General features: G+C 68.0%; 177 protein-coding genes and 2 pseudogenes (1 of these 179 cut by a window edge). 87 read left to right on the top strand and 92 right to left on the bottom strand.

Annotated features, from left to right (window positions below; translation table 11 throughout):
- The 3 genes from GobsT_RS30785 to GobsT_RS30775 all read right to left on the bottom strand — a co-directional run.
- Positions 1 to 1,300: the 5' portion of a protein-disulfide reductase DsbD family protein gene (locus GobsT_RS30785; protein WP_010044471.1), read on the bottom strand. Its footprint begins 845 nt before the window's first position; 1,300 of the gene's 2,145 nt are visible here — the first part of the coding sequence; it begins with the start codon at positions 1,298 to 1,300; its stop codon lies beyond the left edge, outside the window.
- Between the two features lie 170 nt (positions 1,301 to 1,470).
- Positions 1,471 to 2,055 carry a hypothetical protein gene (locus tag GobsT_RS30780; protein WP_010044472.1) on the bottom strand — a complete coding sequence of 195 codons (585 nt, stop codon included), beginning with the start codon at positions 2,053 to 2,055 and terminating at the stop codon, positions 1,471 to 1,473.
- Positions 2,056 to 2,125: 70 nt separating this feature from the next.
- The gene (locus tag GobsT_RS30775; RefSeq protein WP_010044477.1) at positions 2,126 to 3,925 is read right to left on the bottom strand and encodes a TlpA-like protein; all 1,800 of its coding nucleotides are present in this window, start codon (positions 3,923 to 3,925) and stop codon (positions 2,126 to 2,128) included.
- A gap of 359 nt (positions 3,926 to 4,284) precedes the next feature.
- On the opposite strand from GobsT_RS30775, the gene GobsT_RS30770 reads away from it, so the two are divergent.
- The 4 genes and pseudogenes from GobsT_RS30770 to GobsT_RS30750 form a co-directional block, all read left to right on the top strand.
- The gene (locus GobsT_RS30770) at positions 4,285 to 5,607 is read left to right on the top strand and encodes a hypothetical protein (protein WP_010044482.1); all 1,323 of its coding nucleotides are present in this window, start codon (positions 4,285 to 4,287) and stop codon (positions 5,605 to 5,607) included.
- A 199-nt stretch (positions 5,608 to 5,806) separates the two neighbouring features.
- Entirely contained in the window at positions 5,807 to 6,418 is a 612-nt protein-coding gene (locus tag GobsT_RS30765) for a metallophosphoesterase family protein (RefSeq protein ID WP_010044484.1), read from the top strand.
- A gap of 1,639 nt (positions 6,419 to 8,057) precedes the next feature.
- On the top strand, positions 8,058 to 8,429 hold the full coding sequence (locus GobsT_RS30755; protein WP_010044488.1) for an STAS domain-containing protein: 372 nt from the start codon (positions 8,058 to 8,060) through the stop codon (positions 8,427 to 8,429).
- 237 nt (positions 8,430 to 8,666) lie between these two features.
- Positions 8,667 to 8,990, top strand: a pseudogene (locus tag GobsT_RS30750) (aldo/keto reductase); the annotation flags it as partial.
- Positions 8,991 to 8,997: 7 nt separating this feature from the next.
- On the opposite strand, the gene GobsT_RS30745 reads toward GobsT_RS30750, so the two are convergent.
- The gene (locus tag GobsT_RS30745) at positions 8,998 to 10,158 is read right to left on the bottom strand and encodes a hypothetical protein (RefSeq protein WP_010044491.1); all 1,161 of its coding nucleotides are present in this window, start codon (positions 10,156 to 10,158) and stop codon (positions 8,998 to 9,000) included.
- Between the two features lie 88 nt (positions 10,159 to 10,246).
- Complete coding sequence (locus GobsT_RS30740) at positions 10,247 to 10,627, bottom strand: hypothetical protein (protein WP_010035721.1); 381 nt, start codon at positions 10,625 to 10,627, stop codon at positions 10,247 to 10,249.
- Between the two features lie 90 nt (positions 10,628 to 10,717).
- Here GobsT_RS30740 and GobsT_RS30735 point away from each other — a divergent pair.
- Together GobsT_RS30735 and GobsT_RS30730 are read left to right on the top strand one after the other, a co-directional pair.
- Positions 10,718 to 11,401 (top strand): annotated as a pseudogene (locus GobsT_RS30735) (aldo/keto reductase); the annotation flags it as partial.
- A 143-nt stretch (positions 11,402 to 11,544) separates the two neighbouring features.
- Positions 11,545 to 11,862 carry a hypothetical protein gene (locus GobsT_RS30730; protein ID WP_148087932.1) on the top strand — a complete coding sequence of 106 codons (318 nt, stop codon included), beginning with the start codon at positions 11,545 to 11,547 and terminating at the stop codon, positions 11,860 to 11,862.
- Positions 11,863 to 11,955: 93 nt separating this feature from the next.
- Here the strand turns inward: GobsT_RS30730 and GobsT_RS30725 are convergent, their stop codons facing one another.
- Positions 11,956 to 12,993, bottom strand: coding sequence for a DUF3500 domain-containing protein (locus GobsT_RS30725; protein WP_109570757.1), 1,038 nt, complete (start codon positions 12,991 to 12,993; stop codon positions 11,956 to 11,958).
- Positions 12,994 to 13,234: 241 nt separating this feature from the next.
- Here GobsT_RS30725 and GobsT_RS30720 point away from each other — a divergent pair, with 241 nt between their 5' ends.
- The gene (locus tag GobsT_RS30720; RefSeq protein WP_010050709.1) at positions 13,235 to 14,632 is read left to right on the top strand and encodes a sigma-54-dependent transcriptional regulator; all 1,398 of its coding nucleotides are present in this window, start codon (positions 13,235 to 13,237) and stop codon (positions 14,630 to 14,632) included.
- A 48-nt stretch (positions 14,633 to 14,680) separates the two neighbouring features.
- Positions 14,681 to 16,237, top strand: coding sequence for a tetratricopeptide repeat protein (locus tag GobsT_RS30715; protein ID WP_010050711.1), 1,557 nt, complete (start codon positions 14,681 to 14,683; stop codon positions 16,235 to 16,237).
- 37 nt (positions 16,238 to 16,274) lie between these two features.
- On the opposite strand, the gene GobsT_RS30710 is transcribed toward GobsT_RS30715, so the two are convergent.
- The 9 genes from GobsT_RS30710 to GobsT_RS30670 all read right to left on the bottom strand — a co-directional run bounded on the left by GobsT_RS30710 (position 16,275) and on the right by GobsT_RS30670 (position 24,296).
- Positions 16,275 to 16,796, bottom strand: a complete 522-nt coding sequence (locus GobsT_RS30710; RefSeq protein WP_010050713.1) for an NYN domain-containing protein — start codon at positions 16,794 to 16,796, stop codon at positions 16,275 to 16,277.
- Positions 16,797 to 17,196: 400 nt separating this feature from the next.
- On the bottom strand, positions 17,197 to 17,385 hold the full coding sequence (locus GobsT_RS30705) for a DNA gyrase inhibitor YacG (protein ID WP_033200259.1): 189 nt from the start codon (positions 17,383 to 17,385) through the stop codon (positions 17,197 to 17,199).
- A gap of 61 nt (positions 17,386 to 17,446) precedes the next feature.
- Positions 17,447 to 17,779: an FmdB family zinc ribbon protein gene (locus GobsT_RS30700; RefSeq protein ID WP_010052533.1), complete on the bottom strand. Its 333-nt coding sequence runs from the start codon at positions 17,777 to 17,779 to the stop codon at positions 17,447 to 17,449.
- A 94-nt stretch (positions 17,780 to 17,873) separates the two neighbouring features.
- Positions 17,874 to 18,392: a nucleotide exchange factor GrpE gene (locus GobsT_RS30695; protein ID WP_010052531.1), complete on the bottom strand. Its 519-nt coding sequence runs from the start codon at positions 18,390 to 18,392 to the stop codon at positions 17,874 to 17,876.
- 117 nt (positions 18,393 to 18,509) lie between these two features.
- A complete protein-coding gene (gene dnaJ, locus GobsT_RS30690; protein WP_010052529.1) occupies positions 18,510 to 19,667 on the bottom strand; it encodes a molecular chaperone DnaJ in 1,158 nt (385 codons plus the stop codon).
- Positions 19,668 to 19,806: 139 nt separating this feature from the next.
- Positions 19,807 to 21,492, bottom strand: coding sequence for a chaperonin GroEL (gene groL, locus GobsT_RS30685; RefSeq protein ID WP_010048351.1), 1,686 nt, complete (start codon positions 21,490 to 21,492; stop codon positions 19,807 to 19,809).
- Between the two features lie 123 nt (positions 21,493 to 21,615).
- The gene (gene groES, locus GobsT_RS30680; RefSeq protein ID WP_010048354.1) at positions 21,616 to 21,924 is read right to left on the bottom strand and encodes a co-chaperone GroES; all 309 of its coding nucleotides are present in this window, start codon (positions 21,922 to 21,924) and stop codon (positions 21,616 to 21,618) included.
- Positions 21,925 to 22,040: 116 nt separating this feature from the next.
- On the bottom strand, positions 22,041 to 23,777 hold the full coding sequence (gene groL, locus GobsT_RS30675) for a chaperonin GroEL (RefSeq protein ID WP_010048355.1): 1,737 nt from the start codon (positions 23,775 to 23,777) through the stop codon (positions 22,041 to 22,043).
- A 246-nt stretch (positions 23,778 to 24,023) separates the two neighbouring features.
- The gene (locus tag GobsT_RS30670) at positions 24,024 to 24,296 is read right to left on the bottom strand and encodes a hypothetical protein (protein WP_010048357.1); all 273 of its coding nucleotides are present in this window, start codon (positions 24,294 to 24,296) and stop codon (positions 24,024 to 24,026) included.
- A 243-nt stretch (positions 24,297 to 24,539) separates the two neighbouring features.
- On the opposite strand from GobsT_RS30670, the gene GobsT_RS30665 reads away from it, so the two are divergent.
- Positions 24,540 to 24,911, top strand: coding sequence for a TIGR03066 family protein (locus GobsT_RS30665; protein WP_010048359.1), 372 nt, complete (start codon positions 24,540 to 24,542; stop codon positions 24,909 to 24,911).
- A gap of 70 nt (positions 24,912 to 24,981) precedes the next feature.
- Here the strand turns inward: GobsT_RS30665 and GobsT_RS38315 are convergent, their stop codons facing one another.
- The 3 genes from GobsT_RS38315 to GobsT_RS30655 all read right to left on the bottom strand — a co-directional run bounded on the left by GobsT_RS38315 (position 24,982) and on the right by GobsT_RS30655 (position 27,448).
- Complete coding sequence (locus GobsT_RS38315) at positions 24,982 to 25,143, bottom strand: hypothetical protein (protein WP_010048361.1); 162 nt, start codon at positions 25,141 to 25,143, stop codon at positions 24,982 to 24,984.
- A gap of 72 nt (positions 25,144 to 25,215) precedes the next feature.
- Positions 25,216 to 25,674 (bottom strand): TIGR02996 domain-containing protein, encoded by a 459-nt coding sequence (locus tag GobsT_RS30660; protein WP_010048364.1) that lies wholly within the window; start codon positions 25,672 to 25,674, stop codon positions 25,216 to 25,218.
- A gap of 109 nt (positions 25,675 to 25,783) precedes the next feature.
- Positions 25,784 to 27,448 (bottom strand): glycine--tRNA ligase, encoded by a 1,665-nt coding sequence (locus GobsT_RS30655; protein WP_010048366.1) that lies wholly within the window; start codon positions 27,446 to 27,448, stop codon positions 25,784 to 25,786.
- A gap of 243 nt (positions 27,449 to 27,691) precedes the next feature.
- On the opposite strand from GobsT_RS30655, the gene GobsT_RS30650 reads away from it, so the two are divergent.
- The 6 genes from GobsT_RS30650 (at position 27,692) to GobsT_RS30625 (ending at position 36,870) form a co-directional block, all read left to right on the top strand.
- The gene (locus GobsT_RS30650; protein ID WP_010048368.1) at positions 27,692 to 28,867 is read left to right on the top strand and encodes a CotH kinase family protein; all 1,176 of its coding nucleotides are present in this window, start codon (positions 27,692 to 27,694) and stop codon (positions 28,865 to 28,867) included.
- 315 nt (positions 28,868 to 29,182) lie between these two features.
- Entirely contained in the window at positions 29,183 to 32,158 is a 2,976-nt protein-coding gene (locus GobsT_RS30645; RefSeq protein ID WP_010048334.1) for a DUF1553 domain-containing protein, read from the top strand.
- A 52-nt stretch (positions 32,159 to 32,210) separates the two neighbouring features.
- On the top strand, positions 32,211 to 32,864 hold the full coding sequence (locus tag GobsT_RS30640; protein ID WP_029601233.1) for an REP-associated tyrosine transposase: 654 nt from the start codon (positions 32,211 to 32,213) through the stop codon (positions 32,862 to 32,864).
- A complete protein-coding gene (locus GobsT_RS30635; protein WP_010048336.1) occupies positions 32,861 to 34,297 on the top strand; it encodes a DUF1501 domain-containing protein in 1,437 nt (478 codons plus the stop codon). Before GobsT_RS30640 ends, GobsT_RS30635 begins: the two co-directional genes overlap by 4 nt.
- 134 nt (positions 34,298 to 34,431) lie before the next feature.
- A complete protein-coding gene (locus GobsT_RS30630; RefSeq protein WP_010048338.1) occupies positions 34,432 to 35,475 on the top strand; it encodes a hypothetical protein in 1,044 nt (347 codons plus the stop codon).
- 291 nt (positions 35,476 to 35,766) lie between these two features.
- A complete protein-coding gene (locus GobsT_RS30625; protein WP_010048340.1) occupies positions 35,767 to 36,870 on the top strand; it encodes a cis-3-hydroxy-L-proline dehydratase in 1,104 nt (367 codons plus the stop codon).
- A gap of 377 nt (positions 36,871 to 37,247) precedes the next feature.
- Here GobsT_RS30625 and GobsT_RS30620 read toward each other — a convergent pair whose 3' ends face one another.
- Entirely contained in the window at positions 37,248 to 38,384 is a 1,137-nt protein-coding gene (locus GobsT_RS30620) for an ABC transporter permease (RefSeq protein WP_029601234.1), read from the bottom strand.
- Positions 38,385 to 38,532: 148 nt separating this feature from the next.
- Entirely contained in the window at positions 38,533 to 39,387 is an 855-nt protein-coding gene (locus GobsT_RS30615) for an MBL fold metallo-hydrolase (protein ID WP_010042919.1), read from the bottom strand.
- A 312-nt stretch (positions 39,388 to 39,699) separates the two neighbouring features.
- Here GobsT_RS30615 and GobsT_RS30610 point away from each other — a divergent pair, with 312 nt between their 5' ends.
- The 3 genes from GobsT_RS30610 to GobsT_RS30600 all read left to right on the top strand — a co-directional run bounded on the left by GobsT_RS30610 (position 39,700) and on the right by GobsT_RS30600 (position 42,759).
- A complete protein-coding gene (locus tag GobsT_RS30610) occupies positions 39,700 to 40,332 on the top strand; it encodes a glycine zipper domain-containing protein (RefSeq protein ID WP_010042921.1) in 633 nt (210 codons plus the stop codon).
- Between the two features lie 231 nt (positions 40,333 to 40,563).
- Positions 40,564 to 41,895 (top strand): outer membrane protein assembly factor BamB family protein, encoded by a 1,332-nt coding sequence (locus GobsT_RS30605; protein ID WP_109570758.1) that lies wholly within the window; start codon positions 40,564 to 40,566, stop codon positions 41,893 to 41,895.
- A 399-nt stretch (positions 41,896 to 42,294) separates the two neighbouring features.
- Positions 42,295 to 42,759, top strand: coding sequence for a DUF1003 domain-containing protein (locus tag GobsT_RS30600; RefSeq protein ID WP_010042926.1), 465 nt, complete (start codon positions 42,295 to 42,297; stop codon positions 42,757 to 42,759).
- Between the two features lie 420 nt (positions 42,760 to 43,179).
- On the opposite strand, the gene GobsT_RS30595 is transcribed toward GobsT_RS30600, so the two are convergent.
- The 3 genes from GobsT_RS30595 to GobsT_RS30585 form a co-directional block, all read right to left on the bottom strand.
- Positions 43,180 to 44,013, bottom strand: coding sequence for a phytanoyl-CoA dioxygenase family protein (locus tag GobsT_RS30595; protein WP_010042928.1), 834 nt, complete (start codon positions 44,011 to 44,013; stop codon positions 43,180 to 43,182).
- Between the two features lie 186 nt (positions 44,014 to 44,199).
- Positions 44,200 to 45,342, bottom strand: a complete 1,143-nt coding sequence (locus GobsT_RS30590) for an ISAs1 family transposase (RefSeq protein ID WP_010037677.1) — start codon at positions 45,340 to 45,342, stop codon at positions 44,200 to 44,202.
- Positions 45,343 to 45,469: 127 nt separating this feature from the next.
- The gene (locus GobsT_RS30585; protein WP_010042930.1) at positions 45,470 to 46,699 is read right to left on the bottom strand and encodes a hypothetical protein; all 1,230 of its coding nucleotides are present in this window, start codon (positions 46,697 to 46,699) and stop codon (positions 45,470 to 45,472) included.
- A 463-nt stretch (positions 46,700 to 47,162) separates the two neighbouring features.
- Here GobsT_RS30585 and GobsT_RS30580 point away from each other — a divergent pair, with 463 nt between their 5' ends.
- Both GobsT_RS30580 and GobsT_RS30575 read left to right on the top strand, forming a co-directional pair.
- Positions 47,163 to 48,116, top strand: coding sequence for a dihydrodipicolinate synthase family protein (locus GobsT_RS30580; RefSeq protein ID WP_010042933.1), 954 nt, complete (start codon positions 47,163 to 47,165; stop codon positions 48,114 to 48,116).
- A gap of 64 nt (positions 48,117 to 48,180) precedes the next feature.
- Positions 48,181 to 48,588: a response regulator gene (locus GobsT_RS30575; protein WP_010042934.1), complete on the top strand. Its 408-nt coding sequence runs from the start codon at positions 48,181 to 48,183 to the stop codon at positions 48,586 to 48,588.
- Positions 48,589 to 48,705: 117 nt separating this feature from the next.
- Here the strand turns inward: GobsT_RS30575 and GobsT_RS30570 are convergent, their stop codons facing one another.
- The 4 genes from GobsT_RS30570 to pilM form a co-directional block, all read right to left on the bottom strand.
- Complete coding sequence (locus GobsT_RS30570; RefSeq protein ID WP_010042936.1) at positions 48,706 to 49,998, bottom strand: hypothetical protein; 1,293 nt, start codon at positions 49,996 to 49,998, stop codon at positions 48,706 to 48,708.
- A gap of 261 nt (positions 49,999 to 50,259) precedes the next feature.
- Positions 50,260 to 52,791: a hypothetical protein gene (locus GobsT_RS39080; protein ID WP_210418836.1), complete on the bottom strand. Its 2,532-nt coding sequence runs from the start codon at positions 52,789 to 52,791 to the stop codon at positions 50,260 to 50,262.
- A gap of 135 nt (positions 52,792 to 52,926) precedes the next feature.
- Positions 52,927 to 55,080 carry a hypothetical protein gene (locus GobsT_RS39075; protein ID WP_010042942.1) on the bottom strand — a complete coding sequence of 718 codons (2,154 nt, stop codon included), beginning with the start codon at positions 55,078 to 55,080 and terminating at the stop codon, positions 52,927 to 52,929.
- Between the two features lie 222 nt (positions 55,081 to 55,302).
- Positions 55,303 to 57,774, bottom strand: coding sequence for a type IV pilus assembly protein PilM (pilM, locus tag GobsT_RS30550; protein ID WP_010042944.1), 2,472 nt, complete (start codon positions 57,772 to 57,774; stop codon positions 55,303 to 55,305).
- A 324-nt stretch (positions 57,775 to 58,098) separates the two neighbouring features.
- Between pilM and GobsT_RS30545 the strand changes: the two genes are divergently transcribed.
- The 3 genes from GobsT_RS30545 (at position 58,099) to GobsT_RS30535 (ending at position 62,420) form a co-directional block, all read left to right on the top strand.
- Positions 58,099 to 60,000, top strand: a complete 1,902-nt coding sequence (locus GobsT_RS30545) for a LamG-like jellyroll fold domain-containing protein (RefSeq protein ID WP_109570759.1) — start codon at positions 58,099 to 58,101, stop codon at positions 59,998 to 60,000.
- Between the two features lie 136 nt (positions 60,001 to 60,136).
- Entirely contained in the window at positions 60,137 to 61,291 is a 1,155-nt protein-coding gene (locus GobsT_RS30540) for a LacI family DNA-binding transcriptional regulator (RefSeq protein WP_010052392.1), read from the top strand.
- A complete protein-coding gene (locus GobsT_RS30535) occupies positions 61,281 to 62,420 on the top strand; it encodes a TIGR03364 family FAD-dependent oxidoreductase (protein WP_010052393.1) in 1,140 nt (379 codons plus the stop codon). Before GobsT_RS30540 ends, GobsT_RS30535 begins: the two co-directional genes overlap by 11 nt.
- Before the next feature lie 163 nt (positions 62,421 to 62,583).
- Here the strand turns inward: GobsT_RS30535 and GobsT_RS30530 are convergent, their stop codons facing one another.
- The 6 genes from GobsT_RS30530 to GobsT_RS30505 all read right to left on the bottom strand — a co-directional run bounded on the left by GobsT_RS30530 (position 62,584) and on the right by GobsT_RS30505 (position 71,240).
- A complete protein-coding gene (locus tag GobsT_RS30530) occupies positions 62,584 to 62,892 on the bottom strand; it encodes a hypothetical protein (RefSeq protein ID WP_010054605.1) in 309 nt (102 codons plus the stop codon).
- Between the two features lie 451 nt (positions 62,893 to 63,343).
- Positions 63,344 to 64,882, bottom strand: a complete 1,539-nt coding sequence (proS, locus tag GobsT_RS30525; protein WP_010050191.1) for a proline--tRNA ligase — start codon at positions 64,880 to 64,882, stop codon at positions 63,344 to 63,346.
- A 290-nt stretch (positions 64,883 to 65,172) separates the two neighbouring features.
- Positions 65,173 to 65,478: a hypothetical protein gene (locus GobsT_RS30520; RefSeq protein WP_010050192.1), complete on the bottom strand. Its 306-nt coding sequence runs from the start codon at positions 65,476 to 65,478 to the stop codon at positions 65,173 to 65,175.
- Positions 65,479 to 65,493: 15 nt separating this feature from the next.
- Complete coding sequence (locus GobsT_RS30515) at positions 65,494 to 67,536, bottom strand: serine/threonine-protein kinase (RefSeq protein ID WP_148087930.1); 2,043 nt, start codon at positions 67,534 to 67,536, stop codon at positions 65,494 to 65,496.
- A 168-nt stretch (positions 67,537 to 67,704) separates the two neighbouring features.
- Complete coding sequence (locus GobsT_RS30510) at positions 67,705 to 69,189, bottom strand: aldehyde dehydrogenase family protein (RefSeq protein WP_109570760.1); 1,485 nt, start codon at positions 69,187 to 69,189, stop codon at positions 67,705 to 67,707.
- A gap of 149 nt (positions 69,190 to 69,338) precedes the next feature.
- Positions 69,339 to 71,240, bottom strand: coding sequence for a redoxin domain-containing protein (locus GobsT_RS30505; RefSeq protein WP_010051125.1), 1,902 nt, complete (start codon positions 71,238 to 71,240; stop codon positions 69,339 to 69,341).
- A gap of 326 nt (positions 71,241 to 71,566) precedes the next feature.
- On the opposite strand from GobsT_RS30505, the gene htpG reads away from it, so the two are divergent.
- From htpG to GobsT_RS30485, 4 genes are all read left to right on the top strand, one after another.
- Entirely contained in the window at positions 71,567 to 73,459 is a 1,893-nt protein-coding gene (gene htpG, locus GobsT_RS30500) for a molecular chaperone HtpG (protein ID WP_010051128.1), read from the top strand.
- Between the two features lie 530 nt (positions 73,460 to 73,989).
- Complete coding sequence (locus tag GobsT_RS30495) at positions 73,990 to 74,301, top strand: thioredoxin family protein (protein WP_010046113.1); 312 nt, start codon at positions 73,990 to 73,992, stop codon at positions 74,299 to 74,301.
- 122 nt (positions 74,302 to 74,423) lie between these two features.
- Entirely contained in the window at positions 74,424 to 76,775 is a 2,352-nt protein-coding gene (locus tag GobsT_RS30490; RefSeq protein WP_010046116.1) for a PSD1 and planctomycete cytochrome C domain-containing protein, read from the top strand.
- Positions 76,776 to 77,039: 264 nt separating this feature from the next.
- Complete coding sequence (locus GobsT_RS30485) at positions 77,040 to 78,413, top strand: DUF1501 domain-containing protein (protein WP_010046117.1); 1,374 nt, start codon at positions 77,040 to 77,042, stop codon at positions 78,411 to 78,413.
- A gap of 18 nt (positions 78,414 to 78,431) precedes the next feature.
- Here the strand turns inward: GobsT_RS30485 and GobsT_RS30480 are convergent, their stop codons facing one another.
- On the bottom strand, positions 78,432 to 79,184 hold the full coding sequence (locus GobsT_RS30480) for an SDR family NAD(P)-dependent oxidoreductase (protein ID WP_010046119.1): 753 nt from the start codon (positions 79,182 to 79,184) through the stop codon (positions 78,432 to 78,434).
- Between the two features lie 1,081 nt (positions 79,185 to 80,265).
- Here GobsT_RS30480 and GobsT_RS30475 point away from each other — a divergent pair.
- Complete coding sequence (locus tag GobsT_RS30475; protein WP_010046120.1) at positions 80,266 to 85,539, top strand: beta strand repeat-containing protein; 5,274 nt, start codon at positions 80,266 to 80,268, stop codon at positions 85,537 to 85,539.
- On the opposite strand, the gene GobsT_RS30470 is transcribed toward GobsT_RS30475, so the two are convergent.
- From GobsT_RS30470 to GobsT_RS30455, 3 genes are all read right to left on the bottom strand, one after another.
- Entirely contained in the window at positions 85,514 to 86,065 is a 552-nt protein-coding gene (locus GobsT_RS30470; RefSeq protein ID WP_010046121.1) for a hypothetical protein, read from the bottom strand. The two genes, GobsT_RS30475 and GobsT_RS30470, sit on opposite strands and share 26 nt — an antisense overlap.
- Before the next feature lie 2,830 nt (positions 86,066 to 88,895).
- Positions 88,896 to 92,351, bottom strand: a complete 3,456-nt coding sequence (locus GobsT_RS30460) for a protein kinase domain-containing protein (protein ID WP_109570761.1) — start codon at positions 92,349 to 92,351, stop codon at positions 88,896 to 88,898.
- Positions 92,352 to 92,381: 30 nt separating this feature from the next.
- Positions 92,382 to 93,014, bottom strand: a complete 633-nt coding sequence (locus GobsT_RS30455; protein ID WP_010052598.1) for an RNA polymerase sigma factor — start codon at positions 93,012 to 93,014, stop codon at positions 92,382 to 92,384.
- Between the two features lie 280 nt (positions 93,015 to 93,294).
- Between GobsT_RS30455 and ahr the strand changes: the two genes are divergently transcribed.
- Together ahr and GobsT_RS30445 are read left to right on the top strand one after the other, a co-directional pair.
- The gene (ahr, locus tag GobsT_RS30450) at positions 93,295 to 94,305 is read left to right on the top strand and encodes an NADPH-dependent aldehyde reductase Ahr (protein ID WP_109570762.1); all 1,011 of its coding nucleotides are present in this window, start codon (positions 93,295 to 93,297) and stop codon (positions 94,303 to 94,305) included.
- 304 nt (positions 94,306 to 94,609) lie between these two features.
- On the top strand, positions 94,610 to 96,037 hold the full coding sequence (locus GobsT_RS30445; RefSeq protein ID WP_010053189.1) for a dihydrolipoyl dehydrogenase family protein: 1,428 nt from the start codon (positions 94,610 to 94,612) through the stop codon (positions 96,035 to 96,037).
- 445 nt (positions 96,038 to 96,482) lie between these two features.
- Here the strand turns inward: GobsT_RS30445 and GobsT_RS30440 are convergent, their stop codons facing one another.
- Positions 96,483 to 97,910, bottom strand: a complete 1,428-nt coding sequence (locus tag GobsT_RS30440; RefSeq protein ID WP_010041221.1) for a sigma-54-dependent transcriptional regulator — start codon at positions 97,908 to 97,910, stop codon at positions 96,483 to 96,485.
- Between the two features lie 1,053 nt (positions 97,911 to 98,963).
- Between GobsT_RS30440 and msrA the strand changes: the two genes are divergently transcribed.
- Positions 98,964 to 99,656, top strand: a complete 693-nt coding sequence (gene msrA, locus GobsT_RS30435; RefSeq protein ID WP_010041223.1) for a peptide-methionine (S)-S-oxide reductase MsrA — start codon at positions 98,964 to 98,966, stop codon at positions 99,654 to 99,656.
- 32 nt (positions 99,657 to 99,688) lie between these two features.
- Here msrA and GobsT_RS30430 read toward each other — a convergent pair whose 3' ends face one another.
- The 4 genes from GobsT_RS30430 to GobsT_RS30415 form a co-directional block, all read right to left on the bottom strand.
- The gene (locus tag GobsT_RS30430; RefSeq protein ID WP_162097370.1) at positions 99,689 to 101,395 is read right to left on the bottom strand and encodes an ATP-binding response regulator; all 1,707 of its coding nucleotides are present in this window, start codon (positions 101,393 to 101,395) and stop codon (positions 99,689 to 99,691) included.
- Positions 101,396 to 101,658: 263 nt separating this feature from the next.
- Positions 101,659 to 103,236, bottom strand: a complete 1,578-nt coding sequence (locus tag GobsT_RS30425; RefSeq protein WP_010041226.1) for a matrixin family metalloprotease — start codon at positions 103,234 to 103,236, stop codon at positions 101,659 to 101,661.
- 25 nt (positions 103,237 to 103,261) lie between these two features.
- Positions 103,262 to 105,922, bottom strand: a complete 2,661-nt coding sequence (locus tag GobsT_RS30420) for a protein kinase domain-containing protein (protein WP_010041228.1) — start codon at positions 105,920 to 105,922, stop codon at positions 103,262 to 103,264.
- Positions 105,923 to 106,299: 377 nt separating this feature from the next.
- Entirely contained in the window at positions 106,300 to 107,826 is a 1,527-nt protein-coding gene (locus GobsT_RS30415) for a hypothetical protein (RefSeq protein WP_010041230.1), read from the bottom strand.
- A 764-nt stretch (positions 107,827 to 108,590) separates the two neighbouring features.
- Here GobsT_RS30415 and GobsT_RS30410 point away from each other — a divergent pair.
- The 3 genes from GobsT_RS30410 to GobsT_RS30400 all read left to right on the top strand — a co-directional run bounded on the left by GobsT_RS30410 (position 108,591) and on the right by GobsT_RS30400 (position 112,522).
- A complete protein-coding gene (locus tag GobsT_RS30410) occupies positions 108,591 to 110,699 on the top strand; it encodes a leucine-rich repeat domain-containing protein (RefSeq protein WP_010041235.1) in 2,109 nt (702 codons plus the stop codon).
- Positions 110,700 to 110,701: 2 nt separating this feature from the next.
- The gene (locus tag GobsT_RS30405; protein WP_033198465.1) at positions 110,702 to 111,949 is read left to right on the top strand and encodes a leucine-rich repeat domain-containing protein; all 1,248 of its coding nucleotides are present in this window, start codon (positions 110,702 to 110,704) and stop codon (positions 111,947 to 111,949) included.
- Between the two features lie 135 nt (positions 111,950 to 112,084).
- Positions 112,085 to 112,522 (top strand): hypothetical protein, encoded by a 438-nt coding sequence (locus GobsT_RS30400; protein ID WP_010041239.1) that lies wholly within the window; start codon positions 112,085 to 112,087, stop codon positions 112,520 to 112,522.
- 33 nt (positions 112,523 to 112,555) lie between these two features.
- Here the strand turns inward: GobsT_RS30400 and GobsT_RS30395 are convergent, their stop codons facing one another.
- Complete coding sequence (locus GobsT_RS30395) at positions 112,556 to 114,505, bottom strand: FG-GAP repeat domain-containing protein (RefSeq protein WP_010041244.1); 1,950 nt, start codon at positions 114,503 to 114,505, stop codon at positions 112,556 to 112,558.
- Between the two features lie 27 nt (positions 114,506 to 114,532).
- On the bottom strand, positions 114,533 to 115,003 hold the full coding sequence (locus GobsT_RS30390) for a DinB family protein (RefSeq protein ID WP_010041245.1): 471 nt from the start codon (positions 115,001 to 115,003) through the stop codon (positions 114,533 to 114,535).
- A gap of 333 nt (positions 115,004 to 115,336) precedes the next feature.
- Between GobsT_RS30390 and GobsT_RS30385 the strand changes: the two genes are divergently transcribed.
- Together GobsT_RS30385 and GobsT_RS30380 are read left to right on the top strand one after the other, a co-directional pair.
- Entirely contained in the window at positions 115,337 to 115,627 is a 291-nt protein-coding gene (locus GobsT_RS30385; RefSeq protein WP_010041254.1) for a hypothetical protein, read from the top strand.
- On the top strand, positions 115,627 to 116,046 hold the full coding sequence (locus GobsT_RS30380) for a type II toxin-antitoxin system VapC family toxin (protein ID WP_010041257.1): 420 nt from the start codon (positions 115,627 to 115,629) through the stop codon (positions 116,044 to 116,046). Before GobsT_RS30385 ends, GobsT_RS30380 begins: the two co-directional genes overlap by 1 nt.
- 4 nt (positions 116,047 to 116,050) lie before the next feature.
- Here the strand turns inward: GobsT_RS30380 and GobsT_RS40075 are convergent, their stop codons facing one another.
- The 19 genes from GobsT_RS40075 to GobsT_RS30285 form a co-directional block, all read right to left on the bottom strand.
- Positions 116,051 to 116,773, bottom strand: coding sequence for a hypothetical protein (locus GobsT_RS40075; RefSeq protein WP_010041259.1), 723 nt, complete (start codon positions 116,771 to 116,773; stop codon positions 116,051 to 116,053).
- A gap of 3 nt (positions 116,774 to 116,776) precedes the next feature.
- Positions 116,777 to 118,180: a protoporphyrinogen oxidase gene (hemG, locus tag GobsT_RS30370; protein ID WP_010041261.1), complete on the bottom strand. Its 1,404-nt coding sequence runs from the start codon at positions 118,178 to 118,180 to the stop codon at positions 116,777 to 116,779.
- 299 nt (positions 118,181 to 118,479) lie between these two features.
- Entirely contained in the window at positions 118,480 to 118,761 is a 282-nt protein-coding gene (locus tag GobsT_RS30365) for a hypothetical protein (RefSeq protein WP_148087929.1), read from the bottom strand.
- Positions 118,701 to 119,177 carry a hypothetical protein gene (locus GobsT_RS30360; RefSeq protein ID WP_148087928.1) on the bottom strand — a complete coding sequence of 159 codons (477 nt, stop codon included), beginning with the start codon at positions 119,175 to 119,177 and terminating at the stop codon, positions 118,701 to 118,703. Before GobsT_RS30360 ends, GobsT_RS30365 begins: the two co-directional genes overlap by 61 nt.
- A gap of 55 nt (positions 119,178 to 119,232) precedes the next feature.
- Entirely contained in the window at positions 119,233 to 119,646 is a 414-nt protein-coding gene (locus GobsT_RS30355; RefSeq protein ID WP_010041267.1) for a hypothetical protein, read from the bottom strand.
- 144 nt (positions 119,647 to 119,790) lie between these two features.
- On the bottom strand, positions 119,791 to 120,324 hold the full coding sequence (locus GobsT_RS30350) for a hypothetical protein (RefSeq protein WP_010041269.1): 534 nt from the start codon (positions 120,322 to 120,324) through the stop codon (positions 119,791 to 119,793).
- 125 nt (positions 120,325 to 120,449) lie between these two features.
- Positions 120,450 to 120,725, bottom strand: a complete 276-nt coding sequence (locus tag GobsT_RS30345) for a hypothetical protein (RefSeq protein WP_148087927.1) — start codon at positions 120,723 to 120,725, stop codon at positions 120,450 to 120,452.
- A gap of 244 nt (positions 120,726 to 120,969) precedes the next feature.
- Entirely contained in the window at positions 120,970 to 121,461 is a 492-nt protein-coding gene (locus GobsT_RS30340; protein ID WP_010041273.1) for a DUF4288 domain-containing protein, read from the bottom strand.
- A 121-nt stretch (positions 121,462 to 121,582) separates the two neighbouring features.
- Positions 121,583 to 122,062 (bottom strand): hypothetical protein, encoded by a 480-nt coding sequence (locus GobsT_RS30335; RefSeq protein WP_010041275.1) that lies wholly within the window; start codon positions 122,060 to 122,062, stop codon positions 121,583 to 121,585.
- Positions 122,063 to 122,134: 72 nt separating this feature from the next.
- Complete coding sequence (locus tag GobsT_RS30330) at positions 122,135 to 122,686, bottom strand: hypothetical protein (protein ID WP_148087926.1); 552 nt, start codon at positions 122,684 to 122,686, stop codon at positions 122,135 to 122,137.
- Between the two features lie 308 nt (positions 122,687 to 122,994).
- Complete coding sequence (locus tag GobsT_RS41280; protein ID WP_109570766.1) at positions 122,995 to 123,261, bottom strand: CPCC family cysteine-rich protein; 267 nt, start codon at positions 123,259 to 123,261, stop codon at positions 122,995 to 122,997.
- Between the two features lie 113 nt (positions 123,262 to 123,374).
- On the bottom strand, positions 123,375 to 124,313 hold the full coding sequence (locus tag GobsT_RS30320) for a hypothetical protein (RefSeq protein WP_010042571.1): 939 nt from the start codon (positions 124,311 to 124,313) through the stop codon (positions 123,375 to 123,377).
- Between the two features lie 67 nt (positions 124,314 to 124,380).
- The gene (locus GobsT_RS30315) at positions 124,381 to 124,674 is read right to left on the bottom strand and encodes a hypothetical protein (RefSeq protein ID WP_010042572.1); all 294 of its coding nucleotides are present in this window, start codon (positions 124,672 to 124,674) and stop codon (positions 124,381 to 124,383) included.
- Between the two features lie 112 nt (positions 124,675 to 124,786).
- Positions 124,787 to 125,290, bottom strand: coding sequence for an HD domain-containing protein (locus tag GobsT_RS30310; RefSeq protein ID WP_010042573.1), 504 nt, complete (start codon positions 125,288 to 125,290; stop codon positions 124,787 to 124,789).
- A gap of 87 nt (positions 125,291 to 125,377) precedes the next feature.
- Positions 125,378 to 125,698, bottom strand: a complete 321-nt coding sequence (locus GobsT_RS38310; RefSeq protein WP_010042575.1) for a hypothetical protein — start codon at positions 125,696 to 125,698, stop codon at positions 125,378 to 125,380.
- A gap of 116 nt (positions 125,699 to 125,814) precedes the next feature.
- Positions 125,815 to 126,084, bottom strand: a complete 270-nt coding sequence (locus tag GobsT_RS30300) for a hypothetical protein (RefSeq protein ID WP_029601006.1) — start codon at positions 126,082 to 126,084, stop codon at positions 125,815 to 125,817.
- A 650-nt stretch (positions 126,085 to 126,734) separates the two neighbouring features.
- On the bottom strand, positions 126,735 to 127,292 hold the full coding sequence (locus GobsT_RS30295; RefSeq protein WP_010042586.1) for a hypothetical protein: 558 nt from the start codon (positions 127,290 to 127,292) through the stop codon (positions 126,735 to 126,737).
- A gap of 114 nt (positions 127,293 to 127,406) precedes the next feature.
- Positions 127,407 to 127,970, bottom strand: a complete 564-nt coding sequence (locus GobsT_RS39070) for a hypothetical protein (RefSeq protein ID WP_148087925.1) — start codon at positions 127,968 to 127,970, stop codon at positions 127,407 to 127,409.
- A 115-nt stretch (positions 127,971 to 128,085) separates the two neighbouring features.
- Positions 128,086 to 128,697 (bottom strand): hypothetical protein, encoded by a 612-nt coding sequence (locus GobsT_RS30285; RefSeq protein ID WP_010042588.1) that lies wholly within the window; start codon positions 128,695 to 128,697, stop codon positions 128,086 to 128,088.
- A gap of 194 nt (positions 128,698 to 128,891) precedes the next feature.
- Here GobsT_RS30285 and GobsT_RS30280 point away from each other — a divergent pair, with 194 nt between their 5' ends.
- Entirely contained in the window at positions 128,892 to 129,170 is a 279-nt protein-coding gene (locus tag GobsT_RS30280; RefSeq protein WP_010042589.1) for a hypothetical protein, read from the top strand.
- Positions 129,171 to 129,280: 110 nt separating this feature from the next.
- Here GobsT_RS30280 and GobsT_RS30275 read toward each other — a convergent pair whose 3' ends face one another.
- Together GobsT_RS30275 and GobsT_RS38305 are read right to left on the bottom strand one after the other, a co-directional pair.
- Positions 129,281 to 129,673 (bottom strand): hypothetical protein, encoded by a 393-nt coding sequence (locus tag GobsT_RS30275; RefSeq protein WP_148087924.1) that lies wholly within the window; start codon positions 129,671 to 129,673, stop codon positions 129,281 to 129,283.
- Positions 129,674 to 130,334: 661 nt separating this feature from the next.
- Positions 130,335 to 130,496, bottom strand: coding sequence for a hypothetical protein (locus tag GobsT_RS38305; protein WP_010042593.1), 162 nt, complete (start codon positions 130,494 to 130,496; stop codon positions 130,335 to 130,337).
- A gap of 168 nt (positions 130,497 to 130,664) precedes the next feature.
- Between GobsT_RS38305 and GobsT_RS30270 the strand changes: the two genes are divergently transcribed.
- Positions 130,665 to 130,991, top strand: a complete 327-nt coding sequence (locus GobsT_RS30270) for a hypothetical protein (protein ID WP_010042595.1) — start codon at positions 130,665 to 130,667, stop codon at positions 130,989 to 130,991.
- An 828-nt stretch (positions 130,992 to 131,819) separates the two neighbouring features.
- Positions 131,820 to 132,008, top strand: a complete 189-nt coding sequence (locus GobsT_RS30265) for a hypothetical protein (RefSeq protein ID WP_010042597.1) — start codon at positions 131,820 to 131,822, stop codon at positions 132,006 to 132,008.
- Positions 132,009 to 132,105: 97 nt separating this feature from the next.
- Here the strand turns inward: GobsT_RS30265 and GobsT_RS30260 are convergent, their stop codons facing one another.
- Complete coding sequence (locus tag GobsT_RS30260; protein WP_148087923.1) at positions 132,106 to 132,474, bottom strand: hypothetical protein; 369 nt, start codon at positions 132,472 to 132,474, stop codon at positions 132,106 to 132,108.
- Positions 132,475 to 133,032: 558 nt separating this feature from the next.
- On the opposite strand from GobsT_RS30260, the gene GobsT_RS30255 reads away from it, so the two are divergent.
- Positions 133,033 to 134,115, top strand: coding sequence for a hypothetical protein (locus GobsT_RS30255; RefSeq protein WP_010042605.1), 1,083 nt, complete (start codon positions 133,033 to 133,035; stop codon positions 134,113 to 134,115).
- A 384-nt stretch (positions 134,116 to 134,499) separates the two neighbouring features.
- On the top strand, positions 134,500 to 136,122 hold the full coding sequence (locus GobsT_RS30250) for an amidophosphoribosyltransferase (protein ID WP_010042607.1): 1,623 nt from the start codon (positions 134,500 to 134,502) through the stop codon (positions 136,120 to 136,122).
- Between the two features lie 52 nt (positions 136,123 to 136,174).
- Here GobsT_RS30250 and GobsT_RS30245 read toward each other — a convergent pair whose 3' ends face one another.
- The 4 genes from GobsT_RS30245 to GobsT_RS30230 are packed head-to-tail and all read right to left on the bottom strand — an operon-like array spanning position 136,175 to position 140,277.
- Positions 136,175 to 137,380, bottom strand: coding sequence for a glycosyltransferase family 4 protein (locus tag GobsT_RS30245; protein WP_010042610.1), 1,206 nt, complete (start codon positions 137,378 to 137,380; stop codon positions 136,175 to 136,177).
- On the bottom strand, positions 137,377 to 138,462 hold the full coding sequence (locus tag GobsT_RS30240; protein WP_010042614.1) for a glycosyltransferase family 4 protein: 1,086 nt from the start codon (positions 138,460 to 138,462) through the stop codon (positions 137,377 to 137,379). Before GobsT_RS30240 ends, GobsT_RS30245 begins: the two co-directional genes overlap by 4 nt.
- Positions 138,441 to 138,941: a hypothetical protein gene (locus tag GobsT_RS30235; RefSeq protein ID WP_148087922.1), complete on the bottom strand. Its 501-nt coding sequence runs from the start codon at positions 138,939 to 138,941 to the stop codon at positions 138,441 to 138,443. The genes GobsT_RS30240 and GobsT_RS30235 overlap by 22 nt, the downstream gene beginning before the upstream one ends.
- A 34-nt stretch (positions 138,942 to 138,975) precedes the next feature.
- Positions 138,976 to 140,277 carry a glycosyltransferase family 4 protein gene (locus GobsT_RS30230; RefSeq protein ID WP_010042619.1) on the bottom strand — a complete coding sequence of 434 codons (1,302 nt, stop codon included), beginning with the start codon at positions 140,275 to 140,277 and terminating at the stop codon, positions 138,976 to 138,978.
- 53 nt (positions 140,278 to 140,330) lie between these two features.
- On the opposite strand from GobsT_RS30230, the gene GobsT_RS30225 reads away from it, so the two are divergent.
- The 4 genes from GobsT_RS30225 to GobsT_RS30210 all read left to right on the top strand — a co-directional run bounded on the left by GobsT_RS30225 (position 140,331) and on the right by GobsT_RS30210 (position 144,753).
- Positions 140,331 to 141,098, top strand: a complete 768-nt coding sequence (locus GobsT_RS30225; RefSeq protein WP_010042621.1) for a DUF6065 family protein — start codon at positions 140,331 to 140,333, stop codon at positions 141,096 to 141,098.
- Positions 141,099 to 141,396: 298 nt separating this feature from the next.
- A complete protein-coding gene (locus tag GobsT_RS30220) occupies positions 141,397 to 142,974 on the top strand; it encodes an ATP-binding protein (RefSeq protein WP_081471728.1) in 1,578 nt (525 codons plus the stop codon).
- Between the two features lie 36 nt (positions 142,975 to 143,010).
- Complete coding sequence (locus GobsT_RS30215) at positions 143,011 to 144,270, top strand: DNA methyltransferase (protein WP_148087921.1); 1,260 nt, start codon at positions 143,011 to 143,013, stop codon at positions 144,268 to 144,270.
- Positions 144,271 to 144,342: 72 nt separating this feature from the next.
- Positions 144,343 to 144,753 (top strand): DUF1851 domain-containing protein, encoded by a 411-nt coding sequence (locus GobsT_RS30210; protein WP_148087920.1) that lies wholly within the window; start codon positions 144,343 to 144,345, stop codon positions 144,751 to 144,753.
- Positions 144,754 to 144,789: 36 nt separating this feature from the next.
- On the opposite strand, the gene GobsT_RS30205 is transcribed toward GobsT_RS30210, so the two are convergent.
- Positions 144,790 to 145,581 carry an MBL fold metallo-hydrolase gene (locus GobsT_RS30205; protein WP_109570769.1) on the bottom strand — a complete coding sequence of 264 codons (792 nt, stop codon included), beginning with the start codon at positions 145,579 to 145,581 and terminating at the stop codon, positions 144,790 to 144,792.
- Between the two features lie 284 nt (positions 145,582 to 145,865).
- Between GobsT_RS30205 and GobsT_RS30200 the strand changes: the two genes are divergently transcribed.
- Together GobsT_RS30200 and GobsT_RS30195 are read left to right on the top strand one after the other, a co-directional pair.
- Entirely contained in the window at positions 145,866 to 146,867 is a 1,002-nt protein-coding gene (locus GobsT_RS30200; protein WP_010049516.1) for a DUF1559 domain-containing protein, read from the top strand.
- Between the two features lie 329 nt (positions 146,868 to 147,196).
- Positions 147,197 to 147,907: a response regulator gene (locus GobsT_RS30195; RefSeq protein ID WP_010049517.1), complete on the top strand. Its 711-nt coding sequence runs from the start codon at positions 147,197 to 147,199 to the stop codon at positions 147,905 to 147,907.
- A 93-nt stretch (positions 147,908 to 148,000) separates the two neighbouring features.
- Here the strand turns inward: GobsT_RS30195 and GobsT_RS30190 are convergent, their stop codons facing one another.
- The 3 genes from GobsT_RS30190 to GobsT_RS30180 form a co-directional block, all read right to left on the bottom strand.
- A complete protein-coding gene (locus GobsT_RS30190) occupies positions 148,001 to 151,093 on the bottom strand; it encodes a zinc ribbon domain-containing protein (protein WP_010049518.1) in 3,093 nt (1,030 codons plus the stop codon).
- Positions 151,094 to 151,344: 251 nt separating this feature from the next.
- Positions 151,345 to 152,124, bottom strand: a complete 780-nt coding sequence (locus GobsT_RS30185) for a YdjY domain-containing protein (protein ID WP_010049520.1) — start codon at positions 152,122 to 152,124, stop codon at positions 151,345 to 151,347.
- A 173-nt stretch (positions 152,125 to 152,297) separates the two neighbouring features.
- Complete coding sequence (locus GobsT_RS30180; RefSeq protein ID WP_010046737.1) at positions 152,298 to 154,139, bottom strand: hypothetical protein; 1,842 nt, start codon at positions 154,137 to 154,139, stop codon at positions 152,298 to 152,300.
- A 975-nt stretch (positions 154,140 to 155,114) separates the two neighbouring features.
- Between GobsT_RS30180 and GobsT_RS30175 the strand changes: the two genes are divergently transcribed.
- The 4 genes from GobsT_RS30175 (at position 155,115) to GobsT_RS30160 (ending at position 158,437) form a co-directional block, all read left to right on the top strand.
- Positions 155,115 to 155,423, top strand: a complete 309-nt coding sequence (locus GobsT_RS30175; RefSeq protein ID WP_010046740.1) for a hypothetical protein — start codon at positions 155,115 to 155,117, stop codon at positions 155,421 to 155,423.
- A gap of 162 nt (positions 155,424 to 155,585) precedes the next feature.
- Positions 155,586 to 157,028, top strand: coding sequence for a glucose-6-phosphate dehydrogenase (gene zwf / locus GobsT_RS30170; protein ID WP_010046742.1), 1,443 nt, complete (start codon positions 155,586 to 155,588; stop codon positions 157,026 to 157,028).
- A gap of 133 nt (positions 157,029 to 157,161) precedes the next feature.
- Positions 157,162 to 157,896 carry a nucleotidyltransferase family protein gene (locus tag GobsT_RS30165; RefSeq protein ID WP_010046744.1) on the top strand — a complete coding sequence of 245 codons (735 nt, stop codon included), beginning with the start codon at positions 157,162 to 157,164 and terminating at the stop codon, positions 157,894 to 157,896.
- A complete protein-coding gene (locus GobsT_RS30160) occupies positions 157,886 to 158,437 on the top strand; it encodes a D-glycero-alpha-D-manno-heptose-1,7-bisphosphate 7-phosphatase (RefSeq protein ID WP_010046745.1) in 552 nt (183 codons plus the stop codon). Before GobsT_RS30165 ends, GobsT_RS30160 begins: the two co-directional genes overlap by 11 nt.
- Before the next feature lie 325 nt (positions 158,438 to 158,762).
- On the opposite strand, the gene GobsT_RS30155 is transcribed toward GobsT_RS30160, so the two are convergent.
- Together GobsT_RS30155 and GobsT_RS30150 are read right to left on the bottom strand one after the other, a co-directional pair.
- Positions 158,763 to 162,170 carry a serine/threonine-protein kinase gene (locus GobsT_RS30155; RefSeq protein WP_010046747.1) on the bottom strand — a complete coding sequence of 1,136 codons (3,408 nt, stop codon included), beginning with the start codon at positions 162,168 to 162,170 and terminating at the stop codon, positions 158,763 to 158,765.
- 59 nt (positions 162,171 to 162,229) lie between these two features.
- The gene (locus tag GobsT_RS30150; RefSeq protein WP_010046751.1) at positions 162,230 to 162,844 is read right to left on the bottom strand and encodes a sigma-70 family RNA polymerase sigma factor; all 615 of its coding nucleotides are present in this window, start codon (positions 162,842 to 162,844) and stop codon (positions 162,230 to 162,232) included.
- A gap of 1,431 nt (positions 162,845 to 164,275) precedes the next feature.
- Between GobsT_RS30150 and GobsT_RS30140 the strand changes: the two genes are divergently transcribed.
- Complete coding sequence (locus GobsT_RS30140; protein ID WP_010046758.1) at positions 164,276 to 165,793, top strand: HEAT repeat domain-containing protein; 1,518 nt, start codon at positions 164,276 to 164,278, stop codon at positions 165,791 to 165,793.
- 256 nt (positions 165,794 to 166,049) lie between these two features.
- Here the strand turns inward: GobsT_RS30140 and GobsT_RS30135 are convergent, their stop codons facing one another.
- From GobsT_RS30135 to GobsT_RS39060, 8 genes are all read right to left on the bottom strand, one after another.
- On the bottom strand, positions 166,050 to 166,781 hold the full coding sequence (locus GobsT_RS30135; RefSeq protein ID WP_010050546.1) for an alpha/beta hydrolase-fold protein: 732 nt from the start codon (positions 166,779 to 166,781) through the stop codon (positions 166,050 to 166,052).
- A 146-nt stretch (positions 166,782 to 166,927) separates the two neighbouring features.
- Positions 166,928 to 167,209, bottom strand: a complete 282-nt coding sequence (locus tag GobsT_RS30130; RefSeq protein WP_148087919.1) for a hypothetical protein — start codon at positions 167,207 to 167,209, stop codon at positions 166,928 to 166,930.
- A gap of 24 nt (positions 167,210 to 167,233) precedes the next feature.
- A complete protein-coding gene (locus GobsT_RS30125) occupies positions 167,234 to 168,499 on the bottom strand; it encodes a tetratricopeptide repeat protein (protein ID WP_148087918.1) in 1,266 nt (421 codons plus the stop codon).
- 86 nt (positions 168,500 to 168,585) lie between these two features.
- Positions 168,586 to 169,338 (bottom strand): hypothetical protein, encoded by a 753-nt coding sequence (locus GobsT_RS39065; RefSeq protein WP_010050555.1) that lies wholly within the window; start codon positions 169,336 to 169,338, stop codon positions 168,586 to 168,588.
- A gap of 6 nt (positions 169,339 to 169,344) precedes the next feature.
- Positions 169,345 to 170,043: a hypothetical protein gene (locus tag GobsT_RS40070; RefSeq protein ID WP_010050557.1), complete on the bottom strand. Its 699-nt coding sequence runs from the start codon at positions 170,041 to 170,043 to the stop codon at positions 169,345 to 169,347.
- Between the two features lie 9 nt (positions 170,044 to 170,052).
- A complete protein-coding gene (locus GobsT_RS30110) occupies positions 170,053 to 171,081 on the bottom strand; it encodes an LLM class flavin-dependent oxidoreductase (RefSeq protein ID WP_010050559.1) in 1,029 nt (342 codons plus the stop codon).
- A 233-nt stretch (positions 171,082 to 171,314) separates the two neighbouring features.
- Positions 171,315 to 172,265: an ATP-grasp domain-containing protein gene (locus GobsT_RS30105; RefSeq protein WP_010044858.1), complete on the bottom strand. Its 951-nt coding sequence runs from the start codon at positions 172,263 to 172,265 to the stop codon at positions 171,315 to 171,317.
- 265 nt (positions 172,266 to 172,530) lie between these two features.
- Positions 172,531 to 177,228, bottom strand: a complete 4,698-nt coding sequence (locus tag GobsT_RS39060; RefSeq protein ID WP_162097384.1) for a PAS domain S-box protein — start codon at positions 177,226 to 177,228, stop codon at positions 172,531 to 172,533.
- A 662-nt stretch (positions 177,229 to 177,890) separates the two neighbouring features.
- Between GobsT_RS39060 and GobsT_RS30095 the strand changes: the two genes are divergently transcribed.
- Both GobsT_RS30095 and GobsT_RS30090 read left to right on the top strand, forming a co-directional pair.
- Positions 177,891 to 178,133: a hypothetical protein gene (locus tag GobsT_RS30095; RefSeq protein WP_010044863.1), complete on the top strand. Its 243-nt coding sequence runs from the start codon at positions 177,891 to 177,893 to the stop codon at positions 178,131 to 178,133.
- A gap of 731 nt (positions 178,134 to 178,864) precedes the next feature.
- Positions 178,865 to 179,071: a hypothetical protein gene (locus GobsT_RS30090; RefSeq protein ID WP_148087917.1), complete on the top strand. Its 207-nt coding sequence runs from the start codon at positions 178,865 to 178,867 to the stop codon at positions 179,069 to 179,071.
- A gap of 208 nt (positions 179,072 to 179,279) precedes the next feature.
- Here the strand turns inward: GobsT_RS30090 and GobsT_RS30085 are convergent, their stop codons facing one another.
- On the bottom strand, positions 179,280 to 179,756 hold the full coding sequence (locus tag GobsT_RS30085) for a sulfatase-like hydrolase/transferase (RefSeq protein ID WP_010044866.1): 477 nt from the start codon (positions 179,754 to 179,756) through the stop codon (positions 179,280 to 179,282).
- Between the two features lie 748 nt (positions 179,757 to 180,504).
- On the opposite strand from GobsT_RS30085, the gene GobsT_RS30080 reads away from it, so the two are divergent.
- Both GobsT_RS30080 and GobsT_RS30075 read left to right on the top strand, forming a co-directional pair.
- On the top strand, positions 180,505 to 181,362 hold the full coding sequence (locus tag GobsT_RS30080) for a TatD family hydrolase (RefSeq protein WP_010044870.1): 858 nt from the start codon (positions 180,505 to 180,507) through the stop codon (positions 181,360 to 181,362).
- Between the two features lie 239 nt (positions 181,363 to 181,601).
- Positions 181,602 to 182,867, top strand: coding sequence for a hypothetical protein (locus GobsT_RS30075; protein WP_010044873.1), 1,266 nt, complete (start codon positions 181,602 to 181,604; stop codon positions 182,865 to 182,867).
- A gap of 215 nt (positions 182,868 to 183,082) precedes the next feature.
- Here GobsT_RS30075 and GobsT_RS30070 read toward each other — a convergent pair whose 3' ends face one another.
- Entirely contained in the window at positions 183,083 to 184,846 is a 1,764-nt protein-coding gene (locus GobsT_RS30070; protein WP_010044875.1) for a methyl-accepting chemotaxis protein, read from the bottom strand.
- A gap of 605 nt (positions 184,847 to 185,451) precedes the next feature.
- On the opposite strand from GobsT_RS30070, the gene GobsT_RS30065 reads away from it, so the two are divergent.
- The 3 genes from GobsT_RS30065 (at position 185,452) to tsaD (ending at position 188,976) form a co-directional block, all read left to right on the top strand.
- Positions 185,452 to 185,997, top strand: coding sequence for a DUF4240 domain-containing protein (locus tag GobsT_RS30065; RefSeq protein WP_010044877.1), 546 nt, complete (start codon positions 185,452 to 185,454; stop codon positions 185,995 to 185,997).
- A gap of 148 nt (positions 185,998 to 186,145) precedes the next feature.
- A complete protein-coding gene (locus GobsT_RS30060) occupies positions 186,146 to 187,888 on the top strand; it encodes a serine/threonine-protein kinase (protein ID WP_010044879.1) in 1,743 nt (580 codons plus the stop codon).
- A 74-nt stretch (positions 187,889 to 187,962) separates the two neighbouring features.
- On the top strand, positions 187,963 to 188,976 hold the full coding sequence (gene tsaD / locus GobsT_RS30055; RefSeq protein ID WP_010044881.1) for a tRNA (adenosine(37)-N6)-threonylcarbamoyltransferase complex transferase subunit TsaD: 1,014 nt from the start codon (positions 187,963 to 187,965) through the stop codon (positions 188,974 to 188,976).
- Between the two features lie 193 nt (positions 188,977 to 189,169).
- Here tsaD and GobsT_RS39055 read toward each other — a convergent pair whose 3' ends face one another.
- Positions 189,170 to 189,427, bottom strand: coding sequence for a hypothetical protein (locus GobsT_RS39055; protein ID WP_010049143.1), 258 nt, complete (start codon positions 189,425 to 189,427; stop codon positions 189,170 to 189,172).
- Positions 189,428 to 189,516: 89 nt separating this feature from the next.
- Here GobsT_RS39055 and GobsT_RS30045 point away from each other — a divergent pair, with 89 nt between their 5' ends.
- The 3 genes from GobsT_RS30045 (at position 189,517) to GobsT_RS30035 (ending at position 193,366) form a co-directional block, all read left to right on the top strand.
- A complete protein-coding gene (locus GobsT_RS30045) occupies positions 189,517 to 190,692 on the top strand; it encodes a class I SAM-dependent methyltransferase (protein WP_010049140.1) in 1,176 nt (391 codons plus the stop codon).
- Between the two features lie 88 nt (positions 190,693 to 190,780).
- On the top strand, positions 190,781 to 191,245 hold the full coding sequence (locus tag GobsT_RS30040; RefSeq protein WP_010049137.1) for a TIGR03067 domain-containing protein: 465 nt from the start codon (positions 190,781 to 190,783) through the stop codon (positions 191,243 to 191,245).
- Between the two features lie 180 nt (positions 191,246 to 191,425).
- Entirely contained in the window at positions 191,426 to 193,366 is a 1,941-nt protein-coding gene (locus GobsT_RS30035) for an endonuclease MutS2 (RefSeq protein WP_010049134.1), read from the top strand.
- A gap of 46 nt (positions 193,367 to 193,412) precedes the next feature.
- Here the strand turns inward: GobsT_RS30035 and GobsT_RS30030 are convergent, their stop codons facing one another.
- From GobsT_RS30030 to GobsT_RS30020, 3 genes are all read right to left on the bottom strand, one after another.
- Positions 193,413 to 194,084, bottom strand: coding sequence for a CbiM family transporter (locus GobsT_RS30030; RefSeq protein ID WP_010049132.1), 672 nt, complete (start codon positions 194,082 to 194,084; stop codon positions 193,413 to 193,415).
- 119 nt (positions 194,085 to 194,203) lie between these two features.
- Positions 194,204 to 197,704 (bottom strand): PVC-type heme-binding CxxCH protein, encoded by a 3,501-nt coding sequence (locus tag GobsT_RS30025; RefSeq protein WP_109570771.1) that lies wholly within the window; start codon positions 197,702 to 197,704, stop codon positions 194,204 to 194,206.
- Between the two features lie 74 nt (positions 197,705 to 197,778).
- Entirely contained in the window at positions 197,779 to 198,738 is a 960-nt protein-coding gene (locus tag GobsT_RS30020) for an SGNH/GDSL hydrolase family protein (protein WP_010050378.1), read from the bottom strand.
- Positions 198,739 to 198,852: 114 nt separating this feature from the next.
- Between GobsT_RS30020 and GobsT_RS30015 the strand changes: the two genes are divergently transcribed.
- The 6 genes from GobsT_RS30015 (at position 198,853) to ung (ending at position 205,298) form a co-directional block, all read left to right on the top strand.
- Positions 198,853 to 199,521: a fused DSP-PTPase phosphatase/NAD kinase-like protein gene (locus GobsT_RS30015; protein WP_010050375.1), complete on the top strand. Its 669-nt coding sequence runs from the start codon at positions 198,853 to 198,855 to the stop codon at positions 199,519 to 199,521.
- Entirely contained in the window at positions 199,521 to 200,621 is a 1,101-nt protein-coding gene (locus tag GobsT_RS30010; RefSeq protein WP_010050369.1) for an LptF/LptG family permease, read from the top strand. The genes GobsT_RS30015 and GobsT_RS30010 overlap by 1 nt, the downstream gene beginning before the upstream one ends.
- Positions 200,622 to 201,035: 414 nt before the next feature.
- Positions 201,036 to 202,253: an SdrD B-like domain-containing protein gene (locus tag GobsT_RS30005; protein WP_029601300.1), complete on the top strand. Its 1,218-nt coding sequence runs from the start codon at positions 201,036 to 201,038 to the stop codon at positions 202,251 to 202,253.
- A 1,127-nt stretch (positions 202,254 to 203,380) separates the two neighbouring features.
- Positions 203,381 to 203,869 (top strand): NUDIX domain-containing protein, encoded by a 489-nt coding sequence (locus GobsT_RS30000; RefSeq protein WP_033200293.1) that lies wholly within the window; start codon positions 203,381 to 203,383, stop codon positions 203,867 to 203,869.
- 62 nt (positions 203,870 to 203,931) lie between these two features.
- Complete coding sequence (locus GobsT_RS39050) at positions 203,932 to 204,402, top strand: hypothetical protein (protein WP_010052898.1); 471 nt, start codon at positions 203,932 to 203,934, stop codon at positions 204,400 to 204,402.
- A gap of 80 nt (positions 204,403 to 204,482) precedes the next feature.
- Positions 204,483 to 205,298, top strand: a complete 816-nt coding sequence (gene ung, locus GobsT_RS29990; RefSeq protein ID WP_109570772.1) for a uracil-DNA glycosylase — start codon at positions 204,483 to 204,485, stop codon at positions 205,296 to 205,298.
- A 262-nt stretch (positions 205,299 to 205,560) separates the two neighbouring features.
- Here the strand turns inward: ung and GobsT_RS29985 are convergent, their stop codons facing one another.
- Both GobsT_RS29985 and GobsT_RS29980 read right to left on the bottom strand, forming a co-directional pair.
- Positions 205,561 to 207,279: a sensor histidine kinase gene (locus tag GobsT_RS29985; RefSeq protein WP_010041477.1), complete on the bottom strand. Its 1,719-nt coding sequence runs from the start codon at positions 207,277 to 207,279 to the stop codon at positions 205,561 to 205,563.
- Positions 207,276 to 208,895: a hypothetical protein gene (locus tag GobsT_RS29980; RefSeq protein ID WP_109570773.1), complete on the bottom strand. Its 1,620-nt coding sequence runs from the start codon at positions 208,893 to 208,895 to the stop codon at positions 207,276 to 207,278. The genes GobsT_RS29985 and GobsT_RS29980 overlap by 4 nt, the downstream gene beginning before the upstream one ends.
- Positions 208,896 to 209,550: 655 nt before the next feature.
- On the opposite strand from GobsT_RS29980, the gene GobsT_RS29975 reads away from it, so the two are divergent.
- The 19 genes from GobsT_RS29975 (at position 209,551) to GobsT_RS29885 (ending at position 230,601) form a co-directional block, all read left to right on the top strand.
- Positions 209,551 to 209,853: a hypothetical protein gene (locus tag GobsT_RS29975; protein WP_148087916.1), complete on the top strand. Its 303-nt coding sequence runs from the start codon at positions 209,551 to 209,553 to the stop codon at positions 209,851 to 209,853.
- A gap of 334 nt (positions 209,854 to 210,187) precedes the next feature.
- Positions 210,188 to 210,520, top strand: a complete 333-nt coding sequence (locus GobsT_RS29970) for a hypothetical protein (protein ID WP_010041484.1) — start codon at positions 210,188 to 210,190, stop codon at positions 210,518 to 210,520.
- A gap of 74 nt (positions 210,521 to 210,594) precedes the next feature.
- Complete coding sequence (locus GobsT_RS29965; protein ID WP_010041485.1) at positions 210,595 to 211,332, top strand: cytochrome c3 family protein; 738 nt, start codon at positions 210,595 to 210,597, stop codon at positions 211,330 to 211,332.
- A 129-nt stretch (positions 211,333 to 211,461) separates the two neighbouring features.
- On the top strand, positions 211,462 to 214,878 hold the full coding sequence (locus GobsT_RS29960) for a TAT-variant-translocated molybdopterin oxidoreductase (RefSeq protein WP_010041487.1): 3,417 nt from the start codon (positions 211,462 to 211,464) through the stop codon (positions 214,876 to 214,878).
- 1 nt (position 214,879) lies between these two features.
- Positions 214,880 to 216,319: an NrfD/PsrC family molybdoenzyme membrane anchor subunit gene (gene nrfD / locus GobsT_RS29955; RefSeq protein WP_232068430.1), complete on the top strand. Its 1,440-nt coding sequence runs from the start codon at positions 214,880 to 214,882 to the stop codon at positions 216,317 to 216,319.
- Positions 216,316 to 216,915 carry a DUF3341 domain-containing protein gene (locus tag GobsT_RS29950; protein WP_010041491.1) on the top strand — a complete coding sequence of 200 codons (600 nt, stop codon included), beginning with the start codon at positions 216,316 to 216,318 and terminating at the stop codon, positions 216,913 to 216,915. Before nrfD ends, GobsT_RS29950 begins: the two co-directional genes overlap by 4 nt.
- Before the next feature lie 128 nt (positions 216,916 to 217,043).
- Positions 217,044 to 217,772, top strand: a complete 729-nt coding sequence (locus tag GobsT_RS29945) for a c-type cytochrome (protein WP_029600958.1) — start codon at positions 217,044 to 217,046, stop codon at positions 217,770 to 217,772.
- Positions 217,769 to 219,229, top strand: a complete 1,461-nt coding sequence (locus GobsT_RS29940; protein ID WP_010041496.1) for a hypothetical protein — start codon at positions 217,769 to 217,771, stop codon at positions 219,227 to 219,229. The genes GobsT_RS29945 and GobsT_RS29940 overlap by 4 nt, the downstream gene beginning before the upstream one ends.
- The gene (locus GobsT_RS29935) at positions 219,219 to 219,974 is read left to right on the top strand and encodes a hypothetical protein (RefSeq protein ID WP_010041498.1); all 756 of its coding nucleotides are present in this window, start codon (positions 219,219 to 219,221) and stop codon (positions 219,972 to 219,974) included. Before GobsT_RS29940 ends, GobsT_RS29935 begins: the two co-directional genes overlap by 11 nt.
- On the top strand, positions 219,971 to 221,119 hold the full coding sequence (locus GobsT_RS29930; protein ID WP_010041500.1) for an SCO family protein: 1,149 nt from the start codon (positions 219,971 to 219,973) through the stop codon (positions 221,117 to 221,119). Before GobsT_RS29935 ends, GobsT_RS29930 begins: the two co-directional genes overlap by 4 nt.
- A complete protein-coding gene (coxB, locus tag GobsT_RS29925) occupies positions 221,116 to 222,210 on the top strand; it encodes a cytochrome c oxidase subunit II (protein ID WP_010041506.1) in 1,095 nt (364 codons plus the stop codon). The genes GobsT_RS29930 and coxB overlap by 4 nt, the downstream gene beginning before the upstream one ends.
- A complete protein-coding gene (locus tag GobsT_RS29920; RefSeq protein ID WP_010041509.1) occupies positions 222,211 to 223,971 on the top strand; it encodes a cytochrome c oxidase subunit I in 1,761 nt (586 codons plus the stop codon).
- The gene (locus tag GobsT_RS38275) at positions 223,961 to 224,767 is read left to right on the top strand and encodes a cytochrome c oxidase subunit 3 (protein ID WP_162542122.1); all 807 of its coding nucleotides are present in this window, start codon (positions 223,961 to 223,963) and stop codon (positions 224,765 to 224,767) included. The genes GobsT_RS29920 and GobsT_RS38275 overlap by 11 nt, the downstream gene beginning before the upstream one ends.
- 127 nt (positions 224,768 to 224,894) lie before the next feature.
- Positions 224,895 to 225,236, top strand: coding sequence for a cytochrome C oxidase subunit IV family protein (locus GobsT_RS29910; protein WP_010041513.1), 342 nt, complete (start codon positions 224,895 to 224,897; stop codon positions 225,234 to 225,236).
- 21 nt (positions 225,237 to 225,257) lie between these two features.
- The gene (locus GobsT_RS29905) at positions 225,258 to 226,433 is read left to right on the top strand and encodes a c-type cytochrome (RefSeq protein WP_010041514.1); all 1,176 of its coding nucleotides are present in this window, start codon (positions 225,258 to 225,260) and stop codon (positions 226,431 to 226,433) included.
- A 63-nt stretch (positions 226,434 to 226,496) separates the two neighbouring features.
- Positions 226,497 to 227,624, top strand: coding sequence for a COX15/CtaA family protein (locus GobsT_RS29900; protein WP_010041515.1), 1,128 nt, complete (start codon positions 226,497 to 226,499; stop codon positions 227,622 to 227,624).
- An 83-nt stretch (positions 227,625 to 227,707) separates the two neighbouring features.
- On the top strand, positions 227,708 to 228,676 hold the full coding sequence (gene cyoE / locus GobsT_RS29895; RefSeq protein ID WP_010041518.1) for a heme o synthase: 969 nt from the start codon (positions 227,708 to 227,710) through the stop codon (positions 228,674 to 228,676).
- A 2-nt stretch (positions 228,677 to 228,678) separates the two neighbouring features.
- Positions 228,679 to 229,314 (top strand): SCO family protein, encoded by a 636-nt coding sequence (locus GobsT_RS29890; protein ID WP_010041522.1) that lies wholly within the window; start codon positions 228,679 to 228,681, stop codon positions 229,312 to 229,314.
- A gap of 93 nt (positions 229,315 to 229,407) precedes the next feature.
- On the top strand, positions 229,408 to 230,601 hold the full coding sequence (locus GobsT_RS29885) for an NPCBM/NEW2 domain-containing protein (protein WP_010041523.1): 1,194 nt from the start codon (positions 229,408 to 229,410) through the stop codon (positions 230,599 to 230,601).
- Positions 230,602 to 230,686 lie beyond the last annotated feature (85 nt).

Genomic DNA, 230,686 nt, shown 5'->3' with positions numbered 1-230,686 from the left:
GCGCCAGCACGAAGAACGGCGCGGCGAACGCGGTCGCGAACGCCAGCCCGCCCGCGATCTCCTTGACGGTGAAGCTGCTGTCGGACCCCGCGATCCCCGCGAACCCGCCCAGGAACGGGGCCACGCAGGTAAAACTGATGACGGTGAACGCGAGCGCCCCGAAAATGGTACCGATTACGCCGCCCTTCGACTGTTTGGCCTGGAGCCGTTTCTGGAGCGCGTTCGGGAGGCCGATGTCGTACATCCCGAACAGGCTCAGCGCCAGCACGAAGAACAGCGCACCGAGGAGGACGTTCGTGACCGGGTGGGTGCTCAGCCACGCCATGAACTTGAGCAGCGTGAACGCCGACAGTCCGAGGACCGTGATGATGGTGAGGCAGTACACCGACGCCAGCTTGAGCCGCTCGCCCAGCGACCCGTGCGCCTGCTTCAGGAAGATGCTCACCGTGATGGGGATCATCGGGAACACGCACGGGGTGACCAGCGAGATCAGCCCCCACAGCGCGGCCGTCGCGACGAACGCCCACAGCGTGGGCGGCGGCGGCGGCTCGGCGCCGACCACCGTGGTCTCGAACGCCTTCATCTCCGCGGCGTAGGCGTCGGTCGGCTTGGCGTTCTTGCGTACCGCAACCTTGTCGTGCGCAGCGGTGGTGGTCGGCTTCGTCCCGTCCGCGCCGGACGGGGGTGGCTTCGGCGCCGGAAGGGGGGCCTTTGTCGCCTCGGCGTAGTCCGCGGCGTTGATGGTGGTGGATTCGCCCTCTTCAACCGTGAACTCGGCGGGCGGCAGTTTCCGACCGTCGGTCGGGATGCACTTTCGTGCGTCGCACACCTGGAGCCGGATGCCCTCAAGCAGAACCGCCTTCGGCCCGACCGCCGCTTTCGGCGAGACGACCGCTTTCAGCTCCCACGTGACCGGCGACTCGGTGTACTGGTCCAGTCCCACGCCCGTGTCGCGCGGCTTCTCCTTCCAGGCCACCGCCGGGTCGGCGAGCTTGCCGATGAAGATGAGGTCGCCGGGCGGGGGGAACGCGAGCGTGTTGCGCGACAACTGCTCCTCCCCGTCCTTCGGGAAGGCGGGGTACGTCCACGCATGCGCCTCCGGCCGGGGGGCGACCGTCAGCTTGACCAGCACCGTTTCACCCCGCTTGGCCTTCGCGGGTACGACCTCGACGCTCACACTCGCGCGGGCGGCGAACTCCTTCGGCAAATTCCCCTTGGCACCGATGTCGGGTTGTGCGCCGGCCGGTGCGGAAAGGACGAACAGCACGAAGGCGGCGAGAGGGAGGGCGGAGCGCACCATAACGAAGCACCGCAGAGGGGAACCAAGAACAAAGCCCACGGTCGACCGTGGGCTTTTCTATCGATCAGGGGGCGACATGTCGGTCTGCCCCGTTGAGGGGGCATACACGCCGCCCGCGAACATTCTTACAGACGCGGCCCGGGGCGCCGCTATTCAGAGCCGCCCGCGGGTCACTTGCCCTCGAGCGCCTTGGCCACCTCCGCGGCGTAGGTCTGCTCCACGGCGACGGCCGGGCCGTCGAGCACCTTGAAGGTCGCTTCCACCGGCACCTTCTTCGGCGGGAAGCAGTTGTTGCTGTCGCACACGCTCAGGCTGAACGTGTCCAGTTTCACCGCGACCGCCCCCGGCGTGGCCTTCGGCGAAACGACCACCTTCCGGGTGTAGGTCACGGTGCCGGGGCAGTAGAGCAGTTCCTTGATGCCCAGGTCGGGCTCTTCCTTCGAGAGGGAGCCCTTCGGGTCCTCGGTTTTGCCGACGAACACGAGTTTGTCGGCTTTGGGGAATTTGAGGACGTTTACCATCCCGTCGGCCTTCGGGTCGGGCTGGGTGAGCGGGTACGTGTGGTAGCCGTCGTTGAGTTCGACGGTGAGCGTGAACGTGACCGTCTGCCCCGGCTTGGCCTCGGCCGGCGTGAACTTCCCTTCCACCTTTTTCACGGCCTTCTCGTACCACTTCTGGGCGCTCGCGGTGCCCGGGGCGGCCCCGAGCAGGGCCACGGCCGCGAGTGCGAACGGAACCGCGCAAGTGCGAATCATCAGAGGTCCTCAACGTTCAGAGTGCGGTTCGTGTGTTCCGTGGGCGCGCCAGCCGGTCCCATCGGCCGGTTTACTTCTTCGGTGCGGCGGGCGGTTCGACGCCCTTCAGGTGCAGCGTGGTGACCGTCTTGGTCGCGACGTCCACGACGCGGATGCGGTGGGCGTTCGTGTCGGCGACGTAGAGCTTGCCGCCGGCGTAGCTGATGCCCGCGGGTTCGTTGAACAGGTCCGGGCCGAACCACCCGAGCGGCCGCCCGCCCAGGAACGTCTTCACCTCGCCCGACTTCAGGTCGTAGGTCTTGATCTTGCTGTTGTACGTGTCGGCGATGAACAGCTTGCCGTCGGCGTGAGCCACCCCGAGGGCGTGCTGCAACCGGGCCTCCGTTTTGGCTGCGAGGGGGCCGTCGGCGGCCTGCCCCGCGCCGTCCACGTCGCCGAACACGAACAGCCCGCGGCCGACGAGCGTTTCCACTTTACCTTCGGGGTCCAGCGGCACCTTGCGGATCGCGCTGATCTCACTGTCCGCGACGTACAGGAACTTCCCGTCGCTGGTCAGCCCGCTGGGCTGCGCGAACATCGCCCGCCGCAGGGGGCCGTCGCCGATCGTTTCGCGGCCGTTCCCGGCGTACGGGATCAGGTTCTTCTCCTTCAGGTCGAGCGCCCAGATCTGGTGGTGCCCGGCCATCGCGATGTACAGCTTGTCGCCGCCCAGCCACAGGTCCCACGGGCTGTTCAGCCCGATCTCCTTCGCGGGGACGGGCTGCGTCAGCCGCCGGCTCTCGGCCTCGTGGTCCTGGGTGCCGTTTCCGGCGATCGTCGCAACGGTCTTCGCCTTCAGATCGATCTCGCGGACGAGGTGGTTCTTGCGGTCGGCCACGAACAGCGTGTCGCCGCGCACCGCCATCCCCTGCGGGTCGTCGAACTGCGCCTTATCGAACGGGCCGTCGGTTTTGCCCGGCGCCCCGGTGCCGATGACGTGCAGCTTGTTCCCCGCGAGGTCGGTGACCACGACCCGGTGGTGGGTGCTGTCCGCGATGAACAGCCGCCGGCCCGGTTCGTCCGCGACGACCTTGCCCGGGAAGAACAGCGGCGTGTCCCCGGTCTCGCGAAACTTGGCCAGATCGAAGCGGATCGGCTTCTCGTCGAGCGTCTTCTTTTTCTTGTGTTCGTCAACGAGTTTCCCGACGACCACGTCGAGCAACTCGTAGTTCCCCTCGCCCGAGGTGTACCCGACCAGATTGCCCTCGGGGTCGATCACCACGAACGTGGGCCACGCGTCCACCTGGAACTTGTTCCAGAGCTTGTGGTCGGCGTCGTTCACCACCGGGTGCTCGATCTGGTAGCGGAGGATCGCCTTGCGGATGCTGGCGGTGTCCTTCTCGTTCTCGAACTTCGGCGAGTGAACGCCGATCACGACGAGTTCGTTGGGGTACTTCTTTTCGAGCTTCGCCAGGTCCGGCATGATGTGGATGCAGTTGATGCAGCACAGCGTCCAGAAGTCGAGGATGACGATCTTGCCCTTGAGGTCTTTTTTGAGCGTGAGCGGGCCGGCGCTGTTGAGCCAGGCCACCCCGCCGTCCAGCTCCGGTGCGGGTTCCTTTTTCTCGTCCTTCTTCGCACCTTTCCCGTCCTGCCGGACGCTCGCGAGCGCGCCGAGGTTCGGCAGATCGTGTTGGCCCTTACCGGCCGGTGCGTTCTGCCCACCTAGGCTCGCGTGCCCGGTGGCCGCGTCCGCTGCGAGGTCGCTGGTCCCGCACCCGAGGGCGGCTGGGAGGGAGAAGGCGACGGCACACAGCCACGGTAAGCGGCTCCAACGTCGAGACGGAGCGGACGGCATGGCAGGGCCGGCCGCGGGCGCGGTGTCGCTCATCGTTCTCGCTCCTGGGTCGCGGATCGTGGAACCTATCGTACCCTGCCCCGTTTGGGCCGCCAAGTGCGAAGCCCCGCGGCGCGTTGCGCCAGGGCCGTTCCGCGTTTGGGTCTGGGTTGTCGGAGCAAGGCCCCTCCCCAACCCCTCCCCCAAGGGGAGAGGGGCTCAAAGCACCAGTGTTTTAAGCCCCTCTCCCCTTGGGGGAGGGGTCTTCGTAGCCCGCCCAGTTACACACACGGAACGGCCCTTGGCCGTTGCGGGCGGCGGGCGGCGCAGGGCTTCCACTTGACCCCCCGCGCGCCCCGCGGGTATGGCGCCAGGCTAGATGTCCACTCTCAAGTCTCACAGGAGCACCGAAAATGAGGCGCGCCGCAACCGCAATCGCGATCCTGGTCTCCGCGGGCCTGTGCCCGTCGCTCGCTCGGGCGCAAGTGGCGCTCGGCGAAGCCCCTGCGGCGGGCGAGTGCTTCCGGTACAGCGTGGAGTTCGACCTCGCGGGAAAGCTGATCGTCACACAGGAGGGTGCGAAGGAGGAGGTGCGGCTGGCGGCCAAGGCCCGGCACACGTTCGCCGAGCGCACGCTGAGCGCCGCGGACGGGCTCCCCGTGCGGTCCGTGCGCTACTACGAAGGGGCGGGGGCGTCGGCGGTGGTCGCGTCCGAGCGGTCCGACCGGGCGCTGCCGGCCGACCGGCGGCTCATTATCGCGGCGCGCGGCTCGGACGGGACCTTCTGCTTCAGCCCCGCCGGGCCGCTCACCCGCGACGAACTCGACCTCGTGACCGAGCACTTTAACCCGCAGTGTCTTGCGGGGTTGCTGCCGAACAAGGCCGTGAACGTGGGCGACACCTGGGCCGTCGCCCCGGCCGCGGCGCAGACCGCCTGCCAGTTCGACGGGCTGCTGAAGAACGCCCTGGTGGGCAAACTGACCGCCGCCGCCAACGGCGCCGCGACGTTCACCATTGAAGGGACGGCGGAAGGCATCGAGAACGGCGCGAAGGTGACGTTGACGGTCAGCGCCGCCGGCACCTTCGACACGACCGCGAAGCGTGTCACCGGTTTGACCTGGAAGCAGAAGGACGACCGCGACCAGGGGCCGGTGGCGCCGGCGTCGCAGGTGGACGTCACGGTGGTGCTGAAGCGCGAGGCGCTGGCGGCGCCGCCGAAGGAACTGGGCGATGTCGCGCTGGCGGCCGTTCCGAAGACGGACGTGCCCCCGGCACTGGCACTGCTCCGCCACACCGATCCAAAAAACCGCTACGAGTTGCTCTACCATCGCGACTGGCACGTGACCGGCCAGACCGACCAGCACCTGGTTCTGCGCCTGCTCGACAAGGGCGAGTTCGTCGCCCAGGCGACGCTGGTCGCGTGGAAGAAGGAGGCCGCGGGCAAGCACACCCCCGCGGAGGAGTTCAAGAAGGCCGCGAACGCCTCACCGGGCTGGACCCCGACGCGCCTGCTGGAAGACACCGAGACCTCCGCGCCGGACGGCCGCTGGCTGTACCGGATCGTCACGGAGGGTAAGATGGAGGACCTGCCGGTGGTACAGAGCTTCAACCTGCTCGCCGGCCCCCAGGGCGACCAGGTCGCGGTGACGTTCGCGATGAAGCCCGACAAGGTGAAGGCCGTCGGTAACCGGGACCGCGAACTCCTCAACGCGATCGCGTTCCCCACGAAGAAGTGATTCTCCGACATACCCGGCCGGTGCGCGTCCGAAAGGCCGCGGACCGGGCGTTACGCTGGAACCGAAAATGCGGCGAGTTATTATCGGCGCGTCGTGTTTTCCTGTCCACTGCCCACTGCCCACTGCCCACGACCTGCACAGTTTGTTAAGGTAGACAAAGAGTGCGCAAGCGTTGAACCGGGGGCGTAACGGGGGAACCATGCGGATCGGGGTTGTCAGCGACACCCACGACCGCCAGGAGGCGGTCGCGGAAGCCGTTCGCCTCCTGATGGAGCAGGAGGTTGAGCTCATTTTGCATTGCGGCGACATCGAGTCGCCCGATACGGTTCGCGTGTTCCGACCGGTCCCCACGCACTTCGTGTTCGGCAACTGGGACAAAGACAAAAATCGGCTCGCGACCGCCATCAAGGACGTGGGCGGTACGCACTACGACTCGTTCGGCGCGCTGACCCTCGGGGACAAGCGCATCGCGTGGGTCCACAGCCACGAGCGGCACCAGTTGCGCCAGTTGGAGAACGCGGACTTCTTCGATTACGTGTTCTACGGCCACACTCACGTCCGCGAGCAGCACCGCACCGGCCGCACGCTCGTCGCGAACCCCGGCGCGCTGTTCCGCGCCAACCCGAAAACGTGCATCGTGCTGGACGTGGCGACCGGTGAGATCAAGCCGATCATTGTACTCGGTAAGACGGCGGGGAGCGTCGCCAGCGCGCCCGCCGTGCCCGCCCCGGGCGAAGAAAGTGCCGGGTCGATCGTGGTGCCGCCGAGCCCCGTGCCGGACGCCCCTCTTCCGCCGCCCACTCCTGGCTAGTGCGTGTGGACAGCTACCGTAGTAATATCACGATGGGCACGATGTGAGCGCGTGCTAGGAAGTTGCGCGGGGTTTCGTCACATCGTGTCGCAACTCGTCGGTGTTGCGGAACCTTGGCTCCGAACCGCTCGGCCTGGTCCTTGTACCGGCCGGTATCGATGTCCCGTCGCGTGGTCCGGTTCTTGCCGCTCGGGATCACCACCGCGGCGCTGCGGGTCGCGATGCCATCCACGAAGTCCGGCGTCTGCAGCCTCGTCGGCGATGAAAGCGGCCGCCGCCGGCCACCCGGCACCAGTGCCTCGGCATGCGTGAGTGATGTCGGCGTCCGGACCTGGGCTCCGCAGTGCCCGGGCGGGCAACCCGAGCCCGTTCGCCCGGACGTGGATCTTGGTTCCGAACCCGCCACGACTGCCCCCCAACGCCTGTTCCTCTTGTCCCCCCAATCCCGTCGGACTTTTTGTGCCCCAGCCGCGCACGGGTGCGCCCGGATCGCCATGGGATCGAGGAGCCGCTACCGCAGATCCGGATCCGGGAGCGGTTCGACCGCTCGTGCCCGGCACGAGACCAGCGGTCCATCCCGGTCAAAGGACGCAGGTCAGGAAGGCGCCGGAACTGAAAACGGTCCCGTGAGTCGAGTTGGCCCATGTGGGCCAACTCGTTGTGTACCTCATCCTATGCAGGAAAAACTTACGCGTGTCAAACTGGCAAAAACTTGCGCTCTGTCAACGATAGTTATTGACCCGCGCGGGTCGGCGGCGCGGCTTCTTCAGGGCGCACCGCAGCACCCGCCCGCCTTACCCGTGGTCGGATGCCCGGGTGCGGAGGGGCGCATCCATTCTCCCGGCCCTCAAGGCAACGCCATGAACTGGTTCCGCAACCTGAAGGTGTCGTCCAGGACCGGACTCAGTTCCGGGGCATATCGCGCTGATTGCGGTCGCCGGATCGGGGAGGATTACGCAGCCAAATGTAAGTGACCGCCCGCACGGCACTCATCGTCCGACACGCGGGCGGGGCGAAATACCCGCAACAAGCCGGCGGTGAGTGACGCTGCATCGCACGCGCAACGCGATCCTGGGCGCGGAGCCCGCACGGCGGACCAGGGCCACAACTCTCCCGGACCTCGCAACAAGGTCCATATCGCCAAGGAAATCAAGGAGCTGATCCCAGGTCGGTGAATAAAGGTGGAAGTGGGCACCGAATTGGTCCGCCGCCGTTGATCAGGTCAACGAGGTCGTTTCCCGTGTAAGCTGTGCCACCCGGCGGAAGGCGGATCGGATCGGGGAGGCGGTCGCCGCCGCTCACGCGCTGATAGACCCGGCGGCCCCGTTCCGCAACCGTGTCGGTCGGTTGAAACTCGCACGTGGACCCGGTACGGGCAGGGAAGAATATGGCTTGCAGCAAATCCCGTGCGGCGGTCACGAAGGTGCTCGACACGCGTTGCGGTTGGGGCGATCGAACGTCGAACTGCCACAACCACAACCTCGATTCGCTAGGCGGCAACGGATTCGCAGAATTCTAGTTCCAGTCCGGGCTCGGCCCCGCGGCACGCACGCCCGTGAGCGCACGGGTTCCGCGGGGCAACGCTCTGATCACGTGTGGGCGCGATTCGGCCATTGATCGGTCACGAGAACCAGTTGATATGCCCGAACCACCGTCCAACGTGTTCGTACTTCGCGGCCGGGTGGGCGTGCCCGAATTGCTCCACGCCACGCGTGAAGCGCTGCTCGCCCTCCAAACCGATCCCCGGTGCCAACCCGCACTGGACTGCTCGGGGGTCACGTCGTTCACCGGCGAAGCGCTGCTGCTGCTCACCTGGGTGTGCCAACAACTTCGGGAGGCCGGGGCCACCTTGCGACTGCTCGACATGCCCCAGGTGGTGCTCGAAACCATTGCGGACCGACTGATCGAGGCGACCGTCCCGCCCGAACTGCAGCACCACGTCAAGACGGCAATGAGTGGCAAAACGGAGGAGCATCGCTGGCGCTGGAGAGACGACTTCTCGAACAACTGAGCGGGCCACTCCGATCGAATGGGACACCAACCCGAAGGGCCGTCCGGCACCGTCGCGGGGCCGGCTCGATTTACATGTTGCTAACTTGATGCCAGCGCTTTGTCAGAGGTCGTCAATATGGTCTGGCGAGTGGGTCTGAATTAGCGTGTGCGGCGCACCGGGGCACATTGGCTGTAAGGCTCCCGCTCCGCAGCAATACTGTCCGATGTCGCCCGGCCGAACCGACAGGACGCGCACATGGACAAGGTGAAGCTCGGGTCACAAGGCGCGGTCGTTTCCCGAATGGGGCTCGGCTGCATGGGGATGAGCGAATTCTACGGAGCACGGGACGACGCCGAATCCGCCGCCACACTGCTCCGCGCGCTGGACCTCGGGGTCACGTTCCTCGACACCGCCGACATGTACGGGATCGGTGACAACGAGGAACTCGTCGGCCGGACGATCAAGCCGCGCCGGGACGAGGTGTTCCTGGCCACCAAGTTCGGCAACGTGCGCAAGAAGGACGACCCGGCGTACTGGGCCATCAGCGGCCGGCCCGAGTACGTAAGGCAGGCGTGCGACGACGAGGTCACGCCACGGTTTGTGCTGTGGCACCCTCTGATTTGTGGCAGAGTGTATCTCGTTTGCGGAACGAGGAGCCCGGCCGTTCGGCGAAGAACCGTGGGAGCCGGTCGTCTTGGCTCAGCACGGCGGCCCGCAGTTGCAGGATCGATTCGGCACCGTCGGGCCGGGTCCAATGCTTCTGTGTGCTCTTCACCCGGGCGTTGATCTCGCCCACCAGTGACTCGACCAAGCTACTCGTCGTCGGTAGCCCGTTGCGCCGGTATCGCGGGTACGCCACGCGATCCCGATTGTTCCCCAAGTAGGTCCGCGCGTGCGCCACCACCCGGCGCGGGTCCCGGCGCTCCTCGGCCGTCGCCGCCTCACCCGGTGGGGGCTCACCCAGCCGCGCCTGCCACTGATCCAGTTCGGTGAGCACTTCTCCAACGCGACCCTGCCAGCACGCGCGCATCCAGGCCACGTATTGGGACCAACCCGACGCCTCATCGGGGCTCACGGCCGCGGCCGACGAGAACACGTAACACACCGCGTGCAGGAAATCCACGATCGGCTCGAACGCACCAAAGTACCCGCGCCAGATGGTCCAGTTGTACGCCTGACCGTCGGCTACGAACGCCCGACGCGGGGCCTCATAGAAGCGCCGCTCCTGGGCCTCGGCGGCCATCATCGGGCCGAACGCGGTACTCCCCTCCAGGCTCGCCACGCACGTCCGCACCAACCGCGTCGGGGACCACCGCTCGGCCCCTTCGGGTTCCCCGGCCGGCACCGGGGGCGTCGATTCGTCCACGGTTTCCGGGGGCGCGACCTCGCCCGCCGGGCCCTTCATCTGCTGCACCAGGCGCCGCACCCGGCGCGGGCAGCGGAACGACTCGGGCGGCTCGGGGCACGGGTCCGTGGCGAACGTGGGGCCACTCAGGGTGGCCAGGCACGCCACCTTGTCCTCCTTGTTCTGGGCCTCGTGAACACCCGGGCCGGCGCCCGCGGCGCGGGTGCGGATGCGCCCCCCATCGACCTCGACCACCACGGCCACGGGCACCACCGCGGTCCGCGGCTCTAACTGGCGGCGCCGGTGCTCGACCGCCTTCCGATCGCGCCGCGCGATCAACTCGTGCCCGACCTCGTGAGCCAGTCGGCGCACCTGGTTGTCGCTGATCGTGACCCCGGTCATCCGCACCGCCTCGGCGGCATCCCGGAACGAGGAGAACCGGGCGGCGGCCGTGACGATGCGTTGAACGACCGAGGAACTGTACCCGTGCTCATCCAGCCCGAGGGCCAGCCGCAGGGGGGAAAAAGTCCCGCCGGCAGGCGGGACAATGGGCGATCCGTTCGGCCTGTTGAACCGTGGCCCCTTGGGCCGCCAGGGTGCGGGTGTGTGGTCGGGTCGGGCACGGCTCGCCACACACCGGACACGGAACCTGTTCGGGCACCTTCCGGGCCTGCTGGTGGAGCATCTGCTGGAGGGCACCTTCGGTGAGCCCTTGTGCCGCCGCGGTGGCGATCTGCTCCATCGTCCGGAAGTCCACGTCCAATCCCGGCCCGTCGTCCCCGAACGCCCGCTTGGAAACGATTTTGCCCCACTCCGCCGCCAGTGCTCGAAGGCGGTCGAGTTCCTCGGCCGTGAAACGCGGTGTGCTCATGACTCGCCCCGCACGAGAGTTGCGGCGAAATCGCCCCGCGCTTTTCCTATCCCGTGCCCCGAGGACCGCAAGGCCTACTGCAAACCGTGGCGTGACCTCTGCGACGACTCGCTCCATCGACTCGGGTTGGATCACATCGACCTGTACTATCAGCACCGCGTGGACCCGAACACCCCGATCGAGGACACCGTCGGCGCGATGGCCGAGCTGGTGAAGGCCGGGAAGGTCCGCTACCTGGGGCTGTCGGAAGCGTCCGCGGCCACGATCCGCCGGGCACACCGGGTCCACCCGATCACCGCGCTTCAGAGCGAATACTCGCTGTGGTCGCGGGACGTGGAACACGACATCCTGCCGACGCTTCGCGAGTTGGGCATCGCGTTCGTGGCGTACAGCCCGCTGGGCCGCGGGTTCCTGACCGGCGCCATCACTAAACCGACGGACCTCGACAGCGGGGACGCCCGGTCCCAGCGGTTCCCGCGGTTCGCGGGCGCCGCGTTCGACCAAAACCTCGCGCTGGTGGAGCGGGTGAAAGCGATCGCGGCACGAAAGGGCGTCACGGCGGGTCAGCTCGCGCTGGCGTGGGTGCTCGCCCAGGGCGACGATGTCGTTCCCATTCCCGGGACAAAGCGGCGCAAGTACCTGGAGGAGAACGCCGCGGCTGCGGCGGTGCGGTTGCAGCCAGCGGAAGTAGCGGAGTTGAGTGCGGCGGTCCCAACGGATGCGGTTGCGGGCGAACGGTACTCGGAGGCGAGCATGAAAACCATCGACCGCTGATCGGCCGGATTGCTCCGGTTGTTTCGATTGCGCCGGGCGCCAGCGCGCCGGGCTGCGGTACTCGGAAAACGGGTCGCCGGTGAGCGGAACAAGAGATGCTTCACATCCTTATGCCCAATTATCGCCCAAGGAAGTGAGCACCCATGACTCGCATTCTCCTAACTTTCACGGCCGCCCTTGCGCTTGCAACGGCCAGCGCCCGGTCCGCTTCAGCTCAGATCGTCGTTTACAACGGAAACATACCCTCTCCTCCGGGATTCTACGTCGCCGACACCCCGCCGTTCTACAACGGATTGCTGTTCAGCAACGGTGTCATCACGGCGTTCCCGGCACCTCCGCCCGCTTACTACTCGCCGTTCGGTTATGCTGCGCCGTATTCGTACCGCTCGGCGTACCCGGGGCGGTACTACTACTCGTCCCCGGCACCGAGCACGTGGCGCCCGCGAGTCACGGGTCCGTGACGCGACGCCATTGCGTGTTCGTGTCCGCGCACCGGGCCGCCGCGGGCGTTCCACTTGGAGGAACGCCCGCGGCGGCCCGGTGCGCGGAATGCGTTATTCCGTCAGCCCGAAGTCGATCGGGAGCCGGCGCCAGGCGCTGTGGATGTGGTTCGCCGGGGTCTTCGCGCTGTCGGCTTGCACGTTCAGGAACTCTACCACGAACTCCGGACCCTGTACGCGGTAGGTGTACGGCTCGCCCGGCTTCGGGCCGCCGCTGTACGCGAAGTACAGCTTCTCGTCGGGCGTGCCGGTCACCTTCTTGATCTCGGCCGCCGCGAACTCCTCCGGCATCCGGTCCGCGTACGCCGTCACGAGTTTCAGCAGTGTCGCCTTCTGTTCGGCGGCGAGTTTGTCGGCGGTGATCCCCACCGGCGCGCCCACGTTCGCCTTCGGCTGCCCCTCGTTAATTTCCGGGAACGCTTTCGGCTGCTTCGCGAGCTTGTTCTGGTCGTCCTTCAGCGAGCTGATGAGCGCGCGGGCGTGGTCCTCGATTTCGGGCAGCGGGCGCAGGCCCTTCTTCGGGCCGGCTTTCACCTCCGCGGGGTTGCTCGCGAACAGGATCGGGGCGCCGGCCACCACCTCCCCCTTGTCGATCGTGTAGTTCACCGACAGGTGGTGCCCCTCGAACCGCCACCCCCACTTCCCGGTACTCGACGGCTCGCCGAAGATGCTTACGAAGTACCAGTTGCTGTTGCGGGTCATCGCGCCCTTCGGCCCCTCGAGTTCGAGCAGCAGGTTCTCGAGGTCGATGATCGTGGTGGCCTGCTCGTACCCCTTCGCCGAGAGGCCGGACCGCAGCAGCGCCAGGGCGGCCTTCTTCTGGTCCGCGGTCATCTCTTCGAGCCGCGCGCCCTTGCGGGTGAACTTCTTCTCCTTGTCCTGTTGCGGGGTGAAGAACCACGCCGTGCGGTGCTTGTCGTTGAAGTCGAAGCGGGCCTTGGTTTTGAGTTCGGGGGTGAGCGACGCCAGAAACGCGTTGGCGGACGCGGTCATCTTCCCGCCGGTCGCCTCCGGGGCGGAGGTGCCGACGAGTGCCACGCCGGCCACCGCGGCCAGTGTGAGGATCAGAACGGGAATGCGGACGCGGGTCATGGGTGAGAGGCTCCTGACTGAGGTAGGCCCTCGACATGTTAAGCGGTGCGGGGACCGGAAGCACTGCTAAACTGATCTCAGTAGTTCCAGGTTCCAAGTTCCAGTTTCCAGGTTGAGAACCCGTTCGGCGCAAGCTCCGGGCCATTCGCGTGGCGTTGGGCTTTGCGTGGAATTTGGAACCTGGAACCTGAAACTGCTGGATTCCGATAGCTCCGAACCACCCCAGCCGGGAACCGACGCGATGTCCGCGCCTGCCGAACCGCTCCAGGTTCTTGTGATCGACGACGACAAGACACTCGCGGAGACGATCTCCGAGAGCCTGGACCGGCGCGGCCACTCGTGTACCGTGGCCACCGGCGGAAAGGCCGGGGTCGCGAAGCTCGAGCAGGAAGCGTTCGACGTGGTGCTCACCGACCTCAAAATGGCCGACCTGCACGGGCTGGAGGTGGTCGAGCGGTGCAAGCAGTTGCGGCCCGAGGCCGAGGTGTACGTCATCACCGGGTTCGCGGACGTGAAGACCGCCGTCGAGGCCATGAAGCGCGGGGCCGCCCACTACCTTCAAAAGCCCCTCGACCTCGCCGAGCTGCGGGCGGTGATCGAGAACTCGGCCAAGCGGGTCGGCACGCTGCGGGAGCTGCGCCGCCAGCTCGACGAGAAGTTCGGGTTCGAGGGCGTCGTCGGCAACAGCCCGAAGATGCAGCGGGTGCTCCAGCTCTTGAAGGCGTATGCCCCGTCGAGTGCGTCGGTGCTGATCCTGGGCGAGAACGGGACCGGGAAGGACCTGGCGGCCCGCGCGCTGCACACCAACGGCCCACGCCGCACGAAGCCGTTCACCGCGATGAACTGCGCCGGGCTGACCGAGAGCCTGCTCGACAGCGAGATGTTCGGGCACGAGAAGGGGGCGTTCACCGGGGCGGACCGGCAGCGGGTGGGCCGGTTCGAGCACGCCCACGGCGGCACCCTGTTCCTCGACGAGATCGGCGACATGCCGCTGTCGCTCCAGGCCAAGCTGCTCCGGGCGCTGGAGAACGGCGAGGTGGTCCGCGTCGGGACCAACGAGCCGCTCAAGGTGGACGTGCGCATCATCGCCGCGACCAACAAGGACCTTCAGAAGGAGGTGGAGGCCGGGCGGTTCCGGCAGGACCTGTACTTCCGGCTCAAGGTCGGGACGGTGAAGCTGCCCCCCCTACGCGAGCACCGCGAGGACATTCCGCAACTGGTGTCGCACTTCCTGAAGGAGTTCGCGCGGCGCGACAACAAGCCCGTCCCGAAGGTGGCGCCGGCGGTGTGGAAATCGTTCGAGGGATACGACTGGCCCGGGAACGTGCGCGAGCTGCGCAACCTGCTCGCGAGCATGATGGTGCTGGACCTGGACGGCGAGCTGACGCCCGACGACTTCCCCGAAGACCCCGGGGTGAAGCCCGCCGGGACCGCCGAGCGGCCGCACGGTCCGGACCAGTTGGTCGGCCGGCCGCTGGACGAGGTGGAGCGGTACTACATCGAAAAGGCACTGGACCTCACCGGCGGGAACCGCGAGGAGGCCGCCCGCTTGCTCAACATCAGCGAGCGGACCCTGTACCGCAAAATCCAGGAGTGGAAGAAGGGGGGCGAGAAGCCGCCCGAGAAGCCCGCCGAATGAACCGCTACCGGCGTCCCCCCGCCCGGCCCGTACCGGTATAATGGCCGCATGGGAACCGATCAGCCGTCGGAATTGTCGAACCTCGTCCGCCGCGCCCACGCCTACACGCGCCGCGCCGAGTACCCCAAGGCGCTGGAGGCGTTCTCCGCCGCCATCGACCTTGAGCCGGCCGACGCCGAGCTGTACTTCCACCGCGGCAACGCCTACGCCGCCGCCGGGCGGCACGCCGAGGCGGTCGCGGACTTCACCCAGGCCGTCGAGCTGCGCCCGGACTACGCGGAGGCGTACCACAACCGCGCCACCGCGCACGTGGACGCCGGCGACCTGGACGCGGCCCTGGCCGACTACACCCGGGCCGTCGAACTCGACCCCGAGGACCCCGACGCGATCAACGGCCGCGCGGCGGTGTACAGCCGCCAGAAGAACTTCGACGCGGCGTTCGCCGACTACGAGACCGCCGCGAAGCTGGCCCCCGACACGTTCCGCGTGTTCTTCAACCGCGCCAACGCGCACTCGTCGCTCAACAAGCACGAGGACGCCGTCACCGATTACACCGCCGCGCTCCGCATCAGCCCGCGGAGCGCCCGCGCGTACCTGTACCGTGCGATGTCGCTCGAGGCCCTCGACCGCACCGCCGAGGCGCTGACCGACCTGAGCACCGCGCTGCGGCTCCAGCCGACCAGCGCGGAGGCGTTCTGGCAGCGGGCGCGGGTGTACGCGGCGTGCGACGAGCACGAAAAGGCCGTCGCCGACTTCACCTGGCTCCTGAAACTGGACCCGAAGCACGCCGACGCGCTCAACCTGCGGGGCGTGTCGCACGCGGAACTCGGCGAGCACGCGAAGGCCGTTGCCGACTTCACGCGGGCCATCGCGATCGATCCGAACGACGTGGCCCCGTGGTTCAACCGCGGGCTGTCGCACACCCGCACGCGCGACACGCAAGCGGCGATCGACGACTTCACGAAGTCGATCGAGCTGGCGCCGGACGACCCCGCGGCCTACGTCCAGCGCGGGTACGCGTTCCACGAGCTGCGCGAGGCGGACCGGGCGGTCGCGGACTTCACCCGGGCCATCGACCTGCGGCCGGACAGCGGGCGGCCGTACTTCGGCCGGGCGCTCGCCAACCGCCGCAAAGGTGACCTCCACGCGGCCGTGGCGGACGCGTCCGCGGTGATCGAGCGCAACCCGCAATCGGACTCGGCGTACAACCTGCGTGCCTCGCTGCGGCACCAGATCGGCGACCTCGTCGGAGCGCTGGAGGACCACCAGAAAGCGTTCGAGATCGACCCCGACGACGCGGCCACGCTGAACCACCTCGCCTGGATCCGCGCGACGTGTTCGCAGGACGACCTGCGCGACGGCGCGGCCGCGCTGCGTGACGCCCTTCGCGCGTGCGAGCTGACGAACCACGAGGCGCCGGGGTACGTGGACACGCTCGCGGCGGCCTACGCGGAGCTGGGCCGGTTCGAGGAGGCCGCGACGTGGCAGGAAAAGGCAGTCGAACTCGCGCCGGAGGCGAGCAAAGCCGATTACGAATCGCGGCTCACGCTTTACCGCGAGGGCAAGCCGTTTCGCGACCCGCCTCCCGCAGAACCTCAAGTCTGAAGAGTGTGATTCGGCCTTTCGGTCCGCAGGGCGGTGCTCACGGTTTGTGACCCGCGGGCTTGTGGCTCGCCGGGGTCGTGAACACGCGGAGCAGTTCGTCCGTGTCTTCTTCGGCCGGTTCGGGTTTATCGGGCTCCGGTGCGGTTCCCTTCTTCGCGCCGTACTCCTTCGCTTCGCTGATGAGCCAGTCGGTGAACTCCTGGCACGACGCGACGCCGCACCCGGCCCGGCGCGCGGCGTCGGCGATGCGGGCGTCGTTCGAAACGACCGTCACGGTCCGGGGCTTCGGCTCCACCTCGACCAGCTCTTCAATCACGTCGTCCGCGGTGCGCTGGTAGGCGAACCGGACCCGCACCCCGCGGTGAACCATTTCGAGCGACGGGGCGGGGGCCTGCTGCGCGTCGAACACGACGCGGGCGCTCGCAATGCGGCCCTTCAATCTGCTCGCCAGCCAGTCGAGGAACTTGGTGCGGGCGCGTTCGAACTGCGGCGCCGGCGTCTTGCGGCCCACGAGCCCGAGGGCGAACATCAGGTTGTAACCGTCGATGAGGAACGTCACGGCACACCTGCCCAAGTAATGAACGTGATGTGATTATATCATGAACCGGCCTTCCCTGCGGAGCGCGACCGCTCCCGAGGCGTTCTCCGCGGTCCGTTCTTCTCTTACACGAACCCACCCGCGGTGTCGCTTTCTTGACGAGCCGCGACCGCCAGGGAGCGGTGCCACGTATCCCGCTCCCTGGCGGTCGCGGCTCGTCAAGAAAGCGACAATATTACCGGGTACGTGTATCTGTGGAACGCGACCGGCTCGGCCGCGTTCGCAGCGGAGTGCCGCCTTACTGGTGTGGTCGCATGATTGTGAAGCGAAAAGCGCCGAAGGCCGGGCGTCGCGACGCCCGGCCTTCGGTGTTATCTATCGAAAATCGGCCGGAGGATCGGCCGTCAGAGCAGCCAGCGGGTCAGTCGGCGTCATCTTGCGACGATACCGGGGCGTCGGCCGAAGTCGGATCGGGCACGCGGTACTTGCCGTCGAGCCACCGCCCCAGATCGATCTTGCGACACCGGGCCGTGCAGAACGGGTAGTCGGGATACTCCTGCCAGTTCCCCGGCATTGCCGCGTCACAGATCGGACATTGCACCTTATTCATCGGCTCCGCCCTGTCGCGACTTCGGAAATTATCCCAACAACCCGGACGACCGGAGCCCCGCTCACTTATCCTTCTTCTTCGCGCCGCCGGTGCCCTTGCTTTCGCTCTTCGTTTCGGTCTTCGGCGTGCTGTCGGCCGCCGGGGTTTCGCTCTTGGTTTCCTTCGCCGCCTCACCCCCGCCGGATTCGCCGCTCTCGGACTTTTGACCCGCCCGGCGGTAGTCCGTCTCGTAGAACCCGCCGCCCTTGAAGATGATTGCGCCGCCCCCGCCGAACAGCCGCTCGAGCTTGTTCTTCTTGCACGCGGGGCACTTGGTCAGCGGCGGGTCGGAGAACTTTTGGAGTTCGTCGAACGTGTGCCCGCACGCGTTACAGCGGTAGTCGTAGGTAGGCATCGCGGTTCCGAGGTCCGGGTTCCGATCCCCAAGTTGAGAACAACAGTGCCGGACGGGTTCCAACAACTTGGGGCTTGGAACCCGGAGCGGCGAACTACTCCGACGCCACCATCACGGTGGTCGGCCGCAGGACGCGCTCGTGGAGCGTGAACCCGTGCTGGAGCACCTGCACGACGCTGTCGGGCGGGAATTCGGTGCCCGGCTGCTTCATCACCGCTTCGTGCTTGTTCGGGTCGAACGGGCTCCCCGGCTCGCACACGATGCGCAGCACCCCGTGCCGCTTCAGCGCGTCGAGGAACTGGGTGTAGGTGGCGGCCACGCCGACCGCCAGGGGGCCGGTGTCGCCGGCCCGCTTCGCCGCCTCCACCGCGCGGTCGAGGTTGTCGAGCGCGGGCAGCAGGTCGCGCATCACGCCCTCGGCGGCGTACTTCCGGTCCGTTTCGGCGTCGCGGAGCAGGCGCTTGCGGGTGTTTTCGAAGTCCGCGAGCTTGAGCTTGTAGTTGCTCAGTTCGGCCTCGCTGGCCTCAAGTCTGGCCCGCACCGCAACGAGTTCCGCGGCATCGGCGGCCGGGGTCGGTTCGGTGGTCGCGTCGGCAGGTGTTTCGTCGGCCATCGTGAGATCCCGAGACAGCAAAGGTCAGAGGTCAAAGGACGGAAACCAAAAATCCGGCAGAAGACAAAGGTCAAGAGGCGAGCGTTTCAGCGAACAAACGGCTCGTGACCTCTGACCTCACTTCTTCTCATCTTTTGGAGGGACGTCACCGCTCACAAGATCCTTCAATTTGCCGAAGATCCCCTTGCGCGGGCCTGGGACGGTCGCCCCTTCCAGTTCCGCGAGCTTGCGGAACAGTTCTTCTTGCTCCGCGGTCAACTTCGTGGGGGTTTCGACCACCAGTTGCACGAGCAGGTCGCCCTTGCGGCGCGGGTCGTCGAGCCACGGCATCCCGTGGCTCGGCACGCGCACGACCGTGGAGTGCGTCTGGCTGCCCTTCGGCACCTCGATCGTCACCTTCTGGTTCGTCAGCGTGGTGATCTCGAGCGAGCCGCCGAGGGCGGCCCGGCTGAACCCGATCGGGCACTGGCAGATCAGGTTGTGCCCGTCGCGCTCGAACACCTTGTGGTCCGCCACCCGGATCACGAGTTCGAGGTCCCCCCGCGGCGCCCCGGGCTCGCCGGCGTGGCCGCCGTTCGGGTACGTGAACCGGACCCCGGTGTCCACCCCCGCGGGGATGTTGACCGTGACCGGCTCGCGCGCCTCCACGCGGCCCACCCCGCGGCACCCCGGGCACGGGTCGGTGATAACCACCCCGCGACCGTTGCACCCGCGGCACCGGGTCCGCGTGGCGATCCCGAACCCGGTGTTGACGACCTCGAAGCCCTGCCCGCGGCACCGGCGGCACTGCGCCGGCTGGGTGCCGGTCTTCGCGCCGGAGCCGCCGCACTCGCGGCAGTTCTGCTCCGACGGCACCGTGAATGTCTTGCTCACCCCGGTCGCGGCCTCGAGCAGGTCGAGGTCGAGCACCGCGGTGATGTTTTCGCCGCGGCGCGGGCCGCGGGACCGGCGCCCGCCCCCCCCGCCGCCGCCGAAGAACCCGCCCAGGAAGTCCCCGAGCAGGTCGCCGAGGTCCATCCCGCCCGCGTCGGCGCCGGCCGCCCCGCCCTGGACGCCGGCGTGCCCGTGACGGTCGTACCGGGCGCGCCGGTTCGGGTCGTTGAGCACCGTGTACGCCTCGTCCACCTCGGCGTACCGCACCTTCGCCTCGTCGTCCCCGACGTTGCGGTCCGGGTGGTACTGTTTCGCGAGCTGCCGGTACGCCTTGGTGATCTCCACCTCGGTGGCCGTGCGGGTGACGCCCAGAACCTCGTAGAAGCAGCGCTTTTCAGCCATAGCAAAGAGTGGGCCGTGAGCAGGGGGCGGCGGGCAGAAAAGAAGGACACACTCCCATAATAGCGTGCGGGCAGCGGGCGGTGAACGCGGGGGGCCGCTCTTCACCGCTCGCTGCCCACCGCCGGCCGCCCGCGCCGCGTCACGCGATCGCGCCGGTCACCTTCGACTTCTTGTCGTCCTCGTCGATCCGGGTGATCATCACCTCGGTGGTGAGCATCAGGCTGGCGATGCTGGCCGCGTTGGTCAGCGCGCTGCGGGTCACGCGGAGCGGGTCGAGGACGCCGGCCTTGAACATGTCCTCGTACTTGCCGCTGTTGGCGTTGTACCCGATGTTCGGGTCCTTCTCGCCGCGGGTGGTCACCTCGTCGGCGATCACGGCCCCGTCCACGCCGCCGTTCTCGGCGATGGTGCGGATCGGCTTCAGCAGCGCCCGGGCCACGATCTCGGCCCCGATGCGCTCGTCGCCCTTCAGCTTCTCGCTGAGCGCCTCGACCACCGGGACGCACCGCAGCAGGGCCACCCCGCCGCCGGGGACGATGCCCTCGGACACCGCGGCGCGGGTGGCGTGCAGCGCGTCCTCCACGCGGCCCTTGGTCTGCTTCATCTCGGCCTCGGTGGAGGCCCCGACCTTGATGATCGCGACCCCGCCCAGGAGCTTCGCGAGCCGCTCGGAGAACTTCTCCTTGTCGTACTCGCTCTCGGTCTGGTCCATCTGGGTGCGGATGGTCTGCGCCCGTGCCTTGATGGCCGCCTCGCGGTCGTCGTCCGGGTCCACGATGATGGTGCAGTTCTCCTTGTCCACCGACACCTGGTCGGCGTGGCCGAGGAGGGCGAACACCTTCGGCGTGGGGCGGGCGCCGCGCTGCTGCTCCGCCGCGCTCGGCTCCTCGACGCTGTCGAGCTTCACGCCCAGGTCTTCGCTCACGAACGTGCCGCCGGTGAGGACCGCGATGTCCTCCATCATGGCCTTGCGGCGGTCGCCGAAGCCCGGGGCCTTCACCGCGCACACCTCGAGCAGCCCGCGCAGCCGGTTCACCACCAGCACCGCGAGGGCCTCACTCTCCACGTCCTCGGCGACGATCAGCAGCGGCTTGCGGGTCTGCGCGACGGCGTCGAGCAGCGGCAGCATCTCGCGCACGTTCGAGAGCTTCTTCTCGAACAGCAGGATCGAGACGTCCTTCTGCTCCCACTTCAGGTCGGGGGTGTTGACCACGAAGTACGGGGACAGGTACCCCTTGTCGAACTGCATCCCCTCGACGAACTCGTGGACCGTCTCGGCGGTCTTGCCCTCCTCGACGGTGATGACTCCGTCGCGGCCGACCTTCTCGAACGCCTCGGCCATCAGCTCGCCGATCTTCGGGTCGTTGTTGGCCGAGATCGCGGCGACCTGCTTCAGCTCTTCCTTCTTCGACACCTTGCGGGTGAGCTGCGTCTCGAGGTGCTCGACGGCGGCCTTCACGGCCTTATCGATGCCCCGCTTGACAGCCATCGGGTTGGCGCCGGCGGTGATGTTCCGCAGCCCTTCCTGGTAGACGGCCAGCGCGAGCACGGTGGCGGTGGTGGTGCCGTCCCCGGCGGTGTCGCTGGTCTTCTGGGCGACCGCGTTCACCAGCTTGGCGCCCATGTTCTCGAACGGGTCGGCGAGGTCGACCTCCTTCGAGACGGTCACGCCGTCCTTGGTGACGGTCGGCCCGCCGAACGACTTGTCGATGATGACGTTGCGGCCGGTCGGCCCGAGGGTGGAGCCGACCGCCTTGGCCAGCTTCTCGGCCCCGGCCAGGAGCTTCTTCCGCGCGTCGTCGGTGTAGAGCAGTTGCTTCGCCATGATGTCTCCAGATGGTGATTCACCGCGGAGGGCGCAGAGTGCACAGAGAGAAAGCAAGAGCAGGGCTCGTGTTCTCAATCTCTGCGTTCTCTGCGTCCTCTGCGGTGAAATGGGTTTAAATCACTAGTTCAGCTTGCCGAGGATCTCGGACTCGCGGACGATCTTGTACTCTTTGCCGTTCACTTCGACGTCCGAGCCGCTGTACTTGCCGAACAGCACCGTGTCGCCGACCTTCACGGCCAGTACGGTGCGGGTGCCCTTGTCGGTGAGCTTGCCCGGGCCGACCGCGATCACCTTGCCCTGCTGGGGCTTCTGCTTCGCGGTGTCCGGCAGCAGGATGCCGCCGGCGGTCTTCTCTTCGGCCTCGGTGGGCTCCAGCACCACGCGGTCGTCGAGCGGCTTGAGGACCAGTTGCTTGTCGCCTTTTGCCATGATTCGCTCCGATCCTATCGTGTTTGGTTTTTCGTGTCTGGTGTTTCACGTTCGGCGCTCGGGGGCCGGCGCTCGTGTTTCGCTCGAGCGCTCCGCCCCCCGGCACTCGCGAGGCGTTACATCATCCCGCCCATGCCACCCATGCCGCCCATCCCGCCCATGCCGCCCATGCCACCCATGCCTCCGCCGTGATCGTGGTCGTGGTGGTCGCCGCCGGCCTTCTTCGGCTCGGGGATGTCGGCGATCATGCACTCGGTGGTGAGGAGCAGGCACGCGACGCTGGCGCCGTGCTGGAGGGCGCTGCGGGTCACCTTCACCGGGTCGATGACGCCCGACGCGCGGAGGTCTTCGTATTTGTCGGTGTCGGCGTTGTAGCCGTAGTTCTTGTCCTTGCCCTTGAGGACGTGGGACACGACCACGGTGCCGTCCTTGCCGGCGTTCTCCGCGATCATCTGGCACGGCATCGCGAGGGCGCGGTACAGCACGCCCATGCCGGCGGCCTCGTCGCCCTCGGCCTTCATCGCCTTCTCGAGAACCTTGCGGGCGTTCAGCAGGGCCACGCCGCCGCCCGGGACGATCCCCTCGGCCAGGGCCGCGCGGGTCGCGTGCAGGCTGTCCTCGTACAGCGCCTTCCGCTCCTTCATCGCGGTCTCGGTGGCGCCGCCGACCTTCACCTGGGCCACGCCGCCGGCGAGCTTGGCGAGCCGCTCTTGCAGCTTCTCGCGGTCGTACTCGCTCTCGGTCTTCTCGATCTCCTTGCGGATCGACTCGGCCCGGCCGGTGATGTCCGGCTTCTTGCCCGCACCTTCGGTGACGGTGGTGTTCTCGGAGTCGATCTTCACCTTCTTGGCGCGGCCGAGCATCTTCTCGGCCACGACGGTCGGGATCGCGCCCTTCGGACCCGGGGTGGTGGCGTCGATCTGGACCGCGAGGTCCTTGAAGATCGCCTTACCGCCGGTGAGGATGGCGATGTCTTCGAGCATGGCCTTGCGGCGGTCGCCGTAACCCGGGGCCTTCACGGCGCACACCTGCACCACGCCCTTGAGCTTGTTGAGGACGAGGGCCGCGAGCGCCTCGCCTTCGATGTCCTCGGCGATGATGAGGAGTTGGACCTTCTCCTTCGCGGCCCACTCGAGCAGCGGGATGATGGTCTTCAGCGAGCTGATCTTCTCTTCGTAGATCAGGATGTACGGGTTCTCGAACTCGCAGGTCACCGTCTCGGGGTTGGTGACGAAGTGCGGGGACAGGTACCCGCGGTCGAACTGCATCCCCTGGACGACCTTGATCTCGGTGTCGGCGCTCTTGCCCTCTTCGATGGTGATGACGCCGTTGGTGGCGCCGACCAGCTTCATCGCCTCGGCGAGCTTCTTGCCGATCTCCTTGTCGTTGTTGGCCGCGATGCTGGCGACCTCAGTGATGGACTTGTTGTCCTTCGGGTCGATCTCTTCGGCGATCTTGTGGAGCTCTTCCACGACCTTCTCGACGCCCTTCTGGACGCCGCGCACGACGGCCATCGGGTCGTGCCCGCCGGCGACGCTCTTGAGCCCCTCGCGGAAGATGAACTCCGCGAGCACGGTGGCGGTGGTGGTGCCGTCGCCCGCCACGTCGCTGGTCTTCGAGGACGCCTCCTTGACGAGCTGCGCGCCCATGTTCTCGAACGGGTCCTGGAGCTCGATCTCCTCGGCGACGGTGACGCCGTCCTTGGTGACGTTCGGCGCGCCCCAGCCCTTATCGAGCACCGCGTTGCGGCCGCGCGGCCCGAGGGTGGAGCGGACGGCCCGGGCCAGCTTGCTGGCGCCCGCGAGGAGCTTCTGCCGTGCGTCATCCGCGTACGAAAGTTGCTTCGATGCCATCGGTTCTACCGCTCTTCTGGGGTAACGGATTTAGCTATTGGCCGCTCGCATGCAACAGGCGTGCCGTCAAAAGCTATCGTTGCAACCCATTACCCAACAATGCTTTGCTGGCACCGACTCGGGAGAAGCGGCCGACCGCGGTGTCAGAGTGGCAGGAACCGAGAACCGGACCAAACGCGAAATGTCAGGTACGAGTATTGAGCCTGCCCCCACTACCCCGCCGAAGCCGTGAGACCGCGGGCGGGATCAACCGCCCATGAAGATGCGCCAGATGTCGCGCATGAAGCCCTTCGTGCTGGTGTCGCGGGGCGGGTTGGCTGGGTCCACCGACCCGGCTCCCGAGCAGGTGAAACAGCGCTCGGTCTTGCCTTCAACGGTTGCTTCGCGTCGCCCTTCACAGGTCGGGCACATGAACGGCATCCACCCGAGCGGCCCGGGTTCGTACTCGTACACGCCGCTGCCGGCGCACAGCTTACAGTCGGGGTTCCGCCGACACGCACAACGAATTCGCTTCGGCATCGCAGTGATCTCTAAAGGAGAGAGTTCTATCGACATTTTACAGCGCAGAACCGGGTCCGCGGGTTGACGCCCCTGTTCGGGCCGGCTCGAACAGGGGTCGAACCGGCCCGTTTCCGATCTTCCGCTTCGTCCGGTTCCTGCCGGATGTCCTGGCACGCGGTTCGCAAATGACACAGCAGGCGGTTCACGGGCGCCACGAACCGAGTGGTTCAGCGGGTGCCGAACTCTCGAAAGGTTAATGCCATGCGCGCAATACTCACGACCGCGACCCTGTTCGTACTGGCGGGAAGTCTGTCGGCGGGGGACAACGAACCGGTGCTCGACCCGGCCAAACTCGTCGGGAAGTGGGAAGCCAAGGGCGACCCGGAGAAGCGACTGGTTGTGTTTGAGTTCGAGGAACAGGGCGGGCTCGTCGTGCGGATCACCCGCAAGGGCGAGGAGAGTAAGGCCGCGGGCAAATATCAAATCGAAGGGCGTACCCTCACGCTCACGCTGAAAATCGCGGGCGTGGAAGACTCGCGCTCGGTCACCGTCGCCAAGCTGACCGACGGTCAACTGTTCGGAACCGGTGAGAAGGGGCGTCCGCTGCTCCTCGTGCGCATGCGGGACAAGTGAATGCGAGCGAACGGCGCACACTTGAGCCAACGAACGCGCGGCCGACGGCACCCGCCGGCCGCGCACCATTTCACCCCTCCATGTGTGCCTTAGCAACAGTCACTTCGACGTCACCGCTGGTGTCCGCGGGGTCGTAACGCAGAGTCACGGGCCGCGCCGCGGCGACGACCGGGTGCAACTCCACAACGACAACTTCAATGTCGCTCCAGGACGTGTCGCCGTTGTACAGCACGTCGGTCGCGCCGCAGCGCCGGGCGGTGGTGCTTGACGTTAAGAAATCAGGTGCGCCTGGAGGACAGCCGGCTCATCCCTCGGCGTGGTCGGCGTTCGGCTCGGTAATGATAACGTTGGCGCCGCGGGACGAGAGGGTACCGTTCGCGACCGACACCGGAAGAGCGGCCGTGAACACAACCCGGACCTCGTGCAGAACGACCTCAATGTCGTTCCAGGGCGTGCCGCCGTAGCTCTTGCCGTCTTTCAGGTTAAGCATGTGGGCGCGCACGTCGTTCATCCGGCGCCACGTCTTGCCCTTCGCGCTCCACCGGACGCGGCTCTGGCTGGGCGAGCGTCCTTCGGAGAACAGCCCGTCGGACTTGCGCCGGATCTTGAAGTACACCTCCGACAGCCCGGCGCGGCCGCGCTCGATCGCGGCTTCGTAGCGGCGCCCCTGTTCGTCCAGCCAGTCCGCGTACGCGGCGCGGGCCGTGTGGTCGTTCGGGTTCGTGTCCAGCGTGGCGAGGAACCCGCGCTCGTCAGCGGTCATGCGCTCGTGCCCTCCGACGGGATGCGGAAATAAGGAAACCACGAAACCGCCCGGAACGGAATGACCGTTCCGGGCGGTTTCGTGGTTTTTTACCCGCGCGAACTCCGTCTCACGTCCCCGCGCGAAGGGCCGCTTCGATCCGCGCCCGCACCTCGCCCTTCGGGATGCGCTCCTGCTTGAGCGTGTCGCGGTCGCGGAGGGTGACGGTGCCGTCCTTCATGGTGTCGCCGTCCACCGTGATGCAGAACGGGGTGCCGGCCTCGTCCTGCCGCCGGTAGCGCCGCCCGATGGCGCCGCTCTGGTCGTACACGACGTTGAAGTACGGCTTCAGCTCGCGGTACAACTCCTTCGCGGCCTCGTCCATCCCGTCCTTGTTGACGAGCGGGAAGATCGCGGCCTTGATCGGCGCGAGCCGCGGGTGGAACCGCATCACGATCCGCGTCTCGGTGCCGCCCTTCGCGTCCGGCACGCTGTCCTCGCTGTACGCCTCGCACAGCACCGCGAGCGTGAACCGGTCGGCCCCGGCCGACGGCTCGATCACGTGCGGCACGAACTGGAACCGCGCCTTCTCCTCCTTTTCGAGCTTCTTCTTCTCTTCCTCGCGCTTGGCCTTGTCGTCCTTGAACGGCTCCAGGCGCGTTTGCAGCAGCGCGTTCCAGCCCTCCTCGTCGAAGTAGCCGAGGTCTTTGCCGCTGTGCTTCGCGTGGGCCGAGAGGTCGAAGTTGCCGCGGTGCGCGACCCCTTCGAGTTCCTGCGGCTCGTCCGAGAACGGGAACAGGTACTCGATGTCGGTGGTGCCGATCGAGTAGTGCGCCAGCTCCTCCTTGCCCTGCTCACGCGGGACGAGGTTGCCGCTCTGGATGCCGAGCGTGCTGTACCACTTCTTGCGCAGGTCGCGCCAGTACTGGTACCACTTCATCGATTCGTCCGGGTGGCAGAAGAACTCGATCTCCATCTGCTCGAACTCGCGCGACCGGAAGGTGAAGTTCCGCGGGTTGATCTCGTTGCGGAACGCCTTACCGACCTGCGCGATCCCGAACGGCAGCTTCAGCCGCGACGAGTCGAGTACGTTCTTGTAGTTGGCGAAGATCCCCTGCGCGGTCTCGGGCCGGAGGTACACCTTGTTCTCGTCCGACGCGATCGGCCCGGCGTGCGACTCGAACATCAGGTTGAACGCCCGCGGCTCGGTCAGCGTGCCTGGGACATCCACATCAGGTCCGATCACGTGCGCAAGAATGACTTCCGGAGAACCAAGTGACAGCAGCGGCTTAAAGACTTTATTTGCCTCGATTTTGTGCTTTTTAATATAGCTTTCGAGCTTCTTGACTGCGGCTTTCATTGCCGGCTCATCTCCGTTCGGAAATGCCCAAGCAATATCACTAGGCTCTCCGGCGCGGGGAATCGGGAATTCCGCTGTTGATGCGTGGACAACCATGAGCTGATCTGCCCGATATCGTTTCTTGCTCTCCTTACAGTCCATCATCGGATCCGAGAACCCGCCGACGTGACCGCTGGCGACCCACACCTTCGGGTTCATGATGATCGCGCAGTCCAGCCCGACCATCCGGATCTCTTGGCCGTCCGGCCCCGGGGGCGGGTTGCGGACCATGTCCTGCCACCACGCCTCCTTGATGTTCCGCTTCAGCTCGACGCCGAGCGGGCCGTAGTCCCAGAACCCGTTGATCCCGCCGTAGATTTCCGAGGACTGGAAGATGAACCCCATGTCCTTGCAGAACTTGGCGAACTTCGCCATGTCCTCGATCTTCTTCGCCATCGCGCGTACCTCTTTCTCTCGACCGGGCCTGTCAGCGGAGCTTCCCGCGGCCCGGTCATGTGCGAAGCCCTTGGCCTGGACCCCGCTAAGTGGTGGAGAGCCGCCGCGGGTGTCGGGTTCGGGCGAACCTTGCCGCGCGGCGTGGACATGATACGGACTGGCCCGCCCTCGCGCTTGTGGCCCGCACCGGTCCGGGGCTACAATCGGGGCACGCTGCACCGCCACGCACACCCGGAGCCTGTTGTGAAGCGAATCATTTCGGCCGTCGTGCTCGGCGCCTGCGCGCTGGCGGTGGCGCACGCCCCGGCCGCAGAAGTGCCGCCGGCCCCGCGGGTCATCACCGACCGTGACGCGCTGTTCCGCAAGCCGCAGGTGCTCGACCTCGTCATCACCCTCGACAAGAAGGAGACCGAGGCGCTCCAGCGCGACCCGCGGAAGTACGTCAAGTGCTTGCTCAAGGACGGAAAGGACGAGTACGTCGATGTGGGCATCCACTTGAAGGGCGCCGCGGGCAGCTACCGCGACTTCAACGACAAGCCGGGCCTCACGCTGAACGTGGATAAGTTCACCGACGCGCAGCGGTACCGCGGGATGGAGAAGCTCCACCTCGCGAACTCGGCGCAGGACCCGAGCTTCCTGTCGGAGCTGATCTGCGGCGAGATGTTCCGCGCCGCGGGCGTGCCGGCCTCCCGGATCAGCTTCGCGAAGCTCACGCTCAACGGCCGCAGCCGCGGGCTCTACTACATCAAAGAGGGGTACGACAAGACGTTCCTCAAAGAGAACTTCGGGAGCAGCAACGGCAACTTCTACGACGGCGGGTTCCTGCGCGAGATCGACCAGCCGCTGGAGGTGAACCCCGGCAAGGGCGACGTGAAGGACCACGCCGACCTGAAGGCGCTGTGGGCGGCGGTGCGCGAGCCGAACGAGCGGAAGCGGTTCGAGAAGCTGGAAAAGCTCCTCGACCTTGACCGGTTCATCAGCTACATGGTGATCGAGATGATCACCTCGGACTGGGACGGGTACCCGTCGAAGTGCAACAACTACCGCATTTACCACGACCCGAAGACGAACAAGATCACCTTCATCCCGTCCGGGATGGACCAGATGTTCCACGACATCAACTGGCCGATCATGCCGGACTGGGGCGGCGGCGTGGCCCGCGAGCTGATGAACACGAAGGAGGGCAAGAAGCGCTACCTCGCCCGGCTCCGCGAGATCATGGACAAGAAGATCTACAACCCGGTGGCCCTCATCCGCCGGCTCGACGAACTGGAAGCCGTCGTGCAGCCGGCGCTGGCCACGGTCGATCGCGGCGCGGCCCGCGACTACAAGAACCAGGTGAACCGGCTGCGGTTCGCGATCAAGGAGCGGGAGAAGATCGTCAACGACCAGATCAAGCGCCTGCCGCCGGAAAAGTGACTCCAGTAGTTCAAGTTCGCGCGGCCTTGGCGACCGGGCGTGAGACCCGAGTACGCGGAGGCTACACCCGCCTGCTGACGCAGGCGGTTCGACCGGGGTCTGTCGAACCGCCTGCGTCAGCAGGCGGGTGGCGCATACTTGTGATCAACTGGAAACGACTGGAGCCCGAGTTACGCGCGACGACGCGCTCCCGCCCCTCGTTCTTTTTGACTTCCGACGTGTGCCCGAACCGGGGCGGCAACGCTGGCGTTGCCGCCTCGGTTCGGGTACGCTCAGCGAATCCCGCCTGTGTCCGGCCGTCCGGAGTCCCGCCTCATGCCGATGCACCTCTCCCTCCCGTTCGCGCTCGGGATCGTACTGCTCGCGGTACGAACCGGCGCCCCCGCAGCCCCGCCGGAACCGGTCGTTTTTGAGCGGGATGTCAAACCGATCTTTGCCAAACACTGCGCGTCGTGCCACGGGGCCGAAAAGCAAAAAGGCGGGTTCCGGCTGGACCGCAAGGCCGACGCCCTCGCCGGCGGCGATTCCGGCAAGGCTATCCAACCCGGCAAATCCGCCGACAGTCACATCCTCAAACTCGTCACGAGCACCGACGCCGACACCCGGATGCCCCCGAAGGGAGCGGGGTTGAGTGCGGCCGAAGTCGCCGTGCTGAAGCGGTGGATCGACGACGGCGCGAAGTGGCCCGACGACGGCTCGGCCGCCGCGAACCCGCTCGACTGGTGGAGCCTTCGGCCGCTCAAGCGGCCCGCCGTTCCCGGCGCTGAGAAGGAGCATCCCGTTGATGCGTTCGTCCGCGCGAAGCTCCGGGAGAAGGGGCTCGCGCCCTCACCCGAGGCCGACCGGCGCACGCTGATCCGGCGGCTGTACTTCGACCTCATCGGCCTGCCGCCGGCGCCGGAGGAGGTGGACGCGTTCGTCGCGAGCACGGCCCCGGACGTTTACGAGCGGCTCGTGGACAAACTGCTCGCGTCACCGCAGTACGGCGAGCGCTGGGCGCGACACTGGCTCGACGTGGTCCACTTTGGTGAGACGCACGGGTACGACAAGGACAAGCCGCGCCCGAACGCCTGGCCGTACCGCGACTACGTCATCCGCGCGCTCAACACCGACAAGCCCTACGGCCGGTTCGTGACGGAACAGGTCGCCGGCGACGTGCTGTACCCCGGCACCGTTGACGGGATCGAGGCGCTGGGGTTCCTGGCGGCCGGGCCGTGGGACCTCATCGGCCACGCCGAGGTGCCTGAGTCGAAGGTCGATGGCAAGATCGCACGCCACCTCGACCGGGACGACATGGTCGCGAACACGGTCGGCACGTTCATGGGGCTGACGGTCCACTGCGCCCAGTGCCACAACCACAAGTTCGACCCGATCACGCAGGAGGATTACTACAAGCTGCAAGCGGTGTTCGCGGCCCTCGACCGCACCGACCGCGCTTACGATGCGGACCCGAAGGTTGCCACCCGGCGCGCGGAGCTGGAGGGGCGCAAGAAGGCCGCGACGGCCACACGGGCCGCACTCGAAACTGCGGCCCGGAACAAGGCCGGGGCCGACCTCGCCGCGATCGAGAAGCAGATCGCCGACGCGGCCCGCCCGGCCCCCGCATCCAAGCCGCCGGAGTTCGGCTACCATTCGGCGATCGCGACCAAGCAGGACGCGGTAAAGTGGGTTCAGGTCGATCTCGGCGCGAGTCAGAAACTGGACCGTGTTGTGCTGAGGCCGTGTCACGACGACTTCAACGGCATCGGCGCCGGGTTCGGGTTCCCGGTCCGGTTCCGGATCGAACTGAGCGACGATCCGGCGTTCAACACGAGCACAGTTTTAGCCGACGAAACCGGGAAGGATTTCCCGCCCCCCGGTATGGCGCCGTACCGCGCGACGGCCGGTGCCCGAACGGGCCGATACGTCCGCGTGACGGCGACCAAGCTCGCGCCGCGACAGAACGACTACGTCCTCGCACTGGCCGAACTTGAAGCCTTCGACGCCGCGGGCAAGAACCTCGCCCGCGGTCGCCCGGTGACCGCGCTCGACAGCACCGAGGCGCCGGTGCGGTGGCGGAAGTCGAACCTGACCGACGGGCTGGCCGCTCCGGGGCCGGCGTTCAACGCCGGGGAGCGCGCCCGGCTCGCCGAGCGGCGCGACACGCTGCTGCGCGCCGCGCTCGGGGAGAAGGAAGCCGCCCGGCTCGGCGAGCTGGGGGCCGACATCGCCGCGATCGACGCCGAACTCGGCGCGCTCCGGGCCGCCCGCCGGGTGGCATACGTCGGCGCGGTCCACACCGGCAGCGGCACGTTCGTGGGCACCGGGGCGAGTGGCGGCAAGCCGCGGCCGATTCACGTGCTCGCTCGCGGCGACGTGACCAAGCCTGGAAAAGAAGTGGCGCCCGGGGCGATCGGAGCCGTTCCCGGTGCGAACGCGCACTTCGCCTTGCCTACCGGTCACGGCGAGGGCGAACGGCGGGCGGCGCTGGCGCGGTGGCTGACGGACGCGAACAACCCGCTCACCTGGCGGGTGATGGCGAACCGCGTGTGGCAGTACCACTTCGGCCGCGGGATCGTGGACACGCCGAACGACTTCGGCAAAATGGGGCAACTCCCCACGCATTCCGAACTGCTCGATTACCTCGCCAGCGAGCTGCGCGAGCACCAGTCGCTGAAAAAGCTCCACAAGTTGATCGTCACGAGCCAAACCTACAAGCAGGTTTCTGGTTCGAATGAGGCGAACACGAAGGCCGACGCCGACAACCGCTACCTCTGGCGCCAGAACCGGCGGAAGCTCGAAGCGGAGGCCGTTCGCGACTCGATCCTTGCAGCCGCCGGAAAGCTCGACCTCACCGCCGGCGGGCCGAGCTTCCAGGACTTCGTGATCGAGAAGCCGGAGCACTCGCCGCACTACCAGTACCACCTCCACGACCCCGAGGACACGAAGACGCACCGGCGTGCGGTGTACCGGTTCGTGGTGCGGTCGAAACAGCAGCCCTTCATGGCCGCGCTCGACTGCGCGGACCCGTCGCTGGCGGTGGAGAAGCGGAACGAAACGCTGACGCCCCAGCAGGCTCTGGCGCTCCTGAACAACCGGCTCTCGGTGGCGATGGCGAAGCACTTCGCGGCCCGGGTCGAGAAGTTGGGCGCCACCGACGCGGAGCGAATGACCGCCGCGTTTCGGCTCGCGCTCGGGCGCGCGCCCACGGCGGCGGAGCGGGACGCGCTCGCGGGCTACGCGAAGGAGCACGGTCTGGCGAACGCGTGCCGCGTGGTGCTGAACCTGAACGAGTTCGTGTTCGTGGATTGACCCCTGGGACCGCGGCCGTCCCGGCCGCTGCGATACGCTCGGACGCCGTTAAATGGGCCGTACTTCCAACCAAAACGCAGAGGCTCACCCTCGCGGCTGGCACAGCCGCGGATACCTCCCGCATTTTGACGGCGGCGCAGCATTACCTCAGACGGTCACGTTCCGCCTTGCCGATTCCGTGCCCGCGAGTGTCGTCACCGGGTGGCGGGATGAGCTCACTGAGCATCCCGAACCGGAGCATGAACGGGAGCTTCGAAAGCGGTTAGATAAGTACCTCGACACCGGGTACGGCGCGCGCCACTTACTCGACACGCGCATCGCGCGCCTTGTGGAAGGGGCGCTGTGGTACTTCGACGGCGTGCGATATCTGCTCCACGCCTGGGTCGTCATGCCGAACCATGTCCACGCGCTGTTCACCCCGCTGGACGGCTGGAGCCTTTCGCGCGTCGTAGCGTCGTGGAAGTCGTTCACGGCAAAGGAAGCCAATAAGGTTCTCGGACGAACCGGCCGGTTTTGGCACAAAGACTATTTCGACCGGTACGTGCGTAACGCAGAGCATTTTGCGCTGGCCGCGGATTACATCGAATGCAACCCGGTTAAGGCCGGGTTGTGCCGCGCCCCGGGTGACTGGCCGTTCGGGAGCGCGCGGTTCCATTCCATCGCTGGTGCGGCCGGGACGGCCGCGGTCCCAGGGAGAAACCCATGAACCGGCGTGACTTCCTCTTCCACTCGGGCGGCGGGCTGGGCGGCGTCGCGCTCGCGGCGCTGCTCGGCGCGGACCGCGCCCGCGCCGACGGCGGCTTGCACCACAAGCCCAAAGCCAAACGCGTGGTGCAACTGTTCATGGCCGGCGGCGCCAGCCACATCGACCTGTTCGACTTCAAACCCGAACTCGTGAAGCGCCACGGGCAGGAGGCGAACTTCGGCGAACAGGTCGAGGCGTTCCAGAACGGCCTGGGGCCGTGGCTCAAACCCGTGTGGGACTTCAAACCTTACGGGAAATGCGGGAAGCGACTCGGCGAGGTCGTCGCGCCGCTCGGCGGCGTGATCGACGAGCTGGCGTTCGTTCACAACATGGTCGGCAAGACCGGCGTCCACAGCCAGGGCACGCTGCTCCAGGCCACCGGGTTCAACCGCCCGGGGTTCCCGGGAATGGGGTGCTGGGTCAGCTACGGGCTCGGCACCCTGAACGCGAACCTGCCCACGTTCGTCGTGCTCCCGGACCACCGCGGGCTGGCCTCCAACGGCACCAAGAACTGGGACAGCGCGTTCCTGCCCGCCCAGCACCAGGGCACCGCGATCTACCCGGGCACCAAAACGCCTATTGAGGACCTCTTCCCGGACGAGCGGGCCACGTTCGTCACGCCCGAAAGCGATCAGGCCGGCGGCGCGCTGCTGGCGCGGCTCAACCGCGCGCACCTTGCGACCCGAGTGGGCGACGAGCGACTGGAGGCGCGCATCAAGAGCTACGAGCTCGCCGCGAAAATGCAGCTCGCCGCGCCCGACGCGCTCGACCTCTCAAAAGAGACGAAAGAAACCCTCAAGCTGTACGGGCTCGATCACGGGAAAGGGACGTTCGACAAGGACATTAACCCGGTCGAAGAGACCGACTACTTCGGCCGCAAGTGCCTCGTCGCACGCCGGCTGTTGGAGCGCGGCGTGCGGTTCGTGCAGATTTGGAGCGGGAACGATAACGGGTTCCCGCGGCGCAACTGGGACTCGCACGAGGACGTGAAACGCGACCACGGCCCGCTCGCGTACGGGATGGCCCGCGGCGCCGCCGCCCTCATCGCCGATCTGAAGCGGACCGGGCTGCTCGACGACACCATCGTCCTCTGGACGACCGAGTTCGGGCGGATGCCGTCGTCGCAGGGCGGCAAGGGCCGCGACCACAACCCGTACTGCTTCACCAACTGGCTCTGCGGCGGCGGGATCAAGGGCGGTACCACGCACGGCCCGAGCGACGACTTCGGGTACAAGCCCGCAGACCGCAAGAGCCCGACCGAGGTGTACGACATCCACGCCACGGTCCTGCACCTGCTCGGCATCGATCACACCAAACTGACCGTGCGGCACAACGGCATCGACCGCCGGCTCACCGACGTTCACGGCCACGTGATTAACGAGCTGATCGCGTAAAAGAGTGAGGTGCCTTTCGGCCGCCGCGCTCGATCGTCGAACCATGAGGGCGAATCCGGGCGTCCCGATCCTGAGCGTGTCCTACATTTGACCGGCCGCGCGGATTGGGTCACGCGGCTCAGAGGATTACGGCCGTGACAGATCACCTCGGCTCCGTCCCGCCCGGCACGCGGCACGGTTTTTGGGATCAGTTCCGGCGCACGTTCGGGCCGGCGCTGGTCGGCCTCCTCGCCGCCCCCGCAACGGCGGCCGTCGCGTGCACCTCGTTCGCGGTGCTGCTGGTTAACGTGTCGAACACGTACACCCAGTTTCCGGGGCTCGAAGCGCCCGCGCTCGCTGTTCCCGTCGCACCGCCCACCGCGGTGCTCTGGGCGCTCGCGGCGCTCGGGGCGGTGGCACTCGTCGGTATCGGCCTGATTGTGGCCCGGGTCGCGCGCCCGGCGAACCACTGGGAAGGCGTGTCGGCCGGGTTGAGTGCCGCACTGACCGCCACCCTGGCGGCTTACGCGGCCGGAATCGGCTGGACGGCAACGCTGGCGATGGTCGTCGTACCGGCGATCGCGGACCTGACCGCGATCGGCAACGCGACCCGAACGCCGGCGGACGGGCGCGGGGTTCCGTCGGACGCTCTGGTCGAGCGGTATGAGGATCTGCGGACCGTGCCCGCCGATACGCGCGGCGGCGTGTTCTTCGCAAAAGTCGTTGCGGATCAGGTACTCGGCAGCGCGTCAGCCCCGGCCCTCGGCCTTGGGATTTCCCTGGCGACGGCGGGAGTCACGGTGTTCTGCGGCACCGTGGCGGGCGGGTGGATGCTGAGACGCGGCGAGTCGTTCCGGGCAACCGCGATACCGTACATCGAGTTAACCGGCGCGCCCGCACTTGCCCTCGGGCGGTTGGTTTCCGGCGTCGTCGGGTTGGGGCCGCCGCCGACACTGATCGGGGCGGTGTGCCTGGTGATCGCGACCGGTTTTGTGGTGCGCGGGGCGATCGCGCGGTGGGAATGGCCGTTTCGGGTTTCCGCTGCCGCCGTTTGGGTTCTCGTGCTGTGTGGCGTGGGACTCGATCACGGACCGGCTCATGCGTTCGATGCGATAATGTGCTTGGTATACACGGGCGCCGGAACCGTCCTGACCCGGCGCTGGCGCGCGACCGCTCTCCTTGGCGCCGCTCAAGCTTGATGCCCCTTCCCACCTGAACGCACCTCGCGTCGGGCCGTGTTTCGCGGGCTCAACGCGCGGTGCTTCACTTCTCGCGAGCGGGAGCAACCGCCGCCGCATCAATCACCTTGAGGCGTTGCACGGCTCAAGGCACGGCCTCACTGACGCGCCGTCGGTGCGCACTCCAACGGCAGTAGCCCCTCCCACCATTGCACGCGCCTCACTTTCGGAAGATTCACAGGGCAAAGCCGGTGGTCCGTTTCGTAGGTCTGATCCTGTGAACCCGTCGAAGCCCTTTGTTCAGGAGCGGTTATGCGCATCACCCGAATCGCGGCGTGGCAGGTCGATCTGCCGTTGCACGAGGGCAGCTACAAATGGTCCGGCGGTAAGTCGGTCACCGTGTTCGACAGCACCGTCGTCGCGGTGGAGACCGACACCGGCGTGGTGGGTTACGGCGAAGTGTGCCCGCTCGGCCCGGCGTACCTGCCAGCCTACGCCAACGGCGTGCGCGCCGGGCTGAAAGAGATCGCCCCCGCGCTCATCGGCCAGGACCCGACCCAGCTCGGGAAGCTCAACCGCCTCATGGACGCGGCCCTCAAGGGGCACCCGTATGTGAAATCGGCCGTCGATGTCGCGTGCTGGGACGTGCTCGGTAAAGTGAGCGGCCTGCCGGTGTGCACGCTGCTCGGCGGGCGGTACGGCGAGGACTTTCACCTCTACCGCGCGATCTCGCAAGAGGCGCCCGACGCGATGGCCGCCAACGTCGCGGGCTACCGCGCCGAAGGATACCGCCGGTTCCAACTGAAGGTCGGCGGCGACCCGGACACCGACATCGAGCGCATTAAGGCCGTGGCGGCGGTGCTGAAACCGGGCGACCGGCTGGTCGCGGACGCCAACACCGGCTGGATCCAGCACGAAGCGATTCGCATCTCAAAAGCGGTGCGCGACCTCGACGTGTACATCGAGCAGCCGTGCCTCACCTACGACGAGTGCCGGGCCGTGCGGCGGCAGATCACGCAGCCGTTCGTGCTGGACGAGAACATCGACGGCATCGACGTGCTGATGCGGGCGCACGCGGACGGCGCGATGGACGTCGTGAACCTGAAAATCAGCAAACTCGGCGGGCTAACGAAGACCAAACAACTCCGCGACCTGTGCGTCTCGCTCGGCATCGGGATGACGCTCGAAGACAGTTGGGGCGGGGACATCGTTACGGCCGCGATCTCGCACCTGGCGCACAGCACGCCGACCGAGTTCCTGTTCAGCTCGACGGACTTCAACAGCTACGTCACGCGGTCGATCGCCGACGGCGCCCCGCAGCGCGTCAACGGCCGGCTCGCGGCCTCGACCGAACCGGGGTTGGGCGTCCGGCCCAAGCTGCGTGAGTTCGGCGCGCCGGCGGTGGACGTGAGCTGACATCGGACCGCGCCAATTGGTATGACGGGCAGTGAAAACGGCCGGGCGCAGAACCGCCCGGCCTAAATACCGGCCCAATATCCAACGACCAGCACGGCTCCCCCTCCGAGCACACTCCCGAGTATGGACCCGGTAAGCAAGGCGCCACACCCGGCCGAGAACTCCTCTTCGGGCACGATCACGGCACCTTCGCACTCGCGCTGGCGAACGGTACGGAGGTAGAGAAACCACGCGCCCCCCGTACCCAGCGCTCCTCCAACGGTGGCCCCCAACATAACGAGGAAGAGCACCATGAAAGCGATCCCGACGATCGGCATGAATACACCTCGTCGATGATTGTGATAATTAATGTTCTCGCATTTCCGTTCGGCCAACAGCTACCGAATGTTGTGCGCCGGGTCCACGCCCTGGAAGGACCGCAGCGCCGCCATCCCGGACCCGAGCGCCATCAGCATGGTGACCGCCGCGGAGCCGAGCAGGATGTAGGGGTGCAGCCGCACCGCCGTTCCCAGCGCGTTCGCCCCTTCGGCCAGCGCGAGGGTGATCGGGGCGGCGAGCGCCAGCCCGAACAGCCCGACCCAGAACGATTGCACCAGCACCGAGAACTTCAGCCGCCACTTCGGGATGCCCATCGCGCGCAGCGTCGCGAACTCGCGCTGGCTGGCGGCGGTCGCGGCGAACAGCGTCTGGCTCGTCACGACGGCGCCCACCAGCAGCCCGAGCAGCGCGGTGAACCCGATCGCCACCCCGGCCTTCGTGGTCGTGAGCCAGTGCAGCCGGGACCGGGCAGAGAACTCGTCGGACGTGAACGCGCTCAGTTGCGGGTAGCCGTTCATGCGCCGCGCCGCCGCCCCGGCGTCGCCCGGGTTCTTGCACCGCGCGACGAGGTACGTCACCTGATCCGGCTGGTAGCCCAGCAGCACCCGGGCGGTTTCGAGCGAGCAAAACAGGTACGGCCCGCCGAGGCTCCGGCACCCGGAGACGAGCCCCGCTACCCGCACCCGCCGGCCGACGACCTCCGCGGTGTCCCCGACCCCACGGACCCCGAGCCGGTCGAGTTCGGACTCGTCCACCGCCACCGCCATCGGCTCGGCCAGGGCGGCGAGCAGTTCGGGGCTGTTGCGCACCACGTCCGGCGCGGCGAGCGACTGCGGGTCCAGCCGCGCGCCGACGACGTTGCACACTTGCGTTGTGGTCTGGGCCGGGTTCGCGCCTTGTCGGGTCCACGGCGCGAACCCGATGACCGCGCCTTCCGCCCGGTCCACTTCGGGCTGGGCCGCCAGCCGGGACACCCACCGCTCCGGGATGGGCCGCCCGAAATCGACGCTCCGGACGGACGGGAAGGCGACCCACACGTCGGCCGGCGCGCGGTCCACCGGCATCGACAGCACCGACAGCAGCCCGAGCACCAGCCCCGACTGCACCGCGACCAGCACCGCGCTGAACGCCACGGCGAGGATCGCGGGCAGGAACCGCTGCCGCTCGTACCAGATGGTAGAAAGTGCGTAGCCCAAAACGCGCGCCTCACACCGGATACGGTCGAAGGGTAACCGCATTCTGTAGCCGGCCTCTGTGAGGCCGGTGCGATACCACCTGTGTCGCACCGGCCTCACAGAGGCCGGCTACAGAATACGGCGTGAATACTCTTCAACCGCATCGGCCTCACACCCAGAACCGCATCCGCGCCTTCAGGTCGGCGGGGAGCTTGTTGTCGAGCAGCTTCCGCACCTCGTTCGGGTGGTAGCGGGTGCTGAAGTGCCCCGCGATGATCAGCTCGTTCTTGAACCGCTGGGCGCGCTCCACGAAGTCGTCCAGGTGCATGTGCCCGAACTTGTGGATCTTGTCACGCCGGTGGGCCGCCCGTACGAAGCTCATCTCGGTGATCAGGATCTTCGCGTCGAAGCACGCCGGGCACGCGTCCAGGCCCGCCGGGGCGGTGTCGCCGGTGTAGGCCACGATCGGGATGCGCACCTCGCGCGTGATCGCCGTCCCCGCGAGCTTCAGCTCCTTGATCTTGTCGCCGGGCAGCCCGATGTACTCGTCCTTGAGCTTGTTGCGGCGCTCCCACACCACGAACCCGCGGCTCGGGATCGTGTGGACCGTGTTGAACACCGTCACCACGTGCTCGCGCGTCAGCTCGATCTCGTCGCCGGCGGTCAGCCCCTTCAGGTGCGCCAACTGGCGCCCGCGGTCCAGGCGGTGCATGACAGCCATCAGCTTCTTGACGTCTTCGAGCCCCTCGGCCGGCACGTACACCGTCGGCGGGTCCATTTTCATCATGCGGCGCCGCGCGACGTACACCGGCAGCGCCGCGACGTGGTCCAGGTGGGTGTGCGACACGAACCAGTTCGGCGTGCCCATGAAGTCCCACGGCTGCGCGCCCAGGTCGAACCCGATCTTCAGTTCGGGGATGCGCCAGTAGCTCTGCACCGCCGCGCGCGACCACCCCTCGATCGTGAGCCCCGCGTGGGTGATCGTGTGGTACGGGGCGTTGTCTACCGGCCGATCGGGCAGCATGTCTGGTCCTTTAGCGAATCTGGCGGAATCGACGCTTCCCATCTTACTACCGACATCATGAGTGCGGGCGCGGTTCGTGGAGAGCCGATAACGGTGGGGCCATGTCGTCAACGGCGGGGGTGGGCGGATCGGGGCCGCTTGTGCGGGCTGGGCGGGCCGTGCCGCACGGTATACGGGCGTTGCCACTTGTGCGGCGCCGGGCGGTGCAAGTTCGTGCCGCCGGGCCGTTAAACTGGTGGAGCGGAACCGCGGTTGACCAGTCCGCCCGAATTCGCCATAAGCCCTGCCGGGTTGGAATACGCAGAGGGTCAGATGGTTCACACGAACTTTCGACGGCTGCTCGCGCTCGGGGCGCTCGCGTTCGCGGCGGGCGGGTCCGGGTGCTCGACCATGAACAACACGGAGCGGGGCGCCGCGATCGGCGGCACCGGCGGCGCGGCAGTCGGAGCCGGGATCGGCGCGCTGACCGGGCGACCGGTGGCCGGCGCGCTGATCGGCGGCGGGCTCGGGGCCGCGGGCGGCGCGCTCGTGGGTAACGATGTTGACAAGCGCGAGCAGCGGGACCGCGAGGTGGCCCAGGCCGCGGCGCTCGCGGACGCCCGGGCCGCCGGCCAGCGGGTCGGGGTGTTCGACGTGATCCGCATGGCCCAGGAGGGCCAGGACGATCAGGTCATCATCAACCAGATCCGCTCCACGGGCAGCACCTTCTTGCTCGAACCGTCGGACCTGAGCGAGCTGAAACGGAACGGGGTGTCGGCGCGGGTGATCACGGAAATGCAGGCGACCCGTCCGGCGGCCCGACCAACGCGGGTGGTGGTCCGCGAGCCCGGCCCGGTGATCTACGAATCGCCCCCGCCGGTGGTGGTGGTACGCCCCAGGCCGGTGTACGTCGGTCCGCCGCCGCCCTACCGTTACGGATACGGATACGGATACCGGCACTGGTGATCCGTTCGGGTTGCTTGCGGTAATGCAGCCGTCCCGGCCGCCGCTCTGCCGGTGAAGTCGCGTCGCGCGTTTTGCGCGGCGGCGCTCACCCACAGGGCGGCGGCCGGGACGGCCGCGTTACCGGCGAACACTTCTCCCGCGCTCTCCCACCGCAGTCCGCGCACTAAAACTGGTGTACCTCCCCAACCGCCCGCACCGCCCCTCGGAGTTGCTGCCACAATGACGCTACGCATGCGATTACTGGTTTGCGCGTTCCTGATCGGCGCGACCGCAACGGGTTCCGTTTCCGCCGACTGGCCGGGGTTCCGCGGCCCGAACCGGGACGGCGTGTCGCCCGAAACCGGTCTCCTCAAGACGTGGCCCGAAGGCGGGCCGAAGGTGCTCTGGACCGCGAAGAACCTCGGCCTCGGCTGGGGCACCCCGTCGGTCGCCGACGGCGTCATTTACGGGGTCGGCACCCGCGACGACAAGGACGGCGTTTGGGCCGTCAAGGAGTCCGACGGCTCGGAGCTGTGGTTCTCCCCGTTCGCCGCGCCTGCTGAGGATCTGCTGACCCAAACCAACGGCCCGGCCAGCACACCCACCGTTCATAAGGGTAAGGTGTACACCGTCAGCGCGAACGGCACCGTGTCGTGCCTGAACGCGAAGGACGGTAAGTCGGTGTGGACGAAGAACTACCAGAAGGACTTCGGCGGCGCCCCGGGCGGGAAGGCCGGTGTGGCGTGGGGGTACAGCGACTCGGTGCTGGCCGACGGCGACAAGATCATCTGCATCCCGGGCGCCAAGGGCGCCGCGGTCGCCGCCCTCAACGCCGACACCGGCGCCACCATCTGGAAGACCGACGCGGGCGAGATCGGGAACCCGAAGGTCAAAGGGTTCCCGGGTCAAGGCTATTCGTCGCCGGTTAAGGCGACCATCGGTGGGGTGCCGCAGTACATCGCCCTCCTGGGAAGTGGGTCCGGTGTCGTCGGTGTTAGCCCGGATAGCGGCAAGGTGCTGTGGCAGTACAAGGGCGTCGGCGCGACCGGCGGCGTGGCCCAGATCCCGATCCCGGTCGTGAGGGGCGACCTCGTGTGGGTGTCGTGCAGCTACGGTGAAACGACCTGCGGCGCGGCGCTGCTCCAGATCGTGCCGAAGGGCGGCGGGTTCGAGGTGAAGCCGTTGAAGGTACACAACAAGAAACAGCTGAACAACCACCACGGCGGGATGGTGCTGGCCGGCGATTACATCTACTTCGGGCACGACCAGAACGGCGGCTACCCGGTGTGCGTCGAGTTCAAGACGGGCGAGATCAAGTGGGGGCCGGAAAAGCCCCCGGCCGGCGGGCAACGGTCGGCCGCGGTCCTCTACGCCGACGGCCGCCTGTACTTCCGGTACGAGAACGGCGTGCTGGTACTCATCGAGCCGTCGCCGGATGAACTGAAGGTGGTGTCAGCATTCAAGCTGCCGACGGCCGACCAAAAGTCGTACCCGCAGAGCTGGCCGCACCCGGTCATCGTGAACGGAAAGCTGCTGATCCGCGACCAGACGGTGATGTACTGCTACGACGTGAAGGCGAAGTGACTGCACCTGAGAACGTTTCATACCAAATCCGGTTGAAGAGTAATCGCTCGGCAGAGTGTAGGTTGCACCCGCCTGCTGACGCAGGCGGTTCGACCGCAGTTTGTCGAACCGCCTGCGTCAGCAGGCGGGTGGCGCTCTCAACCACCGTTACTCTTCAACCGGATTTGGTTTCACTGGGACCGCGGCCGGAACGGTCGCGGTCGCTTCGTGGGCGGTAGGCCGCCTGCGTCGCACGGCCGGAGGTGTCACCCACTCGGCCAACGACGACGCGCGGTTGGCGAGTTCGGGGGCGGTCGCCGTGTTTCGTGCCCGCAGGCGGCCGGCCCGGTGGTACTTCCCGCGGGCGCTGGGGGCGGTAGAGTAACACCGGTTTAGGCCCACGCTCCCGGCACGACGCACATGCAGCCGCACTTTCCCGCACCATACGAACACGACCACCCGCCCGTTCGGAACACGAACGAGGTCGCCACTTCGAGCCTGACCTTCGGCGCGTGGGCCGCCGACCGCGTCGCGGCGCTCGTCGGGTCGTGGTGGTTCATCGGGGTCCAGTCGCTTGTTTTGGCGGTGTGGGCGGGCCTGAACGTGGCGGCCTGGGTGGAGCACTGGGACCCGTACCCGTTCATCCTGATGAACCTGTTCCTCTCGATGCAGGCCGCGTACACCGCGCCGATGATCATGATGAGCCAGAACCGGGTCGCGGTGCTCGACCGCATCCGCGCCCAGAACGATTACGAGATCAACCTGAAGGCCGAGGAAGAGATCCGCGTGGTGCTGGAGCACCTCGAAGCACAGAACACCGTACTGCGACAGCTCCAGCAAGAGTTGCGCGAGTTGAAGGCGCAACTTGGAAAGCCGCCCGGCTGAGCGGGCGCTCAGCCCCGGCTTCACGGACCAAATCAAACCGTTCGTTGTATCGCTAGGGCGGATGTTTTGTGATAGATTGGGATGGAATATATATATATATTGTAATGGAGTTATATTGGGTGTTTTATCGTAAATGAGGCGAACCTGCACGTCGCCTCGTGATCCGTCGAAGTTGGTCACGGTCTCGGCAAATGCCTCATTCACGATCCGGCTGGAGGTATCTGTTTCTTGTGACACAGACATTCATGTTTGTGTTGCTTCTGGGGCTTGCATAGACAGGAATGTCTGTGCCACAACGGCATCAGCCCAAAACGGACACCAGTAACCGGGTCGTGAATTAGACCATTCGTGCGCCTTGCGCTTCACCTGGAACCTGAAACGACTGGGCTCGCTGTCCCCGGCAGAGGTGACCGCGCCGCGTCACTCCTCCGTCGGCCGCGGGCGGTTGCCCCAGTTCGCCGGCGGCGGCCCGCTCACGACCACCCCCTTCTCGTGCCAGCCCATGTGCGCCTGCACGTCGCCGGTCGTGTAGCGGAGCGTCAGCCCGCAGCGGCGGCGGTCGCTCGTGTTCACCTCGGACCCGTGTAGCAGCAGGTCGGAGTGCAGCGACGCTTGGCCCGCCTTGAGTTCGACGTACACCGGGGCGCCGTACCGTTCCACCTCGGGCACGGTCTGGTTCAGGATGTTGCTCTCGTCGGTCTCGCTGAGCTTGTACGTCAGGTGCCCCAGCACTTGCGTGCCCGGGATGTACTTCATGCTGGCGTTGCCGCGGTCGGCGTCGTCGATCGCGAGCCACACCGTGACCGCCTTGCTGGGTGTGAGCGGCCAGTAGCTGGCGTCCTGGTGCCAGCTCACCGTTTTCCCGTCCTTCGGCATCTTGCAGAAGAAGTGCGAGCCCCACGCGACCACACTCGGACCGAGCAGGTCGGACACGACCGCGACGATCTTCGGGTTCGTGAGCACGTCCCACACCCGCCCGTGACGCAGGTGCGCGGAACTGATGGAGTAGCTGTCTTTCCCTTCCGCCACGTACTTTTGCAGCAGGTCATCGAAGTAGCGGCGCAGCCCGTCCGCTTCAGAGGCGGTGAAGATGTCGAGCGGTTTGATGTAGCCGTGCTGGTTGTAGTGCTCGACTTGTGCGCGGGTCAGTACCTTCGGGTCGGTGGTGCCACTCGGGTGGAACGAGAGGTCGCGCGGGATCTGCTGGAGGTCGTCCTGTCCCGGGATCGTTTGGAACGTGTTCGGGGCGTTCATGGCGGGGCTCTGTGGGGAGGGAAGGGCATTTTACACGCCCGCAGCCGCACCGTCACATACGGCTTGCTGAGGTGAGCCGGTACGCACCAAATCCGTCGCTGTAAGTTCGCATGGTGCTGAGGGAATTGGTTGCGGGATCAGGACACCGCAATGGACCACCCGCCGGTTCACACGGGCGGGTAGGGCTTACGCACTATGCGTGGAGAGTCCTTGGAGCACTTGAGCCATGTACTGGTCGTCCCATCCGGCCCGGAGCCGTCGGGTGTGGATACTCCCCTTCTTCCCGGCGCGCTTGAGCAGGGACACGGCCACCCGCCGGATCATCCCCAGGTTGGCACCCGCGTGCCCGACTCGCGTCCGGCTCTCGTCCTCCCGGAACGCCACGTCCAGAACCCAGTGCATCGACTCGATGTGCCAGTGCCCGCGGATGTACCCGGCCAGCTCGGCCGCGCCGACCCGCAGGCTGCTCAGGTAGTAGTGGGCGGTGCTCTCGTTCGCCTTCCCCTTCACCTGCCGGTCCCGGCACACCAACGCGACCGAGCCGACACCCGCCCAACCGGCCGGCAGCCCGTCTGGGTCGTGCACCACCGTCACATTCCGCTCCTCGTGCCGGCCGTGCGCGTCGGTCACCGACGTGTGCCCGTCGCACCCGGCGAATTCTGCTTCGCCGGCCCGGTCGAACACCCCGGCGATGGCGTCCCGCAGGGTCGGTTGGTTCCCCTTCACGCACACCACGTACTCCCCGCCCCGCGCCCGGATCACCTCCAGCGTCTCGGTCTGGCACCCGGCGGCGTCCAGCGTCACCACCGCCCCCGTCAGGTCCAGGGTGGCGAGCACGTCCCGGAACGTGGTGATCTCGTGCCCGCCCTCGGGCACCGACCGCTGGCCGAGGATCAGGTTGCTCCCGATGTCCCACACCTCGACCAGGTGCAGGCACCCGGAGAACGTCGGCTTGGCGGACCGGCGGGCGCTCTTCCCGTCCACCGCGACGTGGGTCGGACCGTCGATGTCGGGTCGGGTCAGCCCGGTCGCCTCGCACACCTCGGCCGTCCATCGGGCGAACCGGTCGGCGAAGGCGTCGGGGTCGAGCTTGGTGAACACCCGGTAGAAGGTGTCGTGGCTCGGGACGCCGTTCTTGAGCTCGAGGAACCGGCGGAAGAAGGCTTCCTTAGAACGGCCGTACTCGGCGATGTCCTCCCATCCCTCGGCCCCGGCGATCACCGCACAGGTGGCGATGGTCAGGATGTCCGTCAGCGTGTGGATCTTGTTCGCCGTCTCGGTTCGCGGGTCCGGCAGGTCCGCAAAGACGCTGGTCAGGGGCAAAGCCATCGGTGTCCTCCTGACCCCGCGATACGCACAAACCCTTACACGGCCACCACTTCATAGTGCGTGAGCCCTACACGGGCGGGTGGCACGCACAGTCAACAGACTTGAAGCGACGGGGCACGCGAGGGCATCACTTCCGCAACATCTTCGCGCACGCGTCCTTGGCGGCCGCGCTCACTTGCTGGTCCGGGTCGCCGCACGCCGTTTGGATGTGGCCCAGGAACTGCTGGTCGAAGTACCCGAGTTTGCACAGGTGGGCGATGCACGCCGCCCGCACCTCGCCGCACGGGTCCGCCTGGGCGGCCTTGAACAGTACCGCCTTCACCCCGTCCGTCGAGCCGTGCCTGCCCTCGGCCAAACCCTTCGCGGCCGTCAGCCGCGCCGACGGGGCCGCCATCGATTGAAGGGCGATCACGAACGGCTCCACGTCGCGGTCGAACGCCACTTGTGCCGGGACGTACCCCGCCGGCACCACGACCTGGAGCGGCTTCGTTGACGACGTCCCGCCGGGCGGAATCGGGATCGGCGGCAGCCCGCTCCCGCCGGCCGGAGGGGCCGGCAGCGGCAGTGGGATCGACGGCGGCGCGGTCGTTGCCGGCGCCGCCGGGAGCGGGGCGGGGATCGACGGTGTTGACACCGCCGGTGCGGGTGCCGGGATGCTCGGTGCCGTCGTCGCCGGTGGTGGCGTTACAGGCCTCGTCGGCATCACGCGCGGCGGCTCGGCCGTGGTGCTCCCGCCGGTCAGTCCTCCCGCGGGGGTTGGGATCACGGCCGGCGGTGTTGCGCTCGTCGGCTTGGCGCCTGCCGGCGCCGTCATGGCGGGCGCGTTTGCCCCCGGCGCCTTCTTCGGACCGAAGACGCGGGTGAACAGCCCGGGCTTCTTCGCCGGTTCGTTCGGTTCCGGGGACTTGTCCCGGTCGCCGAACACGCGACCCAGAATCGGTCGCTTGTCTTTCTCTTTTTCCTTGTCCTTCTCTTTGTCTTTCGCGGCATCGGGCATCGCTGCCGCGAGCGGCGGGGTCAGCGGGTCATTGGTCCGCGGCTTCGCCTTCGGCGGCTCGACGGGCTTGGCCGGCTCCGGCGCACCGGTTCCCTTCGCGGGGGCCGCGTCCGGTTGGTCCACGAGCGTGATCGTCTCCCCGGACTTGGTGTCCTTGAGTTCGGAGTGGTAGGAGCCGTCCGCCTGCTTCTCGCACTTGACCACCTTAAACTGGCGCTCGCCCTTGCCGTCGATGTCGAGCGAGATAGTCGCGCCGACCTTCTGGGGCGGCGCGTCCGCACCGACCGCCGCGAGCGACACGGTCATGGTGGCGCCGACCGCCGCGGCCCACGCCCACCGCTTGCTGAACCAACGGGTCATGTCATTGCCTCCTTGCAGCGTGCCCGTGTCGCCGTCCGTGGCGCTGCGGGCGTCCGTGCGTAGCGAATGAATCGTCCGGCCCGGATGCGCCGGTTGACCCCGGGTCGCGGAAGATAGGGGAATTGCGGCGGAATGTGGGCAAGATGTACGCGACGTGCGGGCCGGACGGGTGCCGCGATTCGGCGTGCGTTCGCGTGCGGGGGCCGACGTGTCGGTTCAATTGTTGTGTGGAGGAAGATCCGGGGCCGCAACCCGGCGGCCGCTCTTCTTATGAGAAAGAAATGCGAATGCTTCGTCCGGGCACGCGCGAGCTGTGGCGAACAATATAAAAAGGACCACTCGCGATCGCAAACGCTCACGCGGTTCGCACGCCCGCGGTGCAGGAACCCGCGGGATCTTCGTTCCAGGCGCGGACCAGGGGCGGTACGATGAGCCCGCTGAACACGCTCCCGGTGAGATGCCGATGACCAACGTTCCGCCGGTCGACCCACTCGCGCTGCTCCGCCCGAAGCGGAAGATCACCGGCATTTCGGCGATCCTGCTCCCGTTCACGAGTTCCGGTGACATCGACTGGCCGGCGTTCGCGGCGCACTGCGTGCGCACCGCCGAGGCCGGGCTGACGCCGGCCGTGAACATGGACACCGGGTTCGTCAACCTGCTAACGCCCGACCAGAAAATTGCGGTGCTGGACGCCACTCGTTCCGCTCTCGGCGGAAAAAACTTTGTGGCGGGCACATTTATTTCTGACGCACCGGGGGATGCGTTCGATTTATCTGGGTATCAGCGCGCGGCCGCAGAGGTTGTGGCGCGCGGCGGCACGCCGGTCATCTTCCAGAGCCACGGGCTCACCGCGCTGCCCGGGCCGGAACTGGTCGCGGCGTACGAGGCGCTGGGTGCGGGGTGCGACTCGTTCATCGCGTTCGAATTGGGCACGATGTTCGCGCCGTTCGGGCGGATATACGACCTTGATGTGTATCGGGGACTCATGGGCGTGCGCCGCTGCGTCGGGGCGAAACACTCGTCCCTGAACCGCGAGGCGGAATGGCAGCGGCTCGTGTTGCGCGACGCGGTGCGGCCGGGGTTCAAAGTGTTCACCGGCAACGACCTGGCCGTCGACATGGTCGCGTACGGCAGCGACTACCTGCTCGGGCTCAGCACCTTCGCCCCCGACCTGTTCGCGCTCCGGGACTCGTACTGGCTTACCGGGGACATCCGGTTCTACGAGCTGAACGACGTGCTCCAGTACCTCGGGTTTCTCGCCTTCCGCGGCCCGGTCCCGGCGTACAAGCACTCGGCCGCCATGTTTCTGAAGTTGCGCGGGTGGATCGGGTGCGACGCGACCCACCCGCGCAGCCCGACCCGACCGGATTCGGACCGTGAGCTGCTCCGCGGGATCGCGGGGCAGCTCGGACTTTGATCGGCCCGGCCGCTGCTCCCCGGCCGCGCGGTCGTAATTGGCCCACAAGAGGAGGACGCCCGAGATGGCCCTCAACGATTGCACCCCGCTCCCGACGACCCTGCTCCCACGCCCGCGCGTTCTGGTTGTGGACGACGAGCCCAGCATCCGGATGATCGCGCGGGTGATGCTGGAGCGCGCCGGCTTCCTGGTTGATGCGGTCGGGGACGCGGCCGACGCGGTCCGGCGGGTGGGCCTCGCGGACCGCCCTTTCTCTGTGGCGCTGCTGGACGTCTCGCTCCCGGACCGCAGCGGGGTCGAGCTGATGTCCGAGTTGCGCGCCCTGGCGCCGCACGTCAAGTTCGTGCTGATGAGCGGCCGGCCGGAAGAGGACTTACCGCGCCACGGGGCCGACGGGTATCTGGCCAAGCCGTTCCTGCGCGACCAGTTGGTCGCGGCGGTCCGTGCGGCGATGGTGTACGCCCCGCGGTGAGCCGCATTGAGCACGTCCAAGTTGGGACACTCGCCGCACGGCCGTTCGGACTTTTGCTGCGCCGGGCTCCCGACCCCGCGTTTGGAGCTTGAGACGCCTGGAACGTCGTCGCTCACGTCAGGCGTGCCGGAGTGAGTGCCAGGTGCGCACGGCCCAGTCGCGGTCGGCCTCGCTCTCGACGTACACGTTGCACACCGCCAGTTCGCCGGACGCACCGGTCACGCCGCTCAGCCGCCACAGCCGTCGGCCGTCCTCCTCCACCACCCCGAACACCGCCTCGCCGCGCAGCCCGTCGCGGTCGAGCGGGGCGAGCGCCTCCCCTTCGGGTAAACTCTTGCGGCCCACCTCGGCGGTTTCGGCCGCGGTCGGCTGGGCGCCGTCCTTCTTGGTGAACCGGAGCGCCTGGAACCACACCGTCCGTGTGCCGTCCCATGCGGTCCAGGTGCGGTCGTCGTTCCGCTCGCGGAGCAACTCGCCGGGCACCTCCACCGACCACCCGCCGTCGAGCTGCACGCGGACCGGGTAGCGCCGGTACCCGATCCGCTCTTTCGCGGGCGCCGGGAGCGGGCCGAGGTGCTTCCACAGTTCGATGCTCAGCCCGGCGTCGTCGGGCGTGACGCAGTACCCGTCCTCGTCGCCGCGGATCGCGGTAAGCAGTTCGAGCCACTCCGCCCAGGGCAGCTCCGCCCCGGGATCGAGTTTGAACGCGCTGGCGAGGTCGTTGGCGATCTGGTCCGCCAGTTCGCCCTCTTCTTCCGACAGCGGCGGACGCCACGGGAAGTCGCACCAGAGGCGCACCAGCGCGCGGTCCCGGTAGAACGCCGGGTCGAGGTCCGGCGCCCACCACGGGAAGAACTCGCGCCCGCGCGCCGGGTCGGCGGCGACCTGGTCGCGCCACGCCCGCGACCGCGGCCCCAGCGGCGTGAGCACCTCGCCCGGGTGACTGTACCCGTGGTTCGGGGGCAGCCCGGGGCTCGTGGCGCCGGCGGCGCACGCGTCGGCGAGCCAGCGGAGGAACGCCTGCTCGCACCGCCCGCGGTCGCGGGACTGGAAGTAGTTTGTGGGGTCGGTGCAGTCGTCGAGGGGCAGCGCGAAGCGGAACTCGGTCGCCAGCCGGCGCAGCAGCCCGCACAGGTGGATGTGATACCCCGGCCCGGCGGGCGTCGTGATCGCGGTCACGCGGACCTTCCCGCTGGCCCCGAGCCGGATCTCGGCCGCGGGCGCCGCCGGGTGCAGGAGCACCAGCAGAACCGGCCGGTCTTCGCCGTCGCGGACCACGCGGGCGTCGAGCACCACGTCCCCGACCCCCTCGAACCAGACCGCGGCGCGGCTGAGCCAGTCCCGGACCGCGTCGCGCGCGAGCCGCTCGGGCGGGTTCAGGTGGCCGGTGAGGGACAGAACGATCGGCATGCGGGGCGGCCCGCTCCATCGTGAGGGCGAGTGGATTCCTTCGTGCTGCCAGTGTACGACCATGAGCGGCAAGGAGAAGGGACGGTGTGCCGTGTGATCGATCGAACGGCCCGGCATTTGCGCCCGTCGGTGCGCGGTGCCGTCCGCGGCGTGCCGGCACCGCGCCGCTCGCCACGGACGGCAACCGGGCCGGGCGGCCAAGTGAATAAAAAACGCCGCCGGAACTTCCGGCGGCGCTCGCTGGCGGTCAAGACCGCAAGGTTATGGCTGCTTTTTCGGCCCGAACGGGTTGTTCTCGTCGCCCATCCCGCCACCACCGATCCTCCGGGACTCGACCATCTTCAGCCAGTCGGTCCATTTCGAGGCAATGTCGGTGCGGTTCTCGTCGTTCTCGTCCGCCCGGCTGCTGCGCACCAGCAGTTCGCCATTCGGGCGCACAATCAACATCTCCGTAGACGCGTCCTCGTCGACCGCCCGGGTCCTGTTCATCAGGTTGCCCTTGTCGTCGAACCCGATGGTGAACCGGCTCTTCACCCGGCCGCCTTCGAAGTCCACCAGGATCGACTTGGTAGAGAAGTCCACCAGCCAGCCCTTCGGCTGCGGCGCCTCCTTGCCCTTCGCCGGAATGATCTTCTCGGGCACCTCGCGGAGCACGTACTGGGGCGGTTGCGATTCGGACGACCACAGCGGCAGCTTCACGAACTGCTTGCGGCCGATGTACTCGCACCGGCCCACCGGCATTTCGGCCATCACCCACGCGCCCACCGGCTCGCGTTTGCCGCCGGACTCGGTGCGCACCTGTTCCATCCAGGAGGCCATTTGCACGACCGCTTGGTGGTCCTGCAACTGGAGCCGCTTCAGCAGCTCTTTCTGGCCGGCGTACTCGGTTTCGGTGTTCTCGCGGTACGCCTTCGTGTCGTACGCGTACAGGAACGATTCGGGCGGCACCGTGATCGGCCGGTCGAGCTGCTTCCATTTGCTGTACAGCACCTGCACCTTGGCGGACGCCGGGTCGGCGACCAGCTTGTCCTGCTGGTAGTTCGGGTTCTGCATCTTGAGCCGGACGCGGTACTGGTAGGTGCGCCCGGGTTGCACGTCACAGTCCACGAACCGGAGCAGGAAGTTCTCGACCTCGACCGGCGGGGGGCCGCCGGCGCCGAAGCCGAACCCGCCGGGGCCGCCGGGCCCGCCCGGGCCGCTGGAACCGCCCGGCAGCGGCGGCGCTCCCGGCGAACCGCCCGGACCCGGACGAATGCCCATCGGCCCGCCCGGCATCGCCCCCGGGGAGCCGCCCGGCATGCTCACCCCGCCGAACGAGTCGCCGCCGTTGCCGAACAGGCCGGCAGTGTTCGTCGACCCGCCGTAGAGGCCGATCCTCGAGGTCTGGCCTTGCAACTGCTTCGCCAGCTCTGACGCCGTCACCTTGGGCTTGGCGGCGTCCTCCAGCTTCTTGATGTTGTCGGTGATCGACTTGAGCCGGATCTCGGGGTACTTCACTTTCAGGTCCGGGGCCAGGAGCGGCATCGGCATCGACAGCATCATCTCGGGCTTCAGGAAATACGGGAGGAAGCCCTCGTCGTAGTGGTGCCCGACGGCCCGGGTGTGGATCTTCTCGATGTACTTCTCTTCGAACTTGTAGTTGAAGTCGGACCGGTTGTCCTTGGGCACCACCTCGCCCCACTCCTGAATGACTCGCACCTGCCCGTCGCTCATGACCTGCGTTTCGCGGCGCTGGATGTCGAACCCGTCGTACCACACAAAGCGCCGGGCCTCGGCTTCGGCGGCGTCGAGTTCGGCCTGGTTCCGGAACCCGCCCTTGCCGTCCGGGATCGGCACCGGGGACGACAGGCGCAACGCCCGCCGCGCCTCCTCCAGTTGCTGCTTGTAGGGCACCGCCGCGTGGATGGTGACCAGCCGCACCGGGATCACGGTCAGCGCCGGGTTCCGGCCGGCCGCGAGTTCCTTGTCGATGTCCGCCAGCGGCACGTAGGTGAGCACCCGACCTTCATCGTTGCGTCGGCCGTTGTTGTCGAACATGCCGCCGGGCATGCCGAACGGCGACCCGGGCATCGGGCCTTCACCGCCCGCCCCCGGCGGTCCGCCGCGCCCCGGACCACCCAGCCCGGGCGATCCGCCGGGGCCGACCTGTCCGGGAAACCCGCCCGGTCCGCCGGGGCCGAACTGCCCGGGCGAACCGCCGGGGCCGAACTGCCCCCCCGGCTGCGGTTGCTGCGGCTGCTTGGTCACCTTCTTGCCTTGTATTCCCTTGTTTTTGAGAACGTCCCCCACCTGCTTGATTTTGGCCGCGTCCAGCGGGTTCTTGACCTTGGTGGCGAGCACCGCGATCAGCGGCTCGTTGTCGTTGTTGTAGATGATGTCGTACCCGGGCATCGCGGACCGGGTAAGGTCCACCTGGTACTCCCCCACGGTGAGCACGAACGGGTTTTCCCGCTTCGTGTTCGGCTGCGCCGTCGGGTCGAACAGCGGCACCTGGATCGGGAAGTCGCTGATCTTCGCCGGCTTGTTGATCGGCGGCTTGACGATGAACGGGAGCGGCTGGATCTCTTCCAGGTCCTTGGGCGAAGCCGAATCGTTCTGGATCTTCTGCGTGAGGTTGTTGGCACTTTGGGCGAGCTTACTGGCGATCTCGGTGGGGTCCTTGGCGCTGCTCCACTTGGTCACACCCCAGATGAGCAGCACGACCAGGCAAAAGCCGGCCACTCCCATCACCAGGTACTCGCCCTTTTTGAGCAAGAAGTCCTTCGGGTCGAATTTGATCTTCGCTTTCGCCACGGTTGGTCCCTCGTGTGGGCCGGTGTTCGCGCCCGGGTCGCCGGTTGATTAACGGGGGGCGCCCGGGGAATGTTGGAGCCGGTTGGGGTCGATTGTGATTCGCGGGCTCCCGCGCCGGGCGCGGGAGGCGTGGCGTCACCGACGGACGCGGCGGCGCATCTTGGGGGCGTTGGGCGCCGGCGTATTCGGCGCGGGGGTGTTTGGCGCGGGCGTGTTCGGCACCGGCGGCATCGGCGCGGGTGTGTTCGGTGCCGACGTATTCGGCGCGGCGGTCGCGTCCGGCGCGGGGGCCTTGGGAGCTTCGTACAGTGAGACGACCCCGTACACGCTCAACTCGACGAGCCCCGAGGTGATCTGCGATTCGCTCATCACCGAAGAACCGCCCCCACCGGGGTAGCCTGACGAGCCACCCGGGGGGCCACCGAAAGGCCCTCCGGGCATGCTACCCGGACCTCCTGGCAGGCTACCCGGCCCCGGAAAGCCGCCGGGACCCATCGGGCTGGGCAACCCGGTTCCACCGGCCCCGAGCGGACGCCCCGGCCCCGGGCCGATGCCCCCGCCCCCCCGCCCGAACTCCTCGCCGAACGACGCCGGACCGCCGCTCCCGTAGTCAATGTTGCCGCCCCCGCCGGAACCCGGGGTGATCCCCAGCCCTTCCAGGCTGCCGCGGAACCGCGTCCAGTTCACCTGGGTGATCTGGAACCGCAGCGGGGAGTTCGACAAGGCCAAGAGTACGTCCTGGATGTACGCCTGGTCGATCACCACCACCACCGCGACCGGCATCCGGCGCACCTGCTGGGTCACGGCCAGATACCGCTTCTTGTTCCCGTCGGCGATCGCGGCCAGCGGCCCGCCACCGATCGCCCGGGCGGCACCGGCGGCCCCACCGGCTCCACCCGGGCCGCTCATCCCTCCGTCGATCGCGCCCGGCATGCCGCGCCCCGGCCCGCCCGGCATCGCGGGGCCGCCCGGCATCGCGGGGCCGCCCGGCATCGCGGCCCCGCCAGGACCCATCGACCCGGAACCGCCCGGAGCGTTCGGGTCGACCGCGTTCGGGTCCTTGGTGAACGCCTCGGAGAACAGGCCGCCGTTGGCGGTGGAGAGCGGCATCAGCAGTCCGGTGGTGGCGATCGGTTCGACGTTGCGAGCGTCGACCGCGGCCTGGTTGCCGATCACCAGCCAGTCGATCCGCTTGAGGGGCACGGTGCGCACGTCATAGATCTGTTCGACGCGCACGATTTCGGCCCGATCGAGAGTGATCTCGGGGGGCAGGATGTTAAGGTCCTTGTCTTGCCCCGTCCCGACAACCTTCACGTTGGCCGGCACCGTCTGCGCCCCCCCGTCTTTGGGGACGGTTTTCACGGCCCCCCGCCCGGGCAGGAAGTCGCCGCCGATCTTGAACACCACCGGCTGGGCGCTGGGGTTGCTGGACAGCCACACGTTCAGGGCCATGCCGTTGCCGCCGTCCGGTGACTTGCCGAACAACTGGAGCCGTTCCGATATGTTGGTGAGGCTGCCGACGAGGCGCAACTGCCCGTTGGTGTCCCCGGGCACGATGTCCAGTTCCACCTCCCAGATGCGGTTGCGGAACTTCCGGGCCTTGGTCTGGTTCGCCGCGCCTTTGCCCCCGTCGTTGGTTTTTACCGGCTCGAACTTCCCCATCTCGGTGTTCACGGAGCGTAGCCCGGCCAGGAGGGACCGCTGCACCCACATGTCTTCAAGGATCAGCCACGCCTGGTCCTTCGTGATGAACACCTGGCCGAAGTCGTTGACGTGCCGCAGCACGCTCTGCCAGCCGCCGTTGAACTGGGTCGGGGCCATCAGGTCGGCCATCCCGGTGCCCGGCGAGACCGTGCCGTCGGGCCGGACGCTCGCCGACGAGTACTCGTGCAGGTAGGTCTCGGCCTTCTGGAACTCGCCGTGGAGCGCGGTCAGGTCCGGGAGGTTGCTGCCGAACGGGAGCTGGCGGTCTTCCAACTGCTTGAACCGTTCGGAGCGGCCGGGCCAACTGAACAGGGCCTTCTGCTGCTCCCAGTTCTCTTTGTGCAGGTCGCCCTGCTTCCGCTCCACCAGTGCGGAGATCTTGTCGAGCTCGCTGATGAGCTTGACCGGCTTGACGTTCTGTTTCTTGCCGATGTCGCTCTCGGCGTCGGTGATGTCCTTCTGGCGGGCATCGATCCGGCTGCCCACCTTGGCGTCCACCACGAGCACACCGATGAGCGTGACGAGCGGGACCACGCCGCAGAGGATCCAGAAGTGGTGCTTCTTGACCGGACTTTCGCTTTTCATGCCTGCGAACCTCACTAGGCGGTGTTCGGCAACGGGCGGCCGCAGAGCGGCGGGTGTTTTGTGGCTCGATAATGGGCGCGGGCGCCGTAACGAATTCGAAGCGGAGCCGCGCCGCACTCGGAGCGGGGCGGCTCCGGGGGCTGTCTGCCCGCCGGCTCCTGCCGCCGCCCGGGCCGTCGCCGGCTCGGGATCAATTCCGGTTCGTTTCCCCGTTTTCTGGCGTCACGGCGTTGTCGCCGCCGCCGCAGCAGCCGGGGTGGACGGGGTCGGCTCGCGCCAGAGCATCATCACGACGAACTCGAACCGGGTCTTGACCTCGCCGGGCGGCCGCTTGGCGACGCCCGCCGGCGCCCCGGCGGCCCCGCCGCTCCGGCCCAACCCGCTCCACGCGGGGGCGAGGGCCACGGGCGCGGCCGTCGCGCCGTCTGCGCCCGATCCCGAGCCCATGCCGCCGGGCATCGCGCCGGGACCCATGCTGCTGGGCGGGGGCGGGCCGAGCGACCCCCGCCCCGTTTCACCGTCCCCGCCGCCGGGGCTGCCGAAGCCGCCGGGGCCTCCGAAGCCACCCGGGCCGCCCGCCCCGGCCCCGCCCACCAACCCGTCCAGGTACGAGCCGCGCCCGATGTTGACGAACTGGCCGGGCTGCGGGTTGTAGACGGGCCACACCCCGTACACGAACGCGTGGCTCGTTTTCCCCTTCACCGGGTCGGGCACCCCCACGATGAACTCGCCCACCTTTTCTCGGCCCAGCTTATCTTTCTTGGCGAACTCGTCGAGCCGCTGCAGGTTGCGGAGCAGCGACTGCTCGATGAACCGCCGGCCGCCGGTGTGGTCCGTGTACCCGCGTACCTCGATCACCCACGCCCCGCCCTCGGCCGCCTTCGGCTTCCACCGCCCCTTCTCGGCGTCCTTCTCCCGCTCGTCGTTCTTCATCCAGTCCGCGATCGGGTTGCCGAACCGCAACTGCACTTGGTCGTCGGCGGCGGCGAGGAACGCGGACGCGTTGGTCACCCAGCGGGTGTGGACGGTTTCGATGTTCAGGAACGCGAGCGCCTCGGGGTACTTCGAGTTGGAGTCCTCAATGGCCCGCTCGATGGGCACCCCCTCGCTCATCCGCTGCACGAACCAGTCGTACGCCTTCTGGCCCGTCGCCCCGTTCCACAGCCTCGTCTGGTCGATGGGCGGGAGGTCCGGGCTGTCGTTGACGGTGCCGCCCACCTCGGTGAGGTTGCCGCCGTCCTTCTCGAGCCCGGGGCGCGGCAGGCTGGCGGTGAGCACCTCCGTGAACCGCGGCCAGTTGAGCCGCTCCTCCTGCCCGGCGATGATGAGCTTGGTCTCGTCCTGCTTCTTGTTCTTCTCGGCCAGCTTGGTGCTGAACGAGCTCTCCTGGGCCGAGTACTTGCTCCCGGCGTCCTTGGTCATCTGGATGCCCTTGTCGACGTTCTTGTCGGTCAGGGCCGCGTGCGGGCTGGAGAAGCCGGCCGCCATGCCGCCCAGCCCCAGCAGCAGGGTCGCCGCCGCCGCCGCCGCGTACGGCTTCTTCGAGCGGATCACGCGGTCCATCCGGATGCTCTGGGGCAGCAGGTTGGTGGTGAGCCGCGCCTGCCCGAGGCCCTGCAGGGCCAGCCCGTAGGCGATCGGGAACGTGAGCAGGTTCTCCTGGAACAGCGGGTCGCTGAGCACCGCGTCGCCGGTCAGCTTCTCGAACCGGGCCGGCTTCTTCACCTCCAGCGACAGCTTGTCCGCCAGGTACTTCTGGAGGCCCGGGAGCTTGAACGCGCTGCCCAGCCCCACCATGTGCGCGACGTGCGCGTTGCGGTGCGTGTTGGTGAAGTACCCCAGCGACCGCTGCACCTCGCCGACGAAGTCGGTGAGCACCGGCTTGATCGCCTTGAGGATGCTCGCCATGTCCGGGCTCTTGGCGGCGTTCCGCTTGAGGTGCTCGGCCTTGGCGAACGTGAGCTTCAGCTCCTTCGTCAGCGCGCGGGTGAAGTTGTTGCCGCCCAGCGGGATCGGCCGCTGCCAGATGATCTTCGCGCCGTCGGTGATGATCAGGTTCGACGCGTCCGTGCCCACGTCCATCACCACGGTGCAGCGGCTCTTGCCCCGCGGGGTGTCGTCCTCCTCGGCGGCGGCCGGGTCGCCCTTCGGCTTGATCAGCTCGTAGGTGGCGAAGTTGACCAGCGCCAGCGGCGACATCTGGATCAGGTGGACCTCGATCTTGCTGCCGGCGAAGTACCCCATGTACCGCGAGATCACGTCCCGCTTCATCGCGAACAGGCCGATCTCGGTCTCCAGCGCGAACCCGTCCACCGCCTCGCCGCCGCCGATCTTCTGGAAGTCCCACTCCACCTCATCAAGCGGGAATGGGATCTGCTGCTTGGCCTCGAACTTGACGATCTCCGCGATCTTCTTTTCTTCGACCGGCGGCAGCTTCACGAACCGGGCCAGGCCCGACTGCCCGGCGATCCCGATCGCCACCTCATCGGTCTTGACGCTGTTGCGCGACAGGAACTTGTCGAGCGCCTCGCGGATCAGCAGGTCCACGTCGGCGTCCGGCTGGGACAGGATCTTCGAGTGCTCGACGTAGTCGAACGCGGTCGCGGTGGGCTTCCCGTCGATCAGCTCCAGCCGAAGGGCTTTGAGGGCGCACTGCCCGATGTCGATACCCCAGTACCCTTTCGCGACGGCCATATTGCGGTTCTCCGGGTGCGGGCGGAACCGCCCGCGGACTCCAGGTTTCGGCGGTCCGGGGCGCGGGTGGCGCCGGCGGTGAGCGGGGGACGTAAGCGTTCGGGCCGCGAGGTGCCCGTTGGGTTCACGGTATCACTCTCGCACTGCCACTGTCAACGAACTCAACGGACGCACGGGCAAATTGTTGGCGCAAGTCGCGGGGTTAGACGCGTTCGTTAATTTCACCCGTTTTACACACACGTCTGAACCGGCGGTTATTAGACTTCTGTGTAGCCCCTGCCTTGACGTTGTGTAGTACAGTATACGCTGACCCCCGGGTGACACGTGACCAAAACGTGGGCGAAAGTGTGCGCGGCCGGTGCGTGTGTTCTCGCTGTTTTGGTGGTCGCGCTGGTTCGCAACGAGGCGCTGACCGCCGCGCCCAAGCCGGACCTGAAGGCTTCGGCGCACTGGGTGTTCGATGTTGACCAACTTGCGGCCAAAACGGTCGCCGACCGGGCCGGTAAGCTGCCCGCCACCCTCACCGGTGGCGCAAAGGTCGTCACGAGCGAGGGCGGAAATGTCTCGTTTCTGCATCTTACGGGGCCGGACGACGGCGCGATGATTAAGGAGCGTGCGACCGCGGGCGCCCCGTTCCTGCCGACAGAGGCTCTCTCGGTTGTGGCGTGGGTCCGGGTCGACGAGCCGACCGAGTGGGCCGGCATCCTCGGCTGCTTCCAGGACAACGGCCCCGCGGAGGCCGGCTTCGTTGTGGGCTCGAATCTCAAGCGTTTCTTCTTCGGCCTCTCGACGAAGGGGGCCGACGACGGCGACGGCAAGATGACCTACCTGGAGTCGAAGACCGAGTACCAGCGGGGCAAGTGGTACCACGTCGCGGCGGTGTACGACGGCAAACAAATGCGGCTGTTCGTGAACGGACAGTTGGACGCCACGAGCGACTCGCAGTCCGGGCCCGTGCTGCACGCGAAGGAGGCGCCGCTCGTGATCGGGCGCTACAAGGACCGGGACGAGGACTTCCCGCTGTTCGGCGCGATCAAAGAAGTGGCCCTGTGCCCGCACGCCGTGGACGCGGCGCAGGTGTCGGCGCACTTCGCGGCCGACCGCGCGCTCGCGGAGGCGCCGTCGGCGGTGCCGGAGGGGCCGCGGTTCGTGATCGCGCCGTACCTCCAGTCCGTGACCCGCACGGGCGTCACGGTCATGTGGGAGACCGACGAGCCGTGCGCCGCGGTGGTGGAGTACGGCCCCACGTTCCCGCCGAAGCTGCAAGCGAAGGTGGAGGGGCCGAACGTGATGGGCGAGGTGCCGCTCGCGGGTTTGGAGCCGAACACGACGTACTTCTACCGCGTCGTCTGCACCGACGCGCAGGGCCGCAAACTGGAGGGCAAGCCCTCGACCTTCATGACCGCGCCCGGCCCGAACGACGCGTACAGCTTCACGGTGATCGGCGACACGCAGCGCAACCCGGTGGTGACGGGGAAGGTCGCAAAGCTGATGTGGGAGCGGCGGCCGAACTTCGTGATCCACTGCGGCGACGTGGTCGACGACGGGGCCTCGAAGCAGCAGTGGACCGGCGACCTGTTCAAGCCGTGCGCCGAACTGTTCAGCCGGGTGGCGGTGTTCCCGACCATCGGCAACCACGAGAAGGATCACCCGCAATACTACAAATACTTCTCCCTGCCGAAGCCCGAGTACTACTACTCGTTCGCCTACGGCAACGCCGAGTTCTTCGTGCTCGACACCAACTCGCGCCGCAACCTGAAGGCGGACGGCGAGCAGTACAAGTGGCTGGACAAGGCGCTGGCCGCGTCCACCGCGAAGTGGAAGGTGTGCTACCACCACCACCCGGCGTACTGCTCGGACGACGACGACTACGGCAACACCTGGAAGGGCAGCAGCACCTACGGCGACGTGCGGGTGCGCAGCTTCGTGACCCTGTACGAGAAGTACAACGTGGACGTGGTGTTCAACGGCCACGTTCACGTGTACGAGCGGTCGTGGCCGATCCGCGCCGGCAAGGTGGACCAGAAGAACGGCATCATGTACGTGACCAGCGGCGGCGGCGGCGGCGGACTGGAGAACTTCGCACCGACCCCGCCGTTCTTCAAGGACCAGTTCCGGTCGGACCACCACTTCTGCTACGTCACGGTCCACCAGGGGACATTCAAGTTGCACGCGTTCGACCAGGAGGGGCGGCTGTTCGACCAGTTCACGATCAAGAAGGACTGACGCGTGTGCGCGGCGGCCCGGTCCGAAAGTCGCGCCGCCGCGCACACGCGTACATAGGAATGTTCCGGACCGGGCCGCCGCGCGCCACGACCGGCGCTGCGAACCCGGGCACCACCAGCCGTCCAACGGAACGCTCATGAGCGAGTCGAACGGGGCACCGAAGTACGTGGAAGTGGCCGCCGCGCTGGAGGTCCAGATCGGCACCGGCAAGTGGGACGGCGGCCGGATGCCGAGCGTGCGCGGGATCGCCACGCAGCACGGGGTGAGCGTCGTGACCGCGTCGCGGGCGCTCCAGATCCTGCGCGACAAGGGGCTGATCCACACGGTCGAGCGGTCCGGCAGCGTCCGGGTGCCGCCGCCGACCGCAGACCGGTGGGCGCTGGTGCTGCGGCTCACCCCGGGGCCGTGGCAGAAGGCCACCATCAGCCTGAGCCGGGTCGGGTTCGAGGCGCTCGCCCGGCGCGAGCCGATGCACCTCGAATCGGACGCGTTCCCGCTGGCCCAGAACCTGACCGAGACGCAGCTCCGCATCACGGTGCGGCGGGCCCGGGACGCCGGCGTCGGCGGGGCGTTCTTGCTCCCGTCCCGTCACAGCGACCCGGAGACGCGGCTGGACGAGCGGTTCCTCGACGCGTGCCGGGCGGAGGGGCTGCCGGTGGTGCTGCTCGAGCGGAACCTGCGCGGGAACAACCGCGAGCTGAGCCACGACCTGGTGGCGGCCGACGACCTGGACGGGGCCGCCCGCTGCACCCGGCACCTGCTGGACCTCGGGCGCCGGCGCGTCGGGATCGTGGTCGCCTCGCCGACCAGCAGCCACAACGACAAGGTGTCCGGGTACCTGTTCGCGCTGCACGCGGCGAACCAGACGCGCACCGGCCCGAAGCTCGAGCCGGTGGTGCTGTACCAGAACTCCGACCAGTCCAACCGCGAGGCGTACTCGGTCCTGGCGGACCAGATCCGGCAGCACGGGCTGGACGGCGTGCTCTGCTACCAGGACTACACCGCGATGGGGCTCATCTTCGAGCTGCTCAACCGCGGGCTGAAGGTGCCCGACGACGTGGCCGTGGTCGGCGCCGACGACCTGCCCATCGGGGAGCAGTTCGCCATCGGCATCACGACGTACGCGTACCCGTCGGAGGGTATGGCGGAGCAGGCGGTGCGGCTCATGCGGGAGCGGCGCCAGAACCCGGGGCGGCGGCCCCTGAAGGTGGTCGTGCCCGGGCACCTGATCGTCCGCGAGAGTTCCATCGGGGTCCAGCGCACGGCGGACGGAGGGTACAGTGTCCAGTGACAAGCGGGCGGACGTGGCGGTGGTGGGCGCGGGCATCGTCGGCCTGGCGTTCGCGTGGGAGGCGGCGCGGCGGGGGCACTCGGTCGTGCTGTTCGACCGCACCCCGGGGCCACAAGGCGCGTCGGTGCGGAACTTCGGGATGGTGTGGCCGATCGGCCAACTGCCGGGGCCGGCCTACGACCGGGCGCTCCGGAGCCGGGCGCGGTGGCTGGAACTGAAGGAGCGGGCCGGGCTGTGGGTGTCCGAGTGCGGGTCGCTGCACGTCGCCCACGACGACGACGAGGACGCGCTGCTCCGGGAGTTCGCGGAGCTGGCGCGCCCCGGCGGGATCCGGTGCGAGTACCTGCCGCGCGCCGACGCGCTGGGCCGGTTCCCGGCGATCAACCCGGCTGGGTTCCGCGGCGCCCTCCACAGCCCCACCGAACTGGCGGTGAACCCGCCGGACACGCTCGCCCGGCTGCCGCGGTTCCTGGCGGAGGCCCACGGCGTGCAGTTGCGGCTCGGCGAGGCGGTGACGAGCGTGGACGCGCCGCAGGTCCGCACCGCCGCCGGCGACGTGTGGCGGGCGGACCGCGTCTTCGTGTGCTCCGGGGCCGACTTCGAGACGCTGTTCCCGGAGACGTTCGCGGCCAGCGGCATCCGCCGGTGCAAGCTCCAGATGATGAAGACGCGACCGCAGCCCAACGGTTGGCGCGCCGGCACCCACATCGCCGGCGGCCTCACGCTGTGCCACTACAAGGCGTTCGAGCTGTGCTCCACCCTGCCGGCGCTCAAGGCCCGGATCGCGGCCACCATGCCCGAGTACGTGAAATACGGCATCCACGTGATGGCGGCGCAGAACGACCGGGGCGAGGTGGTGATCGGCGACTCGCACGAGTACGACGCCGACATCAGCGTGTTCGACAAGACCGAGATCGATGAACTGATTCTGAAAGAAATCCGGACGATGATCGACGTGCCGGACTGGACGATCGGCGCGCGGTGGCACGGGATCTACGCGAAGCACCCGGAGAAGCACTTCGTGACGCACGAGCCGCACCCCGGGTGTGTGATCGCGGTGGCCCCCGGCGGCCTTGGGATGACCATGTCGTTCGCGCTGGCCGAAGACTGGTGGAACGCGAACACTTAAGAGGAGTCGCAAGTCCCAAGTCCGCAGGTCGCAAGCCACAAGTCCGGGAGTCGCAAGTCCGGGAGTGGCAAGTCCGCAAGTCGTAAGGCCGAAGACCTCCGGTGTGAGGGGCTTCGGCCTTACGACTTGCGGACTTGGGACTTGTGGACTTGCGACTTTTGACCTACCGCCACCGCACGGTGAAGCAGGAGTTGCCCAGGACCATCAGTTCGCGCTCGGCGTAACCCTGACACTCGAGCACGTCGAGGAGTTCCTCGGCGTCGCTCAGGGCGGTCACGGTCGCGAGGTTCCATTCGCTCAGAGTAACGGCCTGAAAGTGACAGCCGGTGGCGAGCGTGTCCGCGGCCGGATCGGACAGGCCGACGACCGTGTTGTCGCTCGCGAGCACCACTTCTTTGGCTTTCGCGGTAACCATGTAAGCCGCCGCAAGGCTGAGGGCAACGCCGCCGACCGTTAGAAGGGTGAGCATCATGATCAAGCCCTCAAGGTGCCAAACTCCAGATGTAGCGGAACCGTAGAACAGGAAGCCAACGCGTCTGAGAAATTCGTCCGAAAAACCGGAATATTCGGAACCTTCCGCGCCGGGCGGAAGAGATCACGTCAGGCGCGAAGCAAGTGACGTGCAATTACGTTTAGGCGAATGCTTACCCAGACTAGCTAAGTTAACAAAAGCAATTGTGGCCGACCTGCCGGTAGTCATTATACCCGCCCCAAATCGGTGCAGGTGGCGACTAGAACGACTGGGAAGATAGCGAAAGCGGTGCCGATTTTTGTGGGAAGTGGTGTGCGGTTAAGGTCTTCGGGTCACAAGTCGTCAGGCCGGTAAGTCATAACGTTACAAATACAGCGGCGGCAATGGCTTGCGACGTTATGAATTGCTGACCTGACGACTTGTGACCCGAAGACCTTAACGGGATGGTGAATTAGTAAGCGCGGGCGAACACGACCTTTCGTGCGCTGGGCTTGCCTGTGAAGATGCAGGTCCCGGACTCCTGCGGCCCGTCGAACGGTAGGCACCGGATGGTGGCCTTGTACTCGGCCTGCACGCGGTCCTCGGTCTCGCGGGTGCCGTCCCAGTGCGCCAGCACGAACTTCAGCCCGCCCGTCGTGCCGCCCTCGTCCTTCTCGACCGGGAAGAGCGCCTTGAATTCGTCGAGTGTGTTCGCGGTGACGAGGTTCGCGTCGCGGTAGGTCTTGGCCCGGGCGAACAGGCTCGCCTGGATGTCCCGGAGCAACTTGCTGATGTGCTCCGCGGCCCCGGGCAGCGGGATACCGAACTGCTTGCCCTCCTTACCGGGTACGTCCCGTCGGGCGACCGCGCAAGCACCCTTCTCAATGTCCTTCGGCCCGATCTCGACCCGCACCGGCACCCCGCGCACCTCGTGCTCCGCGTACCGGAACCCGGGCTGCTTGTCGAACATCGTGTCGATCTTCACGCTGATCGGCTCGTACCCGAAGAAGTCGTCACGGGGCAGCGCGCGGAGTTCGGCGGCCAACTTCTCGGCCGCCGCGATCGAGGGGCCGCGCTCGGCGTCGTTCTTCCCGAGGGGCACGATCACGACGTGCGTCGGCGCGAGCCGGGGCGGGACCACCAGCCCGTTGTCGTCGGAGTGCGTCATGATGAGCCCGCCGATGAGGCGCGTGCTCACGCCCCAACTCGTGGCCCACGCGTACTCTTCCTTGTTGCTCTGGTCCTTGAACTTCACGTCGAACGCCTTCGCGAAGTTCTGTCCGAGGAAGTGCGACGTGCCGGCCTGGAGCGCCTTGCCGTCCTGCATCATCGCCTCGATGCAGAGCGTGTACACGGCCCCGGGGAACTTCTGGCCGTCGGTCTTGGGACCGACCAGCACGGGCATCGCCATCCACTCTTCCGCGAACTTCTGGTACACGCGGACCATCTGGAGGGTCTCCTCCTCGGCCTCCTTCGCGGTGGCGTGCGCGGTGTGGCCCTCTTGCCAGAGGAACTCGGCGGTGCGCAGGAACAGCCGGGTGCGCATCTCCCAGCGCACCACGTTCGCCCACTGGTTGATGAGGAGCGGCAGGTCGCGGTAGCTCTGGACCCACTTCTTGTAGGTGTTCCAGATGATCGTTTCGGACGTGGGGCGGACGATCAGCGGCTCCTCGAGTTCCGCGGCGGGGTCGACGTGCAGGGGCTTCCCGGGCTCGGCCTTGAGCCGGTAGTGGGTGACCACCGCGCACTCCTTGGCGAACCCCTCCGCCATCTGCTCCTCCTTCGCGAGGAAGCTCATGGGGATGAACAGCGGGAAGTACGCGTTGACGTGGCCGGTGCTCTTGAACAGGCCGTCGAGGGCCTTCTGCATCTTCTCCCACAGCGCGAACCCGGTGGGCTTGATGACCATGCACCCGCGGACGTCGGAGTTGTCGGCCAGCCCGGCCTCTTTGACGATGTCCAGGTACCACTGGGCGTAGTTCGTCGCGCGTTGTGTGATGGCGTCGGCCATGAGCTAGGCGTTCCTTCTTAAAGCGTGAGCCGCGGGCACAAACCGACCCCGATCCGCGCCCGGGTGCGTTGCTGTTATAGATAGAGATGCCGCCCGGAACCGGAGGCGACCGCGGCCGGCGGCCGTCAAAAGGTTGCCGGCCGGGCCGAAGACGAGTTCACTCCGGTCCGCCGCTCAAGTTGACGTGTTTGAGCACCGCTCCCCGAACCCAACCCGCAGAAACTGGCGCAGCGCGCGTTTGCGAACCCCGGGTGCGAAATCACGTAAGCGCAACGAACCGACTCGTGCCATCAAGGGGGGCTGTCGGTTTCGAAGCTGAGTCCGGTGCGGGTGTCCACGTAGACTCGATTACTGGGATTAGCTTTGACACGCAGAACGGCTCGGACCGTCTCACCAATGGTGTTGCTGAGATAGTTCAGGGAGAATGAGAGCGACCCGGACGTGTGGGAGGCGTCCTGCGCCGCCACGGAAATGCCGTTGTACTCGATGACCACTTCCAACCCACTTTCGTCTGCGCTGTACGTCACCGCGAGGTTGTAAGGGACCAATTTGGAATCGTTGTTGCCCAGGTTGGAGATCGAAACTTGTGACGCCATGGAAACCTCTCCCCGCTATTTGGGCAGCGGCTCGATACTGAAGCTGAGTACAGTCGCCCACGACTCCTGGACCCAAATGCCGACCGGGCGCCGAGAGGACCACTCACCAAGATGGACCTGTCCCCCGAGCTGCGGGTTCGCGTTCAGCGCCTGTTCGATGCAAACCCAGTGCTCCTGGAGTTGGGCCGACTGGATCAGCTCCTGGCCCCCGTGGCGGAAAACGAGCTTCTGCGGAGTCACGTCAACTTCCAGTACGCGGGCCGACGGCGCCTTTTCGTTCGCGGTGAGCGGGCAGCGTCCCTTGGGGTGAATAGCCGAAGAAGACGGTTGCAGCGGGTATTCGATCACACCGTGATCCGTCAATGCGGCCTCGCCGGCCTCTTGCCCATTCTGTCCCGATTCACAAATCGTTGCGGTCACAAACGCATTAACGATGCGGTCCTTCGCCTTGATGCGACGGTACCCGAGGACGATCCCGACGCGAGGCACCTGGGGCATTCTGCTGCCGACCGGCCCGACCGGTGGGGTCCGGAGGTCCTGGCGAAGTTCGGCGCGGATCCGATAGCTGTCGATGCCCGGGTCGGCAAGAAGTTGGAGGGCGCAACCCTCCCGGCCTTTGAGCACGAGGCCGTTGCCGCCTTCTTCCGGCAGTGTGACCGGACAGGGGTTCAGGCCCCACCCGATCGGGGTCCGCGGTCCGGTCCGGCCGAGTAACTCGACGCGCTGCCCGTTGCGGAGGGCGCGGGTCACCTCTTCATCAGTCAGTTCGGGGCAGAAATTAACGGCGGATGGCGTGGCCGGCAGATCGGCCACTTTCGGCACCGGCACCAAGGGCGGTCTGATAACACCGGCGTCCGCCGATCCCAATCCGACCCCCCGCATCGCCCCGACCGACCCAATCGAGGTGAGGAACATCAGCGCCGCCGCGGCGGCGAGAGCGTGCCGGCGATCGTTCGCCCAGCACCGCGCCCGCCGCCGTCGGGTCATCAAGGGCGCCTTGGGACGCAACCCGGCCTCATACCGGTCCAGGTCCGCCAGGAAGCTCGTAACCGACTCGTACCGGTCCGCCGGGTCCTTCGCGAGGCACTTCAGGACGATCGCTTCCAGGCGCAGCGGCACCTCGGGGCGGCGCTTGCGGACCCGCTCGGGCGGGTCCGCGAGCACCTGCTCTATGACGGACGCCTGGGTCGGGCCGGTGAACGGGGCGCGACCGGTCAGCAGGTGGTACAGGGTCGCCCCGAGCCCGTACACGTCGGCCCGGAAATCGATGTCGCCGTTCGCCCGCGACACCTGCTCCGGCGGTGCGTACCCCGGGGTGCCGATCGTGTCGGTCGTTACCGTAAGGTTCTCGTCGTCTTCGGCGTTGAGCCGCCGCGCTAGCCCGAAGTCCGCCACCTTCAGCTTGTCCCAGGCACGAGGACCACCGAACAGCAGCACGTTGCTCGGTTTCAGGTCGCGGTGGATGATGCCCTTTGCGTGCGCCGCCGCGACCGCACCGGCGACGACCCGGATGATGCCGACCGCGTCCTTCGGCGCCAGCGGATTCGGCCCCCCTTCGTCCGACTCGAGCGCATCGGACAGCGACCCGCCGGTGGCGTGCTCCATGGTGAAGAACGGGGTGGACCGCATGAAGTCCGACGCGTGTACCCGAACGACGTTCGGGTGTTCCAGTTCGACCAGGGCGCGCAGCTCGGCCACGAAACGCTGGTGTGCGACGTAATGTTCGGGGTGCTTCAAGAACTTCAGCGCGACCTCGCGGCCGGACGGGCACTCCCGCGCCAGGTACACGTCACCCATGCCGCCCTCGCCGAGCCGGCGGAGCAGTTCGAATCCGGGCGGCGGGGCGGGCAGCGGGCGGACGGCGGGGGCCGATTGCGCGGCGAAAAAGAACGCGTGGGCGGGCGTCGTCGGCCCTTCGGGCGAAAAGCCGCCGCTCGCGAATAGCACGTTCGGTGAGGTGCGCGCGCTGGCGTCGGGGGCCAGGCACGCCGAGCACACACCGCTCGGCAGAAGGGCCTGAGACTTCTGGCACCGCTGGCAAGATAAGGGCGAGAGCACGGCGCGCCTCGGGGTTTTGGTTCCACCCAGCGGAGCGCATCATACCGGGGTGATGGAACTGTGGCAAGAACTTGCCGGCCGGCTAAGGCCAATCATTAATTGATTCTCAATCAATCCGCCCGCGCATCCGTCGCGAAGGCCGCGTCCGCGGTGCCCGGAGTTGGGCCGTTACTTCTTCTTGCGCCGGACGCCCCGCACCATCTGCCACAGCCCGCCGAGCTTGTGCCGGAGCCCCCGCCCGTGCGAGAACCGGATCAGCCCGCGCAGGATCTCGCCCGTGGCGGGGTCCGGGTTGGCGGCGTCGTCCAGGTGCGGCCGCAGCGTGCCGTTGTGAACGGTCACCACCTGTGGGGTTGTCATCGCGAGCAACCCTTCCCGGCCCTGGGTCTCCCCCCAACCGCTGGCCCCGCGCCCGCCGAACGGGGTCGCGGGGTGGGCGGTCGGCGCGAGCACATCGTTGATGACGACGCTCCCCGACGGCACCCGCGCCGCGAACGCGCGCCCCGCCTCAACGTCCGCCGAGAAGACCGACGCGGACAGCCCGAACGGCGAGAGCTTCGCCAGCGCCAGCGCCTCGTCGGGGGTGTCGAACGGGATGACGGCCGTGACCGGCGCGAAGCACGCCTCGCGGCAGAACGCCGCGTCCGCCGGGACGTTAATCAGAACCGTCGGGCGCAGGGAGGCGGAAGCCGCCCCCCCGCCGACGGGGCCGTCGTTGCCCTCTCCGTTCGGAGCCGGCACCGCCGTCGCCCCGCGTTTGACGGCGTCTCGAATGAGCCGCTCGGCCTGGGTGAGTTGCCCCGGGGTGACGAGCCCCATCGGGCCGGCCCGCTCGATCAGCGGCTTCAGCAGCGCCACGAACGCCTCGCACCACTGCCGCTGCACGAAGACGCGCCGCACCGCGATGCAGGTCTGGCCGCGGTTGATCGACAGCCCGAACCACGCGGCCTTCGCGGCCATCGCGAGGTCGGCGTCGGCGAACACGAACATCGCGTCGCACCCGGAAAGCTCCAGGGTGGACGGGACGAGCCGCTCTCCCAGCCGGGCCGCGAGCTTCCGGCCGACCACGTCGGACCCGGTGAACACGACGTGGTCCACGTCCGCCTCGGCCAGTTGCGGCCCGGCCTCGCGGGTCGCCGGCAGCACCTGAAGCAGGGCAGGGGGCAAGCCCGCGTCGCGGAAGAGTTGGGCGGTCGCGACCGACGTCTGGGGCACGTTCTCGCTCGGCTTCCACAGCACCGCGTTGCCCGCGACGAGCGCCTGCGCGATCTGCCCGACGTTCAGGAACACCGGGTAGTTCCACGTCCCGATGATCCCGACCACGCCCCAGGGGCGGTGGTGAACGACATCCCGGTTGCCCATGAGCCAGGTGGGCTGGTCCCACCACGACACGGCCCGCGGGGCGAGGGCGCGGGCGGCGCGCTTTTCGAGGAACTTGAGCGCCGCAGCGGTGGGGAGGATTTCGCTCCCCGCGATCTCGAGCGCTGGGCGGCCGATGTCCGCCGCGATGGCCTCGCCGACGGCGTCCATCCGCTCGACCAGCAGTGCCCGCAGCTTGCGAACGCACCGGAGCCGCTCGCGAACGGGAAGCCGCCCCCACGACTCCTGGGCGGTGCGGGCGGCGGCGACTTCGGCGGCGAAGGGAGTGCTCATGGGGCCACAGTACCAAAGGCGAGCGGGGGGCGTAAGTCCCCACCGCAAACGAACGCCGAACACCCACAATAACAAAAGCGGGGGGCACAAGCCCCCCGCGTGCGAACGCCCTAATCGAACCCCGGGACCCGTGTCCCGCTTGCCGGCGGTTACTTGTCGCTGAACAGCTTCTTGAGGTCGTCCTCAAGGGTCTGAACCTGGGCCTTGCGGTTCACGATCTTGCCGTCCTTGCCGATGACGAACGCGTGCGGCGGTGCCAGGATGCCGTAGGCGGCGGCCAGCGCGCTGCCGTCCAGCCCGCCTTCTGCGAACAGGTGGGTGCCGGGCAGCCCGACCTTCTTCGCGGCCTCGGCCGCCACCTTCGGGTCGTGGTCCACGCTCACCGTCACCACCGCCAGCCCCTTCCCTTCGTAGTCCTTCAGCAGGGACTGAAGCTTCTTGGCGTCATCCGGAAGCGATTGGCTCCAGCTCGCCCAGTAGTACAGCACCACCACCTTGCCCGGCTGAGCGGCGTTGAACTGTTGCGTGGTGCCCAGCACCGTGCCCACCAGCTCCAGCGGCTTGCCCTCGGCGTCGTACCGCTTCAGCGCGCCCGCGGCCTTCAGCCCCTGCGCGGTGTTGGCGTGGCCCTTCACCAGCGCCTCGAACGCGACCCGCGCCTTCGCCTCGCCGTCCTTCGCGCCGGAGTGCTCGTGCGCCATTGCCAGCCGCCACAGCGCTTCGGGCGCGTCGGCGCTCTGCGGGTACGTCTTCACGAACTCTTCCAGCGACTCGCGCCACTTGTCCTGGATCGGACCGAGTTGCCCGTTCGGCGGCAGGTTCGCCATCGCGACCGCGTTCTCGGCGTAGATCAGCCGGAACGCCGCGTAGGAGGCGATGGCCGCGTTCGCCCCTGGCGCCGAGTACGCTTTCTTGAACTGATCGATCCGCACCAGGTGTTTGTTGCCGGCCTTATCGCCCTCGGCCGCTGCCGCGTGGCTGTCCAGCAGCATCTTGATCCAGGTCTCTTTCTTGCTCTCGTCCTTGAGCGCCTGGTTGATTAGCTCAAGGATGTCTGCCCGGTCGGCATTGAACTTGGCGATCTCCTGCGGCGACTTTAACCCTGCGCCTCCCTCGTCGTGCTTGTTGAGCCGTTCGACCAGGGGGCGGATCTCGTCCGACACCGGGGCCGCTTCGGCCCCGCTGGCGTTCACCTGTTGCACCGCGGCGCCGGGCGCCGGGCCGTCCACGAGCTTCCACGCGCGGCCGATCTGCACCAGCTCACCCATTTGGAAGGGAACGCCCTTCCCGCCGTCCTCCACGAACACCGTGCCGTTCTTGTACGCGGTGTAGTCCTCGCGCCCGTTGAACGCGTCCGCAGGGCGCACGCTCGGGATGCCATACTCGACGTGCAGCCACCGCGCCTTGTCGCTTAGTTTGAGCGCGGCGGCGGTGTCCGCCAGCTTCTTCGCCACCCCGCTTGCGCGGGCGACCGCCTGGTTGACGTCGGCGGCCGGGAGCCCGAGGCCGGCGAGGTTCTCGCGGGTCACCACCAGCGCCGCGAGCCGCTTCGGGTCGTTCGCGGCCAGCGCCGCGGCCACCTCCTGGCTCACCTCTTCGGGGGAGATCACCGCCCACTCGTCGATGACCCCGTCGCGGTTGCGGTCCAGCCCCCACTTGGTGCCGTTCGGGCCGACCCAGCGGAACTGGAACGGCTCCTTCGGGTCCGGCATGTACACCTCGCGGTACGCCTCGACCCCGTCGAGGTAGTACACGATGATGTTGAAGCTCTTGTCGTCGTAGCTCACGAACTGGCGCACCGGCTTGTCGTCTGGGCCTTTGAGGAGCGAGCCCATCGACTTGCCGCCCGCTTTCGGGTCCGGGTTCAGAACGGGCGTGATCCGGCACCCCGTTGCCGGCGGGGTCGAAACGTTCACCCCGGGCTGCTTAGGGTTCTGCTTGAGCGCCCACTCGACCGTCACCGGGGCCGGCTGGGCACGCGCGGCAGCGGCGAACCCGACCACCAGCGTCAGCGCAGCGAGCGTCCTGACCGTCACCTGCGAAGTCGTCATCCCTGACTCCTGTGAAGTGCGCGCCGGGCTGGGCCATCCGGCGCATCCGTCACGACCTGTTTCGGCAGATTGGGCCGTCCGGGTTGACACTTGAGCCGAAAGACCGCATCCGGCGTCGCCGTTCTCCCCAATCACGAAATGGCACGCAGATCGCATTAGTGTGGGACATCCCAATAATATACTGACATTTTGTCACCCTGCTGTCCGCCCCTTTCGCCGTAAGTTACGGCATATCGGGCGGTTGCTTCGGCAGGTCCGGCTCTGACGTTCCGTGTGCCCGCTGCCGTGACGGTGGCAGCGGCTTCCGATTTTCTGGGGTTCAAACGATGGCCGCCGAAACGCTCGAGTTCAAAGCCGAACTGAAGCAGCTCCTGCACCTCATCACGCACTCGCTCTACTCGGACCGCGAGATCTTCCTCCGCGAGCTGATCTCCAACGCCTCGGACGCCATCAACAAGGTGCGGTTCGACGCGCTGGCCAACGCCGACAAGCTCGAAGGCAACACCGACTGGAAGATCAAACTCACCCCCAACGCCGAAGCGAAAACGCTGACCATCTCCGACAACGGGATCGGGATGACGCGCGAGGAGGTGATCGCCAACCTCGGCACGGTCGCCCAGTCGGGCACGAAGGCGTTCCTGGAGGCCGCGAAGCAGGCCGGCAAGTCCGGCGAAGCGCCGGGGCTGATCGGGCAGTTCGGCGTCGGCTTCTACTCCGCGTTCATGGTCGCCGACAAGGTGACGGTGGTCACCCGCGGCCCGGGCTCACCGGCTGATGGCACCCGGTGGGAGTCCGACGGGCAGGGCGCGTACACGCTTGAGGCGGCCGAGAAGCCGGCCCGCGGGACGGACGTGATCCTGCACCTCAAGGACGACGCGAAGGACTTCCTCGATCAGTGGCGGCTCCGCTCGCTGGTGCGGAAGTTCTCGGACTTCCTCGAGCACCCCGTCACGATGGACGTCGAGAAGGAGGTGGGCGAGGGCGAGGAGAAGAAGAAAGAGGTCACCGAGGAGACGCTCAACTCGCGCAAGGCGATCTGGCTCCGCTCCAAGAGCGAGGTGAAGCCGGAGGAGTACGACGAGTTCTACAAGTCGCTCACGCACGACAGCGACGGCCCCGCGGACATCATCCACTACGCCGCCGAGGGCAAGACCGAGTTCAAGGTGCTGTGCTTCGTCCCGGCCCGCAAGCCGTGGGGGTTCGATTACGAGGAGCCGGTCGCCGGGCTGAAGCTGTACGTGCAGCGCGTGCTCATCATGGACCGGTGCGAGCAACTGCTCCCCACCTACCTGCGGTTCGTGAAGGGCGTGGTGGACTCGGCCGACCTGCCGCTGAACGTGTCGCGCGAGCTGCTGCAGCAGAACCCGCTGCTCGACGTGATCCAGAAGAGCGTGGTCAAGAACGTGCTGGAATCGCTCGGCGGGATGAAGAACATCGAGTTCGACAAGTACCTGGGCTTCTACAAGGCGTTCGGCACAGTCCTGAAGGAGGGGCTGACCCGCGACTGGAGCAACCGCGAGAAGATCGCCGACCTGCTGCTGTTCGAGAGCGCGAACACCGAGGCGGGCAAGTTCACGACGCTGGCCGAATATGTCGGGAAGATGCCCGAGGGCCAGAAGGACATCGCGTACCTGATCGGCGAATCGGCGGAACAGCTCCGGCACTCGCCGTACCTGGAAGCGTTCCGGGCCAAGGGCCAGGACGTGCTGCTGCTCACCGACCCGATCGACGAGTTCGCCATCCCGCAGCTCGGCGAGTACAAGGGCAAGAAACTGGTGGCGGCGGACCGCGGCGAGGCGGCCGGGGGCGGCGACGTGCCGGACGGCGACAAGGAGCGGTTCAAGGCGCTGCTCGGCGCGCTGAAGGAGAAGCTGCCGGACGTGGCGGACGTGCGGCTCACGAACCGGCTCACCGAGAGCGCCGCGTGCCTCGTGGCCGACGCCAACGGGGTGTCGGCGCACATGGAGCGTCTCATGGAGCGGATGGGCCGCGACTCCGGCACCGCGAAGCGCGTCCTGGAACTGAACCCCAACCACGCGACCGTCGAAGCGGTCCGCACGCTGCACGAAAAGGACGCCGCCGACGTGCGGCTCGACCTGTACGCGCGCCTGCTGTACGAGCAGGCGGTGGTGGCGGAAGGGTCGAAGGTGTCGGACCCGGTGGCGTTCGCGAAGCGGGTCAACGACCTGATCGCCCGCGACGCCAAGGCGGGAGCTTAAGGACGCTTGGTTCGGCCCTCCGCGTAGCGCGGGCATCTTGCCCGCTTTCGGTCGGCCGAAGGGCGTTCAACGTGCACTCGTGCGGTGCCGCGCTCGGGATGAGTCCGAGCGCGGCACCCGCACGACTTCGGTTGCCCCGCCTGACAGAACTCCATCCCCGTCGAATTCGAGTCCTTGCACACGTAAGCGCGGGCCGAGACGTGCGGCTCGGAGGCGGGTGCGGATTGTCACCGTATTCAAGACCTTTTCGCGCACGCCGCGTGAATAAGAAGGCGTGCGATCGGGCCTGTGTGGTGTGCCCGTCTGAACCGACCAGGGCCTACTGTTCCGCGGCTCTGTTCGCGCCTCCTCGTGCCGTCGGACGCATTCGGAAAACGATTTTCACCTTGCCCATGCGCGTCCTGGAGGTGCCGGTCAGCATCGGACCTTATTACCGGGCGAGAGTCCGGCTGAGATCTCCGCCCGGCGCGCCGGCTGCATAGTTTGGTCTCGCATCACTCGTGCCGTCGCCCTGAGCTTTTGGAGGGAAGATGTCCGAACCGACGCGCGAAGAAGTGGACCGGCTGTCCGGCCCGGTGGTACTGGAGTTCGGGGCCGACTGGTGCCCGCACTGTCAGGGGATTCAGCCGGCGATGGCCGATCTGCGGGCGCAGCACCCGCAGGTGCGGCACATCGGGATCGAGGACGGGAAGGGCAAGCCGCTCGGCCGCTCGTTCCGCGTGAAGTTGTGGCCGACGCTGGTGTTCATGCGCGACGGCCGGGTGGTTAGCCAGGTGTCGCGCCCCTCGCGCGAAGAGATCGTGAACGGGTTCGCCGAACTTGCCGCGCAGCCAACGGGGTGAGGTGCGGGATTCTGCCGGCGCCCTGTTTTGGTCTCGACTCACGGCGCGGGTGGGGTACGATGATCATTCCACGCCTCTCTCCGCTTGTCGTTCCCACCCCCGCACTCAAGCTCCAATAGCGTATGCGCGCCGAAACGAAGCTGATTGTGCGAGCGGCGGCGCTCGCGCTCGTCGCGCTGGCTCCGGCGGTCGGGCGCGCCGACGAGGGCACCGACTTCTTCGAGAAGAAGGTGCGCCCGGTGCTCGCGGAGCACTGCTACTCGTGCCACTCGCTCGGTGCGAAGAAGGACAAGGGCGGGCTCCGGCTCGACACCCCGGACGCCATCCGCAAGGGCGGCGATTCCGGCCCGGCCGTCAAGCCGAAGGACGAAGACAGCCTCCTTCTGAAATCGATCGACCACGCCCCCGACGCGCCAGCGATGCCCCCGAAGGGGAAGTTGCCGGCAGCCGCAATCCGCGATCTGCACGCGTGGGTTAAGATGGGCGCCCCGCTCCCGGCCGCGACCAAGCCGGCCGCGATCGGTGAAGACCCCCGGAAGTTCTGGTCGTTTGTACCGGTCGCCGAACGCGCCGCGCCGGCGGTGAACGATCCGAAGTGGCCGACGCGAAAGTCTGACTTTTTTGTCCTTCAGAAACTCGACGAGAAGCGTCTCAAGCCGGCCCCGCTCGCGGACCGCCGGACCCTGATCCGCCGCGCGTACCTCGACCTGATCGGGCTCCCGCCGACCTTCGAGCAGGTGGAAGCGTTCGCCGCGGACGACCGGCCCGACGCCTACGAAAAGTTGGTGGACGAACTGCTCGCGTCCCCCCGGTTCGGTGAGAAGTGGGCGCGCCACTGGTTCGACGTGGCCCGGTACGCCGAGGACAACCCTACCGGCGAGTCGACGTGCCGCCCGCCGCGGTTCCCGCACCGGTACCGCGACTGGGTGATCGCGGCGTTCAACACCGACGTTCCGTTCGACCGGTTCGTCCGGCTCCAACTGGCGGCCGACCGGCTCGCCGACACGACGCCCGAAGATTTCGCGGCGCTCGGCTACCTCGGGCTGTCGCCGGTGTATCACAAGGAGCCGAAGCTCTCGAAGGCGGTGATCTCCGAGATCGTGGCCGACGAGTGGGACGAGCGGGTGGACGCGATCACCCGCGGGCTCCTGGGGCTCACCGTGGCGTGTGCGCGGTGCCACGACCACAAGTTCGACCCGGTCAGCACGAAGGACTATTACGCCTTGGCCGGGGTGCTGGCGAACACGCAACTGGCGGAGCGGCCGCTGAAGCCCGACGCGGGCGCGGCCCAGGAGGCGCTCACCACCGTCCGGCTTGCCCGGCTCGATGTCGATATGCGGCTCGGGTACGCGCGCGAGTTGCGCGGCACCGCCGTGAAGGAAAAGAGGGACACCGCCCCGTTCGACAAGCAGATCAAGGAATTGCAACCGCGGCTGGCCGAACTCCAGAAGCGCGAGAAGGCGCTGGAGGGGGGAGCGATCGCGAACGTGGTGCGGGACGCCGGGACGTGGGTCAACGGCGACGACCCCGACTGGACGGTGATCGACTACCGCACGAGCCAGTTCCGCGACCTGCCGGTGTTCGTCCGCGGCAACCCGGCGCGGCCGGGAGACATCGTTCCCCGGCGGTTCCTGGAAGTGCTGTCCGCGGGCGCGCCGAAGCCGTTCAAGGACGGCAGCGGCCGGCGCGAGCTGGCCGACGCGATTGTGACGGACGCCGCCGGGCTGTCGGCCCGGGTGTACGTGAACCGCGTGTGGGGCTGGGTGTTCGGCCGCCCGCTGGTCGCCACCCCGAGCAACTTCGGCGCGCTCGGCGAGCGCCCGACGCACCCGGAGCTCCTCGACGACCTGGCCGCCCGGTTCCTCGCGAACAAGGGGTCGGTGAAGTGGCTCGTGCGCGAGCTGGTGACATCCGCCGCGTACTGCCAGGCGAGTCGGCACGACGAGCGTGCCGCGGCGGTTGATCCCGATGACCGGTGGCTGTGGCGCGCCCCGCGCAAGCGGCTCGAACTCGAAGCGTGGCGCGACTCCATCCTCCAGGTCAGCGGGCAGCTTTCGCTCGCCGGCGGCGGCCCGTCGGACAACCTCGACGACCTCCGGAGCGTGCGGCGCACCGTGTTCGGTCGGGTGAGTCGCGAGCGCCCGAGTGACGTTCACCGTCTATTCGACCTGCCGGACCCGAAGACGCACGGCGAGAAGCGCGAGGCCACGACCACGCCGGTCCAGCAGCTCTACTTCCTGAACAGCCCGTTCGTGCGCCAGGCCGCGAAGCAGTTGGCGAAAGCGGCGGACGGGAAGCCGGCCGACGAGGGCGTGCGGGCGCTGTTCCGGAAGGTGCTCTTGCGCGACCCGAACCCCGACGAATTGGGCACCGCGCGCGGGCTGATCCGCCCGGCTCGCGAGGGCGACGCCCCCGCGTGGGCGTTGCTCGCGCAGGCCCTCCTGGCGAGCAACGAGTTCCTGTATTTGAACTGAGCGCGGGCCGCGGCTGCCAACGGTAAAGGTGGTTCACGAGGCATAAGGGCGGAAGAGTTTTTGACAGGATCAACAGGATAGACAGGATTTTAAAGATATCAGGCGAATTTATTAACATTTGTATGTTCAATAATGTTTCATTCTGTTGATCTTGTCAGAAAATGCTTCGCGTAACAGCCCGCCCCGCCTGCGAAATCTGTTGCCCCCGGGAACTGACACACCGCGATACGCGACCGGTGCGGATCGAGAAGCGCGAGGCGAATCATGACCTTCCCCGACCCCGCCGACACGTTCGCCCCGACCCGGCGCCGGTTCCTCCGCGAACTCGGCGGCAGCGTCGGGCTGCTCGGGCTGTCGAGCTACCTCCGGGCCGACGGGCTCGCGGGGCCCACGCTGGGCAAGACACATCACGCGCCGAAGGCGAAGCGGGTCATCTTCCTGTTCATGGCCGGGGGGCCGAGCCACCTCGACATGTTCGACCCGAAGCCGGTGCTGGACACGTTCGCCGGGAAGCGCCCGCCCGCGGCCGACCTCCGGACCGAGCGCGTCACCGGCGGGCTGATGCCGTCGCCGTTCAAGTTCCGGCCCGGCGGGCGGTCCGGGCTGCCGGTCAGCGACCTGCTGCCGAACGTCCGCGCGTGCGCCGACGAGCTGTGCGTGCTGCGCGCGGTCCACGGCACCAACCCGAACCACTCCCCGGCCGCGAACTTCCTCGCCACCGGCCGGATCGACGCGGTTCACCCCGGCGTCGGGGCCTGGGTTTCGTACGGCCTGGGCTCCGAGAACGCGGACCTGCCCGGGTTCGTGTCGCTCGGCTCCGGGTTCGGCCAGACCGGGTTCGAGCGCAGCGGGTACCTCCCGGGGCAGTTCCAAGCGACCCGCGTGTCCGCCGCCGAGAACGACCCCGAGAAGATGATCCGGCACCTGCGCAACCCGGCCGTCGGGCTCGAGGACCAGAAGCGGCAACTGGACGCGCTCCAGGCGCTCAACCGCGGGCACGCGGAGGCGAACGGCCACGACCCGCAACTGGAGGCCCGGGTGCGGGCGCTGGAGACGGCGTTTCGGATGCAGTCCGCCGCGGGCGAGGCGTTCGACGTGCGCCGCGAGTCCGCCCGGGTGCGCGAGTCCTACGGCACCGGCGAGTTCGCCCGCGGGTGTCTCCTGGCTCGGCGGCTGGTGGAGCGCGGCGTTCGGTTCGTTCAACTGTCCCTCGGCGGCTGGGACCATCACGGCAACATTAACGCCGAACTGAAGAAGAAGTGCGCGGAGATCGATCGGCCGATCGCCGCGCTGCTCAAGGACCTGCGGCAGCGCGGGCTGCTCGACGACACGCTGGTGATCTGGGGCGGCGAGTTCGGCCGCACCCCGGTGTCCGAGAACGGCGACGGCCGCGACCACAATCACTACGGGTTCACCGTGTGGATGGCGGGCGGCGGGGTGAAGAGCGGGTTCGCCTACGGCTCGACCGACGAGTTCGGGTTCAAGGCCGCGGACGGCCGCGTCTCGGTTCACGACCTGCACGCCACCGTCCTGCACCTGCTCGGGTTGGACCACGAGAAGCTCACGTACCGGTACAGCGGGCGGGACTTCCGCCTTACCGACGTTCACGGCCGCGTCGTGAACGAAATCCTGGCGTGACCCGCCGCCCGCGGGCGGTCACTCCGGGGCGTAGACCGTGCGCCCGCCGTCCACCGGCAGGCTCACGCCAGTCACAAAGTCGTTATCGACGAACGAGAGCACCGCCTGTGCGACGTTTTCGGGTTTGCCCTCGCGCTTCACGAGTGTCGCGTTGATCGCCTGTCGTTTCTCCTCTTCCGGCAGGTCCGGCGGTAGCATCACCGGACCCGGGAGAACCGCGTTCACCCGCACGTTCGGGTTGCGGAGTGCGAGTTCGACCGCCAGGCACCGGGTGGTCGCGGTCACCGCCCCCTTGCTCGGGAAGTACGCCGCGTAGCCCGGGTACGGGCGCACCTCGGCCCAGTCCCCCACGTTGACGATCAACCCGCCCTCGGGCTGCTTCACCATCGCCAGCCCCACCCGCTGGCACATGAGGAACGTGCCCAGCGCGTTCGCGTCGAAGTGGAACCGCACGTCCGCGGCGGTGACCTCCTCCAGCGGCTTCGGCTCCCACACCGCGGCGCAGTTGACCAGCACGTCGATCCGCCCGAACCGGGCGAGCACCGCGCCGACCAGCGCGCGAACGGCCGTCTCGTCGGTCAGGTCGGCCGGGAACGTGTCCGCCTCGACGCCGTGGGCGCGGAGTCGCGCCGCGGTGCTCGCGGCTTCGGACGCTGAACTACGGTAGTGAACCGCGATCGCGTACCCGCGGCGGGCGAGCGCTTCGGCGACGGCCGCCCCCACCCGCTTCGCCCCACTGCCGGTAACGAGTGCGACCCGATCGGTTGCCATGTGTCGGTTTCCTTCTCTAGTGCCAGTGCGGGCGCCGAGCCAGAGGCGCGGACACACGTCCGTGAACTGAACGGGACACAACCCGCGAGGACCGCACGTATCGCCGAAACGGACCGGGTGTTCGGACCCCGGACCGTTGCACACATCACGCGCGACGTTCTCGGATTCTACCGCCGCTGCACACTGACTTCAGCGACTGCATGTATGCACGGCTCGGGCCGTACCACGACTACTGTTGTGCTCAGCCCCCGAGTGAACTGGAAAGGGGAGTTAAGAAGTCACTGTACCGCTGCTCGCAGTCGGCGCCTTCGCCTGACAAGGGCGGATGCCGGAATGGGTAAACGTGGCCGAAGGGCGCGACCGTCACCTCGCGCCGACCGAACGGCGGTGCTCGTAGCCGCGGTGGCGGCCGAGTTACCTTCGGGTTTGTAGTGGGGCAAATGGAACTAGCGCCGGACGTGGAGTGTCGTCGGACCCGGGTGGCAGGTTGCGGTTAGTCACCCGACTGGGCGGGGCGGCTGACGGCGTGCCCAGTCGGAGTCGTGCTGCTGGTGCCTGAAACTTGTGCCGCTTGCGTAAGTGGCTGGGCAATATCACCGACCTAATTACACAAACTATTTGTATGATAATAATTTTGTTTTTTCTTGCGCCGTTGATTTCGCTGTCGACAATAATATCAGGCGGTATCTGATCTCGTCACGTGGTTGTGACTGCTTCCATGCGGTTCCATAGTTCTTTTCTGCCGAAATAGCCTATCTTGCTTGCCCGCTCTAGTTTTTCAGTCTAGATGGTAATTCATCCGGAACCACAATCGTCTGCGTGGATCGTCGGCCACAAATCGTGTGATGTCGCTGGCTCACTGCGCATGCGCAGAGACGGGCACGACATTTGACTCGCCGCAACGTGACCAGCGTGTGTCACGGAAAATCGAACGTGTCGTTGCGGATCGCAGCGTAGTGGGTTCCGGAACTCGGGCCGCGTTGCGCCCCTTCAGTCGCTGACCGTGCGCTCCGTCTTTCCCTTTGCGTTCCGGCGGCGATGAGCCGGTGCGAACGTTTCCATTCGAGTTGCGAGGTCTCACGTGACGCTGCTGCCCGCTCTCCTCCGCCGCTTCCAGAAACTCCCCGCCCCGGCTGCTGCCGCCCGTGCACAACTGCACCTGGCGCGTCTGGAGGACCGCACGGTCCCCACCACGCTCACCTGGCTCGGTGTGGTGGACGCCAACTGGAACACGCACGGCAACTGGGCCGACGGGTCGGGCAACACGGAAGTGCCGGACTCGGCCGACGACATCCTGGTGTTCACGACCGGCGCCGCCAACCTGAGTAACACCAACGACATTGCCGGGCTGATTATCAACCAGGTCACCTTCACCGGCCAGGGCTACACGATTTCCGGTAACGCGCTCGGCCTGACCTCCGGGCTGATCGACACGACCGCCTCGGGCACGAACACCATCGCACTGTCCCTCACGGGAACCGGGGCGACGCTGACGAAATCCGGCGCGGGGACGTTGATCCTCTCCGGGACGAACGCGTTTACCGGCGCTACCACCGTGTCCTCCGGCACGCTGCAACTCGCCGGCGGCGCGGCCCTGGCGGACACGAGCGCCGTGACCGTCGGTGCCGGCGCGACCCTGGCGCTGAGCGCGAGCGAGACCATCGGCTCCCTGGCCGGGGCCGGGAACGTAACGTTGAGCACGTTCACTCTGACCGCCGGGAGCAACAACACCAGTACCACGTTCAGCGGGGCCGTCAGCGACACGGGCGGGCTGGTCAAAACCGGCACCGGCACCCTGACCCTGTCGGGCACTAACACTTACAGCGGTACCACCACCGTTTCCGGCGGCAAACTCGCCGTGAACGCGCTCGGCGCCACCTCGCTGCTCACACTCGACGGCGGGACGCTCTCGGCAGTCGCCACGGCCCTGAGCACCTCCGTCGCGGTGTCGGTCGGCAGCGGCGGCGCCACCGTCGACCTGTCGAACGGGTCTATTACCCTCAACGGCACCCTGACGGGGTCCGCCGGGCTGACCGTGAACAGCACCATTTCCGGCAACGTGCTCTCGATCCCCGTGGCCAACGGCGGCACCTACAGCGGCACCGTGACGCTGAACAACGGCATCTTGCAGTTCGGGGACGACGCGGCATTCGGTTCGGGCACACTGGCGATCAACGGCGGGAAGGTTCGGGCCGCGGGCGGGACCGCGCGGACGATTGCGAACGCACTCTCGCTCGGCGGCATGTTTACGATGTCGGGGGCGGCCGCTCTGACGTTCACCGGTGCGGTGGACCTCACGGGCGGCACCCGCACCGTCAACGACAGCATCACTGCGGACCTCACGTTTTCGGGTCCGGTGAGCAACGGCAACCTGACGGTCTCGAACCAGGGCACCGGAGCGGTCGTGCTGGGCGGCACGAACACCTACGGCACCACCACCGTGTCGGCCGGGACGCTGAGCGTGGCCGACGACACCAACCTCGGCACCGGCGCGGTCACCCTGGCTGCCGGCACCACGTTGGCGGTCACTGGCGCCACCACGCTCGACAACGACATCGCCCTGACCGGCGCCGCCACCGTCAGCAACACAACTGCCGTCACCCTGTCCGGCGTGATCTCCGGCACGGGCAACTTGGCCAAGACCGGGACCGGCACGCTCACCCTGTCGGGCGCCAACACCTACACCGGCACCTCGTCTTTCGCGGGTGGCACGGTCAACATCAGTGCCGACAGCAACCTGGGCAGCGGGGATGTTATACTAGGTACTAATGGATTTCTGAGCATTAACCAGACGGCAATCGTCGACAACAACATCATCCTCAACGCCGCGCCGGCAGTCATCAATGTGGCCAGCGGGGTCACCGCGACCTTGACCGGGGTGATCAGCGAGACCGGCGGCAGCCGTGGGCTAAACAAGTCGGGCTCGGGCACGCTGGTGGTCGGCAGCAACGCCACCTACACCGGGGCCACCACGCTGAACGGCGGCACGTTCGAACTGGCGGCCACCACTACCCTGGCCACCTCGGGCGTCACCCTGAACAACAGCTCGCCCACCCTGAGGCTCACCGGCGCCGGCACCTTCGCAACGGCCGTTGTCGTGCGCGGCACGGGCACCAACAGCATTAGTGTGGCCGATGTCGTTACCCTGTCGGGCCTGGTGTCGCTGGACAGTAGCGTCGCCGCTAACCGCACGGTCGTTAAGGCCGGCATCGGCACGCTGACGCTCTCGAACAGCGGCAACGCCGCGGCGGGTGTGGTCGTTTCGGGACCCAACACCTACACGCTCGGCCTGACGATTTCCGGGGGGACGGTGTCAGTCGCCGACGATGCCAATCTGGTCGCCGGTACGCTGACCCTTAACGGCGGCGGCCTCTCCGTCACCGGCGCCACCACGATCGACAACGACATCGCGCTGAGCGTCCCCGCGACCGTCGACAACGCGCTGGCGGTGACCGCCTCGGGTGTCGTGTCCGGCACCGGCGGCCTCACCAAGACCGGGGCCGGCACCCTCACCCTGTCCGGCACCAATACGTACACCGGTGCCACGACGGTGTCCGCCGGTACGCTCACGCTGTCGGGCGGGTCGGCGGTGGGCGACACCAGTGCCGTGAGCGTGGGCGCCGGTGCGACTCTCGACCTGGGGGCGAGCGAGACCGTCGGGTCGCTGGCCGGGGCCGGTGATGTGACGCTGGGCACGTTCACACTGACCGCCGGCGGGGACAACACCAGCACCACGTTCAGCGGGGCGATGAGCGGCACGGGTGCCCTGACCAAGCAGGGCACTGGCACCCTCACCCTGTCCGGAGCCAACACGTACACCGGTGCCACCACGGTGTCCGCCGGCACGCTCACGCTCGCGAGCAATGCTGCGATCGCGGACACGAGCGCGGTCACCGTCTCCGCCGGGGCCACCCTCGCGCTGAGCGCCGACGAGGCCATCGGGTCCCTGGCCGGGGCCGGGAACGTGACCCTCGGCGTGGCCTTCCTGACGGCGGGTGGGGATAACACCAGCACCACGTTCTCCGGTGTGATTAGCGGCACGGGAGCTCTGACCAAGGACGGCACCGGGACCCTGACCCTGTCGGGCGCCAACACCTACACCGGCGCCACCACGGTCGGCGCTGGCACCCTCTCGCTGACGGGCGGCCTGTCGATCGCGGACACGAGCGCGGTCACCGTCGCTGCCGGTGCCACCCTCGCTCCGACGTCCAACGAGAGCATCGGGTCACTGGCGGGCGCCGGGAGTGTGACGCTGGCGATGCAGCTCACGGCCGGCGGGGACAACACCAGCACCACCTTCAGTGGCGTCCTCTCCGGATCCGGATTGCTTGCGAAGGCGGGCACCGGCACCCTGACCCTGTCCGGCAACAACACGCTAACCGGGACATTCTTCCTCAACGCCGGCACGCTGAGCGTGGGCGCCGACGCGAACCTGGGGGCCGGCGCGGTGCTGCTGTTCGCCGGCTCCACGCTGGCGGTCACCGGCGCGACCACGATCGATAACTCGGTCGTGCTGAACGGGGCCGCCACGATCAGCAGTTCGGCCGCTGTCACCCTTTCGTCTCCGGTCAGCGGCACCGGTGGTCTCACCAAGGCCGGGGCCGGAACGCTGACCCTGTCGGCGACCAACACGTACACCGGGTCCACCACGGTGAGCGCCGGCGTGCTGAGCGTCACCGGGAGCATCACCACCAGCTCTGGCGTGCAGGTGAGTAACGGCGGCACGCTGGGCGGGACCGGGACGGTTCCGGCGGTGACGGCGGCCGCGGGCGGGACCGTTGCGCCGGGCACCTCCCCGGGCACGCTCACCACGGGCAACCTGGCGCTGCCCGCCGGGAGCACCTTCAGCGCGGAGATCAACGGCGCGACGGCGGGCGTCGGGTACGACCAGGCGGCCGTCGCCGGCACGGTGGACGTGACCGGCGCGACCCTGACCGTGGTGCTCGGCTTCGCCCCCGTCGCGGGCACCGACTTCACTCTGATCGCCAACGACGGCAGTGACGCGGTGGTCGGGACGTTCGCCGGGCTGGCCGAGGGCGCGAGCTTCACCGCCGGCGGGGTCACCTTCACGATCAGCTACGTCGGCGGCGATGGGAACGACGTGGTGGTCAGCACGCTGCCACCGACCGTTTCCATCAGCAGCGTGACGGCGGCCGAAGGGAACACGGGCGTGACCGGCTTCACCTTCGCCGTGACTCTGTCGGCGCCGAGCAGCCAGACGATCACGGTGGACTACACGACGGCCGGGGGCACGGCGACGGCGGGCACGGACTTCACGGCGGCCACGGGTACGCTCACGTTCGCCCCGGGCGAGACCTCGAAGACCATCACCGTGTCGGTACTCGGGGACACCACGGTCGAGCCCGACGAGACCTTCACGGTGGTGCTCTCGAACCTCGTCTACCCGACGATCGCGGATGTCACCGGCACCGGCACGATCACCAACGACGACACGGCCAGCACACCGGTGGTCAGCATCGGCACGGGCGGCGGGACGCCCGGCACGGTGCGGCCGATCGACCCGACGACCGGCGCGCCCGGGACGCCGATCACCGCGTTCGCCGGGTTCGGCGGCGAAATCCGGGTGGCGTCCGGGGACGTGAACGGGGACGGCCTGGCGGACACGATCACCGGGGCGGGCGCGGGCGCCGCAGGCGGGCACGTGAAGGTGTTCGCCGCCGACGGGTCGCTGCTGTACAGCTTCCTGGCGTTCAGCGGGTTCTCGGGCGGCGTGTTCGTGTCGACGGGTGACGTGAACGGCGACGGGTTCGAGGACATCGTGGTGTCGGCGGACGCCGGCGCGGCGCCGCACGTGAAGGTGTTCAGCGGGAAGGACGGTGCGCAGATTCAGAGCTTCTTCGCGTACGACGCCGGGTTCCGTGGCGGGGTGCGGGTGTCGACGGGCGACGTGAACGGCGACGGGTTCGACGACATCATCACCGGTTCCGGTCCAGGCACCGCCGCACACGTGAAGGTATTCAGCGGGCGGGACGGGGCGCTGCTCCAGAGCTTCGCGCCGTACGGCGCGCACGCGGGTGGGGTGTACGTGGCATCGGGTGACGTGAACGGTGACGGGTTCGACGACATCGTCACCGGTTCCGGTCCGGGCACCGCGGCGCACGTGAAAGTGTTTAGCGGGCGAGACGGGGCGCTGCTCCAGAGCTTCTTCGCGTACGACGCCGGGTTCCGCGGTGGCGTCCGGGTGGGCACCGGGACGGTGAACGGTCGGACGGCGGTGCTCACCGGGGCCGGTCCCGGGGCCGGGCCGCACGTGAAGGCGTTCGTGGACGGCGTGCCGGCTCTGAGCCTGTTGGTGGGCGACGCCTCGTTCACCGGCGGCGTGTACGTCGGGTGACGGTCCCGGCGGCCGGCGCCGAGACGTCGGCCGGGGGCCGGGTCGCGTCGAGGTACGCCTGTCGCACCCGGTCCAGCACGACGCCGTGTTCGGTCACCCGGTCGACGACCACCGGTCCGGCGAACGAGTACCAGACCGAGAACGCGAGCGGCCCCAGGGCGCTCGCGAACACCGCGGTAAGCAGCAGCGCGGTCGCGAGCCCCACGTCCTCCGTCCCCATTACCCGGCGGGTTTCCAGCACCGCCCACACCCACAACGCGGCGAGTCCCAAAGACGCCGCGAGTCCGACCCAGACGAACCGGTCCCGGAACCGCCGGTGCCGCGCGCAGGTGGTCACGACGACCCGCGTTTTCGGCCATTCACGTGGCGGTTGTGGTGGGGGCGCTTCCGCACGGGGGCGGGTGGCCCAGCGAGCGGCCGCGCCGATCCCCGCGACCAGCGACTTGAGCAAATCCCACAGCACCAGCGGCAGCATCAGAACGGCGATGGCGGCGGAAACCGGGTCGTCTCCCGTGGGCACCGGCATCGGATCGGCTCCGCCTCCGGAACTTCTGACCTTTTCCGTGGGGCTGTTGATCTCGTCCCATTCCACCGTGGAAGTGGCTGGCGCCCCGCAATACATGCAGACCATCGGCGGCGGACCCGATTGCGCTTGGGGGATCGTGAGTTCGGGCATTGGTTCACTGCTCGAAGAGGTTCACAAGAGTATCGGCCGGACGCAGCGGTGAAAAAGAGGAAGCCGGCGTTCGTAAACGCCGGCTTTCGTTGATAGGTGTATGGAAGTGCAGGGTGGTGTGTGGTACGGGCCGGGGGAACTGGCCCGAACTGGTGTTCGACATGAGACAATAAAGCAGATGCCGTGCCGAACTGTCCATTTTGCATCTGGCAGGGCGGAATCTTGGTATTCACTGCTATTCGGGCGGTCGCCGGGCAAGTTGGTTTCCGGTTTGTAACCTTTTCCTCCCATATATCGGTCAGAATTGCTGTCAGGATCTCGTAACTTCAAGACGCCGGCTTTGGGGGCGGTTGGGCAGGTCCGCTTGGTGCGCGAAAGTGCGCAGCCTGATACCGAAGGGAATCACTTCCTATCTGGCCGGCAAGTGCCTTTGCCGGACGGGACTACTGTCGCCCGGCAAAGGCACGAAACGTCGTGCGATTCGTACACTCAACGGCGCGGAAGGTGATCTGCCCGGCGATTCGCTGTCGGCGGCGGCAAAGGGGGGGCGTGGCCGCAGTTCCCAATGCCTGCGGCCCGAGGTTGCGAATTAACTAAACTCGAAATATATTGAATATATAATAATTTATATTAGTGTGTTATATTGTATTATTTTGATTTCATGTATTTGTTAAATATTTTACCATCAAGATCGAATGTCTTGTGGTTCCAAAGGTCGCAATTGTGCAGGTGCTGCCGTGCGTACCGCGCCGGCTCGATCCGGCTCTGGGTGCGTCCAGATAATCGCGCCAGGATCGCATTTCTCGTTCCATCTTGGGCCGCGCGGGTGCGCGGTCGCCCGTTCGCGATGACCGAACGGGTACGACTTACGGTGTCGACGGTGCGCCGGGTAACCCTCGCGTTGGCACTTGAGTAAGCGGAGCCGGTCCGGTCGCGGGAGCATCGTTATGCCCGGCCGGTAGGGCGCGGTTGGTTGCGCTCTCACGTTGCCCCCGTTGTCCAGGCACCCAAAAGGGCCAAGTGTGGGCGAACCGGTGCCGGCTATCTGTGTAACCACCGCTGTCCCGCCTCTTCCCTGCGAGATTGCTCGCGCGTCAACTAGTTAATGCTGGCCCAGACTGTTTGAGCTAGCAATGAAGTCAGACCGGATCTGAGTTGGTATTCGATTGCACCGTCTTTTTGGTGGTGTCCTGTTCGTCTTGCATGCGGCTGCTGATGTGTGGTAGGGAGTTACGCCGTTGGCGTGGTGTTTTCCCTCGCGCGCGTCGAGATCGGTGATGGACGACCTGAGTCGGTTCTGTTGCCGGAACGCGGGCTGTCCGGACCACGGGAAGTGGGACCACGGGAACCTGACGGTACCGACCGGTACGGACCGAACCGTACTCGGGTGCTGCGGTGCTCCACGTGCAAGGCCCGGTTCTCCGAGCGCAAGGGCACGCCCCTGTACGGCATCCGGTTATCCGCCGACACGGTGGTGTCGGTGTTGGCCCACGTGGCCGAGGGCGCCGGTACGCGCAAGACCGCTCGGTTGGTCGGAGTACACCGGGACACGGTCACCCGATATCTCCGTCAGGCCGGCGAGCACGCCCAGCCGTTCCACGATGAGTTGGTGGCCCTTTCCCCTTCGAACGAATTCCAACTCGATGAGAAGTGGAGCTTCGTGGCCCGCAAGGAGAAGAACGGCGGGCCGGACGAGCGGCGCCGCGGGGACTGCGGGGACCACGTGGCCCTGGACCCGGAGCACCGACTGGTGGTGGGCAAGCGAACCGAGGACGCGACCCACGCGCTGGTGCGGGCGCGCATCGGCGGACCGGCAGGCGGGTCCTGCGGCTCATCACCACGGACGAGTACCCGGTGTACGAATCGGCCATCCGCGCGGCGTACGGCCCGTTGGTCACCCCACCACGGACCGGGCGCCCGGGGCGCACGCGGAAGGCTCGGGTGGTGCTACCGGCGGCACTCGCGTACGCGACCGTGCACAAGGCGCGTGAGAACAACCGGGTGGTGTCGGTGAGCACTCGGGTGGTGTTCGGGACCGGGGCCGCAGTGGCCGCCGCGCTGCTCGGCGGTGAGCACGGTTGTGAACGCGTGCTTCGTGGAGCGGTACAACGGGATCAATCGGAACCGGTGCCGCCGCGAGGTGCGGAAGAGCTACGGGTTCTCGAAGGACTGGGAGGCGCACCCACCGGGCGGCCACCGCGTTCAGTTACTTCAGCGACAACTTCTGTTGGCCCGTCCGCACCCTGCGCGTGAAAGGCGATGACGGCCGCTATCGGCACAAACCCCGGCGATGGCCGCCGGGCTCACCGATCACGTATGTTCACTCGCTGAATGGTTGGCTTATCCCGCCGTGCAACGTGTGTAGGACACCACCCGATGTTCCGTCGCCCCTCAGTCCCGACTCGTCGTTCCTCCTCACCCCGTCTGGGGTGAGGAAGCGGTATCTTGCGCCGGCGCTTAACCTCTGTGAACGGCTCTCCCGAAATCGCACATCGGATGTGAGGGGGGATTCAGTTGCAACTGTCGGTTGTTCGTGCGCTGTGATCGGTGAGGATGAGGGGCGCGGCCCCTGGGGTGCGTGTTTTTGCATGCTGCCGGCACGGACTGACTCCACGGGGCGCGCCCCGTGGAGTCAGTCCGTGCCCGATGGCGCCGTCGTTGAGGCACCAATGACCGATCGCTACTGGCGGGTGGCGGCCGGTCGGAGGGCCTCGATTTCTTGCTGCAGGATCAGAGCTTCTAACCAGTTGTGGAGGTCGAACCCGTCTGCTCCGCCGCCGGCCGAGAAGTTACCGGCGCGGTTCAGCCAGGCCACGGCCTTGCACAGCCAGCGCTGGGCCTCGTCGGTGCGGCCGAGCCGCTGATGGGCGAGGGCGAGCCAGAGCCACGTCACGACCTGCGCGCCCGGCCGGGTGTCCGACCCGAGGCTGCGTTCCAGCAGGGGCACGGCCTCCGCCGGGCGGCCCGCGCGGTACCGCAACGCTCCTTGCTCGGTCAGCGACCAGAACGCGGCCCCGGAGCCTTTTAGCTCCGCGTCACTCGCCCGCGTGGGCCGCGCGATGTCGGGCACCGCGTCGGGCGCCAGGGTGCATGCGCGGGCGACGTGGTAGGACCGGACGTCCGCGGTCCCCGGCCGCCTGCCCAGGAGCCAGGCGCAGGTCTCGCGGTACCCGGCCGCGTCGCCGGCGAGCAGTTGCACGGCGGCGTACTCGAACCAGGCTTGGCCGAGGTCGGCCGGGGAAACGGCGGCCACGATCCCGTACTCTTCGGCCGCGACATGCCACTGTCGTGCGCCCGCCGCCGCCTGTGCCGACTTGACCGTCGGGAAGTCGCCCGCGGCCAGGCGGTTCAGGCTCGCCCACAGCGCCGCCCATCGCCGGCGCTCGTCCGGTTCCAGGCCACCGGACGCCGGCTCCCGGGTGGCCGCCAGCGCCTTGTCTCCCAGACGCATGTTGAAAACCCGAACCGCCGTGAGCCGTTCCTCGGAGCTTCCGCGTGCGTACTGGGCCGCCCAGGCGTTCCGGTCCTGGCGGAGCCACACGAGCGCCTGCTTCCGGAGTGCGGCCCGCTCTCGGGGGTCGCTCGGGGCGTCGTCACCCTCCCCGAGCCCCGCCCGGAGTGCGGCCCGTATGGCGTCGGCCCGGAGTCGGCTGCTGCCCTCGTCAGCCCGCGCCGGGTCGGCCGTAAAGGCCGCGACGTAGAGCCGGGCCGCGGCCGCAGGCAACCGCCTCCGGGCGCACAGCTCGGCGGCACGCAGGGCCTCTTCCGCCCCTAACGGGCGGTCGGTCCCGCGGGCGATTGCCGGCAGCCGCGCCTCGAGCGCCAGGAGCTGGTCGCACCGCTCGGCCACCCATGCGGCCTTGTAGTGCGCCGCCTGTTGTACGCGCGCCCCGCGACGCTTCAGGGGCGCCGGAAGCAATTCGAGGGCGCGTCGCGCGGCGTCGCGGGCTTCGGTCAGCTTGCCCTGGTCGAACAGGACCCACGCGAGTTCGGCGCGGACGTCGCCCTCATTCGGGGCGAGCCGGACCGCTTCCTGGCAGTGGCCCGCGGCGGCGTCGAGCCGGCCCAGCAGGTGGTCATTGTTCGCCGCGTTCAGGTGCGCCATGCCGTTGCCCGGGAACAGGCGAACGACCGTTCGCCAGTGTTCCGCGGCGGCGATCAGCCGGCCCTGAGATTCGAGCGCGCACCCGAGGTTGATCCACGCCGCGAGCGACCGGGGGCGGAGGGCCAGGGCTGTCCGGTAGTAACCGACCGCGTCGGCATCGCGCCGCGCGTCCAGTTCGAAGCCCAGCTCGAACGCGGTCCAGAAGTTGTCCGGGTTCGCCGCTTGCAGCCGCCGGAGGAACCCGATGTGGTCGCCGCCGACCTGGCGCAGCCGATCGGCCAGGGCGAGATGGATCTGCACCGCCCGGCGGTCGAATGGCGCGGCGCGGGCCAGCTCCGTAACGGCGCCGGCGTCCGTCCAGGCCCGCGGGTCCCGCGCCCGCTCGCGCCAGCCCGACCCCTCGTCCGCGTCCGTCAATCGTGCGACGGCCAAGAGCCAGGCGAGCCGGTCCGCATCGGTGGCACAGGTCGACCAGTGATCGAGGGCGCCGACGACCGCCCGGCGGATACCGGTCTCGCGCACCCGCGCGGCGACTTCCGCGGGCGGGTCGCCGACGGTCCCGAGGCCCGTTTCGCGGAACGCGGTTTCGTAGGCCCGGTCGGCGCCGGCCCGGTCGAACGTGTCGAACGCAGCCGTTCCCGCAGAATCGGCGTGCCTGGCCTGGAGGCCCTCCAGCCGTTCGGCCAGCTCCAACCCGCGCCCGGCCCGATCGAGCCGGGCGCGAAGGTGGGGCGGGCCGCGGCCGTCGAGCCGCGTCCCCGCCCGGTCGAGTGCGGCGCCGGCCCGGGGCCAGTCCGACTCGTCCAGCGCCCGTTCGGCTTCGGTGAGGTAGTCCGCCGCCGCCCGGGCGGTCGCCGCGCGGTCCGCGAGCACCCACCAGCCGCCGCCGAGCAGCGCGGCGGCGAGCAGGACCGCAACGCTCCCGCCGGCCGCACGGCCGGGGTGCCGCCGCACCCACTTCGCGAGCCGCTCCCCCGCGCCCGCGGGCCGGGCGAGGACGGGTTCGCCCTTCAAGAACCGGGTGAGGTCGGCCGCCAGGTCGGCCGCGGACGGGTACCGGCGTCGGGGGTCTTTGTGGAGGCACTTTAAGCAGATGGTCTCCAGGTCCCGCGGCACGCCGGCGTTGAGCCGGGACGGCGGGGCCGGGTCCTCGGCGATCACCTGCCGCTCGGTTTCGGCCGCGGTGTCCGCGCGGAACGGCGGGCGGCCGGTGAGGAGCTCGTACAGCACCGCGCCGAGGGCGTAGACGTCGACCGTCGGGTCGGCCGAGCCCGCCGTCCCGGCGGCCTGCTCGGGGGCCATGTAGCTGGGCGTGCCCATCCGCGCGCCGGTGCGGGTGAGGGCGGCGCCCGGGGCGAGCCGCCGGGCGAGGCCGAAGTCGCTGACCTTCGGGGTGCCGTCGGGCGTCAAGAGGATGTTGGCCGGTTTGAGGTCGCGGTGAACGATCCCCTTTGCGTGGGCCGCCTGCACCGCGCCGGCAAGAGTGGCCACGAGGGCGGCGGCCCGGTCGGCCGGCTGTGGGGCGCCGGCCAGCCGCTCGGCGAGCGTGCCGCCCTCCACCAGCTCCATCGTGAAGTAGGGCTGCCCGCCGTGTTCGCCGGCCTCGTGGATCGGGACGACGTTCGGGTGCCCGAGTTCGGCCAGCACCTCCGCCTCTCGCCGGAACCGGGCCGCTTCGCGCGGTCCGACGTGGGTCCCGCCGAGCAGCATCTTGACCGCGACCAGACGGTTCAGCCGGCGGTGGCGGGCGCGGTACACCACCCCCATGCCGCCCCGGCCCAGGACCGCCAGCACCTCATGCCCAGGGATCTGGGGCAGCCCGCCGCGGGCGGGCGGGGGCGTCGGGTCGGTGTCGGACGGGCTGTCGTCTGGAAAGAGCGCGTCGAGGTCCTCCCGGACGCGTTCGAGCTGCCCCAGCCGGGTCCGGACCGCTTCCGCAAACTCCGGGTGGTCCGCGCACACCTCTTCGACGGAGCGGCCGGACTCCAGCACCTCTTCGAGCAGCCGGGAGACGAGGGGGTGGTCGGACATGGAGTTTGGTCCTCGCCGCGCGGCCGGCGGTCAGGGCGGATCGGGGCCGGCGTTGTCGCGCGGGGGCCGCCGGAGGTCACTGAGCGACTGGGTCAGTAGAACGAGCGCGCGGTTGAGCCGTCGCTGAACCGTTTTGGTCGATATTTCCAGCAGGCCGGCGACCTCGGCGTGCGTCAGCCCCTGGATGCGCACGAGGCTCAGCGTCTCCTGCTCGTCCGCGGGCAGCGCCTCGATCGCCGCGAGGATGCGGCGGGCGTCCGGGCCGAGTTCGCCCCCGCTGCTGTCGAGGGCCGCAACCGCGTCCCCGGAAACGTCGGCCGCCGGTGGGCGCTCGTCGAGCCGGCGGGCTAGGTCGTTCAGCTCCCACCGGATGTGCTGGTTCGCCAGGCCGAAGAACTCCCGAACGGTGCGGGGCCGGGCCTCCCGCAGGGCCTTTAACAGCCGCTCGACGACCGCCCCGAGCAGGTCCTCGGTCTCCAGCCCGAGCGGGGGGCGGGCGAGCCGCGGGTACCGGCGGTACAGCAGCCCCGCGCACAGGCGGTGCAGCCGGCCGACGGCGCGGTCGAGCAGCGCCGAGACGACCGGACCCGCGTCGGTCGCCCCGGCCACCCCGTCGAGTTCATCCAGGTAGCCCTGGATGGCAGCGGTCGTCTGCCCGTTCATAGGCCGCCATTGTACCCGCGCCCCTCACGCAAACAAATCCCGACCGTCACACCCGAGCGTCTTAAATGCCTCACCCTTCACTCAGCGTGGGGCGTGGACACCTCTCGCTGTGGCACCGCGCGTGTCCACCCCCGCCGCTTTTCGGGAGTGATGGCCGTGAACGACCCGGCCGCGGACCGCAACCACGAGCCTCTTACAGCGTGGCTTTCGTCCGGTTCCGTTTGCGGGGAACGCGGGCGTGATTGCGGTGAGTTCCATTTCCTGGGCAGGAGCGATTGTGATGTCACTGATCGATGCGTGGGTGGCCCCGGCGGCCGGGCAGAAAATGGTAAAGCAACAGGTCGATCTCGGTCCACTCGGGTCGGACGAGGTGGAGGTTCAGGTCGAGCACTGCGGGCTGTGCCACTCGGACCTGTCCATGCTGAACAACGACTGGGGGTTCGCGCAGTACCCGGCGGTGCTCGGGCACGAGGCGGTGGGCCGGGTGGTGGAGGTGGGGACCGGGGCCAAGGGGCTGAAGGTCGGGCAGCGGGTCGGGATCGGGTGGACCGCCGGGAGCTGCATGCACTGCCGCCCGTGCAAGTCGGGCGATCAGCACCTGTGCGCCCAGGCCCAGCCCACCATCGCCGGGCACCGGGGCGGGTTCGCCAGCCGGGTCCGGTCCCACTGGGCGTGGGCGGTGCCGATCCCGGACGCGCTGCCGGCCGCCGACGCCGGGCCGCTGCTGTGCGGCGGGATCACCGTGTTCAACCCGATCATGATGCACGCCCGGCCGATGAGCCGGGTCGGGATCGTGGGCATCGGCGGGCTCGGGCACATGGGGGTCAAGTTCGCCGCCGCGTACGGGTGCGAGGTGACCGCGTTCACCTCCAGCGAGCGCAAGTTCGACGAGGCCCGCGGGTTCGGGGCGCACCGGGTGGTCGCCACCCGGGACCCGGGCGCCGTGCGCCAGTTGGCCGGGTCGCTGGACCTGTTGGTCGTCACCACCAACGTGGCGCTCGACTGGGACGCGATGCTCGGCACCCTGGCCCCGAACGGGCGGATGCACGTGGTGGGGGCGGTGCTGGAGCCGATCCCGGTGACCGTGTTCCCGCTCATCATGAAGCAGGGGTGCGTCTCCGCCTCGCCGACCGGCTCCCCGGTGGCGATCGAGGACATGCTGGCGTTCGCGGCCCGGCACCAAGTTCTACCGACCACCGAGCACTTCCCCATGAGCCAGATCAACACGGCGTTCGAGCGGTTGCACGAGGGCAAGGCCCGGTACCGCATCGTCCTCGACGCCGACTTCTGAGCCGGCACATCTCGGAGGCGCCGCTGGTGTTCGCCTCGATCGGTGCCCCGCGCCACGATCGCAAGGACATCGTCTTCGTAACCCCCCGCCGGACCGCCGGGGACGGTCGTCCGGCGCCGGGTGTGATACCAAATCCGATTGAAGAGTATCGGTGATTGGGAGCGCCACCCGCCGGCTGACACCGGCGGTTCGACCGCGGCTCGTCGAACCGCCGGTGTCAGCCGGCGGGTGCAACCGACGCACTGCCGAGTAGTTACTCTTCAAGCGGATTTGGTATGAGTACCGACTCCGAAAGAGGCCAAACATGAACGTGATCGAACATGGCAATACCGGTGCGACTGAATCGCTTGTGGAAGAATACGACCTCGTCGTGCTGGGCAGCGGGGAGGCGGGTAAGTACCTGGCCTGGGCGCTGGCGCCCGAGGGTAAGCGCGTGGCGGTGATCGAGCGGCAGTACGTTGGCGGCTCGTGCCCCAACATTGCCTGTCTGCCTAGCAAGAACGTCATCCACAGCGCGAAAATCGCATCGTACTTTCGCCGCGGCGCGGAGTTCGGCCTTCCGGTCGTCGATGCGCCGGTCGATATGGCCGCCGTCCGGGCGCGCAAGCGGGCGATGGTGGCCGGGCTGGTCGAGATGCACCAGCACAAGTTCCGGACCAGCGGGGCCGAACTGGTGATGGGTAACGGGACGTTCGTCGCGCCGAGGACGATTACGGTATCCCTCCACGGCGGCGGAACCCGGACGCTGCGGGGCGCGTCCGTGGTCATCAGCACCGGCTCGCGGGCGCGGGTGGACGACACACCCGGGTTGCGCGAGGCCGCCCCGCTGACCCACATTGAGGCCCTGGAACTGGACGCGACCCCGGAGCATCTCATCGTGCTCGGTGGCGGGTACGTCGGGCTCGAACTGGCCCAGGCGTTCCGACGGCTGGGGAGCGCGGTGACGGTCGTTGAGCGGAACTACGCGCTGATCCACCGCGAGGACCCGGACGTGACGGCGGCTGTCACCGAGCTGTTCCGTGACGAGGGAATCGAGGTCGTAACGGGTACGCGCGTTGAGGCGGTCGAAGGGCGGTCCGGCGCCGGCGTGCGGTTGAGCGTCTGCCGCGCCGGCGGTCGGACCCTGATCGAGGGGACGCACCTGCTTGTGGCCGGCGGGCGGACCCCGAACACCGACGGGATCGGGCTCGAAACGACCGGCGTCGCGGTGGAACCGAGCGGCCACGTTCGGGTGGACGAGCGGTTGCGGGCCACCGCGCCCGGCGTGTGGGCGGTCGGCGACTGCGCCGGCAGCCCGCACTTTACCCACGTCGCGCTCGACGACTTCCGGGTGGTCCGAGACGACCTCGTCGGGAGGGGCCGCGTTACCACCGGGCGGCAGGTTCCGTTCTGCCTGTTCACAGACCCCGAACTCGCTCGTGTGGGGCTCAGCGAGCGGGAGGCGCGGGAACGCGGCACCGGCTACCGGCTCGCCAAGATCCCGATGGAGGCCGTGCTGCGGACCCGAACCCTTTCCGAAACGCGGGGGTTCCTGAAGGCCCTGATCGGGGCGGACGATCGCGTGCTGGGGTTCGCGGCGTTCGGCCCGGGGGCCGGGGAGCTGCTCGCTCCCGTGCAGGTGGTGATGGCCGCGGGGCTGCCGTACACCGCCCTCCGCGACATGATTCTGACCCACCCGACCTTATCCGAGGGGCTGGGCGTCCTCTTCGGGGTAGTCCCAAGCCGCGCGTAGATGCTACCGGTGGCGGCCGAACTGATTCCCGTCGTTTCAAGTTCGCACCTTGGAGCGGTGCGCTGGTTCGGAGTATGGTCCGCTCACTCCGTGAGCGGTCGCTCCGCGTATCTGATCCGCTCCCGGTGTCATTCGCTCGGTCGTTGTGTGCAACGCGCATTCGAGGTGCCGAGCGACCGCTCACGGAGTGAGCGGACCACACTTCAGGCCCGAACTTGAAACGACGGGATTCGCAGTCCCGGGTGGTTTTGTTTTCGTGGCACAGACATTCCTGCCGGTGCGGCGCGAGGGGGCCGCACCGGGCGGTTCCTCGGTGGGTTGCTCTCCTGCCTTCGAGAAAGACAGCGGGCGCGCACGCGAACACCGTACCGCGACACACCAACCGGATGTGGTTCTGTGGTCGGTTTCCGAGTGTCTCGCCGCCCCGGCGCGGCCGAACCCGACATTAGCTAACGGCTGAATCGACGAACCGGGGCGCGATGCCCAGTTCGTGCAGCCGGCGGCGGAGCGTCAGCCGCGCGACCCCGAGAACCCGGGCCGCCCGCACCTGGTTGCCGCGGGTCAGCTCCATCACCATCGGCAGGAGGAACCGGTCCAGCTCCAGCCGCGCTTCTTCGAGCAGGTTCTCCGACCCGTCACTCAGGCGCCGGCGGACGAACTGGTGCAAATCGGCGCGCGCCGGCGGCTCGGAAGCCGGTGCCGCGCTCGGGCCGGCCATGTCGGCGAGCGCGCTCGGGAGCAGAACCGTTCCGGTGGTTCGGAGCAGCGCCTGCTTCAGCACGCTCTGCAACTCGCGCAGGTTCCCCGGCCAGGCGTACTGCGTCAAGCGGGCCAGCGCTTCGGCGCTGATGTCGCTCACCCGGCGCCCCAGCTCGCGGTTGAACCGGCCGAGGAAGTGGCGGACCAGGAGCGGTAGGTCTTCGGCCCGGTCGCGGAGCGGGGGCAGGCGCATCGTGAACACGCCGAGCCGGTAGTACAGGTCCGGCCGGAACGTGCCCGCCGCCGCCCGCGCCTTCAGGTCGCGGTGGGTGGCGGAGATGATCCGCACGTCCGTCCTGACGGTCTCCCCGCCGCCGACCCGCTCGAACGCTTGCTCCTGGAGCACCCGGAGCAGTTTCGACTGGAGCGCGAGCGGCATGTCCCCGATCTCGTCGAGGAACAGGGTGCCGCCGTCGCACTGCTCGAACCGTCCGATCCGGCGCCGGTCGGCGCCGGTGAACGCCCCCTTCTCGTGACCGAACAGTTCGCTTTCAAGCAACTGCTCTGGGATCGCCGCACAGTTCAGCGCGACGAACGGCCGCCCGGCCCGCCGGCTGTACTGGTGAACGGCCCGCGCCACCAGTTCCTTCCCGGTCCCGCTTTCGCCCGTGATGAGCACCGGTACGTCTTGCGGCGCGACCCGGCCGACCGCTTTGTAAACTTCCATCATTGCCGGGCACGACCCGATGATCGGGCCGGTACCCCCGTCGTCGGTCCCCGGGTCCGGGCGGGTATCGGGCTCGTGCACCCGGCCGGCCGCGTCGAGCGCCTCGTCGAGCGCCTTCTGAAGTTGCACCAGGTCCAAGGGTTTGAACACGCAGTCGGACGCGCCGCGTTTAATGGCCTCGATCACAACGCCCGCGGCCGCCGCCGGCGCCAGAAAGATGACCGGGACGCGCGTGTCGACACTGCGGATCGCGTCGAACGCGTCGAACCCGCCCCGTCCGGGGTGCTGGAGGTCGAGTAGGATCGCGTCCGGCGGTGTAGCGGTCACCCGCGCGAGACAGTCCGCAACCGACTGAGCGACCGCGACGTGGTGGGACGCGCGGAGGGCGCGCCGCACCGGTTCCGCGATCGAGCCCGGGGTGTCGTTCACCAACAGCACGTGCGCCACGCGTTTTCTCCCGTCTCGAATGTGCGCTCCCAAGATCACCGCGCGGAAGAACGTCGATGGCTTCCCTGGACCGCGGGCGCGGCTGAGCCGAGCCTGGGAACGGTTCCGTAGTCGCGCGCCGGGCCGCAGGGGCTTGAAGCCCCAACCGCCCCGCTCACTGTTGCTCAGCGTTTTCGCTCGCTGGTACTGAACTAAGCGGCGGGGGTAGACACTTTGAACGGATACGCGATCCGGGAGGTCATGCCTGTTTCTTGTGGAACGGACAGAAATGCTTGTGGCACAAAGACAAAAACCAAAGCGGGCGCCAACAACCGGGCGGCTTCCCGGTATCAAGCGCCCGCTGTGATTCTGTGTTCGGAATAAGAACCCCGTGAGGGACTCGCACCCCCGTCTCCACGGGTTATGAGATCAGGTGCCATACTCGTTAAACGAACGGGTCCGTGCGCACGCCGCGGGGAGCTTCGTGGGTGGGGCAACCACCTCAGCGCCGGCGCGCGGTAGTTTTCAGTGTGGTACCCGGTCTTCACACGCCCGCCGGTCACCCGCGCCACCCGCTCGTGCAGGTCGGTCGTTCGGTCCCGCTTCGCGAAGTTCAGGCCGGCACACGTCGGACACAGCGAGTCGTAAAGTGGTGAACGCGGTCGGGCGGCTGCTTGCACACGTTGCCACGCGCGGGCGGGGCGCGGCGGTTGTCTGTGTTCCAGAGCGCACCGCGGCGGTCGGCGTCGCGGTCCCGTCCAGCCAGCCGGTGCGGCTTGCGATTATGCATAGACGATCCGGCTGCGAGCCGCACCAGTTTCGCGAGAGGCGGTGGACGGTCACGGCCCCGCGCTGCGGGTTAGCGCGTGGAGCACGTCCCGTGCGATGCGGAGTTGGTCTGGGGCGGGAAGGGCATGGCGGTCAAGCCGCCACGACAACACCCGAGCCGGGGTAGGCGCGCCGCCGTTGCGGCGCGAGCGAACCGGCGGTTCGTGCCTTGAGGTTCGGTAGCGCCCGTGCGAATAATGGCCCGAAGCCGGTTCGTGCGACCAACCCACCAACGCGAGGCCCGCAATGCGGCGCAACGCCCTGTTTCTCGTTCCGATCGTGCTGCTCGCGCTCGCGGTGCTGTACCTCCGGTGGTCTGCCGGCGGCGGGAGCGCGGTGCCCGAACACTTCCCGGTACTCGAGCCCGCGGAACTCGGGTCCGTCGAGCCGCACGCCGGCGCGCCCGAAGAGGTGGCGACGTTCGGTTCGGGGTGCTTCTGGTGTACCGAAGCGGTGTTCGCACAGTTGAAGGGCGTCACGCGGGTCGAGTCCGGGTACAGCGGCGGGGCGGTGCCGAACCCGAGTTACGAGCAGGTGTGCTCCGGGCGCACCGGGCACGCCGAGGTGGTGCAGGTCACGTTCGACCCGAACCAGGTTTCGTACCCCGAGCTGCTGGAGGTGTTTTGGCGGTCGCACGACCCCACCACGCCGGACCGCCAGGGGAACGACCGCGGCCCGCAGTACCGGTCGGTGGTCTTCACGCACTCCGAACGCCAGAAGCGACTCGCGGAGCAGTACAAGCAGAAGATCGACGCGGCGCAGGTGTTCCGCGCGCCGGTGGTGACGGAGATCGTGCCGTTCACGGCGTTCTACCCGGCGGAGGCGGAGCACCAGAACTTTTTCGCGAACAACCCGCGCCAGGGGTACTGTCGCGCGGTCATCGGGCCGAAAGTCGAGAAACTGCGGCAGGTGTTCCGGGACCGGATGAAGGGCGGGTAGCGCGGGCCGGGATCGCGCGGCCCGCGGGCGGATCAGTTGTGGGGCGAACGAGCGTGCTGGGTGGCCCGGGCGAGGGCGGCGGGTGGGAACGGCTTGGGCAGAAATACGGAGCCCGGGACCGCGGGCTCCGTGTCCGTGAACCCGGACATGAACACGACCCGCACCGCGGGGAGCAGCTCCCGCGCCCGGGCCGCGACCCGGCCCCCGTCGGCCCCCGGCATCCGCACGTCGGTGACCAGCAGATCGAACGCGCCGCCGCCTTCGAGCAGCTTCAGCGCCTCGGCCCCGTCCGCGGCTTCGGTAACGTTGTACCCCTGCCCTTGGAGGATCAGGCGGGCGAGCGCACGCACCCCCGGCTCGTCCTCCGCGAGCAGCACCGTCCGGCTGGTGCCGGTCGGCGCCGGCGCCGGCGCCGGGCACCGCGGGAGGTCGATGTCGAATGTGGTGCCGCGCCCCGGTGCGGACTCGACCGCGATCCGGCCGCCGCACCGCTCCGCCACTTGTTTCACGGTTGTCAAACCCAACCCGGTGCCCACGTCCGGTCCTTTGGTGGTAAAAAACGGCTCGAAGATACGTTCCCGCACCTCGGGCGGCATCCCCGAGCCGGTGTCGGTGACCGCGACCCGCACCCAGTCGGCCCCCGCCCGCACCCGCAGCGCCAACCGGCCGCCTCCCGGCATCGCGTCCCGGGCGTTGGTGGCCAGGTTCAACAGCGCCTGCTCCAGTTCGCCGCGGTCGGCCAGAACGAACACCGGTTCGGCGGGCGTGTCCACGTCGGTCTCGATCGCCGGCCCCACGACCCGGGCCAGGATGGGCGCCAGGTCGGACGCGACGCGGCCCAGGTCCAGCGGCTCGCGCCCGGCGGCTTGGGGCCGAGCGAACGTGAGCAACTGGCGCACCAGCCACTGGCCGCGCTCGGCGGCGAACCGCACCTCGCCCACGAGCCGGGCCGCGTTCGGCCCCCGACCCGCCGGGCCGTCGAGCAGCGCCGCGCTGCCGCCGATGACGGTGAGGAGGTTGTTGAAGTCGTGCGCCACCCCGGCCGCCAGCCGCCCCACCGCCTCGAGCTTGGCCGCGTTGCGGAGCTGCTCCTCGAGCCGCCGCCGCTCGGTCGTGTCCCGGAGCACCGCGACCCGGTACTCGCACCCGTCGGGCGGCCCGGGCACCGGGACCACGTCCCACTCCACGCACACTTCTGTTCCGTCCTTGCGCCGGGCCGGCACCTCGAACCGCCCCGGGGCGTCGGACCGCAGCGCGGCGCGCACCTTCTCCCGGTCGGCTTCGCAATCTTCGGCGTACAGCATGCTCGGGCTCTGCCCGAGGGCCTCGTCGATTCCGTACCCGGTGAGCCTCTCGAACGCCGGGTTCGCGTACACGATCTGGAGCCCGACGACGGTCGGCCGCGCTGCGGTCACCAGCACCCCGTCGCGGGACGCGCCGAGCGCCGCGTCGAGCAGCCGGAGCCGGTCCCGGTGCTGCTGGTCGGCGCCGGGGCGGCGCTCGCGACTCGCCCGGTCGAAGGCGGCGCCGACGAGGGCGAGGGGAACGACCGCGCCCGTGACCGTCAGGTACGGGACGCCGGGCCCGGCCCACGCCGCGGTGAGCACGCAAACGGTTACGACCACGGACGCCCCGCGGAACGTCCGCCCGATCACCGGGTGCCAGCGCCCGGCCCGCGCGCACAGATGCGCCAGGGGCGCCAGGCCGGCGAGTACGAGGGCGAGGGCGGAGAGGTTCACGAACGAACTCCGAGCGGTGCCGCCGCGGCGGGTCGCGTCAGCGGGCGCCACGGCCGCGCGGCGCAATCGCCTCTCGCGGCCATGGGCGCTCTACCCCTGACGTGGTGGGCGCTTTCATCGAGTGTAGTGCCCCGGAACGGTGCCGCTTCCTCGCACTTACGCGCGACTCGACACACGCACTTCAGTAGTTCCAAGTTCCAGGTCCGGCACACGTTCCGGGTCATGCGCGTGCCTTTGGACTTTACGTGGAACGACGGACCTGCTTACCACCACGGCGAACTGAACGGACTGGTTGGGCTCAGGAAACTCGTACCAGAGGTCGATGGTGCGAGCCAGTAGAACCCGGTGCTGCTTGTCGTCGTGGTCGTTGTGGTCGTCGTGGTGGTGGTCGTCGTACTTGTTGTAAGGGTGTCATAGTCGCCCGCGAGCGCCGGGCCGATGGGATCGGTAAGGGCGAGAAGCGTGGCACTGATTTGCAGGGCTTTAAGCGGGGAGCCGTTGGCCGTCGCCCCGGCGATTACCACCGTGTACGTGCCAGGGTGCAGGAAGACTTCGTCGGCGACGGACTGACCGTTTTGGGCCACAAGGGTGAGGACCGCTGCTCCGCTTGCATCGAAGACCGTAAGCCGCGCGCCGGCCCAACCCGGGTCACTCAGGCTCTGCGCAGCGAGCCGGAACTGGAACGCCTGGGTCCGGGTCACCTCGAGCGAGCGGGTGATCTGCGGGGCCGCGCTCGTCAGCGTCGCGGCCGCGAACGACGGGGGCGAAATCGCGGTATCACGGAAATCGATGCCGAGGCTGTACGACTCCCGGCCGGTCCACGCCGCCGGGTCGGCCGCCCGTACCGCGACGAAATAGGCTTGGTTAGGTTGGACGTTCCGGATCTGGACGGCGATCACCTCGCCGTTCTGAACGAGCGCCTCGGCCGCTACCGGTTTGCCGTTCCGGTCGTACACGGTGACGTTCGGCGAAACCCCGCCGTGAGCGGTGTTGACGTACACCACGAGCACCCGGCCCGCGGCCGTGTTCGCTTGCACGCGGTACACGTCCACGTCGCCGGGCGCCCCAAATGTAGCCGTGCCGGCGAAGTCCCAGCGCCGGTCGGTGATGTCGCGGTTCTGTCCCAGGTTCGTCGCGGTCGCGAGCGTGTCGTTGGTGCCGGTTCCGCTCGCCCAGTCGCCCGCGGTGGCGGCGGTGCCGTCGACCCCGACGATCACCGACCCGCCGGCCGTCCCGCGCACGCCGTACAGCCCCTGGACCGCCGACACGTCGCCAGCCGACAGCCCGGGGCGTTGGCCGGTGTACGACTCGTACATCACCGACGCCGGGTCCGCGTTCCCTTCGAGGCCGAGTACGTGTCCGATCTCGTGGAGCACCACGGCCCGCAGGTCGTGGGCGCCGGCCGAGCCGTCGGTGCCGAACACCTTGTTGCTGTTGATGATGATCTCGCCGGCCCACGGGCTGATCAGGTCGAACGGGTTGGAAATCGCGAGCACGTTGTCCGAGAGCGGCCGCGCGGTGATGCGGATGTCGCCGACAAACGGTGACCCCTGGACCGGCCCCGGGGTGCCGAGGGATCGCCCGTCGTCGCGCACGAACGAGACGCTCAGGTTGGTTGGGGCGGCCCAGCTCTGGAACGCGTCGCGGATCGCCCCCTGCCACTCGGCGGCGGTGGCGCGGGCGCCAAGCAGCCGGAACAGGTCGGAGGGCGCGCCGGCCACGTCGGTCCCGTCCGGGGCGAAGCTGACGGTCAGGTTCGTGTCCACCCATGTGTTGCCGAACACGGCGGGGACGGTGCGGTCTTCGAGCGGCGTAACGGCCAGTTTGGCGGTGCGGGTCATGGAGATCCTCTGGGCGTCGGAGAGCTTAGCGGTTCAGATCCTTGAGCGCGGCCACGAGCGCGCCGAACTCAGGGCGGTTACGGATCGGGTCGAGGTCGGGGTCGGCGGCGAGCGTGCGCGCGTCGCGGAACCCGGTGCGGAGCGCCTGCCGGAGCAGCTCGAACGCGCGGCCGGCGTCGGCCGGGGCGGTCGCGGAGGTCAGGGCGTACACCCCCGCGAGCTGGTAAGCGACGTCCGCGGCGTCGGACAGCGTAAGCGCCGTTTCGGCCTCCTTGTGGGCCTCGGCGCGGCGGCCGAATCGGGCCAGCAGCACCGCCCGCCCGGCGCGGGCCGGGGCGTACTCCGGGTACAGTTCGGCGGCCCGCGTCACCAGTTCTAGCGCGCGCTTCGAGTCCTTCCGGTGGTCGGAGTGGACGTGGGCCTGGTTCTGGACGGCCCGGAGCGAGGTCGGGTTGACCCGCTCCGCGGCCTCGAAGTCGCGCAGCGCCGCCGCGGGGTCGGCGGCCAGCCTCGCCAGCCCGCGGGCGATGAACTCGCTCTCGGTCTTCGGCTCGTGCGCGGCGGCCGCGGCGCGGTCCTGTTCGGCCCCCGTGGCGTCGCCGCGGAGCGCCCGCAGTTGCGCGCGGAGCGGGTACACGAGGAGCGGGGAGACGCCCTTCTCGAGCGCGGCCGTGAGGTCCTGCTCGGCCTCCGGGTGCTTGCGCTGCGCGAGCCGCGCGACGGCGCGGTTCCGGTGCGACTCGGCGTGCCCCGGATCGATCGCGAGCGCCAGTGCGAACTCGGCCTCGGCCTCCGGGTGCTTCTGCATGAGCCCGTACACGATCCCGCGGTTGAACGCCGGGCGCGGGTCGCGCGCGAGCAGCGCGTGGGCGGTGTCGTACCGCTCCAGCGCCCGCTGGTACTGGCCGAGCTGCTGGCGGCAGAAGGCGAGCGCGAAGTGGGCGGCGCCGTGCGCGGGGGCGCCGGCGACGGTCCGTTCAAGCGGTCCGGTCGCGGCGCGGAACCGGCCGTCGGCGATCAGGCCGACCGCCTCAAGGTAGTGGTCGCGCGGGTGCCGCGGTTCGGTTGGGGCGGGCGCGGGCTCCCCGTCGAGCCGCGCCCGCTGGGCGAACAGGAACGGGGGAACGGCGTCCGGGGCGAAGCAGCCTTCGGCGAGCCGGTTCAGTCGGAGCGCCTCGCGGAGGGCCGCGGCGCGTTCGTCTTCGGGTAGAGCCCGCGCGTCCTGGGTGCGGGCGTGGGCGAGCAACAGGAGCAGTTCGCCGAGGTCGGCCGCGGCCCCGGGCTTGAACCCGTCCGGCAGGCGGGCGAACGGCTCCGCGTTGCGCCAGTTGTCGTCGCCGGGCAGCCCGAAGGCGGCGAGGTGTCGCTCGGCGGCCGCCCGCCCCCGGGCTCGGCTCGGCGAGTCGCCCGGGGCGGTCAGGTCGAGCCGCAGGGCCGGCATCTGGTTCTGGGCCGCGAGCGCCTGCTCCGCCGCGGCGCGCGCGCGGGTCGCGCCCTCCTGGCGGTAGACCACGACCCCGAACCCCAGCGCCAGCCCCACCACCGCGGCGAGCGCCAGCCGCAGCGCCAGCCACGGGTTCCGCCGGTGCCACTTGCCGAGCCGCTCGACCGGCGAGCGGTCCGGGGCCGACGCGAGCGGCAGGTCGGCGAGCTGGCGGTCGAGGTCGGTTTTGAGTTCGAGGGCGGTCTGGTACCGGTCCGCGGGGCTCGGGGCGAGGAGCTTCCGCACGATCGCATCGACCGCCCGGGGCACGGCCGGGGCTGCGGCCCGGACCGAGGGCACCGTCCGGCGGTTCGCGATGTACTGCTTGAACTCCGACTTCGACATCATGCCCGCGGGGAACGCCTGCTCGGCGGTGAACAGCTCGTAGGCCAGCGCCCCGAGGGCGTACAGGTCCGCGCGCTCGTCGACCGCGTGGCCGGCCCGCGTGTCGATCTCGGCCAGCTGCTCCGGGGCCGCGTACGGGAGCGTCCCCCCGACCGGCCCGCGGGCCGTGGCGGTGGTGTCGTGGGCCAGGTTGAAGTCGAGCAGCATCGGCTCGCCGGTGTCGGCGAGCAGCACGTTCGCCGGCTTGATGTCCAGGTGCAGGATGCCGCGGTGGTGGGCGTGGTCCAGCCCGGCGGCGAGGTCGGACAGCAACCGCAGGACGCGCCGGTGGTCACCGAGCAACCCGTCCCCGGGTGGAGCCGCCGGCAGCATGCGCAGCCCCGCGACCGGGACCGAGCCGGTTCCGGGCTGCGTGGGGCTGCTCCCCGAGTGGGCGAACCGCGTGGGGTGCGACGGGTTACGGTAGCGCTCCGCGCGCAACACGTCGGCCAGGGTGGTGCGCCCCAGGTAGGGCATGCAGATGAGTTCGTGCGGCGGCGCGCTGTGGACCGAGTGGATGGGGACGACGTTCGGGTGCTGGAGCCGGCCCAGCCGGTCGGGCTCCGGGGTCGGCGTGCTGGTGACCTTGAGCACCACCAGCCGGCCCGCGATCGCCTCCTGTTCGGCCAGGAACACCTGGGCGAACGTCCCCTTGCCGAGGAACTCGACGAGGGTGAACCCGAGGACGTGATCGCCCGGGCGCCACTCGCGCCGCGTGGTCGCACCGCCCACGGCCGGATCGAGCGAGTCCCACACCGCCGTTTTCGGGTTCTCGCAGTCGGTGCCGACGGCCGGGCCGGGCTGGAACTGGGCACTCATGTGCGGGCGGGTCCGTTACTGTATCGAGGGCCGAGCGGCCGAATTCCGTTCGGAGTCACAACCCGTTCCGGTCGCTCGATAATTCATCGAGTGCGCGAGGCACACAAACAGGCCTCGCTCGTCGGGACGTGCCGGTTGCTCGGATTATACCGCACGCGGTCGCGCCCCAACGCGCGACTGTCGGGGTGTCTCACGGATTTACGGATAATCGCTTCATCGATTCGGGAAGGACGGGAAAATTTCGCGTGCGGGCGCGACGGCCACGAAATAGGCGTGTACGGTACCGTACTTTTACGGCCCGTGGCGGTAAACGATCGCGGGCCGTGTTCGGCTGAACACGGCCCGCGGTCTTCGGATGGGTGTCGTCGGCTGGTCGGTCAGTCACGCCGCGATTGAGGCGCGGGCTTGGCCGGCGCGTCCAGAAGTTTGCGCCAGGCGGCGGCCGTCGGCGCGGTGTCTTTTCCGGTCAGCTCGCGCAGCGCCGCCAGTGCGGCCTTGTGGTACGGCGACAGCACGCCGGGCTCCTTCGACGTGAGCTTCTCGCGGTACGCGCCGGCCTCCTCGTCGCTCACGACGCGCTCGCGGACGAAGAAGTCGAACCGCTGCTGGTCGGGCCACGGCAGCGCGTCGGGCACCGTGAGCCGGGCCGAGAAGTCTTGCCGCAGGTACGTCACGTCGATGCGCACCATCAGGTCGGGCGACGACTGCCGGTACCCCTGCGAGGGGGAGGGGAGCGGCTCGCCCGGGACCGGCACCTCGGCGGTGACGTCGGACGCGGCGGACACGCCGCTGGTGCCCGGGGCGTGGCACATCATGCAGTTCCGGTGGTGGTTCACCTTCACCATCTCGCGCACGAACTGCGCCTTGCCGTTCTTCCGCGCCTGCGGCAGCCGCGGGTCCTCCTCGTCGAGCACGGCGACCAGTTCGCCGGTGAGGTCGGCGCGCTCCAGCCGGGCGATGGCGTCGGCGGCGCGCCGGGCGACCGCCGGGAACGGGTACCGCAGCGCCTTCACGAGCACGTCGGTGTAGTCCTTCTCGCGGCGCACCTTGAGCGCGTCGACGGCGGCGAACCGCAGGTCGTCTTCCGGTGAGAAGACGGCGAGCCGCGCGAGCGCCCGGGTCGCTTCGACGTGCGGCACCCCGGTGAGGTGCTTCACCAGCCCGGCCCGCATCTCAGCCGTTTCGGGCGCGAGCATCTGCGTCAGCGCCGCGATGCGGGCCACCGTGAAATGCTCTTTGAGGGCCTTGTCGCTCCGCGGGGCGGCCTCGTCCTGTTGCTCGCAGAGGGCGTTGTAGTTGGTCCAGAAGGCCCGCCCGCTGCCGCCGGATTGCATCGCGCGGCGGACGAGCGCGACGGCCGCGGCGAAGTGCGCGGCGCGCTCCGGCCCGCTCCGGCAGTCGTCGCCCATGACGAACGGCATGCCGGCGAGGTCCGCGCGGCTCTCGATCAGCGCACCCATGAACGCGTCGGCCTTCTTGGCGTTCATGTGGCTGATCTTGGCCAACTGGTGCGCGGTGCGCTCCGTCATCTTGCCGTGATCGGCGGGCTGGTCGGCGCGGGCCTCGAACTCGACCTCGGGCACCTTGTTCAGGTCGTCCGCGAGGAGCGGCCCCCGCGCCGGTGCGGCCTTCGGCGCGACCGGTAACAGGTCCTTCACCGGGGTGTTGGGATCGATCTTGAAGCTGAACCGCGGTCCGGCCGGCCGCCCCGGTATGGGAATGAACGACTGCTGCCCGAACACGGTGCCGACGTTCGGTGCGGGTGGCGCTGGCACCGGTTGCGGCAGCGCCGGGAGGACGAGTTGCGGCGGTTGGGCGGCCTGTTCCTGTGCGAAGGCGGTTCCCGAAACCAGCAGTGTGCCCGCGGCGAGCGCGGCGAACAGCGAACTCCGGCGGCAGATCATCGACGGTCCCTCCTGGAGCGCCCCGCCTCGTGCGGGCGAGGTGGGACGATCTTACCCGGGACGGAGCGACTACCACAAGCCTGAGCCGAAAAATTGCGCGCCGGTTCGCGTTGCCGAGCGGAAGTCTGATCCGCGCTCCAGTTGGTGCGCGCCGGCACCGTGCTTTTGCCGGGGCCCGGGCCTCTGGCCCGCTTGACGCATGCGGTTCGGTTCGGCTTGGCGTGTACCCGAGGCTCACTTCGGGCGCGTACCGGCGGGCCAGAGGCCCGCGCCTCGGCAAAGGCACGACCCTATCGGAGGTCGCCGCGCTGCGCGACGAGCGCGGGGACGGTCCGGTCCTCGAGTTGCTCAACCGTGGGGCGGAACGGCATCGGTGGGAACCTCCGGGTGCGGTCGAGCCCGGTGCGGGTGTTCGGCCCGCCCGGGAAGCTTGCGGTTACGGGCTCAAAGGCGGGACCGGGCGCGCTTCCCGTTCATTGCAGGCTATTTCAGTTTCGAGCTGGCGAGCGGGCGCCGGGCGCGAAATTCGTCGCAGCATCCACGCCCGCGCAGCCAACTTCGCACCGGCGCAGGATAATTGCGTCCGGCGCAAAACTAGAGATTTGATGATAACGTAGGTGATGTGGTGATGGGTGAGGGGAGAAGTGGGCATGCGCTCAGGAACGGGGCATTGCGGAGTTACGGCACCGATGTGGCAGGTTCAACCTGATATGATACCGGCACGTCGTTATGACCGGCGTAGCCGCGACTCGTGTGAGGTCTCGATGATCTGTCGCCCGTTGGTGTTATTTCTACTCGTTCTCGTTACCACGGCAGGGTGCAAGCGGCGGGCGGACCCGCCCGCACCCGAGTCACAAGCGGGCGTCCCGGCCGCCGCCCCGTCCGAACCGGCGGCCGCTTCGCGCGGGGACGGGAAAGAACAGCGCGACCGCACCGGCCGGCGGCCCGCGCCGGACGACGCGGCCGAGGACGTCCCGCCGCTCCCCCCGCGCAAGCGGCCCACGCTCGCGAGCGCCTCGATGCCCTTCGACGCCAAGACGCTCGCGGCACAGACCCGCAACCGGGTGCCGGTCTGGCTGGACGGCGACCCGGCCACCCGCGTGTTCGACCCCAGGCAACTGGGGGCCGTTCGGGAGCCGCTTCTCGGCTGGGGGCTGGGGGGGGAGCACCTTTTGACCGCGCTCCGCGCGGTCGCGCCGACCGACCGGCCGTTCGGGCTGTTGATCGGGGGCGAGTCGAATGAGTTCGAACTCGCTGAGATCGCCAAGATCGATAACGTTACGTACATTGGTTTAAGTAGTTCGAGGGACACCGGGGCCAAGCTGAGGGCGCTGGCCGCGGCCAAGGGCCTCACGCACCTCGACCTCTCGTTCTCGCGGGTGGGGGACGACGACCTGAAGCTGCTGGCGGCGTTCCCGAAACTCAAGTCGCTCCGGCTCGAGCGGACGCAGGTCACCGACGCGGGGATGAAGCACCTGGCCGCGGTCGAGGGGCTGGAGGCGCTCGACCTGAGCCGGCTGCGGGTCACCGACGCGGGGCTCAAGGAGCTGGCCGGGCTCAAGAACCTCCGCGCGCTGACCCTGCTCTTCACTCAGGTCACCGGGGCCGGGCTCCGGCCGTTCGCCGGCGCGGGGCTCACGCACCTCGCCCTCTCGGGGTCCAAGGTGAAGGCGGCCGACGTCGCGGACGTCGTCGCGTGCCGGGCGCTGGCGGCGCTCGCCGTGGAGGGGCGGTGGCCGGCCGACGCGGTGGCCCAACTGGCCGGGCTCCCCGAGCTCCGGTCGCTCCACTTCCAGTCGGACCTGCTCGACGGCAAGGTGCTGGCCGAGCTGTCGGGGGCCTCGAAGCTCGAGGCCGTCCACCTGGCGACGGTCACCGACGACGCGCTGGCCGGGCTGCGCCGCGCGGGCAAGCTCCACACCATCCCCCAGGCGCGGGCGGAGCGGGGCCGGCCGGCCGGTCCCGACGAGGTGGTGCACCTCGACCTGTCCGGGCAACCGGTGACGGGCGCCGGGCTCAAGGAGCTGACCGTTTTTCGGAACCTGGACACCCTCGTGCTCCGGAACACCCGGGTCGCGGGCGGGATCGGCGCGCTGGCCGACCTGCGAAAGCTGTCCGCCCTCACGCTGCCCCTGTACGGCGGGGACGACCGCGCAGTCACGCCGGCCGAGATGCGCCGGCTCGCTGCCCTCGACACGCTCGAGGAGCTGCACCTGCACGGGGTGCTCGTCCCCGGGATGGCCCGCGCGGTCGCGTCCATCCCGAACCTCACGACCCTGTCCGGGACGTTTCAGGACACGGACCTGCGCGAGTTCCCGGCCCTCAAACACTTGCGCGCCCTGATGACCGGCGGCGCCGGGATCACCGACGAGGGCGCGTGGGACGTGGCCCGGATGAAGCGGCTGGAGTGCGTGAGCCTGTCGGACACGCGGCGGCTGACGGACGCCGGCGCCCGGGACCTGGCGGCGCTGCCGAACTTGAAGCACCTGTGCCTCTCGCGGACGGGGGTCACGGACGAAGGGGTCCAGGTGCTGGCGGGGGTGAAGACCCTGCGCACCCTGTGGCTGAGCGAGATCAAGGTGGGGCCGGCCGGGGTCGCGGCCCTGGGCCGGCACCCGGGCCTCGTCGCGCTCGACCTGTCCGGCGCCCCAAGGGGGGAAGCCGAGCCGCTGGCGGGCATCACGACCCTCGAGTACCTGAACCTGGCGGGCGCGCTCACCGGCGAGCGGACCCTGGCGGCCCTTGCTAAGCTCCCGCACCTCCGGGTGCTGCACCTCGGCGCCGGCCCGGCCCCGCCGTTCCCCCCCCGCTGCGAGGTCCTCACGGGCAACGCCCCGATGCGGTGGCCCGACAGCCCCCTCGTGAGGAAGTAGCTGTGACGCGTGCGCGTGTGCTCCCCGTTCTCGTGCTCCTGTGGTGCGGGTGCGGCCGCCCGGCGGTTCCGGGCGGCGACCCGGCGGCCGTACCGGGCGACGCCACGCCGGCCGCGCCCGCCCCGCACCGGCGCGCCGATCCCCCGCCGATCCCCCCGGAGGTCGCGCGGGCCTGGGGGTTCGTTTCCCCCGGGTGGATCGAGGCGGACGTGCTGACGAGTGGCATGACCCTCCGACCCAACGAGCGGGCCGGGTACGCCCTCCCCGTTCAGGGGTTCAAGCACACCGGCACGAGCAAGCTCGCCGGCCGCCCGGTGGTGCCGGTGCCGTTCGGGCTCAGCCTGGCGCACCACGACGTGACGGACCAGAAGCTGGCCGAACTGGCCGGGCAGCCGAACCTCGTGGTCCTGCGCCTGAACGGTGCGTCCATCACCGACGCCGGGCTGAAGCACCTCGCGGCGCTCGACGGGCTCAGCGCCCTGTCGCTCCACGGCACGTCCCGCGGGGCCACCAGCGCGGGCTCGTACCGCGGGATCACCGACGCGGGTCTGAACGAGCTGCGGGCGATCAAGGGCTTGACGGACCTGAGCCTCGGCGGGATCGAGGTGACCGACGCGGGCGCCCGGACGCTGGCCACGATGCCACAGCTCCGGGTGCTCGGGCTGGAGGGGACCAAGATAACGGACGCCGCGCTAGAGAACCTCGCCCCGCTGACGGAACTCACGGAAATCGACCTTACCTTCACCAAGGTGACGGACGCCGGCCTGAAGCACCTGGCCCGGTTCAAGAAGCTGACGCGGGTCCGGCTGAGCTCGACCGCGGTGACGGACGCGGGGGTGCGCGAGCTGGCCGCGCTCCCGGAGCTGACGGACCTTGACCTCTCGTACACGAAGGCGGGCGACGGAGGGGTGACCGCGCTGGCCGCCGCGCCGAACCGGCTCACGTCCGTCTCGCTGGAGAAGACGCGGGTCGGTGACGAGGGGGCGAAGGCGCTGGCGGCAGCGCCGGGCCTGACCCGCCTGAACCTGGGGTACACGCGGGTGGGCGACGACGGGGTGAGCGCGCTGGCGGCGGCGCCGAACCTGACCGGCCTGACGCTGGTGGCGACGCGGGTGACGGACGACGGGGTGCGGAGCCTGTTCGCGTGCCGAAAGCTGGCGTACGTCGAGTTGCGGGAAACCGAGGTGACCGACGGGGCGATACGGGAGCTGCTCAAGGCGCGGCCCGGTTGCCGGTTACGGTCGTGGTAGCCCCGCGCCGCCCCGCCGGCCTCCGGGCCGCCGCGCTCGCGTCTGATGCCGGAACCGATCCGTTACCACCCGTCGCTCCCGCAACGCGACCGAATCGGGTGCCGTGACGCACCGGACGCGGTTTGAAGAGGGGGCATGTTCCGCAAGCTGCTGCCCCCGGTGGTCGTGCAGGCGTCCCTGATCGCCGCTGGCGAGTGGTTGCGCGCCAACGGCTCGGACCGTTCGCTTTCCGCTGCGGAACTGGAGGCCCACCTGCGGAGTCGGTTCGAACTCCGGGAGCTGACGCTCGACCCGCAGCCGAACGGGCGGTTTGAAGGAACTGGCGTGGGCAACAAAGGGGAACGTTACCGTTTCTCCGCCACGCAAACGAGCGCCACCCGCACCGTCGTGACCGAGTACAAGGGGACCAGTGGGGCCGATACCGGTTACACGTCGTTGGCCTTCTCCACCACGTTCTCCGACAACCGCCGCAACTACCTCCTGTTGGCGTTCGGTTGTCTCATCTCCGTGGGCAAAGTGCTCCGAGACGTTTCTCGCTCGGGGGCACTGAGGAGCGATTCGGGTTCGATATGAGAGGCACATGGGCTGCTCTGTACGGCCGATCGCTCATTTCGCACGCGGGTTGCGCAGGAAGTAGAACCGACCATCCTCGGCTCCCCCCAGGAAGTCGGGCACGCCGTCCGCGCCGAAGTCGGCGACGGCCGGGCTGACGTCGTGCCCTTCAATGTTCCGCTGCGCCAGCGCGCCGGCGTTCTTGAACACCCAGGTGCCGTTCTTCTCGCCGACCTGTTGAAACAGGTCGGCGTTGGCGGAGTTGAGGAGCAGGTCGAACTTGCCGTCGCCGTCCCAGTCGGTCACGCACAGCTTGCGGCGTCCGCTTTTACCGGCCGTGTTCGGGTTCAGGCGCAACGGGGCGCCGTCCTCGGACACGAACGCGCGCCGCGGCGGGAGCAGCACCAGTTTGCCGTCGCGCTTCGCCCGCTCGAAGAACGCCAGATAGCCCTCGGTGTCGAGTACCGCGAGGTCGGGGAGGCCGTCGCGGTTGAAGTCGTGCGCCACGGGTGTTGTGCGCCACTGCGTCAGGAGGGCATTGCCCTGCGGCTTGCGCCAGCCCCACGCGAGTGCGGGTTGCGGCTTGTCCTTCGCCCACTCGACTTCGACCGGCTGCGGGGCGCTCAACTTGGGCTGCTTGAGCGTGCCGACGTTCTTCAGCCACACGACTTCGCCGAGGATGCTGTTGAGAACGATGTCGGGCAGTCCGTCGGCGTCCCAGTCGGCGACGCTGAACGTGGTGTAACCCCACTTCGCCTCCGCCGGCCCCTGGATGCTCCCGTTCGGGCCGGCCGTGATCCGGAACGGCTTGCCGCCCACCTCGAGGCGCTTCGGCGCGGCCCATTTGGGTTCTGCGGCTCCCGGCCCGCTCAGGTTCTCGAAGAACTCGATGTACCCCGCCGTGTTGCCGCTCAGGATGTCGAGGTCGCCGTCGCCGTCCCAGTCGAACGTGACCGGCGTGGCGAGCGCGCCGCACTTCAGCGCGTCGGCTTCCTGCCGGAAGTACACCGGCGCGGCGAATACCGGGGTGCGGTCGTCGGCGAGTTTCCCGGTGTTCTCGATCAGCGCGACGCGGCCGTCCTCGTCGCCGACGATCAGGTCCAGGTCGCCGTCGCGGTCCCAGTCGAAGGCGATCGGCACGATCATCTGGAGGTCCATCGTCAGCGGGGCGCCCTTCGCGTCCTTCAGCCGCTTGCCCGCGGCGTACTTGGGCTTGGTGCGCGTGCCGACGTTCTCGAAGTAGGTGAACCCGTCCAGGAACTCGCCGCACAGCAGGTCCAAGTCGCCGTCCCCGTCGAAGTCCGCGAAGTTGGGCGACGGGCACCCGAACGTGTCCAGCACCTTCCCGCCGGCCTCGACGCGGAACGGCTCCGCGACCTTGCCGTCCTGGGCGAGGAACACGAACACGAACCCGTGCAGCGGGCCGTTCTGCCACTCGCCGCGGGCGCTGTACGCGTCGTCCCACCCGTAAAAGCTCCAGTCCTCAATGCCAACGACGAGGTCGAGCTTCCCGTCGCCGTCGTAGTCGGCGTAGCGCCACTGGTTGTGGCGCACCTTGGGGCCTTTGGTCTGCTTCCCTTCTGGCTTGTAGAAGTTCTTCGCCACCGGCAGCGGGCGCTTCTCGGCGAGCCCCTTGGTGATGAAGTTGGGGTGCTCGGTGCCGGGCGTCAGGACGCGGACCCCGCCGCCGGCGTAGCTGGGCATGACGTAGTGGGCGGCGGGGCTCAGCTTGCGTGCGGGCTTGAACACGGGGAACTTGTTCTTCGCGGTGTCGCCGGTGACGTTCTCGAACAGCCAGACGCCGTTGGACGGCTTGTCGGGGCACGACACGATGAGGTCGTAGTCGCCGTCCCCGTCGGCGTCGCACGGCACCGGCCACGCCCACAGCCCGACGCCGAGGTCCGTCACGAGGCCGGGGTGGTTGTACTTCAGCGGTTCGAGCCCGTCGGCCCGGGCCGCGCCCGGGGCCAGTGCGAGAACGAGGAGCGCGAGTCGCGTGCGCATGAGTGCCCCGGGTGTGGTGGCGTTCCGTTACTGTGGCTTGCCGAGGGCGGCCCGCTTGCCGTGAACGAACACGAGGTGTTCGTCGATGTGGTTAATGTAATCACCCACGAGCTGGCCGAGCGAAACGGTGCCGCGGCGGTTGTGCTGGCCGGTGCGGGCGAACGCCGCGTCCGGGAGCCGGCGCAGCACCCGTGCCCACTGCCGGCGGCCCACTTCGAGCAGGGTGAGGGCGTCTTCGAGGCTCTGGTCGTGCGTGAACAACTGATCGACGTAGGCGGTCTCGTTGGCGTAGAGCAGCGGCGGGTTGTCCTCGGTGAGGATGCGCTTCATCCGGTCGATGCTGATGGCGTCGCTGTCGGCGATGTGAACGACCACCTCCAGAACGGACCACTTCCCGGGGCCGGGGCGGGCGGTCAGCTCCGCGTGCGTGAGACCCGCGACGGCGGCGCGGAGCCGGGCGGGGGCGTGCTCGTACTGGTCGATGAGGTTCCGGTCCATGACGTTCCCAGTGGGTCCGAGTTTCGGGGCCAATTTTCAGGAGCCCGGGAAACCGTGCGAGGTTCGCACCCGAGCCGTCTGCGGACGGTGCGTTCGCGCGCCCGGGGGGGCACCAGTTGCGTACTTGATTGCAGTAGTTCCAAGTTCCAGGCTAAACGAACGGCGCACGCATGGAGTGGGTGCCGCGGTGTGCCCGCTCGAACCCGTGTTGGGTCGAGTTGATGCGCTGGCGTTTCAGTGGGGCGTTAGCGACGGGAACTGATTCGATCGAGCTGTGGACGGCCGGCGTTTCGTGTTATCTTGAGCGCATAAAGGATTTAAGGGAGGGGGCATATGGAACTTCCCGTACTCGTGTCGCCGCAACAGGTCGGGTTTCGCGCGTCGGCGGGCAGTCCGTTTGATCTCACCGCCGACGGTTCCACACCAGACGAGGCTGTGGACGCGCTTCGCTCGCTGATCGCCGCGCGGCTCCACAGCGGGCAAGTCCGCGCGGTGACGGTTACGGACGCAACCGCGGTTGTCGACGCCGCGCGGAAGGTGGGCGAGAGCCCGCTGTTCGAGGACTGGGCGCGCGAGGTTGAGGAGTATCGGCGGCAGAACAACACCGTGCCGGCCGCCGGGTGATGGCGCTTTACTTGCTCGACACCACCACCCTGACCTTGCTCCAGCGGCGGCACACCCGGGTTACGGCCGCGGTCGTCGCACACGCGACCGATACCCTTGGGGTGACCACCGTGAACGTGGAGGAGGTGGTTGGTGGGTGGTTCGCGCTTCTCCGCCGAGCCAAGACGACTACCCAGGAAGGGCAAGCGGCCCAGGCGCTCGCGGATGCGATGGGGTTGCTCGCTCGGTTCGCCGTGCTCCCGACGACCGAGGCCGCGCTCGATCGCTTCGATCGACTCGTCAAGCTGAAGCTGAACGTTGGTAAGATGGACCTGAAGATGGCAGCCGTTGCGCTTGAGGTCGGCGCGACGGTTGTTACCAACAACGCACGCGACTTTGCCCGTGTTCCCGGCCTGTCGTGGGAAGACTGGGCCGTTTGATCAGTTACCCTTTGCCCAGCACCAGATCGACCACCCAACACCCGCGCGCGTGCGGTCCCTCACCGCGGCAGTGGCTCAGGATGTCGTCCGAGTCGCAGCCCGCATCTTGGAGCGCGTCGGCCAGAATCGGCATCGCGCCGAAGTCACGCGACTCGTACATCTGCGCCGCAAGAGCGATAGTAGTGCCGGTGCGCCAGGCGGGTGAGAACGTGACCGGGCGGAACGGGTTGCCGAAGATGTCGCGGAGAATGGGGGTGGAATCTTGTCCCCGGCCCGCGCTCCAGTCGCGGGGGCAGGGCCATGCGAAGTGCTGGCTGTAAGCCAGCCAAGTGATAGCCTCAAGGCGTTCAGGGGTGAGGCGCGCGGCGGCATCGTTCGCGTCGGACGGCTTGGAATAGCCTGCGTCGATCAAGTAACGCTCGTAGTCTTCAAACAACTTGTTCGGAAAGTGCTTCGTTATTCCGTCGCCGAGCGCACTGAAATAAACGCCTTCCGCGAGGTACTCCAGTGGGCAGGCCAGTTGCGCCTCCACGTCTTCACCGTCGGCCTGGCGCTCGGCGAGTTCGGTCAGCACTTGGCTGAGCCACGGCAACTCGTCCCACACCTCGCGCACCAAGGCCGCGCGGTAGAGTCGCGCTTTGCGCTCCGGGTTTTTGGCCCAGTGCAGCGCCGAGCGCATCATCTCACCGGCGCTGTGCCCCTGTTCCCAGCGCTTGCGCAAGATCACGGCTCACCTCGGCTTGGCCTGCTGGAGGTGCAGCGCGACCTTCGCCGCGACCGCCTCGCCCTGTTCCACGCAGTCGGCCATCGCGACCCCGCGGTACGAGTTGCCCGTCAGGAACAGCCCCGGGTGGCGCGACGCCAACTCGTCGATCCGCGCGACGCGGTCGAGGTGCCCCAGCACGTACTGCGGGATTGCGTTGGGCCAGCGCACGACCTTCTTGAACACGGGCGCGCCGGTCACGCCCATCGCCAGCGTGATTTCCGCGTGGACCGCCTTTACCAGTTGCTCGTCCGGCCAGTCGATCTGCTCCGCCCGGTGAACGCCGCCGCACAGCGCCCGCCACAGCACGAACCCCTGCGGGGCGCGGTCCGGGAAGATCGACGAGCACCACTGCACGCCCAGCAAATCGCGCCGGGTGTTCTGCGGGGCGATGTACCCGAACCCGTCGTGCTTCCCGGGGCAGTGCTCCGCCCGGTAGCCCAGCGCCACCACCGCGATCCGGTTGTACGGGATCGCCGCCATTTCCGCGCTCAGTTCGGGGCTGATGTCCGACACGATCCCGGCCTGCTCGTAGGACGGGCACGCCAGCACCACCGCGTCCGCGGACCACGTGTACCCCGACTGCCCGTGAACGGTCCACGGCGCCACGCCCGCCGCCTCGGACACCGCTTCGACCCGGGTGCCGCAATGCAACCCGCCGCCGACCTGTGCGGCCAGGGCGTCCACCAGCACCTGCAACCCGTCGCGGAACGACCACATCCGCATCGGGCCGGGCGGCGGCTGGTTGTTGGCTTTCGCGTCCTCTTTCCGCTTCTTGGCGGCGCGCATGAAGCCGCGGACGATGCTGCCGGCGTCGCGCTCCATGACCGGCAACCGGGGAAACGCGGCGGACACGCTGAGCATGGCCGGATCGCCGCCGTGAATGCCGGTCACGAGCGCGTCGGCGAACACGTTTGCCGCTTCCGAACCGGCGCGCCGCGTGACGAACTCCTGAATCGTCTCCTCGTGTTTCGGCGGCGGCGTTTTGCGCCACGGTTCGGCCAGGAGCTGCCATTTGCCGCGGAGGGACAGGAGGGACGTGGTGAGGAGCCCGAGCGGGCCGCCCGGCAGCTTGCGCAACTTGTTGCGGAGGAAGACGTAGCGGTTCTTGCGGCTGCCGTCGCTGGCCGCGATCTCTTGGTCCGCCAATCCCAGATCGCGCACGAGGTTGGGGAGGGCGGGCGTGCGGTCGAGGTAGCCGTTCGGGCCGTGCTCGACGCGGAACCCGCGGTCCGACTCGGTGTGAATGTTCCCGCCCGGCCGGTCCCGCGGTTCCAGCACGGTCACCGCCGTGCCGGGGGAGAACTGCTTCAGCCGGAGGGCGACCGTAAGGCCGGACAGCCCCCCACCGACGACAACAACGTGGGGCATTCAGTGCGTCCTCACCCGGCCGCACCGGCCGCCCGCCGGGTCGGAGCCCGGCACCGACGACAGCGGCCTTGCCGTCCTTGATACCGAATCGACCGCCGTCAGCCAGACTCGCAACGCGAGCCCGCTCCCGGGATTGTCAAGCGTCCGCTTGCGTCAGGCCGTTGCCCTGGGACCTTCCGGAATCGGCCGCCATAGGCGCCCACGGTAGTAGTTACGACCGCTCGCGATGGGACACACGCGGGCCGCTTTGAGGCAGCGCGTGCCAGTACACGCCAACTTCGCCGACCGCTCGAAGGCGGTCACCCCTCGGGCGCCGCTGGCACCGGATCGCCGAATGCTCCGAACTGACGAGCGAGCAGCACGCAGTACAACACGAGGAGGATGACCGCCGCAACCTTGTTCCCGATTCCCCACACCTTCAATTTGCCGTTCGCGTCTCGCTTCCTGGAGTACACGTTGCCGGTCAAGACGAGGATGCAAACGGCCACGAGCGCGAAGCCGAAGAAAATGCCGCCGAGCGTCATGAGGCTGACGTGTGGCGACTTGCGATACCACGGCACATCATCGTATCGCTCGTACATGAGGCCGCTCCTTCCTCGCCCGGCCCCGCTCCTAACGGCGTCGCGGGCGCCGCGGCCGTGTCGGACAGGACCAGCGCCACACACCCGACGACCGCCAGCACGAACCAGTTGGCCACGCAGAACGTGGCTCCGGACAGGGCGTTGTTGAACCGCCACTCGAACCCCTCGGCTTGCCGGTCCAGAGCATCTACCCAGGACAAGCCCGCCATTGTCGCGGAGCCCGCGACCGCGACCAACCCGGCCGCCGCCCGCCGACGGCCGACACCGGCGGCCACCGCGACGCCCGCCGCGTGCGGCCCGACCAGCAGCAGCTTACCAGCCGGCTCCGCGGTGCCGAGGTCCGCCAGCCCGTACACCCCAACGGTGCCACACGCGAGGGCAAAGAACCACAGCCACCGCCCGAGACTTCGAAACATCGGCACCTCCGTGACCTCCAACGCCGCCCTCACACGATGAGCGGTGCGTCCCGAGTCAGCCGGTGGCGTCAAGTACAGCGCCGGGTTTGGCGCTTGGGGCGCCCCCGGCGGCCGCCGGGGCGATGACGATCATGCGAATCGCTCTGGCCCGGACCAGGAACCGCCGCCCGAGTGCGTCCTCCAGGATGACCATGCCGCTGAGGTCCATGGGTAAGAGCGTCTTGAAGCTCTCGGTGCTTGTGAACCCGACAAACCGGACCCGCTCGAACGTCTCCCCGCCCTGCATGTGGACGGCGGCCCAGGTGTCCTTCTTCAACACCCCGCGGACGGCAATCGCCTCCGGCTTGGCCCCACGGGTGTTAAGCCAGTTCAGGGCCGTGAAGAACACGGCCAGCGCGATGATGCCCAGGACGGCACACAGCACGCCAACCCCGAACGTGCTGAACGTCTCGATCGCCTTCGGAGTCATGCCGCCTCGCCCGTCTGTGCCTCGTCCACCCTCGCCCCTCCGCCGCCGAGCATACGGCCCACCGGCGCCGCGCCGTCCCGATCCGCGGTGCGTCATAATTCAGCCGGCGGGTCAGGTGTCGCGCCGGGTTCGGCCTGCCTTTGCTCAGGGCCTGGTTTGGGCAGCTAGCCCCTCAACCTCATGGTCGGCCAGCGGGCTTCGCCACTTGCCACAAGCCAACAACTCGCCCAATGCCTCAGCCTTCTCTGCGTCGCTCTTGAGGGCAAACTGGACGTTGCTCCAGGCGCAGGAGGCCGCACAATACCGGAGATACCAACTCCCCGGCTCCGGAAACCCCGCGAGGAGTTTGTACGGGGCGGGGTATACGAGGAACGGCACCCCGCGGACGCATGCGATCGGCTCAAGCGGCCAATCCGCACCCTCAGTCCCGCCATAGAGGCCGAGCACACCAATCGCTGGCCGCCGGAACTCTCCACCGCGCCGCGCGGTGAACAACATTCGGCACAGGATGATGACCTTGTGCCCTTGGTCTTCGTCTTCGGCAAGCGCCGTCAGCGTCTCAAGGGCTACCTGCTCCCCAACGGTTTGGAGCAGGACGGCCGCGTGGAGGTAAGGGGCCACCCGGTACGCGCGATTCTCTTCGAAGTCGGGCAACGCACCCAACGAGACGCCCGCCATCCGTTGCGCCCTCTGTGGCCGAACATAAAACTCACCCGCCGCGGAATGTGCCACACGGTGAAACAACGCATTTAACAGCGATCCGGTGCGGCGGCGGTCAGCCTCGGGGCGGTGCGGAGTGCCGGCTACCTCCCCCGGCCATGCTCTCCCATCTCGAAAGGCAACGCAACCCACTTCCCGCCCTGTTGCTCGAACTTGCCCTCATACACCATGAACCAGAATCCGCCCGGCCCTCCGGGCTTTCCTCCACCCACTCGGAACCGGTAACTCATGTCGGCGAGGTTGAGAGTGAATGGCCCCCAGCGTGCAACACCCAGATCATCTGGGTCCACTTTGGCTGCGACCGCACCGAACGTCTTGAGGTCGGCGCGGCAGACCGGCGCCTCGTCGCGCGTCTCCATCAATCTCATCAGAGCCTGCTTGGCCTTTTCAGCCGTAAATCCGGCCGGACGTGGCCGTGGGGCCGTTGGTGGACCGACCGGGCGGGGCGGGGGAGCCAATGGGAAATCGGCCGCACGGCCGCTCGAAATCGTGAGAACAAGGAGCGTGACGACCGAGACGAAACCAACGTGCCGCATTGTTGCCACTCCGCTGAACTAACCTCTCACCGGCACCGTCATCATCGGACGAGCGGCGCGTCCCGTATCAACCGGCGGTGTCCGGTGCCGCGCCGGGTTCGGCCTGCGTTACGGCCGCACCCGGCACGTCTGGCGGCTCGGCCCCTTCAACGAGTGGCTTGAACACACCGGGCAGGCAATTCGGGCCGCCGGCACGCGGCTCGATCGGGCGGAACACGCCCAACTGTTCCCGCGGTCGGCTCCACGCCCGCAGCCGCTCCTCCGGCACGCCGACGTCCTCGGTGTACATGATCTCCGCCCCGTCCTCCAGCGGCTCGTGAATGACGTTCAGCTCCCGCAGTCCACGGAACAGAACGCGTACCCGCCCGCCATCGGAGTTCTCGTACTCCCGCTCCTGCTGGAGTCCCAGGGCGACGGCCTTGTCGTAGGCCACATCAGGGGTGCCGGCTTCGATCAGGTGTGTGTTGACGTGCACAAGGTTTTCAGCGTCGCCATCGATCCGGTGTTCCAGCACCACATCGGCGAGATACCACCGCGCGCCCCTCGGAATGAAACCCATTGGTGCCCCTCCGTCGAACAAACCTCTCACCTACGCCACCATCGGACGGGCGGTAGTCACAACTCAGCCGACGGTGTCCGGTGCCGCGCCGGGTGCGACTCGCTCGCGCCCACCGCATCGGTCACCCCGGACTCGGCCCCGATGCCGACCCCACGACCGGCTCAACGGGATATCGTGGTACCGGGAACCGATCCAGGCGCACGAACTCGACACCGGTCGCGGCGCCCGCCGACCACCACACACCTTGCCACGTCGATGGCCCCCACTCCGACTCACACCGCAACACCCCGGCCCCGGCTCGCAACAACTGCCGCGCGAGCCACCCCCGCGGCCCCGGCGAGATCAACCGCCGAGCCGCTTCGAAAGCGACCGCGCCGAATTCCTCGCCCGGGTCCACCAAGCTGTAAAGCACCGCGCCGACCGTATACGAAAGGGCGTGGCCGGACTCCCAAGGCTGCCACCGGATTGCGCACGCCTCGTCCCGGACCGCCATCGCCAGGAACAGCAGCCACAACCGCCGCATGTCGTCAACTTCCGCGGCAAGCGAGATGGAGTCGTCCGCCAACTGGGCGCCGGCGGGCAGGTGGAGAATCGGTCGCATGCTCCGCCCTCTGGGTGCCAAACAAACCTCTCACCTGAACCGCCATCACCGGACGAGCGGTGCGTCACAAAATCAGCCCCCGTCGTCTGCTGCCGCGCCGGGTTCGGCGTTCGGGGCCGGCCCGAACCGCTCGGCGTACTCGTCGTCGTACAACCGGGAGCCGACATCCCCCTGCGGTGCCCACGTGATTGCGGCCGACGGCCGCCCCGACGCCAGGAAGTCCGCCACGACTTGCCGGGCCGTCACGTCGGGGACGAAGCTGGCCGCCCGGAACCACTGCTCCTCGCCCCAGCACCAGTGCCGCAGGTGACCCGGCGGCCCGGCCGGGTCGAGCGGGGCCAGCCACTCGTCCGAGCCGCCCGGCCCGGACGGGCCATCGTACTCGAAGTACCACCCCCGCTCAGGGTGCCGGATGAGGATAAGCTGCGCCGCCCGCTCCCGTCGGCCGCCCGCCGTCGGCGGCCGGGCTGGGTCGAACCACTCGATCTCGCCGACCGGCTGGTACGGCCCCCAGTTCCCGCCGTAGGGCAGCGCCATGACCGCGAGCACCTCGTCGGGCGTCGGGTCGAGGGACTCGCCGCCCGGCCAACTCAGTGACACGCGCTGTGCCTGGGACTGCGACACCGCGAGCCCTCCCTCTCCGAACAAATAACTCACCTGCACCGCCATCACCGGATGAGCGGTGTGTCACAAACCCCGCGGCGGTGTCCGGTGCAGCGCCGGGCTCGATCCGCCTCGGCCCGGCGGCTCTGGACGATGAGCTGGGTGACGCTCGCGGGCTACACGCTACCTGGTTCGGCGAACGTTTCGCTCATACACAAGCCGGCTGTTGCTGTCCGTTTTGGTTTTTATCTTTGTGGCACAGACATTCCTGTCTGTGCGGCCTTATCGCGCCGCACAGACAGGAATGTCTGTGCCACAAGAAACAGATACTACCAGCCGGACCGTGAGTCAGGCAATTCGTCCGGTCGGGGCGGGCGCGCGTGCGGTCGCATGGCCTCCTCACACGCACCGAACGCCCGGTAGTTCGCCCGCGCCTGCGTCAGGCGCAGCGCGCCGTTCGAGCCGCCATGCACCGCATCGGCGTTGTGGTCGCCCTGTCCGTCGTCTTCCCAATAGCAAACCTCGCAAACGTCCCAGTCGCAACGCTCGTCCAGTGTCAAGCAACCGCAGCGCGGGCACCGGAACCGCTTCGCCATCGGTCGCACCTCTGTGGCCGAACGAGGACGCCCACCGGCCCGGCCCGCGTCAGTGGGGCATGAAGCCCCAGAACGCGACTCGGCGGCGCGCGTCAGGTGCCGCGCCCCTCATCTCAGCGCCCCGCGAACTCCTGAGTCAACGCCGCCAGCGTCCGCTTCACGTCTTCCAAGGTGCCGACGGCGATGAACATGCGGAAGCGGTACTCGTCGGCGGCAATGCCCTTATCGTTCCGAACTCGGAAGACGCAGTTCCACTTGACCACCTTCTCCTCCTTGAACCGGAAGCGGCCGTAGCCCGCCGTCTTGTAACCGTTCGACGGCTGGTCCGGGGAGAACACGCCCATCGCATGGGTCTTGCTCTCGGTCGCGAAGACGACCGGGAACTCCTGCTCGCCGGGGCCGTCGCTCAGCTCCTCCAGTTTGCCGGAGTCCGGCCGGAACGTCCAGAACGAGGCGAACTCGGGGGGCATGTACCCCGTCAGCGCTTCGAACTGCGCGTAGGTGTGCCGCTCGCCCTTTGGAACCGAGAACGTGACCTCGTACTCGATGGCGTGGGCGAGCGCCTTGTGCCCGATGCGGACGCGCTTCGCGACGAGGTGATCCGACAGCACCTTGTCGTTGAGAGCCGGTCGGCCGAAGGACTTCTCGCCGGGGGCGAGCCAGAACGCCATCTGCGTTGTCGTTTTCAGTTCGGCCCCCTCGGCCCGGAGCCGCAGCAACCGGCTGGAGGTCTTCTCCCCGGTGCCGTCCGCCCGCGAGCCCGCTTCCGTTGGGTTGTAGCGCTCGGCCCAGAACTCACCCGCGGCCGCGCGGTCGAAACTGGCGGCCGACTGGAGCTGTCGCCCGTGGTCGTGGCTGTCGATGAACTCCTTGCCGCCCCACGTCAGCGAGTGAATCGCTCCGGCGAGGCGGTTGGTGGTGGTGATGACGATCTCGGACGAACCGGCCTTGCCCCTGACGGACGCATTCCCGCTGGGGGCACGGCGCGGCTCGTCGGCCGAGACGACCCAGCCGGCGAAAAGCGCCGCACCGACGACAAGGCTACGGATCATAAGGAACTTCTCCGGACCGAACTATGAGCCAACCTGCATCGCCATCACTGGACGAGCGGTGCCCGCATCAGCCGGCGGTGTCCGGTGCCGCGCCGGGTTCGGCGGGCGGCGATCGATGCCCACGCGACCGGGCGCACAGCCAAGCAATTCCAACGACCGTCAGGAGCCCGAACAGCACGTCCGCGAGCAAGAGGCGCACATCGAAATGCTCAAAGCGGCCGAAGGCGCCCCACGCAAATGTAAACGGAAACCCGGCGTGCAGCCAGAACCCGCCCAGACCCGAGGTCGAGGGCCAGTTGGCGAAGACCCACAACAACGATAGGGCGATGCACCAGCGGGTGAAGGCGCGCTCCGGGACCATCGGGGACCCTCGCAGCCGAACTCACCGCTCACCTGCTGCGTGATCGAAACCAGCCGCTGAGCGATGGGAAAGAAACTACGTGACCGGGGCCGGTGCAGGGACCGGTTCGGCGTCACGCCTCGTCACTCAAGATGCGATCCATCTCCCGCCACAGTGAATCGCACAACCCGGGCCGGTATGCGGACTCCCGAAACGCCGGGTGCTCACGGCGGTACATGCCGAGCTTAGAGCCCGAATCGTTACTGGCCGACGCTCGAAGGTTGGCCAACCGGTCGGCAGCTTTAACGACCAGAGCTAACGACTCTTCGCCTGACACCGTCGAGAGCTTGGCGTTGGTTTTCGCCTTTCGCTCTCGTCGATTGGCTCCCGGCTCATCGGTGACCAAGGACACACATGCGGCTACGCGGTCACCGAATCCCTGCCTTACTGTATCAAGGGGCACGTCAGTGTCCTCGACCACATCGTGCAGGTAGCCGATGACTTGTGCTACATCCCCGAACGGCGCGAGTAACTCGGCGACCGCATCGAGATGAACGGAGTACGGCTGATCGCCATACCGCTGTTCACCGTGAGCGACGACCGCGAACGCTCTCGCCCGTCCCACCGCTTCAACCATCCGCGCCCCGCCTCCGCCGCCGAACGATCAAGTTTACCTGCACCGCCACGATACCGTCAGCAGTGCGTCCCGAATCAGCCGGCGGTGTCAGGTGCCCTTGCTGGGTTCGGCGCCCGGAGCCGCCCCAACTCCGGTGGGCGGCGGACGGCGGCCCAACTCGGCGGACAGGGCCAGCACCTCCAACTCCAGCGCGACGTTCCGCCGCCGCAGTTCGTCAGCGACCTCGGCCCGGCCGCCCCGCACCAGCCCGTAGGTGCCGACCGCCAGGGCGGCGGCCCCGCCCAACCCGCGGGCCACGTCCGGCCGCTCCCACGCCTCGGTGACCAGGAACAGCCAGGCATCGAACCCGCCGCGTGCGAACAGCGCGACGCCGACGAGTACCAACACGCCGCTCACCACCTTGCCCACCCGGAGGCCCTCCGCCGCTGAACAAATAACTCACCGGCACCGCCACCCCCGGATGAGCGGTGCGTCCCAGTATATCGGGCGGCGTCAGGCGTAGTGCCGGGTTCGGCTGATCTTTGCTACCGGGTGTGGGTGCGCCACGCGCTCGCCGCACACGCCACCCCGAATGCCGCCAGTTGCACGCCCGAGAGTGCGAGCCCAAGCCGGCTGGCCCGCCCCTGCCACCGCGTGGCGCCGGGGGTGGCCGTGCCCACGCGCGGGAAGAAGGCCAGAGCCGCGACCCCGGCCACCCCGCAAGCGAGGAGCCACGGCCACGCTTCGTACCCTTTGATCGCCGCGACGGCCGCTGGGGCTGCGATCCAGACCAGCAGGAAGGCAAACAGGAGCATGCCCACGTGGTTTAGATCTTCCACGCCTCTCCACCCTCCCTGTGGCCGAACAACTCACCTGTACCGCCAGCACCGGATGAGCGGTGCGTCACAACTCAGCCGGCGGTGTCCGGCGCCGCGCCGGGTTCGGCGGGCCTATCGCTGCAGCCGAGCGCCCACAAGCGCCGCCTGGTCAACGGCAAGCCTCCCGGATTGTCTGGGCGATGTCCAACAGGCACCCGCAACCGAGCACCGCGAGGAGCGGCCAAAGGAACATCGCCTTCCCCCACCCCATCCGGGGAGCGGTCGGTGAGTGCCGCCCGCGCACCCGGGGCACGATGTACCACGCAGGTAATACGCACATGACAACGATCACGGCGACGCGCACCCACGGGAGGGTTGCGAAATGCCCGCACCGCGTGCCCCGGCTTAACACCGCTGCCCCGGCAAATAGGCTCTGCACGGCACACAATGCCCAGAACCACAACACCCACCCGAGGGACAGGTCTCGGGGTCGTGAGTTCCTGCCCCCGCTCGACATCCGCACACCTCGGGGTAGCCGAACGAAGCATAACTCACTTGCACCGCGAGGTCCCGCGCCGCGATGCGTCACAAATCAGCGGGCGGTGTCAGGTGCCGCGCCGGGTTCGGCGTCTGCGATGCCGCGCCGGTCACTTGATCTCGAACGTGGAGCCGGCGTACTCGCCCCGGAACTCCTTGATGTCCTGCTTGGTCAGCTCTCTCACCCGCTCGACCAGCCGATCGTACTTCCGTTTCGTCTCGGCCCTCTCGTGGTCGCCCTCATTCGGCCCAGCCTCCTTTCGGCGTGCATAGAAGTAGTCCTTGTCGCCGGCTTCGTTGGAGAGCAGAGCGACCGGCACCTTCTCGTCCAGCCCCTCGACCGTCTGCTTGTGATACCCGCTGGCGATCACGCGGACGACGGCCCCCTTCGGTGCCTCGACCTTCCAGACCACAGGCTCGTAGGACGTGAGCACCAAGACGACCGGCTTCTTGACATCGCCGACCTTGACCGTAACCGCGCCGTTCGGGTGAAAGCCTGCGCGATGCCGGACGCCCGGTGTGTACGTCCCCTCGTACACGCCGACGACCCGAACCTCGGGAGTGGGCTGATTCGCGCCCGCGTCCTTCGGGACTGGAGCCCGTCCCGGCGCGGGGCAAGCTGTCAAGCCGATCAGTGCGGCCACGCCGAGCAAACGTAACAGCACCATCGGCACGCCCTCTTCTTGCCGAACAATGAGCTCACCTGCGCCGCCCTCACCGGATGAGCGGTGCGTCACAAATCAGCCGGTTGTGTCAGGTGCCGCGCCGGGTTCGGCGTGCCGTTACGGGGCCGACCCAACATCGATTACCTGACCCGCTGCGATCAACTGTGCAACACTCTTCGCCACATCCTCTCCGCTCGCGAGCGTCTGGTTGGAGGCGCGGGCCGGGCTAACGGAGGGCCGGTCTAACGGCCCCACGGACACCCACGCGGCGACCGATAACGCCACCTCCCTCGGCCCGCCCTGTTCGGGAATGAGGCCAAGCGCCGGCTCGTTGGACACTCGGCACGGGGTTGGGGGCGAGGTCCGTACCGGGACCTCCACGCCCTGGATCGTCAATGCCTGCCGTGCCTCTTCGGGCACTGCTCCCCAGTCGGGGCCGCGGGGGCCGGTGAATCGATACCTGAAGGCGACCGGTAGCCGTACCTCTCGGCCCTCCCAAGTGATCGTCGGGCGGTGGCGCTCGATCCATGCCGGCGGCGCCTCCACGCTGACTAGCAGGTAGGAGTCCCGAACGGCGAGCGTCGGATGGGTCGGTTGGGTGCGCGCGACGGCCGCGTACCCCGCCGCCGCGGCCGCCACGAGCAATGCGAGTCCTGCCGGTAGCCATCGAGAACGCCGCATGCTCGTCTCCGCAGCCGAACTGACAGATCACCTGCACCGCCACCTCCCGAGCAGCGGTGCGCCCCCGAATCAGCCGGCGGTCTGCTGCAGCGCCGGCTCCGGCCAACTCGCAGCGTCACTTCGCACTCGGCCGTCGGAAGTAGAAAATCGCGACCTGTGCATCCGGGTGCAGCTCAACGGCCTCCTTCGGGGTGCTGCTGGCTTTGATCTGGTTCGAGTTGGCGACGAGGTAGAAGAGGGGCACCTCGGCCGCGGTCGCCGCCTTGGCCGGGAACTCGCCGCCGCCGATCCCCTTGGTGTAGTCGAACACCGTTTTGGGAATGTCCTGGGTCGAGGAGGTCGTCAACACGTCGTCCCCGACCCGGAGCTTGAGCAGCATCCGGACGTGCCCCTTCTTGGCGTCCCCGAGCGGCAGGTAGTCCAGGTCAGCGAACTGCGCGACGAAGCGGACCTCGCGCTTCGGCCGCGGGTCGCGGGTCGCGTCGTACCCGAGGCCGGTGTCGAGTTCGCCGCGAGCCAGCTTCCCGGCGGCGTAGAACTCGGCCACGATTCGCCCCTTCGGGGCGTCCTCGGGTAGCGTCAGCCGGCCGGATCGCCGGAGGACGCGGAGCAACTCGGACACGTCGTCGAAGGGCACCGGGTCGAGCGCGAGCGACGGGGCCGGGGGCTGTCCGTAGGCGGTGACCGAGACGAGCAAGGCGAGCGTCGCGGCGTAGGAGTACTGCATCGGGAACCTCTTCTAGTGTACATGGCCGAACTTACAGCTCACCTACGCCGCCATCACACGATGAGCGATGCGTCACAGCTCAGCGTGCGGTGTCAGCTTACAGCGCCTGGGGCGGCCTCTCCGACTGCGTGTGAGGTTGCACCAGTCCTGCGAGCCTGATATCGGATCGGTGTCACCCAACCGGGAGGGCACTGATGGGGTTCGTGATCGCACTGGCCGGATACCTGCTCCTCTCGGCAGCCGAACAGAAACTACCACCGCAGTACCCGCCCGTCGCAGCCGGCATGACCCGGGCGGAGGTCGAGTTGCGGCTTGGCCCCCCTCAGAATGGGTACGAGCTATTGGGCAATCGGCTCGACCCAGTGGTCACCGCTTCCTATTTGACCCCACGGCTCCAAGTGATCTACCGTCAGGATCGCGTGACCAAGGTTATTCTGTGGAACCGACCACGGAGCGATGTCCCGCGCACGTAGTTCTCCGGCGGCCGAACAACGAGCTCACCTGCACCGCCAGGATACAAGTGAGCATCACAACCGCAGCCGATGGCGGTGTCAGGTGCAGCGCCGGGTTCGGCTTCTGCGCCTCACCGGACGGTAACATCCGCGTTGAGGGTCGTACTCGCCGTGCCCGAACCGGTAGCGGTGATGGCCAGCGTCCGCGGTCCGGCGGGGGCCGCCTTATCTGGGGTGACGTACACCCGGACGACCGCGGCCCCCTTGGCGTCGAGCGCGACCTCGGACTCGGCCGGCTCGACTTTTACATCCGCCGGCGACCGGACGGACACCTTAACGGTACGGCCGGCCCACGAGTCGCCGGCATCGCCGAACCGGACCGTGACGCGCGTCTCGGCGCGGCCGCCGGGCGAGATCGGGCCGGGCGGCGGGGCGAACATGACGCCGACCGTCGTGCCGCCGACCCCGCAGCCGACCAAGGCCACCGCGACGACTGAAATTGCTGTTCTCACAACCTGCCGCACCCGGACGCCCTCTGGGTTGCCGAACCTGTGTTTAGTGCGCGAGACTTGCCCGCTAACACGGGGACATTTAGCCCCACGCAGCACCCGGGGCTGAACTCGATGATCCTACTGCAGTTGTCGCGTGAAGATTACTTTCACAATATGCGCAATAACGAGGTAACGGGTTTGTGCGAAGCCCACGTCGTCAGAGCATTGTGACAGCTTGCATGCGATTAGACCAGCGCACAACCACGGCGCCAAGTCCCCCAGGCCTCATTCTGTCGCACTCAGTTTCACTGTCGCGCCGCCAACGATCTGCCGAACGCTGGCCGTGCTCTGCCCGAGTTCGTAAACGGGTGACTTGCATCTCGCGGTCGGCGTCGTGTATGCTTCACCCCGCCGTGGTCCGCCGTTCCCTTCGCGCAACCGAAAGAAGTGGCCGCAGGTGGCTGCGGCTCGCGCCCTGCTCGACCGCCGGGGTGCCGAGAAACTCCCGCCCCGCCGGGTAACGATTTCTACCGCATCCGTCGCTCTCTTGTTTGATCTTACCAGGTTGCCCCGGCCCTCAAACTTACCCTGGTACGCCGCACATCGTTCCCGAACCCGTGAGTTACTGCCCGGAACATCACCGCTGCCCGTTCGGAAAGCCAGTATCTACCCACTGCGCCGGCGGCGAGGCCGGCTAGATCGGCCGTCGCGCGCTCATCAGCGCGAAGAGTCCGAGCAGCAAGCTGCCGAAGAACACCACAAGACCGTAAGTCGTTAGCTCCGAACCTGCCGCGCCGAACGCGACCGGTGCGGCCACGACCGCCATGAACAGGAAGACCCGTACCCATCGACGCATAACACCCCTCCGTCACGCTTGCAGTTAAGCCTTATGAACGAAGGCACCTTTTGGGCCGTTCATCGATTTCGGAACCTACCGACGCGACTCGGTTGCCGGCCTCGAACGTGCATGGTTTTGCGCCCCATCCGCACCGCCATACCGGCGTCGGATTCAAGGGGGGGAACGATGTCAACCGGGGAGCGACGCTCGGTCGTCGGGGTGTTCGATCTGTGCGAGCGGGCCGAGCGGGCGGCCGCACAACTGGTGTCGGACGGGTACGGTGCGGAGCACGTTCGGGTCGTCGAGCCTGGGGCGCCGGGTGGCGTCGCCGATCTGGTCGCCGGCGGCACGACGGCCGAAGCCGGGACGTACTACGCGAGTGAGACGACGGCGGGGCGGTGGTTGGTTGTCGTGTCGTGCCGTCCGGAGTTGGTGGCCGGGGTGCTGAGCGCGTTCGGGCGGAACTGCGGCTCGCTTTGCATCCCGCCCGCAGTTCGCGACGGCACGGCCTGATACCAACTCCGGGCGGCCCGGGGCTTGCGCTCGGCGGCGCGGCGAGTCGCCCGCGGGTTGGATCGGGAAATCGGCGCCACGGGAATGCGGTCCGGACTGCGTTCGAGCTTCTGTCCACTTCGCGAATTCCCGACCGCGGCTTTCTGCACCCTCTGACACGCCGGGGACTGAAATAGTAGTATCTGTTTTTCCTCGACGTGACGCCCGAGTTGCGAGGTCGGGCGGCGGGCCGGGGACTACTACAACCCCGGCCCGCACTATTTCACGGGCGGCGAGTCGAAGACTCGCGTGGTCGCGCTGCGAGAGGTGCCGAGGTCGCCGCGCGGACCGGTTGGAAGATTGTGACGGGCCGCGGCGCGAGCGCACGAGCCACGTTCACCCTCAACTCGAAGCCGCCCGTGCCCCGTCCGTTACGACGTGCGCAAAGGCCTCTTGCGGCAACGCGAGCACCACTTCTCCGCAGCACACGGGCCACCCGTGGTGCGCGAACTGTCGGAGCTGATCGTACCCGAACGGGGTCCGCCGCTGGCAGCTCGCGCACCACCACGCGAACGGAAGTGCGGGCGGTTCGGAACGAGGTCCCGTACCCGGCGTCGTCGTCAATGTGTCGAGAGCGGCAGCCGTCAGCGTAATCATGAGCACATGAACTCGCGGTGTTGATGTACCGCAGATTATTTGCGATCGTCGGACATCATGTTGTCAGAGGTGTGGGTAACGGTGCGTCAGGGAATTCCACCTTCGCTCAACTTCGTTCCTTTGCCTTTGACGAATGTCCGCCTCCGGGCGCGCGGTATGCACAACTTCCGATTCCACCTGGGAGGGACCGCCATGAACGCCGACAACAAACCGCAGGCGCAAGACAGCACCGAGAGCGGTCGCGCACAAGAGCCGCGCGAGAGCGTGCTGACCCGCGTGCGCGCCGCTGCTCACGACCTCGGGGAGCGCGTGCGGAAGGCGCTGGGGCGGGACGACGACACGCGACCGCCCGGATTCAATGGCCTCATGCTTGTGGCGTGAGCGAATGCTCAGATTTGAATTCGCCCGCTCCGTCTGCTGATTGCCCAGAGCTGTTACGGTTCGTTCCCAAACGCTACAAACATCCCCGCTGCGCGCTTCAGCGGCCCATGCGGTAACGGTTCACGCCCGAATCAACCTTCAGATCGGTGACTGTCTTCCCGCTCCCGGCATACGGAGCAAACCGATCCCGCCGCCGGAGGGTCAGTTCGGCACGCATCAGTAAAGAGGGGAATTCCCTCCACAACCTCAAGCGTGCGCCGGCTTCCGGTTCACGATCGGCTTCGAGCTTCACATCCACGGGGCGAACGCGTCTGGTGCCATCAGCCTGATAGGCGAGTTGTTTCCGCCCGCGTGTTCGTGAATGCGATTCCGACCCGGCCGAGCCGGTGCCATCAGCCTGATAGGCGAGTTGTTTCCGCCGGTCGTGGCTCTTACTTGACGGGCGGTTCCGTCGCTTCTCGCTCACTCGGCGCCACAACGGAACCCCGCGCCGCACTGGCAGGAATCTCGACTGGGGCACCGACGGGACATTCGCTGGCGTCCGACTGGTCACGGACTGGCGATTTGCTGGGCCTCTGCTACCCACGAATTCGCCATCCGAGCCGCGAAATAAGGGCGTTAGACGAGCTGATATTGGCCACGGATTCTCGCCGTTTTTGCGGCGCAAGATAATTAGGGGGAGCGTCTTATGGCGGTTTTGATCGTGCCGGCGACATCTCCTTCCGATCGGCAGGGGGCGCTGATTACCGGTCGCCAGGCAATGCGCGATTCGGACTTCGGGAAACGCAGCGTGGGAGTTGCGCAGTGGAACAACGCTCGATGCGTGGAAGAGCCGGTCAACGATGTCCTGCGAATGGGAGGGCACTTTCCCGCCCTTGTTTCAGGCGGTTTGGTCGAAGCCGTGTCGGCCTTTTACGGTTCTGCCGTCCATGCGCGGGCGTGGGTTCGTATCGGCATGCGTCACAGGCACAAATTGCGTTCTAGACTGAAATCGGAACCTCTGGCGCCACCGGTACGACCCGCCATGCAACTGTTCTGCCCGAAGTGCCAGGCCGCGCACGCCGGCACGCAGCGGTGCCCCCGGTGCGGCGGGCTGCTCCTCCTGCCGCACGAGACCGACGCGGCCGTCGCGCCGCAGCCGCTGGAACCGGCGCCGGAGCCGCCGGCGCCCGCACCGCTCGGGCGGGTGGCGGTGGGGGCCGTGTTCGCGCTGGGGCTGTACCTCGGGCTGCGGAAGTTCGCGATGGGCGTGGTGCTGGCCGCGCACCCCGATCCCGACGCCCTGTGGAACTCGTTCGACGGGTTGTTGGTGGTGGGCGGGCTGCAGATCGCCACCGTGATTTTCGGGGCGGTGCTCGCGGCGGCCGGGCGGAGGGGCGGGTTCGTGTTCGGCGCCACCGTCGGCGCGGTGTGCGGCGCGCTGTTCCTCGGGGCAGAACTGGTGGCCGGTGCGCCGGCCCGCGACCTTGTGCTGTACCTGCAACCGCTGGTGCTGGTCGCGGTGGGCGGGGTGGCGGGCGTGTTCGCGACCCGGGTGTGGGGCGCGGTGCCGGTCCTCGATATGCCGGTTCCGGAGCCGCACAAGCTCAGCTCGCTGCGGTTCGCGGCCGCGACCTCGAACGACTCCGGGCGCCCGACGGCCTGGGCGCGGGTTCTCGTCGGGGCGGCCCTGATGGTGGCGTCGGTGGCGTGCGCCGATCAGGTGCGGAAGCAAGCCCAAAGGTATTCCGAAGGGGCGCTGAAGGTGGGGACCGTGGGGCAGGCCCGGTTCATCACCTGGCAGGTCGCGATGCTCGGGCTGCTGGGCGGGGCCGGGCTGGCGGGCGCGAACACCGGCGCCGGACCCCGTCACGGGCTGCTGGCCGGCGGCATCGCCGGGGTCGGCGTGCTCGGCGCCACCGCGGCCCGCGGGGAGGCGCTCGTGCCGGTCGCGTTCTGGCTCGACAAGCTGTCGCTGGGCGAACTGGCGCCGACCGAGCCCGCCGCGGTCGCCGGGGCGCTCGTGGGGGTTGCACTGGCGGGGCTCGTCGGCGGGTGGCTCGGCGGGTCGCTGTTCCAGCCGCTGGCCCCGGAGGGCATGCGCGGGTTCCGCAGCGGGCGGGATTGAAGAAGGTGAAAGGCCGCAAACTGGTCAGAGTAGAGTAAGTCAGAAAGAGCAACAGCCAGGGAAGAGCACAAAGGGCGCAAAAGAATGAAAGTAGGGGTAAGAGGTTGAACGCACTCTTTTGTCTGGGGTTCCCCGCTCTCTTCTGTGCTTTTTGTGCGCGTTCGCGGCCGTTACTCTTTTGCTCCTTACGGTCAATCGGTCTTTGCTCGTTGCCCGGTGGAATCGCGCAGGTTCGCGCCTTCATCCAACCCGGTGCGGGCGTTCTGCTCCGGGCGAAATGTGTCGGTGAACTCGCGGACTGCGATTGTTCACGAAACCTACACCGACCTATATTCTGATCCGTGGGACGCACGCCCAGCTCTTCTTTTTCTACCCGGCGGTGACATGGACGAGTTGCACCACGAATGTGGCGTGGCGGCGTTGTATTACCTCCCCCAACACGGAGAGAAGTCGTCCGTGTGGACCGGCGCACCGGATCAGGTGTCGCGCCTGATGCCCCGGATGCTGCTCGACCTTCAGAACCGGGGCCAGCTCGCCGCGGGCATGTCCACCTACAACCCGGACCGCGACAAGCTCATCGACACCTACAAGGACACCGGCACCGTCATCGAGGCGTTCCGGATCAACGAGCCGTCGAAGTACGCGAGCATCATGGAGGACTTCGCCGGGCGGGCCGCGATCGGGCACACCCGGTACGCCACCTGCGGCGGCCAGACCCGGGCCTACGCCCAGCCGTTCGAGCGGCGGCACGGGTGCAAGTGGAAGTGGTTCGCGTTCGCGTTCAACGGCCAGCTCACCAACTTCGCCGACCTCCGCAACCAGCTCCTCCAGAACCACGACTACCACCTCACCCGCGACAACGACACCGAAGTCATCATGCACTACCTCGCGCACGAGATGCGCGCGGACGACCGGCCGGACCTGGTCGAGGTCTTCAGCCGGCTCGGGGCCAAGTTCGACGGCGCGTACAACCTCACGTTCCTGAACGCGATGGGCGACATGGTGGTCCTGCGGGACCCGGTCGGCATCCGGCCGCTGGTGTACGCCCAGGACGGCCCGCTGTTCGGCGCCGCCAGCGAGAGCGTCGCCCTCCAGAACCTCGGGTTCAAGCGCACCAGCATCAAGTCGCTCGCGCCCGGCGAGCTGATCCTGATCCAGAACGGCGAGCTCAGCGTCCACCGGTTCGCGGAGAGCAAGCGGACGGCGCACTGCTTCTTCGAGTGGATCTACTTCGCCAACGTGGCCAGCACCCTGGACGACCGGAGCGTGTACCTGAGCCGCTCGCGGCTGGGGCAGGAGCTGGCGAAGCAGGAACTGGCCCTCGGGCGCGTGCCGCTCGACCCGTCCGAGACGGTGGTGGTGCCGGTGCCCGACACCGGCAAGGCGGCGGCCGACGCGATGGCGTTCGCGCTCGGCATCCCGAGCGTCGAGGGGCTGATCCGCAACCGCTACATCGGCCGCACGTTCATCGAGGGCGGCAACCGCGCCGACAAGGTGAAGCTGAAGTTCACCCCGCTGCCGGAGGTGCTCCAGGGCAAGAAGGTGCTCTTGGTCGAGGACTCGATCGTCCGCAGCACCACCCTGCAGAGCCTGCTGCGGCACCTGCGCGAGCAGGGCGGCGTGGCGGAGGTGCACGTGCGGGTCGCGTGCCCGCCGATCCTGACGCCGTGCTTCTACGGCATCGACATGAGCACCGTGAAGGAGCTGTTCGCGCCGAAGTTCATGTCCACGAAGGTGCCGACGGTGGCGGAACAGGACGCGATGGCCAAGGCGCTGGGCGCGGACTCGCTGTTCTACCTCCCGGTCGACGCGGTGGCGCGGTGCATCGACCTGCCGACCGATCGGCTGTGCCGGGCGTGCCTCACCGGCGACTACCCGACCGCGGCCGGCGAGCAGATGTACCAGCTCTCGCTTCGGAACCACGCCACCGGCGGGGACTCGGGCCGCACCTACGAGCGCCCGCCGGAGCCGCTCATGTGTTCGGTGACCGACGCCGGGCGGACGTAGCCTGTGACGGCCGCGGGGCTCGCGCCCGGCTGCACGAGCCCTGCGGCGGTTGTCAGCCGGCGCGACGCGGCCCGCCCGTGCCGGTCAGTTCGTCCACAAGCGCGTCGCGAACCCGGTCTGGGTGGTAGCGCGCGAGCACGTAGTCACGACCCGGATCGCCCCAGCGGCGGCGCGGGTCGGGTTCGGCGAGGATCTGCTCCAGCCCGGCGACGAACGGCTCCGCGCCGCGGTACGCCAGCCCGCCGCCGCTGACCCGGGCGTGGTCCGCGAGCACCGCACAGGCTTCGTTCACCAGCACGGGGGTTCGCTGGGCGAGCGCCTCCAGCGTGGCGAGGCTGAAACTCTCGTAGGCCGAGGGCATTACCACGGCGGTGGCCCCGGCCATCAGCGAGAACTTCTCCGCGTCGGACACCACGCCGCGGTATTCCACACCCGGGCGGCCGCGTATGCCCGTCATGTGTTCGGCCCCGACGAGTACGAGCCGCAGCCGGTTGGGGTGCTTGAGCCGGAACCGCTCGAACATCTCCAGCAGCTCCCGGCACCCCTTCGCCTCGTCGATGCGCCCGCAGTACAGCAGGTACGGCGTGCCGGACGCGGGCGCCGCCGGCTCAGTGACCACCGGCATCGCTACTAGCAGCCCCGGGATCTCGCCCCAGAGCGCGTGCCCGATTTCGCGCTCGGGCGCCGTCAGCCACAGGGCGCCGCGCACCCGCCGGGCCATGTGACGGTACGCCGACAGGTACGCCGTCGGCTCGTCGTGCAGGGTCGGCACCAGCCACGACCGGTCGGCCGGCGCGTGCGCCAGGCCGAAGTAGCTGGTGGGGTACAGGTAGGTGACGAACAGCAGGGCCTGATATTCGTGGGCGTGGGCTTCGAGGTGCCGGTACAGGCCGGGACAGTCCGGCCCCTGCCGGCGGATGTACTCCTCCTGCATCGGCAGGGTCCACGGGCCGTCCAACTGGCTCGGCGCGCCGGGCACCGTCGCGGCCTTGTAGTCGCGGGCGAGCCGGGCGTTCAGCCGGTGCCAGTAGTCGGTCCGCTCGCGCGCCGGGGCGAACCGGCGCACCGTCACCCCGTCGCGCGTCTCGGCGCCCTCGGGCAATTCGCTCCGCCACGTCACGTAGTCCAGCGCGGTGGACGTGAGAATCTCCACCGCGAACCGGTCGCGTAGCAACTCGGCGTACACCCAGGCCAGCGCTTCGGACCCGCCGACGATGGTGGGGTGCGACCGCTGGACGACCAGCGCGACCTTGCTCATGCGGCCCCCCGGAGCACCGCCCGAATGATTTGCCGGGTGCGGTCATTGTGGAACTGGTGCCGGTACCGCTGCCACCCCGCGGTGCCCAGCGCGACGGCGAGGGCCTCGTCGTCCACGACCTTCCGGACCGACGCGGCCAACAGGTCGGGATCGGGCTCGTCCCAGACCAACCCGACGCCGCCGAGCGTTTCGGGCACGGCCGTAGTCCCGTAGGCGACGACCGGCACCTTGAACGCCATCGCCTCGACCAGCGGGATGCAGAACCCCTCGTGCTCGCTCGCCGTCACGAACACGTCGGCCGCCAGGTACAGCGCCTTGAGTGCCGACTCGGTCACCTTGCCGACGAACACGACGGCGTCGCTCACCCCCAGCGCGGCGGCTTGGCGACGCAACCCGGCGGTGTATTCTTCCAACCGCGGGTCGGACCCGCCGGCCAGCAGCAGGCGGGCGCCGGGGTCGTGGGTCCGGTACCGGGCGAACGCGTCGATGAGCAGGGCGTGCCCCTTGTTCGGCGCGATCCGGCCGACCGCGAGCCAGTTCGTCCGGCCGTCCTGAAAGCGGTCCAGCACGGCCTCGTCGGCGTCGGCCGCGAGCAACTGCTCGACCCGGTGCAGCGGCGGGGCCACGGTGGCGGCCCGCGGGTCGAGCCCGGCTTCGAGCAGCTCGCCGCGGTTGAACTCCGAGTCCGCCAGGTAGTGCTCGCACCCGGCCGCGACTACCGCGGCGATCTGCCGCCGGCCGTCGAAACAGGCCAGCGCGTAGTTCATGTCCAGGCGGTGGAAGAAGTGCGGCGGGGTGACGTTGTGGTACCGTACCACCCGGCGGCACGGGACCGACCGGAGCAGCCGCAGCGCCTCCTCCCAGCCGAGCGCGAACTGGTAAATGAGCAGGTCGTCGGGGGCAGTGAGGTGCGCCGCGAGCCCGTGGTAGTGCCGCACCCCGGTGAGGCCGGCGGCCCAGTTGTCGGCAAAGATGCCGGTCTGGTACCCCTGGCCGGTCAGCTCCTCGGCCAGCAAGAGGGTGTCGTGCCCTACCGCGTCGCCGGGGTGAACGGACGAGGTCAGGATCGCGGCGCGGGGCATGACGCTCCCTCCGTGGTGGCAGCGGGGGGTGCTTCGCCTTCACCCCGGGCGGCGGCCTCAAGGGCGGCGACGCGGGCGGTCAGGGCGTCGAGCCGGGCGGCGAGGTCGTCGGCCGCGCCGGTGCAGTCGCCGAGAGCGGCCAGCACTTCGCGGTTGAACCGGGATTGCGGTTCGGCGACGAACCAGATGAGCCGGAGCACGACGCGGCCGAGGAGGCGCGCCAGCAGCCCGCGCGGGCCGCCGCGCCGGGCCGCCGCGGGGCGCGCCGCGGTCGGGTCGGCATCGCGCACCGCGGCTTCTTGCGCGCGGCGGCTGCGGACGAGGTGGTAGAACGACGCGGGCGGCGGGGGCGGTGTCACCGCAGGCGGGAGCGGTTCCGGGCGCGCGGCCGTCACCTCCTGCCGGATCTGCTGCTTGACCCGCTCGATCAGAGCGATCGGGTCGGGTTCCCCCTCCGATCGCGTGCTGTCGCTACTCAACGTGTGCCCCTCCTGGTGCCGGCCCGAGATCCCGTCAAGCGGCGCGCCGGGCGCCACGCTCCGCCGACTGGCTCAGCGTGAGGCGGTACGCCTCTAGCGTGTCGCGCGCGCAGCGGTCCCAGGTGTACTGCGCCGCCCGCTCTTCCGTGCCCGTTTGCAGGTGCCGCCACCAGTCGTCGTCGGTGCAGACGCGGAGCATGGCGTCCCGCCACCCCGCTTCGTCGTGCGGGTCGATCAGGTGGGCCACCCCGCCGGCCGTTTCGGCGACCGCCCCGGCGGTGGACGCGAGTACCGCGCCGCCGCACGCCATCATCTCGATGGTCGGGATGCCGAAGCCTTCGTAAAAGGTCGGGAACACCAGCGCCCGCGCGCCCGAGTACAGCGCCGCGACGTGTTCGTCGGCCGCGTACCCGAGCCAGCGGATGTTCTGCGCCCGGCCGGCGCTCTTGAGGTGCGAGTGGAGCGCCTCCGACCGCCACCCGGGGCCGCCGACCAGGACCAGCGGGTGCCGCTCGCGGACCGCCGCGGGCAGTGCGGCGTAGGCCCGGGTGAGCATCTCCAGGTTCTTGCGCGGTTCGACGGTGCCGACGTGGAGCAGGTACCCCGGCGGCAGGCCGAGCGCCTTCAGCTTGTGGGTCAGCTCGGCGCCGCTGACGCGCCGCAGCCCGGGGCGCACGCCCATGTACGTGACGCTCACCCGGTCCGCCGGCCAGCCCAGGTGCCGCACGATCTCGCTCTTGCTGAACTCCGAGATCGCGATCAGCCGTGTGGCGAAATCCAGACCGGGGAGGAAGTTGCACGCGAAGTGCCGGATGCGGACCGGCGGGTGCCACTCCGGGTGGGCCAGCACGGACAGGTCGTGGACCGACACGACCGTCGGGATGCCGAGGTTGAGCGCGATGAAGTTGGGCTCGTGGTAGAGGTCGCAGCCGCTCCGGCGGACCGTTTCATGGTACGGGTGCCGCATGACCGGGAACGCCGCGCGGACCGCGTTGAGGAACCGGCCGCGGAGCTTCATCTCGAGCCGCGCCCGAACGCCCGCGCGGCCGGCCACCGCCTCGTACCGGGCGCACTGGTGGTTGAGCCAGTGCTGCCCGACCCGCATCCACCGGCTCGGGTACCACGAATGGACGGCCCCGGCACCGGCGAGGCGGCCCAACCCGGCGAGCAACTCCTGGGTGTACTGTCCGATGCCCGACTTTTTTCGGTCGCGGAGGATGGGGGGGGCGGTGATTAGCACGCGCATCGCGAGTTCCTTCCCGTGTCCGGGCCGGGTGTGGCCCGGGGCCGGGTACGGTTCCTCCGCAACCCGCCTCTTCTTCATCTTGTGCAGCATCTACAATATCGGCACGAACGAGTCTACCCCTTTAGCCCGCAGGAAGTTCACGGATGAACCCGACGACACTCGAAATCCCGCTCATCGCCTACGCGCTCCACGAAAACCAGTCCGCGGACACGTTCCCCGAGCCGGCCCCGATCCCCCGCGATTGGATGGACGGCGCGCACCAGCGGCACCCGTACCGCTGCCTCCCGCTCGTCATCGCCAACCAGTGTGGGTGGGTGCTCCGGTCGCCCGTCGGGTTCAGTGCCTACTGGTACGGCGGCGCCGCCAAGCAGGACGTGGAACTCCGCTTCGACCGCCCCGATAACCGCATCGTAAGTCACTTCGGCAGCGGGGTCATCACGTTCACCGTCCCGTTCCTGTTCCGCACCCCGCCGGGCATCAACATCTGGGTGAAGGGGCCGGCGAACTGGATCAAGGACGGCGTGCAACCGCTCGAGGGGGTAGTGGAAACGGACTGGCTCGCGTCCACGTTCACTATGAACTGGAAGATGACCCGGGTGTGCGAGTGGGTGCGGTTCGAGCAAGGCGAGCCGTTCTGTATGCTCGTGCCCGTGCCCCGGGGACTGGTCGAGAGCTTCGTTCCGAAGGTGGTGCCGCTGGCGACCGAGCCCGAACTTCAGGCGCAGTACAAGAAATGGGAGCAGAGCCGGAGCGGGTTCCTGGAGGGGCTCCAGACCCGCAACCCGGAGGCCGTGGCCCGCGGTTGGCAGAAGGACTACTTCCAGGGGCGGACGGTCGACGGCAAGGCGGTCGAATCCCACCAGACGAAGCTCAGCGTCAAGCCGTTCACGTCCGACACCACATCCGGCTGATGCCCGGTTCGCCGAGGTTGCGGGGCGCCCGCGATGGCCGTACGGTTCGCTTCCGGGGCTCTCGCGGTTCGATTATTTTAAGCCTTTTTATCACAACTGCAGCCGTTGCCGTCCGAGTGTGCGGGTTGTTCTTTGTAATCGTTTGGAGATGAATGAAAGGGTCCGTCGGGCTAAATAAGGGCGTTAAAATGTAGGATTTAGGGAACTGGCGGATTGTGCGTTTCGTGGCGCCGGTGCGTTCGGTATACCGTTAGCAATCGCCCAGGCATTCGCCCCGTTATCCCAGCCACGACCGCATATGCTCGCCACCGCTCTAACGGTCTGCACGTTCGGACTGGGGTGGGGGCTGGGACCGCCGCTGACTCAACCGCAGGCTCTCGCGCTGCCCGTCGGGGACGTGAGACCTGTGCGCTCGAGCGGGCTCCGTTCGGCTCCTGCGATCGCGGCCGTGCGAACGTTTCCCGTGCCGCTTCTCCGCCCCTTAACGCTCCAACCACTCCCGCTGCACACGCTCGCGGTGGTCGTTGCGCGGGGCGGCCAGCGGGCACAGGCGGGGTCGGCGCCCGTGGCTCCCCCGGCGCCGGCCCCGGCCCCACCGGACCCGCCGGAGTGGGCCGGCCATCGGACCTCTCTGGCCCTCGCACTCGTGGCGGCGGTCTGCCTGATCGGAGCTGCCGTGCTGCGGCTCCAGACGCGGCGGGCCGCGGCCCTTGCGCGCCGTGAGCGTGCCGAGCGGAACCGGTTGGAGGAGCAACTGAAACTCGCGGTCCGGTTGGAGGCAGCGGGGCGCCTGGCGGGAAGCGTGGCGCACGACTTCAACAACCTGCTCACCGTCATTAACGGGTGTACGGCGCTGCTCGAGGCGGAGATCAACGACGCGAACCACCCGGACCGGACCCGGAAGTTCGCGGCCGCGATCCGCCGGGCCGGGGAGCAGGCCGCGAGCCTGACGCGGCAACTGCTCGCGTTCAGCCGGCAGCGCCCGGTGGACCCGTACCCGCTCGACTTGAACGACGTGCTCGCCGGCGCAACCGACCTGTTGGAGCGGCTGCTCGGCGACCGGATCGCGGTGCAATTGCAACTCGGGGAGGGGCTGCCGCGGGTGACGGCCGAGCCCGGGTTGCTGGTGCAGGTGCTCCTGAACCTGGGGGTGAACGCGGCGGACGCGATGCCGGGCGGGGGCACGCTCACGCTCGCGACCGGCCCGGGTCCGTCCAACTGGGTGCGGCTCACCGTGGCCGACACCGGCACCGGCATGAGCTCGGACGCGAAAGGTCGGGCGTTCGAGCCGGGGTTCACGACGAAGCCCGCGGGGAAGGGGACCGGGCTGGGGCTGTCGACCGTTCACGGGATCGTGCGCGGGCTGGGCGGGCGGATCGGGCTCACGTCCGAGCCGGGGCGCGGCACCACGTTCGAGATCGACCTGCCGGTCGCCCCGGGGGCGTCGAACGCGCCTGCTATTGGGCCGGCGGCCGGCGGCGCTCCCGCCCGACCCCACGCGCCGGCGGTGGTGCTACTGGTCGAGGACGAAGAGGCCGTGTGCGTGCTCCTACGCCACGTGCTCGAGGCGGCCGGACACACGGTCCTGGCCGGAGGCACCCCCGCGGAGGCGCTGCGGCTGTTGGGCCAGTACCGCGGCACGCTCGACCTGCTGCTGACCGACGTGGTGCTGCCCGGGATGAGCGGCCGGGCGCTCGCCGACCGGGTGCGGGTCGCGCACCCCACCGCGAAAGTGCTGTTCATGTCCGGATATACTGCTGATGAGCTGCGCGAGCGGGGCGTGAACGACGAACAGGCGGACTTCCTGCACAAGCCGTTCCTGCCTCACGAACTGGTCGAGCGGGTGACTCAGGTGCTCGCCGGCCCGTGCCCGTAGCTCGCCGCGCCCGTTCCGAACAAGTGAAGTGACACCGTGAACCGTCCTACCGTGCCCGGCGGCCTTGAGCCGCGTGACCCGAATCGCCGCCGCTCGCTCACCAACATCGGCGGGGCGGTTACGAAGGAGGGGGACCGCGCCGACGCCGATCGGCTCGCGCACGCGCTCGACGTGCCCCCCGCCACCGACGCCGAGGACGACGCGGCCCGCGGGCACGTCCACGGGTTCCACACGTACCCGGCCCGGATGCACCCCATTACGGCGGCGCGTCTGGTGCGCGCGTTCGCGCCGCCGGGCGGAACGGTCCTCGACCCGTTCTGCGGGTCGGGCACCGTTCTCGTGGAGTCCCTCGTCGCCGGGCGGAACGCCCGCGGTACCGACTTGAACCCGCTGGCGGTTTTGCTCGCGCAGTGCAAGACCCGCCCCCGCACGCCAGCGGACATCGACCGGCTGGTGGCCGACGCCGTCGCCTGCGCGGAGGAGGCCGACGCGCGGCGCAAGGCGAAGGCGGGGGCGAGCCGCCGGTTTTCGCCGGAGGACGTGGAGCTGTTCGAGCCGCACGTGCTGCTCGAACTCGATTCGCTGCGGGCGAAGATCGGGACGTTCGGCGGCCCGAACCGCTCCGATCTGGAACTGCTCCTTTCGTCGGTGCTGGTGAAGCTGTCGCGGAAGCCGGGGGACACCGGGTGGGGCGTGCGGACCCGGCGCACGGCCGGCGGCTTCGCGGCGAAGCTGTTCGTTCAACGCGCGCAGGACCTGGCGGCGCGTTTGTCGGCCTTGCGGGTGTTGCTCCCCGCCCCCGCGCCGACCGCGACCGTTGTGCAGGACGACGCCACGGACCTGAAGCGCCTGCCGCCGGGGTTCGTGGGCGCGGTCGTCACCTCACCGCCCTACGCCGCGACCTACGACTACATCGCGCACCACTCGCTGCGGCTCCGGTGGCTGGGCCTGGACCCGGCCCCGCTGGCGCGCGGGGAGATCGGCTCGCGCACCGCCTATGCGCGGCTCACGCCCGCAGCCGCCCGCACCGCTTGGTGTCGTGAACTGGACCGGTTCTTCCGGGCCGTGGGGCGGTTGCTGCCGCCGGGTGCGCCGATGGTGCTCCTGATGGCCGATTCGGCCGTCGGTGACGGCGCGATCCGGGCCGACGAGGTGGCGGCGGAGGTCGGGCGTGCGTGCGGCTTGCTGCCCGCGGCGCGGGCCTCACAGCCGCGCCCGCACTTCCACGGCCCGACGGCGAACGCGTTCCGCGACCGCCCGCGGTTCGAGCACGCGCTCCTGCTGCGGAAGGCGTGACGTGATGAGCTCGGAAAGCTACTTGATTGATACTGCGGGGTTCGACTGGGCGAGCTTACTTTCGGCCTGGGCGTGGCTGTTGCCGAAGATAGTGTTCCCTGGCGGATGAACCGTTACGGCGATCTGTTCCTGATCTCGTCGGACGGCGCGGTGTCCATGCTCGATGTGGGCACCGGCACGCTGACCACGGTCGCCAGCAACGCGACCAGTTTCGACGCTCAGTTGACTGACGAAGAGATTGCCGATCAGTGGCTGATGGGTTCACTCGTCGAAAGTGCGGTTGCGGCTGGGCTGATGATTGGCCGTGGCGAGTGCTACGGATTTAAACGGCCGCCGGTGCTGGGCGGTGACTACACGGTCGAGAACACGTTCGTGCTGCCCGTCAGCGAGCACCTTGCGTTCTTGGGCGAGTTACACAAACAGTTACGAGACATGCCGGACGGCAGTTCTGTGGAGCTGAAGATAAGACGTGAGGGCGACTGAACGGGGTTGGCGTTGCGTCAGGCCGCCCCGCGCCGGTCACAGGGCCGGCATCTTGCCCGTGAGGATGTCGCGCTTCCACTCGTCCTCGAGCGGCCACGACACCGTGCAGGTGCCGAAATCGGCCATGTGCTGGTACTTCGTCAGCCGGTCGATGGCGCCTTGCAGGATCGCCGGATCCTTCCGGAACATCGGCCCGTGGCTCGGGAGCAGGAACTCGGCGTCGGCGTCACGCAGGCGCGTGAGCGACGTGATGAAACTCGGCAGGTGCGAGCCGTGGTGCGCGTCGATCGCGCCGACGCACCCGTCCTTGTAGATGTTGTCCCCGCTGAACAGCAGGTTGCCCATCTGGAAGCTGAGCTGGCCGGGCGTGTGGCCCGGGGTGCTCCACACCTTGAGTGTGAGCTTCCCGACCTTGATCTCGTCACCCTCTTCGAGCTTCACGTCGATCTTGCACGCGGGCATCCCGCCGTCGATCTCGAAGCCCTGGGCGGGGATGCTGGCGTAGGTCTGAACCGGGTCGCCCGCTTCGAGTGCCTGGGCCGCGGCCGGGTGCGCGCCGGTCTTCGCCTTGAGCCGGAGGCGCGCCGACGCGAGCGCCTGGACGTGGTCCGCGTCCGCGTGCGTGGCGATCAGCATCTTGCACTTCGAGAGCGGGAAATCGAGCTTCCGAATCAGGTCGATCACGTCGTCCAGCGTCTCGTTCTGGCCAACGTCGATCAGCGCCCACTCGGTGCCGCCGTCGATGAGGTACAGGTTGACGCCGAACGACTGCGCCGCTTGCAGGTTCAGCTCGATCACACCGGGAAAGAGGTACTTCCGCTGGACCATCGCGGCCCTCCTCGCTGAGCGTCCATTTATAATACCCGTCAGCGGTCGCGATTCAATTGAACCGCCGGCCCGTGCCCCGCCGCTGCACCGCTCGATCGTCGTATACAGGGGGGCGTTGTGGGCTTTGGGTGACCGGTCGTGGCTATTTTATACCCAGACCCGGTGGGCCGCGCCGATGTCGGCACGCGTCATTTGCGGTGGAAACGCACAGGCGCCCAAGCGGCGCCTGATTTGCCTGAGCCAGCCTCCGCCAAGCCCGCACCCAAGAAAGGACCGATCCCGCCATGCCCCGCCCGTCGTCCGTTCCATCGCGGCCCCCGCGCCGCGGGTTTACGCTCATTGAGCTGTTGGTGGTGATCGCGATCATCGCGATCCTGATCGGCCTGCTGCTCCCGGCCGTTCAGAAGGTCCGCGAGGCCGCGGCGCGTATGAGTTGCCAGAACAACCTCAAGCAGCTCGGATTATCTGCCCACAACTACGAAAGCGCCTACGGCTCGTTTCCGTACTCCAAGCGCACCAGCCGGCCGCAACGGAGCTGGGCGCCGGACCTGCTCCCGAACCTGGAACAGGCGAACGCGGTGTCGGGCGCGTACTACAACCTGAACGAGAACTGGTGGCGGACGATCGGCGAGGTCGCGCCGAACGTCGGCGCCACGATCCCGAACGGGACCACCGCGCAGACCGTGTTTAAGGTGTTCAACTGCCCGTCCACGCCGGTCCAGCCGCGGCTCCAGAGCAAAACCGAAACGCCGCCCGAGCAGAACAAAGTCGGCTCCTGCACCGACTACTTCGCGGTCGAGGGCGTGAGCAGCGCGATCGCCTCGGAAGGGGTCACGCTCCCCGGCGATCTGAAGGGCGTTTTGCGGCCGTTCGGTGAGGGCATGACGCGGATCACCTCGATCGGCGACGGCACCTCGAACACGGTCCTGTTCGCCGAGTGCGCCGGCCGCGAGGACGTTTACCGAGGGCGCACCCGCACCCCGGCTGCGGCAGATAAGGCGAACGCGGCTTGCGCCCGGGCCCGCGGCGGCGCGTGGGCCACCAACGACAACCCGTTCGAGATCGGCCAGCGGACCGAGTGGTGCAGCGGCGCGAACTCGATCCCCGGGGCGATGAGGATCAACAACTCGAACGAGTGGGGGCACCTGTTCTACAGCTTCCACAGCGGCGGCGCGAACGCGGTGTTCGCCGACGGCAGCGTCCGGTTCCTCAAAGAGAGTGCGGCGCTTTCCGCCCTCGTGGCGATCTCCACCCGCAACGGCGGTGAGGTACTTGCCAACGAGTGACGCCGGCCGTGCCCCTCGTTGCTTGCTCCGTCCGAGCTTTTCGTGTGGTTCGCTCCTGCCCGCCGGGACGCCCGGGCGGGCTGTTTTGTTTGTGGTGCAGAAATTCCCCCACCCGTCTCAGCACTTCACCTCACCTTTACACGATCTTCACGGTTCGCGACTACAACTCCTCCGCACCCCGGTGTCCGGTTTGGTTAAACTAACAGGAGCACCCGCTCCCTCCTCGTACCCACGGGACCGACATCGTGATTGCCACCCCGCCCGTCTCGCGCCCCGGAGCCGCCCCCGGGTTTCAAAGCGGCCCGCTAGTCACGCACGAGGGACCCCAGATGCCGCAACCGCGAATCCTCATCATCGAAGACGAGCGCGGTTTGACCCAAACGCTGACGTGGTACTTCAACAAGGAAGGGTACGAGGTCACGGTGTCGGGGGACGGGCTGGAGGGGCTCCGCAAGGCCCAGACCGCGCTGCCCGACGTGGTGCTGCTGGACCTGAACCTGCCCGGGATGAACGGGCTGGACGTGTGCCGCGAGTTGCGCGCCGGCGAGCGCACCCGCGACATCCCGATCATCATGATCACCGCCAAGACTGATGAAACCGACCAGGTGGTAGGGTACTCGCTCGGGGCAGACGACTACGTCGGCAAGCCGTTCAACAACAAGATTCTGTTGCACAAGGTCAAAGCGCTGCTGCGCCGCGCCCAGGGCCAGAGCGAGCCGGGCGACGTGACCGACTACAGCGGGGTGAAGATCGACCGCGTGCGGCACCGGGTCACGTTCGAAGAAGAAGCGCTCGACCTGACCCCGACCGAGTTCCGGCTGCTAGAGTGCCTCGTGCGGCAACCGGGGCGCGCGTTCAGCCGCAAACAGCTCATGGAGGCGGCGATCGGCGACAACTCCATCGTTCTGGAACGGACCATCGACGTCCACATCAAGACGCTGCGTCAGAAGCTGACAAAAGCGGGCGGGTCGGCGGACCTGATCGAGACGGTGCGGAGCATCGGGTACCGGTTCCGCGAGGACAAGCTCGACGCGAAGTGAGCGCGCGTCCCGTTCGCTCCGATCGAAGCACCGGTACAAAACGAAGCCGCCCCGCGTTTCTGCGGGGCGGCTTCGTTTACGGGCACGCGAGCGTTACTTGTCAGATGCGGGCGGGCGCGGGCTTCCCGGCCGGCCCGGCACCGTTCCGCCCGCTGGCGGTGCCGCGGGTGCAGAAGACGATCCAGTGGTCCCGCCCGGAAGCGGCATTGCCGGGGTGGAAGGCGAGCCCATGCCACCCGGGGGCGAGGAGCCGGCGGGCGTCGGGGAGCCCATCGGGCCGGGGGGTGAACCCATGCCGCCGGGGGGTGAACCCATCGGGCCGGGGGGGGAACCCATGCCGCCGGGCAGGGCATTCCCGCCACCCGGCATGCTGCCGGGGGCCGCCCCGGGACCGCCGGGGATCGCGCCCGGACTGCCCGGCAGGCCCGGACCCGGGGGCATGATTCCGCTTCCCGACGGAACCGTACTGGGCGGAGCGCCGCCGACGTTACCCGCTTCGATCACCACACCGTTGTGGAACACCAGCGTCTTGCCGTCCGGAGACACGAGGCAGTGCCCCCCGACCGGCTCGCGCCCGGCGGTCTGAATCGTCGAGACGAGTTTCAGGCCGTTTGCCGCAGTCGCGTCGGTCACCTCGAACACGTCGAAGCCCTGCGCCCGGCAGGAGGAGACGAACAGCTTTTTGTTTTCGGCATCGAACTCCGCGTAACCGGCGTTCGAGAACCGCTGGGCCGTGCCGAGGTCGAGTTCCGTGTTGCCCTTCTCGTTCACGAGGTAGAGTCGGAAGTTCATTTGGTTGTTCGCTTGTCCGCTCCCGCCTCCGGCCATGCCCGGACCTCCGATCGCGCCCGGTCCTCCCATCCCCGGCCGCCCGATGCCGGGAGGGCCACCGATGCCGGGAGGGCCGCCGATGCCGGGAGGGCCGCCGATGCCGCCTGGGGGTTGGTTCGGCTGGTTCGTGACCTGAACGGTGACGATCGCGCCGCCGGACTTCAGAGGGGCCAAGTCCCACACGCCGCCCGGGACCGAGGTCACGTTGATCAGCGACATGGAGCCGAAGTCGAAGGTGCCGACCTTGGTGCTACCGGTCCGGCTCGTCAGGAAGTCTTCGAACATGATCAGGCTCTTCCCGTCGCCGGCCTTGGCCATGTCGCGCATCTTCTCGTCCAGCGCGGTGCGACTCTCCTTCCGGGTCTCGGTGTTGATGACCGAGAGCGACGACCGCTTGCCTTTGGGAGTCGTGGTGCTGAGGAGCGCGTACAGCGCCGTTCCGTCCTCGGACAGCTCGATCGCCTGGATCGTGGACTTGAGGCTGACCGTCGCAACCGGTTTCAGTTCCATTCCGTCTTTCAGCTCTTTTCCGTCCGCGGTCTTGCCGTCGCGAATCTGCTTCAGGTCGTAGATCGCGATGTCGCCGGACGCGGCCCCGTTGTCGAGCAGGTTCAGGTTCGCGGCGAACGGGTTGGTGACGGTGGCGGTGTACAGCAGCCCGGCCTTTGAATCGATGACCGCGCGGGAGGCCATTTGCGGCAAGTGGTACCGGCCGAGCACCTTATTAAAGTCGGGGTACGAGTACCGGCGGAGCCAGCCCTTCTTGATCCGAGGGTCGCCGGCGACGGCCCGCTCGTCGATCGCGTAGAACTCTTTCTTCTCGGCGTCGAACGCGCCGGCGTAGAACTTCTCGATCTTGGCCTTCTTGTTCCCGTCGCCGATGCCTGCTGCGGGGTTGCCGATCCCGCCCGGCGGTTGGCCGATCCCGCCGATTGGCGGCTGGCCGGTCCCGCCCGGGGGCATGCCCGGTTGTTCGGTCCCTCCGGGCATACCGGGCATGGACGCGCCCGGGGGCATACCCGGCGTGGTGCCGGGGCCGCCGGCAACGAGGTCACCTTTGTAGGTGATCTTGACGGAGTTGAAGAACCGTGTCAGGTCGGCCCGCGCCGCGCTCGTTCCGGCTGTGTTTTTGCCCGCAGCCACGCTGAAGATGCGGTCCTTGACGATGAAGAACTTGGCGGTCGCGGCACGCGCCGGAGTCGACAGGTCGAACTCCTTGGCCGTGTGCCCGTCCACCGCTGTGTCGGTGGGAGATTTGCCTTTAAACGCCTCGACCTGGGCGGCCAACTGGGTGGCGAAGGCCGTGAGTATGGTCTTGCTGTCGGCGCCGAGGCGCATGAGTTCTGGCGGCAGCGGTTCGCTGATGATAACGAACGCCTGGTCGCTCGCGGCGACGCCGGTCATGGGCGCCGTCTTGCCCCCGAAGGTGACCGTTTGCGTGCCCGCGGTGCCGGGGAACTCGGCGGTAAACCCGTCGCCGGTATAGGAGGTCCATGCACCCACCGTGCCCAACGACCCGAACGCGCCGAACGGGTTTGCCGTCGGGGCGGCCGGTCCGCCGAGCCCGCCTGGGGGCGCGCCAATCGGGGCGGGGGTGGGTGCTCCGATCCCGGGCGTACTTCCGACTGGCGCAGCGGGAGTTGGCGTTTCTTCGATCGGTGCCAGAGACGAGCCGGACGCTTGCCCGGGGCCGCCAGGGCCGGGCCTGCCAGAACCACCGGGGGCGGGAGCGGGTGGGGCTCCGCCCGGGGCGGTCGTTGTCCCGCTGGTGTTGGAGGCCGTTTCGTTCTTGTCGTCGGACCCGGACGCGAGGTAAATGCCGACGGCCGCGACGAGGGCTAACCCCAACGTGGCGACGGCGATGATCGCGATCATCGGACCGGAGCCGCCCTTCGCTTTCTTTTTCCGGCGCGGGGTGTCGTCGTCATCGTCGTCGTCATCATCCTCGTCTGCCCGGCGCTTCTTGGTCGAACCGGTGATGCCGGGCTTCTTCGCGCCGGCGGCCACCTTTGCGACGGGCCTCGCTTTCTTGACTTTCTTGTCGTCGTCGTCGTCGTCGTCGTCGTCGTCGGACACGACCGCTTTGGCCGCGACGGGTTTCGCCGCCGGCTTGGCCGGGCTCGTCTTCGCCGCGGGTTCTGGTGCCGGTTTGGGGGCCGGTGGCACAGCGGGTCGGATGCCCGAGCCGAACGGCTTTTTGGCCGCGCCCGTCTGCGCCCCGTCGGCGCTCGCCGGTACCTCGGCGGGGACCGTCATCTGCGCCTTGCATGAGGTACAGCGGATGGTTTTGCCGGCGAGATTGTCGGGCACGTCGAACGTGGCCTGACACCCGGAGCACGTAATTGGGATCGACATGCGCCCCCTCGTATGGCTGAGTTCCCGCGGTGCGAGTTGTTCGCGGGCTGAATGACGGCTGACGGAACGACGACGCGCCTGCGGCGGCGGATTGCCGGCTTCGGTTACAAATAAGAGTACCGACGCGCGAGCGCCGCCGCAATGACGTTCCAACGAACCCGGTCCCGATGCGTTGGCGCGGGCGAAGAGCCGGACGTGAGCGGTCGGGCGACAGAGGCGGCTCGCTCACCCGGCTTCCGCTTCGTCACCCCTCACTTCTTCTCGGGGACGACTTCGAGGAGCACCCACACCTTCGAGCCGAGGGGGGGGATCTTGTCGGTCTTGGCTTCGTAGGTGAGCTGGGCCTCGTCCTTGCTGATCTGTGCGGGGATCTCGAGCGTCGAGTACGGGAAGTTGGAGATGCTGAAGATGTCGCCGGTGTTGGCGCCGTAATAGGGCTTGGCGTTCGGGTTGTCCGGGTCCTTGATGAACCGGCTGCCCGCGAACACCCAGTGGTGCGCCATCGGGGTCTTCTTCTTGGTGTCCCAGATCCACTCCTGGGCCGCGTGCGTGTGGAGCTTCCCTTTGTACTTGTAGTAGACGCTCACGTTCACGCGGCTGCCGGTCGCGGGGGTGTACTTGGCCTCCTCGGTTTTCGGGTCGACGAACCCGGTCGGCGTGCCGGTCTTGCCGCCGGCCGCGATGATGGCCAGGTGAACGAACTCGGCGTCGACGTCCACGCGCACGATCGCCTCGTGCTCCTTGGTGCCTTTCTTGCAAAGGAACTGTTCGAGCGGCCCTTCGCGGAGGCACACCTCGCACGCCAGCGCCGACCGAACGACCTTCGTCTTGTCCTTGCCGTCCGGGGCGATCTCGGCGAAAACGGCCTTCTTATCTGGTGAAATCGGGCTCAGCTTGTTGGCCTTGTCGAGCAGCGGGTACTCGGGAAGCTCTTCCGGTTTGGGCTGCTCCGGGGGCTGCGCGCGGGCGGGAAGCGCGGCCGCGAGTGCCAGGACGGCGAGGGCGGCGCAACCGAGGGTCGTTTTCAGCATGTGAGTTGCCTCGCGGGAGGGGCCAGGGTTCAGACTAGCACCGCGGGCCGAGCGGGCACAACGACAAAGTGTGGCCACCAACGGGCACCGGGCGCCCGCTCCGGGCCGCGAGAGTCGCCCCGGAGGGCCTCTGCGGCACGGGGCGGGCGCCCGGTGCGATCGACGGGGTTAACTTACTTGCACGGGCTGCAGGCGTCGCCGCAGTGGGCCGGCGGGCACGGGTCGCACGCGAGCCGGGTCGCGCACAGGTTGCTGAAGAAGTCGCGGATCGGCTTCGGCCGGTTCGGGTCGTTCAGCACGTTCCGCAGGCCGCCGCCCAGGCCGCTGGAGCAGATCGGCGAGCAGGCGTCGCCGCACGGCTTGGCCGAGCAGGCGTCCCCCTTGCCGGTCGTGCAGGGGGTGCCGCACCCGCACGGGGCGGCCGGGGCCGGCACGTACCGGGCCTTCTTCACGATCACGTCCGTCGCCACCGTCACCGGGACCCGCTTGGTGACCGTCGTCGGCACCATCTCGGTGACGGTGCGGGGCACCTTCACCGTCACCGTGTACGGCACCTGCTTGGTCACCGTGTACGGCACGCACTTGGTCACCACTTCCTGCTTCATCGTGGTCACCTTGGTGGGGACCATCTTGACCACTTCTTCCTGCACGTTGCGGACGACCTTTTCCGCCACCCGGCGGTTCTCGGTCACCTGCACCTGGCGGGTGACGTTGTAGGTCACGTCGCGGCTCACCCGCAGCCCCTCGACGAACACCCGGCCCGGGCCGCCGGCGTCGTAGGTCGGGGCGTTCGGGTTGGCCAGCGCGCCCGGGCCGCCGCCCAGCACGCTCGCGCCCTTGTCGGCCTGGGCCTTGGCGTCGGCGTTGAGGGCCGAGGCGTCGACGTACGCGCCCTGGGCGTTGCGCTTCACCTGCACCGGGGTGCGGACCACCTCGGTCGATTGCACGTTGCGGACCACCTGGGTCGGCACCTTCTCAACGACCGTCTTCTGCACGTTGCGGGTCACGGTCACCGGCACCTTCTCGGACACCACGGTCTGCACCTTCTTGGTGACCTGCACCGGCACCTTCTCGGACACCGTGCGCTTCACGTACACCGTTTCCTGGACCTGCTCGGTCACCTTGCGGCTGCGGGTCACCTGACGGGTCTCGGTGGTCGCCGGGCTGCGCACCAGCTTCTTCTTGGTGCCGACCTGCTTCTGCACGGTGGTGCAGGTGCAGGGGTCGAACTCGCACTTGTAGACCGGGACGCACTCCCAGGTGAGCTTGCCCGGCACGCACACCGTCTCGCACACCGCTTCCGGCACGCACTTGGTGACGCACTTGGTCACGCACTGCGGCTCGCACACCGTCTTGCACACGGTCTTGTACTGCATCTCGCACACGTCGTGGCAGACGGTGCGCTGGACGTCCTTGTAGCACGTCTCGGTGACCGGGACGCACACCGTCTTGCACACGTCCTTGATGACGGTCTCGCACACCGGCTTGCAGACGGTGCGGGTGCAGTCCTTGTAGTGCGTCTCGCACACCGGCTTGCACACGAAGAAGCACTCCTTGCGGGTGTGCGGCTCGCACACCGTCTTGCACACCGTGACCGGGCAGTCGCGGTACACGGTCTCGCACACCTGCTTGCACACGGTGGTGCGGCACGGCTTCAGCACCGTCTCGCACACCGGCTTGCAGATCGTCTCCTGCACCTGCTTGTAGGCGGTCTCGTTGACCGTCTTGAAGCAGGTCTTCTCCTCACAGGCGTAGGTGGTCTTGGTGACGGGCTTCAGCACCGTCTCGCACGTGGTCTGGTAGCAGGTGTGGTACCGCTTCTCCACCACGCAGTCGTACACCACCTGCTGGCTGCACGGCCCCTGGCCGGCGGCGAAGTTGGTTTGGGCGTCGCACGGCGAGCACCCGTTCCCCGCCGCGTACTTGGTGGTGCCGAAGTGGCCCGCGAGGGCCACCGATCCGACGCTCAGGACCGCGATTGCCGCGAGCCACGGTGCGCCCTGACGAATTGCCATGACCTGTCGCCTCCTGCGGTTCGATCGGTTCCCGCGCCGGCTCCGCGGCGCGGGTTCACGGCGGGCTCCCTCGGCCGCCGCGGACCGTCCCGACTTGGTTGCCCCGTTCGCAACGACGAGCATGCCGAACGGCGGAATCCTGTCCCCCAGCTCGTCTGCTTCGAATATCGGATGAGGCGTTCGTACCGAATGACGCGGCCGTGCCCCGCGGAGCCGATTCGGTGCCGCCGGGCGCACGGTGGGGGCGCGTGTGCCGGGGGTGGCGACGGGGCGGGTTGTTCCGACAGTTGCGCGCGTCCGGCCTTTGGTGCCTGGCGCTTGCCCGGCCGCCATTTCGCGCCACGGTAACGAGTTGAACCGCGCAAGTGAGCCGCGGTGTGATGCGCGCGAGCACAAACGATACGAGCCGGCGGGCTCCGTGAGCCGCCGGCCGTGGGAACGTGTCGGTTTTGAAGAGAGCGGGGGCGGGTCCGGTTCGGGGGCGCTCCCGAACCGCCGGGGGGAATTCATCAGGGATGCGAAGCCACTTTGCGGGGGCCGGTCGTTCGGTGCGCCACCAGCCAGCACTCGGAGGCGACGGAACACGAAGCACCCTGCGTGCCAAGCGCGGTACGAAGACCGGGCGTGGCCGCGTTCGGGCGCGGGGGCGCGAAAAGCGGGTGCCTTGTCGGGACGTTCGGATCGGGGCTCGCTCGCCCCGCGCACCGAATTGCACTTGCGCGAGAAGGGCGGAGCGCACCGTCGCAAAACCTGACACGAAATCGGTAACAACTCTGGCGGGCCGCCCGAAGTCGCGTGATTGTGCGGTTTGTGCGGGCGATTACGGTTGACAGGGGGGCAGGAACTTGCGAGTTGTGGAGTATACGAACTGATGCGGCGGTGCGCGGGTCGTTCGAGCCCCCGCCGCTGCGACCCGCGCGCCGCACGTCTCCACGGCCCGCGCGGGCGGTTCCAGGTCCAGAGGCTCCGACGGCCATGATGCACTTCTCCTGTGACGTGTGCGGCAAGGACATGACCCGGGACGGAGCCGAGCGGTACGTGGTGAAGATGGAGGCGTTCGCGAGCTGCGACCCCGGCGTGCTGACCGACGGCGACCTGGAAACCGATCACATCGAGGAGATGGCCCAACTGCTGAGCGACCTGGAAGAGGGCGGGGACGCGCCGGCGCCGCTGCCGGCGTGCAAGAAAATGCGGTTCGACCTGTGCCCCGCCTGCTTCCGCAAGTTCGTCAACGACCCCCTCGGCCGAGAGAGTGCCGCCAAGTTCGACTTCAGCCCCAACTGACGGGCGCGGGGCTCGAAATTCCGGAGCGGGTCCGGTGCTCCGGGGCCGCGGCCGGTACAAAACCCGGAACACCAAACGCAAAACGCCGCCGGGCGTGTAGCATATCCCCGGCGCGCCCGGCGTGCGGGCGCCCGCTCGCACCCTCACGCACGGGCACCTTCAATGGCCCAGCCGCTCACCATCGTCATCTTCGGTGCCTCAGGTGATCTCACCTGGCGCAAGCTCATCCCGGCCCTGTTCAACCTGTCCCAGAAGGGCAAACTGCCGCCGGAGGCGCGGATCGTTGGCGTGGCCCGCACCCCGTACTCGGACGACGCGTACCGCGAGGAACTCAAGCCGAAGGTGGAGGAGATCCTGCCGAAGGGGCAGTTCGACGCGGCCAAGTGGGCGGAGTTCGCGGCCCGCATCCACTACGTCGCCACCGACGCCACCAAGCCCGGCGGGTGCAAACCGCTGGCCGAGTGGCTCGCGGCCAACGAGGGCTCCGACGACGCGCGCCGGCTGTACTACTTCTCGATGGCGCCCAAGTACTACGCGGGCATCAGCAGCGCGATGGCCGAGGAGGGGCTGAACAAGAGCGACAAGGGGTACCGCCGGCTGGTCATCGAGAAGCCGTTCGGGGTGAACCTCGCGACCGCCAAGGCGCTCAACGACACGATGCACAAGAACTGGGACGAGGGCCAGCTCTACCGCATCGACCACTACCTCGGCAAGGACACCGTTCAGAACATCCTGGTGTTCCGGTTCGCGAACACGCTGTTCGAGCCGCTGTGGAACGCGCAGTACATCGACCACGTGCAGATCACCGTGGCCGAAAAGGTGACGGTGGCGGGCCGCGGCGACTACTACGACGGCAGCGGGGTCATGCGCGACATGATCCAGAACCACCTGCTCCAGATCCTCACCATGGTGGCGATGGAGGACCCGAACCGGTACAGCGCGGAGAACCTGCGGAACGAGAAGATGAAGGTGCTCTCGACCGTGAAGGTGCGGTCCGAGGCCGAGGCCCCGAAGGTGATGGCGCTGGGCCAGTACGACGGGTACCTGAACGTGGACGGCGTGAAGCCGGACTCGAAGACCCCGACCTACGCCGCGATCAAGGTCGAGCTGGACAGCCGCCGCTGGTACGGCGTGCCGTTCTACCTCCGCAGCGGCAAGGGGCTGAAGGCGCGGTACAGCGAGGTGCTCATCCAGTTCAAGTGCCCGGCCCGCCTGATGTTCCCGCTCCCGCCGGGGCAGACGCTCCAGTGCAACCGGCTGCGGATGGTGATCCAGCCGAACGAGTCCATCTCGATCAACTTCCAGACCAAGGTGCCCGACGTGGACGGCGTGTCGCTGAAGCCGCACGACCTCACGTTCGACTACAAGAAGGCGTTCTCCGACCAGGCGCTGCCGGAGGCCTACGAGCGGCTGCTGCTCGACGCGATCCAGGGGGACGCCAGCCTGTTCATGCGGGCCGACGAGATCGAGCGGGCGTGGGAGATCATGGACCCGCTGATCGCGGCCGCCGAGCACGCCGCGGAGCAGCCCGAGAAGTACGCGGTCGGCTCGAACGGGCCGGGCGGCGCTGACAAGCTGCTCGACTGCTGGCAGCCCATCGGCTGACGAGCCGGATCGGTCCGCCGACCGCACGGGGCGCCGCCCTGTGTGGCAGGTCTTGTACGCGCACCTCGCGTTGACGCCTGCGGACGCGGCGCGGTAACACTGACCGCTCGTGCGACCCCGCAGGAGCCTTCCGGTGACACTCGACCTTCCGGTGATCGTGCTGTGCGGCGGGCTCGGCACGCGGCTGCGTTCCGCGGTGCCCGACCGCCCGAAGGCGCTGGCCCCGGTGGGGGGCGGGCAGCCGTTCCTCGAAGTGCAGTTGGAACTCCTGCGCGACCGCGGCGCGCGGCGGTTCGTGCTGTGCGTCGGGCACATGGCCGATCAGATCGAGGCCGCGCTGGGCGACGGGCGCGGCCTCGGCGTCCACATCGACTACGTTCGGGACGGCGAACAGTTGCTCGGCACCGCGGGGGCGCTGAAGCGGGCCGAGCGCCACTTCGCCCCGGCCGCGTTCGTCACCAACGGGGACACGTACACCGACGTGGACCTCGGCCAGTTGCTTCAGGCGCACCGCGCGGCACGTGCGGCCGGGGCGGTCGCGACCCTCACGCTCGCCCGGGTGGCGGACGCGGGGCGGTTCGGTTCGATCGAATTCGCCGGCGGGCGCGTCACGCAGTTTCGCGAGAAGGAGCTAGGGGCGGTCGGCGGCGGGTGGGTCAATTCGGGCGTGTACGTGATCGGGCGCGAACTGCTCGCCCGCGTCCCCGCGGGTGAAGTGGTGTCGCTCGAACGGGACGTGTTTCCGGCCGCCTTGCGCGACGGGCTCACGCTCGCGGCGTTCCCGCAGGGGGCCGCGTTCCACGACATCGGCACGCCGGACGCGCTCCGGGAGTTCGTGGCGCGCCGGGAGCCGACCCATGTCGCGTGACGCCGTGTTCCTCGACCGCGACGGCACCCTCATCGAAGAGGTTCACTACCTCGCACGCCCGGAGCAGGTGAAGCTCATCCCCGGGGCGGCCGACGCCGTGCGCCGGCTCAACGCCGCGGGCGTGCTCGTGGTGGTGGTCACGAACCAGGGCGGTGTGGCCCGCGGGTATTTCCCCGAAAGCCGGGTGACCGAAGTCCACGAGCACCTCGCCGCGCTCCTCGCTCAGCAAGGTGCGCGGGTCGACGCGTTCTACTACTGCCCGCACCACCCGACTGAAGGCAGTGAGGCGTACCGCGTGGCGTGCGACTGCCGTAAGCCCCGGCCCGGTATGCTGCTGACCGCCGCGCGGGACCTCGACATCGAGTTGTCGCGGTCGTGGATGATCGGCGACAAGCCGTGCGACGCCGGAGCCGGACGCGCCGCCGGGTGCCGTTCGCTCCTCGTGCGCACCGGACACGGGGCCGACCTCCCGGACGCCGTGCCCGATCTTGCAGCCGCGATCGCCGTCTGGGAGCAGCAGCGCGCCGCACCCGCGGTTTAGAGACGGGGGCGGAACGGGCGGATGGTCGCTGCTTCTCTTCGGCCCGTGCGAACTTCACATTCACGAGCGCAGAGTTTGACAGGATTTCCCAGGTGAAGACGAAACCCAGTCGTTTCGAGTCGGTATGGCGGCTCGTTTTTTTGAGTGCGGCCCGCTCACGCCGCGCAGAGGTATTATTACGTATAGGGTGCGGTGACAGCCTGGGTGATCTGATCGCAACGGCATAGTAAGCTTACAGTTGCGCCACGTGATTTGGCCCGGTTTCGTGGTGCGCCGGTGGGCTTGGCGAGTGGGAGAAGCGGGTTCGTGTCCGGGATGGGCGGCTCTACTTGGGCTTGGAGGTCAACTCGAGTAAAGCGTGTACTTTGGCCCACAACTCCTGACACTCCGACCGTTCAGACGCAGGCAGTTTCTCTAACTCGGCCGGGTCGCGGATGCCCGCCAGTTCGGGCTCGTTGAGCCACCTCGCGAACGCCTGGTTCACAAGGGTCCGCAACTTGTTGAAATCCTGGTCCAGAGCCCAGGCCCCTCCGGAATAGTCTTCGCCCAGCCACTTCCTCGCCTGTGCCCGCCAGTTCCTCCGCTCGGCCTCTCCAAGGCTACCGGCATCGGTTCCGTGGCCGCAACCGGCCTGAACGGCGACGCGGGCCGCCGCCAGGCGGTGGGCCTCCGCCAATCTCGGATCGGCCGCGAACGCCTCAGTGTAAATGCGAGCCAGGGCGGCGAAGCGGTTCTCGAACCGGCAAATACCGATCATGGCCAGGCGCTCGTCGTTGTCCCGCGGCCGCTGCTTTCCGTCAACCAGCGCCGCCAGGTTCGGGACGATCATTCTCTCTGCTTCGCGCCGGAGCACGTGACGGATCCAGCCGTCGGGCATGTCCCCTTTGCCCTCGCGCCACTCGTGCGCCAGCATCGCCGCGGCGAACACCTTTCGAGCCTCGGCCCCCTTACGCGTCTGGTGCAGGGCCATGCTGAGTACGAGTTGCGGCAACGGGCCGGACATTTTGGACGCGTCGCCGCGCATGACGGCGATCGCCCGCTCGAAGTGCCCCTGGCGGTACTCCGCGAGGCCCTTGACGAACTGGTAGTACGGGTGCAGCGCCCCGGCCTTCTTCGGGTCGGTTCGGGCGGCCAAGTCGGCGAGCGCCACGACCTTGCTCAGCTCCTCGCCCGATGCGGGGCGAAGCAGGCACGCGCGGGCGGTGCGTTCGGCGATCGTCGGAAAATCGTTCGTTCCGAACCGGTCCAGTAGCGCCCGCCGGGCACGGCGGTACTCCCCCTCCTCGCCCAGGAAGAGGCACAACTCGGCGTACCCGTACCAGTCGCTGTGAGCCGGCCGCTCCCCGTCCAACAATTTGCCCCAAACGGGGCGCAGTTCGGCGCACCGGCCCGCCTGCAACAGCGCCGCGCGGTAGCCGTTCAGGACGAGCGGGTTGTCCGGTTCCAGGGCGAGCGCAAGCTTGTACTGAACCAGACACTCCTCGATCCGCCCCTTGGCTTTCAGGCTCGCCGCCAAAGTCGAACGGAGCTTGCCCACATCGTAGTTGAAACGCAACGCGGCTTCGACCTGCGCGATGGCCTCGTCGTGCCGCCCCGCGGACCCGAGCGCGCTGGCGAGCGAGTGGTTGGTCTTGGCCGAATTTGGTTCGAGTTCCAGAGCTTTTCGGAAGTACGCGACGGCCTCCTCGAAGCGCTCCGGGCCGCGGGACGAGGCCGGCGCGCCCAGGGCCAAGCCGAGGGAGTGGTGACCGACCTGCCAGCGTGGGCGAAGGGCGACGACGGCCTGGAAGTACCGGACCGCCTCGTCCGGCTTGTTGCCCAGCACCAGGGCGTAACCCAGATAGATGTTGGCCCACAGGTCGTTGGGGTGCCCCCGCTGAACCTTCGTGAGGAACGGGATCTGGTGCTCGCTGTCCTGAATTCGGACCCGGTCGAACTCCCGTTGCCCCGCCCGGCCGGGCTGGAGCTTGTTGTTGTCCCGCAGCGCCGAACTGACCGCCAGGAGCAGGGCCGCCGACTCCTCCTCGACGCGGGCGCGCGCGATCAGGCCGAGAAGGACCTTCCGGTCCCGGCGCAGGTCCGGGTTGCGGGCGTCCCTGCGCCAGGGGGTGCGATCCGGTTCCGCCAGATCCGCCACCTTCAGAACCCATTCCACACGCCCCGGCGTCCGGATCACGACGGACCAGCGGTCGAGTGCCGCCAGCAAGGTCGCGTGAAGTCTCGATTCGCGGACCCGGGCCGCGACCGCCTCGGGGTCGTCGCCGTGCCGCCCGATTCCGTGTTCCCCAAGTGCCTCGTCGTAGTTCTTGTCGGCCTGCTCGAATCCGGCCAAGCTGTCGATGATGATTGCCGAGTCGAGGTTGATCCGCTCCAGCCGATCGGCCAGGTCGCAATCGCGTAACCGTAGATGGAGTTGCCGGCGGAGCGCGGGCGATTCGCGGCTGCCGAGCCGGGCCTGCGCCCGCTCGATCGTCGCCCGTGCTTCTCCGAACGACCTTTTTTGCAGCCGGTCATCGATCTCAGTCAGGTCGTCCGCCACCGCCCGTTCGACGACGGCGCGGTCGAAGAGCAGCCACAACCCGCCCGCGAGGACGAGAGCCGCGAGCAACACGCCCGCGGTGACGCCAACAGCAAGCGTAGGGTGCCGGCGGACGGCCCGCATCGCGCGGCGCGTTCGCCCTTCCGGCCGCGCCGCAATCGCATCGCCGCGGAGAACGCGCCGGAGATCGTCGTTGAGGGCGTCCGCGGTGGCGTAGCGCAACCGCGGCTCTTTGCGTAGGCACTTCAGGCAGATCGTTTCCAGGTCACGCGGCACCTTGCCGTTGAGCCGCGACGGGGGCACGGGGTCCTGGTTGAGGAGCTGGTGGACGGTTTCCGCCGAACTCTCCGCGCGAAACGGCGGGCGCCCCGTGAGCGTCTCGTAGAGGATGGCCCCCAGCGCGTAGATGTCCGCAGGCGGGCCGACCGCCGCGGCCGTACCCCGGGCCTGTTCGGGCGCCATATAGCTCGGCGTGCCGAGGCCGGCGCCGGTGCGGGTGAGCCCCGCCTGACCGCCCAGCCGCCGGGCCAGACCGAAGTCGCTGATCTTGGGCGTCCCGTCGGCCGTCAGCAGCACGTTCCCGGGCTTCAGATCCCGGTGAATGATTCCGGCGGAGTGGGCCGCGTGTACGGCCGCCGCCAGGTCCGCCACCAGCGCCGCGGCGGTGCCGGCCGGCAACGGCGTGCCGGCCAGTTTCTCCGCGAGGCTGCCGCCCTCGACGTACTCCATCGTGAAGTACGGCTTGCCGGCCGAGTCGCCGACGTCATGGACCTGAACGACGTTGGGGTGCCGGAGGGCCGCGATCGACTCCGCCTCCCGCTGGAACCGCTCCCGCTCGTGCGCCCCGGCGTAAGCGCCGGCCAGGGCCATCTTCAAAGCGACGACGCGGTTGAGGCGCATGTGCCGGGCCTTGAAAACGACGCCCATGCCCCCCGCGCCGAGAACGGTTTCGACCTCGTAACCCGGAACATCGGGGAGCGGAACGTCTCCCACGGGCGGGGAACGAAGGTCCGAGCCGGAATCGGCCTCGGGTGGGAACATGGCGTCGAGTTCGGCCCGCGTGCGGACCACCCGCTGCCACCGCTCGCGGACCACGGGCAGCAGTTCGGCGCACGAGCTACAGACCGCTTCGGGCGTGGAGTCGGTGGCGAGCAACTCTTCGAGCAACTTCTGGACACGCGGGTCATCGGACACGGGGCTCTCCCACGTCGGAGGGGCCTGGCCCGTCGGAGGTGCCAGGCCGCGGCCGGTTCTCAAGGTGTTTCAGGGCGTGTGTCGCCCGGCCGCAGGTCGCTCAGGCGCTCCGCCAGCAGCAACAAGCCGCGGTCCAGCCTCCGCCGCACCGTCCGGGTGGCGACGCCGAGCACCGCCGCGGCTTCGACCTGCGTCATCCCCTGCAACCGCACCAGGTCGAACACCTCGCGCTCCTCCGGGGGCAGGGTGTCGATCACGGCAATGATCCGCCGGCACTCCGAACTCAGGCCGGAGTCGCTGCCGGGCGGCGCGGGCACCCGCCCGTCGATCGCGACCGTGTCCGGCTGCTCGTCGAGGCAGCGGGCCAGGTCGTTGAGTTCCCATCGCATGTGCTGGGCCGCGAGGGCGAAGAAGTCCCGCACGGTCGCCGGCCGTGCTTCCCGGAGGGCCTTGAGGAGGCGCTCCACGACGGCCCCGAGCAACTCGTTGGACTGCAAGTTGAGGGGCGGCCGGGTCAGGCGCGGGTAGTTGCGGTAAAGGAGCGTGGCGCACAACTGGTTCAGCCGGCGGACCGCGCGCCCGAGCAGCGCCCGGACGACCGGTTCGGCGGGCGCGTCACTGGCCAATTCGTCTAAATAGCACTGGACCGCGGCCGTGGTGTTTGCCTCGACCAAAGCAGCCTCCTCTTGAGGTGCGCGGGCGACGGACCCGAGTATACCGCCGCGGGTGATCGGCTTCTACGCGCCCGAGCACCAGTAATGAGGAGAGGCCGTGCAGATGCGGCTAACAGCTCGCCGAGAACGTCATCATCGCCGACTCATTTGTCTTCATAATCACAACCGCCCCTTCGGCCGCTGCGGCCAGGCGCCCGCTCCCGGCCCGCGTCGGTCCCGTTCAAAACGCCCCTCGCGCGAAAACCCCTTTCACACGCCTTGGGGTCACCACAGCCTGGGGAACAGCAGGCCGGTGCGCCGCTTGTACTCGGCGAAGTCCGGGTACCGGGACATCGATTCGTACCCCCACGGTCTTCAGCACGGTCCGTCGATCCGCACCCGCCTCGTGAGACATCTGTTGATCGCTCATGTGCGGCTCCTTCTGAGCGGCGCTTGGCTCTGACCCCTTGGGTCCACCAACTCGGCGAACCCCTGCGTCATTAAGAAGAAGCGTGGCGACCTGACACCGGCCGGGGAAATTTATCCACCGTCACAGGAAGTGAACGGCCACGTGTGGGAGGGACACGACGGATTAAGAACTCGAGGCGGAGTGAGATCCGATGTGGGGGGCACTGCTGGCCCGAGGCGCAAGGGGCACGCCGGCATGTGATGGAGAGTATAAACACATTTAGGCATAACAGGGTGAGTGGAATAAATATCGATTGGCTCGATGCTGTTTATTCTGTCGGACCCGGATTTGGTATAGCGGTTCCTCGATCCCGTGTTGATCCGTGCGCGGCTGGGGCGCAAAAAAGTCCGACGGGACCGGAGGACAAGAGGAGCAAGCGTTGGGGGGCGGTCGTGGCGGGTTCGGAATCAAGGTCCCGGTGCGGGCGTGCGGGTTCGGGTTCCCCAGCCGGGCACTGCGGACCCCAGGCCCGGACGCCGACATCACTCACTCACGCCGAGGCCCTGGTGACGGGGCCGGCGGCGGCCGCTTTCATCGCCGACGAGGGTACAGACGCCGGACTTCGTGGATGGCATCGCGACCCGCGGCAGCGCGGCGGCGATCCCGAGCCGCAAGAACCGGACCGCGCGACGGGACGTCGATACCGACCGGTACAAGGACCGGAACCGGGGCGAGCGGTTCGGGGCCAAGGCCACGCCACACCGACGGGTTGCGACACGATGTGACGAAACCGCGCGCAACTTCCTCGCACGCGCTCACATCATGATTTTACTACGGTAACCGCCCACACGCCCTCGCTTCCGATGTTAAGACTTTCGACTTTACGACCGCTCGCGTGTCTCGCGCGTTTGCCCCGGGCTGAATCGCGAGATAAGGTACGGTACGGTAGTTCTTCAGAACAGAAGTCCCGCTCAGTTTGGGTGCCGTGTCCCCTCGGCGGACGGCACCGGTTACCCGACACCGCTCAGGTGGGATCGCGCATCATGGCTTGGTCCGCACCGGCGCCGCGCCACGATCTCGGGCTCCTCGGCCGGGTCGTTAGCTTCACATTGCTCGCACTTCCGGCCGCCCTGCTCGGCGGTTTCGGCTACCGCACGGACCTGATCGCGCTCTACGTCGGGGCGGGTGTTCAGGTGCTCTTCGCGCTCACCCTCTTGCGCGCCCACCCGGTGTGGCGCCCGCCGGTGAGCGCGTCGCTCGTCGTCCTGTACCTGATCGCCCTCGCGTGGCTGTGGCTGCCGACCCGCGGCTCTCCTGATTGGGCCGTTCACATCGGACAAAGCGCCCTGCTCATCACGGCGGTGGGCCTCGCAGCGGTTCACGACCTGACGCGGACCGGGGCCGAACCGCTTCGCCGCGCGAACAAGTGGTGCGCCAAGCTCGTGTCCCGCACCGACTGGCCGCTCCAGTTCACCGACTGCCGGCTGTTACCCGAGGTGGTCGCCCTTCGGGGGGCCGCGCTGGACGAGATCCGCCCGGTCCTCGCGCTGCTCTCGGACCCGCGGCCGGAGGTGCAGTGTGCCGCCCTGGGGGCATTGGAGTATCGCCCCGTGTGGCGCCCGGGAGAGGCTGAGTTGGTTATGAAAACGGCCCGCGAGAGCGGCGAACCGGCCGTCCGGGTCGCGGCGGCGTACGCGCTGGCCGCGGTCGGGTCCGCCGACCTCATCGGCGGGCTGGCCCGGATGTTGCGGGACCCCGCGGCCGAGGCGCGTGCGGCCGCCGCGGAAGCCCTGCTGTGGCAGGCCGACGCCAAGTGGGCGTTCGCCCGCGAGGGCGTGCGTGAGGCGCTCGCCGACCCGCGACTCGCGGACGACGGCCCGCTGTTCGCCACCGGGCGGCTGCCGGCCGCGGCACTCGCCGACCTCATCACCTGGGCCGAGGAGCACGCCCCGCTCGCCCCCCGCGCGATCCAAACGCTGATCGAGCAGCACCACCGCGACCTGACCGACGGGGAGCGGCCCGAACTGGGTAGCCAGCTCGCCGCGATGATGCTCAGCGCCGACGCCCCGCCCGCCCTCCGGGTGGAACTCGCGGCGCTGTTGCGCGATCATAACTTGCTCTCGGTGGACCTGCTCGACAAGCTCACCAACCTGGACCAGCCGGGACCCATGCGGCTGTTCGCGGCGGAAGAGATGTTGCGCATCAACCCGCACGACTCGGACGGCGTGGACGTGCTCCGCGGGCTGGCGCGTCAGCCGAACCGCGAGATGGCGCTGTCGGTTGCGGCGGTGCTGCAAAACGTGCTGGGGTTGGAACTCGGGCTCCCCGGGGGCGAGCGACCGCCGGCCAACAGCAAGGTCGCCGCCGAAGTCGCCCGCCGGGTGCTGCTGTGGGCGAACGGCGCGAACCCAGACCAGCTCCGCCCGACCCCGGGGCCGATGCCCGGTTTGAAGCCGCCGCGGTCCGCGATGCTCGGCGGGCGCCCCGCGGCCCCGAAGCCGTCGGCGTTCCCGCCCGACCCGAACGAATTCCCGCGCAGCGGCTCCGGCACGGTGTTTTAGGATGTACTCGATTGTACGCATTGCTCTTCTGACGAGCCGCGACCGCCAGGGCGTGGGGGTACGTATCCCACGCCCTGGCGGTCGCGGCTCGTCAGAAGAGCAATACCCACCGCGGATTCGTGTCTGGTTCACAGTCCGGGCGGTGGTGTCTGTTTCTTGTGGCACAGACATTCCTGTCTGTGCGGCGCGCGAAGGCCGCACAGACAGGAATGTCTGTGCCACAAGAACAAAACCAAGTCGCGAACGAGTTGCCCCCTTACATCAGCCGCTTCGCCTCTCGCCCGAGCGCATCCGCGACGAACGCCAGCGCCTTGGGCGTCATGAATTCCGTGTATGACGTTTCGGCTGCGGCGCGTGTGTCGAGATCGGCGGTGTGCGGAACACCCATCGCGGCGAGCTTTTCGCGGAGGCGGTCGTTACCGCGATAGCACGCCGCGTCGTCCGGCGCGCAACAGAACCACAGGTGCGCCGGCCAGTCCCGGGCGTCGAGGTGCAGAAGCGCGGTGTCGAGCCGGCACCGCTCGCGGCTCTCGTACATCTCATCGAGTGGCGTGCCCGCGCCGTACCAGTCCTGGCAGTCGAACGCGCCCGAAACGCTCGCCGCGACCGGAAACCGGTCGGGGTGTTTGAACGCGAGTCGCACCGCCCCCTGTCCGCCCATTTCCACACCCGCGAGTGCGACCCCGCGCGGGCCAAGCCCCCACGCCGACGCCATCCACGGCACCAGCGATTCCAGAAGGAAGTGTTCGGGAGTAATTTCGGTTCCGAACTCCGGACAGACGCGATCGGCCCACCAGCACCACCCGCCGGCCGGGGCGGCGCACCGCAACCGGTGCCGCTTCAGTTCCGTTGTGAAAGTGGAGTCGGTTGCCGGCGACTCTTCACGAAGTGAGTGCAGGTAGAGGAGCGCGTGCGGCGCTGCGCCGGGCGGGTCGAACACGTCAACGGCGTGCCCGCCCAGGGCGATCCGCGTCCAGCCGGCAAGCATGGAGAGTTCCGCAGGCGAGTCGAACACGGTTTCCCGAACATCAGCTCACCTGCATCGCCATCACCAGATGAGTGACGCGTCCCGAATCCGATGGCGGTGTCAGGTGCCGCGCCAGGTTCGGCGTGCCTTTGTCGGAGGTCGGTGTCTCACGACTCGTCGGCCCCCCGCAGCGTGATCTCGTCCTCTAGGATACCCGGTTGGAGGTCGCTGTAACCGTCCCGGCCGATTTCGATCATGTAGTCGATCTGGCCGTCTGCGCCGACGGTGATAGCGAACACCGTGCCCTCGCCCGAGCACCGCTGCATTGGCGAGTCGAACCGCACACGGTCGCCGAAGGTGAACCGGGTCCGAACCGTGAGCGTGTGCATCCTCAACTGCCTCTGCTTGCCGAACCCCGTTTGGGAAACCAGCACGGCGCGAGCGGCCAAGGCCACTCGCGCCGCAGGAGTCAACTACTCGCGGGCCTTCTTCAGCTTCTCGCTCACCTTGCGGCGGCGCTCGCCGTCCCGCTTGGTCAGGTCCTCGCACTTCAGGGCCTTCTCCCACGCGGCGATGGCTTCCTTCTTCTCCCCGAGCGCCATGTGGCAGTCGGCGAGGTGGTCCCAGATTTCGAGGTGGCTGCCGTCCTCGTCGTCGGCCGCGGCCTGCTTCAGCGGCTCGAGCGCTTCCTTGTACTTCTTCTGCTTGAACAGCACCCAGCCCAGGCTGTCGAGGTACGCGGCGTTCGGCTTCACCTCGTCGAGCTTGCCTTCCTTCTTGAGCTTCTCCCGCTCCTTCGTGTCGAGTTCGATGGCCTCTTTGATCAGCTTCTCGGACTCTTCGAGGTTCATGTTCGCGTCGCACCAGATGAACCCGAGGTCGTTCTTGTACGTCGGGTTGTCCGGGTTCCGCTTGATGAGCGTTTGCAGGTGTTTGGCGGCCTTGTCCACGTCCTTGTTGTCGACGTACAGCCCGGTGAGGATATACCGGACGCGGTCCTTCATCTGGTCCTTGCCCTCACCCTTGAGGGCGTCGGTGGTGTCGAGCTTTTCGAGCGCCGAGTTGTACGCCTCGATCGCCGCCGGCAGCTTGCCCTGCTCGCGCAGCACCCAGCCCTTGGTCTGGAGGAAGTACCAGTCGGCCTGGGCGCTCACCCGGATGAGGTTGTCAACGAGGCCCAGCGCCTCGTCGAACTTCCCTTCCTTCGCCATCGACTGCACCAGCCGCTCCAGGATGAAGGGCTTCGCGCGCTCGTACTCTTCCGGCCCCATGTCGTCCACGAACTTCTGGCACGTCTCGGACACCAGGGCGTACTTCTTCGTCTCCCAGTACAGGTCGATGAGGCCCTCGTAGGCGTCCACCATCTTGCTGCCGCTCTTGATCTTGGTGGCGTTCTCGACGAGCGCCTCGTAGAACGGCTCGGCGATGTCGTACTGCTTGTTGAAGTGCGCGAGACGGGCGACGATCAGCCCGCCGTTGAAGTTGAACGGGTTGTCCTTGCCCTTCGCCTCCTTAAGCATCTTGCCGGCTTCGGTGACGAGCTTTTTCGCCTTATCCTTGTCCTTCGCGAGCGCGCGGAGCTTGTCCCGCTGCGCGTCCTTATCGGTGATGGAGTTGAGTTTGAGGAGTTCCTCGCGCAGCTCCTTGTTGTCATCGGCCGCACGGACCGGCCCGCCGGCCAGGACCGCGAACCCAACGGCGGCGGCCAGTAGCACCACCCGCCGGACCCTGTTTGCCACCACGGCGCCCCTCCTGAAGACGGCGAAACTGTAACCCTGGTGACGATTCTACCTACGCCGCGCAACCGGTGCCATGCCGCTTTGTGTCAGGCAAAACCGAGCACGAGGTCGAGCGCCCAGCACCCCCGGACGTGTTCCACCGGGGGCGGCCCGGCCGCGTCCGGCCGCTCCCACGGCAGCAGCGCGGGGTCGCGCAGGTGCTCCAGCAGCCGTTCGGCCCCACACCCGGCATCCTGGAGCGCGTCAGCGAGAATGGGGAGCTGGTCGAACGCGCGGTCGTTGTAGATGCGTTCGGCCAGGAGCCGCACGTCGGTGGTGCGCCAGGCGGGATCGAACCCGACCGGGCTGAACGGGTTCCCAACGATATCGCGCAGGACGCCAGCGTGCGCGGCAGCTTCGGCGTCCTTGTGCGCTTGCCAAAGGTCGCTAACGCCCCCGGCCGTATTGGTAATCTCGTAGGCGTAGGTCTGGGCGGCGAAATTGGCCGCGTTGACCGCGAACCGTACCCCTGATCGGACCGCGTCGGCACACGCACTGGCGTGTACGTGGGCGATGTACGGCTCGACGCCTTGCGTGAGCCGGTACTCATCGTAAAACTGCCCGGCGACCGCGTCCGCCTGGTTCATTGCGGCTCGGAGCTTCTTGTCGGTTGTCCGGCCGTCAGCGAACCGCTCCGCGACCTCAACGGCTTGCGCCGCGGGCGTGTCGGCGGCCCAGTGCCAGTGCCGTCGGCAGCAGGCGCACGCGAACAGCCGCCACTTGCGATGGCTGGCGCGGCCGCCGAGGAACTTGTACATCGCCGCCGGATCGGCGCACGCCAGCCATTCGGCTTCGGTCATCGGGCCTCACTCCTTGCCCAGAACGAGGTCGAGCGCCCAGCAGCCGCGCACGTGGGTCGCGTCGGGATCGCGCAGGTGGTTGAGGAGGTCGGCGGAATCGCACCCCGCTTCCTGAAGCGCGTCCGCGAGGATAGGCATTCGGTCCCAAGCGCGGTCAGTGTAGATGCCCTCGGCGAGAAGTAGCACATCCGATGAGCGCCAGGCGGAGGCAAACGGAACGGGTCGGAACGGATTACCGAACACTTCGCGAAGGATATTGGACAGTTGTATTTTCCCCTGTGCTCTGCCCCCAAAATACAGGTTATAGCGTTCGTCTTCGTTGGTTCCGCCCTCTTCGCTGAGTTCCGCGTGAACGGCTTCGATCATGTTCCAGGTAATCCAACCAACCGCGGATGGGTTGGGATCAACCGTCCGCCCTGCGGCATGGGCCGCAGTCACGCAAACGTCTCGATCAGTTTGCAGATCAGATATCGCGTTGAAAGCCTGCTCAAAGGTCAGCGGTAAGCGATGCGCCATTTCAGGGGCATCAGCGACGTGTTCCGCGAGGTTAACGGCCTCGCGGCTTCTCGAATCGATGAGCAGGTCAACAAAGGGGGACACAATCGCAACTGCAAATAGCCGCAGCTTGCGCTGACTGTGACCGCCACGGAGGAACTCTGTAAAAATCTCGGGCTCAGCGCACGTGAGCCATTCCTCTCGCGTCATCCGACATCCTCAGCGACTTTTCCGAATCACCTCTTCACCGAAGCGTTCCATCTCCTCCAATTGCGGGCTGCACTGCAACAGTAGTAGGTTCACCCCGACGGCCTCGAACGCCTTCACGCGGTCGAGCACCTGCTGCGGCGTGCCGATCAGCCCACTTCGCAACCCGCGGTTCGAGACGGAGTAGTCTTCCAGCGACACCCGCTGCTCCAGTTGCGTGCCCGCGAGCCACTGCTGGTAGTTGTGGTAACCGGCGGCACTCTGCTTCACGTCCGTGATGCGGGCCAGTTCGGCCTTCGCTTCGGCGTCGGTGTTGCGGACGATGCTGTACCCCGCCACGCCGTAGGTCATCGGCGGCAGCCCGAACCCCTCGCGCCGCCGGCGCATGTCGGTGATGCGCTCCGCGATCTTCTCGGGCGGGTCGCCGTGCATCACGTAGGCGTCGCACGTCTTCGCGATCAGGTTCTTCGCGGCCTCCGATTCGCCGCCCGCGTAGATGACGGGCCGCGGTTTCGTGAGCGGCTTCGGCTGAAGGACGTTGTCCTGCACCTTGTAGAACTTCCCCTCGAAGCTGAAGTGGTCCCGCTTCCACACGCCGTCGAGCACGTCGAGCCACTCCGCGGTGCGGGCGTAGCGGTCGTCGTGCTGCTCGAACTGCACCGCGTACTTGTTCGCCTCGTCTCGCCACCAGCTCGACACCACGTTGAGCGACAGCCGCCCGCCGCCGCCGATGTGGTCGATGTTGGCGGCCTGCTTCGCCAGCAGCGCCGGGTTGTGGAACGTGGGCCGCACCGCGACCATCAGTTCCAGCTTCGACGTGACCGCCGTGAGCGCCGCCGCGGTGCTCCACGCGTCCAGGGAAGGCGCGTCCTCGCCCTTGATGTCGTTCAGGTTCAGTTCGGCGACCAGCGACAGATCGAAGCCGATCTGCTCGGACCGCTGAGCCAACTTTTTGGCGTACTCCCAGGTCGCGGACATGTTCTCGTCGTCGACGTTCCGCAGCCACCCGCCGAAAACGGGCATCCAGTAGCCGTAGCGCATCTGCGTTTCTCTGTGGAGCGCGGGCCGCTGGCCCGCTCGGGCTATCGAGTTCGGTTCGCTGCCGGAGATTCGTGGTTGGTGTTTGTTGGCATGGCTCTGGTCTTGAGTGTGGTCCGCTCGCTCCGCGAGCGGTGCTCCGGGTCTCAGATCGGCTGTACGTTATCCGGCCGGCACCGCCTCGCGACCGCTCGCGGAGCGAGCGGACCACACTCAAGACCAGAACCGCAGAGCAATCAGGCCGCACGCTTCACGAGGTAATCGACCAGCTGCGCGAAGGGGTCGAACCCCACCACGTTCGGCGCGTCGGCGACGAAGTTGGACAGCGCGTTGATGTCGTAGTAAACGATCCGGCCGTCGCGGTCGTCGGTCATGTACTCGATGCCGCCCACGTCGATCCCGGCGACCTGCATGATCTTCTCACAAGCCGCAATCACTTCCGGGGGCGGCGTGTAGCCCTCCACCTTCAGGCCGGTCTTGGGCGCGTCGATCGGGCACGCCGCGCGGACCAGTTCCACCCCGTCGGCGCGCTGGCAGATGTCCGCGGGGCACAGGTTGAACGACTCGCCGGTGGTGTACACCTTGATCGCGTAGAGGAATTTCCCGCCGAGCGTTTCGACGCGCGTGATGTGCCCGCCGCGGGCCGGGACGAACTCCTGAACCAGCGCGGTGTAATCCACGCCCAAATCGACCTGGTTCGCGGCCACGGACTCGGCCAGCGATTCGCGGCCGAGGTACTTCACGATCCCGGCGCCGCTGCCGCCGATGTTCGCCTTCACCACCACCGGGAACCGCAACCCGTCCGCCGCGTCCACCGCCTTTGATGCGTGGTTGATGACCCGCGCCTTCGGATAGCCCAGCCCGAGCGATTCGAGCAGCGTGAGTTGCCGGGCCTTGGAAAGCTCGATGGAGAAGCCGTTCACCCCGTTCACGACCGGCACGCCGAGACGTTCCAGGTGCGCCATGTACGCGACCGTGAAGAACATCCCCTGCACCCCGCCGCGCAGGTACGCCGACGGGCTCATCCGGTTGAACACCAGGGCGTATGGCGACTGCTTTTCGCTCGGGTCGTAGACGTGCGCCCGCGGGTCGAGCTGAACGTAAGGGATCTCGCGGCGCGTGAGTTCCGCGAACAGCGGGCGGAACCAGTCGGGGTGCTCGTGGTAGATCGCGAACGGCTTGCGCATCGGCGCTCCTCGGGGGATGGCGCCAATTGTAGCCGCCCGGGCGTCCGCCGCTAAGAACTCTGGGCGGAATGAGTTCCGCTCGGCTGGCACTACGGTCCAAAGCGACGGCGGGTCGCACCAAGGCTCGATGAAGGGGCTCATACATGAACCCGCGGCGGGTTCATGTATGAGCGGCCGGGCCGCTCAAAGCGCATTCGATTTCAGTAATGGCTTCTCGATGGTTGATTATCATTGAGGGCGATGTTTCGTATGTGTCCGCGGCACATCATCTCCCGCCTGCCTGCACGCCGGTTACGATGCGCTCCAGTTCGGCCGGGTCGGCCGGTTTCGTGAGGTGGTGGTCGAACCCGGCCTCTTTCGTCCGCCGCCGGTCCTCCTCCTGCCCCCATCCGGTCAGCGCGGCCAGCGTCACTCCGCGCAGCGCCGCGCTCTCGCGGATGCGGCGGGCGACCTCGTAACCGCTCATCCCCGGCAGCCCGAGGTCGAGCAGGATGAGCTGCGGCCGGTACGTGGCGAGCAGCTTCAGCGCCTCGGGGCCGTCGTGGGCGGCCTTCACCCGGTGCCCGCGCATCTCCAGCAGCAGGGCCATGCTCTCGGCCGCGTCCCGGTTGTCGTCCACCACCAGGATGTCGAGCCGGTTGGCGGCCCCGCCGCCCGGCGCCCGCAGGAGCGCCGGCGCGTCCGCGGGCGCGGCGGCCAGCGGCAGGCGGACGGTGAACGTGCTGCCCCGCCCCGGCCCGGGGCTCTCCGCGCGCACGGTCCCGCCGTGCATCTCCACCAGTCGCTTAACCAGCGTCAGCCCGATCCCCAGCCCGCCCTGGCTCCGCTCGATCGACGTGCCCACCTGGGCGAACAGCTCGAACACCTTGGGCAGCATGTCGGCCGGGATGCCCACCCCGGTGTCCGAGACGGTGACCACCGCGTCGCCCCCGTCGCGCTGTGCGGACAGCACGATCCGCCCGCCCTGGGGCGTGTACTTGGCGGCGTTGTTCAACAGGTTCGCCAGCACCTGCACCAGCCGGGTGTGGTCGGCGCTGAGCAGCAGCGGCTCGGCCGCCACCCGCAGCACGAACTCGTGCCCGGCCGCTTCCACCGCCTGGCGGCTCGTCTCCACCGCCGCGTCCACCACCGCTTTCAGGGAGACCCGGTCGTTCCGCAGCACCACCTTGCCGCTCGACACCCGGGCCACGTCCATCAGGTCGTCGACCAGGTGCGTGAGGTGCCCGAGCTGGCGGTCCATCATGTTCAGGGTGCGGCCCGCGGCCTCCCCGACGCCGCTGAGCCGCAGGATCTGCACCCCGTTGCGCACCGGCGCGAGCGGGTTGCGGAGTTCGTGCGCCAGGGTGGCGAGGAACTCGTCCTTCCGCCGGTCCTGCTCTTGGAGCGTGCGGTAGAGCTGGGCGTTCTCGATCGCCACCGTCACCCGCTCGGCCAGGTTCTGCGCGACCCGCAGTTCGTCGGGACCGAACCGGCGGCGGGGGGACGAGCTGAGGAACGTCATCCCGCCGATGACCCGGCCGCGGGAGCGGAGCGGGACACACATGTACGACCGGACGCCCAGCGCCCGCAGCTTCTCGAGCCGCTCCGGCCCCTGCGGGGCGGTGGCCGGGTCCGCCTCGGCCAGGTCGGTGACGACCTCCGGCTCGCCCGTCCGCAGCACGTGCGGCACCACCTCCGCTGCGCCCGCCGGGTCGGCGGGCGTGTCGGCCGCCCGGGCCGCCGACACGTCCGCCGGCTCGGCCGCGGTGACCGCCAGCCGCTCCCGCCGCCCGTCCTCGTCGACCAGGTCCACCACGCACCAGTCGGCGAACCCGCCGACCGCCAGGTTGGCGATCCGCTGGAGGGTGCTCTGGTAGTCCACCAGTTCGGCCAGACTCGCGCTGGCGTCGGCCAGGAACTGGACCCCTTCCTCGGTCCGCTTGCGCGGGGTCGCGTCCCGGAACACCTTGCCGAACCCGTGCAGCGCCCCGTCTTCGTCCCGGAGCGGCACCATCACCCCGTCGGCGAAGAACTCGCTCCCGTCCTTTCGCACGTGCCACCGCTTGTCCTCGGCCCGCCCCTCGCGGGCGGCCAACTCCATCTCCCGGGCGGGCACCCCGGCCGCGCGGTCCGCAGGAGTAAAGATGACGTCCGCCGGTCGTCCGAGGACGTCGGCGGGGGCGAACCCGGTGATGCCCTCGGCCCCCCCGGCCCACTCGATCACCCGCCCGTCCCGGTCGGTTACGAGCACCGCGTAGTCCCGCGCGCGGTCGACCAGGAGCTGGAGCCGCTCGTCCTTCTCGCGCAACATGGCCTCGGCCCGCTTGCGGTCCGAGATGTCGGTGAACAGCACCCCCACCTGGCGGCTCCCGGGGGGGCCGACCCGGAACGCGGACACGTCGAACCACCGCCCGAGGTCGGCCACCCGGTCGGTGCGCCGGAACGGCCGGCCGGTTTCCGCCACCCGGGCGTACCCTTCGATCCAGTGCCGCTCGTGGGTCGGCATGATCTCGCGGGCCGTCCTGCCGACGATGTCCTTGAGCCCGGTGTGGGCCTCGAGCGCCGGGTTGACCAGGAGGTAGCGGTAATCGACCGCCGCCCCGGCCGGGTCGAGCACCGGCTCGACCACGCAGTACCCCTCGTCCATCGACTCGAACAGGGACCGGAACCGCTGCTCGCTGTCCCGCAACTGCTCCTCCGCCCGGCGCCGCTCGGTCACGTCCTGCATCGCCCCGACCAGGCGGACGGTCTTCCCGCCCTCGTGGATCGCGTGCCCGCGGTCGAGTACGGTGGCGTAGCCGCCGTCCGCTTTCCGGAACCGGTACTCGTCGGACCAGCTCGCCCCGCCGCGGTCGATGACCGCGTGGACGCCGGTGACCACCCGCTCCCGGTCGTCCGGGTGGATGTGCTCGTACCACCAGGCGGCGTCCCCGCCCACGTCGTGACGCGCGTGGCCGAACAGGGTGGTGACGCCCTCGTTCCACCACACCCCGTTGGTCCGCATGTCCCAGTCCCAGACCGCGTCGTTGGTCGCGCGGGCGACGATGGCGAACCGGTCGCTGCTCTCCCGGACCGCGGCCTCGGCCCGCCGCTGGTCGGTCACGTCCAGGGTCACCCCGTCGAACCGCTTCGGCGCGCCGGCCTCGTCGTAGTACGTCCCCCCGATCGCCCGGACCCACTTCTCGGCGCCCGTGCCCGGGTCGACCGTGCGGTAGTGAACGTCGTACCCGGCGCGGTCGGCGATGCTCCGCTCGATGGCGGCCCGGGTCGGCTCGCGGTCGTCGGGGTGGATGCGGTCGTAGAACGTGTCGATGGTGACGCGGGCGTCGGGCGGCAGCCAGAAGTGCGCCTTCACCCGCTCGTCCCACTGGAGCACGTCGAACGGCAGGTCGCAGTACCAGAACCCGATCCCGGACGCGCGGACCGCGTAGTCGAGCCGCGCGCGGCTCGCGGCCAGGTCGTTCTCGGCCCGCTTCCGGTCGGTGATGTCGATCACCACCCCGGCCCAACTGACGGCCCCGCCGTCCGCGGCCCGTTCCACGGTCCCGCGGGCCACCAGCCACCGCTCCCCGGCCGGGCCGGTCACCCGGTACTCGCTGCGGAACGGCGCGCCGGTGTCGAGCGTGCGGCGGATCTCGGCCCCGACCCGGTCCCGGTCGTCGGGGTGGATGACGGTCAGGAAGTCGCCCACCGGGGCCGCGGGCCGGTCATCGGTGAGGACCCCGAAAATGGCTGCGAAGTTGCGGTCCCCGGTGATCCGATCGGCCGCGACATCCCAGTGGTAGGTGCCGACCTCGCCCGCCTGAAGGGCGGCCGCCCGCGTCCGCTCGGCCCGCTTGGCGGCGGTCACGTCGCGCGCGACCTTGGAGGCCCCGGTGATGTGCCCCTCGGCGTCGCGGATCGGCGACACGGTCAGTGCCACGTCCACCCGCCGGCCGTCCTTCCGCACCCGAACCGTCTCGAACTGCTCGACCCGCTCGCCCCGACCCAGCCGGTCCAGGATGTCCCGCTCCTCGCCGAGCCGCTCCGGCGGGACGAGGAGGGTGATGGACCTCCCGACGGCCTCGGCGGCGGTGTACCCGAACGCCCGCTCGGCCCCGCGGTTCCACGACCGTATCGTGCCGTCCAGGTCCTTGCCGATGATCGCGTCGTCGGACGACTCGACGATGGCCGCGAGGCGGGCCTGGGCGATCTCGGCCTTCTTCCGCTCGGTGATGTCGCGGAACACCAGGACCGCGCCGGCGACCGCCCCGGTCTCGTCGCGGATCGGCGACGCCGAATCGTCGATCGGGCGCTCGGAGCCGTCCCGGGCGATGAGGACGGTGTGGTTCGCCAGCCCGACGATGGTCCCGGTCTGGAGGGCGCGCAGGGCCGGGTTCTCGACCGCCTTTCGGGTCGTCTCGTTGACGATGCGGAACACCTCGGTGAGCGGCCGCCCGCGGGCGTCGGCGGCCGCCCAGCCGGTGAGGCCCTCCGCTACCGGGTTGAGGAAGGTGACGCGCCCGGCCGCGTCGGTGGTGACGACCCCGTCCCCGATGCTGGCCAGCGCCGTCTGCCAGAGCCGGAGCCGATCCGCCGCGCGGGCCTCGCGGGTGCGCCGGGCCAGTTCGACGAACACCGACACCTTGGCCCGCAGAACCACCGGAGCGATCGGCTCGACGAGGTAGTCCACCGCCCCGAGCGCGTAAGCCTCTTCCACCGGGAGCGCGCCGCTCGCGCCGGCGCTGATGAAAATGATCGGGGTGTGCCGGCTGCGGTCGCGGGCGCGGAGGCCCTTCGCCACCTCGAACCCCGACACCCCGGCCAGTTCCACTTCAATGAGGATGACGGCGAAGTCGGTCTGGAGCACCCGCTCGAGTGCCTCCGCGGCGGAGCCGGCGCGGACGAGGTGCTGGCCGAGGTCGCCGAGGTCGGCTTCTCGGGCGGTTAGGTTCTCCGGCCTGTGGTCGACGAGCAGAATGCTGATGGGGTCTTGAGTGATCACCGAATCCTCTGCGAAGCGGGCCACCTGAGCGGTGCGTCCGGTGGCGTTCGCCGGCAGTGCCGGTCGCCAAACCGCGCTGTCGTGGGGTGAGTGTAGCAAGTGGTTTGCCGAAGGGCATTTTATCGCATCAGGGCCGATGCCCGGTGGCACGTTTGGAGACGAGCCGTTCGTTCACGGCGCGACCGCACAAGCCGTTCACACGTTCCAGGAACCTGGCGTCCCAAGTGACCGGATTATGACGAGCCGCCGCGCCCACACCGACAGTGCAGCGACGGCACTGCGCCGCGACGAGCAAAGATTATGAAGATGTGACCTGTACCAAGAAGCACGCCAGCCTTGATCCCCTACGACCGCGGGACGACGATCGAGCGTTCGCTGCGGAAGTTGAGGGGCTGGGAAGTAGCCGGAGCACTGTTATCGACCGGACCCGGAGGCGAACCGCTTTCGTCATGACCTCGTGGCACGTCGTTGACTGTGCCTTCACTCACTTCTACTCCCGCCGGAAACGGGCCTTTCATGCAAACCAAAATCCGGTGCCCGTGCGTCCCGAGGCTGAAGTCTGTGAAGCCGGAATGAAACCGTCGCGGCGCGCAATGTCCGCCCGCCCGAACGTCCACCTCGCAGAAGGAAGGACGGACCAAACGCTCACGAGGAGCCCGAACATGTTTCGCAAACTGCTGCCGACGGTTGTGCTCGCGGTCGTGACTCTGACGGGTTGGGCGGCAACGGCTTCCACCGCCGATGCCGGCGCCCCGACCATCCTGCCTCACCATCGGTTCGAGGTGCTCGCCACACGCGGCGGAAAGTGGACGAGTCACGGGGTCTATCACCTGCACGCCCGCGCCGAAGTGGTCGCTATCCGATTGCGGTTAGAAGGGTATCGAGTGGAGATCCGGCAGTTCTAATCAGTTCTAACCAGTTCTAACCAGTGCGCAAAAAAGGACCGGCCGCTAACTGTCACACTGTCGCCCATTCAGTGTGGCAATCGCGGCCGGTCTGAAAGAACTATAGCCGCGCTTGGTGTCGGAATCAAACATGAGAGTCGAAAAAATCGACTCCTTACGAGGACGTGTCGAAGATTCCGACTCAGAATGAAATATCGCGAATCGTTGCTGCGTGGCATTAAGTTGTTTGCAGCGTGTGTGTTGCGGTGGAAATGGTGAAAAACGTTTTCGCTGGCACCATACATGCTATTTGAGAAGCTCATCGCACCGGCCGTTCGCCCAACCTCGCCCTGATCGCCCAGCGGTCTCCGGTCGCGATTTACCCGGTCCGCCCAACCGGGTTTTCCCGAACACGTTCAGATGCGTTCCGAGTTCGCCCTCGGAACACCGCCGGACCGGAGGAGGCCGCCCTTGAGCCCGCCTCTCCGGTCCGAGCGGTTTTTACACCCTCCCCAGAAATACGTGTCTTGAGTGCGAACGCCACCCGCCTGCGTTAGCAGACGGGTAACCGCCGGGCCACCCTCATCACCATCACTACTCGCTCAATCGGTCGCACAGCCGCTCCTTCCGGCAGTGGCCTTGTTACCCGGTGGCGCAAGAAGTGCAACACCTCAACGGGTCACAACGAGTTCCGTGGTGACTGCCCGTCGCAGCTCAACCGCTGCTCTCATTTCCGGTTTCGGGAGGCCAACATGGCGAACGACACATCGAGCGCCGGCACGCCACAAACGGAAGAGCTGAATCCCGGGTTACCGTGCCTCGTGTTGGAAACGCGAGTAAGGCTCGGAGCACTGGCGACACCCGAACAGGTAGCGGCTGCGGTGCGCGCCGCCGGATACCCCAACACCTCCGACGAAGACGTGCGTCAGCTCTGGGACGAGGGCCATCTGAACCGGTGATTCGGTGCCATCGCTCACCTGAGCCAGTCTCTTCGACTTCTCGCGCCTCATACACGATCCGGTTACTTGTGCTTGCTTTGGTCTTGTCTTCGTGGCACAGACATTCCTGTCTGTGCGGCGTTCTCGCGCTGCACAGACAGGAATGTCTGTGCCACAAGAAACAGACACCACCACCCGGACCGTGAATCAGATTCGGCACGTGCCGCGGCTACTTCTTCTTCATGGGTTGCGGGTTGGGCAGTGCGCGTTCGGTTTTCCTCCCCTCGTCGCCCTGGGCCTTCATCCACGCGTCGAGATCAGTGCGAAGTGTTTTCAGCCGGCCGGCGTGCTTCGGATCGGCGGCCAGGTTCTTCAGCTCCCACGGGTCGGCGTTCAGGTCGAACAGCTCTTCGGCAGGCCGGGCGTGGTTGAGCATGGCGCCGTTGCGCATCGGGTCGAGGCCGGTGAGCCGCGCCGCCCGACTCGGGGTGCAGCTCGGCGACGCGACGAACGCGTGCGTGAGCGTCACCCCGTCGGCCGCGAGCCGGACCATGTTCGGCGTCGGCACGTCCTTACCGCCATACGGTGAGCAATCGCCCCATCCGAGGTCGTCGGCAAGAAAGACAACGACGTGCGGCGCGTCCGCAGCCCCCGCTCGGCCTGCCAAGAGTGTGAGGAGAACGGCTATCAGGAGCGGCTTGTTCATGGCCGTGATTCTACTCCGGATGACTGCCTTCCCGGTCAACGCCTTCGCCACGCCGACCCGAGCGCGACCGTCACGCAAAGGTGGCACAGCTCGCCTTCCCAGCAATCCCGTTACCTTCGACCCGCGTGAGCCGTGGCGAAGCATTTCGGGCCGCGTGCCATCGGTATCTTAAGGGTGAGCGTGAAGGCCACCGCACCACCGCACCGGCGGCGTGGACGGTGGGGCTTTCAGCAAACGCTGTAACGGGGGTTACAGCACGGCACCGGCTGATGCAGCACTGATGGGTCGCGGACTGGACATTCGCTGGCGGCCGACTACCAATTCGCTGCTCGTTCGCTGGGTGGTCGCTACCCAGGAATCGCCGGTCCTGAGCCCGAAATACGAGCCCCGGGACGAACCGAGATCAAACGTCAGCGGGACGTGGCGAAGGGCGTAACAATTTGCCCGGACGCATTTTGTGTCGATCTAGACTCGGTGGGCGGCTTCGCCTCTCGGGTTAGAACTGGACGCCGACGGCACATCCTGACGGCATCGGGCTTCTGAAACTGCCGCACCGGGGGATAATGGGGGTAGAAAATACCCGAACTGCGGACCGCCGAGTCGATAACGACTCCCTAAATGGGAACACGTTCCGGTGCTGGTAGCAGATGGAATTTGGTCTGCACCGGCGTGCGGCTTCGGCATTTGACGACGAAACCCGGCGCGAAGCGGAACGCAACACATTGGCCTTCAAGGAGATCGAGTCACGGTGAAATACATCGACCCGCACATCCACATGATTTCGCGGACCACCGACGACTACCAGCGGATGGCCTACGCGCAGTGCGCCGCGATCTCCGAGCCCGCGTTCTGGGCCGGGTTCGATCGTGGCTCCGCACAGGGGTTCCACGACTACTTCCGGCACCTCACCGAGTTCGAGCCGAAACGCGCCGCCCAGTTCGGCATCAAGCACTACTCGTGGCTGTGCATCAACGCCAAGGAGGCCGAGAACGTCTCGCTGTCCCGCGAGGTGATTGCCATGATCCCCGAGTTCCTGTCGCGCCCCGGCGTGCTCGGGATCGGCGAGATCGGGCTCAACAAGAACACCCGCAACGAGGCGATCATCTTCCAGGAGCACCTCGACCTGGCCGCGAAGACCAACGAACTGGTCCTGATCCACACCCCGCACCTTGAGGACAAGTACAAGGGGACGCGGATGATCGTGGACATGCTCAAGGGCGACTCGCGGGTGAAGCCCGAGCGGGTGTGCGTCGATCACGTCGAGGAGCACACGGTTAAGTTGGCTCTCGACAACGGGTTCTGGTGCGGGATGACGCTGTACCCGGTCTCGAAGTGTACCCCCGCCCGCGCGGCCGACATCATCGAGATGGTGGGCACCGAGCGGATCATGGCGAACTCGGCCGGCGACTGGGGGCGGTCCGACCCGCTCGCGGTGCCCGAACTGATCCAGGAGATGAAGCGCCGCGGTCACTCCGAGGCCGACATCCGGAAGGTGGTGTACGAGAACCCGCTCACCTTCTGGCGCCAGGCGAACAACTGGACGGAGTGGCCACCGGAGCCCAGCACGAACGGCGTCGCACTCGCCAAAGCCAAGGCCGGCTACTAACGCTGGTCCCCGGCCGTCGGGCCGAATGCTGCACCGTCGCACGGCCTCACCGGATGATGACGTTAGGACTTCAGCAGTTTCACGTTCCAGGTTTCACGTAACGCCAAAAGGCACACGAGCGGTCTGGAGTTTGTGCCGAGTCGGTTCCTACTTGGAACCTGGAACTTGAAACGTGAAGCGACTGGATTTGTGACCCGACGCCTCTTCAACTTGAAACCGCACACGGACGAACGCACGACATGGCCCGTCGCAATTTGAGCCTCTCCGACACGATCCGCACCGCGCTCGCCAACCCGGGGGCGTCGCTCGCCGAAGCCCTTGAACCCTGGGAAGACACGGAGCTCACGCTCCGCGACGCGGAGGAGTTCGTGGCGGTGCTTCGCGAGCAAGCGGACGTGAAACGGCTGCTCACCCCCGGAAACGGCGTGCCGCTCCAGGCGCTCGCGCAACTGTTCCAGAACGAGGCCACCGACGACGCCACGCGGTTCCTGCGCGACCGGGGCACGCCGGAACTCGTCCGGCTGTTCGACCTCGCCATCGCGGTTCCCGGCGCCGACCCGGAGGCGTTACTGACGGTGTGCAAGATGCTCGCGGTCTACGTCTCCCAACCGGGGTTGGAGCGCGTCGCGGCGGCCGTGCGTCGGTTCCCCGACGAGTACATGTGGGAGGTGGTGTTCGGGGTGTACGCGGAGGACGGGCACCCGCTGGTCGGCGCGTTCATCGACCAACTGCGTGAACCGCTGCCGTCGGACTTCGCCGCGGTCGCGTTCCTCGATCTCGCCAACACGGCCGCCCGCGGCGGGACGGTCACCGCGCACCCGTTCGACACCGCAGAGGGCCACAAGCGGCTCGAAGCGTGGCTCGCCGACTCCGACGCCGACAACTTCAGCTACGCTCGGAGCGCGGCGGCGGCGCTGCCGTTTATCAGCGTAGCGGCCCGGAACACGCTGACGGCGCTGGCGATGGACCACCCCGATGTCGGGGTGCAGATGGAGGCGGCGCAGGCCGGCGCCTCGCGCGGGGGCACCGCGGGGCTCACGTTCCTGGCGCGCCTGTGCGAGGACCCGCGCTACAGCCTGGCCGCGCAACAGCACCTGCGCGACCTCGACCGCGCGGACCGCATCCCGCCGACGGCCGCGGAGCCGGACTTCGAGGCGCAGGCCGTGATGTGCGACTGGCTGGCCCACGCGGGCGAGTTTACCGGCCCACCAACGCACATCGAGCTGTTCGACACGCGCGAACTCAACTGGGTCCCCACCGACGACCGGCGCCAGGTGTGGCTGCTCCGGTACACGTACACCGGGCTCAACGGCGACGGCACCGACTTCATCGGGTTAGGTATGGTCGGCTCGATCCCGGCGGCGCTGATCGGCGAGGCCCACGCCGATATGAGCCCGGAAGACGTGTACGGCCTGCACTGCTGCTGGGAACTGGAAGTGACCGACGACCCGCGGGCGCCCGACCGGCGCTCCGCTAAGGCCGGTCGCGAGTTGCTGGGCATCTGAGCGCGGGGCAGGGGAGGGGCTACCGGTCGCGGCTGCCGGCTGTGCCCGGGGTGGGGCACACGCCCGCCCGGGACCGGATCGGTCGATCCAAGGCCGCATCGGCGCGAGGGCGTCACCCGCTGCGTGACGACGTTTGTTTCGTTGTTTGGCTTGAGCTGTGTGGGCTTCTTGTCGGATGTTCGCTTGTGAAGTGCGTGCCACAGACCTTCTACCGGCTAGCCGTAGCTTCTGGCCTTCGGCGACGCTTTGCGTGCCGACGGCCGGTTCACGGCCCCGAGTTTGAACCGGGCCACGAGTTCGCGGAGCTGTGCGGCCTGATCCGTGAGTGTTTGGGCGGTGGCGCTCATCTCCTCGGTCTGGGAGGCGTTCCGCTGGGTGACGGTGTCCATCTGGCCCACCGCCTTGTTCACTTGTTCGATCCCCGACGCCTGGTCCTTGCTGGCCGAGGCGATCTCGGCCACGATCTCGGTGACCCGCTTGACGCTGGACACGATCTCCGCCAGGGTCGCGCCGGACCGGTTCACCAGGTCGGTACCGGCGTCCACCTTTTTAACGCTGTCGCCGATCAACCCCTTGATCTCCTTGGCGGCGGTGGCGGACCGCTGGGCCAGGTTGCGGACCTCGGCCGCGACCACGGCGAACCCGCGCCCCTGCTCGCCGGCGCGAGCGGCCTCGACGGCGGCGTTGAGGGCGAGGAGGTTGGTCTGGAACGCGATCTCGTCGATGGTCGTGATGATCTCCGCGATCTTCTTGCTGGACGCGTTGATCTCGCCCATCGCTTCCACCGCCCCGCTCACGACCGAGCCGCCCCTCTCGGCTACCTCGCGGGACCCGTTAGCCAACTGCCGGGCTTGCTGCGCGCTGTCGGCGCTCTGCCGCACCGTGGCCGTGATCTCGTGCAGCGTGCTCGCTGTCTCCTCCAGGCTGCTCGCCTGCTGCTGCGCGCCCGTGGAGATCTCTTCGCTGGCGCTCGACAGTTGTGCGGCCGCATCGGCCAACTGTTCGGACACCTCCCGCACGCTCTCCAGGGCAGAGCGGACCGCACCGATCGCCTCGTTGAGCGCGGTGCCGACTTGGGCCAACAGGTCATCCCCGAGCGACGGGACGGTCTGAGCGAAGTCGCCGCTGGCCATACGGTTGACCGCGCTGAGGATCGCTCCGGCTTTGCGCTTCTGCTCGGTCAGGTCGGTGGCGAATTTCACCACCTTGTAGGGCTTGCCGTCGGCCCCCATGATGGGGTTGTACGAGGCCTGGAGCCAGACCTCTTGCCCGGCCTTGTCCACCCGTTTGAGCTCCCGGATCACCGATTCGCCCCGGTTCAGCTTGGCCCAAAACTCCCGATACTCGGCGCTGGCCGCGTACGCTTGGTCCACAAACATGCTGTGGTGCCGCCCTTTGATCTCGGCCAGCGTGTACCCCATCGCTTTGAGAAAGACATCGTTGGCGGTCCGGACGTTGCCGTTCATTTCAAATTCGATCACGGCAAAGGACCGTTTAATCGACTCGATCTGCCCACGGGAGTCCGTGTTGGTGGCTTCCAGTTCCAGTTGCCGGGTGATCACGTCCCAGGTGACGAGCGTCCCGAGCCGAGCGCCCGTAACGGAGAACACCGGTTGAACGCGCAACTCGAGCGTTTCCGGCCCAACACGGATGTTCGTCACCGGGGGGATCGTGCTCGCGCTCGCCAGCACCCCTCGCTGGTGCGCCGGGCGCTTGTGGAACACATCGATCGAACTGCCCACAAGCGATTCCGCGGGGATCGGCAAATATTGCTGAAGTCGCTTGAGCGTTTGTATGGTCGCCGGGTTGGCGTACCGGATCACGAACTGCGTGTCGCAGTACATGACGTTGAATTTAATCGCGTCGAGGATCTGGACCGGCACTTCGATGGGCAACCGGTGCCCGGTGTGCGAAGGGGGGCTGGTGACGTCGCCTGTCGCTCCCGATGCGGCCTTGAACAAACGGCTCAAGAGTCCCATGAAGATCCTCTAGTGAGTGTTCGGTCGACGGGGCTGTCGCCGCGAAGGGTTCTCACGCGGGGCGGCGACGCGTTGACACTTGTCTGTTTTTGAAGCAGGTGAAGGCTGTGATGATGTTGTCGCTAATTAGAGTATACACTCTTTTTGTCGGTATTTCTCCTGTCAAGAATATTGTTCGGTGATAGTGCACCGGATTTGCCCGAGGTTCTCCAATGGAACAGAATTAGCTCTGTCGGGTGATGGCGGGTGTAAAGCGGTTCAGCCCGAAGGGCGCCCGGCGCGATGCGGTGTAAGTGAGCCGGGCATAATAGGTTCACAGCCGGGCCGGTCAGGGGCGCGATTCGCGGCTCTTGCTTGATTCGGATCAGATACCGGCTGACTGAGATCCACTCTTGGCGCAACTTTCAGGTGGCTCGAAAAGTGTCGAAGGTGCTTCCACACTTTCACCGAGATCCGCCTCGATTCGGTTGGCCTTGATGCCGTATTGCGCGGGGCCGCGTGTGGCAGCCGACCCGGTTTCACCCAAAATGGCTTGGCAGCCCTATACTTGCACCGCGGCGCGGCCAGATGATGCCCCGGCACGCCGTACCGTAATGAGGTGCGCGATGGACTGGAAATCGTTCTGGAAGGTAATCGAAGACGCCTACCGGCCGGACGCGATCGACCACTTCGAGGCCCTCAAGGAGCGGCTCGGCGATCTTAAGTGGTTCGAAGTGATCGAGTTCCAGGTCAAGTTCGACGAGGCCATCAGTTCCGCGAACCTCATCGACCTGTGGGGCGCCGCACACCTCATCAACGGCGGCTGCTCGGACGACGGGTTCCGGGACTTCCGGGTGTGGCTGGTGGGCCGCGGGCGGCACGCCTACGAACACGCGCTGAAGAACCCGGACTCGCTCGCCGACATCCTCGACGGCGACCCGGTGGACGGGTTCGGGCTGGATGCCTCCGCGCTACGGGTGTACGAAGAGAAGACTGGGATGAGCGACTTCTACGCGCGACTCGACCGCGCCGAGGAGAACGCCCCGCCGCCACCGCCCGAGGGTACCGACTGGGACTTCGATGACCCCGACGAGATGCGCAAGCGGTTCCCGAAGCTGTGCCATCTGTACCTTGTACCGCCCGAGGGGCCGAACGAAGAGGGAACGTCGTAACCCCGGCCGTGGCGAGCCGGCCGCACAGGGAAGGGCGGTTCCAGGCAAAAGCTCTGTCCGCCCGCCGCCACGACCTCCGGCGTTTCAACGGCGCGGGCAAAGCATGTTATATCTTATTCTGAAGCCCACCTGCGCTGAGTTGCCGCACATGCCCGATCCATCGGACGTCACCGCCGTTCGTCCGCCCGATGGGGCGCCCGAGGCGACCGCGGTACGCCCGGTTCCGAGCACGGTCGACGAGACACTCGTGCGGCCCGCGCCGCAAAACCCGGCGGGCGCCCAAACCAGCGTGATGCCGCCGCGCACCGTATCGACGGGGTCGGCCGGGTTCGCCGAAGAGACGCGGCAACTCCTGCGCAAGCGGTTACTGGTCACACACGGCTCGATCGGGCTCGTGACCGGCGCGGTCGCCTTCCTGGGGCTCACGGGGCTTGCGCCGGTTCCGGAAGAGGCCGGGTTGGGGCGCTGGGCGGTCGGGCTCCCGCTGCTCGTGTTCGCTCAGAGCGTCGTGGGGCTGGGGTTCCTGATTCGGTATCCAGGGGCGTCGCTCACGGCGCTCCGGGCGGTTGAGGTGACCGAGTTCGGTATCATCGCCGGCGCCGGGTTCGTTGCCCGGTTCGTGGTGCTCGAAACCGACGCGGCCCCGTCGCCGGACGCGCGGTACCATCACCTGCTTTACCGGTTCAACTCGCTGATGACGGGGCTGCCGCTGCTGTTCGCGATCGTGCTGTACGGCGTGCTCATTCCGAACACCCGCCGCCGCAGCCTGATCGGGTCGGCGGTGCTGATCTCGGTGCCGCTTGTGGCCACGGCGATGGCCGCGGCCGCCAACCCGATGGTGCGGCCGACGCTCGCGTACGTGCTCCCGACGACGGCGCTGCCGCTGTTCATGGCCGGCGTGATCGCGGTGTTCAGCGCCGCCCGCTCGAGTACGCTCCAGCGGCAAGCGTTCGACGCGGTGCGCGAGCTGAAGCAGTTGGGCGCGTACACGCTGCGCAAGCGGCTCGGTGAGGGCGGGATGGGCGAGGTGTGGCTCGCCGAGCACCGGCTGCTGAAGCGGCCGTGCGCCATGAAGTTCGTGCGGGCCGATCTGGCTTCCGAGCCCGCCACCGCCGCCCGGTTCGAGCGCGAGGTGCGGGCCGTTACCGGCCTCACGCACTTCAACACGGTCCGCATCTACGACTACGGGCGCGGCAACGACGGCAGCTTCTACTACGTGATGGAGTACCTCGAAGGGCCGACCCTCGACCGCTTGGTGAAGGACCGGGGGCCGCTGGCCGTCGGCCGCGCGGTGTACCTGCTGCGGCAGTTGTGCGGCGCGCTGTCGGAGGCGCACCGGGCCGGGATGGTCCACCGCGACCTGAAGCCCGCCAACATTATCATTGCCTCCCTCGGCGGGCAGCGTGACGTGGCCAAGCTACTCGACTTCGGACTGGTCCAGGACCACGGCTCTTCGAGCGACGTGAAGATCACCCGCGCCGGGACGGTCCTGGGCACGCCGGCGTACATGTGCCCCGAGCAGGCCGCCGGCGAGAGCGTGGACCCGCGCGGCGACCTGTACTCGCTCGGCGCGGTAGCGTTCTTCTGCCTCACCGGGCGGCCGCCGTTCGAGGGCACGAGCGTCGGCAAGCTGATTAACGCGCACCTGACACAGCCGGCCCCGGACGTGCGCTCCGTTCGCCCCAGCGTGCCGGCCGACCTCGCCGGCGTAGTCGCGAAGTGCCTGGCGAAAGAGCCGGCGGAGCGATTTCAAACCGCATGCGCACTGGAAGCCGCACTTGCGGCGTGCGCGTGCAGCACCGAGTGGACCGCGGCGCTGGCGGCGCAGTGGTGGGAGCCGCCAACTACCGGGACCGCGAGCGCCGCGCCCTCTGCTACACTGGTTCTGTAGCGCGGCAAAGCACCGGGAACGCGTTCGCCGCGCGCCGTGCGGGCAAGATGCTCGCGGCCCCAGGGACGAACCGAGTGACGTACTTCTTGGCCCTCGAAACTTCGTGCGACGAAACTGCGGCTGCGGTGTTCACGGACGAACTGCAAGTGCTGTCCAGTGTGGTGGCGTCGCAAACGGACCTGCACGCTCGATTCGGCGGGGTCGTTCCCGAGATCGCGTCCCGCGCGCACTTGCGGAGCCTGCTTCCGGTCGTCGACGACGCGCTCGCGCGTGCCCACATCGGGTTGAAAGACATCGGCTGTGTGGCGGTTCATAACACCCCCGGTCTGGTCGGGGCGCTGCTGGTGGGTGTGAGTGCGGCGAAAGCGCTTGCGTTCGGGCTGGGGGTTCCGCTGATCGCCGTGAATCACGTTGCGAGCCACATCTTCGCGTGCCGGCTGGCCGCGGGCCGCGACATTTTCCCGTGCGTCGGGCTCGTGGTGAGCGGCGGGCACACGGCGCTGTTCCGGTGCGACACCGCGCTGTCGATGGAGTTGCTCGGCGGCACCCGCGACGACGCCGCGGGCGAGGCGTTCGATAAGGTGGCCGCGATTCTGGGACTCGGCTTCCCGGGCGGGCCGGCGGTCGAGCGCGAGGCGGCGGCGGGGAACCCCAAGGCGCACGATTTCCCGCGCTCGTTCATCCACGACGGCCGGCTGGAGTTCAGCTTCAGCGGGCTGAAGACGGCAGTGATGTACGCGTGCCACGGACAGGACGTGAAACGCGCCACCCCGCCGGGACCCGGGCAGAAGCGGGCCGACCTCGCGGCGAGCTTTCAGTCGGCGGTGGTCGATGTGCTCGCGATGAAGTGCAAGCAAGCGCTGCGCAAAACAGGTCTCGCCCGGCTCGCCGTTGGGGGCGGCGTGAGCGCGAACAAGCCGCTTCGAGCCGCGCTGGAAGCGATGTGCAAGAAAGAGGGAGCGGACCTGTTCATTCCCCCGCTGTCGCTGTGTACGGACAACGCCGCAATGGCCGCGCTGGCGGTCGAGAAATGGAAGCAGGGTGCGTTCGCGCCCGACGACCTGGACGCCGAGCCTAACTGGCTTTGATAGAAGAGTATTCACCGCGGAGAGAGGGCGCGGTAGTGTCGGTTGGTGTGGAGGGCGTGGTAAAGAGTATTCACCGCAGAGAGCACGGGAAGGCGCAGAGAGGAGGCATAAGAAAAGAGTTCAGTTAACTCTCTTGGTGCCTTCTCTCCGCGCCCTCCCGTGCTCTCTGCGGTGAATACTCTTGCTCTTGGTTTTATGCCTTGGCTTCTTCGGGAGCAGGAGCGGGCGCGGCGGCCGGCTTCGGAGCGGCCTTCTTCGCTTTCCGCTTGGCTTCGCGTTCGGCCTTCACCTTGGCGAGCCGTTCCTTCTCGGCCGCGGCGAATTTTTCCATCTCGGCGTTCACGGCAAGGCGTTCTTGCTTCGGAAGGTAGACGCCCGGCCCGAGGCGGGCTTCGTACCGCTTGCGGCGCTTTTCGGTCGCCTTCCGGGTATCGCTTGCGGGGTTCCCCATTATCGACTCCTTATGCTGTGTGTGTGCCCTTGACTGATTCGGTTTAGGGTATCGGTCGGACACACGAACGTCGAGTGCAGGGCGCGTCAATGGACCTGGAAACGTTTCGCGAGTTGCTGAGCCCCACGGGGCAGCGATTACTGCGCCAGGCCGTTTCACTCCAACCGACGGAAACCACGTTTCTTACGTGCGCAGCAACGCTCCGAAAGCACCACGCACCGGCCCTCGCCCAGGCCGCACTCGAAACCGCCCTGCTGCGAACTAAAGCCCGCGAGAAGTTCGCTGATGCGGCCCTCATGTACTTCACCCGCGAGGCGCTGGAGCAGTCCACGAGTGAAATCGTGGGCCGGCACCGGGCGCGGCGGTTCGCGGAGTTCGGGAACGTCGCGGACCTGTGCTGCGGGATCGGTGCCGATGCGATCGCCTTGGCGCGTGCCGGGTTGACGGTGGCTGCTGTCGATCTTGACCCATTACGGGTTGCCATGTGCGGGGCCAACGCCGCCGCGCTCGGAGTGACCGACCGCGTGCGCGGTATCGCGGGCGACGCGCTTGCGGCTCCGCTTCCGGACGCCAGGGCCGCGTTCGCGGACCCGGATCGCCGGGCGAACGGTCGGCGGTTTCTCGATCCCGAAGACTACTCTCCTTCCCTGGGCGCACTTCGCGGACGGTTCGGAGCGGACTTCCCGCTCGGGGTGAAAATCGCACCGGGGGTCGCCAAATCCGATATCCCGTCCGCCGCAGAGGCCGAGTTCGTGTCGCTGCGCGGTGAGCTAAAGGAGTGCATATTGTGGTTCGGGCCGCTGCGCCAGGCGGTCCGCCGCGCGACCGTCCTCCCCTCCGGCGAGACGCTAACGGGTGAAGGCGAAGCGTCACCACCGCCGCCGCTCGCGGAACGGGTGGGTGAAGTACTGTACGACCCCGATCCGGCGGTCACGCGCGCCGGGTTAGTTCCTCAACTTGCGGAACGCCTGAGCGCCGAAGCGACCGACTTCGAGGTACAACTTCTCACCGGCGGGGCGCACGCCCCTACGGCCTTTGCGACCGCATACCGAGTTGAGCACGCGGCCCCGTTCCACCCGAACCATCTGCGCGACTACCTGCGCGAGCGGCAGATCGGGCGGGTCACGGTCATCAACCGCGGCTCGCCCGCGGACCCGGCCGAGGTGGTGAAGAAGTTGAAGCTCAAAGGCCCGGGACACCGAGGGGTGTTGCTCACGCGCGTGAGGGGGGCGCACACTGCGGTCGTGTGTGAACGGCTCGGTTGAGATTGACGTAACCGACCCGCCCGGCCATACCCCCGATAAACCGGCCTGGAACCCGCGGGGGTGTGCGATGGTTCGTATAGGAGTCTTGATGAGCGCACTGACGTTCGCGACTGTGGTGCTCGCTAACCCGCCGGCGCCCGCGCCGGCCAACGACCTCGACAAGGTGCAGGGCTACTGGAAGCCGCTCCAGTGCGAGACCGAAGGTAAGGCCATGATGCCCACGGAGATCATGAAGCAGGTGACCGCGGTGTTCGATAAGAGCGAGTATTTCCTGTACTTCAAGGACTCGAAACTGGACAAAGATGGGAAGCCGATCATCTTCCGCCTGGCGCTAGCAAACATCACCCTCGACGCAGCTACCGCACCAAAGGCGATCACATTCGAGTTCGCCGACGGGCCGCAAAAGGGCAAGAAGTGCCACGGCATCTACGAGTTGGCCGGGAACCAGTTGAAAATGTGCTACGGCCCGGTCGATAAGCCCAAACCGACCAAGTTCGAATCGCCCGCCGGCAGCAACTACTTCCTCGAAACCTGGGCACGCCAGGCGAAGTGATCACGCACCAGAGCGGGGCTCGCGCGCCGAGGAACGCACTGCCCGTAGGTGAAAGGTCTCTCGGGGCGCGTGCCCCCGCTCGCCGGCCGCGTACAATTCACCTGCCCGAACCCGCCGCGCTACGGGCGTGTCACGGGTATCATGATTACCCTCGAAGCAACACAGGCTGCCCCAGCCCTCATGGACGCTCACACGCTCGATCTCCTCGGCTTCGAGAAGGTTCGCGAACTGCTCGCCGGATACGCCGCATCCACCCTCGGTCGCGACCTCGCGCGCCAGACCGAGCCGTCGCTCGACCCCGGCACGATCCGCAAGGAAATCCAACTCACGACGGAAATGGTCGAGGCGCTCGGGCTGAACCAGGCGCCGCCATTTGCGGGCCTGCACGACGTCCGACTGGTCGCGCGCCGGGCTCAAATCGGCACCATGCTCACCGCCGAGCAGCTCATTGAGGTGGCCGAAGCACTCAACTGCACCGGGGCCATGTACCGCTACCGGATGCGTCTTGCGGAACACCTCTCGGGAATCATCGACCACCTCTCCGGGATCGAAGACCTCGGCACCGTCGGTAAGTCCATTGGGGGGTGCATCGACGGGCGCGGGCACGTCCTCGATATGGCCAGTCGCGACCTGGCCGCGGTGCGCCAGAAGCTCTTCGATCTTGATGAGAAGGTGAAGGCCGAGATCCGGCGCCTGTTGCGTGACCCCGAGTTACGCAAAATCCTGAGCTATCCGAACGCGACCGTCCACGGGGACCACTACGTGTTACCGGTGTCGGTGAACCACCGGCACAAGGTCAATGGTGTGGTCCACCGCGTCAGCGGGACCGGCGAGACGGTCTTCATCGAGCCCGCCAGCATCGCCAACCTGAGCGCCGAGCGGGTGCAACTGAAGGCCGACGAGGACCGCGAGGTGAAGCGGGTGCTGCGGCGGCTCAGCAGCGAGGTCGGGAAGGTCTCGAAGCCGCTGATCTACTCGCTGGAAGTGATCGCGAAGCTGGACCTCATCACCGCAAGGGCTCGTTACGCTCGCGACTTCAACATGTGGCCGCCGGACGTGAACACAGAAGGAAAGCTGTGGCTCCGGCAAGCCCGTCATCCGCTGCTCGAAGCGATGTTCCGCAACGACCCGGTCGCTGAAGCACCGCCGCCCGGCTCCGGCAGCTCCGCACCGAGTTCCAAGCTCAAAACGCGCTCGGTAGTTCCGATCGATATCCGGCTCGGGATCGGGTTTAACCTGCTGGTGATTACCGGACCCAACACCGGCGGCAAAACGGTAACGCTGAAAACGACCGGGCTCTTGTGTCTCATGGCGCAGTGCGGGATGCACATTCCCGCGGGCGAAGGGAGCTTAGTCCCCGTCTTCCGCCACATTCTCGCGGACATCGGCGACGAGCAAAGTCTGGAACAGTCCCTCAGCACGTTCTCGTCACACATCACGCGCATCAGCTCCATCTTCCAGGTCGCAGACGAACACAGCCTCATCCTGCTGGACGAATTGGGCGCGGGTACGGACCCGACCGAAGGCGCGGCCCTCGGGCGCGCGATCCTCGATCAGCTCGATTCGGTGCGGGGCCGCGCCATCGTGACGACGCACCTCGGTGACCTGAAGACCTACGCGTTCAACAACGACCGGGCCGAGAACGGGGCCGTCGAGTTCGACATCGAGACGATGCGCCCGACCTACCGGCTGCACATCGGCCAGTTCGGGATGAGCAACGCGCTCAAGATCGCCCGGCGACTCAAACTGCCGAAGGACCTGCTGCGCAAGGCGCACAAGTACCTCAAGAAGCGCAAGGGGAAGAGCGGCGAACTGGCCCGACTTCAAGAGCTGCGTCTGGAAGCCGAGCAGGCGAAGGTCGACGCACTAGCGGCCCGGCACGAGGCCGACCGCGAAAAGGAGCAACTGGCTCGCGAGCGTGCGGCGCTCGATAACCAGGCCGCCGAGCGAGCGGCTCTCAACGAGCTTCGTGCGACGCTGAAAACGGGAACCGTGGTGACCGTGCAGCGGTTCGGCTCGACCGGAAAGGTCGTGAAGGTGGACGCCAAGAAGCAGACAGTCACCGTGAGCGTTGGCATCGGGCAGTGGGAAGTCCCTTTTGAAGAGATCTTCCCCGCGTAGCGTTTGCCACGCGGGCCGCCGTGTGCAAGCCCGCGTGACAAAACACTTACCATGTAGCGTCTTCTGGCTGATTCGCCGGCTCTTGCTGGGCGGGAACGGAGCCGAGCATCTCCGGCTTCACCTTTTCCAGATAGCTCACCAGTACGCCCAGCATCGCCCCTTCCACGGCCACAACAGGCAAGTGGGCGAGCAACACGAGCTGAGCCAACCGCTCCCACTCGTACTTTCCGCCCAGAAGCAGCGCCACGAAATTCAGCAGGACTGCGGCCGCAACGGCACCGCCCCCGAGCAGCACGCCGCGAGCGAACGCCGGCACGCCCAGCCGGCGCAGCACCGGGTACAGCAACCCCGCCGCGAGTGCGGGCACGCCCACGATGCACGTGTTCAGCCCCAACGTGGACCAACCGCCGTGCTGGAGTAACGCAAACTGCAATCCCAGTCCGATCGATACCGCCAGCGGAGCGCGGCGCCCCAGCACCACACCCACCAGACCGTTTAAGATCAGGTGAACGCTCGTTGGCAGCACAGCGAGCTTGATGTGAACGCTCGACGCCACGAAGAACGCGGCCGTCAGCACCCCGATGCGCGGGACCTCGTCCTCGCGCACCCGGTACAGCGCGACCGCTAGCAGCAGCGCCATCCCGGCGAACCCGGACGCCAACCACACGTCGGAAAGCGCCCCATCGCCCAAGTGAACCGCGAACAGTGCTGTGTGCATGCGTGCGTTTCTGGAGCGCGGACCTCTGGTCCGCAAATGCGATCGTGTTCAGTCCGCGTGACCGAACCGCCGAGCGCACTTGGCACTCGAACGGTCCGTGGACCCAAACCCCGGGCGCGTTACTTCCCACCCACCACCGCGACGCGGGCCGGCGACTTCTCCACGTCGTCCAGTTCGATACGCAGGTCGTCGGTGCGCTTCGAGCGGTCGATCAAGATTGTCACTGTCTGGACGCCGGTCTTGAGGTCGAGCACCGTCTCCGGCTTCGGTTCGACCGGGACGTTGCCGACGTAGGCCGTCAATCCGGCTATCGCGTTGAACTTGAGCTTCGCCGCGCCCGCGGTTGTCACGTCCAACTGGAACCGGACCACGCTCTGCGGCGCGGTGTCGGCCCACACGGTGAACTTCGGCAGCTCCGCGAGCGGTAAATCGCCCGACGTTTTCGAGTACCCCTGCGACCACGTGAACGGCGCGTCCGGCTCGGCCGCGGCGCTCACGCGGGCGCGACGGAACGCGTTCAGGTTCGTCGGGCTCGGGTCGATCACCTGCCACCGGCGCACCAGCCGCGCCTTGCTCGGGGCGTAGCTCCCGCCCACCTTTCCGAGTTCCGACAGGTACTTCACGAGGTCCGCGAAGTCCTGCTTCGTGAGCGGGTCCGTCAGCCCTTCGGGCATGAGCGACTTCGTGGACTTGCTCTGTTCGGCGATGTCCTTCACCGGGACCGTGATTTCCTTATCCTCCGCGGTGCGAAGGACGAGGAGCCCGTTCGCCTCGCGGATCTTGATCCCCTGAAGCACCTTGTCCTCGACGGTGACAACGCGAGTCACGTCGAACCCTTCCTTGATCGCCTTGTGCGGCAGCAGGAGCGAGTCCACGAGGTAGTCGGGCTGCGCGCTGGCGCCGATCGACGTGAGGTCCGGGCCGACCTGCCCGCCGGCGCCACCGTAAGCGTGGCACGCGACGCACTGAAGCTCCTTGCGCCGGAACACCACTTCCCCCCGTGCCGCGTCACCGGTCTTGAGCGCATCGGCGGTAAGCGCCTTCACCTCGGCATCGGTGGGCGGCTTGCGCGGTGCATCGAGCCCGCCCGCCTTCGTGAGCGCCGCAACGAGGTCGTCCGCGGGCTGACCGTTCGCGCGAACGGCCTTCAGCCCGATCTTCGCCACATCGGGAGCGAACTTCTTCCCCGTGAGCGCCTTCGCCAGGGTGGCCGCTCCTCCCTTTCGGTTGACGAACGCCGCGAACAGATCGGTCAACTCCTCGTCGGGCTTGGCGTCCGCCAGAAACTCCGTGGCCTTCATTGCAGCACTGCTCGCATCTAAACCGGTAAGTGCAGCGATCGCGAGCCGGCGAATCTCTGGCGCATGCTCTTTGTTGCAAAGGCTGGTAATAAACGTTTTCGCGCGTGCGTCACCGAACGAGATGAGCCCTTCAAGGCCGGCCGCGCGAAGTTCTGCGGTGATCGTGATCGCTGCTTTGGTCGCGCTCGCGACGCCCTGCAAATCTTCGCGGAGTTCCTCCAATTTCCATAGCCCGGCCAACTGAAGGGCCGGTTGCGCAGCGGGCGTGTTGAGCCGGCCCAGGATGAAAGGACGCAGCGCGCCCGCGGCGTTCTTGGCAGGACCGACCTTCCGCTGCCGAACAGCGTCCTCAACCGCACGCATGAGCGCGAACCGATCGCCGTCGGATAGGGGATCGCCTACGTCCGCGAACTGCACAACACGCCTCAACTCTTCTGGCCCGCCGATCTGCGCGAGCAGCAAGTAAAGCCCACGGACGTTCTCCTTCGGCACCTTTCCGCCGTCGATCAGCGCGAGAACGGGCTTCACAGTGTCCTTGTTACCGATCGCGTTGAGCGCGAACGCAAGCTTCTTCGCATCGCCGCCGAACGTGAGCCGGCCCGCCTGGAACTCCGGCAGCCAGTACGGTTCAAGTTCGCGCACCGTCAGCCAGAGAGCGTAGTCAAGGGTGCGGTCCATCGGCTTATCGAGCGCCCCGAGGGCGGCCTCGACACCCCACGCCGACTGCATTTGAGCGGCCGCACGTACCGCCTCAAGTCGCACGCGTGGGCTCGCGTGCTGACAGCCATCGGTTATCCCGCTGCGGGTACTCCCTTGCGCCCAAGCCAGAGTGAAAGACTGTCCGAACCGACGAATCCCGGTCGCCACGATGTCGCTGTCTTTAGAAGCGAGCGGCAGCGAACGCAGTAGCCGAAGCGTACTCGCGTCTTGACCGGGCGGCCGATGGAATTCACCCAAAGCATCGCCCAGCCACATGATTTCGAGGAATTGGTGCTGGTTCGCAAGTTGGGGAAGATCGACCCCACGCAGGTACTTGTCTACCTCCGGCAGCACCTTCTCCGCGCCGCGCTCCTTGAGGACGCGCTTCGCCTGCTGGCGGGTCCACTGCTCCGGCGCCTTCAGTTGCTCCAGCAACTCGGGAACGGTGGCGTCTACGAGCTTGGGCGGCTTTACGAGGTCGCGACCCTTCGCGGTGACGCGCCAGATGCGGCCGTGCGTCTTGTCGCGGCGCGGGTCGCGGAAGTCCACCTCGCCGTGCTGGATGATCGGGTTGTACCAGTCCGCGATGTACAGCGCGCCGTCCGGCCCCATCTTCACGTCGATCGGACGAAACGCCGGGTGGTTGCTCTTGATGACTTCCGTCATTTCGCGGCTGGCGAATGTGCTGCCGTCGTCCTGCAACTTGAACCGGCAGACGCGGTGGCCGCGAAAGTCGTTCGTGATGAGGTCGCCCTGCCAGTCGTCCGGAAAGTGCCTCCCGCTGATGATTTCGAGCCCGCAATACTTGGGTGAACCGGGGTTCAGCCCGTGCAACAGCCGCTGTGCGTGCGGCCCCTGTGACGTGAGGTAATACCCGCCGGGGACGACGTGGTTGATGCCCTCACCCCCGGCCCCGTCGGTCGCGAACGACTGGCCGTACTTGTCGAACGCGTGGCCCCACGTGTTCACCCACCCGCGGGCGAACACGTCGAGTTCGGTTTTGTCCGGGTTGAACCGCCAGATCCCGCCCGCGTTGAGCCGCTTCACCCCTGTAGGGGTTTCGACGTGCGAGTGAATGTAGATCGACTGGTTGAAGTACAGCCGGCAGTCCGGCCCCCACCGGAACGTGTGGATGATGTGGTGCGTGTCCTCGGTTCCGAACCCGCTGAGCAGCACGCGCTTCGTGTCCGCTTTACCGCCCGGCTTGCTCGCACTCAGGTGAACGAGTTCGGTGCTGTTGGCGACGTATACGCCGCCGTCACCGGGTTCGAGTCCTGTCGGGATGAGCAGTCCGTCGGCGAACACGGTGGTCTTATCCGCCCGGCCGGTGCCCTTGGTGTCTTCGAGCACGATGATCTTGTCGTTGGCCTTCTCGCCCGGCTTGATCTGCGGGTAGTGCTCGCTACTGGCGACCCAGAGCCGGCCCTGCGGGTCGAAGTTCATCTGGATGGGCTTGGCGAGCAGAGGGTCGGCCGCCCAGAGCGTCACCTCGAACCCCGGCGCGACGATGAACGTCTTGCGCTCCAGTTCGGGGTCCGGGTCGGGCACCGTGGCGTTGGTCTGCGCGAGCGCGACCGACGGCACAAGCGCGAGTAGCAGGCTGAGCGTGTATGTGCGCATGGTGGGAGGAGTTTGGTGTGCGGGTCGGGAGCGGGCGCACCGGGCGTTTCGCCCGGGCGGTTGGGGCGGGTTCGTTACTTCAGTTCCTTGCGGAGCCGGGCGATTTCGTCCTCGGCCTTCTGGATAAAGGGATCGAACTCGGCCATCTCCTTCGCGTTCTTCCCCTGTTCGTGCTTGCGGAACCCGAACAGGTAGGTCTCGTTCTGCGGGCGCCACTTGTTGAAGAACTGCTCGTTCTTCGCGATGATCGCGTGGCGAAGCGGTTCGAGCTCTTCCTGGCGTTCGCTGGTAGAGCCGACCACAGAATACCCCAGGCTCGCAATGAACGCTGAGGCGGTCATTCGGTACCCGTCCTGGGTCAAATGCATGCCGTTCGTCGTGAGTGGTGGGTGCTGGCTTCGGAGCTTCTGATCGTCTTTGAGAAATGTTTCTTGGGTAAAAAAGACGATCTTCACAAATCCATTCAAGTCGGCGAGATGGTGCCCGTGCTTTAGCGCCACGGCTTGGATGCTTTTGCCGTACAGTTCAATCATCTCGTTGCGCTTCTGCGGATTCGGCGCGCCCGATTGCGTTTCCAGAGCGTTAACCGGAATCGGCGTGAACAGGACGATTCGCGCGTTGGCGGGTTTGAGCGAGTCGAGGAGCTTTTCCAGCCCCTTCTCGAACTTCGGCAGCCCCTCTTTACCTTCAAACGCTTCGTTCGAGCCGTAGCTCACGAAGATCACGGTCGGCTTCAGCGCCAGCGTTTGGTCAACGATTTGTTTGAAACACGCGTCGGGGTTGTTGAAGTCGAACCGCCCGCGGGACTCACCGTGGACCGTGTCGCCGCTCCAGCCGAGGTTGCGGACGGTGATGTTCTTGTCGGCGTTCGCGGCAACGAGCGCCGCTTCCCAGTAGCCGTACCGCTGTTCGCGCTCGACGAGCGTGCCGCCGAGCCACACGATTCGGTCGCCGTCTTTTAACTTGAGCGCCTTTGCCGGCTGGGCGGCGGGTGCGGTGCCGAGAAGCACCGCGAACGCGGCGGAGAGGAGCATGAGGGGTTCCTCGCAGGTGGGATGTCACGTTAGCGTACACGAACCGGTCGCGGTTGACACGCCCGGCGGGTTGTGTATTAGTGTCGCCCTTACTTCCTTCAGCAGTGGGCACTGATGCGCAACGGGTTGCGGTGGGTACTGGGGTGCGTCGTCGCGGCTCTCGTACTGGGAGCGCCGGTGGCGTTGTACCGCGCACAGTACATCCAAGCCAAGCGGTTTCGCGAGGTCGAACCCGGCCGGCTCTACCGCTCGGGGCAGATGACCGCCGCGGGGTTCCGGGAGGCCGTCGACCGGTACGGCATCAAAACGGTCGTCAACCTCCAGCACGAGGAACCGGACCCGCTGCTACCCGATCACTGGCTCGGGAAGGGCCAGGTGCGCGAGAGCGAGCTGTGCGCGCAACTCGGTGTACGGTACCGGCTGCTCACGCCGGACATTCTGCCGCCGGGGAACCAACTCGACTGGGAGCCGCCCGCGGTGAAGCAGTGGCGCGACCTGCTGGACGACGAGAGCAACTACCCCGTGCTGCTGCACTGCAAGGCCGGGCTGCACCGCACCGGCCGGCTCACCGCGATCTACCGCATGGAGTACCGCGGGTGGTCGCCGGGCGAGGCCCTGCGCGAGCTGCGCGCGAACGGGTACGGGTACGTGGCGGCCAGCGAGGGGGACGAGTTCGTGATCCAGTTCGTGCAGAACTACAAGCCTCGCTCGAAGGCCGAACGGCTCGCCTCCGGCGGCGCCGCCGGGGTGGCAGAAGGGGCCGTCGGGGGGCCGCGCCCGTGATGACCGCCATCGACCGGATGTTCCTCTGGACCTTCTTCCGGTCCTACATCATCGTGCTGATCAGCCTGGTCGGGCTGTTCATCGTGATCGACCTGTTCACCCACCTGGACGCCTTCGTCAACAAGCCGGGCGGGTTCGTCGCGTCGGCGCGGCACATTACCTACTACTACGGCAACCGCGTCCCCGAGTATTTCGACCTGTTCGGCAACTTCGTCACGCTGATCGCCGGCGCGTTCACCGTTGCCTGGATGCAGCGCAACAACGAACTGCTGCCGCTGCTCTCCGCGGGTGTGCCCACGCGGCGGGCGATCCGGCCGGTGTTCCTCGGGGCCGCGGTCACGCTGGCGCTGGGGCCGCTGAACCAGGAGTTCCTGATCCCCGAAGTGGCGGACGCACTGACCAGCCAGCGCGACGACCCCGACCAGGCGAAGGCCCAGTCCCTGATGGGCGCCTACGACAGCAGCGGCATCCACTTCGAGGGCCTGGCCGGGTTCCGCAAGGACAAGCTCGTCAAGAAGATGTGCGTGACGTTCCCGGAGCACTCGCGCAGCGGGATGGTGCATTTGACCGCGCAGGAGGCGGTGTTCCGGCCCAAACAGGGCGACGACCCGCTGACCGGCGGGTGGCTGCTGACCGACGCCACGCCCGACACGTTCACGGGCGAGATCCCGCTGAACCTCACCGTTCTGGGCACCGGGCGGTTCTTCGTAAAAGTGCAAGACGCGGACTACGACGCCGTGTGCCGCGGCGGGGCGTGGTACATTTACGCCGCCACCAGCGACCTGCAAACGATGCTGGTCGATCCCGAGCCGCGGCGCCGGGGGAAGCTCGCGGTGCTGTTCCACACGCGCGTCACCCGCCCCCTCGTCGGCATGGTGATGGTCGTGTTCGGGCTGGCGGTGATCCTGGGGAACCCGAACCGCCACGTCATCATTAGCTCGGGTTTGTGTCTGATCGTATCCGCGGCAACCTTCTTGTTCGTGATCGCGTGTAAGTACCTCGGGGACCAGGACGTGCTGCCGCCGCCGCTGGCGGCGTGGCTCCCGGTGATCCTGTTCGGCCCCCCGGCGCTGGTCGCGTTCGATGCCGTTCACACCTGACCGCGGACGTGTCGGCCCGCGATGAGGGCGAAAGCAACCGTGCCGACGCTCCCACCGCGGACCCGCCAAACAAGTCTCCGCTCCTTCCTTTCGTGTTTGTCGCGCCGGCGCCCGCGGGCTTCGTGCTAGGCGCGAGGCGGCGCCGCCTCGCGCGCTTCCGCTGGGTAACGGCGCTAACACGTCGCGCCCGAAAAGTTGACGCGCGTGGAATGGAAATAAGCGGCGTTTCATTTGATATCCCGCAATTTTGGTTCTAATTTCCGCCTTTTCCCGGCTCCGCTCGGCTTCGGAACGCAAATCGCTTTTCCCGACGCTCACCCCCCTGAACAGACGCGCCCGCCGCTCACGCGTCGGAGCGTCACCGGCGGACACGTGTCCGCCGGCGCACTCGTTCCGTTGACGGAGACTCGGCCCGTGAAGTTTGTGACTCGCCCCGCCCGCCCGAACCGGTTCGCCCCGAAGCTCGAACAGCTCCAGCAGCGCGACGTTCCGGCCCTCCTGGTCCCCTCCTCGCTCAGCGGTTTCGTGTACGTCGATGCCGACTGCGACGGCCGCTTCGACGCGGGCGAACAGCCGATCGCGGACGTGACCGTCACCCTGAGCGGCACGGAAGCCGAAACCGGCCTCGCGGTCAACGCGACCACAAAGACCGGTTCCGACGGCAAGTACACGTTCGCGGACCTCAACCCCGGCACGTACACCGTCCGCGAGACCCAGCCGAGCGGGTACGCCGATGGCGCGGACACCCAGGGCACGCCGGGCACCGGCATCACCACGAACGACGCGTTCAACAACATCGTTTTGAACTCCGGCGTCGACGGCACCGACAACAACTTCGGGGAGAAACTCGCCGCGCCGCCCGCGACCGGTTCGCTGTCCGGCACGGTGTACTGCGACGCCAACAAGAACGGCCGGTTGGACTCGGGCGAAGGCGGGATCTCCGGCGTGAAGGTCACCTTGAGCGGCCCGGCGGGCACCCGGACCGCGGTGACCGACGCGAGCGGCCGGTACGGGTTCGGCGACCTGATCGCGGGCACGTACACGGTCACCGAGGCGCAACCCGCCGGCTACGGCCAGGGCCAGAACACCCCCGGTACGCCCGCCAACGGGTCCGTGACCGGCGACGTGATCGGCGGCATCGCGGTCACCGGCACGGCCCTCACCGGGTACAACTTCGGCGAAATCAAGGTGCCCTCGTGCGACGACCACGGCGGCAACGATTGCGATTCCGGCCATGACAAAGACAAATGGTGCGATCACGGCAAAGGACCCAAGGACGACAAGGACTGCGACGACAAGAAGTTCGTGATTTGCGGTGTCGGGACGATCAAGTGGGAGGTGAAGTGGGACGTGTGCCCGACCCCCACGAAGCCCGTCACGCCGACCTGCCCGACCCCGGTGAAGAACCGCGACAAGTTCCTGTGTGACGACAAGTTCACGCTCCCCTGCCCGACGCCGGTGAAGCCGGCCCCGGTACCGGTCGCGTGCCCCGCGCCGTCCAAGCCGGTGACGTGCCCGACCCCGCCGACCAAGCCGACCACCCCGCCGGTGGTGTGCCCGACCCCGGTGAAAGTCACCCCCATTTTCTCCGCCTGCCAGCCGACCTTCGGTATCAAACCGATCCGCTGCTGAGCCCCTTGGGCCGGTCTCATACATGAACCCATCTGCGATGTTGCTTTTCTTGACGAGCCGCGACCGCCAGGGAGCGGGGTACGTGGCACCGCTCCCTGGCGGTCGCGGCTCGTCAAGAATGTGGCCGTAGTACCGGGTACGTGTATCAGAGCCGAAGTCACCGCCGGACCGCGCACGGGGCGCCCACCCGTCGCGCGGCCGACGGCCGTAACAGCCGCCGGCCCTGCTGTTCGCCAAAACCGTCGGCCGGGTGGCCGGCGCATGAGTTGTTGCACCGCATTTTTCCCGCGCCGTACTTCCAAAAGTCCGAAACGCTTGTTGGGAAGGGGGCGGAACCCGCGCATTGCTCCGCCGAGCGAATTCGTGTGAGTCGGTTGATCGCGGCTTAAGTTTCATGTTGGCAATGGTTTGCGGACTTATATCGGCTTGGAACGGTGGCCGGTGCCCTCTACTCTGATGACTTCGTTCGCGGCTTCCAGTGCGGGATTCGTGGGTAGCGGCGGACCAGCGAATCGCCAGTCCGTGACCAGTTCCGGTACCAGCGGGCGTCTCGTCGCCGACCTACTGATGCCCCGCCGGTACAGACCCCGCCTTCGCACCGCGAGCAAGAAACGGCCGAGTCGCCCGGCTGATTTCTGGCCCTGCGTACCGTTTCCGCTTCTTGCGGTGCGTGTTCACTGGCACGTGCATCCGCGCCCGCCGTTATGGCAGAACCGTCAGCGTTGCAAAGGTCACGTCCAAACGTGACGCGGCAGCGGAGCCGCGGACGAGGAGACGCGGCGGACGGTCGAAGCGAGCCGCACACTAAACTGATGGCACCGCGCTCGCGCCGCCACTCGGTCGGATTCGTGCTGCGGGTGCGCCTGTGATCTTGTGTTGTTGACGAGCCGCGACCGCCAGGGAGCGGGAGACGTAACGCTCCCTGGCGGTCGCGGCTCGTCAAGAATGCGGCCGTAGTACCGGGTGCGTGTATGAGTGGGCCTACTCATGCCGCGAGCCTCGTCGCTACCGGTTATGCCGGCCGTCCGGGACCGCCGGCGCGATCCGCGGGCGTGAAACGTTGCGGTTCAATAGACCGATGGTACGCGCCCGCGGCGCGGCCCGCCGACCCGACTCCGGTGCCGCTCATGAAACCCAACACGCACTGCGGCTTTTGCGGGGCCGCGTTCGCCCCCAACCAACCCTGGCCGCGGACCTGCGCCGGCTGCGCCCGCACCTCTTACCGGAACCCGGTCCCGGTCGCGGTGTGCCTGCTGCCGATCGACGACGGCCTCTTGTGCGTCCGCCGGACGATCCCGCCGGGGGTGGGCCGGCTCGCGCTGCCCGGCGGGTACATCGACTTTGCGGAGACGTGGCAGCAAGCCGCCGCCCGCGAGTTGTTCGAGGAAACCGGCTTGCGGGTCGATCCGACCGAGATCGAGCACGTCCGCACGCTCAGCTCCGATCGTGTCGACGGGGTGCTGCTCGTGTTCGGCCGCGCCCGCCCCCGACCGGCAGGCGCGCTGAAGGGCTTCACGCCGACGCCCGAAACTTCCGAACTGGTCGTAATCCGTGAGGCCACGGACCTGGCGTTCCCGCTCCACACTCAGGTGGTGGCCGAGTTCTTCACCCGCTGAGAGCGGTTCGGCTGTGCTACGGTTGAGTGAACCGAACACGCACCCGATACGGCACCGCTCTCATGGCAACTGCTCCGCCCGCCGAACCGCAACCGGCCGCCCCGCCCGCCCCGCCCGCCGAGGCGCAAACGGATACCGCGCCCCCGGTTGCCCCGACCCCACCGGAGCAGCCCCCGACAGCGACGCTGACCACACTTCAGTGGCTCCTGGTCGCGCTCCCGCTCGGGCCGCTCCTGCTCCTGTTTCTGGTTTTAGATGCGTTCTACCCGGCCCGCACCGCCCTCTTGTGGGTAGACCCGCTCGGCCAGAAGTTGCTGGCCGCGGAGTTCGCGCTACTGCTGTTCGGCGTACTCGTCTGTGTCGGCGGGTTCGCCGTCTCGAACCGGTTCGTCCCCGGGCCGCTGGGACTCGTCGCACGCGGTGCGATCGTGGCGCTGTGGTGCGTGGGGTTCTGTGTCCCCGCCGGGTTCGTGCTCGTACTCGGACCGACCGCCGTCGAGATCCAGCGGAACGCGGTCCTGGTCCGGCATTGAACTTCGTGTGATCGGCTCAACGCGGGATGCACCGGCGCTCGATGGGAGGTAAAGTAATCCCCACCCCACGAGGCCGGAGCATGGGCAAAAAGAAGAAACCCGTTGAGACTTCGTCCCTGTTCGATGAAGACCAGCCGAAGCCGCCCGCACCAGAACTGGCCCCCCAACCTGTGGCCGAAGAGTTGCCCCCGCTCCCGCCCGGCGTGCCGGGACTCCCCGCCGACCTCGACCCGTCCTGGCACAAGGCCCTCGATCCCGAAACGCGGAAGCCGTACTGGGCCGATCTCGTTCGGTTCATCGTCGAAGAGCGCAAAACGCAGACCGTGTTTCCCCCGGCACCGGACGTGTTCAACGCGTTCCGGTTCACCCCGCTCGACAAGGTGAAGGTTCTGATCCTCGGACAGGATCCGTACCACGGCCCGGGGCAGGCGCACGGACTGTGCTTCTCGGTCCGGCCCGGGATCGCGACACCGCCGTCGCTCCGCAACATCTACAAGGAACTCGAAAGCGACCTCGGCATCCCGCCGGTCAAGCACGGCTACCTGGCCGAGTGGGCGCGGCGCGGCGTTCTGATGCTCAACGCCTGCATGACCGTGCGGAAGGGACAGGCCAACTCGCACAAGGACAAGGGGTGGGAGAAGTTCACCGACGCCGCGATTTCGGCCGTGAGCGCCCAGCCCCGCCGGGTGGTGTTCGTGCTGTGGGGCTCGTACGCGCAGAAGAAGATCCCGCTCATCGACCAGAAGAAGCACGTGGTGGTGAAGTCGGCGCACCCCTCGCCGTTCTCGGAGCACCTGTTCTTCGGGACCAAGCCGTTTTCGAAGGTCAATGAGGTGCTCGAGGCCGCGGGTGAGGAACCGATCGACTGGCGACTGCCGGAAAAGGCAGAGGAGTAAGAGTGTAGGAGTGTTCACCGCAGAGGGCACGAGAGGGCGCCGAGAGAAGAAGTGTTCACCGCAGAGGGCACGAGAGGGCGCAGAGAGAAGACCAGAGAAGTGAGATTTTGAGCCCGGCTCTCCCGGATTTTGGTTTTCTCTGCGCCCTCTCGTGCCCTCTGCGGTGAACACTTCTTCTCTCGGTGCCCTCTCGTGCCCTCTGCGGTGAACACTCCTTCTCTCGGTGCCCTCTCGTGCCCTCTGCGGTGAACACTCCTACTCCTCACTCCGCGACCAGCGGGAACCGCACGCGGAAGGTGGTGCCCCGGAGCGGGGCCGATTCGATCTCCAGCTCCCCGCCGTGGTGCTCCAGGACCATGGCCACGAACGACAGCCCGAGCCCCATGCCGGCGCTGTACCCCTCGTACAGCGCGTTGTCGCGCTTGGTGCTGAAGTGCGTCTTCAGGCAGTTGCGGCGCACCTCGTCCGTCATCCCGATGCCGTTGTCGCGCACTTCGAGAACCACGTGGTCCCCGTCCCGGCGCGCGGTCAGGTGGACCTCGCCCTTCCAGCCGGCGGCCGCCATGAGTTTCTGCCGCCGGGCCGCCGGGTCCGTCTCGCGCTTGGCCTCGTCGCGGAGGTAGTTCCGCATCTCGAACGTGGCGTCGCGGGCGTTGAACACCAGGTTCTCCACCGCCTGCTGGAGGTGCGAGAGGTCGCCGGTCACGAGCGCGGAGCCGGGCGCCACGTCGGCCGTCACCGCGAGCTTCCACTTGTCGCGGCCCGTCTCGGCCCAGGTGCGCTGCGTGTCGCGGAACAGGGCGAGCGCGTCCACCCGGGTCACCTCCGCGTTGGCCGGGTCGCGCCGCACCGTGCGCAGGATCTGCTGCAACCGCTCCGTCACCGTGCCCAGGGTGGATTTCACCTCGTCGAGCATCTCGTGCTGCGGCCCGTCGGCCGCTTCCATGCACCGCGCGATCAGGTCGTTCGGCCGCACCAGCAGGTTCTTGATGTTGTGCGCGTAGCTGCCCGCCATGATGCCGATGCTGGCGTAGAGCTGCGACTTCATCTCCAGCGCCTCGCGCTCGGCCTCGGCGGCGCGGGTCTTGTGCTGCGCGGCGTTCAGCTCCTGTTCGAGCAGCTTGCGGCCCAGCTCCTCGCTCGCCCGCTCGAGCTCCTGCTGGCGGACGCGGACCTCCAGCAGGTTGCGCTCGATCAGCTCGCGCTCCACCTGCGCCGCGAGCAGCTCGCGCTCCCGGTGCTCGGCCTCGGCGGCCGCGCGCCACTTTTCGAGCTCCCGGGCCTGCTCGCGCCGGACCGCGCGCACCACCAGGAACACCGCCAGCAGGGTGGTCGGCACGATCACCCCGGCCGCGATCGTCTGCCAGTGCCGGAACTCGTCCTGCTGCTGCTGCATCCGGTTGAACGAGTGCAACTGGTACACGCACCGCACCGTCGCGCGGGCGCCGGGGCGGTCCAGCGGCGGCTCCACCTCGAGGGTGCGCAGTTGCGCCTTCGCGGACCCGCCGGGCCGCGGCTTCGGGGAGGTCCACCCGAGCGTCTCCGCCGGCGCCCCGTCGGCGTCGCGGACCCCCGCGAACTCGACCTCCAGCGCGTACACGTTGGGGAACAGCGGGAGCTGAGCGGTGTACATGCGGGTCGGCTCGACCATCGCTTCGAGGTGCTGCCGGATCTCGGCCCGCTTGTCGTGGGCGCGGTCGGCCCGGTTGGGCACGTCCGGGGCGTGGAGCAGGTCGACGTACTCCTTGACGAGTTCCGCGAGCGTCTTGCGGAACACGCGGGTGTTGTCGACCCACTCGCGCACGTCGGCGCGGTCGGAGTCCTCGTTCCAGTTGGCGCGGGTCACCAGCAGCCACGCCAGGAGCCCGACCAGGACCGCCCACAGGACCGCGAGCGGGGCCAGCCGGCCGGTGTAGCGCCAGGGAGAGAACCGCGGCGCGTCGACCGGCTCGGGGGCCGGGGGGATCGCGTCCGTACTCATTCGCCGCCCCCCAAATCGCTCGGCCGCACGGTCTGCACCACGGCCCGCTTGCGGATGCGGTCCCAGCCCTTCCCGCGCCTGCGGGTCCACACCTCCAGTTCCGCGTCGGGGTACGCCACGACCCCCTCGACGCGCGGCGTCGGGCGGAGCACCACGATGTGCTCCCCGGACCCGCTGATCCGGTTCCCGGACGGGTCGAAGAACGCCGGCGAGAACCCGCGCAGCCGCTCTGCGAGCTGGTCGGCGCCGTCCACGATGCGGCCGGCGCCGTCCGGGTACGCCCCGGCCGCGAACACGCGAATGAGGACCGAGAACAGCCGGATGTCCTCGGTGGTGTGCTTCCCCACTCCCGGGCGCGGCGGCGGGGTGAGTTCGTAGCCCGCGGGCGGGGCCGGGCCGCCGGGCTCGTCGAAGTCGAGCGGGTCGGTGTGCGTGAACAGCACCAGCGGGATCGGCAGCGCCCGCACCGGCCACGCGAACTCCCCGTCCCGGAACAGCGCGTTCACCGGGATGCCGTCCCCGGTGACGGCCACCAGCCGGCGGGCCACGCCCGGGTTGCCCTGCGCCAGCGCGCTCAGCACCCGCCGGGCCGGGGCGGTGACCGTCGGCAGCACCAGCACCGAGCGCTCGCCCCGCTTGGGGAACCCGGGGTGGGCGAGGATGTCGTCGACGATGCGCGCCTCGTACGGGTTGGGGCGCGCGAACCGCCCGGTGCTGAACGGCACGAAGCTCGCCTCGACGCTCAGCCGCACCCGCCGCGAGGCCGCGCCGCGCTCCGCGATGGCCTCGCGGAACTGCTGGGCCAGGTCGAGCGAGTACGGGTCGTCCTTCCAGGCGACCGCGAACGCCTGCATCCGCTGCGGTCCGGCGGCCCGGTCCGCGAGCCACGGGAACGCCCACGTGTCGCCGGCCGCCGCCGCGAGCGCCCGCAACTCGGGCCACACCGCCGGCCCCGGGCGCAGGGTCGGGTCGGCGAACACGAAGTCCGTGATCGCGCCGGCCATCTGCTTGTTCGTGAAGCAGAACCGGAACGACCGGTCGTACAGGTCGATGAGCTTGGGCGGCTGGTAGTCGACCGCGTAGTTGTCTTCGTCCGGGTACACCGCGTCCGCGGTCGCGGTGGCGAGCAGGAGGAGCGGCTTCTGCCCGGGCCAGGGGGCGCCGTTCAGGGCCTCGGCGAGTTCGCGCGCGCGGTCGCTCGACCACCCGCCAATAACCGCGACCGGCGCCGGCGCCCGCGCGGCCAGCGCCTGCGCCCACGTCGTGTAGGAGGCGTCGTTGGTGATCTTGTACCAGCGGACGTGGACCTTGCCCGCGAACCCGTCGCGGGAGAGCACGATCTCGGGGACCGCGGTGGTGCGGGTCGGGAACGCCTGCCGGTCGTCCACCTTCAGCCCGGTCGGCAGCGTGCTCATCTCCGCACGCTTCATGCCCCAAACGAAGTTCTCCCACGTGTCGGTGGACGTGGGGACGTGGAGCCAGGCGATTTCGAGATCCCCGTCGGGCACCGGGCGCGGTTCCGCGGCCGTCGCCCCGAACCACCCGGACCGCCCCAGCGCCCAGGCACCGACCGCCCCGAGCACCAGCGCGCCCGCGACCAGCGGCCACCGTCGCATCGTACACCCTCCTGGCTACGTTCCTCGAGCGCCGCTCCGCCCGAACTCCTTGCGCGTGCGCGGGTTCCTACGGCGCGCCGCGGGTCCAAACCCGCGGCGCCGGAGCCGAACACCGGCCGGATTCACGCAATGCACTGAACTTATCCTACGCAGGGTACCGCCTTACGCCCCCCGATCCAACGCCAACCGCCGCCCGGCCGGGGCGGTGCCATTCGTCCCGCAACTCGGGTGTCGCCGGAGCAGTGAGGCTGTGACCTCCACGCTCGCCCTTAAAATGCCGACGGAACGCGATCCGAATCCCTTGTCGCTTCAATATTTGATGAATGTGATGCTGTTAAGGCGATTAATTGAGATGTTGTCGGGTGCGTTAATGCGATCTGGTTGCAATTGGTTGAAGGATTATTGAGGAAGTGCGACGCGGCAAACTACTTTCATTCGTCCGTTTGCAAATGATCCGCAACCGCGTTGACACAGCAGATGAGGCCACAATCGGGGTCAGATCTCTTCCCTGCTCGCAATCTTGTGGTGCGCGAACCCCGCGGCTCCGACTCGTCCACTACCCTAAATCCGAAAATGCAAACGCACCACACCTCGTTGCTCTGGGTGCAGTGCGTCGGCGTGTGGAAAGAGAGAAACCGGGTGCGCAGATGAGTGCTTGGGCGCGATTCGCGCGACATCGGTTCTGCGTTCAGGAACGCTCGGCTTTGGCTCGCGTGGTCACTTTCGGCAGGTCTTTTCGCACGTCAGCCACGGCCTGTTTTCCTGCAAAACCTTGCGGTTTCTCGCGTTTGAAGGAGCGAACCGACCCGTCAGTTTGAGGCTGGTCGCTCTCACTGTGTTTACGCGCCACGTCAAAGCTCCTGCTACTGAAAAAAATACGCTCGGAGCAAAAAAAAAGCATTTCATGTGCCAATTCAACGCACTGAGCCGGCACGTCTGCGCGAAATTGAGTGACTGACGATTTCGTGATTTTTATTAATTTTCTTGTTGCGGCCTAAGATTGGCCGCTTACTATCTCGACTTTGTGAACTGAGCGGCAAAGTAGGTGGACACTCCTACTGCCCGGTCGTAATTCACAGATACCGCGGCGGGCAAGTGGACACATTCACCTTTTCCGTCGCTGTACCTGGACGAGAACGCGAGTTCCCGTCCCCGACTCGCTAGCCCGATGCGCAGGCGTAACGCCCCGTTCGGCTTCCGCTCACCGCGGGTGTCGTGTGCCGGTTGTTTACGCCACATGCGGCGATGAGCCGTTTATTGCTCGGCACAAGTCCCCAGGTCGGAGGTCGATTATGGATCACCCCCCGGCAGCACAGGCAGCCGTCACCGGTAAACGGTCGCCGAACGATTCGTACATCGCCCGCGGCCTCGCCGGCGCGTCGGTCGGACTCGGGTTCTTCTCGGCGTGCATCTTCTTTTGGACGCCGATGACCTCGATTCTCTCGTCGGTCGGGCTGACCCTCGGGCTGATCTCACTCGCCCGCGGGGTGAAGGGCGGCCTCCGCGGCGAGAACTACGCCATGGTCGGCACGCTTTTGTGTGCGACCAGCCTCAGTATCACGGTGACGCTTAACCAGGTTCTGCGGTATGTACAGTGGGACCAGCTCCCGCAACTGCCGTGGTGAGCGGGCTCCGGCCCGCGGTGTGTGGTGACGGTTCCCTTGGTCCGTGAAGGCCAGTACGCGGAAGGCGGTTCGCAATGCCCCAGATCTTTCCCAAGGCGCTGAACCCGATCGCCAAGATGCTCGTCCTGGGCCTGCCGCTGCTGGCCGGCGGCACGGGCGTCGGCGGGGCCGCGTTCTACCGGTCTCAGTACGCGACCGGGGTCGAAGAGATCCGGCCCCAGCCGGTCGCGTTCAGCCACGCGCACCACGTCGGTCAGCTCGGCATCCACTGCGTGTACTGCCACACGTCGGTCGAGAAGGCCGGGTTCGCCAACGTGCCGCCCACCAAGACCTGCATGAACTGCCACCAGCAGATCTGGCAGGGGGCGGACCTGCTGGCCCCGGTCCGCAACAGCTACAAGGAAGACAAGCCGATCGAGTGGCTGCGGGTCCACAACCTGCCGCACTATGCGTACTTCAACCACTCGATCCACGTCGCAAAGGGCGTCGGGTGCCAGTCGTGCCACGGCCGGTTGGACCAGCAGAACCTGACCAAGCAGGAGAGCACCCTGCTAATGGAGTGGTGCATCGCGTGCCACCGCACCCCCGAGAAGAACCTGCGGCCCAAGTCCGAAGTGTTCTCCATGACCTACGACGTGTCGAAGCCGGCGGTGTGGACCGCCGAGGACTTCCCGCCCAACAGCCCGGCGGCCGCCGAGCACGTCGGCAAGCAGCGCCCCACCACGCAAAAGGAAATGGGGCTGTTCCTGAAGGAGCAGTACCACGTGCGGGACGCCGTCACGCTCACCAACTGCTCGATGTGCCACCGGTAATCTCGCCCAGCGGGCGCGGCCGGCGCGGACCAGCGACCGGCAGGGGTTGTGTAAAAGCCGGGACCGGGGAACGCCCCGCCCGACGAGACGAGAACGGCGGCGACGCGCAAGACTCGACCTGAGGGTAGCATGAAACCCGACAGCACGGAAACGCCCGCGGGCCGGCCGGCCGCGCCGACGATGTGGCGCGGAATGGACGAACTCGCGGCCTCGCCGGAGTTCCTGGCCGCGGCGATGAACGAGTTCCCCGAGGGGGCGACCGAACTCGCCGACGAGCCGAGCCGGCGCCGGTTCATGGCGCTGATGGGCGCGTCTGTGGCGCTCGCCACCGGCGCCGGGTGCAACCTGCGCCCGGCGGCCCAGCGCAAGATCGTGCCGTACACCACGCAACCGGACGAACTCACCCCCGGGCTGCCGCTGTACTTCGCCAGCGCGGCGTCGCTGGGCGGTTACGGCCAGGGCGTGCTGGTCCGCAGCAACGAGGGCCGGCCGACCAAGGTCGAGGGGAACCCGGAGCACCCGTCGAGCCTCGGCGGCGCGAGCATCCACACGCTCGCCTCGGTGCTCGACCTGTACGACCCGGATCGCTCCCGCGGGGTCACCCGCCGCGGCGTCCCCGCCGGCTACGACGAGGCGCTCGCCGCGCTCCGCGCGAAGCTGTACCCGAACGGGACCGCGAACGCCGGCCTCAAGCTCCGCATCCTCACCGAAACGGTCACGTCGCCGACCCTGGGGCGGCTCATCGGCAGCCTGCTGAGCACGTTCCCGGCGGCCCGCTGGGTGCAGTACGACGCGGTCGGCAGCGAGAACGCCAAGGCCGGCAGCGCGAAGGCGTTCGGCACCCCGAACAACACCGCCCTGGCCGCGACGTATGACTTCGCCAAGGCCGACGTCGTCCTGTCGCTCGACTCCGATTTCCTGTCCGACGGGCCGGGGCACGTTCGGTACAGCCGCGACTTCGCGGACCGCCGCAAGGTCCGCCAGGACGGCAAGAGCCTTGAAGACATCGCCGCCGGCAAGCGTGCACCCGAAGGGGTGCAGCCCGGCGCGCTGAACCGGCTGTACGTCGTCGAGAGCATGCCGACCAACGCCGGGGCCGTCTCGGACCACCGGCTGCCCCTCAAGGCGTCGCAGCTCGAAGCGTTCGCCCGCGAGTTGGCCAAGGAACTCGGCGTGCCCGGCGCTCCTGCGGGGGCGCTGCCGGCCGACGCGAAGCTCGCGAAGGACTGGATCAAGCCGCTGGCCGCCGACCTGAAGGCCAAGACCGGGAAGAGCGTGGTGGTGGTCGGCGAGCACGCGCCGGCTTCGGTCCACGCCCTGGCGTTCGCGATCAACCAGCACCTCGGCAACATCGGTCAGACGGTGAAGCTGATCCCGACGCCGGAAGTGACCGTCGCGGGCAAAATGAGCGACCTCAAGACGCTCACCAAAGAGTTGGCCGACAAGGCGTTCGACGCGCTGCTCGTCGTCGGCGCCGTGAACCCGGCGCACACGGCCCCGGCGGACTTCGACTTCGCGGCCGCGCTGAAGGCGGCCGGCGAGGACGCTGCGAAACTGACCCTGCACCTCGGCCAGCGCCAGGACGAGACCGGCGTATTGTGCCAGTGGCACATCAACGAGGCGCACTACCTCGAAGCGTGGGGCGACATCCGCGGCCACGACGGGACGGTCGCGGTCCAGCAGCCGCTGATCGCGCCGCTGCACGGCGGCAAGGGCGTGATCGAGTTCTTCGGCGCGATCGTCCCCAGCGCCGCCGACGGGGACGCCAAGCTCGGCGCCCGCGTCTCGGCCGCAACGCAGGACCCCTACGAGGTGGTTCGGGCCACCTGGCGGGCGTGGTACGACGAGAAGAACAAGGGGGCCGCGCCGGGCGGCTTCGAGGTGTTCTGGCAGCAGTCCGTCCGGTCCGGGGTGGTCGCGGGCTCGGCCCCCGCCCCGGTGGCCGCGAAGCTGACCGCCGACTGGGCCGCCGGGGCCGCCGCCCCGGCCCCCGCCGGCGGCGACTACGAGCTGAACATCCGGGCGTGCCCGTCGCTGCACGACGGGCGGTTCGCCAACAACGGCTGGCTCCAGGAACTGCCCAAGCCGCTCACGAAAATCTCGTGGGACAACGCGGCGTTCCTGAGCCCGAAGACCGCCGACAAGCTCGGCGTCTCGACCTCGTTCCACTGGACCGCCGGCGAGCACGGCCGGGCCGAGGTGAACGTCGTCGAGATCGAGGTGGCCGGCCGGAAGATCAAGGCCCCGGTGTGGATCCTCCCCGGGCACGTGGACGACTCGGTCACGATCCACCTCGGGCACGGCCGCGACGGCGCCCGGGCGGGCAGCGTCGCCGGCGTCTACACCGACGCCGCGATCATGGGCTGGGGCAAAGAGGTGAACGTCGACGGCAAGCCCGTCGCCGGGTTCGACGCCTACCCGGTCCGCACCTCGGCCGCCCTCTGGACCGCTAGCGCGAAGGTCACGAAGACCGCCGCCACGTACCTGCTGGCCTGCACCCAGGGCCACTGGTCGATGGCGGAAAAGGACCCGGTTTCCGGCAAGGTCCTCGACCGCAAGCCCGTCCGCAAGGGCACGGTCGAAGAGTACAAGAAGAACCCGGCCTTCGCGAAGATCCCGCCGATGGCGGCCGGCGAGACCGAAGAGATCAACCTGAACCTGCCGCTCCCGAAGGCGAAGGACCCCTCCAAGGACCCGGTGAAGTCGCACCACCCGCACGACGGGCGGCTGCACCCGCTGAACATGTACAAGCCGGCCGAGGGGCTGACGCCGGACCTGAAGGAGGCCCAGCGCCGCCGCTGGGGCATGGCGATCGACCTGAGCGCCTGCACCGGGTGCGGGGCGTGCGTGGTCGCCTGCATCGGCGAGAACAACATCCCGGTGGTCGGCAAGAACCAGGTCACCAAGGGCCGGGAGATGCACTGGATCCGCATCGACCGGTACTACGAGACCACCACCACGCCGGACATGAAGGACGCGTCCGCGAAGGACGCCGCGGCCATCCGCACGTACTTCCAGCCGGTCATGTGCGTGCAGTGCGAGAACGCCCCGTGCGAGATCGTGTGCCCGGTCGGCGCCACGGTCCACAGCAGCGACGGGCTCAACGACATGGCGTACAACCGCTGCGTCGGCACCCGGTACTGCTCGAACAACTGCCCGTACAAGGTGCGGCGGTTCAACTTCCTCACGTTCCAGGACTGGGCCACGGACACCCTGAAGCTCGGGCGCAACCCGGACGTGTCGGTGCGGAGCCGCGGGGTGATGGAGAAGTGCACGTTCTGCGTGCAGCGGATCCGCGGGGCCGAGATCGTCGCGGAGCGCGAGTTCCGGCAGATCCGCGACGGCGAGATCCTGACCGCGTGCCAGTCGGCGTGCCCGTCCGGGGCGATCGTGTTCGGCGACCTCAACGACGCCGAGAGCGCCGTCTCGAAGTGGAAGAACGAGCCCGCCAACTACGGGCTGCTGGCCGAGATCAACACCCGTCCGCGGCTCACGCACATGGCCGCGATCCGTAACCCGAACCCCGCAATGCCGAAGGGGAACTGACGTGGCGACAGCGGAACATCCTCCCGCGCGCTCGACCGAGTTGCCGCTCGAGCCCGAGATGCACGCGCTCGTCAAGAGCGTGTACGACCAGAAGCCGCACGGGCTGGTCTCGGTCGGCAACGCGATCGGCAGCGTGGTCCTCGACGGCCAGCACCCGCGGGGCTGGTGGATCGGGTTCCTGGCCGGCTTCGCGATGCTCCAGATCCTGGCCGTCGCGGTGGCCTGGCTCTTTTACTGGGGCACGGGGGTCTGGGGCCTGAACGTCCCGACCGCCTGGGGCTTCGCGATCGTCAACTTCGTGTGGTGGATCGGCATCGGCCACGCCGGCACGCTGATCTCCGCCGTGCTGCTGCTGCTGCACCAGAAGTGGCGCACGAGCATCAACCGGTTCTCCGAGGCGATGACCATCTTCGCGGTCATGTGCGCGGGCGTGTTCCCGCTGATCCACATGGGCCGCCCGTGGTTCGCCTACTGGATGTACCCGTTCCCGAACGTGGCCGGCGTGTACCCGCAGTTCCGCAGCCCGCTGGCGTGGGACGTGTACGCGGTCACCACGTACTTCACCGTGTCGCTGGTGTTCTGGTACCTCGGGCTGGTGCCGGACCTCGCGGCGCTCCGCGACGACGCCAAGAAGCGGTGGCAGCGGGTCGTGTACGGCCTGCTGGCCCTCGGCTGGCGCGGCTCGGCCATCCACTGGCGGCGGTACGAAAAGGTCTACCTGATCCTCGGCGGCATCAGCACGCCGCTGGTGCTCTCGGTGCACACGGTGGTGTCCTTCGACTTCGCCGTGTCGATCGTGCCGCTGTGGCACGCCACGATCTTCCCGCCGTTCTTCGTCGCCGGGGCCATCTACTCGGGCTTCGCGATGGTGGTGGCGATCGCCATCCCGGTCCGCAAGTGGTACAAGCTCGAGGACTTCTTCACCGACCACCACCTGGACATCTGCGGCAAGGTGATGCTGGCGACCGGGTTCCTGGTCACCTACGGCTACTTCTCCGAGATCTGGATGGCCTGGTACGGCCACAGCCTCTACGAGTGGGGCACCACCCTGGAGCGGGTGTTCGGCCGGTACGGCTGGTCGTACTGGTGCCTGATCGGGTTCAACTGCGTGATCCCGCTGACGCTGCTGTGGTCCAAGCGGGTGCGCCGCAGCGCGTTCTGGCTCGAGGTCAACTGCGTCTGCGTGCTCATCGGGATGTGGTTCGAGCGGTACGTGATCGTGATCACGCTGACCCGCGAGTACCTGCCGAGCGCGTGGGGCCAGTACGCCCCGACGGTCTGGGACTACGCGACCATGATCGGCTCCGTGGGCCTGTTCCTGTTCCTGTTCTTCTTGTTCCTCCGATACCTGCCGATGATCTCGATCACCGAGATGCGCGAGCTCCTGCCCAAGAAGCAGGGCGGCGGCGGCGGCCACTCGATCATGGAGAACGCGCCGTGAGTACGACCGTCACCCCGGGTGCGGCCCACGATCCGGGCCCCGCGCATCACCACCCGGACCCCACCGTGCCCGTGCTGTGGGGCGTCCTGGCCGAGTTCGAGACCGCCGACCAGATGTCGCACGCCACGGCGGCGGTGACCAAGGCGGGCTACACGCACGTGGACGCGTACAGCCCGTACCCGGTCGGCGAGGCCGCGGACGCGCTCAACTTCCCCAAGAGCGAGATGGGGCCGATCATGTTCATCGGTGGGCTCACCGGTGCGTGCGCGGGCTTCATCATGCAGTACTGGGCGAACACGTACGGCTACTCGCTGAACATCGCCGGCCGGCCGTACTTCTCGTGGCCGTCGTTCGTGCCGGTCACGTTCGAGATGATGGTGCTGACCACCGCGCTGTCGGGCTTCTTCGGCCTGATGGCGCTGTGCGGGCTGCCGCGGTTCAACCACCCGCTGTTCAACAGCGCGAAGTTCGACCGGGCCTCGCGGGACCGGTTCTTCGTGTGTATCGAGGCGACGGACCCGCAGTTCGACGCCGCCAAGGCCCGCGAGCTCTTTAACGGCCTCCACCCGCTGTCGGTCGAGGAGGTGATGGAATGACTGCGTCATTCGAAGTTGAAAGTGAAAAGGCAAAAGTCAAAACGAGCAACCGCCGTCGGTTTTGCCTTTTTACTTTTTACTTTTGCCTTTTCGTCGCTGCTGCGGCGGCGGGCGGGTGCCGGCAGAAGATGTCCGACCAGCCGTACTACCGGCCGCTGGAAGAGACCGAGTTCTTCCCGGACAAGCGGGCCAGCCGGCCCATCGAACGCAACACGATCCACCGCGGGCAGTACCTGGAGAGCGACCCGCTCGTGACCGGACTGACCCAGGACGAGTGGAAGCGGGCCTACGAGTACAGCCGCCCCATCGCGAAGCTGGACGCGGTGACGGTTTCCGAAGAGGACCGCAAGACCCGCGCCTTCGGCGCCCCGAGGATCGCCCCGGGCGACGCCACCAAGGTGTTCGTAGACGAGTACCCGTTCCAGATGACCCACGCGGACCTGAAACGCGGCCAGGAGCGGTACACCATCTTCTGCGCGGTGTGCCACGGCCCGTACGGGAACGGTCAGGGCAAGATCTGGGAGCGCGGGTACCTCACGCCGACCTCGTTCCACACCAAAGAGGTGACGGCGGACGAGGTGAAGCTGAAGAACCCGGCCGAGAAGCTGGGGTACTCCCGCGGGTACAAGCTGTGGGGCCACGAGGTGCCGATGACGGACGCCCCGGTCGGCTACTACTTCGAGGTCATCACGAAGGGGTACGGCGGCATGCCGAGCTACTCCGCGCAGATCGACGCGAAGGACCGCTGGCGGATCATCGCCTACGTCCGGCTGCTGCAACTGAGCCAGAGCGCCGAGGCGGCGAAGCTGCCCCCCGAACTTAAGAAGCTGGTCGACGAGGCGGGAGGAAAGAAGTGAGCACGCATCCCGCTGCCCCACACGGCACCGGACACGCCGCGCCGGCGCACACGGACCAGCCCAACTGGTCCGGCTACACCCGCACCGGGGTCATCCTCGCGGTCGTGGGTTGGGCCCTGTTCGCCATCATCGGCTTCCTCAACCTCGGCGCCGCCGAAGGGGCTGAGGCGAAGCAATTCGCGAAGGCGCGGTTCTTCGTCGCGTACCTGTCCGGGTACACCTACTGGCTCAGCCTGCCGATCGGCGCGCTGGCCCTGCTGATGATCCGCTACGTCGCGAAGACATCGTGGGGCCTGCTGCTGACGCGGCCCCTGGAGGCCGCGTCGCGGACACTCCCGCTCCTCGTGCTGTTCTTCCTGCCGATCGCCGCGGCGGTCGCGTTCAAGGACCACACGACGCACGAGGCGCCGCTGTCGCCGTACTGGTGGTCCAACCCGTCCCACGCGCACGACGACCACGGCGCGGACGCGGGGCACGACGGTCACGACCACGCCAAGGCTGACGACCACACGATCAACAAGAACCGCGAGAAGGCCGAGGCCTACGGCAAGCGGATGTTGCAGAAGGCGGTCGAGGTTCAGAAGGCGGCCGAGCGCAAAGAGCGCGAAGAGGGGATCTACGGGTTCACCTCCGTGCCCGGGTTCATGATCACCAGCGCCGTCTGCTTCACGGTGTGGGGCGTTCTGATCTTCTTCCTCAACCGCTGGGGCAAGGAGACCTCCGACGCGACCGACCCGAGCAAGGTGGACGCCGGCCTGGAGAAGCTCAAGAACATCTCCTCGATCGGGCTGGTGGTCTACGCGATCGTCAACACCGCGGCGTGCACGATGTGGGTGATGTCGCTCGAGCCGGGCTGGTCGAGCACCATGTTCCCCGTGATCTTCACGGTGAACACGTTCCTCACCACGTTCGCGTTCTGCCTGGCGCTGTTCCTGCTGATCGCCGACCGGCCCCCGTTCAAGGGGTTCATGCGGCCGAAGTTCCAGCTCGACATGGCCACGCTGATGCTGGTGTTCACCCTGTTCTGGTCGTACACCTCGTTCAGCCAGTTCATGCTGATCTGGATCGGGAACCTGCCCGAAGAGATCCCGTTCTACCTGAAGCGGTCGAACGAGTCCGGGGACCGGTCGTTCTGGTGGTACGTGTCGGCCGCGCTGATCGCGCTGCACTTCGCGCTGCCGTTCCTGCTGCTGCTGTTCCGCGGCATCAAACTGCACCCGAAGCGCCTGCGGGTCGTGGCGCTGTACCTGCTGGTGATCTGTGGCATTGACGTGATCTGGTGGATCGCCCCGAGCGCCCCGCAGAGCAAGTCCCCGGCGTTCCTGATGGACGTCGGCGCGGTGCTGGGCGTGGGCGGGCTGTGGCTGCTGTACTTCGTGTACCAGCTCAAGCAGCGGCCGATTTTCCCGGACAACCAGGCGTTCCTGCTGCCGGAGGGACACGAACATGGCCACTGATCCGCTGCACGGCGGCCCGACCCCGTCGCCGAACCCCGGGGCCGACCCCGTGAACGTACTCGCACCGAAGGCGCCCGGTCAGCCGTCGCACGACGACCACGACACGAGCGGTCCGCCCGCGGCCGAGGTGATCGTCCGCGGGTACGAAGAGGACGTGTACGACGCGAAGACGGTGCTCAGCGTCCCAGCGCTGGTGGTGTTCTTCTTCGTCCTGGCGTTCGGCATCACCACCGCGGTGTTCCTGGTCCTGGCGCCGGCCCGCGTGGACCCGGCGGCGCACCCGCAGGCGCAGGCGCGGAACAAGCCGCCGCTGAACGAGCGGCTCGCCCGCACCGGGCGCGGTAAAGAAATCGATCAGCCGCGGCTCGAACCGCTGAAGCTCCGCGAGGGCGAGTCCCGCGCGATCACGCGGCCCGAACTGAGTGTGAAGGCGGGTAACTCGCCCGAACTGCACCCCGAAGACCTGATCCCGAACAAGGACCAGCACCCGGAACTGTTCGTGAGCGGGAAGGACCGCATCGGCCTCGACAAGACGCTCTCGCTCGGCGACGACGCCCTGAAGGCGCTGTTCAAGTCGTCCGCCCCGCCGATCCCGGCGGACGCTTCCGTCACCGCGGTGACCGGGGCGAACGCGGGCCGCGGGTTCGGCAAGGCCGAAGCGGTGTCGCCGAAGCTGCCCGAAGTGGCGGCCCCGAAGAAGGACGCGCCCGCCCCGCCCAAGGACGCCAAGGGAGGCAAGTCGTGATTCGCGGTTCGCGATTCTCGCCCGTTGCCGTACTCGCGGCTCTCGCGGTTGTGTGCGTGCTGCCGGTGCCGGCTGCGGCCGGTCCCGACGGCGTCGTGCCCGATCACGACCGGCCGCGGAGCAACAAGTACGAGGCGCGGATCGACGAAATGATCGGCGCCCAGGTGCCGCTCGAGGTCGCGTTCCGCGACGAGGGCGACAAACCGGTCACCCTGCGCGAGTGCATCGGCGGCAAGCCCACGATTCTGGTGCCGGTCTACTACCGGTGCCCGATGCTGTGCAGCGAAGTGCTGAACGGCCTGGTAAAGGCTCTTCGCGACATGCGGGAGAAGCACAACTACCTCGTCGGTCAGCAGTTCAACGTCGTCACGGTGAGCATGGACCCGAAGGAGCACGGCGGGCTGGCGACGGAGAAGAAGGCCGCCTACGTGGGCGAGTACGGCGACGAACGGGCCGCGAACGGGTGGCGGTTCCTGACCGGCACCAAGGACGCGGTCCAGGTGCTGCTCGACGGCGTCGGGTATCGGTTCGAGTTCGACAAGATGCTGAAGGAGTACAACCACCCCAGCGCGCTCATCATCCTGTCCCCGGAGGGGAAGGTGACGCGGTACTTCTACGGCATCGGTTACGACAAAGAGTACCCGGTTGAAGGCCCCGAGGTGGTCGGCCCGAACGGTAAGACGACCCAGCCGACGACCACCCTGAGGCTGTCGCTGCTCGAAGCGGCCGACGGGAAGGGCGGGTCCCTCGCCGAACGGGTGCTGATGCTGTGCTACCGGTACGACCGGCTGCACCAGGGGTACTCGCTGAACGTGCTGCGGGTGGTCCAGCTCGGCGGCATCGTGACGCTGGTGCTGGTCGTCGGCGGGGTGTTCCTGGCGCTGAACCGCGAGAAACTGCTCGGCGTGTTCCTCCGCGACGCCGTGCCTTACGTACTGGGCCTGATCGTTATGCCGTTCTTCGGGCTGGTCGCGCTCATTGTCGCGTCGCCCGACGCGGCCCTGAAACTGTCTCCGAAATTGTTGGTGCCGTACTACGTCGTTGCGGGCGGCGCGCTGTACGCCTGGCACCGCTCGCGGGCGCGGCTCGCCGCGGCAGCGCCGGGCGGCTCGAATCCCACACTGCCCCCCGAGGGGACCGCATGAACCTGTTGCCGTTAGTTCCCGAGCGGGCCTCCACGCTGGCGGACCAGTTCGAGTTCCTGTTCTGGTACATGTCCATCACGATGGGCCTGGTGGGGCTCGGCGTGTACGCCGCGCTCGCGTACTTCTGCGTCCGCTACCGCCGCGGGCAGGGGACCGGCTCCACGCCGCGCATCCTCGGCTCCACCCGGCTCGAGCTGACCTGGACGATCATCCCGCTGTTCGTGTTCCTCACCTTCTACGCCTGGGGCGTGATGGTGTACGACCACCACACCCACGCGCCGGCCGACGCCGAAGAGGTGTTCATCATCGGCAAGCAGTGGATGTGGAAGGCCCAGTACGCGAACGGCCAGCGGGTCATCATCGGCGGGAACCCCCGCAACATGACCGAAGCCGAGCGCAACTCGATCGGCAAGCTCGTGCTGCCGATCAACCGCCCGGTGAAGCTGACCCTGACGTCCGAGGACGTGATCCACGACTTCGGGGTGCCCGCGTTCCGCTCGAAGGTGGACGTGCTGCCCGGCCGGTACACGAGCGTGTGGTACCAGCCCACCAAGCTCGGCGAGTACCACATTTACTGCGACCAGTATTGCGGCACGTGGCACTCGCTGATGGTCGGCAAGATCGCGGTGGTGCAGGAGGACGAGTACCGGAAGTTCTTGCAGGGCTACGAGCCGCTGCAGGGCTCCGACAACCCGGTGGACGGGTCGCTCGCCCAGCAGGGCCAGCAGCTCTTCCTCAAGCTCCAGTGCATCAACTGCCACAGCGCCGACGCCAAGGCCCGGGCGCCGGTGCTGGAGGGGCTGTACGGCAGCACCGTCCCGCTCGCCGGGGGCGGCAAAGAGGTCGCCGACGACCACTACATCATCGAGTCGATCCGCCGCCCGCGCCTGAAGCAGGTCGAGGGGTGGGAGAAGATCATGCCGGCGTACGACGAGAGCCAGGTGTCGGCCGACGAGATGAACGCCCTGGTGGCGTACATTCGCAAGCTGGGCCGAGGCCAGACGCCGAAGAACAACCAGCAGTTCCCGCCGCCCGTCGGGGCCCCGACCACGCCGACCGAACGCGGAACGACCTCGCCGGAGAAGAAGTAAATGAGCACCGTCGTAACGCACCGCGGGCCGGCCGCGGCCCCGGTCCCGCCGGAGCCGGCGGAGCAGCCGGTCAACTACCTGAACGTGTCCCACACCATCTGGTCGTGGCTGTTCACCGTCGACCACAAGCGGATCGGGATCCTGTACCTGATCTCGATCTCGGTGTTCTTCGCACTCGGCGGGTTCTTCGCGGCCCTGATCCGCGCGAACCTGGTCACCCCGACCGGGGCGATCATGACCGAGGACGCCTACAACCGGGCGTTCACCGCGCACGGGGTGCTGATGCTGTTCTTCTTCCTCATCCCGGCCGTGCCGGCGGTGATGGGGAACTTCTTCATCCCGCTCATGGTCGGGGCGAAGGACCTGGCGTTCCCGAAGCTGAACATCGCGAGCTGGTACGTGTTCATGATCGGGGCCACGTGCTCCGCGTGGGCCGTGCTCGCGGGCGGCATCGACACCGGCTGGACCCTGTACCCGCCGTACAGCACCCGCGCGGCGCAGTCGGTGGTCATCCCCGGCGTGATGGGCGCGTTCATCTCGGGCTTCAGCTCGATCATGACCGGGCTGAACGTCATGGTGACCGTCCACAAGATGCGGGCGCCCGGCCTGACGTGGGGCCGGCTGCCGCTGTTCGTGTGGTCGCTGTACGCGACCAGCCTGATCCAGCTCCTCGCGACGCCCGTCGTGGCGATCTCGCTGGTGCTGCTCATGGTCGAGCGGGCCTGGGGCATCGGGATCTTCGACCCGAGCATCGGCGGCGACCCGCTGCTGTTCCAGCACCTGTTCTGGTTCTACAGCCACCCGGCCGTGTACATCATGATCCTGCCGGGGATGGGCGTGGTGAGCGAGATCCTCACCTGCTTCAGCCGCAAGAACATCTTCGGGTACCACGCGGTGGCGTGGTCCAGCATGGGCATCGCGGTGGTCGGCTTCCTGCTGTGGGCGCACCACATGTTCGTCGCGGGGATCAGCTTCTACGCGGCGCTGCTGTTCAGCCTGCTCAGCATGCTCGTGGCCGTGCCGTCGGCCATCAAGGTGTTCAACTGGGTGGCGACCCTGTACCGCGGGTCGATCACGTTCCACGCGCCGATGCTGCTGTCGATCGGGTTCCTGGTGCTGTTCACCATCGGCGGGCTCACGGGCCTGTTCCTGGCGACGCTGGGCACCGACATCCACCTGCACGACACCTACTTCGTCGTGGCCCACTTCCACTTCGTGATGGTGGGCGGGATGGTGCTGGCGTACATGGCCGCGGTCCACTTCTGGTGGCCGAAGATGACCGGCCGGATGTACTCCGACTGGTGGAGCCGGGTCGCCTCGATCATCATCATCGTCGGGTTCTTCCTCACGTTCATCCCGCAGTTCGTGATGGGCTACCACGGGATGCCGCGGCGGTACCCGAACTACCCGGCCGAGTTCCAGTTCTACCACGTGATGTCCACCGCGGGCTCCAGCATCCTGGGCCTGGGGTACCTGCTGCCGGCGATCTACCTGCCGCTGTCGCTGTTCTTCGGGAAGAAGGCCGGCGCGAACCCGTGGAGCGCCACGGGGCTGGAGTGGCAGACGCAGAGCCCGCCGACGGTGCACAACTTCGACGCCACGCCGGTCGTGGTGTGCGGGCCGTACGAGTACGCGATCGGCGTTGACCAGATGGGGCGCGGGCTGCCGGAGCCTCCCGGCTCGATCGACGATCCGGCGCATCGGAGCGGCACCACCGGGCCCGAAGGCCCCATGAAGAAGGAGACCGAAGTTGTCGGCTAGCACCCACTCACCGGTGCTCAAGCACCACTTCGAGGATCTCGGCCAGCAGCACGCGTGCGAGCGGCTGGGGATCTGGATGTTCCTGACGACGGAGATCCTGTTCTTCGGCGGGCTGTTCGCGGCGTACACCGTTTACCGGATGTACTATCCGGCGGAGTTCGTGTTCGCGAGCTCGTACCTGAACCGGACCTTCGCGACCGTGAACACCATGCTGCTGATCACCAGCAGCTTGACGATCACGCTGGCGATCCGCTCGGCCAAGCTGGGCGACCGCGCGGCGGTGATCCGGAACCTGCTCATCACCGCGGCGCTGGCGTCCGCGTTCATGGTGGTGAAGGGGTTCGAGTACAACAACGACTTCGAGGAGCGTTACGTCGCCGGGGCGCCGTTCCGGGTCGAGTACGACAAGGCTGTGACCAAGCTCGCTCCGCTGAGCGACGCGGACGCCGCTAAGTTCGTAAAGGACAACCACGCGAACAAGCACCCCGAGATCCAGCACTGGGCGGCGCAACTCGCCCTGCACAACCGCGAGGGCGTGGGCCACGGCGCGCTGGACCCGGGCAAGGTGCAACTGTTCCTGTGCTTCTACTACATCATGACGGGCATCCACGGCATCCACATCATCATCGGGATCGGGTGCATCCTGTGGGTGGCGTGGGAGGCGTGGCGCGGGACCGTGCCGCCGGAGAACTACAGCACCGTCGAGGTGGTGAGCCTCTACTGGCACTTGGTCGACGCGATCTGGCTGTTCCTGATGCCGCTGCTGTACCTGGCCGGCGCCGGGGCGCACCACTAACGCTCCGATGTCGATTGGGGGGACAAGGCTCTGCGCAGTCCCCCCTCCGTAAGCCGCCCAGCAGCGGGACCGCGCAGAGCCTTGTTCCGCCTCACAACACGCACGCGATCCCGACCGGGGTTCTTCAATGTCGCACCCGAACACGTCCGCCGACCCGAGCGACCCGCACGGCATCCGCGCCAGCGCGGACGGCACCGGACTCCTGCTGACCGTTTTCGCCGCCGTGGTGGCGCTCTCGCTCGCGAACATCGGCCTCTCGACCAGCATCGGGCCGGGCAAGTTCACGCTGCCGATGCAGTTGCTGATCGGCACCATCCAGGCCGGCCTGGTGGCATACTACTTCATGCACCTCCGGCACGGCGACAAGGTGGTGATCCTCACCGCGCTGTCCTCGCTGTTCTGGATGGGGATCATGTTCGTCCTGTTCCTGGGCGACTACATGACCCGCCAGTATGTTGTGACCGGCTGACGCCGGAAGGACCGGATTCCGATGACGGCTCGACACACGGGGCGGGGGCGGTTTCGGGTCGCGGCACGTGCCGCGCTGCCCGTGGCGGCCCTCGCCCCGGTGCTTTTAATCGCCCTCACCGCCGGTTGCGGGAAACAACCCGAGTACCCACCGAACTTCACGTTCCCTTCGCGCGCCGACCGGCTCGTGCTGAAACTGCCGGACAAACCCGCGGCGGCGGTCAACGACCCGAATCGTCGCAACGACGAGATCGCCGCTCTTGATTCGTTGGGCGGCAAAACCGCGGACCCGGTCGGGCTCCCGGCTGACGAGCGGGCGAAGGTCGAGGCGTTCCTCAAGACCACGTTCGGCACGCCCGCGGCCCCGACGGTTGTAGCCGAGGGTGAAGCCGTGGCCCGCCTCAAACTGACGGCCGCGCACCTCGCCGAAGGTGGCAAGCTGTTCCGTGCGAAGTGTCAGCAGTGTCACAACCTTGCGGGCGATGGTCGAGGGACATCCAGCGCGACGATCCCGTTCCCCCGAGACTACCGCCAAGGCGTCTTCAAGTTCGTGACGGGCAACGCGAGCGGGAAGCCACGCCGCGCCGATCTCGTTCGCGTGATCACGGACGGGCTCGCGGCCACGCCGATGCCGTCGTTCGCCCGGCTTCATGAGGGCGAGCGGGACCTGTTGGCCGGATACGTTACGTACCTCGCGGTGCGCGGGCAGGTCGAGTTCGAGGGGCTCCGGGCTTTAGCGGAGGGGCGTGCGGACGATCACGCGGCGCGCGTCAAAACCGTGCTCGCAGAGTGGGAGCAGGCCGAAGCGGCGGCGGCACTGCCCGCCGAACCGGACGACGGGGAACCCGGCGCGCCGAAGTATCAGGAGGCGGTTCGGCGCGGGCTCGCGCTGTTCACCGCGAAGGCGGACAATTCGTGCGTGAGCTGCCACGGCGAGTTCGGACGCAAACCGGTTCTGCGATACGAGGTGTGGGGCACGGTTGCCAAGCCGGCGAACCTCACCGACACGACGCTGAAGGCCGGTTCCCGGCCCGAGGACGTGTTCGCCCGCGTTCGGTTCGGCGTCCCGGCCGTTGGGATGCCGGCGCACCCGGAATACACCGACCGGCAGGTGTGGGATCTGGTGCGGCTCGTGCGGTCATTACCGTACCCGGGCAAGCTGCCCGAGGACGTGCGCGGCACCGTCTACCCGAAATAAGAATCACCGCCCGGGGCCGCCCCGCCGGGCCGTGTGCTCAATGCGCTCCCAGGCGTTTCACCGATGACCGATTTCATCCGTCCCGTTCCGCGGTGGTTACACGTATGGGCGGTGCTGGCGGTGCTCGCCACACTCGTCCTGCTCGCCATCGGGCAACTCGTTACCAGCTTCGGCGCGGGCATGGCCGACCCCGTCTGGCCCACTGAGCCGTGGTACGTGTTCCACACCGCAACCGAGGCCGAAAAAGAGCGGTTCCGCAAGGACTACGCGTTCTTCCTGGAGCACTCGCACCGGATCGCGGGCTGGACCATCGGCGGCGTCGTGATCGTGCTGACCGGCGGGCTGTGGTGGACCGAGCCGCGAAAGGTGGCCCGCTGGTGGGCACTCGGCGGCGCGTTCGTGCTGATCGCGGGCTACAGCGAGTTCCACCGCGGATTGCGGACGCAGCACAGCACGCCGGCGGCGGAGGTGACGATCCCGGCCGGTGCGGCCGCGGTCGCGACGATCGGCGCGGCAAACATGGTCGCTGTCGCGGTGTTCGGCCTGTTGGCACGCACCCCCGGTGCGTCCGTTCGCTTACTGGGGAGTTTGTCGCTTGTCGCGGTGATGATTCAGGGACTGCTCGGCGGGTTCCGGGTGAAGCTCAACGAACTGGTGGGCGCCGACCTGGCCGCGTTCCACGGGATCTTCGCGCAGGTGGTGTTGGGGCTGCTCACGGCGGTTGCGGTGCTGACCTCGCGCCAGACTCCCGAGATCGGAACGAGTACGCGCCGGCTCGGGCGGTGGGCTTCGGTGCTGGCGGTCGTTGTGTTCGTGCAGGTCGCGTTCGGGGCCATGGTGCGGCACTACCCGGTGCCGCTGTCGCAGCGGCTGCACTTCGCGACCGCGTTCCTCGCGACGGGCCTCGCGGTGTGGGTGCTGCGGGCTGTACTGGTTGATGTGGCGGCCCTGACACGGGCTCGCGGCGTAACGTGGGTGCTGGCGGCGCTACTGGTGGTACAACTGTATCTCGGAATCGAAGCCTGGCTCGCCAAGTTCGGCGCGTACATGCTGCCGGAGTTGGTCCCGGTCACGCCGGAGGGTGGCGCGATTCGCACGCTCCACGCGCTCGTGGGGAGCGGCGTGTGGGCCGCGGCGCTGGCTCTGGCGCTGCGGCTCGGCGGCCGGCGAACGAGCGAAATTGTACATTGAACTATCACGATTTCGTTGCCCCGGCGCATGCGCACGCCCGGCACAGCGGAATCGGTCAAAACACACTTCCGCGGAGACGCGCGATGATGAAGGTGACGTTGACCGGCGAAGCCGACACGCTGAACCCGCTCGGCAGCGGAGCGGGCGCCGGTGTCGCCGCGCCGAAAGCTCACGCCCCATCACGCCTCGCCGATTACGTCGAACTGACCAAGCCCAAAATCGCGGTGATGGCGCTGTTCACCGTCGGCGCCGGATACCTGCTCGCCGCGGGCGGCAACGCCGAGTGGCGCACGCTGCTCCACACGCTGATCGGCGCCGGCCTGGTCGCGGCCGGCGGCAGCGCGCTGAACCAGCTCTTCGAGCGGCGCATCGACGCCAAGATGCGCCGCACCCGGAAACGGCCCCTCCCGTCGGGGCGGCTGACGCCCGAGGAAGTGGCCGCGGTCGGCGCCGGGCTCGCGGGCGCGGGGCTGGCGTACCTCGCGGCAACTGCGGGCGCTGCGGCGACCGTCGCGGCGGCTCTCACGTTCATCGCTTACGCGTTCGTCTACACACCGATGAAGACGTGGACCGTGTGGAACACGGTCGTGGGCGCTGTTCCCGGTGCGCTGCCGCCCGTGATCGGGTGGTACGCCGCGCAGGGCTGGAGCGGCGGGGCCGAGTGGGAAGGGGCGGCGGCGCTGTTCGCGATCCTGTTCCTGTGGCAACTCCCGCACTTCCTCGCGATCGCCTGGATGTACCGCGCGGACTACGCCGCCGGCGGGCTGAAGATGCTCCCCGGGTCCGACCCGACGGGCAAACTGACGGCGTTCGCGATGGTCGTTACGGCCGCCGCGCTGCTCCCGCTGGCGGTGCTGGTCCCGCTCGCCGGGCTGGGCGGTTGGCTGTTCGGCGTGGGCGCGGTTCTGTTCGCCCTCTCGTTCCTCCGCCGGACCGTCGAGTTCGCCCTCGACCGCACCGACCGCAAGGCCCGTAGGGTGCTGCTCTCGTCGCTGTTCTACCTCCCGGGCGTGTTCGCGCTGCTCATGATCGATGTCCTCCTGGTGAGGTGAATATGACGCGTCGCACCGTGCCGCTCTTCGCACTGGTTCTGGCGGGCTGCGGTTCGCTCTCGTCCCCCAGCCAACCGGCGAAAGAGCCGGACCTCGAGTACCCGGTGGGTGAGTTCGTGCTCACCGAACGCTGCAGCGCCACCGTTACCGACCGCGACCTGCGCGGGAAGGTGTGGATCGGGTCGTTCATCTTCACCCGGTGCAACGGGCCGTGCCCGGCCGTCACTTCGTCCATGCAGCGGCTCCAGACCGAACTCGCCGAAGAACTCCGCGGCGGAAAGCTGAAGCTCGTCACGTTCACGGTGGACCCCGCACGCGACGACCTGAAGGCGCTCAACGAGTACGCCAACGCGCGCAAGGCCGACCCCAATAACTGGCTGTTCCTGACCGGCGATGAGAAGACCATTCACCGACTGCTTCAGGACCAGTTCAAGCAAGCGGTGGAGCGAAAGCTCGGTCCGGACGTGAAAGAGGGCGACGAGTTCGGCCACAGCACGCGGCTCGTGGTGGTGGACCGGGACGGCGTGATCCGGGCGATGTACGAAGGGCTCCCGAACGATGAGTTTCCTGACGGGAAGCAGCGTTTCGAAGCGGGACTCGAGCGATTGAAAGACCGGGTGCGTGAACTGCTGCGCTGAGCGCCGGTGGTGACACTCCCGGAACGCGGGTTGTGTCACGTTCCACAGTGAATCACCGCGATTCCGGTCCTGAAGATTCGCCGGGGGGCGAAGATGTTACCGCTGCTCCTCACCGCCGTCCTCGGCGCCCCGCCGGATCAACCCGAGTTCACCGCGAGCGGCACTGGCGCCGATACCCCGACCGGAAAGCTCGCCGCCATTTCGTTCGCCCTCGGCGCGCAGGTGTCGACCGCCGACGGCCCGAAAACCGTAAAGGGGTTGGTCTCGCTGCGGCAGGTCGGTCGTCCCCTGCCTCCCTTCCCGAACGGTGCGCACCTCGTGACCGCGGTCGGCGACCGCATCCCGGGCACGTTTAGTGGTGGCGATGCGAAGCAGCTCCGCTTCCGCCACGCGACCAGCTCCGATGACTGGCACGTTACGGCGGATATGGTTGCAGCGGTCTGGCTCCGCCCGCCGCCCGCGGACTCGCCTCCCGACCCCGCCAAGTACGCATGGCTCACCGGCCCAGCGCCGCGTGACGCGTTACTGTACCGCAACGGCGATACGGCCCGCGGCTCGATCACCGGGTTTACGGAGCAGGGCGTCAAGTTTACGACGGACGCCGGCGCAGCCCGCGAAGTCCCGTTCGTTGATCTCACGGCGATCGGGTTCAACCCGCGTCTGGTGCGCGCCCGTAAGCCGAAGGGACCGTTCGCGCACCTCGTTCTGACCGACGGAACGAGGCTCGCTGTGTCGGAGGCGGCGGTGAAGGACCGCACACTTGTGTGCAAGGCGGTGTGCGGGCCTGCGTTCGAAGTGAAGCTCGCTCAGATCGTCGCGCTCCACGTGCTGCAGGGAACCGCGACTTACCTTTCAGACCTGAAACCGGCGAAAGCGGACACGGTCGCCTTCTTGGGTACGGCGTGGGACTGGGCGGCCGATCGGTCCGTTCGCGGTCAGCCGTTACGCCTGAGGCTCGGCGACGACGAGAACACGTTCGACAAAGGGCTCGGCACCCACCCGAAAACGGTTCTCACTTACGACCTCGCGGGGAAGTACATACGGTTCGAGTCGCTCGTTGGGCTCGACACGGTCACGGGCAGACGCGGGCGTGCCGATGTCCGCATTCGCGTGGACGGTAAAGAGGTGCCGCTGCCGGAACTGAAGGTACTCACGGCCGGGAACGCGGTTCCGGTGAAGGTGGACGTGCGCGGGGCGAAGGAGTTGACGCTCGTAGTCGACTTCGGCCCCACCGGCGACGTGCAAGCCGACGTGAACTGGGGTGCCGCCCGACTCGTTGCGGAATAGCAGCCGCCCGTAGAATGCGTGACGGGATGAACTTCGCTCGGGGATCCGTTGCCAGCTCGTGGCGAGGACGGCGGGCACGCATGCT

The organism is Gemmata obscuriglobus (genome assembly GCF_008065095.1).
In the GTDB taxonomy this organism is placed as follows: Bacteria; Planctomycetota; Planctomycetia; order Gemmatales; family Gemmataceae; genus Gemmata; species Gemmata obscuriglobus.
This window is presented reverse-complemented; position numbering and strand designations above follow the sequence as displayed.

Excerpts from the sequence above, each read along its gene's own strand:
- GobsT_RS30600 (WP_010042926.1), top strand. The coding sequence starts at position 42,295 with ATGCAGCCGCACTTTCCCGCACCATACGAACACGACCACCCGCCCGTT.
- GobsT_RS30300 (WP_029601006.1), bottom strand. The coding sequence starts at position 126,084 with ATGCTCCTGTTTGCCTTCCTGCTGGTCTGGATCGCAGCCCCAGCGGCC.
- GobsT_RS30730 (WP_148087932.1), top strand. The coding sequence starts at position 11,545 with ATGACTCGCATTCTCCTAACTTTCACGGCCGCCCTTGCGCTTGCAACG.
- GobsT_RS30040 (WP_010049137.1), top strand. The coding sequence starts at position 190,781 with ATGAGCGCACTGACGTTCGCGACTGTGGTGCTCGCTAACCCGCCGGCG.
- groES (WP_010048354.1), bottom strand. The coding sequence starts at position 21,924 with ATGGCAAAAGGCGACAAGCAACTGGTCCTCAAGCCGCTCGACGACCGC.
- GobsT_RS30540 (WP_010052392.1), top strand. The coding sequence starts at position 60,137 with ATGAGCGAGTCGAACGGGGCACCGAAGTACGTGGAAGTGGCCGCCGCG.
- cyoE (WP_010041518.1), top strand. The coding sequence starts at position 227,708 with ATGATGAAGGTGACGTTGACCGGCGAAGCCGACACGCTGAACCCGCTC.
- GobsT_RS30105 (WP_010044858.1), bottom strand. The coding sequence starts at position 172,265 with ATGCGCAAGCCGTTCGCGATCTACCACGAGCACCCCGACTGGTTCCGC.
- GobsT_RS39050 (WP_010052898.1), top strand. The coding sequence starts at position 203,932 with ATGGCAACTGCTCCGCCCGCCGAACCGCAACCGGCCGCCCCGCCCGCC.
- GobsT_RS30670 (WP_010048357.1), bottom strand. The coding sequence starts at position 24,296 with ATGCCGAAGCGAATTCGTTGTGCGTGTCGGCGGAACCCCGACTGTAAG.
- pilM (WP_010042944.1), bottom strand. The coding sequence starts at position 57,774 with ATGGCCGTCGCGAAAGGGTACTGGGGTATCGACATCGGGCAGTGCGCC.
- coxB (WP_010041506.1), top strand. The coding sequence starts at position 221,116 with ATGAACCTGTTGCCGTTAGTTCCCGAGCGGGCCTCCACGCTGGCGGAC.
- GobsT_RS30575 (WP_010042934.1), top strand. The coding sequence starts at position 48,181 with ATGGCCCTCAACGATTGCACCCCGCTCCCGACGACCCTGCTCCCACGC.
- GobsT_RS30615 (WP_010042919.1), bottom strand. The coding sequence starts at position 39,387 with ATGCTGCCCGATCGGCCGGTAGACAACGCCCCGTACCACACGATCACC.
- GobsT_RS30585 (WP_010042930.1), bottom strand. The coding sequence starts at position 46,699 with ATGACCCGTTGGTTCAGCAAGCGGTGGGCGTGGGCCGCGGCGGTCGGC.
- GobsT_RS30160 (WP_010046745.1), top strand. The coding sequence starts at position 157,886 with ATGTCGCGTGACGCCGTGTTCCTCGACCGCGACGGCACCCTCATCGAA.
- GobsT_RS30660 (WP_010048364.1), bottom strand. The coding sequence starts at position 25,674 with ATGACCGCTGACGAGCGCGGGTTCCTCGCCACGCTGGACACGAACCCG.
- GobsT_RS30320 (WP_010042571.1), bottom strand. The coding sequence starts at position 124,313 with ATGATCCGTAGCCTTGTCGTCGGTGCGGCGCTTTTCGCCGGCTGGGTC.
- GobsT_RS30345 (WP_148087927.1), bottom strand. The coding sequence starts at position 120,725 with ATGGAGACGCGCGACGAGGCGCCGGTCTGCCGCGCCGACCTCAAGACG.
- GobsT_RS30205 (WP_109570769.1), bottom strand. The coding sequence starts at position 145,581 with ATGGTCCAGCGGAAGTACCTCTTTCCCGGTGTGATCGAGCTGAACCTG.
- GobsT_RS30195 (WP_010049517.1), top strand. The coding sequence starts at position 147,197 with ATGCCGCAACCGCGAATCCTCATCATCGAAGACGAGCGCGGTTTGACC.
- GobsT_RS30485 (WP_010046117.1), top strand. The coding sequence starts at position 77,040 with ATGACCTTCCCCGACCCCGCCGACACGTTCGCCCCGACCCGGCGCCGG.
- GobsT_RS30570 (WP_010042936.1), bottom strand. The coding sequence starts at position 49,998 with ATGCCGATCGTTCTGTCCCTCACCGGCCACCTGAACCCGCCCGAGCGG.
- GobsT_RS30445 (WP_010053189.1), top strand. The coding sequence starts at position 94,610 with ATGAACGTGATCGAACATGGCAATACCGGTGCGACTGAATCGCTTGTG.
- GobsT_RS30385 (WP_010041254.1), top strand. The coding sequence starts at position 115,337 with ATGGAACTTCCCGTACTCGTGTCGCCGCAACAGGTCGGGTTTCGCGCG.
- GobsT_RS30655 (WP_010048366.1), bottom strand. The coding sequence starts at position 27,448 with ATGGCGAAGAAGATCGAGGACATGGCGAAGTTCGCCAAGTTCTGCAAG.
- GobsT_RS30715 (WP_010050711.1), top strand. The coding sequence starts at position 14,681 with ATGGGAACCGATCAGCCGTCGGAATTGTCGAACCTCGTCCGCCGCGCC.
- GobsT_RS29885 (WP_010041523.1), top strand. The coding sequence starts at position 229,408 with ATGTTACCGCTGCTCCTCACCGCCGTCCTCGGCGCCCCGCCGGATCAA.
- GobsT_RS30070 (WP_010044875.1), bottom strand. The coding sequence starts at position 184,846 with ATGGGACTCTTGAGCCGTTTGTTCAAGGCCGCATCGGGAGCGACAGGC.
- GobsT_RS30140 (WP_010046758.1), top strand. The coding sequence starts at position 164,276 with ATGGCTTGGTCCGCACCGGCGCCGCGCCACGATCTCGGGCTCCTCGGC.
- GobsT_RS30020 (WP_010050378.1), bottom strand. The coding sequence starts at position 198,738 with ATGCTCCTCTCCGCCGCGTTCGCGGTGCTTCTCGGCACCGCACCCGCC.
- GobsT_RS30745 (WP_010044491.1), bottom strand. The coding sequence starts at position 10,158 with ATGACCGGGGTCACGATCAGCGACAACCAGGTGCGCCGACTGGCTCAC.
- hemG (WP_010041261.1), bottom strand. The coding sequence starts at position 118,180 with ATGCCCCACGTTGTTGTCGTCGGTGGGGGGCTGTCCGGCCTTACGGTC.
- GobsT_RS30480 (WP_010046119.1), bottom strand. The coding sequence starts at position 79,184 with ATGGCAACCGATCGGGTCGCACTCGTTACCGGCAGTGGGGCGAAGCGG.
- GobsT_RS30705 (WP_033200259.1), bottom strand. The coding sequence starts at position 17,385 with ATGAATAAGGTGCAATGTCCGATCTGTGACGCGGCAATGCCGGGGAAC.
- GobsT_RS30410 (WP_010041235.1), top strand. The coding sequence starts at position 108,591 with ATGATCTGTCGCCCGTTGGTGTTATTTCTACTCGTTCTCGTTACCACG.
- GobsT_RS29905 (WP_010041514.1), top strand. The coding sequence starts at position 225,258 with ATGACGGCTCGACACACGGGGCGGGGGCGGTTTCGGGTCGCGGCACGT.
- GobsT_RS30610 (WP_010042921.1), top strand. The coding sequence starts at position 39,700 with ATGGTTCACACGAACTTTCGACGGCTGCTCGCGCTCGGGGCGCTCGCG.
- GobsT_RS30000 (WP_033200293.1), top strand. The coding sequence starts at position 203,381 with ATGAAACCCAACACGCACTGCGGCTTTTGCGGGGCCGCGTTCGCCCCC.
- GobsT_RS29910 (WP_010041513.1), top strand. The coding sequence starts at position 224,895 with ATGTCGCACCCGAACACGTCCGCCGACCCGAGCGACCCGCACGGCATC.
- GobsT_RS29890 (WP_010041522.1), top strand. The coding sequence starts at position 228,679 with ATGACGCGTCGCACCGTGCCGCTCTTCGCACTGGTTCTGGCGGGCTGC.
- GobsT_RS30700 (WP_010052533.1), bottom strand. The coding sequence starts at position 17,779 with ATGCCTACCTACGACTACCGCTGTAACGCGTGCGGGCACACGTTCGAC.
- GobsT_RS39070 (WP_148087925.1), bottom strand. The coding sequence starts at position 127,970 with ATGCGGCGTTCTCGATGGCTACCGGCAGGACTCGCATTGCTCGTGGCG.
- GobsT_RS30720 (WP_010050709.1), top strand. The coding sequence starts at position 13,235 with ATGTCCGCGCCTGCCGAACCGCTCCAGGTTCTTGTGATCGACGACGAC.
- GobsT_RS30340 (WP_010041273.1), bottom strand. The coding sequence starts at position 121,461 with ATGGGTTTCATTCCGAGGGGCGCGCGGTGGTATCTCGCCGATGTGGTG.
- GobsT_RS29970 (WP_010041484.1), top strand. The coding sequence starts at position 210,188 with ATGGATCACCCCCCGGCAGCACAGGCAGCCGTCACCGGTAAACGGTCG.
- proS (WP_010050191.1), bottom strand. The coding sequence starts at position 64,882 with ATGGCCGACGCCATCACACAACGCGCGACGAACTACGCCCAGTGGTAC.
- GobsT_RS30775 (WP_010044477.1), bottom strand. The coding sequence starts at position 3,925 with ATGAGCGACACCGCGCCCGCGGCCGGCCCTGCCATGCCGTCCGCTCCG.
- GobsT_RS30350 (WP_010041269.1), bottom strand. The coding sequence starts at position 120,324 with ATGGCGGGCGTCTCGTTGGGTGCGTTGCCCGACTTCGAAGAGAATCGC.
- GobsT_RS30095 (WP_010044863.1), top strand. The coding sequence starts at position 177,891 with ATGTTTCGCAAACTGCTGCCGACGGTTGTGCTCGCGGTCGTGACTCTG.
- msrA (WP_010041223.1), top strand. The coding sequence starts at position 98,964 with ATGCGGCGCAACGCCCTGTTTCTCGTTCCGATCGTGCTGCTCGCGCTC.
- GobsT_RS29965 (WP_010041485.1), top strand. The coding sequence starts at position 210,595 with ATGCCCCAGATCTTTCCCAAGGCGCTGAACCCGATCGCCAAGATGCTC.
- GobsT_RS30360 (WP_148087928.1), bottom strand. The coding sequence starts at position 119,177 with ATGTTTCGAAGTCTCGGGCGGTGGCTGTGGTTCTTTGCCCTCGCGTGT.
- GobsT_RS38305 (WP_010042593.1), bottom strand. The coding sequence starts at position 130,496 with ATGCGTCGATGGGTACGGGTCTTCCTGTTCATGGCGGTCGTGGCCGCA.
- GobsT_RS30780 (WP_010044472.1), bottom strand. The coding sequence starts at position 2,055 with ATGATTCGCACTTGCGCGGTTCCGTTCGCACTCGCGGCCGTGGCCCTG.
- GobsT_RS29945 (WP_029600958.1), top strand. The coding sequence starts at position 217,044 with ATGTCCGACCAGCCGTACTACCGGCCGCTGGAAGAGACCGAGTTCTTC.
- GobsT_RS30365 (WP_148087929.1), bottom strand. The coding sequence starts at position 118,761 with ATGTACGAGCGATACGATGATGTGCCGTGGTATCGCAAGTCGCCACAC.
- GobsT_RS30335 (WP_010041275.1), bottom strand. The coding sequence starts at position 122,062 with ATGCGACCGATTCTCCACCTGCCCGCCGGCGCCCAGTTGGCGGACGAC.
- GobsT_RS30045 (WP_010049140.1), top strand. The coding sequence starts at position 189,517 with ATGGACCTGGAAACGTTTCGCGAGTTGCTGAGCCCCACGGGGCAGCGA.
- GobsT_RS30085 (WP_010044866.1), bottom strand. The coding sequence starts at position 179,756 with ATGAACAAGCCGCTCCTGATAGCCGTTCTCCTCACACTCTTGGCAGGC.
- GobsT_RS30110 (WP_010050559.1), bottom strand. The coding sequence starts at position 171,081 with ATGCGCTACGGCTACTGGATGCCCGTTTTCGGCGGGTGGCTGCGGAAC.
- GobsT_RS30390 (WP_010041245.1), bottom strand. The coding sequence starts at position 115,003 with ATGGACCGGAACCTCATCGACCAGTACGAGCACGCCCCCGCCCGGCTC.
- GobsT_RS30665 (WP_010048359.1), top strand. The coding sequence starts at position 24,540 with ATGCGCGCAATACTCACGACCGCGACCCTGTTCGTACTGGCGGGAAGT.
- GobsT_RS30765 (WP_010044484.1), top strand. The coding sequence starts at position 5,807 with ATGCGGATCGGGGTTGTCAGCGACACCCACGACCGCCAGGAGGCGGTC.
- ahr (WP_109570762.1), top strand. The coding sequence starts at position 93,295 with ATGTCACTGATCGATGCGTGGGTGGCCCCGGCGGCCGGGCAGAAAATG.
- GobsT_RS30740 (WP_010035721.1), bottom strand. The coding sequence starts at position 10,627 with ATGAGCACACCGCGTTTCACGGCCGAGGAACTCGACCGCCTTCGAGCA.
- GobsT_RS30395 (WP_010041244.1), bottom strand. The coding sequence starts at position 114,505 with ATGCGCACGCGACTCGCGCTCCTCGTTCTCGCACTGGCCCCGGGCGCG.
- GobsT_RS30420 (WP_010041228.1), bottom strand. The coding sequence starts at position 105,922 with ATGAGTGCCCAGTTCCAGCCCGGCCCGGCCGTCGGCACCGACTGCGAG.
- dnaJ (WP_010052529.1), bottom strand. The coding sequence starts at position 19,667 with ATGGCTGAAAAGCGCTGCTTCTACGAGGTTCTGGGCGTCACCCGCACG.
- GobsT_RS30635 (WP_010048336.1), top strand. The coding sequence starts at position 32,861 with ATGAACCGGCGTGACTTCCTCTTCCACTCGGGCGGCGGGCTGGGCGGC.
- GobsT_RS30695 (WP_010052531.1), bottom strand. The coding sequence starts at position 18,392 with ATGGCCGACGAAACACCTGCCGACGCGACCACCGAACCGACCCCGGCC.
- GobsT_RS30255 (WP_010042605.1), top strand. The coding sequence starts at position 133,033 with ATGCAACTGTTCTGCCCGAAGTGCCAGGCCGCGCACGCCGGCACGCAG.
- groL (WP_010048355.1), bottom strand. The coding sequence starts at position 23,777 with ATGGCATCGAAGCAACTTTCGTACGCGGATGACGCACGGCAGAAGCTC.
- GobsT_RS39075 (WP_010042942.1), bottom strand. The coding sequence starts at position 55,080 with ATGAAAAGCGAAAGTCCGGTCAAGAAGCACCACTTCTGGATCCTCTGC.
- GobsT_RS30310 (WP_010042573.1), bottom strand. The coding sequence starts at position 125,290 with ATGGTTGAAGCGGTGGGACGGGCGAGAGCGTTCGCGGTCGTCGCTCAC.
- GobsT_RS30135 (WP_010050546.1), bottom strand. The coding sequence starts at position 166,781 with ATGCTTGCCGGCTGGACGCGGATCGCCCTGGGCGGGCACGCCGTTGAC.
- GobsT_RS30245 (WP_010042610.1), bottom strand. The coding sequence starts at position 137,380 with ATGAGCAAGGTCGCGCTGGTCGTCCAGCGGTCGCACCCCACCATCGTC.
- GobsT_RS30425 (WP_010041226.1), bottom strand. The coding sequence starts at position 103,236 with ATGACCCGCACCGCCAAACTGGCCGTTACGCCGCTCGAAGACCGCACC.
- GobsT_RS30625 (WP_010048340.1), top strand. The coding sequence starts at position 35,767 with ATGCGCATCACCCGAATCGCGGCGTGGCAGGTCGATCTGCCGTTGCAC.
- GobsT_RS30025 (WP_109570771.1), bottom strand. The coding sequence starts at position 197,704 with ATGCGCACATACACGCTCAGCCTGCTACTCGCGCTTGTGCCGTCGGTC.
- GobsT_RS30725 (WP_109570757.1), bottom strand. The coding sequence starts at position 12,993 with ATGACCCGCGTCCGCATTCCCGTTCTGATCCTCACACTGGCCGCGGTG.
- GobsT_RS30755 (WP_010044488.1), top strand. The coding sequence starts at position 8,058 with ATGCCCGAACCACCGTCCAACGTGTTCGTACTTCGCGGCCGGGTGGGC.
- GobsT_RS29935 (WP_010041498.1), top strand. The coding sequence starts at position 219,219 with ATGGCCACTGATCCGCTGCACGGCGGCCCGACCCCGTCGCCGAACCCC.
- GobsT_RS30400 (WP_010041239.1), top strand. The coding sequence starts at position 112,085 with ATGTTCCGCAAGCTGCTGCCCCCGGTGGTCGTGCAGGCGTCCCTGATC.
- GobsT_RS30295 (WP_010042586.1), bottom strand. The coding sequence starts at position 127,292 with ATGGTGCTGTTACGTTTGCTCGGCGTGGCCGCACTGATCGGCTTGACA.
- GobsT_RS30270 (WP_010042595.1), top strand. The coding sequence starts at position 130,665 with ATGTCAACCGGGGAGCGACGCTCGGTCGTCGGGGTGTTCGATCTGTGC.
- GobsT_RS30265 (WP_010042597.1), top strand. The coding sequence starts at position 131,820 with ATGAACGCCGACAACAAACCGCAGGCGCAAGACAGCACCGAGAGCGGT.
- GobsT_RS29900 (WP_010041515.1), top strand. The coding sequence starts at position 226,497 with ATGACCGATTTCATCCGTCCCGTTCCGCGGTGGTTACACGTATGGGCG.
- GobsT_RS30520 (WP_010050192.1), bottom strand. The coding sequence starts at position 65,478 with ATGGCGTCACAAGTTTCGATCTCCAACCTGGGCAACAACGATTCCAAA.
- GobsT_RS30230 (WP_010042619.1), bottom strand. The coding sequence starts at position 140,277 with ATGCTGCACAAGATGAAGAAGAGGCGGGTTGCGGAGGAACCGTACCCG.
- GobsT_RS30355 (WP_010041267.1), bottom strand. The coding sequence starts at position 119,646 with ATGACTCCGAAGGCGATCGAGACGTTCAGCACGTTCGGGGTTGGCGTG.
- GobsT_RS30530 (WP_010054605.1), bottom strand. The coding sequence starts at position 62,892 with ATGATGCTCACCCTTCTAACGGTCGGCGGCGTTGCCCTCAGCCTTGCG.
- GobsT_RS30580 (WP_010042933.1), top strand. The coding sequence starts at position 47,163 with ATGACCAACGTTCCGCCGGTCGACCCACTCGCGCTGCTCCGCCCGAAG.
- GobsT_RS30090 (WP_148087917.1), top strand. The coding sequence starts at position 178,865 with ATGGCGAACGACACATCGAGCGCCGGCACGCCACAAACGGAAGAGCTG.
- GobsT_RS30180 (WP_010046737.1), bottom strand. The coding sequence starts at position 154,139 with ATGGCAATTCGTCAGGGCGCACCGTGGCTCGCGGCAATCGCGGTCCTG.
- GobsT_RS30280 (WP_010042589.1), top strand. The coding sequence starts at position 128,892 with ATGGGGTTCGTGATCGCACTGGCCGGATACCTGCTCCTCTCGGCAGCC.
- GobsT_RS30460 (WP_109570761.1), bottom strand. The coding sequence starts at position 92,351 with ATGTCCGACCACCCCCTCGTCTCCCGGCTGCTCGAAGAGGTGCTGGAG.
- zwf (WP_010046742.1), top strand. The coding sequence starts at position 155,586 with ATGGCCCAGCCGCTCACCATCGTCATCTTCGGTGCCTCAGGTGATCTC.
- GobsT_RS30490 (WP_010046116.1), top strand. The coding sequence starts at position 74,424 with ATGCGCGCCGAAACGAAGCTGATTGTGCGAGCGGCGGCGCTCGCGCTC.
- GobsT_RS30505 (WP_010051125.1), bottom strand. The coding sequence starts at position 71,240 with ATGACGACTTCGCAGGTGACGGTCAGGACGCTCGCTGCGCTGACGCTG.
- GobsT_RS30225 (WP_010042621.1), top strand. The coding sequence starts at position 140,331 with ATGAACCCGACGACACTCGAAATCCCGCTCATCGCCTACGCGCTCCAC.
- GobsT_RS40070 (WP_010050557.1), bottom strand. The coding sequence starts at position 170,043 with ATGACGCGAGAGGAATGGCTCACGTGCGCTGAGCCCGAGATTTTTACA.
- GobsT_RS29985 (WP_010041477.1), bottom strand. The coding sequence starts at position 207,279 with ATGAGTACGGACGCGATCCCCCCGGCCCCCGAGCCGGTCGACGCGCCG.
- GobsT_RS30640 (WP_029601233.1), top strand. The coding sequence starts at position 32,211 with ATGGGCCGTACTTCCAACCAAAACGCAGAGGCTCACCCTCGCGGCTGG.
- GobsT_RS30185 (WP_010049520.1), bottom strand. The coding sequence starts at position 152,124 with ATGCTGAAAACGACCCTCGGTTGCGCCGCCCTCGCCGTCCTGGCACTC.
- GobsT_RS29980 (WP_109570773.1), bottom strand. The coding sequence starts at position 208,895 with ATGCGACGGTGGCCGCTGGTCGCGGGCGCGCTGGTGCTCGGGGCGGTC.
- GobsT_RS30010 (WP_010050369.1), top strand. The coding sequence starts at position 199,521 with ATGACCGCCATCGACCGGATGTTCCTCTGGACCTTCTTCCGGTCCTAC.
- GobsT_RS30060 (WP_010044879.1), top strand. The coding sequence starts at position 186,146 with ATGCCCGATCCATCGGACGTCACCGCCGTTCGTCCGCCCGATGGGGCG.
- GobsT_RS30455 (WP_010052598.1), bottom strand. The coding sequence starts at position 93,014 with ATGAACGGGCAGACGACCGCTGCCATCCAGGGCTACCTGGATGAACTC.
- GobsT_RS30495 (WP_010046113.1), top strand. The coding sequence starts at position 73,990 with ATGTCCGAACCGACGCGCGAAGAAGTGGACCGGCTGTCCGGCCCGGTG.
- GobsT_RS30175 (WP_010046740.1), top strand. The coding sequence starts at position 155,115 with ATGATGCACTTCTCCTGTGACGTGTGCGGCAAGGACATGACCCGGGAC.
- GobsT_RS29960 (WP_010041487.1), top strand. The coding sequence starts at position 211,462 with ATGAAACCCGACAGCACGGAAACGCCCGCGGGCCGGCCGGCCGCGCCG.
- GobsT_RS30220 (WP_081471728.1), top strand. The coding sequence starts at position 141,397 with ATGCTCGCCACCGCTCTAACGGTCTGCACGTTCGGACTGGGGTGGGGG.
- GobsT_RS30285 (WP_010042588.1), bottom strand. The coding sequence starts at position 128,697 with ATGCAGTACTCCTACGCCGCGACGCTCGCCTTGCTCGTCTCGGTCACC.
- GobsT_RS30015 (WP_010050375.1), top strand. The coding sequence starts at position 198,853 with ATGCGCAACGGGTTGCGGTGGGTACTGGGGTGCGTCGTCGCGGCTCTC.
- groL (WP_010048351.1), bottom strand. The coding sequence starts at position 21,492 with ATGGCGAAGCAACTGCTCTACACCGACGACGCGCGGAAGAAGCTCCTG.
- GobsT_RS30030 (WP_010049132.1), bottom strand. The coding sequence starts at position 194,084 with ATGCACACAGCACTGTTCGCGGTTCACTTGGGCGATGGGGCGCTTTCC.
- GobsT_RS30415 (WP_010041230.1), bottom strand. The coding sequence starts at position 107,826 with ATGATCTGCCGCCGGAGTTCGCTGTTCGCCGCGCTCGCCGCGGGCACA.
- ung (WP_109570772.1), top strand. The coding sequence starts at position 204,483 with ATGGGCAAAAAGAAGAAACCCGTTGAGACTTCGTCCCTGTTCGATGAA.
- GobsT_RS30035 (WP_010049134.1), top strand. The coding sequence starts at position 191,426 with ATGGACGCTCACACGCTCGATCTCCTCGGCTTCGAGAAGGTTCGCGAA.
- GobsT_RS30190 (WP_010049518.1), bottom strand. The coding sequence starts at position 151,093 with ATGTCGATCCCAATTACGTGCTCCGGGTGTCAGGCCACGTTCGACGTG.
- GobsT_RS30770 (WP_010044482.1), top strand. The coding sequence starts at position 4,285 with ATGAGGCGCGCCGCAACCGCAATCGCGATCCTGGTCTCCGCGGGCCTG.
- GobsT_RS30200 (WP_010049516.1), top strand. The coding sequence starts at position 145,866 with ATGCCCCGCCCGTCGTCCGTTCCATCGCGGCCCCCGCGCCGCGGGTTT.
- GobsT_RS29920 (WP_010041509.1), top strand. The coding sequence starts at position 222,211 with ATGAGCACCGTCGTAACGCACCGCGGGCCGGCCGCGGCCCCGGTCCCG.
- GobsT_RS30605 (WP_109570758.1), top strand. The coding sequence starts at position 40,564 with ATGCGATTACTGGTTTGCGCGTTCCTGATCGGCGCGACCGCAACGGGT.
- GobsT_RS30240 (WP_010042614.1), bottom strand. The coding sequence starts at position 138,462 with ATGCCCCGCGCCGCGATCCTGACCTCGTCCGTTCACCCCGGCGACGCG.
- GobsT_RS30250 (WP_010042607.1), top strand. The coding sequence starts at position 134,500 with ATGGACGAGTTGCACCACGAATGTGGCGTGGCGGCGTTGTATTACCTC.
- GobsT_RS30380 (WP_010041257.1), top strand. The coding sequence starts at position 115,627 with ATGGCGCTTTACTTGCTCGACACCACCACCCTGACCTTGCTCCAGCGG.
- GobsT_RS39065 (WP_010050555.1), bottom strand. The coding sequence starts at position 169,338 with ATGACCGAAGCCGAATGGCTGGCGTGCGCCGATCCGGCGGCGATGTAC.
- GobsT_RS30595 (WP_010042928.1), bottom strand. The coding sequence starts at position 44,013 with ATGAACGCCCCGAACACGTTCCAAACGATCCCGGGACAGGACGACCTC.
- GobsT_RS30315 (WP_010042572.1), bottom strand. The coding sequence starts at position 124,674 with ATGGTCCCGGAGCGCGCCTTCACCCGCTGGTGCATCGCCCTATCGTTG.
- GobsT_RS30065 (WP_010044877.1), top strand. The coding sequence starts at position 185,452 with ATGGACTGGAAATCGTTCTGGAAGGTAATCGAAGACGCCTACCGGCCG.
- GobsT_RS30590 (WP_010037677.1), bottom strand. The coding sequence starts at position 45,342 with ATGGCTTTGCCCCTGACCAGCGTCTTTGCGGACCTGCCGGACCCGCGA.
- GobsT_RS30510 (WP_109570760.1), bottom strand. The coding sequence starts at position 69,189 with ATGAGCACTCCCTTCGCCGCCGAAGTCGCCGCCGCCCGCACCGCCCAG.
- GobsT_RS30075 (WP_010044873.1), top strand. The coding sequence starts at position 181,602 with ATGGCCCGTCGCAATTTGAGCCTCTCCGACACGATCCGCACCGCGCTC.
- GobsT_RS41280 (WP_109570766.1), bottom strand. The coding sequence starts at position 123,261 with ATGGCGAAGCGGTTCCGGTGCCCGCGCTGCGGTTGCTTGACACTGGAC.
- GobsT_RS30470 (WP_010046121.1), bottom strand. The coding sequence starts at position 86,065 with ATGCCGGTGCCCACGGGAGACGACCCGGTTTCCGCCGCCATCGCCGTT.
- GobsT_RS39055 (WP_010049143.1), bottom strand. The coding sequence starts at position 189,427 with ATGGGGAACCCCGCAAGCGATACCCGGAAGGCGACCGAAAAGCGCCGC.
- GobsT_RS30645 (WP_010048334.1), top strand. The coding sequence starts at position 29,183 with ATGCCGATGCACCTCTCCCTCCCGTTCGCGCTCGGGATCGTACTGCTC.
- htpG (WP_010051128.1), top strand. The coding sequence starts at position 71,567 with ATGGCCGCCGAAACGCTCGAGTTCAAAGCCGAACTGAAGCAGCTCCTG.